Consider the following 230,686-nt stretch of genomic DNA (forward strand, 5'->3'; position numbering starts at 1 on the left):
GGTGGAGCAGCTCGGTAGCTCGTCGGGCTCATAACCCGAAGGTCGTCGGTTCAAATCCGGCCCCCGCAACCAACTCTCTGAACGTTACCTTCCTGCATTGCCAATCATTGAACAATCCTTCTTGATGCTCGTCACCATCTGGTGATTGCTGCTATTTCTGACGCTTTTTCAAGACCAAAACTGGTCGTATCAACCATTTGTTGGGTATCATCAGGTATCTCTTCATGGATGAGGCTCTCGCCTGTGATCACACCCTTCACTTATCTTCCTCCTGCTATTGAAAGCCGGGATGCCACGCTGGCCGAAGCCCTTGCCCAGGGACTGCCGTTGCAACTGCTGCTGATCGCCGAAGAGCAGAAGGAGGCATTACTGTCGTTACCAGCCCTGTCGGGGATCAACACCCAGTTGGCGCTTGGGCAAAAAGCACCCTTCACCCTGATGCATGGTTCCACCCTGTTGCTGGTCATATTTGTGGCTGGCAATGTGACGCGGGATCACCGTCTTTATAAGCAGGTCAGAGGCTGGATAGCCCCTCTTTCCGGGCTCAAGGTTGAACGGCTCGGGCTGCATCTGGAAGGTTTTTCCCCCTCCGAGCGGGTGATGCTGGCAGAATTGATGTTGTCCGCTCTGTTGGCCGCCAACCTTTCGTTGCCGACCAGCAAAAGCCGCAGCGGAAGTGTCTGGAGCTATCAGCAGTTGTCTGTTTCTCCTGCGGTGGTGCTGGATCTGGCTCGTATCTATAGCGAAGCGGGGGGCAATGGATTGGCCCGTCATCTGGCGGTGTTGCCCGCCTCCGAGCTGACGGCGGCCAGCTATCGCGAGTTTGTCAGCCAGCTTGCCCATGACGAAGGTTGGCAGTGCCATCACTATGATCAGGCACAGTTGGCCGAGCTGGGGGCCGGCGCCTTTTTGGCCGTCGCCCGTGGCTCGGAAGATAATCAGGGTGCCATGGTCAAGCTCAGCTACTACCCACCCAAGCCGGTGCGCCGTATTGCGCTGGTGGGCAAGGGGATCTGCCATGACTCCGGGGGCTATAACCTCAAAGTTTCCGGCAGCATGTATGGCATGCATCTCGATATGGGGGGTAGCGCAGTGGCGCTGGGTGCTCTCTACGCCATCAGCCGTGCTCAATTACCCTACGAGGTGCACTGCTGGCTGGCCATTGCCGAGAACCATATCGGCCCTCACGCCTATCGTCCAGGTGAAGTGGTGACCGCCATCAATGGCATCTCCATAGAGGTGGTTGATACCGATGCTGAAGGGCGAATGGTGCTGGCCGATACCCTGGTAATGGCGGCGCAGGATACCCCTGATCTGCTGATCGATTATGCGACCCTGACCGGGGCGTGCAAGCGGGCGCTGGGCAGCCGCTATAGTGGCGTCTTTACCAATCGCAGTGAATGGCTGGCATCACTGGTCAAGCTGGGTCAGCACAGTGGCGAGCGAGTTTGGCCCTTCCCGCTCGATGAGGATTACGATGACAACATCGAGAGCGAGTGGGCCGATCTGTTGCAGTGTGCACCAGGTAGCTCGCCGGATCATATCGATGCCGCCCGCTTTCTAGCTCACTTCGTGCCCGAGCAGACCCCCTGGCTACATTTTGATCTGAGCGGTTTTCGCAATAAGGGTGGGAACGGGGTGGTATCCAGTGAAGTAACCGGTTTTGGTGTGCGGCTCACGCTGGATCTGCTGGCTGGCCCACTGGGTCGAGTGGGACATTCAGCTTGCGAATAATCTAACTGATACAAGGATTTCTGTGAAACAACCAAGCTATGACTGGGTGCTGTTCGATTTGGATGAAACCCTGCTCGATTTCCCGGTGACACAGGCGCTGGAGCAGACCCTCTGCTTCTATGGCGTAGAAGTGGATGAGGCTGGCATGGCCGCCTATCACACTCTCAACCACGGCCTGTGGCAGCAGTACAACAATGGTGAGATAGACGCTACTGCGTTGCAAGAGACCCGTTTTTCCCGCTTTGCAGAGCAAGTCAATGTTGACCCGATGGTAATGAACAACACCTTTCTGGCGCAGATTGTGGCTTTGAGTATGCCCCTTGAGGGAGTGGTGGAGACGCTGCAGCAGCTGAAGGATAAGGTGAAGATGGGGATCATCACCAATGGCTTCAGCGTTCCCCAGCGGGGACGGCTCGGTAAACTGGGTTGGAGCGAATGGTTCGAGCCGCTGGTGATCTCCGACGAGATCCGGGTGACCAAACCAGCGCCAGCCATTTTCCAGCACACCCTCTCGCTGATGGGGGCTCCGGATCCTGCCAGAGTGCTGATGGTGGGTGACAATCCCAAGACCGATATTGCCGGTGCGGCTGCACAGGGGCTTGCTACCTGTTGGTATAACCCGCGCAAGCAGGGTGACGAATGTGATGCCACCCACGAGATCCATCACTTCTCCCATCTAACTGACATCGTGCTCGGTCAGGAGTGAAGATTAAGTTGTGCATGATGTGCCGTTGAAAGGAACCTGCTTAGAGAACAGGAGAGCCATCGGCTCTCCTGTTGTTATTCTGCGAGCGAGGTATGGGTGTAGCGGGTCAGGATCTGTTGATATTCTGGACTTTGCTTGAGTTGGTCAATCGCCTGATTGAGTCGATCCAGCTGTGCTTGCGATGTGCTCTTTTTGCTGAGCATAAGATGGACCGGGGTGCGCTCGATACGAAGCAGGATATGGAGCTGTTTCAAGGTAATGCCCTGATCTTTCCACTCTTGCAAGCTGTTCGGGTCGAGGATAAACCCCTGGATCCGCCCGCCATTGAGCATCTTGAGCAGTTGCTCCAACGTGAACCGTTCCTGCAGCCGAGGTTGAACTTTGGGGTCGGCGACAAGGCGGCGGAACGCCTCACCGTAGTCAAACCCCTTGAGCAGGCCGATATGAAAATCGGGAGTGTTGATCAGCTGCTCCAGAGTCGTGATCTTGCGCCAGCGCGGTTCATCCTCTTTGCGGATGATGATGACCGTTTCCTCTTCCCGATAGGGGTGGCTGAAGCGGGCATATTGCTGCCGTTCGATGGTGATGTTGGCTGACATGGCCAGTTGTACCGTGCCAAATTCTAATTCGTGCAGTACCCGGGTCCATGGCATTTCAATGAAACGGGGTTGATAGTCAGCCCGCTGCAGGATGGCGTTGAGCAGTTCGATATCCAACCCTTGCAACTGATGCTGTTCGTTGCGATAGCTGAACGGTTGCCAGTTGCTCCAGCCAACGACCAAAGACTCCTGTGCATTAACCTGGCAGCATAAACACCATAACAACAAGAGTCTGTACACGACTCATCCCCTCGAACCGGCTCATATAGTCGAGTATTGGACAGGAATGGGAGTGTCACCAGTTATACGGTAAAGAGAGGATGCACCGGCAGGTGCATCTTTCAGAGCTCGTGGGCGTGGAATCCTTTGCGATAACGGGCTTCGCAGCGCGGGCAGCGTTGCAGGGTCGGATCCTGTTCCAGCTGTTCAGTGGCCAGCGGCTCTTCACAATCGGAGCAGAGGCCGTAGAGGCCGAGATCCATCTGGCAGAGTGCTGCATCGATCCGCTTGAGGCGGGCCACGCTCTGCTCTACCTTCGGCAGATCAAGCCGACTGGTCAGTTCTACAAGTTGATCCTGCTCGCAGTGACCGACCTGTTCGGCCCATTCATCACGGCGGCAGGCTTTGAGCTGACCGATCAGCGTTTCTCGTTCTTGGGCCCAGTCGGACAGCAGGCGATTACGCCAGACAGCCAGCTGTGCTTGCGTCATTTCACACACATTATCCCCCACAGGACAGACAGCAGTTTCGGGGCAGTATAGGGATCCGATAACTCTATCAAGATGACATGCGTCAAGTTAAACGTGGTTAGCCGTGGCTTTTGGCCGCTTGCAGCAGGGCATCGCGGATGGGGTCGGTCTCTTTGAGTACCCTGATCTCTTGAAACAGCAGGTCCGCTTCGGGATATTCCCGCTTGAGATAGCTGAACCACTGCTTGATACGGCTGGGGTAGTAGTCGGCTTTTTCGCTGGCCAGATCCTGCTCGGTGTAGCTCACCATCAGCTGCAGCACCTCGGCCCAGCTCATGTGCGGGCAGCCGGTTTTCATCACGTTGGCCAGATTGGGCAGAGAGATGGCGCCGCGCCCGACCATCAGGGCATCGCAGCCGGAAACGCGGGCGCAGGCGAGGGCATCCTGATGATCCCAAATCTCGCCGTTGGCGGTGACGGGGATGGGCAGGGCGCGGCGAATGGCGTCCACATACTCCCAGTGGGCGGGGGCCTTGTACCCTTCGCGCTTGGTGCGGGCATGGACGGCCAGCTCGTTGGCACCTCCCTGGTAGACCGCTTGGGCGTTCTCCAGGTAAAGATCCTTGTCATCGTAACCGAGCCGAATTTTGGCGCTCACCGGCAGATGGGTTGGCACAGCGTCCCGCACCGCCTTGACGATGCGGTAGATGGTCTCGGGCTCTTTGAGCAGCACTGCGCCCCCCTTGCTCTTGTTGACCGTGGGGGCGGGGCAGCCGAAGTTGAGATCGACCCCGGGGGAACCGAGCTCGATGGCGCGCACAGCGTTCTCGGCCAGCCACTCGGGATGTTGCCCCAGCAATTGCACCCGCACCGGGGTGCCTGCGTGGGTTTTGCCATCTTGCAGCAGTTCAGGGCAGAGGCGATGGAACACCTTGGCGGGCAGCAGTTGGTCGACCACCCGGATAAATTCACTCACGCAGAGGTCGTAATCATTGACGGAGGTGAGTACCTCCCGCATCAGGTGATCCAGCACCCCTTGCATGGGGGCCAAAATAACGCGCATAACCGGTTCCGAAGGACAAACAGAGAAAAAAGAGCGCAGATTGTAGTGGTAACGGGGCAGGTTGTCAGCCGTCACGCCATGGGAATGGGCAGGTTCAGGCCATTACTGGTTCACAAGCCCTGTAATCCGGGGCATCAGTTGCCGTGATAATGGGAATCGTTGTCAACATGGGGGCGGATCCTGTTAGGATGGCGCAAGAGCATGCAAGAGGGGCTGCGATGAAACGTTGGTGTTTGATGGGGTTGGGCTGGCTGGCATTCGTAACTGGCATCATCGGCATAGTGCTGCCCCTGTTGCCGACCACGCCCTTCATGCTGCTGGCGGCGGCGCTATTTGCCCGCTCGTCCCCCCGTTTTCACCACTGGCTGCTGGCCCATCCCTGGTTTGGCCCACCCATCGCAGACTGGCAGCAGTATCGCGGTATTCGCCGTCATGCACGGCGGCGCGCAATTATCTTCATTCTGCTCACCTTCTCGGTGTCGCTGGCGGTGGTGCCGTTGTTATGGGTCAGGGGGCTGCTGCTTTTCATAATGGTGATCCTGCTCACCTGGTTAATGCGTCTGCCGGTCCTGGAGCCAGTTGCAATGGAGAAGTGAAGTCCCTAAGCTATTGCGGCAATAATGCTATGGAGTCGGCCTGTCATTCTTGCGTGACAGGCTTTTTTATTTCCCGCTGGCGGGAAGACTAAGATAAAACGGCCATCCTGGGTCGAAAAACAAACGGTCAAACCATGAATCCGGAAACCCTGAAATTTATCGAAGCGAGCATCAAGACCATTCCCGACTATCCGAAGCCGGGCATTCTGTTTCGTGACATTACCAGCCTGATCGAGAACGCCGAGGCCTTCAAGGCCACCATCGATCTGCTGGCCAATCATTATCGTGATCAAGGGATCACCAAGATTGTTGGTACCGAGGCTCGCGGCTTCATCTTTGGCGCACCGGTTGCCTACGCCATGGGACTTGGCTTTGTGCCGGTCCGCAAGCCGGGCAAGCTGCCGCGCGAAGTGATCGAGGAGTCCTATGCCCTCGAGTACGGCACCGATACTCTGCAACTGCACACCGATGCCATCGTGCCCGGTGACAAGGTACTGGTAGTGGACGATCTGCTCGCCACTGGCGGTACCGTCGATGCCACCGTCAAGCTGATCCGCCGTGCCGGTGGTGAAGTGGCCGATGCGGCCTTCATCATCTCCCTGCCCTCTCTGGGGGGGGATGCCCGCCTGACTGCCGCTGGCATCAAGGTGGTCTCACTGGTCGAACTGGCTGGCGAGTAATGCCTCTTCGGCCCGATCCTCTGCATCGGGCCTGCGTTGAACCGATGCCTATGTGGGCATCGGTTTGAAAATCAAGCGATCCCTCCCGCTCTGACCGATAGCCGATACAGCCAGCCCGCCATTTGTGTTAGCATCCGGCCTCAATGCCCTGTCTTCCCTGCATGATGGATTTATGAGCTATCAGGTTCTGGCGCGTAAATGGCGCCCCCATACGTTTGAACAAGTGGTTGGTCAGCAACATGTGCTGACTGCCCTGACCAACGCCCTGGATCAGGGACGGCTGCATCACGCCTATCTGCTGAGCGGCACCCGCGGCGTCGGCAAAACCACCATCGCCCGTATTCTGGCCAAGAGCCTCAACTGCGAGCAGGGGATCAGCAGCCATCCGTGTGGCGTCTGCGATACCTGCCGCGAGATCGATCAGGGCAACTTTGTCGACCTGCTGGAGATTGACGCGGCGTCCCGCACCAAGGTGGAAGATACCCGCGAGCTGCTCGACAACGTGCAGTACCGTCCGGCCCGCGGTCGCTTCAAGGTCTATCTCATCGACGAAGTGCACATGTTGTCGCGCCACAGCTTCAACGCGCTGCTGAAAACCCTGGAAGAGCCGCCCCCCTATGTGAAGTTTCTGCTGGCCACCACGGATCCGCAGAAGCTGCCCATTACCATTCTCTCGCGCTGCCTGCAGTTTCATCTGAAGAGTCTGGATCAGACCCAGATCGCTAAGCAGCTCGAATGGGTGCTGGATCAGGAGGGCCAACCCTTCGAACCGCGCGCCCTGCTGGCCCTGGCCAAAGCGGCTGACGGCAGTATGCGCGATGCCCTGAGCCTGACCGATCAGGCGTTGGCCCACGGTAACGGCAGCGTGCGCCTCGACAGCGTGCTGGCGATGCTGGGCACGCTCGATCACCGTCATCTGCACCAGCTTTTGGAAGCCATTTTGCGGCAAGATGCCCCCGCGACCATGGCCAAGATCACCGAGATCGTCACCCTGGGCCCCGATTTTGATCAGCTCCACGCCGAGCTGGAAGGCTTGCTCCATCGCATCGCCATGGCGCAGCTGCTGCCTGCCAGCGTGCAGGAGCAGGGGGCGGATGCCGATTCCCTGCTGCAACTGGCCAAGGCGATGAGCCCGGAAGAGGTGCAGCTCTGCTACCAGATTGTACTGGGTGGCCGCAAAGATCTGCCCTGGGCACCTGATGGCCGCACCGCGCTTGAGATGACCTGCCTGCGGATGCTCGCCTTCTCGCCAAGGCGCGATGCCCTGCATCCTGCCAGCCTCACCGCATTGCCCCCGTCAATGACGAGCAGTGCCACTCCGGTAGTCTCTTTGCCGGGAAAGCGCCCGGCCGCTGAATCGGCCGCTCTGGCACCGATCAGCGGCGCCGTGCCTGCACCTTTAGCCAGCCCTGTTGCTACCAGTGCTGTGCCCGTGGTGGATCTTTCCCTGCCTGCGATGACTGATGACACCGGCAACCTCGCAGACAGCGAGGAAGAGGCGCAAGCCGCCGAGCTGTTCAGCCAGCAGGATGAGCTGCTGCGCGAGGCGACCGGTATGGGTTATCAGGCCGAGTCGGCCACGCTCTCTGGCGTGAATAGCGGCATGGCGGTTGACGCTGCGAGTTGGGGAGAGAGGGCTGCTGCAAACCCGACACTTTCGGTACCAAGTGACGCCGCTCAGATGGCTACTGGAGAGATGGCGCCTGTACAGATGAATTGTGCTTCGACTGCGCCAGCTCCGGAAGTGCTTGAGCCAGTCTCGGCGGTATCGACTATGCAGAGTCTGCTGGGCAAGCGCAATATGCTGCGTAGTCGCCAACGTGGAGAGAGCAGCGCGCCAGCACCTGCGCCCCGTGCGGTGCCGGTTGTGCCTGTGCGTCAGGCTGCTGTCCCTGCGCCAGATGCGAAGCGTGCAGCGTCGTCTGCTATCAGTCAGGCTGCAACCCCAAGTGGCTCCGCCATGGGGCAGTTTGGCGAGCAGCCACCGGTGGATCTCTATACCGACAGCTACGACGAGTCCAGCGATAACGGGGATTACGAGGAGTACCTCAGCCAGAGCTTTATGGCCTCGCCAGTGCCGGATCCTGTTCGTAGTTCATCCAATCACACCACACCTACTGCGATCCAACCCGCGCAGCCGACCGATCTGCCACCCTGGGATCTGGAGGGGCAGCCTGCTTGGCATGATAGCGTTCGTCAGGAACCAGCACCGCTGGCACCAGCTCTACTGCCCCAGGTTCAACTCGAGAGTGAGCCTGCTCCTCCTCAGCCGGTGATGGAGACCATCGACTGGGATGAGCTCGAGAGCGACAGCGAGCCGCAAGAGGGGGAGGCGACCCGCCTTATTCCCTCCTCGTTGCTCAATGGTTGTGGTGACGCTTGGGCCGAGTTGATTGCTCATACCCAGGTGGGTGGTCGGCTGCGCCAGCTCGCCATCAACTCGGTGATGACGCGGGAAGGGGATAAAGTCCTGCTAACCCTCAAGCCCGAGCAGCGCCATCTGGTGAGCGACAAGGCGCGCGCCGATCTGGCCGAGATCATCGGGCCTGCGCTGGGGCAACCGGTACAGGTCGAGGTAACGCTCGGTGTGGTGCCTGACAAGGAGACTCCCCTTGAGATCGAGCATCGCCTCTATCTGGGGGTACGCGAGCAGGTGACCCGGGATCTGGAGCAGGATCCCAACGTACAGTTTTTAGTTCAGCGGTTTGGTGCCGTGCTCCATCACGAGAGCATCGAGCCCCTCAACCGCTAAATTCCGTGGCCGGGAGCTGGCTCCCGGTTGAAAAGCAGTTTGGCTGTCCCCATCTAGGACAGACAAGCCCACAGCCCGGCGCTGGATGCCGGATTTCAAGACGAGAGACGACATATGTTTGGTAAAGGTGGAATGGGTAACCTGATGAAACAGGCCCAGCAGATGCAAGAGCGTATGCAGAAGATGCAAGAGCAGCTTGCCCAGATGGAAGTGACCGGTGAAGCCGGTGCCGGCATGGTCAAGGTCACCATGACTGGTAGCCACAGCGTCCGTCGCATCGAGATCGATCCCTCCCTGATGGAAGATGACAAGGAGCTGCTGGAAGATCTGGTTGCCGCCGCTTGCAACGATGCCGTGCGCCGCGTGGAAGAGCAGAATAAGACCAAAATGGGCGAACTGACCGGTGGCATGCAACTGCCGCCAGGGTTCAAGATGCCGTTCTAAGGCGACTTTCCCCGCGCATTCTTGCTCCCTTGTCGCTAGCCATTCTGGCCATGGCAAGGGATACGTCCGAGGGACCCCAAAACGCAGCAGTTATCGCCCGTGCGATAGCGCTGCGTTTTTTATGCATGCTATGCAGGTATGGACCGGATGGATCAGCCCCCTTGTGGGGAGAGGTGGCCACCACACAGGTAAATTACGTCGTGAATTGCTACGCCTCGCAGAAGGGGGCGCTATTTGTCGATACCTGCTATCGGATATCCCGGTTTGGCCCGGAGGGGCGGGATCGGCATAATGGCGGCTTGCCGTATTGAGGAGATTGTATGAAATATATCGGAGCCCACGTCAGTGCGGCCGGCGGGGTGGAGAATACCATCGCCCGTGCCCAGGCCATCGGGGCCAACGCGTTTGCCCTCTTTACCAAGAATCAGCGTCAGTGGCAGGCGGCCCCCTTGTCGGATGCCACCATCCGCGCCTTCAAGGCGGCCTGTGACAAGGCCGGTTTTCTGCCGCAGCAGATCCTGCCCCACGACAGCTATCTCATCAACCTGGGCCACCCGGATCCCGATGCTCTGGCAAAATCCCGCGATGCGTTTCTCGATGAGATGAAGCGCTGTGAGCAGCTGGGGCTTTGCTATCTGAACTTCCATCCAGGTAGCCATCTCAAGCAGATCCCAGAGGCGGCCAGCCTCAAGCTGGTGAGCGAGTCGATCAACTGGGCACTGGAGCGCAGTGAAGGGGTAACGGCGGTGATCGAGAACACCGCCGGGCAGGGGACCAATCTCGGCTGGTCGTTCGAGCACCTCGCCACCATCATCGAGGGGGTGGAGGACAAGAGCCGGGTCGGGATCTGTTTCGATACCTGCCACGCCTTTGCCGCCGGCTACGATCTGCGCACCGCCGAGAGCTGTGCCGCCGTCTTTGCCGAGTTCGACCGCACGGTGGGTTTTCACTATCTCAAGGGGATGCATATCAACGGTGCCAAGTGCACCTTCGGCAGCCGGGTCGATCGCCATCACAGCTTGCGCGAGGGCAATCTGGGGGAGGCGGTATTCCACCACATCATGAATGATGATCGCTTCGATCGCATTCCGCTTATCCTCGAAACTATAGACGAGTCCATCTGGGGTGAGGAGATCAGCTGGTTGCGCAGTCTGGCGCAGTGATACCGAACAGGTGAATCAAAGAGAGGGAGCCGTGGCTCCCTCTCTGCTTTTTCCGTCATTGGCGGGCGGGCCGGCCAGCGGCGCTCCGAGCGGGCGTTACTCTGCGTGGCTCACCTCGGCATCCTTCACCTGAGCTCGGCAGAAGTGGATAAAGTGGCGCAGGGAGGTGGAGTGGTACTTCTGCTTGTGCCAGATAAGGGAGAGCTGGCGCGGGAAGCGACGGGAGAGGGGCAGGGCGATCAGTCGCCCATCTGCCAGGCGATCCGAGGCTGCCAGCCGGGAGATAAAGGAGATGCCAAGCCCCTTCTCCACCGCCAGCATCACCGCCTCCAGGGTGTTGAGTTCAAGCCCTGGTTGCCAGCGGGGCAGCTCGGGCTGGATCTGCTGGATAAATTGCTCGCGACTGCCCGATTGCGCTTCACGCAATACCCAGGTCTCGCCCCCCAGACGGGAGAGGGAGAGCTCCTTCTTGTTGGCAAGCGGGTGACCGGGTGGGGCCACCACCAGCATCTCGTCCTGCAGCCAAGGTTCGGCGAGCAGGTCGGGGTGGTGGTTCTCCCCCTCGATCAGCGCCATATCCAGCTCGAAGTTGGCCAGCGCATGACAGAGCAGGTGAGTGTTGTTGATGGTCACCTTGGGGGGGAGCCCCAGCTCCTGTTTGCTGCTGGCGAGCAGGGTGGGGAGCAGGTAGTTGCCGATGGTCTGGCTGGCACCAAGGCGCAACTGGCCGCTCGGCTCGGCATCGGGGCTGAACAGGTTCTCGATATCCTGCATCCGGGTCAGCAGCTCTTCGGCGGCCGGTTGCAGCAGGCGCCCCTCGTTGTTGAGCTGCAATCTGGGGTGAATGCGGTCAAACAGCGGGGTGGAGAGCTGGCGCTCCAGCTCCTGCAGCGACTGGGAGACAGCCCCCTTGCTCAGGCATAGCTCGTTGGCGGCAAGGCCAAGATTGCCATAGCGGGCAATGGTGGCGAACACTTTCAGCTGCTGCAGGGTCAGTTTCATTGTGTTTGGTTTTCCTGAATGATTGATTCAATTCATTTAGATATCGTAAACGATAAGGGGCCATTATCCTATCGCCATCGTCATCAATAGAAAGGTGTCATCATGATCGCAAGAACCCGTAAATCACTGGCTGCCGCCCCAACCCCTATGGCGGGTTTGGCGCTGGGCATCGCCAGCCTTGGTTGGTGTTGGGAAAATGCCGGTCACTTCGATGGCCGGATGCAGCTGCTGGGCGCCGCCATTGCGGCCGTGCTGCTGGTGATCCTGACCTTCAAGTTTCTGCTTCACCCCCGCCTGCTGTTGCAGGATCTCGCTCACCCCGTGGTGGGTAGTGTGGTACCGACCTATGCCATGGGCACCATGGTGGTCTCGAAAGCGCTGGGTATGATTGCACCGCAAGCGGGCGAAGCCCTCTGGCTGTTTGCCGTGGCAGTTCACCTGCTGTTCCTGGCCACTTTTATCTGGCATCGCGCCAAAGAGTTTGAAATCCACCACATGGTGCCGAGCTGGTTCGTGCCGCCGGTGGGGATCATCGTGGCTGACGTCGCCTTCCCGGGCGGTCAGTTTGCCCCGCTGGCCAACGGTCTGCTCTGGTTCGGGATCATCTGCTACGGCCTGATGCTGCCGCTGATGCTCTATCGCCTGATCTTCAGTCATGAAGTGCCGGATGCCGCCAAACCGACCATCGCCATTCTGGCTGCCCCTGCCAGCCTCTCTCTGGCCGGTTACCTGACCGTCAACCAGGAGCCGTCACTGCTGCTGGTGGCCGTGCTGCTGGGGATTGCCATTCTGATGACCGGTATCATCTATCTGGCTTTCATCAAATTGCTGCGTCTGCCCTTCTCGCCAGGTTATGCCGCCTTCACCTTCCCGCTGGTGATCGGTGCCACTGCCCTGTTCAAAGTAGCCCATCTGGTTGAAGGGTTTGCGCAAGGGAGTCACTACGTTGAGCAGATAAGATTGCTGGCCCACTTCGAGCTTGGGGTTGCTACCGTGATCGTCGGGTATGTGGCGCTGCGTTACCTGATGTTTTTTCTGCCGCAGCGTGATACCGAAATGAATAACGGCATTACCCGCCAGGGTGCTCATCGCTGACGCTTGACGATGTGATATCGAAAAATGGTCAAGCAGTGCGCTCCGAGAGCGACGGGATAAACGGCCAGTCATACGATGGTTGGACCAAGAGCCACCACTCTGGTTGTGTAACGAACAAAATGCCCCGTAGTGCGGGGCATTTTTTTGTGGTTCTTTGACCTCGCGCTCGTGTCGGGCTGCTGGCCATGGAATTAACTGGTATTACCTGTCAGGATGACTACAATGCAGCACAACTTTTTTGCTTGACCCCGAATCATGTCTCCCCAAGATCCCGTATTTAATTCCTCCTTTGAAACCCGTTTTCTGCATCCCCGTTACTGGTTCAGTTGGCTGGCCCTCGGCGTATTGATGCTGCTGGCGTTTGTGCCGGTACGATTGCGCGATCGTTTGGCCGATGCCCTGGCGCCGCTGGTGTTTCGCGTCTCTAAAAAACAGATCTATATCGCCAGAACCAACCTGGAAATCTGCTTCCCGGACAAGAGCCCGGAAGAGCGGGATGCCATTGCGCTGACCTCGATCCGGGTCGGCCTCAAGAGTTTGCTGGGATTTGGCGAGTTCACCATGCGCAGTCAGCGTTATCTGATGAGCCGGATGCAGGTGAGTGGCTGGGAACACATCGAGGCTGAGCGGGTTGCCGGTCGGCCGGTGATCCTGGTGGTTCCCCACACCTGGCCGGTGGATGCGGCCGGTTATTGCTTCACCCAGCGTGGGGTGCCGATGTGCACCATGATGAAACGGGCGCGCAATCCGGTGTTTGACTGGCACCTCAACCGGGCGCGAGCCAAGAACGGTTGCCGCGTCTATGAGCGCAGCGCCGGGATCAAGGCGGTGATCCGAACCATCAAGAGTGGTCGCAGCTTCTTCTACTTGCCGGATCAGGATCATGGCCGCGAGAAGAGCATCTTTGCCCCTTTCTTTGGCCACCCCAAGGCGACCCTGCCAGCTTTGCCCCGTCTGGTGCAGGTGAGCGGCGCCAAGGCGGTGCCGCTACTCGCCTACTATGACGAAGAGCACCACTGCTACCGGTTGGAGATAGATGCGCCGTTTGACAACTATCCCACCGAGGAGGTGATGGCCGATACCTGTCGGATGAACGATATGGTGCAACAGCAGCTGACGCGCCATCCGGGCCAGTACATGTGGTTCCTCAAGATCTTCGATACCCGTGAAGATCAGGAGGGGCCGGATGGCCTCTACGAAGCGGGGATCCAGCGGATCCGCAAGGGATTGTCGCCCCATGGTTGACCCTGACACCGGATTTATTGAAATGGCCCGTTGTGGGCCATTTTTTATGGTCACTCGTCTGATCAGTACCTGCTGATCGGCGGACAGCCTGCTCAGGGTAGAAAAAAATGTCAGGATAACTACAATAACCGCTTGTTTTTGATGACTTGATGGCCGCCATGTCCCCGTTAGATCCGGTATTTGATACCTCATTTCATATTCGCCTGCTGCATCCCAAATGGTGGGGCAGCTGGTGCGCGCTGGGCCTGCTCTCCCTTTTGGCATTTACTCCTGCAAGGCTGCGGGATCGTTTTGCCGATCTGGTCTCTCCAACCCTGCTGCGTTTCTCGAAAAAGCAGGCCTATATTGCCGACACCAACCTCAGGATCTGTTTTCCCGAGCTGGACGCCGCCGCACGGCAGGCACTGCTGCTCAAATCGATCCGGGTCGGTCTCAAGACCTTTATGGGCTTTGGCGAGCTCAGCTGGCGCAGCAAGGCTCGCCTGACCCGCCGCGTCAAGGTGAGCGGCTGGGAGCATGTGCAAGCGGAGCAGACCGCAGGCCGTCCGGTGATCCTGGTGGTGCCTCATACCTGGGCGGTCGACATGATTGGTCGCTACTTCTCCATGATGGGCATCGAGATGTGCACCATGATGAAGAGCCCGAAAGATCAGGTTTTTGACTGGTACATCAACCGCGAGCGGGCCAAAGGGGGCAAGGTCTATGAGCGCAGTGTCGGTATCAAGCCGGCGATCAAGTCGATCCGCGCTGGCGCCAGTTTTTTCTATCTGCCGGATCAGGATCACGGCCGCGAGGCGAGCGTGTTTGTTCCCTTTTTCGGCCGCCCCAAAGCAACCCTGCCGGCGCTGCCCAAGCTGGTGAAGCTGACTGGCGCCAGAGCGGTGCCCATCTTCGCCAGCTATGACGAGGATGAGGGGGGCTATCTGTTGGAGATCGAGCCGCCGTTTGACCCTTATCCCACCGCCGATCTGCTGGCAGACGTCAACGCCATGAACCGGGTAGTGGAGATGCAGGTGGCACGTCATCCCGAGCAGTACATGTGGTTTCTCAAGATCTTCGAAACCCTGGAGCATCAGGAGGGGGATGACGGACTCTATGAAGCGGGTATTCAGCGTATTCGTCAGGGCTTGCCGCCCGAGCCTTGAAAATTGGCCCGCTTGCGGGCCAATTTTGTTGGCATCGAGATCTTTCGTATGTGGTCTGTTGCCGGTGGTTTTTAAGGTGAACGGGTGGACAAAAACAGCGCAAACAGGGGATAACAGGGTGTCTTATGTCAGGGATAGGCAGGTGCGTGTGCGCGGAGCTATCTTCGAGAGCGGAAATAGGGTAAAAGGGCGGCCATGAAAATTCCAAATCGAATCCAACCTCTGGTTGATGACGGCCTGGTCGATGAGGTCGTCAGCCGGTTGATGAGCGGCAAAGAAGCCGATGTCTATGTGGTGCGCTGCGGCGACGAGATCCGTTGCGCCAAAGTTTATAAAGAGGCATCCAAGCGCAGCTTCAAGCAGGCCGTGGTCTATCAGGAGGGGCGCAAGGTGCGGGGCAGCCGAGATGCTCGCGCCATGGAGAAGGGCTCCAAGTACGGTCGCAAGCAGCATGAAGAGGTGTGGCAGAACACCGAAGTCGATGCCCTGTTCAAGCTGGCGGCGGCCGGTGTGCGGGTGCCACAGCCTTATATCTGCCTCGATGGCGTCCTCTTGATGGAGCTTATCACCGATGAGGATGGCAATGTCGCGCCACGCCTCAACGATGTGGCGCTCACTCCCGAGCAGGCGGTCATCGATCACCACAAGGTGATCCGCTATGTGGTGCGGATGCTCTGCGCCGGCCTTATTCACGGCGATCTCTCGGAGTTCAACGTGCTGGTGGATGAACATGGCCCTGTCATCATCGACCTGCCCCAGGTGGTGGATGCCGCCGCCAACAACCAGGCCAAGGCGATGCTGGAGCGCGACGTCAACAACATGCGCAACTACTACGGCATGTATGCACCCGAGCTGCTCAAGACCCGTTATGCCCAGGAGATGTGGGCGCTGTTTGAAGATGGCAAACTGACCCCCGAGAGCGAACTGACCGGTCACTTTGAAGAGAGCCGCGCCGCCATCGATCTCGATTCGGTGCTGCAGGAGATCGAGAGCGCCGAAGAGGAGGCCTATGCACGTCAGGCCAGGCTAAAGGCTGAGCAGGAAGACAGCTACTAACGGTTTTGCCACGTTCGCAAAAAGAGCGCCTCCGGGGCGCTCTTTTTATTGTGCTATCTGCCTGGTTGACTCCTGTCGGGGTGATGGCATGACAGAGAGTTGGCAATATGGTGGAGACATCTATTCTATCCGGCCAGCAGGGCTCATGAGAGAAGATGATCGGGCTGCAGTGGCTGCGGTTCGCTGTGGTGGGGCTCCTGCACACAGGCCCGTTGCCTTCCTGTCTGTTTGGCGGCGTAAAGCGCACGATCGGCCCGCAGGTAAGCGTGCTCGAATCCCTCGTCAGGATGCAGCGAGGTGAGGCCGATGCTGAGGCTGATGGGGCCACCGGCCAGCTCCCGCGTCGCATCGGCGATCTGTTGCTGCAGGGTGTGGCAGTAGTGAGTGAGATCCAGTGGCTGCGCGAGCAGCAGCGCCAGCTCATCGCCGCCAAGCCGACCGGCCACCCCCTCGGCAGGCAGGGTATTGGCGATCACCTGCCCCACGGCCCGCAGCATGTCATCACCGGCGGGGTGGCCGTGGCGGTCGTTGATCTGCTTGAAGTTGTCCAGATCGATCAGCAGCAGCTGGCAAGGGGATGTTGTGCCGCCGCGCTGTGCCACTTGTTGTTCGAAATAGTGGCGGCTGAACAGGCCGGTCAGTTCATCCTGATTGGCGCGCAGCTCCAGTTTGCGCTGAGCCTGCATTAACGCGTGCTGTTGGCGTGTATGAACCAGGCTCAGCAGCAGATAACTGCGGGCGATGGTAAAGAGCAGGCTGAGCAGTATCACCGGCCCGAGCAGGGGGTCGGTGAAGGTATTGGCCGCCAGTTCGGGGTACCAGAGGTGTTTGGCGATCCGCAGCAGTTGCAATAACAGTTGCAGGCCGAGCAACAGGATGGCAAAGCGCAGTACCCGATAGACAGGGACCAGCCGCTGGTAGCGCCAGAGCTGCCAGATAAGCAGCGCAATCTGCAGCGAGAGCACGCCGGAGAGTACGATGATCCGGCTGTGAACATCAGAGAGGGGGTGCTGCAGGGCGGTCAGGGCAAACAGGGCGAAACCGCCGAGGGTAACGGCGGGAAGCAGCCAGCCCAGCTGGTCCGCTTCACGTCGAAAGAAATGACGCATCCCCCTTTCATAGAGCGGGATTGTCGTCATCAATAGCAAGTTGGTGCAGAGAATATTGGCAAGGGAAGCATCTCCCTCAAGGGGGCGCAGCAGCAGGCAACTGAATGCCCCCGCGATTACCAGTTCCCCCGCAGACCAGTAGCTCAACGCTCGGATATGGCGATGGGAGTGCCACATGGCGGCGAAAATGGTGGCGACCCCCACATGTGACAGCGTGACAAACAGCACCAGACTCAACAACTGGGCCGAGGAAAACAGACTTGGCATCAAGGGGCTCTCTGGGAAGTCACCTGTGGACGAACGGGCGATGGGGTATCGCCCGCTGGCAGGATCCGATCACAACATGAATTCAACCTATGATCAATTGGTTAAATGGTCGAATCTGTTTGCTCTCTACTTCTTGCACGATGGCCACAGCTGACTCGATTTATCAGGGGATAAAGGGAGATCTTATTGTTTTATCGGGCAATTGTGCTGCGAGAAATATGGCCGTGTTGGCGACACTGTTGCCCCCACCGCCAGCCCTCGTGTTAATCGCAGGTTGCAGCAGGCAAGCGCATTACGATGGCCTCCCTGCCCAGATGGGTCAGCAGACGGCGCACGTCGTCGAGGCGGATGATCAGAGTGGCGGTGTTGACCAGCGGATGGCACTGCACCTGTTCGGCCTGCCAGATGGCTTCGTCTACCACCAGCTCTACCGCTTTTCCCCTATCGCGCACCATGGCGAGCAGGGTCACCGAGCCCGGGGTGAGGCCGAGCACCGCATCGAGTCGCTCGGGTGAGCCAAAGCTCAGCCGTTTGACCCCGAGCATGGCTGCCAGCCCCTTGAGGTCGACCCGGTTCTCCTCCGGACTCACCACCAGAAACAGCCGCTCGCTTTTCGGGTCGCGCAAAAAGAGGTTCTTGGTCTTGGCGGCGGGCAGGTCGGGCAGCAGCCTGCTCGCCTCCTCACAGGTATACACCGGGGGATGTTCAACACGCTGGTAGGGGATAGCCAGCTGATCCAGCAGGGAATAGATTGCCACAAAGACTCCTTTTGTCGGCGAAGAGTGGTCAGAACGGGATGGGCGGGAATAACGACCGGATCGAGCTTACCAGTTTGACTCCCGCCTCGCAGCCAGCGTGACGATTGCGAGCAGGTACTGTATGAACGTACAATGGTGCTATTCTCGGACAGCCCCTTTACGCTTCATGACTGCAACCCAGCCCACCGTACCCGCCACTCCGCCCCTCGACGGTTTTATCCTGACCCGCCACGGTCGGGACGTGCGCGGTCGCAACGGGCAGGCTGCAACCACCGAAATCGTGATGTGGCTCTGGAGCGCGCAGGGGCCGGTGCGGGTGGTGGTGCTGGGGCAGGAGCCGGTGTTCTTTTTGCCACAGAGCCATATGGCAGAAGCCGCCGAGCTATTCAAAGGGGCCGGGGTGAGCGGGCGGTTTCGCCGCCTGCCGATGCACACTTTCGATGGCCGCCCTGTGGTGGGCTGCTATTTCGCCACCCTGAGTGCCTTTCACCGCGCCATCGAGCTGCTGCTTATTCGCGGGCTGGAGCACTTTGAGGCGGATATCCGGCTGCCGGAGCGGTTTCTGATGGAGCGTTTCATCACAGCTGGTGTGCGTTTCGATGGCCGGGCGGTGAAGAAGGGAGGCAAGCAGGGCTACTGGGAGGTGAACGAGGCGCGCTGCGCGCCGCAGGCGGTGACGCCAACCCTCTCCTGGGTGTCCCTCGACGTGGAGTGCGCCATGGACGGTGCCCTCTTCTCGGTCGGCCTTTACAGTGAACAGGATGCGCGGGTCATCATGATCGGCACCCCGGAAGCGGATGCCGAGAGCTGGGGCACTCAGGTCCAGTGGGTAGAGGACGAGAGCGCCTTGCTGAGTGCGCTGGAGAGCTGGTTCAGCCTGCATGACCCCGACCTGGTGATTGGTTGGAACGTGGTCAATTTTGACTTTCGCCTGCTGCTACGCCGCGCCGAGCTTAACAAGCGGCGGCTGCGGCTCGGGCGGGGGCGCGAGCTCTGCTTCTGGCGCTCGTCACGGGGCGATCCCCAGACTGGCAACGTCATTATCCCCGGGCGCATGGTGCTCGATGGCATCGATACCCTGAAAAGCGCCACCTGGCAGTTTGCCAGCTATAGCCTGGATGCGGTGGCGAGCGAACTGCTCGGCCGTGGCAAGGATATCGAAGATGTGGCCAATCGGGGGGAGAAGATCACCGAACTGTTCCACTCCGACAAGGAGGCGCTGGCCCGCTACAACCTGGAAGATTGCAAGCTGGTGTGGGAGATCTTCGATTTCTGCCACCTCATCCCGTTTGCCATTGAACGCGCCTCTCTCACCGGCCTGGAGCTGGACAGGGTGGGGGGCTCGGTGGCGGCCTTTACCAACCTCTATCTGCCGCGGCTCCATCGCGGCGGATACGTGGCCCCCAATCTGCCAGCCGACGGTGGGCTCGCAAGCCCAGGTGGCTATGTGATGGACTCCAAACCCGGTCTCTATCGCCATGTGCTGGTACTCGATTTCAAGAGCCTCTATCCCAGCATCATCCGCACCTTCTGCATCGACCCCATGGGGCTCATCGAGGGGCTGCAGCATCCCGAGCACGCTATTCCGGGCTTTCGCGGCGCCATGTTCTCCCGCGAGCGGCACTTCTTGCCGGAGCTCATCGCTACCTTGTGGGCGGCGCGGGATCGGGCCAAGGCCGCCAGCAACAAGGCGCTCTCCCAGGCCATCAAGATCATCATGAATTCTTTCTACGGCGTGCTGGGGTCGGGGGGCTGCCGTTTCTATGATCCGCGCCTTGCCTCATCTATCACCCTGCGTGGCCACAGCATCATGCAGCAGACCCGCGAGTGGATTGAGGCGAAGGGGTTCGAGGTGATCTATGGCGATACCGACTCCACTTTCGTTCATCTGGGGCGCGAGACCAGCCCCGATGAGGCGGACGAGATCGGCCAGCGACTGGCGCAAATGATCAACGATAACTGGGCTGCACTGATCAAGCGCGAGTTCGATCTGCCGAGCTATCTGGAGATCCAGTACGAGACCCACTACCGCCGCTTTCTGATGCCCACCATCCGCGGCTTGGAGAAGGGCAGCAAGAAGCGCTATGCGGGGCTGGTTGGCAAGGCCAGCGAGGGGAGTGAACAGCTGGTGTTCAAGGGGCTCGAATCGGTGCGTACCGACTGGACCATGCTGGCCAAGCAATTCCAGACCCGCCTCTATGAGCTGGTGTTTCACGATGAAGATCCCAGCGGCTATGTGCGCACCATGGTGGATGAGACTCGCGCCGGTCGTCACGACGATCTGCTCATCTACCGCAAACGGCTGCGCCAGAAGCTCGAGGAGTATCAGAAGAACGTGCCACCCCATGTGCGGGCGGCGCGGCTGGCCGATGAGGAGAACCTGCGTCGCGGTTTGCCCCTGCGTTATCAGCATCGGGGCTCCATCGCCTATCTGATGACCCTCAATGGCCCCGAACCGCTGGAGTACCGGCGCAGCGCCATCGATTACGAACACTACATAGACAAGCAGTTGCGGCCCATTGCCGATGCCATTCTGCCCTTTATCGGCGAGTCGTTCGACCGGATCTGTGGTCAGCAGCTGGATCTTTTCTGATTGGTGCAAGATGGCACTTTACTTCCCATGAATGCTGTATAAAAATACAGTTATAAATCATGGAGAAGTTTCCTATGCGTCTTGAAATCATCATCGACAGAAAACATCAGATCCCGACCTCGACCATGGAGGCGCTGCGTCAGGAGCTGCTCAAGCAGCTTGGTGAAAAATTCCCCGACATCCATGTGCGGGTCGCGCCGGGCAGTGCCATGGCTCTGACCGTCAGCCGTGCCAGTAAGGAAGACAAAGAGTTGGCCGAAGCCATGGTGCAGGAGGTGTGGGAGAACGCCGAGAGCTGGATGCCGGAAGAGAATGTCGCATCCTGATCCCGCTCGGTCAGTGGATAACACGGGCGTTGGATACATGGGCGGCGTATAAACGTGCATGCCCGATAACGCACCGTTGATCCTCGGATAACAAAAAACGCAGCCAGGTGGCTGCGTTTTTTGTGGGTGGTGAGAGGTTCGCGGTGGCTTGTCTGGCTCTGGGGTGAGCCAGGCCCGTTACAACCCCGCCCAGCTTTTCAGGCTCTGCTGCTGCACCCGGCGATTGGCTTCGCGGATCTCCCCTTTGGCGCGCAGATCCTTGATTGCGAGCGGCAGGGCTGCGCGTACCTCATCGCTGCTCATCCCGGCCTTGAGGGCTGGGTGATAGGCTAGCTTGAGCAGCACATAGTCGAGGCCGGTCAGGAAACTGTCGATGCTGTTGTCATTGAAGATGGAGGGAAACACCTTGTCCGAGTCGTTGGGTAGCCCCATCACCTGGGTGAACTCCTCCACCACGCAGTCGAGAAAGCGCCCCTTGGCCCGGCTGTAGTCTACCGGAATGATGATGGTGGCACGGCTGATCTCGTGTTTTGCATTGGTTGCAAAGTTGGCCAGGCAGAGTCCCTCCTTGAGTGCCATCCCGACCGACGGATCGCCCCCCATGGTGCGGTTGGCCCAGCTCTTCATCTTGCTGTAGTCGGTCATGATCAGGGTAAGGTTGGGCTTTGCGGTCACCATGCTGATGGGGTGGCCGGTGATGCGAGCCAGATGGGCCGCCTGTACCTTCACCACATCGGCCTGCAGGGGTTTGTCGCCCGACTCGTTGACAAGCTGCAGCCGGATCGGCTGTTGCCAGCGGGCAAAACGGGTCTGCCTGGCTTCGCCATACTCCCGCTCCATGGCGATGGCCATAAAGCTCTCGGTGAGATAGCTGTCGCTCTGCCAGCGCTCATCGGCCCGGGCGCTGTGTCCCGCGAGCAGAAGCAGCAGGGCCAGCAGCCCGCGTGACGCGCAGCGGGGATGGGCTGCGCGGCCCAAGCTGGTCATTACCAAAGTGGCAATAAAGCGGGTGGCGGCAAATGACATGTTTCCTCCCTGAAACGGGTGTCAGCCTAGCGGCTGGCCTTGTCGATATCGCGCCAGGTGAGCCAGAGCCTGAGATCAAACTCCAGTTGATGATAGTCCGGCTCCATATGCTGGCAGAGCTGGTAGAAGCTCTTGTTGTGATCCTTCTCTCTGATGTGGGCCAGCTCGTGCACCACGATCATTTTCAGAAACGGGGGCGGCGCCTCCTTGAACAGGGCGGCGATGCGGATCTCATTCTTGGCCTTGAGCTTGCTGCCCTGCACCCGGCTGACGTAGGTGTGCAGGCCGAGGGCATCCTTGATCACGTTGATCTTGCCATCGAACACCACTTTTGACAGGGGGGCCGAGCTCTTGAGGTAGCGGTTCTTCAGCTCCATGGTGTAGGCAAGCAGCGCCTTATCGCTCTGGATCGGGTGGCTTTCGGGGTAGCGTTTGGCCAGCATCTCCCCCAGCTTGCCTGCCGCAATCAACTGCTGTACCTGTGCCTTGAGAGGGTCGGGATAGCCGCCCAGATAAGTCAGTTCCGCCATGGTGTCACTCGTTACATCAAAAAGAGCGTCATTGTAGTTATCTCGGGCGGGCTTGCCTACTACGGGCCGCTGCTGCAAGGCGTTCTGGCGCAAGAAAAAGGGCGGCCATTGCAACAATGGCCGCCCTGCGGGGCGTATTGACAATCAGCGTCGGCGATAGAGACCCGGATCCACCTCTTCGTAGTGGCTGGTCAGGTATTGATAGAAGGCGAGATGGGAAGGGGAGCTCGGTTTTTTCAGCTCCTCGCTCACCCGGTCCGGCTTGGCGATGATGAACTTCGGAGTCTGGCGCTGGATATCGGCCAGCACCCGCTCACGCACGTCATAGGGCGGATTGACGTTGGCAAAGAAGAGGTAGGCGGAAGCCGGCTGGCGATCGGTCCAGAGATAATATTGCGGCTGGATGCCATCGACCCAGATCTTGTCGCTCGGGCTGGTCTCGGCCTTGATGCGATCGACCCGTACCTGCGCCGCCGGATTGAAGGGGCGACCCTTGAGGGTCCCTTCCCAGGCGTTGTTGATCATCAGCAGCAGCATGGCCAGCGTCGCCAGCCAGGGGGTGGCACTGCGCACATCCCAGGCGCGCCAGAGGGGGATGAGGATCAGCACCGGCAGCGCCCACAGCAGGCTGGTGCCGAGCACCTCGTTGACTCGCTCGAGGGACCACTCCTTGGTGCTCCAGCCAAAGGCGAGCTGCTGGGCCAGCAGCCAGCTGGCGGTGAGTACCACCAGCGAGATGCAGAGCAGGCCGATCGCATCAGCCTGCTGTTCGCTGCGATCCAGTAATACTGCCAGCGGCAGCACTGCCAGTTGCAGATAGAGTACGTCGTAGTGATCGAACACATGGCCGGAGACCGAGTTGGCGATCAGGGTAAACAGCACCCCAAACAGGGTCGCCAGCAAGGCGGGCAGATACCACTCCTGACGGCGGCTCAGCATCAGAATGATGAAGGCGGGCAGCAGCATCACCAGGCCTGTGCGCAGCAGGCCGACGGCGCCCACCATGGGAGAGAAGCCGTTGCCATAGCTCCCCTCGAAGAAGATGTCGAAGGCGTAGTATTTGAAGGCCGCCAGCAGATCATGCTGCTGGAAGTAGGCGTAAAGCGGGCCGCCAATCAGCGCCAGCCCCAGCAGGCTGGAGATGAGCAGCAAGATAGCGTCGCGCCACTTCTCGTGCAGGCACCAGTGGCAGAACAGCACCAGATACCAGGCCCCCCAGAAGGCGCCGTTGTTGGTGCGCATCCAGGCGACGATGGCGAAGGTGAGGGCCGCCACCAGCGCGGGCCACCAGCGAAATCCCTTGTCCAGCAGCAGGGTGATAAAGGCCCACTGGGCGATGAGGGCGAGATGGAAGGTCCAGTCCTCGGTCATGTTGCCGTAGTAGTAACGGGTACCGTAGAGGGCCAACACCGCCAGCATGGCACCGAGACGCGCCTTGAACGAGAGGCCAAGTTGGGCAAAGGCTTGCCAGCTGGCTAGCAGTCCGAGCCAGCATAGCACCCACTCCAGCGCCCAGATCCCGACAAAACCACCCATTCCATAGCCCAGCGCATCGAGGGCGAAGATCATCGGCCCCTTGATGTCGATCATGTCGCGATAGAGCACACCCCCTTCGCTCCACATCTTGCCCATCACCGCGAACAGCGAGGCATCAAAGCCCGGCGCCATGGCGTAAACAAGCGGGTTGCGCAGACAGAAGAGCAGCGCCAGCAGGGCGGTCAGCAGCACGATGGCTGGCTTGATGCCCGGGTTGACGCGAGGGGGAGTGAAACGGATGGAGTGATTCATGAAGTCGCCTGTTCCTGCAGCTGGTCTTGAAAGCGGGCCTATCTTGCCGAGCTAGTGAGTACGATGCAATGGGGCGGGCCCGTGTGGGGAAAATATTCTCGAAAAAGCCCGGTTCTGGAAGGAAACCGGGCGCTGGCTGCGGCAATATAGGCCATCAGGGGGATGTGGCAAAGGCATCCCCCGATATCAACTGAAGTACTCAACCAGAGGCGGCTGCGCTTCCAGCGCTGGCAGGTGGCGAGCCCAGCGGATAAAAGCATCGGCCAGGGTGATGCCGAGCTCCTGGTTGTGCTGGGTCAGGGTACGCGCCAGTGCGGTGTAACCCTCCTTGCCGGAGGCGGTATAGGCGCTTGACACCCCCCGATAGACCTGTTCGGCATTGACCGTTTGCCACTGGCAGGGGGCGGCTTCCCACTCCAGTCGGGTGATGCGCTGGCCCTTGGGCAGATTGGCCTGATAGGTGAATCGTATTCCCGCAGTGTAGGGGAAGCTGCCGTTACCATTGCCGACCACGCCGTTATTGGTGGCGTTGTCGATGGCATTCTCCAGCGCTTCCGCCAACTCGTGACCGTGCACCCGATAGAGGGTGAGGGGAATGGCAAACGGCAGCAGGCGACCGGCGATATCCGCTTCGCTCAGGGGGCCAGGCTCCAGCGAGCAGCGCACGCCGCCAGCATTGTGCAGGGCAAAGTCTACCTCACCCACTTGTTCACGGGCGGCGGTCAGCATGGCGCGGGCCACCAGCGGGGCGAGTTGGCTGCCATGGGGCAAGGTGGCATCCGGCAGCCGCTGATGGTGCAGTGGCGCTGCCAGTCGGGTGACGATGCGCTGGCTCATGGTCTCGATCTCTGGCCGATAGCGTTTGGCCAGATGTTGTTCAAGCTGTGGATCCGGCTCGCAGAAGGTGAGCCCGGCGGGTGGCGTGGAGGCGAACGGCCAGGGTTGCCAGGGGAGCCACTCCAGCTGCCCCTCACTTTGTACGACACGGCCCGCCTTATCGAAGGTGAGCTCGCAGACGCCGAGGCAGAGGGCGCTGTGGCCTGCGTGCAAAATGGCCACCCCGTTGTTCATCAGCGGATAGCTGCCTTCGCTTGGCAGACCCAGCGGCGCGAGATCCCCCAGCAGGCTGTGGGTGTGGCCACCGATGATCAGGCTGAGCTCGGGGAAATGCTCGGCCAGCAGCTTGTCCTGATCCAGCCCGAGGTGGCTCAGCAGCACGATATGCTGGATCCCTTCGCTCTTTATCTCCCGCAGCACTTTGCTGAGGGTGTCAGCCACTGCGTGGAAACGGGTGTGGGGATCCGGGTTGGCGATGGCGGCCATCTGGGCGAGGGTGATGCCGAGCAGCGCAAAGGGAACCCCGTCGATCACCTGACGATGCCAGGGCTGATGGGCGTCGTAGAGGTGGGGAATATCCCACAGCCCAAGCGGCGTGTCGGCAGGCTCCTGACTGTTATCCAGATTGGCGGCCAGCACCGGAAAATCGAGCTGGCGCAAGAACTCCACCAGCGGGCCGTTGCCTAGATCGAATTCGTGGTTGCCAAGTACCATGGCATCGGGGGCCAGCATGGCGAGCAGGTCGGCGTTGGCGCGCCCTTTGAAGCGGTTGAAATAGAGCGAGCCCTGAAAGGAGTCGCCACCGTGCAGAAACAGAAAACGCTGGCCAGCTGCTGCGGCTTGGGCACGCAGTTGGGTCAGTCGGGTCAGGATCCGGGCATAACCGCCGCACTGGGTGCGCCACTGGCCTTCACCGACAGGGGAGAAGCTCATGGGCGCGCCATCGAAGTGGGAGTGGCAATCACTGAAATGGGCAAGTTGAACCGTAATACTCATCTCGGTCCTCCTTAGGGGGGAAATGAGCACCGAGTCTACTGCAAAGGGGGGGGAGGATACCAGCCCGGCAGGATGCCGGGCTGGCCAGTGATCAGGCGGGTACCATGATCTGGGTGGCGACGATCACCACCAGCAGGCCGACGGCGACCGGCATACTGGTGCGCTTGACCACCTCGAACGGCGAGAGCTTACCCATCCCGGCACAGGCGACCACCACCCCGGAGACTGGAGAAATGGTGCGACCCAGGTTGGAGGCTTGCAGCATCGGGATTACCAGATAGGCCGGGTTGATGCCAAGGCTGCTGGCCAGATTGGGGATCAGCTCTACGAAGGCGTAGAAGGGGGCATTGCCCGAGCCGGTGGTGAAGGCGGCCAGGGTGGTGATCACCACCAGTGACAGCATCATGATCAGGCCGCCGGAGCCGAGATCCTGCGCGTGAGCCAGCAGGGTGTCGATAAAGCCGATGGTCATCAGACCCTGGGCGAAGACACCGGCACCGACCAGCAGCATGACCACACCGGCAAAGGCGTCAGCCATGTTGCGCCAGCAGACCTGCAGACCGTCCAGCAGCTCCTTGCCATTGCGGATACGCACGAGTTCCAGCAGGCTGGCCAACACCATGCACATGACGATGATGGTGACGATATCCAGTTGCGGGCCCCATTTGCCGTCAAACACCAGCACCCCGATGATGGGGGTAAAGGGCAGGATGGCGTAGAAAGCGGGCGCAGTCGTCACCAGATCACCCGGGGCGACCGGCTCGTTGTGCTCACCGGATTTTTGATCAAGGTAGCGCTGCCAGAAGAAGTGGGTCACCGCCATGCAGGCGATCGCCACCAGCGAGATGGGCAGGGTCAGCTTGAAGGCAAAATCCAGCAGCGGCATGTTGGCGGCCTGGGCGGCCATCACCACGTCACCGGAGGTCGGTGCCAGAATGATGGCGGCTGGCGAGGCGCACACGGCGGCTGCCGCGCCACGGGAGATCCCCATGTTGACCATCAGCGGGAACAGGGTGGCCATCAACAGCACGCCGAGGCCGGTGGCGGAGCTCACCGCCAGCGACATGGCGCAGGCCACCAGATAGGCAGCCACCAGCAGGACATAGGGGGACTTGATGATGCCAAGCGGTTTGCTGGCCAGCTTGACCAGAATGGTGTTGGCGCCGATATGGCTCATGTAGCCGGCAAAGCCGCACAGCACCATGATCAGCATCCCCAGTCCACCGCCACGGTCATTGAGCAGGAAGCGGACGTATTCGAAGATATCGGTTGCGATATAACCGGTGCTGACTACCTTGCTCGGCAGCACCGGCTTGCCCATCATGGCGGTGATGACCAGCAGCAGCAAGCCGCCGCTCAGCAGCACCCCGGTCGCGGAGTATCCTTTGAAAATGGCACGGCCCACCACCAGGGTGACCAGGGTGCCAACGATGAGTTCCAGCATATGTTGCCTTCTGATTGGATGAGAGTGGAGGGAGTCTATTCCGATAGGGGTAGAGTGGCGACTGGAAACAGGATGTTGTGTGAGCTAAATCAACGTTTAACCCCATGAACAGAATTAAAGAAAGGTAAAGGTACTTTACCCAGCGGGTTTGGCTACCTACCCTTGCCAGCCTTGGTTGTCTTTTGAGGCTTTTATATGGTGATTGGTGATTTTTCAGGCATTAAACGCTCTCTTTTCCTGCTCGCGATGCTATTTTCACCTACTTGCGTGTTTGCAGTAACCAATGACGGTTTTCATCAAACCGGTCCTCATCAGGCGGTCGCCATGCGGCGTCTCATGGCTCCTCACTCTTACGGCGTACTGGTGGTTGCCGAGGGGAAGAAACCCCGTTTTGCCGCGCTGGCATCCAAAACCACCGAAGCAAACTGCCTGGCCCGTCATGCCATTCGGGTAGATGGGGTCGCGCTGCTGGTCACCCCGAGATTCTATGCCAAAGAGGAAAAACGGGGACTTTGCGAACTGTGGCTCAATGAGGGGGCAGATCAGGACTTTTTTGCCAACCGTCTTAAAAATGATCATTTTATTCAGATAGATGGTCATGACATCAATGTGAAAAACTATCACCTCAACTGGCAGCGCATCAGTCCTGCTGCTCAATAAAAATACAGTTTCATCCTTGTGCCATACTTTGCTCACGCAACCTGTGAGCTTGCTCTGATTTCTGGGCTCATCATTGTATTGCGCCGCCTCTTGGTCACACATAGGCTATACCCGTCATCTGTGTGGCGGTGGGTTTCACCAAGGTTGGTACTCCGCCCGTGCAATCAAGGAAGGTAGTCTGGCATGGTCAGCAAGGTTTATGGAGTAGTGGGGAGCGTGCTGTTGCTGTTACCCCTGATGAGTCAGGCTCAGCCGAGCCGGCCGCAAGTGGTGCCAGAGTCCCGCATCAATGTCCGTTTTTATGAGATAAGCGCTGCCCAGTCAGATCAACTGGCCCGAGCGATTGCCCAGAGTGCCCCCAAGGTGAACGGCAAGCCTGTTCTCGGCAAGGCGAGTTATCAGATGGAGTGGCAGTTGGAAACCGACCAGTTGCCGGGACGCTGCCAGCTCAAACGGGTTACGGTAACGACTCATGCCACCGTATTGTTGCCCCGCTGGCGTCAGAGTTCGGAGGGGAGTGACCCTGCTCGCCAACGCTGGGGGCGGCTGCTCTCCAGCATGTTTGACTATGAATCCCGTTTCAAAGAGATGGTGCTGCAAGGCGGAAATCAGGTGGGCGGGGCGATTGCGGCACTACCAGGCCATGCAGATTGCCAGGCATTGCGCTATGCCGCCTGGGCTGCGGGCAGTGGCGAATTGAACAAGGTTAAGGCAAGGGTAGACGATTTCCAGCGTCAGACTGGTTACGGCGAGCAGCTGGGTGTGCACTGGCCCAAGTGAGCGCTATCTCAAGACGCAATATCCAGCATCGCACGATTTGATAAATAGAATGGCCGCCCGATGGGCGGCCATTCTATTTGTTTACAGAGTCCGGTTTAGACCAGCGCTTTGCCCTTGAGCAGCTTGCGTACCCAGTAACGGGCTGGGTGGAGCGCTTCCAGCAGATCGGCGGCCAGCGGAAGGGGATCGCCGCAGATCTCGCTGGCGAGCAGCTCACCACAGAGCGGCGCCGAGCAGAGGCCTCGCGAACCGAGCGCCCCCAGCACATAGAGGCCGGGGTGAAGGGGGAGCGGCTGGGCGTTGTGCTGATCATGCTGCAGCTGCGCATAGTGATCCGCCAGACCTTGCAGTCTGGCCACTGGCCCCACCACCGGCAGGTGATCCCGACTGGCGCAACGCCCCCCCACGCGCGCCTCGTTGCCGCTCACATCCACCTCGGCGGGCCAGGTTTGCTCCGGCAGGCAGGCTTGCAACCGCACCTGATTCTGGATGTGCTCCTCGGCACGAAACTCAAGGCTGCTCTGGTTGCGGCCATAACTGGCACCGATGCAGTGTTGATCGTTGTGCATCGGGGTGAGGTAGCCATCATAACAGAGCACGGTCTTGAGCTGACGCAAGCTGGCCGTGGTCGGCACATGACTCACCTGACCGCGCACTGGATAGAGGGGCAGCTCGGCAAAGGGGAGCAGTGCTGGCAACTGGTGACCGGCGGCGACCACCAGATTGGGGGCCTGCCAGTGGCGGCCATCCTGGCTTTCTACTTGCCAGCCATCGGCCTGCTCGGCAATGGCGACTACCTCGGTCTTGAACACGACCTCCAGCAGCCCGCTGGCTTGTGCTTCTTTGATAGCTGCGCGGGTGAAATCGGCCGGACAGAGCCAGCCCCCCTGCGGGTAACTGACGCCGCTGTGGCCACAGGGCAGGCCAACCACCTGCTCTACCTCTGCTGTAGAGAGGGAATGCATCAGTTCGGACGGGAAGGGGCCCTGGCTCATTTTCGCCAACTTGGCTGCCGATTTGTCGTCATAACTGAGCTGTGTCACTCCACATAATTCGAAAGCGATAGGATGGCGTTCGGCCAACGCCAGCAGCCGTTGGCGGGCATAGCCAAAAGCGAGCGAATAGAAGCGTGACAGCGCATCGTGCTCGCCGTTAAGCAGGGGATAGAGGGCACCCTGGCGGTTGCCCGAGGCGCCGGTGGCCGGTTCGCCATCTGCACACAGCAACGTCACCTTGCGACCCCGCTCCACCAGAGAGAGCGCCGTCATGGCCGAGGCGATGCCGCCGCCGATGATCACCACCTCGCCAGCGCGTCCGGCAGGACGGGCATACCAGGGGACTATGGTATGCTGCGGCTGCTTGTCGGTGCGATCCCCTACCAGCATCTCCCGCTTGCTACCGTGGCCCTTGACCTTCTTCATGGTAAAACCGGCGGCAATCAGGCCGCGACGGACAAAACCGGCACAGGTAAAGGTGGCGATGGAGCAATCGGGACGGGCGAGGCGAGCGAGACCATCAAACAGATCCTGTGTCCACATCTCCGGGTTCTTGGCCGGGGAGAAACCATCCAGATACCAGGCGTCCACCAGACCTTCTGCCCGGTGCGGTACCAGCGGCAGCATATCCTTGATGTCGCCAAACCAGAGATCGAGGCGAATGCGGCCGCCCGCAAAATGCAGGCGGTGGCAACCGGAAAGCGGCAGCGGCCATTGGGCGATAAGATCCTGACTCAAGTGGCCAAGTTCAGGCCAGGCAGCCAGCGCTTTGCGCAGATCGTCCCGGGTCAGGGGGTATTTCTCGAAACTGATGAAGTGCAGACGGGAGCCGTTGCCGGATTGAGGCGCCTGTTCCAGGAAGGCTTGCATTGTCGCCAGAAAGTTAAGGCCTGTGCCGAAACCTGTTTCACCTATCACGAAACTGTCACTATCGTGGTGCGAAAATCGCGCAGGTAGCCGGTTTTGCTGCAAAAAGACGTAGCGGGTTTCACTTAGACCGTTATCATTGGAAAAGTACACATCCCCGAAGTCACTGGAGACAGGAGTTCCCGCTTCATTCCAGTCCAATCGGGCATGATGTAAGGATGTTTGACTCACGTTTTCCTCGGCTCGCGTCACAAAATCGCGGGCATTCTACGTGAAAGCAGACCAGTTTGGCAGCCGAAAGCGGGTAGACTTGGCGCCAGTTTTTCCAGACGAGATGAATTAATGAGAAGAGCAGTGATCACCGGTATCGGCGTCATCTCCAGTATCGGCAACAACAAGGAAGAAGTGCTGGCCTCCCTGAAAGCAGGTAAATCCGGCATCACCTATTCCGAGCAGTTCGAGCAGCACAACCTGCGCAGCCGTGTCTGGGGTAACATCAAACTCGATCCGTCTGAACTGATCGACCGTAAAGTCATGCGTTTCATGGGCGACGCTGCGGCCTACGCCTATCTCTCCATGCAGCAGGCCATTGAAGATGCCGGTCTGGCGGAAGATCAGGTCTCCAACGAGCGTACCGGCCTGGTGGTCGGTTCTGGTGGTGCCTCCGGCAAGAATACCTCGGAATCTGTGGACATCGCCCGTGAGAAAGGGGTCAAGCGTGTGGGCCCTTACATGGTGCCGCGCACCATGTCTTCCACCACCTCTGCCTGTCTGGCCACCCCGTTCCAGATCAAGGGGGTTAACTACTCCATCAGCTCAGCTTGCGCAACCTCTGCCCACTGCATCGGTCACGCGCTGGAGCTGATCCAGCTTGGCAAACAGGATGTGGTCTTCGCCGGCGGCGGTGAAGAGCTGGACTGGTCCTCTACCATCCAGTTTGACGCCATGGGTGCCCTCTCCACCAAGTACAACGACACACCGGAAAAAGCGTCCCGTACCTATGATGCGAACCGCGACGGTTTCGTCATCTCCGGTGGCGGCGGCATTCTGGTGATCGAAGAGCTGGAGCATGCGCTGGCTCGTGGTGCTCACATCTATGCCGAGCTGACCGGTTACGGTGCTACCTCCGATGGTTATGACATGGTCGCGCCGAGCGGTGAAGGTGCTGTGCGTTGCATGAAGATGGCAATGCAGGGTGTGGGCAAGGTTGATTACATCAACACCCACGGCACCTCCACTCCGGTGGGAGATACCAAAGAGCTGGAAGCTATCCAGACGCTGTTTGGCGCCAACGGTCCCAAGATCTCTGCCACCAAGGCGATGACCGGCCATGCGCTGGGCGCTGCGGGCGTGCACGAGGCTGTCTACTCCCTGCTGATGATGGAACACGGCTTCATCGCCCCCAGCATCAACATCGAGACCCTGGACGAGAAGGCCGAAGGTCTGCCCATCGTGCGTGAGTACGAAGCAGCCGAGCTCAACACCGTCATGTCCAACAGCTTCGGCTTTGGCGGTACCAACGCCTCTCTGGTGTTCAGCAAGTTTAAAGGCTGATATCCGGTTTATATGAAAAAAGCGCCTCAGGGCGCTTTTTTTGTCTTCGGGATTTGCCATCAATCGTTGCAGAGCAGAGCAGAGCAGAGCAGAGCAGAGCAGAGCAGAGCAGAGCAGAGCATCGACCATTGTGGAATAGGGGGAGTGGTTTGGTGGCAGATTTCAGCGCAGATGGGGGGCGCCACACCAATGAGCCTGCGCCGCACTTGGGAGAAAGGCAGATAGCAAGAAGGGAACCTGAGGCTCCCTTCTTTGTTAGCGGTAACTTGATGGCTGCTGGTTAGAACCAGAAGCCGATGATAAAGGAGCCTGCCAGCGTCAGCATCACGTTGGCCACCGCATAGGTACCTGCGTAGCCAAGCGCCGGAATGGAGCTGTTGGCGGCCTCGTTGACCACATCCATGGCGGGAGCGCAGGTACGGGCACCAGTAATGGCGCCAAGCAGCAGTGCCGGGTTCATCTTCAATACCCAGACCCCGAACAGGTAACCGACCAGCACCGGCAGGGTGGTGACCAGCATACCGGAGAAGAGTACCACGGCACCCACTTCGCTCAGGTGATCGAGGATGCCGCCACCCGCCTTGAGACCGGTGCTCACCATAAAGACCGCCAGACCGAGATCCTTGGCCAGTCGCAGGGCGCCAGGTGGTACGTAACCCACGGTAGGGTGGTTAGCACGCAGATAGCCCATCAAAATACCTGCCAACAGCAGGCCGACGGCGTTGCCGAGACCAAATTCAATCTGACCGAACACCAGCGAGACGGAGCCGATCAGCAGCCCGAGTACGAAGAAGGTGGTGAAGGCCACCAGATCCGTGGTCTGGCTGTGGATGCTGATAAAGCCGATCTTGTTGGCCAGCAGTTTGACCCGCTGTTTCTCGCCACTGATCTGCAACACGTCACCCTTTTGCAGCATGATGTTGCGATCGAACGGCATCTCGATCTGGGAGCGGACCACCCGGTTGAGGAAGCACCCTTTTTCGGTGAGGTTGAGTTCCACCAGATGACGGCCGACCACTGCGTCGTTTTTCACCACTATCTCTTCGGTGACGATCTGCAGGTCGAGCAGGTTACGGTCAAACACCTCTTTACCGTTGCGATAGTTGACGTCCAGCTTCTCGTGGCTCTCGGGATAGCCTACCAGGGCGATCTCGTCCCCTTCCTGAATGACGGCATCGCCATCGGGACTGGCGAGAATGCCGTTACGGCGGATCCGCTCCACATAGCAGCCTGTGTGGGGGTAGATGCCGGTCTCCCGCAGGGTACGGCCACCGATCCAGGCCGCGAGCTCGGGACCAACCCGATAGGCGCGGATGATGGGCAGGTAGGTCTTGCGGCTGTCGCTGTCAGAGAGGCCCCGCTCACGGGCTATTTTCTGCGCCTCGGTGTTGAGGTCGAGTCGTGCCAGCGAGGGGAGGTAGCGAACCACCAGCATCAGGCCCACCAGACCGACCAGATAGGTCAGGGCATAGCCGATACCCATATTGTCGAGCACCGCCTGCATGTCGGTCTGATGGGGCAGATTGAGCAGACCGCTGCGCAGGGCATCCTGGGCACCTACCAGCGCAGGTGTCGAGGTGAGAGAACCAGCCAGGATCCCCGCTGCCATGCCCGGTCCCAGATTGAAGAACTTGGCCAGCCCCACCGTCAGCAGCAGGGCCGTCAGCAAGATCATCAGGGTCAGGGTGATGTAGTGGATGCCATCGCGCAGGAAGACGCTGAAGAAGTGAGGGCCCGCCTCGATCCCCACACAGAAGATGAACAGCATAAAGCCGACGTTTTCTGTGGTGGCCGTAAACTCGAAGCCCATCTGGCCGAACAGCAGGGCGGTGAACAATACGCCGATGGTGTTGCCAATCTGAAAGTTGCCAATTCGCACCTTGCCAAGCAGCAGGCCAAAAGCCAGTACCACGAAGAGCAGCAGGGAGTCGCTTTGATGTAGCAGTGTCACAAAATCTATGGTCATGCCCGGAAAAACCGAGGAAAAAAGTGGGGCCGATATTGTGCCGGATCTATCCCCAATAAAGAAGCGCAAAGGGACGATTAATCGGTCGTTATTGGGCGCTATTTATGACGCTGGTGGCGTGATAGGGAGACACGCGAATGAAATCAGGGGATTTTTACTGCCATTGCCGATGTCAATTAGTGAAATATGCTGCCCGCTACCGAAGCTCTTTGGCGCAGGCAGATATTTTAGATTCTGCTGTCCAGCCGGTCGACAGGGATCAGTTTCAGCAGATTCAACCGATAGCAGTCATTGCTGGCAGAGGGCCAAATCAGGTTGATATCTACTCACCCGCCCTCGGGGAAAGGGTTGGCAAAAAGATACCTCCGAAAAGTGCCAATAGAGCCTGTCACCCCGCTGTTCCTGAGGGGGCAAAAAAACAGCATAAAATCAGGTTGGCCAGCAAAATGACTCTTCGTCGGGGGCTATCACGGGCAATCCCGCGTCCTGACAGGGTTTGCTGTACTTACCCACAGAATCTGTGGATAACCCTGTTTATGAATCTTGTTCATCGCCCTCAAAGCCGCGCCAGTACTGGGATGCAAGGGCTGTTCAAAAAATACCGGAAGAAAAATGTTTGCATAAAAATCAAATAGTTAGGTGTGACAGGAGAAAACTCTGTCGAGCCGGAACTGGTAACAAAAGGGAGCATCGGCAGCAGGAAGGATCTTGTGCATTAAATTTGGCAGGAGAGGGCACTAAAGTGGATAACTTGCACCGAGATGGTGAGGAATTGGCTCCCCCGACTGGACTTGAACCAGTGACATACGGATTAACAGTCCGCCGTTCTACCGACTGAACTACGGGGGAACATCATGCAAGGAGGGGCATCATACAGAAGGTGTCCGAGGTGGTCAAGCCATTCGCGGGATGATGGCGCGGGTATACCGCTGCCAAACCCTCGGTTACACTGCTCCTCTGCTGTTTTGTGTTGGGAGTGTTCATGAGCAAATTGTTCAAGTTAGCCAGCCAGTTTAAACCCGCCGGGGATCAGCCTGCGGCGATTGCCCAACTGCTCGACGGCATCGAGTCAGGACTGGCCCACCAGACCCTGCTCGGGGTGACCGGTTCGGGCAAGACCTTCACCATGGCTAATGTCATCGCGACCCTCAACCGCCCCACCATGATTCTGGCGCCCAACAAGACCCTGGCCGCCCAGCTCTACGGCGAGATGAAGGAGTTCTTCCCGGATAATGCAGTGGAGTATTTCGTCTCCTACTACGACTACTATCAGCCGGAAGCCTATGTGCCGACCACCGACACCTTCATCGAGAAGGATGCCTCCATCAACGATCACATCGAGCAGATGCGATTGTCGGCCACCAAGGCACTGCTGGAGCGGCGCGACGTGGTGATTGTCGCCTCGGTATCGGCTATCTATGGTCTGGGGGATCCCCAAGCTTATCTGAGCATGATGCTGCATCTCAAAGTGGGGGATGTGATCAACCAGCGGGATATCCTGCGCCGTCTTGCCGAATTGCAGTACACCCGCAACGACATGGCCTTCCAGCGCGGTACCTTCCGGGTACGCGGCGAGGTGATCGACATCTACCCCGCCGAATCGGACAAGCTGGCGCTGCGGGTAGAGCTGTTTGATGAGGAGGTGGAGCGGCTCTCCCTGTTCGACCCGCTGACCGGCGCCATTGAGCAGACGGTGGTGCGCTACACCATCTACCCCAAGACTCACTATGCCACCCCGCGAGAGACTATCCTGGGGGCTATCGAACATATCAAGGAAGAGCTGCGCAGCCGCCGCGAGCAGCTGTTGTCCCTCAACAAACTGGTGGAGGAGCAGCGGATCAGCCAGCGCACCCAGTTCGATATGGAGATGATGCAGGAGCTGGGCTACTGCTCCGGCATCGAGAACTACAGCCGCTACCTTTCCGGCCGTGCGCCGGGGGAACCGCCACCCACCCTGTTTGACTACCTGCCGGGGGACGGCCTGCTTATCATCGACGAGTCCCACGTCACGGTGCCGCAGATCGGCGCCATGTTCAAAGGGGACCGCTCCCGCAAGGAGACCCTGGTGGAATACGGCTTTCGGCTCCCCTCGGCGCTCGACAACCGGCCACTCAAGTTTGACGAATTTGAAGCGCTGATGCCGCAGACAGTGTTTGTCTCGGCGACTCCCGGCCCCTACGAGCTGGAGAAGTCCGGCGGCGATGTGGTACAGCAGGTGGTGCGCCCCACCGGCCTGCTCGATCCGGAGATCGAGGTGCGTCCGGTGACTACTCAGGTGGACGATCTGCTCTCCGAGATCCGCAAGCGGGTTGCCATCGAGGAGCGGGTGCTGGTCACTACGTTGACCAAGCGGATGGCGGAGGATCTGACCGAATATCTGGCGGAGCACGGGGTCAAGGTGCGCTATCTCCACTCCGACATCGATACCGTAGAGCGGGTGGAGATCATCCGCGATCTGCGTCTCGGCAAGTTCGATGTGCTGGTGGGCATCAACCTGTTGCGGGAAGGTCTCGATATGCCGGAGGTGTCGCTGGTGGCCATTCTGGATGCGGATAAAGAGGGCTTCCTGCGCTCTACCCGCTCGCTGATCCAGACCATCGGTCGGGCGGCGCGCAACCTCAACGGCAAGGTCATCCTCTACGGCGATACCATCACCAACTCCATGAAGGTGGCAATCGAGGAGACCGAGCGGCGCCGCGCCTTGCAGCATGCCCACAACCTCAAGCACGGCATTACTCCCAAAGGGCTCAACAAGTCGGTGGGGGATGTGATGGACATGGGGGGCAGCCGCACTGCAGGCAAAGTGGGCAAGGGGAGTCGCAAGGCCGCCGAACCGCAAGGGGAGTACCATGTCCGCTCTGCCAGCGAGATTGCCAAAGAGATCAAGCGGATGGAGGAGCAGATGTTCCAGCATGCGCGAGATCTGGAATTCGAGCAGGCGGCGGCACTGCGGGATCAGATCCAGCGGTTGCGCGGCGAGCTGATCGAGTCATGAGCCGCAAACGCTGGGTTGTCTGGCAACGACTGTGTCGTCTCTATCATGGCTTTCGCCATCCCGCTACCCCCTGGTGGGCAAGGGGCCTGGTGATCCTTATCCTGCTCTATGGCATCAGCCCGGTGGATCTTGTTCCCGACGTGGTGCCCTTGCTGGGTTGGTTCGATGACGTGACCCTGCTGCTGGTGTTGCTGTGGGGTTGGGAGCGTTGCCTTCCCCCCGCCGTGCGCAGCGATCTGGAACAGGCCTCCTAGTTCCCCTTTTCAACACGACGCTCTGCATCTCTCTTTGTGCTCCCACCCTCGAAGGAAGCGGAAAAACGGTTTCATTTGAAGGTGAGCACAGCAGGATGAAAAAGAGGCTGACCCAGAGATTGTCGCCCGAATGGCATTGGCGTAGACTCCACGCCGTTCACTTTATGGGTATGGAAAAAATGGATCTGATCCTCTTTGCAATCGACTTTATCCTGCACGTTGACGTGCATTTGAAAGAGCTGTTCGAGAACTATGGCGTCTGGGTTTACGCCATCCTGTTTCTGATCATCTTCTGTGAAACCGGGTTGGTAGTGACGCCGTTCCTGCCGGGTGACTCCCTGCTGTTTGCCGCCGGTGCGCTTACTGTGGGCAGCGTGCTGGACGTCCATACCCTGGCGGCCGTGCTGATCATCGCTGCCGTGCTGGGTAACGTGGTCAACTACACCATTGGTCACTTCTTTGGCGAGCAGCTGTTCCGCAACCCGGACTCCAAAATCTTCCGCCGGGATTATCTGGAGAAGACCCACGCCTTCTATGCCAAGCATGGTGGCAAGACCATCATCATCACCCGCTTCCTGCCAATTGTGCGTACCTTTGCGCCGTTCGTGGCAGGGATGGGGGCCATGACCTATCCGCGCTTCCTGGCGTTCAACCTGGTTGGCGGCCTGCTGTGGGTACTCTCCTTCGTCTATGCTGGCCACTTCTTTGGCAATCTGCCGGTGGTGCGTCATAACTTTACCCTGCTGATCTTCGGCATCATCGGTATCTCCCTGTTGCCTATGGTAATTGGCGCAGTCAAGGCCAAGATGAGCACTGCCAGGGCGTAACCAGAAATACGGTCAGCCAGAACGAGAAAGGGGGAGCCATGATGGCTCCCCCTTTTTATCTCCACACGGCCATGATGATCAGTTGCAGCAACGCCCTTTCACCAGATTGCCGATGGCCACCACGGTGAAGACCAACAGGTAAGCGGCGAAGATGACGACCAGCCACTGGGGCATGGAGTAACCGAAGAACTGCCAGGTGATCTGGGCACAATCCCCTTCCGGCATAAAGAGCCAGGGGAGCCACTGATCGAGCGGAGCCCAGCTCGGGAAGTCGGCAAACGGGCTGCAGACGTTGAACGGGGAGGGGTTAACCTGATAGTCCACATGCTTGAGGGCCAGCTGGAAGCCGCGGAAGGCACTGTAGCCCCACAGTAACATGGCACTCCAGCGAACATACCACTTATCCGGCGCCACCATGCCGAGAAGACCAGCGGCCAGTACACCCAGGGTCGCCAACCGTTCGTAAACGCACATCACGCACGGGGAGAGGCCCAGCACATGCTGGAAGAAGAGGGCGCACAACTCGAGGAACAGGGCTGATGTTGCCAACAGGCCCCAAGCCAGCCGATGGGCGGCAATACGGCGGAGAAACTCGATCATCTCATTGATCTCTCAGAAAAAACAGTGGCTGAATTAGAGCAGAGCGGAACCGAAAAGAAAAGGGCCCTGAAAGGGCCCTCGGAAACCATTTCAATGGATTAATGCAGCGCCGGCTGTACCGCTGGCAGCGCACTCTCCATCACCAGCCATCCATGCTGATAGAACCACTCGGTGGCAGGACCAAGCAGCAATTCGACAGAGAAAAAGCCGATCAGCCCCAGCACCAATGTGTAGGGCAGCGCCATCCAGACCATGCGGCCATAGGAGAGACGCAGCAGCGGCGCCAATGCCGAGGTGAGCATAAACAGGAAGGCGGCCTGACCATTGGGGGTGGCGACCGACGGCAGGTTGGTACCTGTGTTGATGGCTACCGCCAGCAGATCGAACTGGGCGCGGTCGATGGCACCATTGAGCATGGCCGTCTTCACCTCATTGATGTAGACGGTGCCGACAAAGACGTTGTCACTGACCATGGAGAGCACCCCGTTGGCCAGATAGAAGAGGGCCAGCTGGTTCTCCGGTTTGGCTGCCAGTACCAGCTGGATCACCGGCTTGAACAGCTGCTGATCGATGATGACGGCGACCACGCTGAAGAAGACTGCCAGCAGGGCGGTGAAGGGGAGTGCCTCCTGGAAGGCTTTACCCAGCGAGTGTTCCTCGGTGATCCCGGTCAGGGAGGTGGCCAGCACGATAACCGAGAGGCCAATCAGGCCAACGGCTGCCAGGTGCATGGCCAGGCCGACGATCAGCCAGACCGCAATCAACGCCTGAACGATCAGCTTGGCCTTGTCTTGCGGGCTGCGTTTTGCCTCTTCGTAGCGATTGTACTCCTCCATGATGGCACGCACTGTGTCCGGCAGGCGGGCACCATAGCCAAACCAGCGGAACTGCTCTACCAGCACGCAGGTCAGCAGACCGCAGATAAAGACGGGGACGGTGACGGGTGACATACGAATGGCAAATTCGGCGAAGTTCCAGCTGGCTTGCTCGCCGATGATGAGGTTTTGCGGCTCGCCCACCAGGGTGCAGACACCACCCAGCGCGGTTCCGATGGCGGCATGCATCATCAGGCTGCGCAGGAAGGCGCGAAAATCATCGAGATCTTGGCGATTGCGCTCAGCCACTTCCTTATCGTCGGTATGGTCATGGCTGTGACCAAACTCCTTGCCGGAAGAGACCTTGTGATAGATGGCATAGAAACCGGTGGCAACGCTGATCACCACGGCAATGACCGTCAGTGCATCGAGAAAAGCTGACAGGAAGGCGGACACCAGACAGAAGGAGAGGGAGAGCAGGATCTTGGAGCGTACGCCGATCAGCAGCTTGGTGAAGACATAGAGCAGCAGCTGCTTCATGAAATAGATGCCTGCCACCATGAACACCAGCAACAGCAGCACCTCGATATTGGCGACCAGCTCGTGCTTGACCTGATCGGCGGAGGTCATGCCGATCAACACGGCTTCGATCGCGAGCAGGCCACCCGGTTGCAGGGGGTAGCACTTGAGGGCCATGGCCAGGGTGAAGATAAACTCAACGACCAGTAACCAGCCCGCAATGAAAGGATCAAGGTGGAAGGCAATCGGATTGATCACCAGAAATAGCAAGATGGCGCTTTTATACCACTGTGGTGCATTGCCCAAGAAGTTCTTGGCGAATGCCTGCCCTAGGCTTATTGGCATGATAATGGGTCTCAACTTTGTTGTTAGGATCTGCTTCTATGCAGTCAAGGATGATTCGACCTGTGCCTCCGGATGTTGGCCTTTATCTGTCTGATTCCTCGTGATTTTAATCAAAAAGCGTGACGATTATAAATGATAGCCGATGGAACTCTGCCCATCTGTCTGTTTTATAACCACCTTGTCGGGGTTGGCTGGCTCCCTCGTGGCGATTAGATACATATTCCCAACACTATATTTGCCATATGTGAGCAGAGGACTGACCTTATGCTTGCCAGCCATCATCGCTTTGATATCATTCGTCAGCCTTTTTACGCATTACAACAGAGTCAATTCATGGTTATAAAAGCGCAGAGCCCAGCTGGGTTTGCCGAGGAATACATCATCGAGTCCATCTGGAACAATCGCTTTCCTCCCGGATCTATTCTGCCCGCCGAGCGTGAATTATCCGAGTTGATCGGGGTGACGCGGACTACCTTGCGCGAAGTGCTGCAGCGACTGGCCCGTGATGGCTGGTTGACCATACAGCATGGCAAGCCGACCAAGGTGAACAATTTCTGGGAAACCTCCGGCCTCAATATTCTGGAGACGTTGGCTCGTCTGGATCAGGACAAGGTACCTGATCTGATAGCTCAGCTGCTCTCCGCCCGTACCCACATCTGCACCATCTTTATCCGCGGGGCGATCCGTCACAATCCGGAACAGGCCGCCGAGATCCTGCGTGGCGCCGATGGGGTCGAGAACAACGCCCAGGCTTATGCCGAGTTCGATTATCGCCTGCACCACCAGCTGGCGTTTGCTTCCGGCAATCCGATCTACGCTTTGATCCTGAACGGTTTCAAAGGGTTGTACAGCAGGGTCGGCAGCTACTACTTCTCCGACAAGCAGGCTCGCGAGACCGCAGATGCCTACTACAAGACCCTGCTCAATCTGGCGGAGACCAAGAACCACGAAGCCGTGTTCATGACGGTGCGTCAGTACGGTATCGAGTCCGGCAAGCTCTGGACCCGCCTGCGTCAGGACATGCCAAGCGATCTGTGCGACAACTGATCCCTTGTCTGTGCTTTCCAAGAAACGCGCCATCCGGCGCGTTTTTTTATTCTGCCGTGTTTGTGTCTATCCTAGATTGGTGATGGTAATTGCTTGAACTGCATGGATATTTGGCCAAAAAGCTTGATCCAGCGCAAATGAACCCTGCATTTATCACTTTGGTGGCATAGGACCCAACCGCTGATTGAGGTCAAATGGAGGCATCAAGAGCGGAGCCAATATCCGCCAGAAGGAACACACCTTTCACCGGATGAAGGACACAACAATGAGTCTTCTTGAACACACCATCTGGACAGTACTGGGATACGGGGCCATGCCCTTTATCTTTCTGAGCGGATTCGTGGCGGTGGCAGTGACCTGTTGCATGCTGCTGAATGCGTTCGGGGTACAGTCCGCCGAGAAGTGAGTCGCTTCTCCATGCCGCCAAATGCCAGTCTTCGGACTGGCATTTGTTTTTTGTGTCTTTTAAAGCACTTATCCCGGCAGGGAAGGGGAAATCTTTGGTCAGGATGGTCGAACCTGCCGCCGATTTTGATTACACTGGCGCCCGTATTTCCCACTCACCCTTCTCTTATCAGGTGTTCAAGGTTTTCTATGGCTCTCAAGGCAACCGTATTCAAGGCCCAGATCAGTTTGTCTGATATGGATCGCAATCTGTATCAGGACTTCTCCCTCACGCTGGCGCGCCACCCCTCCGAAACCGATGAGCGGATGATGATCCGGCTGGCGGCCTTTGCCTGGCACGCTGCCGAGCGACTTGAATTCACCAAGGGATTGAGCGCCGATGATGAACCCGAGCTCTGGTGCAAGAACTACTCGGACGAAATAGAGCTCTGGATCGAGCTGGGCCAACCCGATGAAAAACGGCTGAAAAAAGCCTGCAACCGCGCCCGTCAGGTGGTGCTCTATCTCTACGGTGGTCGTGGTACAGCCGTCTGGTGGAAGCAGAACCAGGGCAAGCTGAGCCAGCATGACAACCTCAGCATCATCGAACTCTCCGACAGCCAGACTCTGCCGCTCACCGCCATGGTCGAGCGCACCATGCAGCTCACCTGCACTATCTCCGATGGTCAGCTCTGGGTCAGTAACGGCGTGCTGGAAGTGACGCTGGATCCGGTGGTGCTGATGGGCAAACCGGCCCGCGAACTGTAACGGACGCCGCCCATGTTCAGCGCCTTGCTCAATATCGTCATTCCGGTGTTCGGTGTGGTCGGGCTCGGTGCACTCTACGGGCGATTGCGACCGGGGGCCGCGCTCGGTTACGTCAATCGGGCCAATATCGAGCTGTTTACCCCGGCGCTGGTCTTCTCCGCGCTGGTCAAGTATCCGCTGGCGCTGGCGGAGCATCTGCCGCTGATTGCGGCGGGGGCGCTGGTTATTCTGTTACCCGGTCTGCTGCTCGCGCTGCTCAAACTCAAAGGGATTGAGCGGGCAGCGCTGATCTTGCCCGCCATGTTCCGAAATACCGGCAATCTTGGTATCCCCTTGATGGTGCTGGCGTTTGGCGAGCAGCAACTGGGGGCCATCGTGATCCTCTTTGTGCTCTCCAATCTGCTGCACTTTTCGGTCGGCATGTTTATCCTCTCGGCCAATACCTCCCGCTGGTTGTGGCTGCACAGCCCTGTGTTATGGGCCGCGCTGGCCGGTTTGCTGGTGGCCAACCTGCACATTACGCTGCCGGAATATGTGGTGACCACGGCCTCGCTGCTCGGCCAGATCTCGGTGCCCCTGATGCTCTTTGCGCTGGGCATTCGCCTGATGGAGGGAGAGCTCGATCACCTTGGCCTCGCGCTCAAGTGCAACCTGCTCTATCTGCTGGCGGGGGGATTGTCGCTGCTGCTGGCGATCTGGCTGTTGCCGCTCAAGACGGAGTGGATCCCGCTGTTGATGTTGTCGGTTTCCTTGCCCCCTGCGGTGTTGAATTACATGCTCTGCGAGCAGTATCACTGCCAGCCGGACAAGGTGGCCAGTATCGTGCTCGGCGGCAATGCCCTCTCTGTGCTGGTGATCCCGCTGGCGGTCTGGCTGGCACTTCATCTGCCCGGCTAAGCCAGATTGCATTGGTGCGACGGTGCGACTCACTGGCCAATTGCTTGATCGAACCGAGTCACAGTAGTTCGCATCTCATCCTTGCAGGGGAAAGTTAGCCTATCAGGATCAGCAAGCTTTTCCATGCCATCTCTGTCCATCATTGCCTCCGTGATACATCTGTCGTCCCCGTATCCGGCCCTGAGCCCCAGGGATAACGGCGACAGCTATAGTATGAAAAAGAGCTGACTGACACTGTTTAACCAATGCCAGTGAGGGAAACCGGATGGGCACAAGTGAGCAATCTGATCCTTTGGGGCAGGCAAAATCGCGCTATGACCCGGCATTGCCTACCGGTTATGACTGGCGCAGACACCGCCGTTTTATCCTCAGTGGCGGTGGTTACAAGGCAGAATGCAGCCGTCGCAACTGGTTTTTGGAGTTGCTCAACCCTGTGCCCTATGTGGTAGTGCGCGACATAGCCATCGGCGGCATCGGTATTCTGGGGGCCATAAGGTTGAAAGAGGGGGATGAGCTGGTGATTGCCATTCCCTCTGGCGAGATGCTGCGAGGTCTGGTCGTGAGATCCCAGCCAGACCCACTCTTTCCCAAACTCTATCGCACCGGTATTCGTCTGCATCGTTATCCGACGGCCGAGCTGTTTGCCCGCTGGCAAAGTTACATTCAGCCGCAAGATCAAGCGGATTTCGACCATGAGTGCCAAGTCCTGAAACAGGTACGCGGCGCGTGAACCAAATGCCATATCAGAGGTTGTTTTCCCCACATTCAGCATGATCCATCGATGGCGTCCGCAGATCAGCAGGCTTGGCTGACCCAAGTGGTTTATCTTGCTGTATGTGTTTTCATCTTTATGTTTTTATTGAATTTTATCTGTACCTCTGAAGTCGCGGAGGATGCTGATCATTTTCCCTTTTCGTGATCCCCCCCGAAGTAGTTCCCCCTGATATCCCTTAGTATCTGGCCAGCATGACTCCCTTTAGGGGGAGGATAACAAGAACAAAAAGGAATGATGGATGAGATCCGTGAGCAACCAGTGTCTATTGATGCAGATCCAGCCGACCATCTTGCGCTTTGCCAAGATGCTGGCGAGTGTGCTGCAGCTTGAGGTCGAGATTGTGGATGCCGATATGGTTCGGGTGGCTGGCACCGGGCCCTATGGCAAGTTCTTCGGACGTCAGCTGGAGGGGGATTCCCGCCTGCTGCGCTATGTGATTGATAACCAGCGGGAGAAGATCGTTACCCACACCAGCGATGATCCCGTGTGTGACGGCTGTACCTGCAAGGAGAGCTGTCGTGAGCGCGCCTTCCTCGGGGTGCCCATCATGGTGGACGAGCGCTGTATCGGGGTGATCAGTCTGGTAGCCTTCAGCGACGAGCAGCAGGCGCGCCTCAACAACAATCTGCAAGATGTGTGTGACTATGTGCGCCACATCTCTACCATCTTTGTGGCCAAGTTGCTCGATTCGCGCGGGTTGTCGGACGGGGTCAACAAGGTGTTCCTCAATCTGATGACCAACATGGATCAGGGCTGCCTGCTGCTCGATGAGAAGAGCCAACTGCTCTACGCCAACGAGGCGGCGCTCCATCATCTGGGTTGCCAGCAGGCACAACTGCAGGGGCGCGAAGTGGGGATCCGCCCGCTCACCTTCTCCCAACAGGGGCTGAGCGGTCATCTTCAGCACATCATCACCTTTGAAGGACGTCAGGAGCTGATCATCGGCCAGCTGCACCATGTGCAGGGCCAGCAGCTTTTTCTGATGGCGTTTCATCAGTCCCACTCCGGTCTGGTTCAGGAGCCGGATCCGGATGTGCGGATCGATCAGCTGATCGGCGAGAGCAAGCCGATGCGCACCCTCAAACGACTGCTGCATCGCATCGCCCAGAGTCCCTCCAGCGTGCTGATTTGCGGCGAGAGCGGCACCGGTAAAGAGGTGGTGGCCCGCGCCGTCCATCGCCTGAGTCCGCGACAGGATAAGCCTTTCATCGCCATCAACTGTGCCGCCATTCCCGAACAACTGCTGGAGAGCGAGCTGTTTGGCTATGTGAAGGGCTCCTTTACCGGCGCTTCCAGCGGTGGCAAGCAGGGCCTGATTCAGGCGGCCCATCAGGGCACCCTGTTCCTTGACGAAATTGGCGACATGCCGCTTACCATGCAGGCCAAGCTGCTACGGGTGCTGGAGCTGCGGGAGGTGACCCCCATCGGAGCCAGCCGACCGGTGCCGGTGGATATTCGCATCATCGCCGCCACTCACCAGCATCTCGATCAATACATCGCCGAAGGGAAGTTTCGTGAAGATCTCTACTATCGCATCAACGTCATCCCCCTCAACCTGCCGCCGCTGCGGGAGCGGGAAGGGGACGTGGAGCTGCTGACCCACTACTTCCTCAACCTGCACACCAGCCGCATTGGCATCGTCTATCCCGGTTTGGCGCCCGAGGTGATGGCGTTGCTCAAGGGGTATCGCTGGCCGGGCAACGTGCGCGAGCTCAGCAACCTCATCGAATATCTGGTCAACGTCAGCCAGGCGGGCGAGGTGATTGACGCCAGCCTGCTGCCCCCCAACATCATCCGCAATCAGGAGCCCCATCGCGTGGCGGCCCAGTCGATCCCGGTGACCAATCTGGATGCGGCGTTCAATGTACCTGCTACCGCTCCGCTCGCCGCCACGCCGGAGAAGCTGCCTGAACCCGTTCCGGGTGAGAGCGGCCTTGAGAGCATGGAGAAACAGATGATAGAAGAGACCCTGCAGCGGCTCGGCAACAAGAAACTGGCCGCACAGGCGCTGGGGATTGGGATTGCCACCCTCTATCGCAAGATAAAGAAGTACGAGATTGCCGTGCAGAGCTGAGGCGCTGGCGGCATCGATCTGGCCCGTGTCGTTTATCGGATGACACGGGTTTTTTATGGGAACAAGGCTTTGCGCCATTGCCGAACAGTGCTGAACGGATTGGCGGGGAAGGGGGGCGGACAGAATGCAAAAAGCCCGCTCGATGAGCGGGCTTTTTTAATCTGGTGCGTCCTAGTGGATTCGAACCACCGACCCCCACCATGTCAAGGTGATGCTCTAACCAGCTGAGCTAAGGACGCAGGGTGCGCAATGCGACTTTTATTTCTTTATGCAGAAGTGGTGGGTTTAATTGGATTCGAACCAACGACCCCTACCATGTCAAGGTAGTGCTCTAACCAACTGAGCTATAAACCCACATCTGGAATATCTGCAAAGTTTTGAAACTGAATGGTGCGTCCTAGTGGATTCGAACCACCGACCCCCACCATGTCAAGGTGATGCTCTAACCAGCTGAGCTAAGGACGCATAATCAGTATTCTGTAATGGTGCGTCCTAGTGGATTCGAACCACCGACCCCCACCATGTCAAGGTGGTGCTCTAACCAGCTGAGCTAAGGACGCATCACAGAAAAAGTGGTGGGTTTAATTGGATTCGAACCAACGACCCCTACCATGTCAAGGTAGTGCTCTAACCAACTGAGCTATAAACCCACTTTCTCTTACTTCACTACGCCAGCGCTGCTGACGTGGTCGGCATACTACCCATGCCCCCCAAGGCTGTCAACAGGCCATATGCACAAAGGAGACTGTTTGCCCAGTTCTTGCGCAGCCTGTTGATTTTGCAGGCGAGTTGTCGCTCGCCAAGCCCTGTTACTGAGATCGCGACAGGGTGGTGCAGGCTTCCGGAGTGGCAAAACGGCCGTAGATATAGCGCAATCTCGCCCCCAGCATCAGGGCCGCACTGGTGAGGCCGACGATAAAGCCGATCCAGAAGCCCTGCGGCCCCATCCGCGGCACCAGCCAGTCGGTCAGACCCAGGATCATGCCGGTGGGCAGCCCCAGTCCCCAGTAGGCGACGATGGTGACGTAGAAGATCGCCTGGGTATCCTTGTAACCGCGTAGTGCGGCGGCCGCGATCACCTGTACCGAGTCGGAGATCTGATAGATGGCGGCGAAGAACAGCAAAATGGCCGCCAGGACGATCACCTGCTGATCATCGGTATAGATGGAGGCGATCTGTTCGCGCAGCAGCACCGTCATGGCGGCAGTAGCAGCGGCGATGGCCATCCCCAGCATCAAACCGGTGCGAGCCGCTACCCGGGCATGATGGGGCTGCCCTTCACCTATGCTGTGGCCGACCCGGATGGTGACACCCACCCCGATGGAGAGGGGTAGCATAAAGACCAGGCTGGAGAAGTTCAGCGCAATCTGGTGGCTCGCCACCGTTTCAGCGCCGAAGGGGGCCAGCATCAGGGCTACCACGGTAAACAGGGTCACCTCGCAGAAGATCGCCATGGCGATGGGGAAGCCCAAGCGAAACAGGCGCCAGATCCTGCTGCCGTTGGGGCGAGCCAGCTGGGAGAAAAGCCGGATCTCGGTGAAGTGACGGGAGAGCTTCACATAGAGGATCATCGCCAGCAGCATGGCCCACAGCACGATGGCCGTGGCCACGCCACAACCCACCCCGCCTAGTTTCGGCATGCCGAAGTGGCCGTGAATGAAGATGTAGTTGGCGGGAATATTGACCGCCAGCCCGACAAAGCCGATCACCATGGTAGGCATGGTGTGGGAGAGCCCCTCACTGAAGTTGCGCAGCACCTGGAACAGCACGAACGCGGGAAGACCCCACAGGATGGCATGCAGATAGCCCGTGGTCTTGGCGGCCATCACAGGTTCCACATCCATGAACTGCAACGCCAGCGGGCTGTAATAAAGCGCAATCATCGCCAGCGGGGTGACGATCAGTGCCAGCCAGAAGCCCTGATGAACGGCCGGGCGAATGGCTTCGCGTTTACGGGCACCATTGAGCTGGGAGACGATGGGGGTGAGCGCCATGATGATCCCCTGCACCAGCAGGATCACCGGTAGCCAGAAGCTGGAGGCCACCGACACGGCGGCCAGATCGACCGCACTCACCTGTCCCGCCATCACGGTATCGACGAAGTTCATGGCGACCTGGGCCACCTGGGCGACCAGAATGGGGCTGGCTAGACGGACGAGCTGCTTCGCCTCGGACCAATAACGTTGCACTGACACCTCCGAGTGGATCAGATAAGAGTAAAAAAGAGCGGAAATCGGGAAGAGCCTTTGCACTTTCGGACGAAAGTGCAAAGGGTGGGGGAGGCATTCTAGCCTGAAATTCAGCCAGGACGAAATAGTTGCCGCCCCGAGGGGCAGGATCAGGCGTCTTCGTGATCGCTGATCAGCAGGTTGGCAGCGGCATAGGCAGCCTGCTCGCGCAGCTCGGCGGGCACCCGCTCATCGGCGGCGACCGCGTTGAGGGCGCGGATAGTAGCGGCGATGGCGTTTGGCACATAGCCCTGCTCGCCGGAGCCAATCTGGTTATAGGCGATGCGGATCGCTTCACAACATTGATATACCTGCATTTCTTTTTCCTTGTTTACCCGGATGTGAACGGCGTCACTATAGCGATCGGGCGCAAGCTTGTCAGCCTGTACCCTTGTCTCACCCTCTGCCCGAGGTTAACCTGCCCTTTTTGCCGTAGCAGGAGACGAGAGATGTTCACTGGCATAGTGCAGGGGACCGCCGAACTGGTGGCCATCGAGGAGCAACCCAACTTCCGTACCCATGTGATCCGCATGCCAAGCCCGGCGTGGGGGGAAGGGCTGGCCCTCGGCGCCTCGGTGGCTCACAACGGCTGCTGTTTGACCGTCACCCGGGTCGAGGGGGATCTGGTCAGCTTCGATCTGATGCAGGAGACCCTGCGCCTCACTAACCTAGGCTTGTTGCAGGTGGGGAACAAGGTCAATGTGGAGCGGGCTGCCCGCTTTGGCGACGAGATCGGCGGTCATGCCATGTCTGGCCATATCATCGGCATGGCGGAGGTTACCTCGGTGATCGATACACCCAACAACCGTCAGGTGTGGTATCGCCTCGCCCCCGAGCTGATGAAATATGTGCTGACCAAGGGGTATATCGGCATCGACGGCATCAGCCTGACCATCGGTGAGGTGCGTGAGCGGGAGTTCTGCGTTCACCTGATCCCCGAGACCCTGGCTCGCACCAACCTGGGTTGGGTCAAGGCGGGTTGGCAGACCAATATCGAGATCGATCCCCAGACCCAGGCCATCGTCGATACCGTGGAGCGGGTGCTGGCGGCGCGCGGGGGTCACTGAAAGGAAACGGCTCGGTTTCAATCGCCTCATAAGCAAGAGCCTGCAGTGTGCAGGCCCTTGTTATTTACATGGTGAAAATATCCACTCAACTTTCCATTACTCGCAGTCACAACATCTGCTCAACTCTTTGCGACTTGCAGGCAAAACAGCTGCTCGGCCTTTTGTGACTCGCAATCAAAACAGTTGCTCGTCGTCTGCATCCACAAACAACTGCAAACAGTCGCGGGCTTCGTCGCGGTGAAGCCGCAGGTGGATCGGATTGCAACAGGCCATGCAATCTTCGTAAAACTCCTGATCACCCTGGCTGGCATCCAGCTCGACCCGGGTATGGTGGCCGCAGTGGGGGCAGACGATGCGCTTGCTGGTGTACTCGATCATGATAACCTCCTCGGGCCCTGGGGCCGCCTATCTACCCTGATTCTAGTCGGGCTGCAGGGGGTTAACCGCGAGCAAACGCACGTTTATGACAGAGATCAAGCCTGAGGGATGGCAAGGTGCAACCGGTTGGACTGGTCGTGTGCGAGAGGAACAATCTGGTTGTGAATGACGAGTGAAAAGAGGAGGGATTGCCAACGGTTTTGTCTGGCAATAACAGGGGGCTGAAGCCCCCTGCGGGTATGAGGACGCGAGCGCAACAAGGCGCCGATAGGCGCTACTTGACCCAGCTGGCCAACATGTCGGCATTGAGCTCGGCCAGCGAGCTTAGCTGGTAGTTGGCGATGGCCAAACGTGGGTCACCCACTAAAGCCGGATCCGGCACGATCAGCGCGGTCATGGAGGCCGCCTTGGCTGCCAGCAGACCGGTAAAGCTATCTTCGATGGCCAGACAGTGTACCGGTTCCACCCCCAGCTTTTCGGCGGCGTGGATGTAGACATCCGGGTGCGGTTTGCCGAAACGCTCTACTTCAGCGGAGTGAACCGCCATAAAGCGATCGCGAATGCCGAGTTTGCCGAGCACCGCTTCTACCATCGCAAAGGGGGAAGAGGTGGCCAGACCCACTTTCAGGCCGCGGGCTTCGATAAGGTCGAGCGCCTCCAGCACACCGGCTTTGGCCTGACCTTCGGAGAGGATCAGGGCGTTGACCCGATCCAGAATGCGCTGTACTACCTCTTCCTGAGTTGGGCCGCTCCACGGGCGCAGGCGATACCAGTGGGCGACCAGCTGATCGATGCGCACGCCGATGGTCGATTCACAATCCTCGACGGTGTGGGGGTGACCCAGTTCGGAGAAAACGGCGATCTGGGCCCGTTGCCAAAAGGGTTCCGAGTCAATCAGAACACCATCCATATCGAAGATCACGGCAGCTAACATCTTGTACTCCTGACAAATTTGAAGAGGGGATTATAAGCCTGACGGGGAAATGCAAAAGGGGCATTGCCATGCCCCTTGCGCCCGATCACATCGGCAAACGTTTGTTTTGCTGTGGCAAAAAAGCCCTTAGAACAGTACTTCGACCTTGGCGGCCACGGCTTTGGCTTTTTCCACCGCATCCTGGCAATCCGCTGCGCGGGCCAGCGCCACGCCAAGACGGCGACGACCGGCGATCTCCGGCTTGCCAAACAGCCGCAGCTGGGCGCCCGGCACCAGCGCCAATGCCTCACCAATTCCCTGATAGCGGATGTCCGGGCTGTGCCCTTCGCGCAGTACCACGGCGGAAGCGCTCGGCCCATACTGGGTGATGGTGCCGACCGGCAGCCCCAGAATGGCGCGCACGTGCAGGGCGAACTCGGAGAGATCCTGCGAGATCAGGGTCACCATGCCGGTATCGTGAGGACGCGGCGAGACTTCGCTGAACCACACCTCATCCCCCTTGATGAAGAGTTCGACCCCGAATAGGCCGTAACCACCGAGGGCCTCGACCACCTTGGCCGCCACGGCTTTGGAGCGGGCCAGCGCCAGTTCACTCATCGCCTGTGGCTGCCAGGATTCGCGGTAGTCGCCATCTTCCTGACGGTGGCCGATAGGGTCGCAGAAGTGAATGCCATCGACGGCGCGTACCGTGAGCAGGGTGATTTCGTACTCGAAGGGAACGAAGCCCTCGACGATCACCTTGCCACGGCCGGCGCGGCCACCCTCCTGGGCGTAGGTCCAGCTCTCATCGATCTTGGCGAGATCGCGCAGTACGCTCTGTCCCTTGCCGGACGAGCTCATCACAGGTTTCACCACGCAGGGCAGGCCGATAGCCTCGACGGCGGCGACAAACTCCTCTTTGCTTTGGGCAAAGCGGTAGGGTGAGGTGGGCAGACCCAGGGTCTCGGCGGCGAGGCGGCGGATCCCTTCCCGGTTCATGGTGAGCTGGGTAGCGCGGGCGTTGGGCACTACCTTGACCCCTTCTTGCTCAAGGGCAGCCAGGGTATCGGTGGCAATCGCTTCAATCTCGGGGATGATGAGGTCGGGTTTAACCTCGGCAACCAGGGCACGCAGGGCGTTGCCATCGAGCATATCCAGCACGTGGGCTGCGTGGGCCACCTGCATGGCGGGGGCATTGGGGTAGCGGTCGGCGGCGATCACTTCGATCCCGAAGCGTTGCAACTCGATGGCGACCTCCTTGCCAAGTTCGCCGGAGCCCAGCAGCAGGGCACGGGTGGCGCCGGGGCGGGTTGCGGTTCCAAACATACGATCTCTCCTGATGTCGATGGTCATTGTTGATGATCGCTATCGCACGAATAGCGGACAAAAAAAGAGGCACGCATGGCGTACCTCAGGAAACGGGTTTGTGAGCGCGCTGCTCCAGATGGGTCAGCAAGGTAATGGCGCCAATGATGATGGCGGCGCCAAGCCACAGACGGCCGGGGGGCGCCCAGCCAAATACCAGCCAGCCCGCCAGCACGTTCATCGGCAGCTTGGCAAAATCGAAAGGTTGTACGAAGGAGGCCTCCGCCACGCTGTAAGCGCGGGCGATGGACATCTGGGCCAGTGCCGTCAGCACGCCGGAGGCGGCTACCAGCAGCCACTGGCTCTCGCTTGGCCACTGCCACTCCGGCAGGGCCAGCATGACGTTGAACGGGGTACTGAAAATAAGCAGATACACCACTATGGTGTGGGATGATTCGTTGGCCGCCTGATAGCGCACCATCAGGGAGTAGCCGGCCCAGAACAGCGCCGCTGCCACCGGCAGCAGGGAGGCCCAGTTGAATTCGTCAGTCCAGGGGGCGAGGATCAGCATGGCGCCGGCAAAGCCCGCCAGGGTGGCCAGAATGCGGGCGTGGCTCACCTGCTCCTTGAGCAGCAGGGCGGAGCCCAGGGTGGCAAACAGCGGTGAGATCATCAGCAGGGCGATCCCCTGCCAGATGGGGACGGGGTACGCCAGTGCCCAGAGCCAGAGCTGGATGCCGATCACTGCCAACAATACCCGCAACAGGTGCAACCGGAACTGATTGGTCATCAGGGATTGGCGCAGGCCATGACGAACTAGCCAGGGCAGCAGGCAGATCAGGGCGATCAGGTATTGATGGAAAGCGACCTGGGTCGATGGGAGGCCGAGTTTGAAGCTGACATACTGGCTTAGGCTGTTGACGGCGGCGAAGCAGAGTCCTGCCACCATCATCCAGACTGCACCGGCCAAAGGAGAGTGCCTGCGCGAGGGTATCATGGGATCCTGGTCGCTGGAAAAAGTGCGGCGGATCATAACGGCAATCGTTTGTTCTGCCAAGGGTTGAAGCACGGCCGCAGGGCTGGCTGGCGAGGAAGTGGCCTTTCATCAAAAAATTTGAACAAGTTGAGCATCTATTTTCGCTATCAGCAAATAAGCACAATGTTTAGAGTGACCTCTATCGACAGCGCAGCTGTTCAACCGACAACCAAATGGAGTTTCACCATGGCCAATATCCTCGTACTCAAATCCAGCATCCTGGGTCAATATTCCCAATCCAACGCCCTGATCGACGGCTTCCTGGCTGATCATCAGGATGATGCCGTCACCGTGCGTGATTTGGCTGCCCTCAACCTGCCGGTGCTGGATGGCGAGCTGGCCTCCGGCCTGCGCGGTGGTGACAACCTCAATGAGCGTCAACTGGCGGTGATCGCCCAGTCCGACGAGCTGATCGCCGAACTCAAAGCGAGCGACTTGGTGGTGATTGCGGCCCCCATGTACAACTTCAACATCCCGACCCAGCTGAAGAACTGGATCGATCTGGTTGCCCGTGCCGGCGTCACCTTCCGCTATACCGAGACCGGTCCGGTCGGTCTGGTTGAAAATACCCGTGCGCTGGTGATCAGCCCTCGCGGCGGCATGCACGTTGGTAGCGCCACCGATCTGGTCACTCCCTACATGCGTACCGTGCTAGGTTTCATCGGTATCAAAGAGGTGGATTTCATCTACGCCGAAGGGATGGGGATGGGCCCGGATGCCCAGAGCAAGGGGATGGAAGCGGCTAAAGCGCAGCTTGAGGCTCTGGCTATTTAAGGGCTCTCTATCCCGTCAGGGGTTATCTCTTCAAGGGGTTGCCCCACCAGATACAAGAACGCAGCCATCAGGCTGCGTTTGTTTTTTGGCTCGATATGATTGTGACAGACGTTGCTGCTACAGAGAGTATCGCGGCAAGCGGTCGGTATGGACGCTCTGGCGGAGTCACTACTCCATCATAAAGCGGCGACAACCGCGCACCAGCAGCAGTGCCACCGCGACCAGCAGGCCAAGCAAGAGGGTGGTCAGCCACTGTTCGGTACTTTGCGGCAAGTGGGGCGTGAAGAGGCTGATCATCAACAGGGTGCAGAGCGTGATCAACAGGCTCTGTCGGGTCATCAGTATCATGGGGTCATCCTTGGTTTGCTCACCTGAAACGATTTTAATGCCCTCTTGTGACAGGGTGATGTATCCGTGCATCACCCTGTTGGGGCTCTTCAGACCATATCAGGTTTTTACCGCAGAGCCAGCGCCATCACTGGCGCTGTGATCCCGATCCCGCTAGCTCTCTTTATCTGAACTGTTTCTGCGCCGGCTGGTAGTGAAAATCGCCGCTGGCGAGCCGCGCTTCCAGTGCTGCTTGATCGATCTCCTGCGCCTTGCAGAGATCATCCAGGTCGTCATAGTGATCACGCAGCTGCATATTGACGACGCTCAACAGCATGTTGATATCCATGGTGGCGAACTTTTTCAAATCCATGATTATTTCTCCCGATCCAGTGATTGCAGCTGCTCGATGGCGGCGCTGACGCTGTGCAGATGCTGGCGGATCGCCTCGCGGGATTCGCTCGGCAGATAGTCGGTCAGGGTATGTTGCCAGCTGCCAGCTTCGCTCTTGAGCTGCAGGAAGAGTGCCTGGCCGGCATTGGTGAGGGAGACCAGGCTGATGCGTTTGTCCTGCTCGCTGCTCTCGGTGAAGATGATCCCTTTTTCGACCAGACGGCGGATCTCGCGGGAGATGCGCACCTTGTCCATGCCGCTCGCCTCGACCAGCTCTTTCTGGCTGATGGGGTAGTTGGGGCCGAGCACCATCATCAGGCGCCATTGCGGCACGGTCAGCTGGTAACGCTGTTCATAAAACTGTTCGAAGGTATCCCGTAGCATCTCGGCGGCATGTACCAACTGATAGGGCGGGTAGTGAGCGAGTAACGCTATGATTTTTGACATATTACACCCTGCTGTGACGGCTGCATCAGATGCAGTTTCTTTTGATACTTTGACATTGATGATACGAAACTCAAGCTGATTTGTCTGACCCGGTTGCGATGAAATGTGCGGTGGCGCACGCCCTCAAGGAAAAACCGGGTCTGACCGACGGGATTTTAAGCCAACGCTGTTCAGCCTTTACGCAACCAGATGAGGGCGTTCTGCTTGAGCCAAGCCTCGCGAGTGTGGATGGCGTAGAGCGCCGCCTCGTCACGGCTGCCCGCTTGCCAGCTTTGCGGCTCCTGTTTGGGCAGCTTGCGCTGACCCAGCAGGCAGGCAGGAATGTGCGGGTTGGCCTCGATGGCGACCAGCAGATGGGGCTTGGCTGCCTCGGCACCCTCGGTGGCAAAGACCATCAGCGCCTTGTTGTATAGCAACCAGCTGGAAGCTTCATCAAAGCGCACCAGCAGGGCGGCCAGCGCCTGCCAATCCCCTTGCAGTGCATAGAGAGTGGAGAGGTTGTAGCGGCAACCCAGCTCATCGGCCACGCAGATCGTCAGCAGATCCAGATACTCCGCTTTGGCTTCACCCAGCTTGCCAAGCCGCAACAGGCAGTCGGCGCGCCCGGCTCTGGCGGCCAGCAGGGGGCGCAGTTCGGGGGCACTCCAGCCGTGGCCAGCGATTTGCTGCCAAAAGGCTTCATCAAAGAGCGGAGTGGCATCGGCGATGATCTTCTCGAACCAGCCGAGGCGGGCCTGATGATCGCGGCAGCTGTCGGCCAGTTCGAACCAGGTCTGCCACTGTTGGGCCTGTTCGCCATTGAGGGAGACATCAGCGCTGGGAGCTGCCTGATACTGGTCGAGGTTGAGCAACTGGTTGAGGGCGGTTTTCATATTCTGGCGCTGTCGTTTGCAGAACTCGACAAAGGGGAGTTCGCTGGCGGCGGCGCTATAGAGCATCTGGGCCATCTGCTTGTCGCGAAACAGGCTCAGCTCGGCGGCCAGACTGAAGCGGTACTGGGTGGTCGGGTCGTTCAAATCCTTCGGCTTGGGCCAGGTGGCAAAGCCCTGGCTGAAACCGTAGCACCACTGACCGAGGGGATGGCTCTGCTCGAACACCTGCTCCGGGTTATCGCTGGGCAGGCGGCATTGGCTCGGCAGTGCCAGCTGGGCGTCGTCGGCCTGGGCTTCCAGCTCGGCGATCAGATGGTTGAGGGCTTCTGCGCTTTTTTCATCCAACTCGGCATCCTGTTCCAGCAATCCAGCCAGCGGGCGTTGCCAGTCAGGGGTCTCTGGCCCTACCAGACGGGCACAGAGAAAACCGTGCAGGGCCGGGTAGGTCATGTCTTGCTGGCTGTGGCTCTGGATCCATTGATTAAGATGGCGGGTACGAGTGGATGGGTTCATCGACAGTTCCTCTGGATTTGAACAGCCGCGAAGTCTACCTAAAAGTGGGGTTATTTGCAGCAAATGGCCGCCTGTTTGGCGATTTAATCACCATTGGCGGATAAGATAAGGGCGAAATGGCGGCCAGTGGTGGCTTGGGGACTAGGCCGGATCACCGCTCTTGAGGTAACATGCGCGCCCATAGGGGCCATGATCAATTGGCCCATCCGGGTAATGAGAAAAGAGAGCACCATGATACAGATTGGCAAGATGAACACCCTCACCGTTGTTGAACTCGAAGATCGCGGCGCCTGGCTTGCGGCCGATGAGTACGGTGAACTGCTGCTGCCCAAGCGTCAACTGCCGGAAGGGGTGAAAGAGGGGGATAGCGTGCAGGTCTTCCTCTATCTGGATGCCGATTGCGAGCCGGTGATCACCACCGACAAGCCGTTTGCCATGGTGGACGAATTTGCCGGTCTGAAAGTGGTCAATGCCAACAAGATTGGTGCTTTCCTCGACTGGGGCATGAAAAAGGATCTGTTTGTGCCCAGCCGCGAGCAGAACAAGCCGATGCAGGTGGGCCACGTCTATCTGGTGCGTCTGCAACTGGATAACGAAGGACGCATGGTCGGCACCAGCCGCATCGAGCGTTTCCTGACACCGGCCGGCAGCAACTTCAAGGTCGGTGACGAAGTGACCGCGCTGCCGGGGGAGCATTCTCCTCTAGGTATCAAGGTGATCGTCAACGGTCAGTATCCCGGCATGCTGTTCAAGAACGAAGTGTTTGGCCGAGTGATGACCGGTCGGCCGCAAACCGCCTGGGTCAAGCAGGTGCGCGAAGATGGCAAGCTCGATCTGACCCTGCAAAAGCCGGGTCTGGCGCGGGTCGATGATGCCGGTGAGCGCATTCTGAGCCGGATGAAAAAGCAGGGCGGCAGTCTGGCGGTGGGTGACAAGAGCGAACCCGAGCTCATCTACAAGCTGTTCAGCATGAGCAAGGGCACCTTCAAGAAGGCGATCGGCGGCCTCTACAAGCAGGGCAAGATTGTCATCGAAGATAACGCCATTACCCTGACCGACGCCGGTGCCGCGCAGGTACAAGCAGGTGAGCAGGCGCAGGATAGCGAATAAGATGCCGAGCCCCTGTGTTGGCCTCTGCAAGGCGAAAGACGGGCTTTGCCTTGGTTGTGGCCGCACCCTGAGCGAGATCGGCCACTGGTCGGCGATGGATAGCAAGGCCCAGCTGGCGGTGATGGCCGAGCTGAATGGCTCGAAAAGTACTCACCTCTGTCCGGGTTGTGGCGAACCGGCCTATTGCGCCGTCTCTGCCGGTCAGACCATTGCGCAGTGCTGGTGCAGCCAGTTGCCGGTTCTGCCAATGCAGGAGGCCAGTGCTTGCTGGTGCCGCCGCTGTCTGGCCAAGGCTATCGCGGCGCAGGATTAGCAGAGAACAGAAATAAAAGAGCATAGAAACAAGAAAGGCGCCGATGGCGCCTTTCTTATGCCTGCTGCTGGCGATGCCAGCGCACATGCACTTGATCTTCGGTCAGCAGACGGGGCAGCAGGAAGGTGGCGAAGATCACCTCAAACTCATCCTGATGATCCAGCAAACCGACCCACACTTCGACCCAGCGTTCCATATCGACCGGCTCACCCAGCTCGGTCGACCAGTCGGCATTGGGCAGTGTCGCCTCCACGGCGCCACGCTGCTCAAACTCCAGGGTGATGTCGACTATTTGTTCGGGGGCCAGCATATCGGCGGCCTGCTCAAGAAACTGATCATAGGCCCATTCGACCAGCTGATCCGGGGTACGCTGTTCCATGAAATCACTCCAGATACATCAAGGTTCGCTACTGTAACAATTATTGGCTGTGGCGGCCAGACCAGTGCGCCTGGGACGCCTGGCCTGTCCAAGTTGCCCTTGGGGGAGTATGGTTAAGGCGCGGATCAGCTGGCAGGGAGTGAGGGGATGAAACAGCGGGGACGGCGGCAACAGATCAAGCGACGGCGCGAGGCCTGGTGGTGGCACTATCTGCCGCTTCACCGCGAAACGGTAGGCGGCCATTTGGGCCCACCGGAGAAACCCGATGAGCCCTGAGGATCAGTCGGCCTGATGCACCCGATTGAGGGTGATCTGGCCAAGTTGCCCCATCTGACGGCGGATCCAGACCGAGCGCTTCTGCACATAGGGTGAAGGGGGCTTGACCCGATAGCGCCACGGGTTGGGCAGGGCGGCGGCCAGCAGGGATGACTCGTAGCGGGTCAAGCGGCTGGCCGGTTTGCCAAAGTAGGTGCGGGCCGCGGCTTCGGCGCCATAGATGCCGGGGCCGAACTCCACGATATTGAGATAGACCTCGAGAATGCGGGCCTTGTCCCAACCCAGCTCCATCAGCAGGGTAAACCAGGCCTCCAGCCCCTTGCGTAGGAAGCTGCGATCACTCCACATAAAGAGGTTCTTGGCGGTCTGCTGGCTGAGGGTGCTGGCACCGCGCACCCGTTCGCTGTGCTGGTTGTGCTTGAGTGCGGCGTTGATGGCATCCATGTCAAAGCCGTTGTGATCGGCAAAGCGCTGATCCTCGGCGGCGATCACCGCCAGTTGCAGCTCCTTGGAGATGGACGCCAGATCTACCCATTGATGGCGTACTTGGGTGATCTTGGCGGGCGGAAAGAGGGCCCGCTCGATACGCCAGCTCCACATCGGCGGATCGATAAAACGCAGCAAGGCGACCGAGCCGACCGAGCAGAGCAGCCCGGCCAGCGCGATCTTGCCTGCCCACCTCAACACCCGGCGCCCAAGGGATGCAGATGGGCGCACGGGGGCCACGGCAGCAGGGGCTGACTCCCACTGATAGTGGCTGGGATCATCGGGATCCGGAATTATTGGGGCAGCCATTCGATGTGGCAGAACTTCTCGTCAACACGGCGGGAGAGCAGCATGCGGGCAAACAGGTGCTCATACTCTTGTTCTTCATTGCCAAGGCCTACCCAGATCTCGGCATAGTCGGTGTCGCTCACCGCAAAACCCACGTCCGCTTCCCAGTCATCGGCCGGGTCGGTTTCGGCCAGCAGGCCGCGGTCGTTGAACTCCTGATTGAAACGGGCGATCTCCTGCTCCGGCAGGTTGTCAGAGGCCAGCTCCATAAAGAGTTCGAGGGCGGTATCGAGCAGTTCCTCGACGCTGTGCATTTCGTCATTCATAGACATAAGCGGTCTGTTCCAGAAAAGAGAAAAAGGTACCAGCACAGACACTGTCTGCGGGGCGGCGCTATTCTAGCTGTCGGCAGACCCCTTGGCGAGATGAGGCGAGCCGCTGTGACCTGTTTTTGTGCCAATAAAAAACCGGATCCTGCCAGGGGATCCGGTTTCATTGGGGGAAGGGGTCACGCATAGGGCGTCAGCTCATCCCTTCTTGTTGTCATCGGCGAAGGTGATGTTGAGCTCCAGCACTGACAGCTCATCACTCTTCTGATCCAGTTGAACGGTTATCTTCTCCGGATCAATGTTGACGTATTTGCGGATCACATCGAGGATATCCTGCTTGAGCTGGGGCAGGTAATCCGGCCCCCCTCTGGATGAACGCTCGTGAGCAACGATGATCTGCAACCGCTCTTTGGCCAGTTGTGCGGTGTTCTGTTTCTTGTTGGAACGAAAATAATCCAATAATGACATGTTTAACTCCCGAACAGTCGGCTAAAGAAGCCCTTCTTCTCTTCTTCCAGAAAACGAAATTCCTTGGTGTCACCGAGCAAACGGGAAACCGCATCGTCATAGGCCTGACCGGCATCGGACTCCTTGTCCAGAATGACCGGTTCGCCGGAGTTGGAGGCGCGCAGCACTGCCTGGGACTCAGGGATCACCCCGAGCAGCGGAATGGCCAGGATCTCCTGCACATCCTGCACGCTCAGCATGTCGCCACGGTTGACCCGGGTCGGGCAGTAGCGGGTCAGCAGCAGGTGCTCCTTGATGGGGTCTTCGCCACGCTCGGCACGGCGGGATTTGGAGGCCAGGATGCCGAGGATGCGGTCGGAGTCACGTACGGAAGAGACTTCCGGGTTGGTGGTGACGATCGCTTCGTCGGCAAAATAGAGCGCCATCAGCGCGCCCGCCTCGATCCCGGCCGGGGAGTCGCAGACAATGTAGTCAAACTTCATTTCGGCCAGCTGATCCAGCACCTTCTCGACACCCTCTTTGGTCAGGGCATCTTTATCCCGGGTCTGGGAGGCGGGCAGGATAAACAGGTTCTCGCAACGTTTGTCCTTGATGAGCGCCTGATTGAGGTTGGCTTCACCGTTGATGACGTTGACGAAGTCATACACCACGCGTCGCTCACAACCCATAATGAGGTCCAGATTTCGCAGACCGATGTCAAAATCGATGACCACTGTTTTGTGGCCACGCTGGGCTAAACCGGTACTCAGGGCTGCGCTGGTTGTGGTCTTGCCAACGCCACCTTTACCCGATGTAACGACTATGATTCGCGCCATTCTCGCTTCCTTGTAACTCTATTTGATACGGTCTATACGGAGTTGTTCATTATCCAGCCGGATATGAACCGGTTGCTGGATCAGGCCTGCCGGCAACGCATCGCTCAGCTGGAAGGTGCCCGCGATGGAGAGCAGTTCGGCCTGTAATTGCTGGCAATAGATCCGGGCTTGGGTGTTGCCCTTGGCGCCGGCTATGGCTCTGCCACGCAGGGTGCCATAAATATGAATGCTGTCATCGGCGAGCACTTCGGCCCCCGGACTGACGGACCCCAGCACTACCAACGAGGTGCCGGCGGCATAAATCTGCTGGCCGGAGCGTACTGGCCCCACATGTACCTTGCTCGGAATCAAGGGGGCGGGTTCGGGCTCACGAACTACCTCAGGGGCGGCTGGCGCGGGGGCTGGCTCGGGTTCCGGTTCGCTCTTGCGACTCTTGCCCGAGGCCATCACGGCCAATCCCACCGCCTTGGCGGCTGTCTTCATCTCTTCGCTGCGCGCACCCGTGATGCCGACCAGCACAAATTCTTCGGACTCCACCAGCTCCTTGAGCTGTTCGAAATCGGGAATATGTTCCAGTCGGGAAACATTGATCACCAGCGGCGCACAATTAAAAAAGTAGGGGGCCTGGGCCACTTTTTCGGCCAACAACTGACGTATCCGCTCAGGCTCGCCATCGCTGATATGCAACACAGAAATAGTGAAGGTGGTCCCTTTCAATTCGTTATCGCGCTCAACCATGAATCTTCCCCGAGGCAGAGATGCTAATCCGTTATTGTTATTCAATTCCTGATGTTATAGTTTGCCCCCATCAGAGGCAATAAACTCGTCGGATTATATCAATTTCCATGTTGTGTGCAGTCTATAAAAGTCGCAAAAAAGCCGAGACCTACCTTTTTGTTGAAAAAAGAGAGGATTTCTCCCGCGTTCCCGAGCCATTGCTGAGCGCATTCGGGCGTCCCGAGCTGGTGCTGATGACCAAGCTGGATCCGGCCAAGCCCTTGGGGCTGGCTGATGTTGGCAAGGTGATGGCCGCGCTGACCAACCAGGGGTTCTACCTGCAGGTGCCGCCGCCCCCCGAGAATTTGCTGGAGCAGCACAAGGCCAGCCTGAAAAAACCATCCTGAATATCCAGCCCCGTGGTGTGTTCTGCCCAGCGGGGCTAATTCTTTGTGACTCTGCATGACGCATTCCGGCCCCGGAGAGGTAGCTTGCGATAATCCCGTGACAGGATCTGGCCAAATTAAACCCTCCCTTTGGTGATATTCACTTTTCGCTGTTTAAATAGAAAGTCAATCTACTCCCAACACCATATCCTCAACCTTTGCTGGCGCTCACAAAAATAGCGAGTGGCGCGTACTCATACCCTCCATTTGAACGACTATTGGCCCATTCATCGATTATTTTCAGCCCCTTCTTTGGGCGCTTTTTTGGCCTCCACTGCTCGATGCGTTTTACATCAAATAGGGCGTAAAGAGGGTGGTGATAACTGTACTAAAACCAGTTTGCGCGATGCGCTGTGGCCAAAATGATGAGCTAACCCCCTGTTTGTGTACTTGATTGTTTGCCCTGATCACGAAAGTGCCACATAGGAGGCAATCAATGTGGCGGCGTGATAATCCGCAGGGGGAGTGGTAACCGCGTCTTGCCAAACAAGGGTATGACCAAAGGGGGATATTGAGATGAGGGGCCATCTCGATATCGATTAGTTGTGAAATCGTGGCTGGGGCAAGATAGCAGGTACAGGTTTCATGTAGGGGCGTAATGTCTCTCTCAATGCATTGAGAAGAGTTAATCAAGGTATGTAATTAGAGAGGTATGCAGACAAGGCAATCCGCATTGCGGTGGCGTAGAAGGGGTATATCAGCGACGCCCTACAGTGAAATGGTCGGTATGCCGGTATCAGTACCCAGCATCCCATTCGGGCAATAAAAAAGGCGGGATATCCCGCCTTTGTTCAAATGAGGGTCGCAACCCCTATTTATTCGCAGGCAACCTGCATCACTTTGATGGCCAGACCGCCACGGGAGGTTTCACGGTACTTGGAGTCCATGTCCTTGCCGGTGATGTACATGGTCTCGATCACCTTGTCCAGGGAGACGCGCGGCTTGGAGGTACGACGCAGGGCCATACGGGAGGCGTTGACCGCTTTCATGGCTGCGATGGCGTTACGTTCGATGCAAGGCACCTGTACCTGACCGGCAACCGGATCACAGGTCAGACCCAGGTTGTGTTCCATGCCGATCTCGGCAGCTTCGCAGACGTGCTCCGGGCTACCGCCCATCAGCTCGGTCAGACCTGCAGCGGCCATGGAGCAGGAGACACCCACTTCACCCTGACAGCCCACTTCGGCGCCGGAGATGGAGGCGTTCATCTTGTAGAGGATGCCGACGGCACCGGCAGCCAGATAGAAACGGGTGTACTCGTCGCGGCCAACCGGCTGGATGAACTTGTCGTAGTAAGCCAGTACGGCCGGGATGATACCGGCAGCGCCGTTGGTCGGTGCAGTGACCACGCGGCCACCGGCAGCGTTCTCTTCACTCACGGCCAGAGCGAACATGTTGACCCAGTCAACGATGTTCATCGGATCGCTTGAGAGGTTCTCGTTGGTGTTGAGCTGACGGTAGAGCGGCGCGGCACGACGGGGTACGCGCAGCGGGCCGGAGAGCACGCCTTCGGTACGGCAGCCGCGCTCGATACCTTCGCGCATGGTGTTCCAGATCTTGCCGAACTTCTTGTAGATCTCTTCCGGAGTGTTGAAGCACTTCTCGTTTTCCATCATCAGGGCAGAGATGGAGAGACCGGTCTGGCTGCAATGGGCAACCAGCTCGGCGGCGCTCTTGAACGGATAGCGTACGGACATGTCGCCGCTGTCAGCCTTGCCGAAGTTCTCTTCGTCAACGATGAAGCCACCACCGATGGAGTAGTAGGTCTTGCTGTAGACCACTTCATCTTCGATCAGGGCGGTCAGCTTCATGCCATTTTCGTGCAGCGGCAGGGCTTCGTCGTGGAATACCATGGCGTCACGCGGGAAGCTGACGGTGTGGCAGTGCAGGCCGATCGGCAGGCGCTCGGTCTGCTCAACACGAGAGATAAACTCGGGGATGGCATCGATATCAACATTTTCCGGCAGGTTGCCAGCCAGGCCCATGATGATGGCAGTGTCGGTATGGTGGCCTTTGCCAGTCCAGGAGAGGGAGCCGTAGACATCGACATTGATCCGGGTTACATCGCGGATCTTGCCGCCCGCGCGCAGCTCGTCAACAAACTGTTTGGCCGCTTTCATCGGGCCAACAGTGTGGGAAGAAGAGGGGCCTACACCGATTTTGAAGATATCAAAAACGCTGATCATGTCACTATTACCTCAGGGTAGAAGGGGGCGGCATGCCCACTCACAGAAATTTGGGAGATCCATGGAACGCGCTTGTCAGCGCAGGTCACAGAACCAGATAACCGTAGTGTAACGGCTCCAGACCTAAAAAAAGTTGAAATAGATCTATTTTTGTTGAATCTGAGGCGCGAGTATAAAATTTATTTTTGTGCTTATCCATTTTGTTAAGCGTTTGCCCATAAAAATACCCGGCGATGCCGGGCATTTCGGAACCAAATGGAGTCATTTGCCGTTTTTTAACATTCGGTAATGTTAACGGCGAGGCCGCCACGGGCCGTCTCCTTGTATTTGGTCTTCATGTCGTTGCCAGTCTCCCACATGGTCTTGATCACCTTGTCGAGCGACACCTTGTGCTCGCCGGTGCCGCGCAGGGCGAGGCGGGCGGCATTGATCGCCTTGACCGCCCCCATGGCGTTGCGTTCGATGCAGGGTACCTGCACCAGTCCGCCTATGGGATCGCAGGTGAGGCCGAGATTGTGCTCCATGCCTATTTCGGCGGCGTTCTCCACCATGGCCGGGCTGCCACCCAGCAGTTCGGTCAGTGCGCCAGCCGCCATGGAACAGGCAACCCCAACCTCACCCTGACAGCCCACTTCGGCCCCGGAGAGGGAGGCGTTCTTCTTATATAAGATGCCGATGGCAGCCGCGGTGAGGAAGTAGCGGATCAGCGTCTCGTCATCCACCTTGTGCACGAAGCGATCGTAGTAGTGCAGCACGGCGGGGATGATGCCCGCAGCGCCATTGGTGGGGGCGGTGACCACCCGGCCACCGGCGGCGTTCTCCTCGTTGACCGCCAGCGCAAAGAGATCGACCCACTCCATCACCATCAGCGGATCCTTGTTGAAGTTGGTCTCGCAGCTTAGCTGGCGGAACAGCCCCGGGGCGCGGCGCCGAACCTTGAGGCCGCCCGGCAGCACCCCTTCGCTCTTGCAGCCACGCTCGACGCAGCCCTGCATCGCCTGCCAGATCTTGCGCAGCCCCGCTTTTATCTGCTCATCGCTGCGAAATACCCGCTCATTGGCGAGGATAAGCCCCGAGATGGAGAGTCCGCTCTCCTGACAGTGGGCCAGTAGCTGGGCGCCGCTGTCGAACGGGTAGGGGACAGGGTGCTCGGCATCGGACTTGGCGGCCTCCTCCTTGGCGGTGGCAAAGTGGCTCTCTTCAATGATGAAGCCGCCCCCGATGGAGTAGTAGGTCTGGCTGAAGCGCAGGTTTTCCTCTTTATCAAAGGCCCGCAGAGTCATGCCGTTGGTGTGGGCCGGCAGGGTCTTGCGGCGGTTGAAGATGATGGCTCCGGTGCGGGGAAAATGGCTTGGTTGTTCGCCTGCCAGCTGCAAGTTCTGCTCCTTTTCCACTCGAGCCAGAATGGCGGGAATCGCATCGATATCGACCGATTCCGGTTCAAAGCCCGACAACCCCAGAATGATCGCCTTGCCAGTGCCGTGCCCTTTGCCGGTCTGGCCCAGCGAGCCGTAACACTCCACTTCGACCCGCGTAACCTGTGGCAGATGCCCTTGCAGCTTGAGCTGCTGGACGAAGGCGTAAGAGGCACGCATGGGGCCGACGGTATGGGAAGAGGAGGGGCCAATTCCGATGGAAAACAGGTCAAACACGCTGATCATGACATCAATCCGGTGATGGTTTATGTCTGTTTATTCTAGGATTTTTGATGTGGATAGGAAGCGGGGATGTGCGGTGCTGTGACATGGACACAGATAATGGGGCTGGGGGGATCAAGAAAGTTGAAGGGGCTGATCCCCTTCAACCGGCCTGATCAGTCGAGAAATTCACACAGATAAGCTGTGGGGGTTTTCACTTCCAGTTTGAAGGAGGAGTGACCGGCCACCAGGAAGGATTCACCCTGGCTGTAGGTGTGCCACTCATCTTCATCAGCCAGCTGGATGGTGAGGGCGCCCTTGATCACTGTCATCCGTTCGGGGGCGGCGGTGTTGAACAGGTAGTCACCGGCGTTCATCACCCCGACGGTTGATTTCTCGCCTTTTTGTTCGAAACCGATGGATTTTACATTTCCGTCGAAATACTCGTTAACTTTCAGCATCTTTACATCCCTGTGTGTACGTTTGTGCAGCCAAACTAGCACAATCTTTTGCCAGTTGTCATGGGGGATGAGGTAAAAATCGCCGAGGCCGCTTTGAATCTTCACTTTTTCGCAAACTTATTAATAGCCAAGGTTAATGATTTGCTGATTTAAAACAGCAATTAAATGTGAGATAACACGCGCAAACAGGGGAATGGGCAGCCGCTCATTCCCCTGTTTGGTTAATTGCACTGGGAAAAGTGTGAATTTTGCTACATAAAGGAACATATTGTGTTAACTAAAGGACTCATTAAAAACATCGGCTTCCAGGTTGTGGTCGCCATGGTACTGGGCGCAGTGGTCGGCGCGTTCATGGGTGAACAAGCCACCGTGTTTGCACCGCTCGGTACCCTGTTTATCCAACTGATCAAAATGCTGGTGATCCCGCTGGTGGCGGTTGCCATCCTCTCCGGCGCCGCCAATCTGGGCGCCAGCCCGGCTGCGGGCAAGATCGGGGCGGCGACGCTGGCCTTCTTCCTCGTGACCTCAGCGTTGGCCGTGTTGCTGGCGCTGGTGATGGGGCAGATCTTCAAACCGGGTGTCGGGGTTGATTTCGCTTCCGTTGCCTCCATGTTTGGCGGTGACTACGCCGATAAAGGGGCGCTGCCGGATGCAGTCGCCACCTTGCTTGGCATGATCCCCACCAACGTCTTCAACTCCCTCAACGAAGCGAATATCCTGCAGATCCTGGTGTTCTGCATGTTCCTCGGCATTGCGCTGGCCAAACAGTCGCGCGAGCGGGCCAAGCCGCTGGTCGATGGGCTCAATACCCTGGTGGATGCCTTCGTCTGGATGATCAACAAGGTGATGATCATCGCGCCGCTCGGGGTGTTCGGTCTGATGGCGGAAGCCATCGGAACCTATGGCTTCGATGTGCTGACCCTGGTACTCAAGCTGTTCGTGGTCTATGTGGCTGCCATCCTCATCTTCGGCTTCGTGGTTTATCCGCTGCTGGTGATGATGTTCTCCAACACGCCGGTGATGAAGTACCTCTCTGCCATGAAGAAGCCGCAGATCGTGGCCTTCTCCACCGCCTCTTCCATGGCGACCCTGCCGGTCAATATGGAGACCTGCGAGCATGATCTGAAAGTGACCAACGCGACCGCCTCCTTCGTGTTGCCGCTGGGTGCCACCATCAACATGAGTGGCAACGCCATCTATTACGGCCTGGTCGCCATCTTCTTCGCGCAGGTTTACAACATCGATCTGAGCGTCGGCGCCTGGGCGGCCATCATTGTGACCTCCACTCTGGGGGCGATCGGTCAGGCCGGTGTGCCGGGCCCAAGCTTCCTGGTGGTTGCCGTGCTGCTGGCGGCCGGGATCCCCATTGAAGGGTTGCCGCTGCTGTTCGCGCTGGATCGTCTGTTCGACATGATCCGCACCTCCCTCAATATCACCGGCGATGCGGCCTGTGCTGTCATTGTTGACCGCTTTAGCCCGGAATATGACCCAGAGCGCTGGAACAAGGCATAATTGCTTTGAGCTGGACTGAGATATAACAGCCCTGAGCTGACACTGCGTAACGCGAGCCCCTGCCATGATGGCGGGGGCTTTTTATATCTGCCGGACAAGCATCAGAGCAAAGGTGTGCACAAGAGATTGCTGACGGATTTAGCTGTGTTGAATGGATAGCACAGGAGGGGAAAACATCAGTTGTGGGCATGGGCCGTATGGCGTTAACCGGCCTGTTGTAGATGCCGGGGTAGGGGATTGTCAAACGGCGGGTAACAAAAAGGGGAGCCTCGCTCCCCTCGGATATGATTTGCTGCTGGTTCTACTCCATCAAGCCATATGGTTAAACCATCCTGGTTACACCCTTGTGGCGAAAGAAACAGCGTCAACGTGATGAAATCATATCTATGTTGACCATCTCGGCATTATTACTGAAAAGCGCCAGTTGGTGGCGATTAAACAGACATGGCAAAGAGGGTCGGTCCGGATTGATGCCTCTCTATCCGGCTCAGAACTGTGACAGTGAGGGCAGAGAGACAGCAACCAGGGTGAAAAACACCGTGAAAACGGCAGTAACGACAAACTCTTTCATTTTTCTCTCCCTAAGTTGTTGGTTGATGTAGTCAAGATACCATAACAAGGGGGTAAAACAAGGTGTAAATTGATAAAATAGCCATTTTATGTTTTGGGTTGGTTGAAATGGCTGTTTTTGTCATATTGAGCTGATTTTATCACCTGCTCTGGCATGGTAGGCATTCAAGATTCTGTTTTTATGATTATTTCATTTAAATTCAATTGGTTGTTGGGATGCTGGTTGGCTTGGTGGTGGGTCTTGTATGGAGCTTTAGTGGCGTTTTATAAGTTTTCACCCTTGCAACAGTGCCATTGAGGCCATAAAAAGTGTGTAAGGCCATAGTTTGACGATTCCTGACGTAGATAGCTCATCCAAAAGAAGTCTATGGAGACAATCTGGTTGCCAGCCCTTGTCTTACCATCACTTTATCAGTCCGGAGTCTCCGCATTTTTACAGCAATATACTGGGTTCATAGGGAGGAGAGCGGTGCATCGGGGGGATACAGAGTAGCAGCTGGCTGTTTTATCACCGCCAATTTTCCCGTCGGTCTCGGTATAGACATGGCCGCAGCAAGAGTGAGGTGCGCAATAGGCCAGAGGCGTATCCTCTGGCTGGGCTGGGTGCGAGCAGCGATTTGCGTGGGCGGTACATCTGCGTGAGTCATGTGAGTGCAATACGAGAGCTGCGCCGGAGCATGGTTGGGTGAGATATCTGAATCCCTTCTGCAAGATTGAGACATAAAAAGCGGCGTATGACGAGGAGGCCGAACAAGCTCGTTTCAGGGTCGACAGAACACAGGTCAACGTAATCCGGTTCGCAGTGATAAAACATCCACGACAATACCGGAACTCTGTTCGTAGGCTGAAGCCGGTTGCTGTGAGGAGAGGAAGGCTAGTGATCAGTCAGATGGCGCAAGGGTTGGAATCAGGCAACCCGTATGGTGAGGGCCACACAGCGTGTCGATGCCCCCGTTTTTGTAAGATATTAAAAAACCCTCCGATGGAGGGTTTTTGTCATCAACAGCCGGTAAAAAGCCGCGAGGCTTAGAACAGGGTGGTGGAGAGGTTGTAAAGCTCCTGATCGAACGGACGCTTCATGTTCTCGATGCAGTCGATGATGTCGTGGTGTACCAGCTCGTTGCGCTGGATACCGACGCAGCGACCACCGTGACCAGCCAGCAGCTGCTCAACGGCGTAAGCACCCATACGGCTGGACATGATGCGGTCACGAGCAGTCGGGGCTCCGCCACGCTGGATATGACCCAGGATGGTGGCGCGGGTTTCACGACCGGTCAGGGCTTCGATGTCTTTCGCTAGGGCGTTCACGTCGGTAACGTGCTCGCAGATGGTGATGATGGCGTGCTTCTTGCCCTTGGCTTCGCCTTCCTTGATCTGCTTGAGCAGCTTCTCTTTGTCGAAGGCTACTTCCGGCACGATCACATATTCGGCACCACCGGCAACGGCGGCAGACATGGCCAGGTCGCCACAGTGGCGGCCCATGATCTCGACCACGGAGATACGGTGATGGGAGCTGCAGGTGTCGCGCAGACGGTCGATGGCGTCAACAACCACGTTCAGGGCGGTATCAAAGCCGATGGTGAAGTCGGTACCGGCGATGTCGTTGTCGATGGTGCCCGGCAGGCCGATGCAGGGGAAACCTTCTTCGGTCAGCTTCTTGGCACCCATGTAGGAGCCGTCACCACCGATGACGACCAGCGCATCGATACCGTGTTTTTTCAGGTTTTCGATCGCTTCGGCGCGCACTGCGGGGTCTTTGAAGGCAGGGAAACGGGCGGAGCCGAGGAAAGTACCACCACGGTTCACCACGTCGGAGACGCTGTGACGCTCTAGCTTGACGATGCGATCCTGGTGCAGACCGAGGTAGCCATCATAAATACCGTAAACTTCCAGGCCATGATGCAAACCGGCGCGAACCACGGCGCGAATGGCTGCGTTCATACCCGGTGCGTCGCCACCACTGGTCAAAACACCAATACGTTTGATTTGTTTGGTCATGAGTGCCTCTGGATCTGAGTTGTCAAATACGAATGTTTAAATAGACAAGCCACTTTTACTATATCGGCTTTCATATGGGATGCGGGGGCCACCATAGGAAAAGCGATACAAGAGAGGGGACGAGCCCCTCTCTTTGCCGTAATCAACGATTACTTGGCAGCGCCAGCGATGATCTGGGAGAAGTCGTCCACTTTCAGGGACGCACCACCGACCAGGCCACCGTCGATGTCCGGCTGACCGAACAGGTCGGCTGCAGTGGCGCCAGTGACGGAACCGCCGTACAGGATCTGTACTTTGGCAGCAACAGCGGCATCAAAACCGGCCAGGTACTGACGGATGTGAGCGTGAACGGACTGAGCGATCTCCGGAGTGGCAGTCTTGCCAGTACCGATGGCCCATACCGGCTCGTAAGCGATAACGGCGTTGTTGAAGGAGGCGATACCGCAACGGTCGATAACGGCTTTCAGCTGGGTCTCAACCACGTTCTTGGTCACGCCGGCTTCGAATTGCTCCAGAGTTTCACCGATGCACAGAACCGGGATCAGGCCGCCTTTCTGGATCGCTTCGTACTTGGCAGCAACCACGTCGTCACTCTCTGCGTGCAGGGTACGACGCTCGCTGTGGCCGACCAGAGAGTAGGTGCAACCAAAGGCTTTCAGCATGGAGGGGGCGTTTTCGCCGGTGAAGGCACCAGACTCGTGAACGTCAGCGTTCTGGGCACCGTAGGCAATCTTGCTGCCAGCGGTCAGTTGCTCAACCAGACCCAAAAAGATAACCGGCGGGCAGACGGCGACTTGTACAGAAGGATGAGCGGCAGCAGCCGGGGTCAGTCCTTTGATCAGAGCTTCTACAGAAGCTTTGGTGCCGTTCAGTTTCCAGTTACCCATTACCAGGTGCTGTCTCATCTTGTATATCTCCTAGGCATTTGATTGCGCGACATTATATGAATTGAACCGAGCCCAAGATAGCTGACCCGGCGGCAAATGACGTAATTTTTTTTCGCTTTCCTGATCCAAATCAGGAATGAAACGCTTGATCGCTCATTCGTTAACCTGCCCCCGCAAGCGAGCCCACCATACCCCAATCCATTCGTGGATGGCAGCTTCGGAATACATCAGATAACGCCCTTTGGGTAAATAACTGTAGAGGGGCTGGGGTACCTGGCTCTGCTTGGCGGTGTAGTCGGTGGGGGCTGGCACGGCCTTGAGTCCCTGACCCTGATAGAGGGCCATGGCACGCGGCAAATGAGTGGCCGAGCTGACCAGCGCCACCTCTTTTCCTTTCAGATGGCGACTGATACTGACCGCCTCATCATGAGTGTCTTTGTTGTTTTCAAACAACGTCATCCGCGCGCGGGGAATGCCGAGACTCTCGGCCATCCGGGCATTGACCTCGGCATTGGAGAGGGGATCTCCCGATACATAGCCCGAAAAGACAAGCTCTGCCTGCGGATACGCCTGGGCCAGCCGTACCCCCTCGAGGGTGCGAGCCAGTGCAATATTGTTTTGCCAGGAGCGCTCGGGCACCGCCGGATCGCTGACATGGCCATTGCCGAGCACCACGATGGCGTCGATGTTGGGATGCTGGCTCACCTCGAATGGCGGGAAGGTTTGTTCCAGCCCGCGGGCCAGTTCATAGCTCACCGGCCGCATCCCCATCAGCGCCACAATGAGCAGCGAGAGGGTGGCCAGCAGCTTGCCGGTTTTCTGAAAACGGGTGAACCAGAGCAGCAGCAGGGCGACCAGCAGCAGGGAGAGGGAGAAGGGGAGCGGCATCAACAGCTGACCCAGCCACTTTTTGAGCACAAACACGACAGACACTTCCTTGAGTTTTCAGCAAATTCGGGATGTGACAGAATACCTCTCTTTTTTGGGATGGCCACAACCCTGTGGCGCTAATGTTGAGTTTCTCCTTGAAGCACGATCAGAGTTTTGACGGGCGCGCCGACAAGTTCGCCCGCAACATTTACGACTCCACCAAGGGGCGCATCCGCACCACCATTGTCTGGAGCGACATCGAAGCCTGCCTGGCCCGCCTTGGCAACCGACCGCTGCGCATCCTCGATGCGGGGGGCGGGTTTGGTTATTTCGCCCAGAAGCTGGCGGCCATGGGCCATCAGGTGGAGCTGTGCGATCTGTCAGCAGAAATGCTGGAACTGGCCCGCAGCCAGATCGCCGAGAAGGGGCTGGAAGACAAAATCCGTCTCATCCATTGCCCCATTCAGGATCTGAAGCAACACGTGACCGGTACCTTTGATCTGGTGCTCTGCCATGCGGTGCTGGAGTGGCTCGCCGAGCCGCGCCAGACCTTGCTGGGTCTGTTCCCTTTCGTCAATGCCGGGGGCATACTGTCGCTGCTTTTCTACAACCGTCATGGCTTGCTGTTCCAGAGCTTGGTGGTGGGCAATTTTGACTATGTGCGCCTTGGCCTTCGCAAGAAGCGGCAGACAGCGCTTACGCCCACCAATCCCCAATTGCCGGAGCTGGTCTATGACTGGATTGGTCGCGGGGGGCTGCGCATCATCGGCAAGACGGGGGTGCGGGTCATCCACGACTATATGCGTCACAAGCAGGATCAGGTGGAGAAGTTCGACGATCTGCTGGCCATGGAGCAGCAATATTGCCGTCAGGAGCCTTTTGTCTCCCTCGGTCGCTATATCCATGTGATGGCCCAGAAGCCGGCCAGCTGATTGCTCGCTGTTCACGTCGATGTGAACCATGTTTTCGATGCTACCGGATGTAGCCGCGCGCATGATTTTGCGCCCAATACAACAACGAGATGACAACATCATGATGAGTACATCCCGTACCCTGCCAGAGATGGTGGGATGGGTCAGGCAGGAGGGGTTGGCGCTGAGCCTGCCGACCGACCGGCTGGCCTTTCTGATTGCAATCAAGACCCTGTCCGAAGATGAGTCGGACCTGTCGGAAGCGGCGCTGCACGATGCCTTTGGCTATGTCAGCAGCGCCTTCGGCCAGATGGACGAGACCCTCACCGGTCGCGCCAACAACGCCATCAACGATCTCATTCGTCAGCAGCTGCTGTCGCGTTTCAACACCGACATGGTGGCGGGGGAGAGCCTCTACCGCCTGTCGCGTCTGGGTGTGAGCATCGTCGACTTCTTTATGGATCAGCGTCAGGTTGACTCCATCAAGCTCTCCATTCTGCTCGAGCACCTGGCTGCCGAGCTCGACACCGCCCGCAAGGCGGCGCTTGAAACCAACACCCGCGAGCAGTGGGATGCCGAGGTGCTGCCGCGCCTCACCTTCTCGCTGGAAGAGACCCTGGGGCGCATCGATCTCACCCAGCGCGCCATGGATGAGCAGCAGAATCAGGTCAAAAGCGAGATTGCGGCCCTGCTGACCCAGAACTGGGTCGATGCCATTCACAGCTGCGAAAAGCTGCTGCACGAGACCGGCCAGACCCTGCGCGAGCTGCAAGATACCCTGGATGCTGCCGGTCACCGCCTGCAGGCGGGGCTGCTCAATATTCAGGAAGCAGCGCAGGGGCGCGACGATCTGTTCCACGTCGAGGAGCTGACTCACGCCTTGCAAGGGCGCCTTGACGTCATCACCAGCTGGGGTCAGCAGTGCATCGAGCTCTGGTCCCGCTACGACAGGCACGTCCACAAATTTATCCGCAACGCCATCGACATGGACAAGAACCGCGCCTTCAGCCAGCGGCTGCGCGAGTCCATCCGCAATTTCGAGCAACACAACTGGCAGCTGCGGGTGGCTGAAGAGCCCCGTCTGCTGGAGCTGCGCGACGAAACCATCGCCATCCACGACGAGGAGGTGACCGGTGAGGTGCCACTCGAGATGGAGTATGTCGAGATGGTGGATATCAACCAGGAGCTGGCCGAGCGCATCGAGCGCTATCTGGCCCGCTACCCCGAGCAGGGCCAGCAGCTGGACTTGGCCGATGTGCTGCGGGAATACCTGCTGGACTACCCGGCTCATGCCCACTTCGATGTGGCGCGTCTTCTGATCGACCAGGCCGTGCGCCTGGGCCATGCCAGCGGCGAGCGCGAACTGCATCGCCAACCCGCATGGAAACCCATTAACCAAGCTGGATCCAAGGTTCAGGCCTATGTCATTGATCAATTCTGAGTTTCCCTTGCCGCTGCGCCTCGCAGAGGTGATTGCCAACCCCTTGTTTCCGCGCATCGACACAGCCTTGCGCTCCGGTCGCCACATCAGTGCCGACGAGTTCGAGCAGCATTCGGCGCTGCTCGAATATCACAGCGAGCTGGAGATCTTCTACGGCCGCTATCAGGTGGAGCTGATCAAGGCGCCGGAAGGCTTCTTCTACCTGCGCCCGCGCCCGAGCTCCGACATCGGCACGACTGTGCTCTCCGAGCTCGATATGCTGGTGGGCAAGGTGCTCTGCTACCTCTACCTGAGTCCGGATCGTCTCGCCTCGGAAGGGGTATTTGCCATGGCCGAGCTGCAAGAGGAGGTGCTGAGCCTCGCTGACGAGAAGCAGCTGCTGCGGATGGTCAACAGCCGCTCCGGCGGTACCGATCTCGACAAGAAGAAGTTGCTCGAAAAGATCCGTACCTCCATGCGCCGTCTGCGCCGCCTTGGCATGATCACCGCTCTTGGTAACGGGGATAAATTCCGGGTCAACGAATCGGTGTTCCGTTTCGCCGCCGACGTGCGCTCCGATGAAGATCCGCGCGCCGTTCAGCTGCGGATGATCCAGGAGGGTGAAGCCATCTTCCACGACGACGAAATGCCGAGCAGCGACTCGCTCTTTGATGACATCGAGGCGGATCTCGATGAAGAACAACTGGATCTGGAGGTATAACCGGTGCGAGGCAAGTTCAAATCCCTGACCATGGTCAACTGGAACGGCTTCTTTGCCCGGACCTTCGATCTCGACCAGCTGGTCACCACTCTTTCCGGCGGCAATGGCGCGGGCAAGTCCACCACCATGGCGGCCTTTATCGCGGCGCTCATCCCCGACCAGTCACTGCTTCACTTCCGCAATACCACGGAAGCGGGATCGAGCAGCGCCTCCCGTGACAAGGGGCTCTACGGCAAGCTGCAGCGCGGCCACTGCTATTCCCTGCTGGAAGTGATGAACAGCCGCGAACAGCGGATCTGGGTCGGCGTTCACCTCGAACAGGTGGCCAACCGCGACAACAAGGTCAACATCACCCCGTTTGCGCTGGTGGATGTGCCGGAGAATCTGGCGCCGACCGATCTGCTGCTGGAGAAGCTTGATGGCGGCAAGGGGCGGGTACGCGCCTTTACCGACCTGAAAGGGGCGGCCGCCGAGCTGGGTGCGCTGAAAGTCGCCAAGTTCAATACGGTGACCGACTATCACAACTTCATGTTCGAGTTCGGCATCACCCCGAAGAAGCTGCGTGACCAGAAGGATCGCGGCAAGTTCTATCGCCTGATCGAAGCCTCTCTCTACGGCGGTATCTCCTCGTCCATCAGCCGTTCCCTGCGCGAATACCTGCTGCCGGAGAACTCTGGGGTGCGCAAGGCGTTTGCAGACATGGAGGCGGCCATCTATGAAAACCGCCGCACGCTGGAGGCAATCAAGGAGACCCAGGGTCAGCGGGATCTGTTCAAGAACCTGATCACCGAAACCACCCACTATGTGGCAGCGGACTATGTGCGCAACGCCGCCGAGAAGAGCCGTCTCTCCGAGCTGGCCCTCAAGGCGCGCCAGGAGCTGGCCGACAAGCGCCGCATTCTGGCCGAAGAGAAACAGCGCGCCATCTATCTGGCCGACGAGGTGGAGCAGCTCACCAACCGTGAGAAACTGCTGACCGACGAGCTGGAGTCTGCCTCCGAGCACCTTGCCAAGGTGATGGCGGCTGTCAGTTTGCAGAAGAAGATCGAGATGTACCGCGCCGATCTGGCGGATCTCTCTGACAAACTCGAGCAGCAGCAGGCGGTGGTGGAGGAGATCCACGGCCAGCTGCTGGAAGTGGAAGAGCGCAAGGAGCTGGCGCAGGCAGAAGTAGACAGCCTCAAGACCCAGCTGGCCGACTACCAGCAGGCGCTCGATATCCAGCAGACCCGCGCCATCCAATACCGTCAGGCGGTGCAGGCTCTCGATGCTGCACGCGAGCAGTGCGAGCTGCCGGGGCTGACCGCCGAACAGGCGAGCGACACCCTGCATCAGTTCCGTAGCGCCGAGCAGAGCCTCACCAGCCGGGTGCTGGGGGCCGAACAGCAATTGGCGCTGGCCAAGGCGGCGGTGGCCGAGCACGAAGCGGCGCTGGCGCTGCTGCTCAGTATCGCCCCGGAGACAGTGCGCGAGGCTGCTTGGCCCACCGCGCAGGCGCTGCTCAAGCGTCACATCGAAGACAAGGCCCGCATTGCCCAGGGGCAGGGGCTGCGCGCTGCGCTGGCTCGCCTCGAGAAAGAGAGCGAAAGCCAGAAGAGTCTCTTCAAGCTGCGTGACGAGCTGCAGCAGGCCTCTGGCCAGCTTATCGCCAGCAGCGATGAGCTGGAGATCTTCCTCGAAGCCCAGCGCACTCGTCAGGAGGAGCTCTCCGGACAGCAGGCGGAGGTGAACCAGCGCCGCGCCAGCCTCGAGCATCAGGGCACCCAGCTGGGCCGTGATATTGCGGAGCTGACCAAGCTGGCGCCGCGCTGGCTGAAATCTTTTGAAAAACTCGAGCAGCTGCGCGAGCAGAGCGGTCTGCCGCTCGCTACCGCCGAAGAGCTTTCGGCCGGTATGCAGACAGTGCTCGACAAGGAGCGCGAGTTCGAGCAGGAGAGCAACCGTATCGCGGCGCAGAAACAGGCGCTGGAGCTGCAAATTCGCAACCTGCAGTTGGGAGCAGGCGAGGCGGATCCCCGTCTTGCCCGCATTGCCGAGCAGGTGGGGGGCGTGCTGCTCTCCGACGTCTATGACGACATCTCCATCGACGATGCTCCTTACTACTCCGCGCTCTACGGCCCGGCTCGCAGCGCTTTGGTGGTGCTCGACCTTGAGGGTGCCATCGAGCGGCTGAAAAAGCTGGAAGATTGCCCGGAAGATATCTACCTGATTCAGGGCAACCCCGACTCCTTTGACGAGGATCTGGTGGAAGCGGACGAGCTGGGGGACGCCGTGCTGGTGCGTACCAGCAAGCGTCAGGTGCGCTTCTCCCGCTACCCCGAGCTGCCGCTGTTTGGTCGCGCCGCCCGGGAAAAGCGGATCGAGCAGCTCGATCTTGAGCGCGAAGGTCTCATCGAGGGTTACGCCAAGGCCGCCTTCGAGCAGCAGAAGTACCACCGTCTCTACGGTCACTTCCGCGACTTTATCGGTCAGCATCTGGATATCGCCTTCCGCCCCGACCCCGAAGCCGAAGTGCAGGCCAAACAGGCCGAACTGCGCGCGCTGCAAGGGGCCATCGGCGAGTGCGACAAGCAGCTGAGTGATGCCAAAGCGGCCGCCGCCCAGCTGACCCGCCATATCCAGCTGGTACAGGGGATGCTGCCCTTTGCCCACCTGTTTGCCGAGACTGATCTGGCGGCCCGCCTCGAGGCGGCTCATGCTGACGTGGACGCGCTGAAACAGGCCGAAGCCTTTATCGCCAAACACGGCAAATCGCTGGAAAAACTGGAAACCATGGTGCAGGTGCTGCGTCAGGATCCGCAGGATCTGGCTGCGTTGCAGGCTGCCTATGATGAAGTGAGCGATCTGCTGGCCGAGCAGAAACGCCGTTGCTACGCCCTCGATCAGCTGGTGGCCCGTCTGCCGCACTTTGCCTATCAGGATGCGCAAGACCTGCTGGGCAAGGCCTCCGAGATGAGCGAGCGACTCAAAGAGAAGCTGAAAGCGGCCGAGCTGGCAGCCCGCACCGCCGGCGAGCAGCACAAGCAGATTGCCCAACGTCACACCGAGGCGTTGCAGCTGCGCACTGCGCTTAACTCCAGCGTCGAGGCCAAGCGCCAGACCCTGACCGAGTTCGAGCAGGAGCTGGCGGCCATGGGGCTGACCCTCTCTGACGATATGGAAGAGAAGGCGCGCGCTCACAAGAAAGAGATTGAAGAGCTGCTGATCCGCACCCGTTCCCGTCGCACCAGCGCCGAGGCCCAGTTGCAGGTCACCAAGCGCGAGATCGAATCCCTTGGCGGTCGTCTCAAGCTCGAAGGCAAGGATTACTACAGCGCCCGTAAATCTCTGGTGGGCCACAAGGCGAGCTGGTCGCGGGTAGTGCGGCTGGCGCGGGAGACCGACGTCGAGAAGCGTTTAAATAAGCGCGAGCTGGCGTATCTTGACAGCGACGAGCTGCGCTCCATGTCGGACAAGGCCCTCGGCGCCCTGCGGGTGGCGGTGGCCCACGACGAGGCCCTGCGCGATGCGCTGCGTCTCTCCGAGGGCAACCGCAGCACCGAGCAGAAGGTGGCCTTCTACGTGCAGGTCTACCGTTACCTCAAGGATCGCATTCGCAACGACATTATCCGCTCCGATGATCCGGTGGAAGCGATCGAGGAGATGGAGATCGAGCTGGCCCGTCTGGCTGACGAGCTCAAGCAGCGGGAAACCCATCTGTCGCTCTCCTCCCACGAGGTGGCGGCCAAGATCACCAACATCATCCGCCGCGAGCAGAACCGCATCCGGGTGCTCAATCAGGGCTTGCAGAACATTGCCTTCGGTCTGGTGCGCGGGGTGCGCCTCAACGTCAATATCCGCGAGGCCCACACCCGTCTGCTGACGGCGCTGGCCGATCAAACCGCCATGCACAACGATCTGTTCGCCGACAAGGAGCTCAGCTTCTCCGAGGCGATGGCCAAGCTGTTCCAGCGCCTCAATCCTCAGATCGAGCAGGGGGATCGCAGCTATCAGGTGATGGGCGACGTGCTGCTCGACTATCGCAACTATCTGGAGCTGGAGATCGAGGTGCAGCGCGGGGCCGATGGCTGGCTGCGTGCCGAGAGCGGCGCGCTCTCCACCGGCGAGGCGATCGGTACCGGTCAGGCCATCCTCTTGATGGTGCTGATCAGCTGGGAGGAGGAGTCCCGCCGTCTGCGCGGCAAGGATATCGCCCCCTGCCGCCTGTTGTTCCTCGACGAAGCGGCCCGTCTGGATGGCAAATCCATCGCCACCCTGTTCGAGCTGTGCGAGCGGCAGGATATGCAGCTGCTTATCGCGGCGCCCGAGAACATCAGCCCGGAGAAGGGCACCACCTACAAGCTCATCCGCAAGGTGCAGGGCAAGCACGAGCATGTGCATGTGGTGGGCCTGCGTGGCTTCGGCTTTGCCGACGACAAGCTGATTGCCTGAGACGTCTCTGGCTCATCCCGGCACGGGATGACCGGTAACTAGTTGAAAGGGAGGCATTTGCCTCCCTTTTTACATGGAAGATATGGCAAAGTAGCCGCACCATCGCTGCGGCCTGACAATAAGGCGAGAAGTTGCTTGCGAACATGCCGCCAGTGTCACCGGCCGCATCGAAGATGCAAAAATAGCGCAGAGTGGAAAGAAGAAGAGAGGAGAGGGGAAAGGTGCAACATATCCAGAAAGGGCTGCTGTTATCTCTTTGCCTGCTGCTGGCGGCCTGTAGCAGCCGTTATGACGAGAGTCACGGCGGCAGCTGGCGCGGCTATAGCGAAACCGGCTATGCCAGCTATTATGCCGACCGCTATCACGGCAAAAAGACCGCCAGCGGCGAGTTATATCGTAACAACCTCAATAGCGCCGCCCATATGGAATTGCCCTTTGGCTCCATGGTGCGGGTCACCAACCTCGCCAACGGCAAGAGTGTAGTGGTCAAGGTCAATGACCGCGGCGCCTTTAAAAAGGGACGTATTATCGATCTCTCCAAATCTGCGTTTAGTGCCATCGGCAATATTCGTGACGGGATTATCAATGTAAAAATAGAGGTGCTCTAGGCTGGGGGGACCTGTTTATACACGAAAATGGATGTTGATGAATGATATTGGGAGGCTGACATCGACCAGTCAGCCTTTCGGTAGATAAAGATATAACATTGATTTGGATCAATATTTAATTCAGCTACAAATGGATTTGTTATCAATGGAAAAACTCGATGGTCGTGATTGATATTTATTTTAGCCTATCTCGCCTGTTTGACCTTACTATGTGGCAAACGGAGGGATTAGTGATGATTATCTATGGTAAATACGGTGGAGCAGCGCTGAGAGCTGTTCATCTGATGGTTCAGAATAATTACGGTCATGTCACCGCCTGGGATATGGCTATTGCTGAAGCATTTGGTGATGATATCAGTACAGGTAAATTTAAAAATAATCCAAAGGTCACGTTTCTGACTCTTTGCAGTCTTGGTTGTATCAGTTGCATCATGCCAGTTCATTATGTAGCTGCGACCAAAACCAGAGCATATGTGTTGGCTGCCATTGATTTATTGTCACACAAGGATATTACCAAACCGATCAATCCCGAGCAGTTATGGCTGGAGGTGCTCTCGGCCTGTAAGAGCGGCAAGGTTGTGAAGCATAACAATCAGATGGATGTCATTCTGACACTCTGGTATGCCGGTGTGCTCAATCCCGAGTGGGATAAGGATGCCATCAGGATAGACTATCGACGAATATAAAAAAGCCAAGATAATGAATACCTTGGCCATGAAACATCAATTGGTTCTGGTCAGGGATGCACTATCGGAGTGTGCGAATGGCTTGCCATACACCATCAGGTTGGTGGTTTGACTGTATTTGAGGAGATTTTTCTCTGAGAAGTCCAGAGTCATCGAGAAATCCGCGGTGGAATCATTAATGGTCATATAATTGCTTTCCGCAATACCGCGCTTGCCCGTCTTGAACTCGATTTTGTTACCCGCTTTGCCTTCAGTGACCACACAGACTGCACGAGGTATACAGTATGAGTTGTAAACAAGCTGATTGGTCTTGTCATAAATCAGATAACCGCGTTGGTCATGAAATTTCCCATTATCGCTTTTTCTGAATACTTCCTGCTTGTAATACATGGCTACCAGATATTGTTCGCTGGCATTTTTTGCATCGGCCGCCGGTTCAAAGGTGATGATTTCGTAAAAGGGTTCCACTGCTGGTCCCCCTTTTCCTACTTTGCTGCCCTCCTGGCCGGGTGCTACATCTACACCACCAGCATCGGTGCTTTTCCATGTGCCAGCCAACTGAGCTAATGGACCAAAATCCAGACCGTTGATAATAGTACTGGACTCTGCGTGAGCGAGCGTGGCACAGGTAATTAATGCTATGGGTAAGATAACTTTATTCATTGTGATAACTCCATCACTAATAATGACTTGCGAATAAATATGTTCAGCAAAGTAATTGTTATAACGCGCCAAGGGTGTGGTCAATGATATTGAGTGATGGTGATTTGTTTTTGTGAGGTATGATTTGTTTTTTCGTGGCTAAATAAATTTAATTTGATATAAGACAATGTTGGATTTTTTCATCGCGCTTCCTCAGATATATCGTGATAGAGATAAAGGAACGTTGACATGATGCGATGATTATTACGTCAACGGCGTGAATATTTCACCCAGCCCCATCAATTAAAGGCGATAGCCACTAACTCTGCGGTACCCTGACCCCTTTATCGAGATAGAGGCTGCTGTAGTGGGCGCGGTGGGTGACAAACATCACCTGATGGCGGCTGCCGTCGGAGAGAATAATAAAATCCCCCGCCTGAGCGGGGCTCTGCAAGGTAATCTCTTGCTCGGGGGCGGTCAGGCGATCGACATCTTCCCTGAAGGTGAGGGTGTAAGAGTACATATGGCGCTCCACTGCTGGCTCATATCAAACACTCAGTTGAAGGTAGTTGCTGGTAAGGATGGGCGCGGCGCCCGATTGGCGCTGTTAGACCAAATAGCGGTGATGAGAACGTGCGTGGTTTCAGCCGGGTTGTTTTGCTGATGTGCGCTTGAGGCGTTTACATCAAGGCCATTGGTATCAAAACGATGGTAAAGGGGCGAAAATCGGGATGAAAAAACCGCCAGCTGGCGGTTTTTCATATGCGGTGGGCCCTACTTCAGGGCCTTCTTCAGCTTCTTGATCTTGCCTTCATGCTTGGCAATTTTCTCAAGACGAGCGACGATCTTCTTCTTGATCTCTTTCTTGCTTGCTTTGGCCATCGTGGCGCTCCTTTGCAGTGGGGACACATGAGGTGTCAGTGTGGGTCTTCCCTTTGACGTCTCAGAGTGCCACAGGGATACCTTGTGAACCAGCACTCTGTTGCTTTAATAGCCAGCGCGTTATAGCTGCAAGGGGCTGAGCCAGCGCAGCAGTTGCTGGCCAACCTGCGGGCTGCCGAGCAGGGCCATATGACTGGTGTGATAGACAATCAAGGTATGGGCAGGAAGAAAAGTCAGCTGATGGCGCGCCTCGCTGTGCTGGCCGAGGGCGCTGCGAAGGGGCACCAGTCCATCGCCTATCAGCCGGTCGGCCAGCAGGCTGCGCTTGGCGGCAGTGGTCGCGGCAGTGGCATAGCAGTTGACGCCACCGGGCAAGGGGAGTGGGATGCGGGGATCGCGCAAGGGCGCGGCGGGATCGGGTATGGCTACCTCATCGATCACCTTGCCGTGGCGCAGATCCCTGATGCCTGCACTGCGCAGCCGTGCCAGCCTGACGAAGGGCTCGCTGTAGGCGGTGGCGGGCAGCAACTGCTCCAGCCAGTGACCGACATGTTCGAGCGGCGCGCCGTGGTGTGGTGTGCCGAGAAATATCAGGTTGGCAAGGTGCGCAGGCCAGGTGAGCCCGGCCTGGCTGGCATGGTGGCAGGCGCTGCGGGCAACCAGTCCGCCCATGCTGTAGCCCATTATCGTTATCTCTTTGAGCTCTCCCGGCCAGTGGGCGAGCAACTGCTCCAGCAACAGGGCAAGTTGCTGCCCGTTTTGTACGATGGGCAGGCCCGAGTTGTAGCGCAGGTAAAGAGGCTGATAGCCAAGCTCGTTGGCAAGTTGCTCCCCGTGATTGACCGGCTTGCCTTGATGCTCGGTCTGCCACTGCAGATCGTTCATGCAGAGGCCATGGATCATCAGCAGCACCCGTCCCTCGCGGGGTAGATCCTTTGGCATCGCCTGCCAATCGAGGGGCTTGCCCTGATAGCGCAGGGTCATGGGGGTGGCGAGGGCATTGTGGTGCTCGACCAGCTTGTCCCCCAATACGCCGTTGAGGGTGGCGATCAGGGCTGCACGTTTCGGGGTTTCGGGGATCTGGTGGGGCGGCGGAGTGGCTGGCAGGCGGCTGAGCAGATGGTTGATACCGCTGCCCAGGGTGTTGGCGGTGCCGTGTACCCCCTTGTAGACCAGCCCGGTGATCCCGGCTGTTTTTCCCTCATCCCGTCCCTTGAGCCCCATACCGCTCAGTACCGCCTGATGTACCGCTTCGGTGATCTCTACCGCGGCGGGCAGCGCCAGAGTCAGCAGGTGCGCCAGCTCGCGGATATCCGAAAGATGCCAAGAAGAGGATGGCGATGGGTCTGTGGCGTCGGTCATGGCAAGCCCTTGTGAAAGCGGGTATCGCGTTGTCGTGCCGCGAAGAGCGCAGCGTATCTCTATATCAAACCAGCTTGCGCCCTTTGTAGCGGGTTTACCAGTACGGGCTATGCATGGCGGGGCTGATAAGAACCGCTTGCGAAGCCGGTCACGGTAATGACAGGGAAAATCACCTCTACTTCGTCATATGAAGCCACATGGAGAGGTGAGGATGTCGCTGTTTGATGAGATGCGGGTACAGGATTTGTGTGCACGGTTGCTCGATAGCCAGAACGGAAAGGGCTGCTCCCTTGAGAGTCGGCATGGCCGCGAGTTGAAGCATCTGTTGCAGGCAGTGGCCGGGATCAAGCCGGTTGGCCGAGGTGCTCATTATGCGTTGACCGACGCGGGGCGGACTTATCTGACCGGACAACTGGCACGGGCTGCGCCCCCCGAACCGGACAAGGGGGAGCAGCTGCAACGAATGGGAGTGAGTTTGCCTGCACGGCTCAATCAGGCCTGCTTTTATGCCCTCTGGCATGGGGACAGCAAGCATCCGCGGTCAGCATCCCTTGCCGCGCCACTGCTTGCGGAATTGTCGCTCACGCAGGATGAGGTGATCCGCATCCGTACCCTCGAACCGCTCTCACTGGTCGATCTGCAGGGTCAGCAGCACGATATGACTGCAATGATGGCGTTGTTGGGAGAGTTGGCGTTGCCGGAGCGGACTCTGGGCATGCTGGCTGCCATCGGTTGGCAAGGGGAGCGGGTCATTACGGTGGAGAACAAGGGGGCCTTTGTCGACTACCCGCTGCAACCCGGGCAACTGCTGCTTTTTGCCCCCGGTCGCAATACCACCCTGGCCAAACAGCTGATCCCGCTGCTGCCTGCGGGCGTGCAGTGGGCCCATTTTGGCGATCTCGATCAACGGGGTATCGATATTGCCATCGAGCTGGCGCGCGAGCTAAATCGACCGGCCATGCTCTGGCTTCCCTGTGAGCTGCAACCTTATCTGGATCACTATGCCCGTCCGGTACGCACCTTTGCGACGGACAGTGGCAAGGTGCCCTGGCGTGTGACTAAGCAGGCTGATCAGGTCGATAGTCATGGCGCGTTGGCAGGCGTTCCCTGGCTCGATAAACTGATCACAGACGGGACTTGGCTGGAGCAGGAGGTATTGATTCTGGCGCCTCGCTGGTGGAGCTGGTCATTGGAAGCGATGGGCAATCAGGTGTGAAACGGGGAGCCCGCGCTCCCCGTCATTTTGTGGTCAGCTGTTTACTTGGCGTTGATGGGCCCCTTGGTGCCGGCATCATTATCGACCCAGCCATCTTCACCCTTGATACGGCGATCCCCCTGAATGGTGTAGATGACCATGCCATCCTTGAACACCAGCGCACCATCGGATTTCTTGGCATTGACCTTCTTGTCGTTGACCCACACCTGATCCTTGCCATCGATGCGGATATTAGCCACGGTGGCGCCGGTTTGGGGGAAGGTGGCGATCCAGTTGCCCGCATAGGGGCTGGCGCTGGTTGCCGCGGCCGGAGCATTGCCAACACCGGCAGCTGCGTTCTCAGCCTTGGTTTTGTTGATATCGCAGCCATTGAGCTCGCTCACCTGAGTGCAGCCCGAGCGCTCCAGCTTCTGCTCATAGCTGAGATTCAGACCGCCCTCCGCGGCTGGGGCGGCCGTGCTAAATCCCGCCTTGGCATTTTCCGCTTTGGTTTTGTGAATGTCACAGCCCTGCGCCTCGGTGACCTGGGTGCAGCCGGAGCGCTCCAGCTGCTCGGCATATTTGGCGCTGATGGCGTGGGCAGGGGCGATCCCGAGCAGGGTCAGGGTGATGAGCAGAGCAGCATTCTTGGACATAGATAATCCCTCAAAGATGTAAGTCATGCAGGTTCATCCGCGCAGTTGCGGTCGTGAACGTCGGCCTCTTCTGAGCATCCGATACAGATGCGCAGCTGGCGTATTCACGTTAGCACCTTGGGCCAACCGCGCCCAGCAATGTGGCCGGAAGATAAGGCGAGAGGCGATACGGGTGGAGAGTGCAAGGGATGCGAGATGGCAGTGACATTTCTGCAGAAGATGTGGTAACAAAAGAGCAAGTCGCTGCACGGCATTATCATAATGATAACGACAGCCCAGCTGATATCATTTCAGCCCCTGAAACGGGCCTTTGATGATAATTCTCACCGATGCCGAGATATCGCCTCTGATTATTATCACTCGGCTATTTTATGGCTTGGCTGATCCGCTCAGCTTTTTATTGAATAAACCGCTTAAATAGCCGCTGATTTTGTGGGTGGCATCACACACTTTCGCCATTTATTAATATCTGCCTGCATTTTATTGGTTTGGCACGGTTATTGATTGCCTCATATCGACGCTAACCGACGCGCTCACCCACAACCGGGATGCTGGTGACATCGTGAGTGAAAGGGGAGCTATCCATATCTCATCCAATTATTGGGGCGAACGATGAAAGCAGTTAACGAATTAATCAAAGAGATCAGAGCACTCAAATCCAACCTGCATGAAAAAGATTTTCTGCTGACCTGGGAGCAAACGCCTCAGGAGCTGGAGCTGGTATTGAAACTGGCCGAATCCCTCAAGACCCTGCGCGCCGAAAATATCTGCACCAAACTGTTTAATAGCGGGCTCGGTATCTCGGTTTTCCGCGATAACTCCACCCGAACCCGCTTCTCTTACGCCTCTGCGCTGAACCTGCTCGGTCTGGCCCAGCAGGATCTGGATGAGGGCAAATCCCAGATCGCTCACGGCGAAACCGTCCGTGAAACCGCCAACATGATCTCCTTCTGCGCCGATGCCATCGGGATCCGTGACGACATGTTCCTCGGTGCCGGCAACGCCTATATGCGCGAAGTGGGCGCCGCACTGGATGAAGGGTTCGAGAAGGGAGTGCTGCCCCAGCGTCCGGCGCTGGTCAACCTACAGTGCGACATTGATCACCCGACCCAGTCGATGGCTGATCTCGCTTGGTTGCAGGAGCACTTCGGCAGCCTGGAGAGCCTCAAGGGCAAGAAGATTGCGATGACCTGGGCCTACTCTCCCAGCTACGGCAAGCCGCTCTCCGTGCCGCAGGGCATCATCGGTCTGATGACACGCTTTGGCATGGACGTGACCCTGGCCCATCCGGAAGGGTATGACCTGATCCCGGACGTGATCGAAGTGGCCAAGGAGAATGCCAAGGCTTCCGGCGGCAGTTTCCGCCAGGTCACCTCGATGGAAGAGGCCTTCAAGGATGCCGATATCGTCTATCCCAAGTCCTGGGCCCCCTACAAGGTGATGGAGCAGCGCACCGAGTTGCTGCGTGCCAATGACCACGCTGGCCTGAAAGAGCTGGAGAAACATTGTCTTGAGCAGAACGCCAAGCACAAGGATTGGCACTGCACCGAGGAGATGATGAAGCTCACCAAGGGTGGCGAAGCGCTCTATATGCACTGCCTGCCCGCCGATATTTCCGGTGTCTCCTGCAAGGAAGGGGAAGTAACCGAAGGGGTATTCGAGAAATACCGTATTGCCACTTACAAAGAGGCGAGCTGGAAGCCCTATATTATCGCTGCGATGATCATGGCCCGTAAATTCTCCGCCCCGGCAGAAACCTTGGAGAATCTGATTAAAGAGGCGCAAAAGCGCGTTAAATAAATAGTGGTGTGGGCAGGGTGAATATCCATCCTGCCCTCTGTATTCAACCCATTATTCCGAGTTTTCTCCCCGTGGTATCTGGATAACGGATCTCCCGGCGAGGCAGCTCTTTGTCTGGTAACGCCTAGTGAGGTAAGCATGTCCCAATTTTCTTTGAAGATGGATATTGCCGATAACCGCTTTTTTACCGCCGAGCCATCACCGCTGTTTTCCCGTGTTGAAGCACAAAAGGCTCGTGCCTTTCATAAAAAACTGGCCGGTTATGAGCCGACCCCCCTGTGCGACCTGAAAGAGCTGGCCGCCTATATCGGGGTGAAAAATATATTGGTCAAGGACGAGTCAAAGCGCTTTGGCCTCAATGCCTTCAAGATGCTGGGTGGCGTTTATGCTATCGCCAATCTGCTCTGTGAAAAATACGGTGTGGCCATCGAGGATTTCTCCTTCGATCTCATAAAACGCACCATCAAGGAGCCGATGACCTTCGCCACCACCACGGATGGCAACCACGGTCGCGGAGTTGCCTGGGCCGCCAAGCAGGTGGGTCAGCATGCGGTGGTCTACATGCCCAAGGGCTCCGCTCAGGAGCGGGTGGATCACATCCTGAATTTGGGTGCCGAGTGCATCGTCACCGACATGAACTACGACGACACCGTGCGCCTGACCATGAAGATGGCCGAAGAGCGCGGCTGGCACATAGTGCAGGACACCGCCTGGGAGGGTTACACCAAGATCCCGACCTGGATCATGCAGGGTTACTCCACTCTGGCCGACGAAGCGGTCGAGCAGATGCAGGCCATGGGTATCAAGCAGCCCACCCACGTGCTGCTGCAGGCTGGCGTAGGTGCGCTGGCGGGCGGGGTGCTGGGTTATCTGGTGGACTGCTTCGGAGCAAAAAACCTGCACAGTATCGTGGTCGAACCGGATCAGGCCGACTGCATCTACCGCTCCGGTGTGGCGGGGGAGATGGTCAACGTGGGGGGCGATATGCGCACCATCATGGCCGGTCTCGCCTGTGGCGAACCCAACCCCCTCGGTTGGCCGCTGCTCAGAAGCTGCACCACCCAGTTCATCTCCTGTCACGACAAGGTGTCGGCATTGGGCATGAGAGTGCTCGGCAACCCCCTTGGCAATGATCCGCGCATCATCTCCGGTGAGTCCGGCTCGGTCGGTACCGGCGTGCTGGCGGCAGTGCGTCACCACCCGGATCGCGCGGCGCTGATGGAACGTCTCGGGCTAAGTCGCGACTCCGTGGTGCTGATCATCAACACCGAAGGGGACACCGATGTGACCCACTACCGGGAAGTGGTGTGGGAAGGCAAGCATCCTGCCTGCGACTAACTCTCCCGCCAGAGCAGAGACACGAATTGGAGAACTGATCGCACCTCGTCAACGGGGCGCGGTAACGGGCACAGGGCGCTGTCGACGAACAGGCCGCGCACTCTCAGTTGTTATGGAGAATCACAATGAGCAAGCAAATTCCGTTTGAAATGGTGTTGGAGAAGGCCTACCAGTACAAGGCCGAGATGAGTCAGTTCCTGCGCGACATGATCGCCATCCCGAGCGAGAGCTGCGATGAAGAGCGCGTCGTGCTGCGCATCAAGCAGGAGATGGAGAAGGTTGGCTTTGACAAGGTCGAGATCGACCCCATGGGCAACGTGTTGGGTTATATCGGCCACGGCCCGCACCTGATCGCCATGGATGCCCACATAGACACGGTCGGGGTCGGCAACCGCGCCAACTGGACCTTCGATCCCTATGAGGGGATGGAAGATCACGAGATAATCGGTGGCCGCGGCGCATCTGACCAAGAAGGCGGCATGGCCTCCATGGTTTACGCGGGCAAGATCATCAAGGATCTGGGGTTGGAAGATCAGTACACCCTGCTGGTGACCGGTACCGTACAGGAGGAGGACTGCGACGGTCTTTGCTGGCAGTACATCATCGAGCAGAGCAAGATCCGCCCCGAGTTCGTGGTCAGTACCGAGCCCACCGACTGCCAGATCTACCGTGGCCAGCGCGGCCGCATGGAGATCCGCGTTGAAGTTCAGGGTGTCAGCTGCCACGGCTCTGCGCCGGAGCGCGGTGACAACGCCATCTTCAAGATGGGCCCGATCCTTGGCGAGCTGCAGGAGCTGAGCCACAACCTCGGCAACGACGACTTCCTCGGCAAGGGCACCCTGACCGTCTCCGAGATCTTCTTCACTTCGCCGAGCCGCTGCGCCGTAGCGGACAGCTGCGCCGTCTCCATCGACCGCCGTCTCACCTGGGGCGAGACCTGGCAAGGGGCACTCGACGAGATCCGCGCCCTGCCTGCGGTGCAAGCCGCCGGTGCCGAGGTCTCCATGTACCAGTACGACCGTCCGGCCTACACCGGTCTGGTCTACCCGACCGAGTGCTACTTCCCGACCTGGAAGGTGGAAGAGGATCACATCACCGTCAAAACCCTCTCCAAGGCTTATCGCGAGCTGTTCAACAAGGAGCCGGTGGTGGACAAGTGGACCTTCTCGACCAACGGGGTCTCCATCATGGGTCGCCACGGTATTCCGGTCATCGGCTTTGGCCCGGGTAAAGAGCCGGAGGCCCACGCCCCGAATGAGAAGACCTGGAAAGAGCATCTGGTCAAGTGCGCCGCCATGTACGCCGTGATCCCCATGCTCTATCTGGCCGAGCTGGACAAGTAAGGGGTCTGCCGGGTGGTGACTTCCATCGCCGCCCAGCTGTTGAAAGTGCCCCGTCTCCATTGAGGCGGGGCCTTGCTGTTTGAAGGGAAGATACATTCGAGGTGGTGGGGATGAAACGGCTGATCAAAAACGGTGTGCTGGTCGATGCGCAGGGTGAATATCGTCAGGATCTGCTGATCGAGCACGGGGTGATCCGCGCCCGTGCCGCCGATATCCAGCCCGATGGCGAAACCGAGGTGATCGATGCTAGCGGCTGCTATGTAATGCCGGGTGGCATCGACGTCCACACCCACTTCAACATCGATGTGGGGATTGCCCGCAGTTGCGATGACTTTTTCAGCGGTACCCGTGCCGCCGCCTGTGGTGGCACCACCACCATCATCGACCACATGGGATTTGGCCCGGCGGGGTGCAATCTGCATCACCAGCTGGCCCGCTATCACGAGTACGCCGCCGATCAGGCGGTGATCGACTACAGCTTTCACGGCGTGATCCAGCATGTGGATGACGCCATCCTCCACGAGATGGCCGCCATGGTGCAGGAGGAGGGGATCAGCAGCTTCAAGCTCTATCTCACCTACCAGTACAAGCTGGGGGACCATGACGTGCTGCGCGCCCTAGCCCGCCTCAAGGAGGTGGGGGCGCTCGCCACCGTCCATCCCGAGAACGATGCCGCCATCGAGGCGCACCGTGCGGCCCTGCTGGCCGCCGGTCACAATGAGCCCTGGTATCACCCGCAAAGCCGCCCGCTGGAGTGCGAGGCGGAGGCCATCGCCCGGATGATCAATCTGGCGGGGCTCGCTGGCAATGCGCCGCTCTATATCGTCCACCTCTCAAACGGACTGGGGCTGGAGTATCTGAAATTGGCGCGCCGTCAGGGCCAGCCAGTCTGGGTGGAGACCTGCCCGCAATATCTGCTTTTGGATGATTCCTGCTACTACCGGGAGAACGGGGTCGACTATCTGCTCAGCCCGCCGCTGCGCTCGCGCCGCGAGCAGGACAAGCTGTGGGTCGGTATCGCTGCGGGCGACATCGACACGGTGGCGACCGATCACTGCAATTTCTCCCACGCCCAGCGCATGACCCTCTCGGGCGGCGATTTCAGCCGCTGCCCCAACGGCTTGCCGGGCGTCGAGAACCGGATGCTGCTGCTGTTTGCCCACGGGGTGTTGGGGGGGCGCATCTCGCCGTCCCGCTTCGTGGCCCTCACCAGCGCCAACCCGGCGCGCCTGTTTGGCCTCTGGCCGCGCAAGGGCAACTTGCAAGCGGGGTCTGATGCCGATCTGGTGCTGATGGATCCCTGTGGCGAGACCCTGATCCGTCATGCCGCGCTGCATGACAACGGTGACTACAGCCCCTACGAGGGGATGCGCTGCCCCGGCCGGATCAGAATGACCCTGAGCCGCGGCGAGATAGTCGCTCGCGACGGCGAGTTTCTGGGGCGGCGTGGTCACGGCCGTTTTCTGGCCAGAGCGCCCTTTGATCCGGCCTTGGCGCCGGAGCTGCACTCGCCTTGCCCCACAGTGGCCGGCTGACAATCAGTTCGAAACACGCAGAGCAGCAAGGTTATGTGAACAACGAAAGGTGGGCCGGTATTGCGCCGGCTTGTCCCATCACTGGAGATAACAAGATGAAACAGAGAATCGTACTGGCCCTTGGTGGCAATGCGCTGGGCAACAACCTGCCCGAGCAGATGAAGGCGGTGCAGAGCACGGCGGGCACCATTGCCGACCTGATCGCTCAGGGGCATGAGGTGGTGGTGACCCACGGCAACGGCCCGCAGGTGGGGATGATCCAGCAGGCGTTCGAGGTTGCGGCCCGCCATGACCCCAAGGCGCCCCATCTGCCCATGTCGGTCTGCGTGGCCCTGAGTCAGGGTTATATCGGTTATGACCTGCAAAACGCCCTGCGCGAGGCCTTGCTGGCGCGTGGTATTCACAAGCCGGTTGCCACTTTGGTGACCCAGGTGGAGGTGGATAAAAACGATCCCGCCTTCCTCGACCCGAGCAAACCCATCGGCGGTTTCTTCAGCAAGGAGGAGGCCGAAGCATTGATGGCCAGGGGCGAGCGGCTCAAAGAGGATGCCGGCCGTGGCTATCGCCGGGTGGTCGCATCCCCCAAACCCGTCGATATCATCGAGAAGGAGACCGTCTCAGCCATGCTGGCCGCCGGTCAGGTGGTGATCACCGTCGGTGGCGGTGGCATTCCGGTGCTGCGGGAGGGCAATCACCTGCGCGGTGCCAGTGCGGTGATCGACAAGGATTGGGCCAGTGCCAAGCTGGCGGAGCTCATCGACGCCGATATGCTGATCATCCTTACCGCGGTAGAGAAGGTCGCCATCAACTTCGGCAAGCCCGATGTGCAGTGGCTCGATCAGCTGAGCGTGGCCGATGCCAACAGCTTTATTGCACAGGGGCAGTTTGCCAAGGGTTCCATGCTGCCCAAGGTGGAGGCAGCGCTCTCGTTCGCGACCTCCATGCCGGGGCGCAAATCCCTGATCACCTTGCTGGAGAAGGCCGCCGACGGCATTGCCGGCAAGACGGGAACCCTTATCTGCCGCTAGGCGTTCCAGCTCGGGTTGAGTGTGATTGCGGGGGCCGACGGCCCCCTTGTTCATTTTGGGGCAGTCATGGTCAGCGGAGGATGAGCGGCGTAAGATGGCCGCCTTCAAGCGCGGGCAAGACGCCGAGAACAGACCCTGCGCAATGAGTGACAAGAGGTGAGTAACAAACAAATGAGTGGAAAGATCAATATGGCGGCGCTGGTGGGATTGATCCTGCTCACCGCCATCTGGAGTTACAGCTGGATCGTGATGAAGCAGGTGATGCTCTACGCGGGGGCTTTCGAATTCACTGCCCTGCGCTGCCTGTGCGGATCTCTGGTTCTGCTGTTGGTATTGGCCCTGCGCGGGCGCCGTTATCTCAAACCCACCCCGTTTCGCTATACCTTCGCCATCGCCCTGTTCCAGACCTGCGGCATGGTGGGGTTGGCCCAGTGGGCGCTGATCAGCGGCGGTGCGGGCAAGGTGGCCATTCTGAGCTACACCATGCCGTTCTGGGTGGTGATCTTCGCGGCGCTCTTTCTCGGCGAGCGGATGCGCAAGCTCCACTATCTGGCAGTCGGGGTGGCTGCCTGCGGGCTGCTGCTGGTGATCGAGCCCTGGCAATTGCATCTGGATTCCATGAAGAGTGCGCTGCTGGGGATTGCTTCCGGCATTTGCTGGGGGATTAGCGCCATCATCGCCAAGCGGATGTATGCCCGCCATCCCGCGGTGGATCTGATGTCCCTCACCACCTGGCAGATGATCTACGCCACCATGGTGATGGCCGTGGTGGCGGCGCTGGTGCCGGAGCGACCCATCGACTGGCAGCCCTATGTGTTTGGCGCGCTCGCCTACAGCGCCATCTTCGCCACGGCGCTGGCCTGGAGCCTCTGGCTGTTCGTACTGAAAAAGCTGCCGGCAGGGATCGCCAGCCTCAGCACCCTGGCGGTGCCGGTGAGCGGCGTGCTGCTCTCATGGTGGCTGCTTGGTGAAAATCCGGGGCCGGTGGAGGGGAGCGGTATCGCCCTTATCGTGCTGGCGCTTCTCGTCATCAGCCGCAAGGGCAAGCGCTCTGTGGTGTCGGTGGCGGGGGAGACTCGCATCAAGCATGGTTGAGTGGTGACTGGGCTGCCAGTGGCACGATAAACGGCACTCAAAAGAGCCCGCGACAGGGGACCAACCCCTCGTTACAATGGCGTGGTCTGACTGTGCTGGAGCACAGGTATCTGATTTATTGTGATTATTTCAACGAACCTAACGGCAAGGATGAGACCGTATGATGACGCTGGTGTGGTTGGCTGTAGGCCTGGTGTGTCTGGTGGTGGGGGCCGAATCTCTGGTGCGGGGCGCCTCTCGCCTCGCCACCATGATGGGGATATCGCCACTGGTGGTGGGATTGACCATAGTGGCCTTTGGGACCAGTGCTCCCGAGCTGGCTGTGAGCATCCAGTCTGGCCTCGAGGGGCAGGCAGGGATCGCAGTGGGAAACGTGGTCGGCAGCAATATTTTCAACGTGCTGTTTATTTTAGGTATTTCGGCACTGATCGTACCGTTGACCGTCTCCCAGCAACTGGTACGTCTCGACGTTCCCTTAATGATAGTGGTCTCTTTTCTGGTGTTGTTGCTGGGCTACGATGGCCGTATTGCACCACTGGAAGGGGCGCTGCTGTTTGCCGGCATCATCGCCTACACCGTGTTTCTCTTTGTCCAGAGTCGACGGGAAAACAAAGCGGTGCAGGCGGAGTATGAGCAGGAGTTTGGTACCCGTGAAGCGAGTACGGCGGGCAACTGGTTGCGCAATCTGCTCTTTATTGCCGCAGGTCTGGGTCTGCTGATCCTCGGCTCCCGCCTGCTGGTTGGCAGTGCGGTTGAGATTGCACACTACTTCGGGGTGAGCGATCTGATCATCGGCTTGACCATAGTGGCGGCCGGTACCTCCTTGCCCGAAGTGGTGACCTCCATCGTCGCAGCCCTGCGCGGGGAGCGGGATATCGCTGTGGGGAACGTGGTGGGCAGCAATATCTTCAATATCCTCTGCGTGCTGGGGCTCACCTCCATCGTCACTCCCGGTGGGCTTGAAGTGTCGGCCACCGCCCTTCAGTTCGATATTCCGGTAATGATTGCGGTGGCGCTTGCCTGCCTGCCCATCTTCTTTACCGGTTACACCATCGCCCGCTGGGAAGGGGCGCTGTTTCTGGCCTACTACATCGGCTACACCTGCTGGCTGATCCTCCACGCTACATCCAGTCCGCTGCAAGGTCAGTTCAGCGCAGCGCTAACCGGTTTTGTATTGCCGCTCACCGCCATCACTCTGGTTGTGCTGGCGGTGCGAGCCTGGCGATTGCAACGAACCCGGTCGTGATGCAGGTTCCCCTGATGTAAAGGAGCTGCATCAACCGACAGGCGGAAAAAAGCCCCACCATCATGGTGGGGCTTTTGCTTGGTGCTGAACTTGGTGCTGAAGAGGGACGCGAAGCGCCGTTATCGGCGCTGGGCCAGATGCATCATGGCTTCCAGCACGGCGCCGCCGATGGCGCGTGCCTTGTCCGATACCGTAGTGGCGTCGGCCCGCTCGCCTCTGGGGTCGATGTCACCGATCTTGAAGCCGACGGTCACCTCGATGCCATCGCTGAGCAGCCCCCGCACCATGCCGGAGAGCGGCGCGATAATGGGGGCGTCCCCCACATGGGCGATCACATCCCCCTCCTGCACCAGATCACCGAGCTTGATAATGCTCTTCATCACCCCGGCGACGGGGGCGCGCACCACCCGGCGGGCGGAGTGCCCCTCGATCACCCCGGGAATGCCGGTATTGGGTTGGGCGGGGCCCTGATAGATGACCCGCCCCAGATGGTGGCCGCGGTTGGTCTCAATGACCGCATCGCAGTCGCGCCCCGCCTCAAACCCCGGGCCAAGGGCTACCGTAATGGGGGCCATCTCCTTGTGGGTGCCGAGATTCTGCTTGGCGAGGATGGCATCCACCAGATAGCGGGGTTTGAGCTCGGCGAGGGTGGCACAGTCGGGGTCAACCAGTAGCGGAATGACGCCCCGATCCAGCTGCTCGAACGCCTGTTCGACGTTCTCGACCCGCTTGGCACGCACTCCCTCGACCCTTGTTTCGCCGTCGAACATCCCTTGGGCGAAGGCGACGGTGCGGCGGATCACCGTGGGCTTGTCGAGATCCAGCATCACCACCTTGAAGCCGGCATTGTGCAGGCGCAGCGCCACCCCGGTGGCGATATCGCCGGAGCCGCGCATCACCACCAGCTGATCCCGCTTGAGGCGCACATCATCCTGCATCAGACCGCCTGCCTTGCCGTTTTTCACCTGCAACAACTCGGCGAGAATGCTGATGGCGATCTCCTCGGGGGTCTCGGCGCCGATGTTGTAGCCGATGGGGGCGTGCAGTTGCTGCAGTTGCTCCTGGCTCACCCCTTGCTGGCGCAGTGCCTGGGTGAAGGTCTGCACCTTGCGCTTGCTGGCGAGCAGCCCCAGATAGGCGAGGGGACGGCTGATGAGCCGATCCAGTGCCTCCTTGTCCTGATGGTTGGTGGCGATGATGACGAAGTTGGCGGGCTCGATGGCCAGTTTATCGATCACCGCGCTGATGGTATCGGCCTGCACCAGATGGGTACCGGCGGGGAAGAGGTCAGGGTTGAGGCTCCCCTCGAAGCAATCCCCTACATGGACATCAAAGCCGAGCGGCGCCGCAGCATGGGCCACAGCCCGGTTGACGTGGCCGGCGCCGATCAGTACCAGACGGGGGCGCAGGCCGTAGACATCGATATAGACCGACATGGCGCCGCCACAGTCCGACCCCACCGCATGCTCGCCGTTGCGAGCCATCCGGCCATGGAAGATGCGCGGCTTGCGTTCGGCAATGGCGGCCATCGCTTCCTCGATCACCAGCCGTTCGATCATGCCGCCGCCGATGGTACCGAGGATCTGGCCATCGGCCATTACCAGCATCTGGGCCTGATGGCGCGGGGTGGAGCCGCGGCTCTCGATGATCTGGGCCATGGCAAACGGAGTGTTCTCCTGTTCCAGTCGGGCTGCGTGTGCAAACAGATTCATAAGGTACCTCTTCTTATCCTTAAACCATCATGGGCGAGGCGGCTGTGCCTCATCCAGAGCGAAGTAACCGAGTGCGTGGCGAATGGGCTGTGGCTCGCGAACCGCCCCCTGCCAGATGGCATAGATCTCGGGGTGGCAGCTATGCAGCTTTATCAATTCATCGAGCCACGACGCCTCATTTTGATAATCCCCATTGATAAACCAGATCCGGCGCGCCCTGGCCGGGGTGCCCTTGAACAGCCCCTCGGGGTGGGAGATCAGCTGGTTATACAGGGCCCAGTCGAGGGGGTCACCGGCCTCTATCCCGCACAGTGCCTGAAGCTGTGCCCAGCGGTGGATCTGCTGCGGGTCGGCCTTGGCCCCCACCATGGCGCCGCCCGTCAGGGCGATCACCCAATCACTGCTCTGGGGAATGCAAGGTTCGTGCAAAGCGGGCACTTTCAATAACTTGTGATGGGCGCCATCCGCCTCGACCAGGATAAGATCGAAGCGCTGCTGTCCCTTGATGAGATCAATCTGCTGGGGAGTAGGACCCGCCACCTTGCCGCTGGCCTGATCGATATGGCTGAAAAGGGCGACCAGCGCCGGGCCATCCGGTAGCGCCTGACAGCGGGTCAACTGGCGGACGGGATCGGCTTCCAGGATCAATTCCCGATAGTGTGACGGGGCAGGCAGAAACATCCGGGTGGTGGTGGTAATTAGCACCCTTTTACCCTGTTGATAAAAATATTCCGCCAGCCAGAACAGGGTGCTGGTTTTTCCACCGGCCCCGCAGAGGCTAATTAAGGTGGTATGGCTATCAATATTTTTGGTGAGCGAGTTTAATAGCGGATCTATATCTGGAAATGCGACAGCAACAACGTGTGGTAGCGACATAATGACGACCAAAATAAATATCGAAGGGAGTGGAAAACAACGTTGCCAGGAACAAGAGCATTGTGACTGTATAATAACGGCGGCGGGTTTATCTTCCCGAATGGGTACCTGGAAAATGATGCTACCTTATTGCCAGGGGACAATGCTTGATGCAAGTCTAAAAAATGCCCTGGTTTTTTGTCAGCGCGTTATTCTGGTGGTGGGCCATCGTGGCGAGGAACTTCAAGCGCGCTACGGATCACGGCCGGATATTGTTGTCGTCCACAACCCCGACTATCGGCAGGGGCTGGGCAGCTCCATCCGCTGCGCCCTGGCGGCCAGTGACGCTGACTACCTCTTTATCAGCCACGGGGATCTCCCCTGTATCCCGCGCGAGGTCTATCAACAGATCTGGCAGGCTCGGGGTTGTGAGGCTCTCTTTCCCACCTGGCAGGGGGAGGCGGGCCATCCGGTGTTGCTGCCCAAATCCCTTGCCCGCGAGCTGGCAGCGGCCCCGGTGCAGCCGTCGGTACGACGCTGGTTGCGAGGGCATCCGCACCGTATGGTGCCCGTTGACAGCCCCGCCATCCTGTTTGATGTGGATACCCCGGAGCGCTATCAGGCGCTGCTGGGTGGCATTCTTGAAAATGAGAGCGAGCCCACGAAATAACCCAGTTTAAAAAGATAACGGGGAGATAAATGGCGTATCAAAGTGATATTTCTCGCACTTGAACTGATAGAGCGAGTTCTTTTTGAACTGCTCATTAAGTAAATTCCAGAGTGATTGATAACTACTCGCAACACCCATAATGGTGGCATCGTAAATTCTCTCCATTAATTGGAGCTGTCTCACGCTTTTACCGTAAAAAATAGTTTTGTAACTGTAGTGGCCTGATTGTTGCTCTTCTCCTTGCCAAGGGGGAACACCCGTGCGGGATACCCCATTTATTCATGCTGCCAATGGGCAGAACAGCTGCAAGGAGATAGCCATGGGCGATATTATGCGACCCGTTCCGTTCAAGAACCTGCTGACCCGTATTTTCGCGGAATATAAAGAGAGTCAGAGCATTTTTGGTATTCCCGCCGCGCAATTCTATCGCAAGCAGGACGAGCGCAAGATCAAGGTGTTCGGTGAAACCTGCGAGACCCCCATTGGCCCGGCAGCCGGCCCCCATACCCAGTTGGCCCAGAACATCGTCACCTCCTGGCTGACCGGCGGGCGCTTTATCGAGCTCAAGACGGTGCAGATCCTGGACCGTCTCGAACTGGAAAAGCCCTGTATCGATGCCGAGGATGAGTGCTTCAATACCGAGTGGTCTACCGAGTTCACCCTGCCCAAGGCATTTGACGAGTATCTTAAAGCCTGGTTTGCCCTCTACCTGCTGGAAGAGGTGTTCGATCCGCGGCTCGACGGAGAGGCCAAGTCCTTCATCTTCAACATGAGCGTGGGGTACAACCTCGATGGCATCAAACAGCCACCGATGCAGCAGTTCATCCACAGCCTGATGGATGCAAGCCAAAGTCCGAAATTTGCCGAGTACCAGCAGGTGGTACGTGACCTCGTGGCCGACGAGCAGTTTATCGCCGAGCTGGGACTGGGGGCGCGGCGCGATCGCCTGCAACAGCTGGTAGATCGTATCCCGGCCAATCTGGTGCACGGCGTTACCCTCTCTACCATGCATGGCTGCCCGCCCAACGAGATAGAGGCCATCTGTCGCTACATGCTGGAAGAGAAGGGGCTCAACACCTTCGTCAAACTGAACCCGACCCTGCTGGGCTACCCGCGGGTGCGCGAGATCCTCGATACCTGCGGCTTTGATTACATTGGTCTGAGCGAAGAGTCGTTCGATCACGACCTCAAGCTGGATCAGGCCAAGGCGATGCTGACCCGTCTGATGGCGCTGGGGGCCGAGAAGGGGCTCACCTTCGGGGTCAAGCTCACCAACACTCTCGGCACCATCAACCGCAAAGGGGCGCTGCCCGGCGATGAAATGTATATGTCCGGCCGGGCGCTGTTCCCGCTCTCCATCAACGTGGCGGCCGTGCTGTCCCGCGCCTTCGATGGCAAGCTGCCCATCTCCTACTCGGGCGGTGCCAGCAAGTTCAACATCGCCGAGATCTTCGAGACCGGTATCCGTCCCATCACCATGGCCACCGATCTGCTCAAGCCGGGTGGCTACCTGCGCCAGATCGAGTGCCTCAAAGAGATCGACGCTTCTGACAGCTGGGGCATGAGTCAGGTGGATGTGGCCAAGCTGGAGGCGCTTGCCGCCAAGGCGCTCACCATGGATTACACCCAGAAGGAGTGGAAGTCCGAGGATCGCATCGAAGTGGGTGGTGGCCTGCCGCTGACCGACTGCTACGTGGCGCCCTGCGTCACCGCCTGCGCCGTGCATCAGGATATCCCAGAGTACATTCGCCTGATGGGCGAGGGGGAGTATGTGGCAGCCCTTGAGCTGATTTATCAGCGCAACGCCTTGCCTGCCATCACCAGCCACATCTGCGATCACCAGTGCCAGTACAACTGCACCCGTCTCGACTACGACAGCGCGCTCAATATCCGCGAGCTGAAAAAAGTGGCGCTGGAGCGCGGCTGGGAAGGGTACAAGGCCCGCTGGCACAAACCGGCAGGCAGTGGAGACAAGCATCCGGTTGCGGTGATTGGTGCAGGCCCGGCCGGTCTCTCCGCTGGTTACTTCCTGGCCCGTGCCGGTCACCCGGTCACCGTGTTCGAGCGCGAAGCGGATGCCGGTGGCGTGGTCAAGCACATCATCCCCGAGTTCCGCATTCCGGCCGAGCTTATCCAGCATGACATCGACTTTGTCGCCGCCCACGGGGTCAAGTTCGAGTTTGGCTGCGATCCGGCGCTCACCGTCGACAAGCTGCATGCCCAGGGCTTTAGCTATGTCTTCGTCGGCATCGGCGCCGACAAGAATGGCGGCATGCGCCTCGATGGGGGACACGAGCGGATTTACAAATCCTTCCACTTCCTGCGCAGCTTCAATCAGGGCAAACCGCTGCCGCTGGGCCGCCATGTGGCGGTGATCGGTGCCGGCAACACCGCCATGGACTGTGCCCGCGCCGCCCTCAAGGTGCCCGGTGTCAGCGATGTGACCGTGATCTACCGTCGCAGCGAAAAAGAGATGCCCGCCTATCGCGAGGAGTATCTGGAAGCGGTGGAGGATGGGGTGCGTTTCTGCTTCCTCACCAATCCGGAGCGCTTTGAGAAAGATGGCAAGCTCACTGTGCGGATGATGGCGTTGGGGGATCCTGACGAGCAGGGCCGCCGCCGTCCGGTACCCACCGAGCAGACCGAAGTGATGCAGATGGATGCCCTGATCACCGCCATCGGCGAGCAGCCTGACTGCGAGGTGCTCAAAGCGATGGGTATTCCCCTTGGCAGCGATGGCTGGCCCGAGGTGGATGGCCAGACCGGCGAAACCAGCCGTCGCAACGTCTTCCTCATCGGTGACGTGCAGAGCGGCCCGTCCTCCATCGTCGGTGCCATCGGTGGTGCCCGCCGCGCCGCGGATCTGGTGCTCTCTCGTGAGCATATCGCCAGCCATCAGAGTGAAGTGACCATCCAGTCGTCGGGCAAGGATGAGATCTACCGCCGCAAGGGGAGCATCGCCGTCACCATGGTTGACAAGAACGAGCGCGATGCCTTCGTGGCGCAAGAGGCGCACCGTTGCCTCGAGTGCAACTACCTCTGCAGCAAGTGCGTGGATGTCTGCCCCAACCGGGCCAACGTCGCCATTGCGGTGCCGGGCTTCAAAGACCAGTTCCAGACCCTGCACCTGGATGCCTACTGCAACGAATGTGGTAACTGCGCCCAGTTCTGCCCGTGGCAGGGCAAGCCCTATCAGGACAAGGTCACCATCTTCAGCCTGCCCGAGGACTTCGACAACAGCCGCAACCCCGGTTTCTATCTGGCTGACGGTGGCGAACTGCGGGTGCGTCAGGATGGCGAGACCTATCGCCTGACCATAGATGCCCAGAGCCGGATCAAGGATGCGCCAGCGGCCCTTGGCGACATGTGCCGGATCATCAGCCATGTCCATGCTCATCACCACTACCTGCTGGGGGCCGTCGAGGCCTGAGCGAACCACGAATAAGCGAAGGAGCAAACCATGTTTATTCTGAAGAACGTCACCGCTGTCCAGCTGGAGCCGACCCGGGTGCTGGAAGGGGTGGATATCGCCATCGAAGGATCGCTTATCAAAGCGGTGGGGCCCAATCTGCGGGCCCTCTACCCGGAGGCCAACTATCGGGAGATGGGCGGCAAGCTGGTGATGCCGGGCATCGTCTGTGCCCACAACCACTTCTACTCCGGCCTGTCGCGGGGGATCATGGCCAATATCGCCCCTTGCCCGGACTTTATCTCCACCCTGAAAAACCTCTGGTGGCGCCTCGATCGGGCGCTCGATGAAGAGTCCCTCTACTACAGCGGCCTCATCTGCTCGCTGGAAGCGATCAAGAGCGGCTGCAGTGCGGTGATCGACCACCACGCTTCGCCCAACTTCATCAAGGGCTCCCTGAATGTGTTGCGCAAAGGGTTTATGGAGGCGGGTCTGCGTGGCATGACATGCTTCGAGACTACGGATCGCAACGGCGGCCTCGCCGAACTGCAGGCCGGGGTGGAGGAGAACATCCTGTTCGCGCAGGCCATTGATGCCGCCAAAGCCAAGGGGAGCGAACCCTATCTGGTGGAGGCCCATATCGGCGCCCACGCCCCCTTCACCGTGCCCGACGAGGGGCTCGCCATGCTGCGCGAAGCGGTGCAGGTCACCGGTCGCGGGCTGCATATCCATGTGGCGGAAGACCGCTACGACATGGCTCACGGTCACCACCACTATGGCAAGGAGCCCATCGCCCGGCTGGACGAGTTTGGCCTTGTCGACAGCAAGACCCTGATCGCCCACGGCATCTACCTGAGCCCGGCCGACATCGAGCTGCTCAACAGCCGCGATGCCTTCCTGGTGCATAACGCCCGCTCCAACATGAACAACCACGTGGGCTACAACATGCACCTGCCGGAGTATCGCAATCTGGCGCTGGGCACCGATGGTATCGGCTCCGACATGCTCGAAGAGCTCAAGTTCGCCTACTTCAAACACAAGGATGCCGGCGGAGCGCTCTGGCCCGACAGCTTTGCCCGGTTCCTCTGGAACGGCAACACCCTGCTGGAGCGCAACTTCGGCGCCAAATTTGGCCGCCTGGAGCCGGGTTACAAGGCCGACCTCACCATCTGCGACTACGCCGCACCGACCCCGCTGGCGCCGCGCAACCTCGGCGGCCATCTCGCCTTCGGTATGGGCTCATCCTCGGTCAACAGCGTGATGGTCGAGGGACGCATGGTCTATCAGGATCGCGAGTTCGCCTTTGACGTCGAGCCCATTTATCAGCAGGCCAGCAAGGTGGCGAGCCGCCTGTGGCAACGGATGGATCAGCTGGCCTAGGGCCACCCTCCACAGTTTTGGACCGGATTGCCCGCCCTGTGGATTTGCCCGGCGGCGGGCAGCAAGAGTAAGGACGACACATGATTGAGCAATTCTTCCGACCCGAACAACTGGGTCAGGCTTTGGAACTCAAGGCCCGCTTTGGCAACGACGCCGTCTACATGGGGGGCGGCAGCAAGCTCAACGCAGCCCCGACCCGCACCGACAAGAAGGTTGCCATCTCGCTGGACAAGCTCGGACTTGGCCAGATTGAGCAACAGCACGGTCAACTCCACATCGGCGCCACCGTCACCCTGCAAGCCCTCAAAGATGACCCCCGTACCCCGGCCGCCCTGTGCGAGGCGCTGGGGTTTGTCTACTCCCGCCATCTGCGCAATCAGGCCACCATTGGCGGCGAAATTGCCTGCCAGCAGCAGGACTCCCCGCTGTTGCCGGTACTGCTGGTACTCGAAGCCGTGGTGGTGCTGGAGAACAATCAGTTGCAACCCATCGATGCCTATCTGGCGGGCCAGCGCAAGGAGCTGGTGCTGGGGGTGGTGCTGCCGGAGCCCGCGCTGCGCTGCGCCACTCGTCGCATCAGCCGTAACGCCGATGGTCTGGCGGTGATGACTGCCGCTGTGGCCCTCGATGCCCTTGGCGAGATGCGGGTCGCCGTTGCTGGCGTTACCCCGCAGCCGATGCGCCTGCGTGATGTGGAGCGCCGCGATCTGCACGATGCCGCGCTGGAGGCGGCCGTGAGCGAGCTGGTTGCACCGCGCGAGGATCTCGGCGGCAGCGTGACCTACAAGCGCTATATCAGCGGGGTAGTGGTGGCGGATCTGCTGGTCGAGTGCCAGCAGCAGGAGGTACAGGCATGATGGAACTCAACTTCACACTGAACGGTGCCCTGCGCACCGTCATCACCCCGGCTGGCGAGAATGCCCAGCGGGTGCTGTTCAACCAGTGCCGGATGCACTCGGTGCGCAACAGCGACGACGGCTTTGGCTTTGCCGGATCCGACGCCATTCTCTTCAACGGCAAGGTGATCAACGCCTCCCTGCTGATCGCCGCACAGCTGGATGGGGCGCAGGTGCGCACCGCCGAGTCGCTGGGCAGCTGGAACCAGCTCAGTCTGGTACAGCAGGCGATGGTAGATGTGGGCGTGGTGCAGTCCGGCTACAACGATCCGGCTGCGGCGCTCATCGTCACCGACCTGCTTGATCGCCATCCCGAACCGACCCGTGATCAAATCGACGACGCGCTCTCGGGTCTCTTTCACCGGGACGGCGGCTACCAGCAGTTCTATCAGGCTATCGAGCTTGCCAGTTCACGGATGAAGGATCCCGATTACCTGTGCCAGATTGCCCCCGAGTTTCGCGACGATCTGCGCCATATCGGCAAGAGTTGCCCGAAAGTGGACGCAGCCAAGATGGTGCAGGCCAAGCCCTGCTACGTGGAGGATCGGGTCACCGAGGATGCGCTGGTCATCAAGATGCTGCGCAGCCCCCATCCCCATGCGGTGATCACCAAACTCGACGTGAGCCGCGCCGAAGCCATGCCGGGGGTGGTGCACGTCATCACCCACCTCAACTGCCCGGATATTTACTACACCCCGGGTGGCCAGAGCGCGCCCGAGCCGTCACCGCTGGATCGCCGCATGTTTGGCCGCAAGCTGCGTCACGTCGGTGACCGGGTGGCCGCCGTGGTGGCCGAGAGCGAAGCCATCGCATTGGCCGCGCTCAAGCTCATCGAGGTCGAGTATCAAGTGCTGCCGGCAGTCATGAGCATTGACGAGGCGATGGCCCCCAATGCGCCGCTGGTGCACGACGAGCCCATCGTCTACATGGCCGGCGCTCCGGCGGATCTCGAGCAGCAGAACGCCTGCTCGGTACGCCGTGGCGACGAGCACATGATCATCAACTTCCCCATCGGTTCCCGCCCGCACGAGAACCTGGCCGCCAGCGTCCATGGCCAGATCGGTGACGTGGCCAAAGGCTTTGCCGAGGCGGACGAGATTGTCGAGCGCACCTACGAATCGACCCAGGCCCAGCAGTGCCCGACTGAGCCGCACATCTGCTTCACCTACATGGATGGCGATCGTCTGGTCATTCACGCATCCACCCAGGTGCCGTGGCACGTGCGCCGTCAGGTGGCGCGCATCGTCGGCATGAAGCAGCATCAGGTGCACGTAATCAAGGAGCGGGTAGGGGGCGGTTTTGGCTCCAAGCAGGATATCCTGCTGGAAGAGGTGTGCGCCTGGGCGACCAAGGTCACCGGCCGTCCGGTCACCTTCCGCTACACCCGTGAAGAGGAGTTCATCAGCAACACCTCCCGCCATGTGGCCAAGGTGAAGGTGAAAGTGGGCGCCAAAAAAGATGGCACCATCACCGCCATCGAGATGGATTTTCGCGCCAACACCGGCCCTTACGGCAACCACTCTCTGACGGTGCCGAGCAACGGCCCTGCGCTCTCCCTGCCGCTCTATCCGTGCGACAACGTGCGCTTTACCGTCAACACCTATTACAGCAACATCTGCCCGACCGGCGCCTATCAGGGTTATGGCGCGCCCAAGGGCAACTTCGCCCTGACCATGGCCATTGCCGAGCTGGCCGAGAAACTGGGCATCGATCAGCTCGACATGGTGGAGCACAACCGGGTGCATGAAGGGGACATCCTCAAGGTGCTGGGGGCCATCGGCGAGGGCAAGATGCCGACTTCTGTGCCCCACGCGGCCAGTTGCGCCCTCGAGCCCATCCTCAAACAGGGTCGCGAACTGATTGCCTGGGATAGCCCCAAACCCGCCGACGGGGATTGGCGCATCGGTCGTGGCGTCGCCATCATCATGCAAAAATCGGGGATCCCGGATATCGATCAGGCCAACTGCATGGTCAAGCTGGAATCGGACGGCACCTTTATCGTCCACTCCGGTGGCGCCGATATCGGTACCGGCCTCGATACCGTGGTGGCCAAGCTGACCGCCGAGGTGCTCGGTTGCCCGCTCAGCGATGTGCATGTGATCTCTGGCGACACCGACCACGCCCTGTTCGACAAGGGAGCCTACGCCTCGTCAGGCACCTGCTTCTCCGGCAACGCGGCCAAGATGGCGGCCGAGAACCTCAAGGCGAAGATCCTGTTCCACGGCGCCGCCATGCTGGGCGAGCCGGTGGAGGATGTGGAGCTGGTTCACCCGGGTATAGTGCGCGGCAAGCAGGGGGAGGTGAGCCTCGCCAAGCTGGCCCACAAGGCGGAGACCGGTACCGGCTTCGGCATTCTGGTGGGCACCGCCAGCTACATCACCTCTGAGCTCGCCTTCCCGTATGGGGCCAATTTTGCCGAGGTGGCGGTCAACGTCAGAACCGGCGAGATTCGGCTCGACAAGTTCTACGCCCTGCTCGACTGCGGTACCCCCATCAACCCGGAGCTGGCCCTCGGCCAGATCTACGGGGCGACCATGCGGGCTATCGGCCACACCATGACCGAAGAGATCTGCTACGACAGCAAGGGCATCCCGCTCACCCGGGATCTGAAGAGCTATGGCGCGCCCAAGATTGGCGACATTCCGCGCGATTTTCGGGCCTTCCTGGTACCGAGTGACGACAAGGTCGGCCCCTACGGCGCCAAGTCCATCTCGGAGATCGGGGTGAACGGGGCCGCGCCCGCCATCGCCACCGCCATCCACGACGCTTGCGGTGTCTGGCTGCGCAAGTGGCACTTCACGCCGGAGCAGATCCTGCGCGAACTGGGCAAGCTGGAGCAAAAAGTGTCGGCATAACAAAAGAAAAGGTGAGGGGCGGGCGCCAGCTCGCCCCCAGCGCCTGACGGCGGAATGAGTACTCCGCCTACATTCTGTGTGATGGGACAAACACGATGTCTAAAACAACACGCAAGCACTCGGATCTCATTTACGAGCTGGAAGACAAACCTCCGTTTTATCAAACCCTGATGGGGGCAGTGACCCATCTGCTGGCTATTTTTGTCCCCATGGTGACCCCGGCGCTGATCGTCGGCGGCGCCCTGGGCCTCTCCACCGAGATCACCGCCTATCTGGTCTCCATGGCGATGATCGCCTCCGGCATCGGCACCTGGTTGCAGGTGAACCGTTATGGCCCCATCGGTTCTGGGCTGCTCTCCATCCAGTCGGTCAACTTCTCCTTCGTGACCGTGATGATCGCCCTCGGCGGCGCCATGAAAAAAGATGGCATCCATGAGGAGCTGATCGTCTCGACCCTGCTCGGGGTCTCCTTTGTCGGTGCCTTTCTGGTGATGGGCTCCTCCTTTGTGCTGCCCTACCTCAAGCGGGTGATCACCCCGACCGTGAGCGGGGTAGTGGTGCTGATGATTGGTTTGAGCCTTATCAAGGTGGGGATCATCGACTTTGGCGGCGGCTTCTCCGCCATGAGCAGCGGCACCTTTGGCAAATATGAGCACATCGGGCTGGGGCTCTTGGTGCTCTGTGTCATCGTCGCCTTCAACTGCAGCCGAAGCCCGCTGCTGCGGATGAGCGGCATTGCCATCGGCCTGATGGTGGGTTATGCGGTGGCCCTGATGCTCGGTATGGTGGATTTCTCCGCCCTTGAGAACCTGCCGCTTATTACGGTGCCTATCCCGTTCAAGTACGGTTTCTCCTTCGATTTTCACGCCTTTATATTGGCGGGCACCATCTATCTGTTGAGCGTGCTGGAGGCGGTGGGGGACATCACCGCTACCGCCATGGTCTCCCACCGGGATATTCAGGGCTCCGAGTTTCAAAAACGGCTCTCCGGCGGCGTACTGGCGGATGGGTTGGTCTCGGTGATCGCCTCGGCCCTCGGCTCTTTGCCACTCACCACCTTTGCCCAGAACAACGGCGTCATCCAGATGACCGGAGTGGCGTCACGCCATGTGGGCAAGTTTATCGCCGTCATCCTGGTGCTGCTGGGGCTTTTCCCCGTGGTGGGGCGCTTCTTTACCACCATACCGTCACCTGTGATGGGGGGCGCCATGGTCATCATGTTCTCGATGATCGCCATCGCCGGTGGTCGCATCATCATCAGCCACGGCTTCGATCGGCGGGAGACCCTGATTGTCGCCACCTCACTGGGTCTTGGGCTTGGTGTCTCCTATGACCCGAACGTCTTCAAGGTGCTGCCGGCGGGTATCTACATGCTGGTGGAGAACCCCATCTGTGCCGGTGGCATCACCGCCATCATCATGAATCTGGTGTTGCCGCAAAGCCGCAAACGCAAGGCGGCCATCAAGGATGTCGAGGCGGTGGAGGTGATCCAGCTGAGCGACAAGCCGGATGTGACTTTCACCGCCCGTCCTGTCAGCACCGCGAACCGCCGTGATGAAGAGGCTCTGGCCGATGCCAAACCAGTCGCCGTCGTCCAGATCGAACGGGTTTGATGGTCACAACAGAACAATAAAAAGTAGGGGAACGAGGTATGAAATACGACAACTCCGTCAAAGCCGTGCGCGGCAGCTTCTTCGATATCACCCGGGTGGTGGATCAGCCCGAGGAGATTGAGTCCAACGCGCGCCTTATCGAGGATGGCCTGCTGATCATTCGCAACGGCTGCATCGACTGGTTTGGTGAGTGGGAGGAGGGCAAGGATCGCATTCCGGCCGAAGTGCGGGTGCGCGATTATCGCGGCAAGATGATAGTGCCGGGCTTTGTCGATACCCACATTCACTATCCCCAGAGCGAGATGGTAGGGGCCTATGGCGAGCAGTTGCTGGAGTGGCTCAACCGCCACACCTTCCCGGCCGAGCGGCGCTACAACGATCTCGAGTATGCCCGCGAGATGTCCACCTTCTTTATCAAGCAGTTGCTGCGTAACGGCACTACCACGGCGCTGGTGTTCGGCACCGTTCACCCCGAGTCGGTGGATGCCCTGTTCGAGGCGGCCAGTCGCATCAATATGCGGATGATCGCGGGCAAGGTGATGATGGATCGCAATGCCCCCGATTATCTGCTCGATACCGCCGAGAGCAGCTATGTGCAGAGCAAGCAGCTTATCGAGCGCTGGCACGGCAACGGTCGACTGCTCTATGCCATCACACCACGATTTGCACCCACCTCGACACCCGAGCAGCTGGCGATGGCGCGGCGACTGCGCGAAGAGTTTCCCACCACCTATCTGCACACCCATCTGTGCGAGAACAAGGACGAGATCGCCTGGGTCAAATCCCTCTTCCCGGCGCACAAGGGTTATCTCGATGTCTATCACCAGCACGGCCTCACCGGCCACAACTGCGTGTTTGCCCACTGCGTCCATCTGGAAGAGCAGGAGTGGGATTGTCTGAAAGAGACCAACTCCACTATCGCGTTTTGTCCCACCTCCAACCTCTATCTCGGCAGCGGCCTCTTCAAGCTGCACAAGGCGTGGCGCAAGCAGGTGAAAGTGGGGATGGGCACCGACATCGGCGCCGGTACCACCTTCAACATGCTGCAGACCCTCAACGAGGCCTACAAGGTGATGCAGTTGCAGGGTGAGCGGCTCTCGGCCTATCAGGCCTTCTATCTGGCGACCCTGGGCGGCGCACATTCGCTCGGGCTGGATGAGAAGATCGGCAGCTTTGCGGTGGGCAAGGAGGCGGACTTCGTGGTGCTCGACCCGGTCGCCACCCCGCTGCAGCAGCTGCGTTATGACAACTCCACCACCTTGCGGGACAAGCTCTTTGTGCTGTTGACCCTGGGGGATGACAGATCCATTTATCGCACCTACGTGGATGGCCAGCTGGTGCATGAACGGGGGTAGGGGCTGGAGTGGGCTGCCGCGGCGCAGCCCCGACGAATACGGCGGCTGGCGTGCCCCACAGGGGCGCCAGTCTTGCCGCACCACAGGGGATCTCCCCCCATAGAACGTGAAATGGCCCGGTTTTTTTGACCAGCAAGGCAAACGTTTGAGTCAAGGCTGCCTGCCCTGGTCTGTCTGTCGCATCCTCTGCCGCCATCGCCTGTGTCTCATCAGACTGGCGCTCGGCAGACCCGCAGATCCTGTCGCCATTTCGTCATGAAACATTCAGGCGCGTGTGAAGGAGTTGGGTATGACCCAAGCAAACAGCAGGACAAACAGCGTGGAAGGGCTGGCCAGTCAAGACACCGGCAAGACCGTATCACAACAGCAACCGCTCACCGCTCTCGATCGCTACTTTATGATCAGCGAGCGGGGCAGCAACGTCAGACAGGAGGTGCTGGCGGGCCTCACCACCTTCCTAGCCATGGTCTACTCGGTGATCGTGGTGCCGAGCATGCTCGGCAAGGCGGGCTTTCCCCCCGGCGCCGTGTTTGTCGCCACCTGTCTGGTGGCGGGGTTCGGTTCGCTCTTGATGGGGCTCTGGGCCAAGCTGCCGATGGCCATCGGCTGCGCTATTTCCCTCACGGCGTTTACTGCATTCAGTCTGGTGCTGGGGCAGCAGATCCCCATTCCGGTGGCATTGGGGGCCGTCTTCCTGATGGGGGTACTGTTTACCGCCATCTCGGTGACCGGGGTGCGTAGCTGGATCCTCGACAACCTGCCGATGGGGATTGCCCACGGCACCGGCATCGGGATCGGTCTCTTCCTGCTGCTTATCGCCGCCAACGGGGTGGGGCTGGTGATCAAGAACCCGCTGGAGGGGCTGCCGGTGGCGCTGGGGGCCTTTACCTCTATGCCGGTCATCATGTCCCTGATCGGCCTTGCGGTGATCTTCGGGCTGGAGAAGCTCAAAGTCCCGGGCGGGATCCTGTTGGTGATCATCGCCATCTCCATCTTCGGCCTTATCTTCGATCCGGCGGTTAAGTATCAGGGGCTGTTCGCCCTGCCGAGCCTCTCGGACGCGCAGGGTCAGTCCCTGATCTTCAGTCTGGATATCATGGGGGCGCTCTCGCCGCTGGTGTTGCCCAGCGTGCTGGCGCTGGTGATGACCGCGGTATTTGATGCCACCGGCACCATTCGCGCCGTGGCGGGGCAGGCCAACCTGCTCGATAAGGAGGGTCACATTATCAACAGCGGCAAGGCGCTCAGTGCCGACTCGGTCAGCAGCATCTTCTCCGGCCTTGTGGGGGCGGCACCGGCTGCCGTTTATATCGAATCGGCAGCGGGCACGGCGGCGGGAGGCAAAACCGGCCTGACCGCGACTGTGGTGGGCGGCCTGTTCCTGCTGATGCTGTTCCTCTCGCCGCTCTCCTATCTGGTGCCGGCCTATGCCACCGCGCCAGCCCTGATGTATGTGGGGCTCTTGATGCTGAGCAACGTCACCAAACTCGATTTCGATGACTTTGTCGGGGCCATGTCCGGGCTAGTGTGTGCGGTCTTTATCGTGCTCACCTGCAATATCGTCACCGGCATCATGCTCGGCTTCAGCTCGCTGGTGATCGGCCGCATCTGCTCGAAGGAGTGGCACAAGCTCAACGTCGGCACCGTGGTCATCGCCCTGGCACTGGTGCTCTTTTATGCTGGGGGGTGGGCTATTTAGGGATAACCCGCCCGTTTGGGGCCGCACTGGCGGCCCCATTTTTATGCCTGTTATTTTTAGCCCGCTCATGCTGACTATCACGTCTCGGCCGTCTCCGCAGTTGGGGGGGACATCGCGATACCATTTTGATAAATCCTCCTACCAGATTGATAGGCTCCCACCTTTGCTCTCCTCGCTCTGCCGCTTTTTTCACCGCAAATGTGCCCCGTTTGCTCAGGGGTTGCCCCTGGCTTGTCGCTGCGGGCCAACAAAAGCGGGCTAGATGGGATCCCCTTCACACTTCTCCCCATTCTCCTGATGAGGGCGGGAAACAGGCGCATATCTTGCTGTTTTTTATGCCGGTTCCAGATTTTTCCATTCGAAAAAGGACTTGCATATGTCCATAGGATTACCGCTCCAGCGGGTGGATGCCGAGGCCAAGGTGACCGGCAGCGCCCGCTATACCGATGACAACATCATGCTCGGGATGCGCCACGCCAAGTACGTGCGAAGCAATATTGCCCACGGCAAGGTGCTTGCCATCGATGCGATCGAAGCGCTGGCCCTGCACGGGGTCGAAGCCGTATTTACCCATGAAGATGTCCCCACCACCTGTTTTCGCACCGCCGGTCACGCCTGGTCTCTCGATGAGGCGAAACGGGATGTGAAAGACCGCCGCCTGCTCACCGACCATGTACGCCACTTTGGCGATGGGGTCGCCATAGTCGTAGCCCGTGATCCGCTGGTGGCCGAGAAGGCTGCCGCCCTGGTCAAGGTGACCTACGAGCCGCTGCCGGTGATGACGGATGCCGAAAGTGCGCTGGCCAACGATGCCTATCCCATCCACCCGAGCGGCAATCTGCTGCGCCAAAGCCAGCTTCGCGCCAATGACCCGGAGCAGGCCATTGCGGCGGCCGATCTGCAGTTTCAGGGGCACTACCGGACGCCGGTGGTGCAGCACTGCCATCTGGAGACGGTGACCTGCTACGCCTACATGGATCAGCCGGACCACATCATAGTGGTCAGCAGCACCCAGATCCCCCAGATAGTGCGCAGCCGGGTGGCCAAATCCCTCGGTCTGCCCTGGTCGAGCGTACGGGTGATCAAGCCCTATATGGGCGGCGGTTTTGGTAACAAGCAGGATGTGCTGGAAGAGCCGATGGCGGCGTTTTTGAGCTACAAACTCGGCGGCGTGCCGGTCAAGGTGACCTTGAGCCGGGAGGAGTGTTTTTTTGCCTCCCGCACCCGCCACGGCTTTGCCATCGATGGCAAGATTGGCCTCAACCGCGATGGCACCCTCAAAGGCTATCAGCTCGACGTGCTCTCCAACACCGGCGGCTATGCCTCTCACGGCCACTCCATCGCCAGCGCCGGGGGCAACAAGATCAGCTACCTCTATCCGCGCAGCGCCTTTGGCTACGACGCCAAGACCGTTTACAGCAACCTGCCCACCGCCGGTGCCATGCGCGGTTACGGCGCGCCCCAGGTGATTTTTGCCCTCGAGTGCATGCTGGATGACGCCTGCGCCGAACTGGGGCTGGATCCGCTCGATGTGCGTATCGCCAACGTGGCGCGGGAAGGCGATGTCAATCAGGTCAACCAGAAGACCATCTACAGCGCCGGGTTGCCGGACTGCCTGCTGCGTGGTCGCGAGATGTTCGAGTGGGATCGGCTCAAGGCCGAGTGCTTGGCGCAGGATCCTGCGAGTCGGGTGCGCCGTGGCATCGGGGTGGCCTGTTTCAGCTACGGCTCCAACACCTATCCGGTGGGGGTCGAAATTGCCGGCGCTCGCATGCTGCTCAATCAGGATGGCACCGTCAATCTGCAGATCGGTGCCACCGAGATAGGGCAGGGGTCGGATACCGTCTTTGCCCAGATGGCGGCCCAGACCTTGGGCATTCCGTTTGAGCAGATCCGGGTGATCTCGACTCAGGATACCGACATCACCGCCTATGATCCGGGCTCGTTCGCCTCGCGCCAGAGTTATGTGGCGGCCCCAGCCATCCATCAGGCGGCGCTGCAGTTGCGGGCCCGCATTTTGTCGCTGGCGGCCCAGCTCTGCCATCAGGATGTGGGATCGCTCACCCTGATCGACGGCTACGTGGTGCTGGCCGGTGCGCCGGAGAAGGTGCTGATCAGCGTCGCCGAGGTGTCGGTCAACGCCTACTACCACCTCACTATCGGCGGCCAGATCACCTCCGAGGTCTCCCACAAGACCACCACCAATCCGCCGAGCTTTGGTTGCACCTTTGTCGATCTCAGCGTCGATATCGATCTCTGCAAGGTGACCATCAATCGCATCATAAACCTGCACGATGCGGGCAAGATCCTCAATCCGCAGCTGGCGGAGGGGCAGGTGCATGGCGGCATGGGGATGGGGATCGGCTGGTCCCTGTTCGAGGAGATGATCATCGACGCCAAGACCGGCGTGGTGCGCAACCCCAATCTGCTCGACTACAAGTTCCCCACCATGCTGGATTTGCCCGAGCTCGAATGCGACTTCGTGCAGACCTATGAGCCCCAGTCGGTCTATGGCCACAAATCACTGGGGGAACCGCCCATCATCTCGCCGGGCCCCGCCATCCGTAACGCCATTAGAATGGCGACCGGCGTCGCCATCAACGAGTTGCCCATCACCCCCAAAACCCTGTTCCGGGAGTTTGTCGCGGCGGGTTTGATTGGCGAGGGATCAGGGGAGGAGCAACACCATGTTTGATATTGCCCGTTACTACAAGGCGCACAGCGTGGCCGAGGCGGTCGCCCTGCGTCAGGCCGACCCCGAGGCGCGCCTGCTGGCTGGTGGCACCGATGTGATGATCCAGCTGCATCACCTCAACGCCGCCTATCGTCATATCGTCGATATTCACGACTTGCCCGAACTCAAAGGGGTGAGCGAGCTGGCTGACGGTTCTATCCGCATCGGCTCCGGCACCACCTTTACCGAGCTCATCGAGAACGAACTGGTGCAGCGCCGCCTGCCGATGCTGGCCGAGGCGGCCGCTACCATCGCCGGCCCGCAGATCCGCAACGTCGCCACCTATGGCGGCAACATCTGCAACGGCGCCACCAGTGCCGACTCGGCGGCGCCTACCGTCGCGCTGGAGGCCGAGCTTGAGATTGCTGGTCCTAACGGCACACGCCGCATCCCCATCGCCGGTTTTCATACCGGCCCTGGCAAGGTGGCGCTGCAACCTGCGGAGATCCTGGTGGCGTTTCATTTCGCCCCGGATACTCACCCCCAGGTGGGCTCCCACTACTTCAAATACGCCATGCGCGATGCCATGGATATCGCCACCATCGGCTGCGCCGCCTACTGTCAGATTGAGGATGGTCACTTCAAGAGTCTGCGGCTGGCCTATGGGGTGGCGGCCCCGACCCCGGTGCGTACCCCGCACGCAGAAGCGGCAGCCGAGGGGCAACCCCTGACTCGCGCTACACTGGCAGCGATTGCCGAGGTGGTGGTAGCCGATGTGGCGCCGCGATCCTCCTGGCGGGCAGAGAAGGAGTTTCGCCTGCACCTTATCAAAACCCTGGCGCAGCGGGTGGTCGCCTGCGCAGTCGAACGTGCCGGAGGCAAGATCCTATGATGCAACCGCAAAGCTGTCCCGCCGTAGAGATCCAGTGCGAGATCAACGGTAAACCCTACACCTATGCTGTGTCGCCCACCATGTCGCTGCTCCACTTCCTGCGTGGGCAGGGGCTGATCAGTGTGAAAGAGGGGTGCAGTGTCGGTGAGTGCGGCGCCTGTACCGTGCGGGTGAATGGCACGGCTATCGACAGCTGCCTCTATCTGGCGGTCTGGGCCGATGGCAAATCCATTCGTACCGTGGAGGGGGAGCGCAAGGGGAATGAGCTCTCCGATGTGCAACAGGCCTTTATCGACGAGGGGGCGGTGCAGTGCGGCTTTTGCACCCCGGGCCTCGTGATGGCGAGCGCAGCATTGCTCGACAAGACCGAACGCCGTCCGCTGACCGATGCGGAGATCCGCCGCGGGCTGTCGGGCAACCTCTGCCGTTGTACCGGTTATCAGAACGTGGTGCGGGCGGTGAAGAAGTGCTGCAAAGGGTGATAGTTCGGGTGCCGTGAGTGGTGCGTGCCGTTATTTGAAAAAATGAAATCAAGCCGCCCAAAAACACAGGCCCGCCTCGAAAGAGGCGGGCCTGCTGCTGAGTGGGGTCAGGAGAAATCACACTTTTGGCTGGTCGATCACCAATTTGCCATCTTTGACCGGAATGGTGGCACCGGGGGCTTGCTTCATGCGGATCACCCCCTCCTGACCTGCGAGACGATAGGTCACGTCATAACCTATGGTGTTGACGCTAGTATCCTGCACCGTCTTGCAGCGCTGCTCGGTGGTGGTGTAGGTATCGCCCGCCTGCATATTGCCCTGCACCTGATTACCGGCATAGCCACCCGCGACTGCCCCGGCTGCGGTGGCCACCTTCTTGCCGCTGCCACCGCCAAACTGGTGGCCGACCACGCCCCCCAGCGCCGCGCCAACCACGGTGCCGAGGATCTTGTGCTCATCCTGTACCGGCTTGCGATGGGTCACGGTGACGTTGCGACACTCCTGTCGGGGAGTCTTGATGCTCTCGGTGATCGGCTTGCTGGCGATCACCTCGGCAAAGGTGGGCTGGGGTGTAAAGAGGGAGCCACTGGCCGCCGCCGAGAGTGCCAGGGCCGAGGCGATGCCAATACCGATACCTGCCATCATGGATCTGTTCATCTTGTTCTTCTCCTGCATACCCATACGGGCTCTTCCAATCTGGCGCCATCTTGTCACAACCGGCTGGCCGGACAAGGCGAGGGGGATGGGTCTGCGACAGGCGCTGGCAAGGTCAAAAAATAGCCACCATGAAAAAGTGTCTGACTTTGGCGACAACGGACTAAAAGTGACCAGTTTCCGGCGCATGGCGGGCTTTGCCAGTGTGATAAGGAGCAATTCGAGTCGCAATTTGCAAGGCGGGCGGTGAGCAGAATGCCACAGTGGCAAAGTGCTGACGGGGGCAGGTCAAGGGAGGCTTTGAGCAAGGGCTCTGTTCGTTGAGATGGCCACGCAAGTGGTTGATAAATGGCTCCAGCCCCATCAGATGTTGGCCGATAAGAGATCACGGCAAGCATTTTGCTTTGATTGGGTGAAGCAGAGGGTGAGCGGGTCGGCAGACAACTGCGTAAGACCTGAAATGAAGAGGTTCACCCGAGATCACCGGATCAACGAGGGGGAGATATGTCAATGTTACCCAGCTGGATCACCCCGGCCATCCAGGCCAACATCATCACGGTGCAGCAGGCCGAACGTCTGCTCTCATCCCTCTACCGACCCCTGGCCGAGCAGGGAGAGGAGCTTCCCGCCGATATCGCCGACATCAGCCTTAAACTCTACTGTTTCCGCCAGCAGGGGCGGGTGCGTCACTAACGATGATTGAGGTAAAGCCTTCGCCATTGGCGGGGGCTCGCTTGCCCGTACTCGCACCGAATGCCTCTTCCGCTCTTCCTCTAAGACGTTTTGCTAATACCTGACGCTGCAGGCTCGCTGTTACGCTGTCATCCCCATAAGAGACCAGTGACGGGCAGGATGCCCATGTCGCTTGCTGATCTCTGAATCATCCCGAAACTGCCCGTTTTGTGCCACCTGTGAGGAAGGAACCCGATGCCAGTGCAGAACATCTATGAGCGTGACCTTGCCAAAACCGCCGCCAATTTCGAGGCCCTGACCCCCATCAGCTTTCTGGGGCGGGCGGAGCGGGTCTATCCCGACTATCTGGCGCTGATCCACGGCCCGCTGCGCCAGAGCTGGGGCGAGACCGCCCGCCGTTGCCGCCAGCTTGCCTCGGCCCTGCGGCTTCACGGTATCGGGGAGGGGGATACCGTCTCCATCATTGCGCCCAATATCCCGGCGATGTTTGAAGCCCACTTTGGGGTGCCCATGAGCGGCGCCGTGCTCAACACCATCAATATCCGGCTCGATGCTGAGTCGATGGCTTTTATCTTTCAGCATGCCCAGAGCAAGGTAGTGCTGGTGGACAGGGAGTTTGGCGCCGTGGTGCGCAAGGCACTGGATCTGCTGGAGCGCCAACCGCTGGTCATCGCCATCGACGATCCCCTCTACCGGGAGGGGGCGCTTGTCAGTGAACTGACTTATGAGGCCTTTATTGCCACTGGTAACGGCGATGAGCCCGGCTGGCTGCCACAAGATGAGTGGCAGGCCATCTCCCTTAACTACACCTCCGGCACCACCGGCAACCCCAAGGGCGTGGTCTATCACCATCGCGGTGCCCACCTCAACGCCATCAACAACGTACTCTCCTGGGAGCTGCCCAAACATCCCGTCTATCTCTGGACCTTGCCGATGTTTCACTGCAACGGCTGGTGCTTCCCCTGGACCCTGGCGGCCACCGCCGGGGTGAGCGTCTGCCTGCGTCATGTGCAGGCCGCCGCCATTTATGAGGCGCTGCACGAGCACAAGGTGAGCCACTTCTGCGCGGCGCCCATCGTGCTCAATATGCTCAACAATGCCGATCAGGCGCTCAAGCAGGGGCTGGATCACCCCATCAAGGTGATGACCGCCGGCGCTGCGCCCCCCGCCACCGTGATCGCCGGGATGGAGGCGATGGGGATCGCTGTGACCCACGTCTATGGCCTGACCGAAACCTATGGCCCCTGCGTGTTGTGCGAACCGCAAAGAAGCTGGCAAGGTCAGGATGCCACCACGCTCTCCCGCCTCAAGGCGCGGCAGGGGGTTGCATCGCCTCTGCAGGGGGAGATGCGGGTTATCAATCCGGTCAGTGGCGAGCCGGTAGCCAAAGATGGCAAAACCATGGGGGAGATAGTGCTGCGCGGTAATGTGGTGATGAAGGGGTATCTGAAAAATCCGGCGGCCAGCACCGAGGCGATGGCGGAGGGGTGGTTTCGCAGTGGCGATCTGGCGGTGTGGCACCCGGATGGTTATGTGGAGATCAAGGACAGATCCAAGGACATCATTATCTCGGGCGGTGAGAACATCTCCAGTCTGGAGGTGGAAGATGTGCTCTATCGCCATCCCGATGTGGACGAAGCGGCGGTGATCGCCATGCCCGATGAGAAGTGGGGGGAGGTACCCTGCGCCTTCGTGAAATTGAAAGAGGGGCGAGAGACTACCCAGGCGGAGCTGATCGCCTTTTGCCGGGAGCAGATGGCCCACTTCAAAGCCCCCAAACGCATCATCTTCACCCCGCTGCCGAAGACCTCCACCGGCAAGGTGCAAAAATTTGTGCTGCGCAAACAACTGGGTTAGGTGCTAATCGAGCGTGAGTGAAAGCAGCGTGCAATAGGATGACTAAGCTGTCGGGATAAATGCAGCAAGGGAAGTGGGAGTGCCTGACTGGCCAGCCAGCTATCGTGCCTTGCAGGCAACGCAGTTGCGGCCGCTCTGTTTGGCCTGATAGAGCATCTGATCGGCGCGGGCGTAGAGGCTCTCCATCTGCTCCCCCTTGCTATTTTCCACCAGCCCGGCGCTGATGGTGATAACCAGCTCATCCCCATCGGCAAGGGGTAACGGGCTTTGCATCACCTGCTTGCGCAGCCGTTCGGCCAGTGATGCGGCGGCCGAGAGGGTGGTGTTGGGCAGCAAGATGGCAAACTCGTCACCGCCGATGCGGGCCAGCACATCTTCGCTGCGCAGCACCGATTGCATCACCCTGCCCAGATGGATCAGCGCCTGATCGCCCAGCGGGTGACCGTAGCGATCGTTGATGCATTTGAACTGATCCACATCCAGCACTATCAGCACCGAGGTGAGCTGGTGGCGCATGTTCATACTCAGGTTCTTTTCGCACACCTCGAAGAAGAAACGGCGGTTATAAAGTCCGGAGAGGCTGTCACGAACCGATTGATATTGCAGTTGTTCCTTGAGCTGGTGCAGCTCGGTGATATCGGAGGAGATACCGATCAGGGTGGGGGTACCATCAGCCAGCTTGAAGGGGACTTTGACAGACCAGTAGTAATGTTGCTTGCCTTCGGTATCGGTCAGTGACTCTTCACCGGCTTGCAGCTCACCGGTTTCGAACACCCGGTTGTCCAGCTGCCACAGCTGGTTGGCTCCGTGTGGGGAGAACAGCTCATTATCGCTGCGGTTGATGATCTGTTCGGCGGGTAAACCGAGCAGGGCACATACCTTCTGATTGACGTAGAGAAAGCGGTGCTGGCTGTCCTTCATATAGATATGGGCATCCACGTTGGCGAGGATGATCTCCAGCAACTGATGCTGCTCGGCCATACGGGCCTCAATCAGCTTGTGTTCCGTGATATCGGTGGAGATGCCGCACAGACCGATCAGCGTGCCATCCCGGTCGTACATCGGCTTTTTCACGCTCCAGTAGACCCGTTTCTCTCCCGTGGGTTTGAGGTAGTTGATCTCCTCCCGGGCGATGGCGACCTGCTGCTCCAGCACCTGACGATCATTTCGTCTCAGATCTTCCGAGAAGTCGAGGTCAAAAAAGGCGCGATCATCCTTGCCTTGCAGTTCGGCCAGGGTACAACCAAAGAGATCCAGCACAGCCTGATTGGCATAGATATAACGGCCATCCAGATCCTTGGTAAAGAGGTAAGCCCCCATCTCGTTAAAGATGGATCTGAGGTGATCCAGCTCGTGCTGCAATCGGGTGGAGAAGGGTTCATCCTTCATGAAGTTGGCCATCCTTGGGTCGCTGTGATGGGTTGGCTGAACACGAGGCCAACGTGCATCAACTGCTTTAAATTAAGCACTCTTCACGGCATATTTCTCATTTATTTCCGCAGGTTCTGCGTTATGTCACATGGTTGTAACCTCTTAGCAAATCAAAGGAAATCAGTTGAGTCCATGGTTGTTGAGATAGCTTGCCACCATGTATCGACCCCGTATCATCGGCTCTCGACAGAGAAGTTGAACAACAGCTAAATAAACCTCCCCGAGTGGCAAAAAGGGTAACGAACAGGTCTTTAGTCAAACTATTTCCTCGGTGTCCCTGATATCATCTCCAGCAACGCAATATGGAGAGATACGAGATGGTAGTGGCACCGTTTAATTGGAATGACACAGTTCAGTGGGACGGGCCGGGGGCCATTGCGGGTAGCGAAGAGAGTTTGAGCGCAGATCGGCTGGATCGCGCCCGCTATGCCGAATTTCTGACCAACTACCTCGCCGCCGAAGGCAAGCAGCGCAACTATGTGCTCAACCTCAATGCCGAGTGGGGGGCGGGTAAAACCTGGTTTATCAAGCGCTGGTATATGGAGCTGAAAGCGCACTATCCCACTGTCTATATCGACGCCTGGCAGCAGGACTTTTCCGATGATCCCTTATTGACGGTGATTTCGTCGATTATCGATCAATTGAGAGATGCAACAGGAAATAAGGTTGCCATACCTGATGGCATCAAGCCCAAGCTATTGGGTTTGCTCAAGCTGGGCGGAAAATTGGTGCTCAAGTCTGCTATTAAAAAAGCTGGACTTGAAGATGGTGATTTTTCTGTGGAAGGCGAAGACGCAGATAAGCTGGTTGATACACTTTGCAGCAATCACAAAGAGCGTTATGAATCTATCCAGTATCTTAAACAAGAGATCCGTCAATGGGTGGAAGGGGCTGTTGGTTTAAGTGAAGGAGAACTGGATTATCCCGCATTTATTTTGATAGATGAGCTTGATCGTTGTCGTCCTTCCTATGCTGTGGAAATGCTGGAGACTATCAAGCATATTTTTGATATTCCCAGGGTGGTATTTGTGCTGGCAACAGATACCGAGCAGTTGCAGCATTCAGTTAAAGCCATATATGGAGAAGGGTTTAACGCTCAACATTACCTAAGTAGATTTTTTCATAGAAGGTTCATTTTAAACTCAGATTCATTGAAGAATTTTATAGAAAATGAACTTGTATTACTCAGTGTTAATGTGGATGGCATATGGCCATGTTTTAAGAAAAACGCTTCACTAACTGATTTCGTTACGATGATGTTTGAGCATTTCTCGCTAAACCTGAGATTGACTACTCTTGTGTTGGATAGATTAAAAATAGTCTTATTAAGTTATTCAGATGAAAGAGAGTTAAATCTTCCGCTGTTACTTTTCTTGATCTCTTTGAATGAGGTCGATACTAACTTTTACAATGACGTTGTAAATTTCAGACTTGATGTTGATGAATTTAAACTGAAGGTCAACATGTATGGAACCAAATTACATACTTATATAATAACTGACGCTGAGTGTGTTGATGTTGCACCTAACTATATTGTTAAAGGGGCTTCAAATAAAAAGTATATATATATTGATGACTTCTTGGCTAGTTCATATTGCATTATGAATTTTATGAGCAATGGAAACAGTGAGCCCAAAAAAATCATGGATAAAATTTCAACTGAGGAAGGTAATCATGGTCGCAAAGAAAATATTTGGGTGAGTGTTATATTATCAAACTTGGAAGATGATATGTCTGTATATAGAAGTTTAGTTGAGCGTTCTTATTATCTTAAATGAGTAAAGCCGGGATAACCCGGCTTTACTCTCAGTTTATTTATTATGCCGCTCATACAGCCGCTGCACCACATCCTTCAACGCCAGCCCTTCGTTTTGCAGCAGCACAGTGAGGTGGTAGAGCAGATCGGCGGATTCGTTGATGAGCTCCTCCCGATCCTTGGCCATGGCGGCCAGCGCCACTTCAACACCTTCCTCACCGACCTTCTGGGCGATACGCTTGGTCCCTTTGCCGTAGAGGCTGGCGGTATAGCTGGTGGCCGGATCGGCCCCTTTGCGGGCGGCCAGCACCTGCTCCAGCTCTGCCAGAAAACCGAGGGGTGGCACTGGGTGGCCGTTAAAGCAGGAGGTTGTGCCCTTGTGGCAGGTGGGGCCGACGGGGTTGGCGGCGATCAGCAGAGAATCCTGATCGCAGTCGGTGCTGATAGCCACGAGTTGGAGCACATTGCCCGAGCTTTCACCCTTGGTCCAGAGCCGCTGTTTGCTGCGGCTAAAGAAGGTGACCTGACCGGTAGTCTGGGTCTTTTCCAGCGCTTCACGGGTCATAAAGCCCTGCATCAGCACCTCGCCGCTGGCGGCGTGCTGGACGATGGCGGGTATCATGCCGTCACACTTTTCCCAATCGAGCTGCTCGGCGAGGGGGCGCGAGTTGGCGGTTGTTTGTGCATTTTCAGAGAAGTTATTCACGGATGGCGACTCCTTCGGTTTTCAGCCAGCGTTTCAATTCGGGAATGGGGATAAGGCCCTTGTGGAACACAGATGCGGCCAGCGCCCCATCCACATCGGCGAGGGTAAAGGCATCGCGAAAGTGCGTCATGGCACCGGCGCCGCCGGAGGCGATCAGCGGCACCTTGCAGACGCTGCGCACCAGCTTGAGCTGGTCGAGATCATAACCCTGACGCATGCCGTCCTGATTCATCACGTTCAGCACGATTTCGCCCGCGCCGCGCTTTTGCACCTCCTGCACCCAGTCGAGTGTGTGCCAGGCGGTGGTGCGGGTGCGACTCTCGTCACCGGTAAACTGTTTGACCTGATAGTGGCCCGTCGCGGCGTCGAAGTAGGAGTCAATGCCCACCACCACGCACTGCACGCCAAAGCGCTCGGCCAGTCGGCTGATCAGAGTCGGATCGGCCAGCGCCGGAGAGTTGATGGAGACCTTGTCGGCGCCAAATTCGAGGATCTGGCGGGCATCCTCCACGCTTTTGATGCCACCGGCGACGCAGAAGGGGATATCGATCACCTCCGCCACCCGGCTCACCCAGCTCTTGTCTACCACCCGGGCATCGCTGGAGGCGGTGATGTCATAGAACACCAGCTCGTCAGCGCCCTCTTCGGCGTAGCGGCGTGCCAGTTCGACAATGCCGCCCATCACCTCGTGGTTGCGAAACTGCACCCCCTTGACCACCACGCCATCTTTCACGTCGAGGCAGGGGATAATGCGTCTTGCCAGCATCAGTTGCCTCCTGTGGTAACGGCCGCGGGGGCTTGCCAGCAGGCGATGGCGTCACCCACCGAGAACTTGCCCTCCAGCAGGGCGCGGCCAAGGATGATCCCCTTGACGCCGGAGCCCTTGAGCGCCTCGATATCCGTGATGCCGCCAATGCCGCCGGAGGCCTGAAAGGCGACGCTCGGGTAGCGGGCGCAGAGATCCCGATAGAGCTCGACGTTGGTGCCAGCCAGGGTGCCGTCACGGCTGATGTCGGTACAGAGCACATGCTTGAGCCCGGCGGGGAGGAAACGCTCGATCAGCGCTTCAATGGTCACACCGCTGTTCTCCTGCCAGCCTGCCACCGCGATATGGCGATTGCCCTGCTCATCGATGTTGACGTCCAGCGCCAGCACGATCTGCTCGGGGCCATATTTCTCCATCCAGCTTGCTACCAGATCCGGGGATTTGACGGCGGTGGAGCCAATCACCACCCGGCTGGCACCGGCGGCCAGCAGATCTGCCACATCCTGCTCCGTGCGAACGCCGCCGCCGACTTGAACCGGCGCTTCGGTGGCCGACAGCAGTTGGGTCAGCAGGGGCAACTGGCGTGCCTTGGCATCCTTGGCACCGTCCAGATCCACCAGATGGAGCTGCACCGCTCCCTGAGAGACATATTCATCGAAGCGGGCCTGCGGGCTGCTGCTGTATTCGGTCTTCTGCTCGTAATCCCCCTGATAGAGGCGAACTACCTGACCGTTGATAAGGTCAATTGCGGGAATGATCATGCTAGTCACAGCTCCAGAAAATTTTGCAGCAAACGGGCACCGGCTGCGCCTGAGCGCTCCGGGTGGAATTGGGCACCGAAGAAGTTGCTGTGCTCTGCAACCCCACCGACGATGGCGGTAAACGGCTTGCCGTAGTCGCAGGTCGCCAGCGTCGCCTCGGTCACCTCTAGCGCATAGGAGTGCACGAAGTAGAAGTAGCTGCCGCTCGGGATCCCCTTGAGCAGAGGATGGGTCTCGTCATGCTCAATCTGGTTCCAACCCATATGGGGCAGGCGCAGATTACCCACCTCCATCAGCCGGATCTTGCCCGGCACTATGCCAAGGCAGTCGATAAGCCGCTCTGACGAGTCATCCGTACCCATGCTCTCTTCGGAGGCCTCTGCCAGCATCTGCATGCCGAGGCAAAAGCCCAGCAGCGGCTGTTTGGCGGCGCGAATAAGGGGCACCAGCCCGCGCTCGTTGAGGTTTTTCATGGCGGCCACCGCGGTGCCGACACCGGGCAGGATCAGCTTGTCGGCCTGCTCGATATCGGCTGCCAGGCTGGAGACCAGCGGCTGCACGCCGAGGCGTTCGAACGCCATTCTGACCGAGGCCAGATTTGCACAGCCGGTATCGATAATGACCAGCTTCTGCTTGCTCACATCCATCACAGCACTCCTTTGCTGGAGGGGAGCTCGCTCCCTTCCACCCGAATGGCCTGACGCAGGGCGCGGCCAAAGCCTTTGAACAGCGCTTCCACCTGATGGTGGGTGTTGCCGCTGCCCACCTTCATCTGCAAGGTGATGGCCATGGCGTCCGACAAAGAGCGGAAGAAGTGGGGCACCATCTCGGTGGCCATCTCGCCCACGTTGTCGCGACCAAAGCCGCTTGGGCAGTCAAACACGAAGTAGGGACGACCGCTCAAATCCAGCGCTGTGCTCACCTCCTGCTCTGTCAGCGGGGTCTCTTCATCCGCACGCGGGCGGCCATCGATCACCGCCTGCACCTCGTCCATCGCCAGTACGAAGCCGAAGCGGCCGATGCCGCGCTTGTTGCCAAGGGCCTGACGCAGCGCCTGACCCAGCGCCAGCCCCACATCTTCTACCGTGTGGTGATCGTCGATGTGCAGATCGCCGCTCACGTTCAGCTTGAGCTGGAAACCGGCGTGGGTCGCTATCTGATCCAGCATGTGATCAAAGAAGCCGATACCGGTGGCGATCTGGTTGCCGCCGCTCTTATCCAAGTCAACTGCTACCTGAATGCGGGTCTCCTTGGTGTTGCGCTCAACCGAGGCTACGCGGCCCTTGGAGAGCAGCTGATCACGGATGGCGAGCCAGTCGTGATCTTGCGGGTGGTAGCGAATACCGCCAATGCCCATATTCTCGGCAAGCTGCAGATCGGTCTGGCGATCGCCAATCACGAAGGAGTTGGCAAAGTCGATGCGACCGGAGGCGAGGTACTCCTTCACCAGCCCGAGGTGGGGCTTGCGGCAGCTGCAGCCGTCGGTGGGGAAGTGCGGGCAGATCAGCACCTGCTCCCACTTCAACCCTTGCGATTCAAACAGATGCATCATCAGATCGTGGGGGGGCTGGAAGTTCTCCAGCGGCAGGCTGGCGGTGCCCAGCCCGTCCTGGTTGGTCACCATCACCAGCACGTAGCCGGCGGCCTGCAACTCGCGCAGCACCGGAATGACCATGGGCTCGAAGCGCAGCTTGGCGAGGCTATCCACCTGCTTGTCGGTCACCGGCTCTTCAATCAGGGTGCCGTCGCGGTCGATAAACAAAAACGGGGTCTTCATCGCTACATCCTTGTCTTAAAAAGAGGGAGAGGGCAGGTCACGCAATACCGCCAGCACGGCATCCATCTCGCCCTGATAGCCGATGGTGACGCGAATGCTGTTATCAAGTCCGGGTTTGGTCGAGAAATCCCGCAGTATGATGCCGGCGGCCTTCATGGCGTCAAAGACGGCGGCGCCATCCACAAAGCGCACCAGCACGAAGTTGCCCTTGTCCTCGAATACTTCCTTCACGCAGGCAAGCTTTGTCAGCTCTGCCTTGAAGGCGGCTTTTTGCTTGTTAAGCTCTACCACTCGCTCGCGCATCAGCTCCAGTCCCATGGGGGAGAGGGCCTGCGCCGCGATCTGGGCGATGGGCTCGGGGATGGGATAGGGGGCGATCACCTTGGCCAGCATGGCGATCACCTCTGGGCTTGCCAGCGTAAAGCCGCAGCGGATCCCCGCCAGGGCAAAAGCCTTGGAGAGGGTGCGGGTCACCACCAGATTGGGGAAGCGGGTCAGCAGGTCTACCACGGATGCCTCGGGGCAGAACTCGATATAGGCCTCGTCCACCACCACGATGGCGCGATCCCGGGCTTTTTCCAGCAGAGCGATAAGGCCGTCGCGACCCACCAGATCCCCGGTGGGGTTGTTGGGGGAGCAGAGAAACACCAGTTTCACATCGGAGAGGCGATCCGCGATGGCGGGCCAGTCCGGCTGGCGGCTGGCGGTCAGCGGCTGTTCGACGATGCCAACGCCACAGGTCTCGGCGCTGATGGCGTACATGCCGTAGGTGGGCGGGCAGATGAGGATCTGATCTTCACCCGCTTCGCAGAAGGTGCGAATAAGCAGCTCGATGGCCTCGTCGGCGCCACGGCTCACCAGCACCTGATCGGGATTGACTCCAGCGTAGGCGGCATAGCCGTTCACCACCTCGGCCGGTTGGCACTCGGGGTAGCGGTTGAGGCGGCTTCCCTCGATGGTGAAGGGATAGGCCTGTGGCGCCTCGTTGGCGTTGAGCCAGACGTGGCCCTTGCCGCCGATGCGGCGAGCGGATTGATAAGGGGTGAGGGCCCGCACCACGCGGCGCGCCAGATTGGCAATGCTCATGACAAATCCTTCTGCTGTGCTGTTGGTTGGGGCGCGGCGGCCAGGGCGTTCAACCTGAGGGTGACGGCGTTCTTGTGGCCATCAAGCCCTTCGGCCTCTGCGATGCGCTCGACGATGGGGCCAAGGCCCTGAATGCCGCGCGCGCTCAGCTCCTGCACCGTGTAGCGGCGCTGATAATCGGCGAGGCCAAGGCTGGAGCAGGTGCGGGCATAGCCATAGGTAGGCAGAGTGTGGTTGGTGCCGCTGGCGTAATCGCCGACCGATTCCGGTGTCCATGCTCCCAGAAAGATGGAACCGGCGTTCTCGAGTTTATCCAGCAGATCGCGGGGGGCGCGGGTCTGCACGATCAGGTGTTCCGGCGCGTAGGCGTTGGAGATGGCACACGCCTCGGCCAGATCGTCACAGAGGATCACCAGACTGCTGCCGAGCGCTTGGGCGGCGATATCGCGGCGGCTCAACTTGGCCTGCTGGCTCTTGATCTCCCCTGCGATGGCATCGGCCAGCAGCGGCGAGGTGGTGACCAGCACCACCTGACTGTCGGGGCCATGCTCGGCCTGGGAGAGCAGGTCCGCCGCCACGAAGGCGGGGTTGGCGCTCTCGTCGGCAATCACCAGCACCTCGGAGGGGCCGGCGGGCATATCGATGGCGGCGCCGCGCCAGTCGCGGGATACCTGCCCCTTGGCTTCGGTCACATAGGTGTTGCCCGGGCCGAAGATCTTGTCCACCTTGGGAATGCTCTCGGTGCCGTAAGCCATGGCGGCGATGGCCTGGGCGCCGCCGATGGCGAACACCTTCTCGACGCCGCAGGCGCGGGCGGTAAACAGGATCTCGTCGCTGGCCGGAGACGGGGTGCAGAGCACCACTTCACGGCAACCGGCGATCGCCGCTGGAATGGCCAGCATCATCACGGTGGAGGGGAGCGGCGCGCTGCCACCCGGCACATAGAGGCCGACCCGGCTGATGGGCTGGGTACGCAGCTCGCACACCACCCCGGGCTGGGTTTCCACCCGTACCACAGGCTGCACTTGGGCGGCGTGGAAGGTGCGAATATTGGCAATCGCCGCTTCGATGGCATTTTTGATGTCGTCATCCAGCCGCGCGCAGGCGGCTTCAATCTCTGCCTCGCTAACGCGCAACTGCTCACGGGGGGCGCGCTCGAAGCGCTGGCTCAGCTCGCGCAGGGCCTCATCGCCACGGCTACGCACTGCAGCGATGATGTCCCGTACCACGAGGCCGATATCGGCCTCGTCATTGAGGGCAGGGCGGGTCAGCACATCGGCTTGCTGGGCGGGGGAGAGGGTCTTCCAGATCAGGGTCTGCATGATTTCCCTTCCTTATTCCATCATCTTTTCGATGGGCAGCACCAGAATGGAGCTGGCACCCAGAGCCTTGAGCTGCTCCATGGTCTCCCAGAACAGGGTCTCGCTGGAGACGACGTGCAGGGCCACCTGATTGGTGTCACCGGCCAGCTGCATGATGGTGGGGCGCTCGGCACCCGGCAGCAGATCGGTGATGGCATCGAGCTTGTCTTTGGGGGCGTGCAGCATGATGTATTTGCTCTCGCGCGCCTGCTGCATCCCCTGAATACGGGGCAGCAGTTTGTCGATGAGTTGCTGCTTGGCATCGGACAAGGGGTTGGGGGACTGTACCAGTACCGCTTTGGAGCGGTAGATCACCTCTACTTCTTTGAGGCCATTGGCTTCCAGGGTTGCACCGGTGGAGACCAGATCGCAGATGGCATCGGCGAGACCCGCGCGGGGCGCCACTTCCACCGAACCGCCCAGCATCACGCTCTTGAAATTGAGCCCTTTTTCGTCAAAGAAGCGCTTGAGCAGCCCGGGATAGGAGGTCGCGATGCGTTTGCCGGCAAGGCTAGCTGGCCCTGTATAGTTCACATCTTCCGGCACCGCCAGCGAGAGGCGGCAGCCACCAAAGTCCAGCTGCTTGAGGGTTTTGACCTCGAAAGGCAGTCCCTGTGAGGCGCGAATAAGCTGCACCTCTTCCAGCACGTTCTCGCCGATGATGCCAAGGTCAACCACCCCTTCCATTACCAGCCCCGGGATGTCGTCATCACGCACCCGCAGGATATCGATGGGCATGTTCTCGACATGGGCGATAAGGCGCTGCTCGCGCAGGTTGATCTTGAGGCCACAGCTCTTGAACAGGGCTTGGGAGTCCTGGCTCAGACGACCGGACTTTTGCATGGCGATACGTAGACGTTGTGTTTCCATTGCTCGATTTCCTTCTAGTCAAAAACGAAAAAACCCTCGGAAGTGGGTGCTTCCGAGGGTTTATGAATCTTGCGGTCCTTTTGGAAGTCACCAGTTAAGTGTCCTCCAGCAGTCAACCTCCTGAAAGACTAGTCGGGATGATGATGGTGGTGATGAGTCTTCAGGGTGGTGAACTTCATGTAATCAATCCTTTACAAAATAAGATGTCGTAATTGACGCCTGATTTAAACTACCTGCCTTGACAGAAAATGCAACCCGAAATTGTGATTTGATCGATTAAAGTGGCGAAAACGGTTTTCTGGTCGATAACTAGACAATAACCCCTGCAGGAGTCGCCATCATGCCCAGCCAGGACCTGTTGTTCCCCATTTTGCCCCGGGCGCCCGCTGCGCCCGGCAGCGAAGAGATCAAGCGGGAAGTGAACCAGATCAGCAAAAAGCACCAGCTGCGCAAGACCAGCACTGACAACAGTGACTCCCAGCAGCGCCAGCAGGCGTATAGCACGCCAGCCAAGCGTGATCAGCCCAAGGCGGAGGAAGGTGATCACAAGCCGGACCCCGAGCATCAGATCGATCTGTTCGTCTAGGCAGATTATCTGTCCCGCTTTTGCCGCGCTTTTGGCATAATGGCCGCTTTTGCTGCGGGACGCCCTTTTGACCATCCAGACCCTGTTCAAGCCAGATGGCCCTCTGGCCAGCCATATCGACGGTTTCAAAGCCCGCGCTCCCCAACTGGAGATGGCCGAAGCGGTCGCGCGCGCCATCAAAAGTGGTGGCCGTCTGCTGGTGGAGGCGGGGACCGGTACCGGCAAGACCTACGCCTATCTGGTGCCAGCGCTGGAGTCCGGCAAGCGGGTGGTGATCAGCACCGGCTCCAAGAACCTGCAGGAGCAGCTCTTCTATCGGGATCTCCCGACCATCACAGGGGCGCTCTCCTACACCCCGCCGGTGGCCCTGCTCAAGGGGCGCAGCAACTATCTCTGCATCGAGCGGATGAACCGGCTCTTGAGCGAATCTCATCTGCAAAAGCCTGAAATCCTGAACGATCTGGTGAAGGTCAAATCCTGGTCCACTGCTACCGATAACGGCGATGTGGGGGATATTCCGGGATTGCAGGAGAACGCCGAGATCCTCGCCCACGTCACCAGCACCAACGACAACTGCCTCGGTCGAGACTGCCCCTATTACGACGACTGCCATCTGGTGGTGGCTCGACGCCGCGCCATGGATGCCCAGGTGGTGGTGATCAATCATCACCTCTTCTTCGCCGATATGGCGGTGAAAGACACCGGATTTGGCGAGTTGGTGCCGGAGGCGCAAGTCTATGTGTTTGACGAGGCACACCAGCTGCCGGAGATCGCCACCAACTACTTCGGCAAGTCGGTAGGCAGCCGCACCATTCAGGATTTGGCACAGGATATCCAGCTGGCCTATCGGGCCGAAGCCCACGACATGGCCCAGCTTGGCAAGGCGGCGGATCGGCTCGCTATCGCCAGTCAGGACTTGCGTCTGGCCTTCGGGGTGGATGGCGGTCGCGGTAATACCCGCGACATGCTGCGCCAGCCGCTCTGGGGGCAGGCTCTGGCTCGTCTTAACGACGCCATCGGGCTCTGCTACGAGGTGCTGAAACTCGCTCTCGGCCGGGGCGAGCAGCTGGATCACGCCTTCGAACGGATCAGTGAATTGCGCACCCGCCTGGGTGAAGTGCTGGCGGTCAACCAGACCGGTTTCTCCTACTGGTACGACTGCTCACGGCTTCACTTCACCCTCAATCTGACGCCGCTGTCGGTGGCCGAGCGATTCAGTGCCGAGGTGCAAAGACCGGAAGTGGCCTGGGTCTTCACCTCCGCCACCCTGACGGTGGATATGCGGTTTGACCACTTCAAGGCCGAGCTGGGGCTGGCGGGCAGCGCCGAGCTGATCCTCGACAGTCCGTTCGACTATGGCGAGCAGGCGCGGCTCTGTGTGCCCCGTTATCTACCGGAGCCCAACGCCTTTGGCCGTGGCGAGCAGCTGGCCAATCTGATGATCCCCCTCATCAACAAGACGCCGGGGGGCTGTTTTTTCCTCTGCACCAGCCATCAGGTGATGCGTCAGGTAGCCGAGGTGCTGCGCCGCGAGATCGGTCGCACCGTCTTGTTGCAGGGGGAGGACAACAAGCAGCGGTTGCTCAAGGAGTTTGTCGAGAATGGCCGCGCCGTACTGGTGGCGACCAGCAGCTTCTGGGAGGGGATCGACGTGAGAGGGGCTGCATTGTCGTGTGTTATCATCGACAAGCTGCCGTTTGCCAGCCCCGATGATCCGCTGCTCAAGGCGCGGGTGGATGATTGCAAGCTCAAGGGGGGCGATCCCTTCGCCGAACTGCAGTTGCCCAAGGCGGTGATTGCCCTTAAGCAGGGGGTAGGACGGCTTATTCGTGATCGCACTGATCACGGGGTGCTGGTAATCTGTGATCCACGAATGGTCAACAAGCCTTACGGCGCCACCTTTATCAAGAGTCTGCCCGCCATCCCTCGCACCCGGGAGTTGGGAACGCTGGGGAGTTTTTTCGATCGCACTGAACGCGGTGAAGATGTGTGCCGCCAGCTAACAGATTTGAACAACAGGTGAGCATATCTCGCTTGCCGGTTATGTAATTGACTGATTTTATAGAGATTGGAAAGCATGAACGAGTTGAAGATCCTGGCCGTAGATACCGCCACCGAAGCCTGCTCCGCCGCCTTGCTGGTGGGTGACAAGCTGTTCTCCCGCTGGGAGGAGGCGCCACGGGATCACACCCGAAAAATCCTGCCCATGGTTCAGGCTGTGTTAGACGATGCCGGGATAAGTTTAAGTGACCTCGATGCCATCGCGTTCGGCCGCGGCCCGGGCTCCTTTACCGGTGTGCGGATCGGTATCGGGGTGGCGCAGGGACTGGCGTTCGGCGCGGGAGTGCCGCTGATCGGTATCTCGACCCTGGCCGCCATGGCGCAAGGGGCTCATCGGCTGGAAGGGGCCGAGCGGGTGCTGACCGCCATTGATGCGCGGATGAACGAGGTCTATTTCGGCCGCTATGAGCTGATCGATGACCGCATGCAGCTGGTGGGCGACGAGGTGGTGAGCGATCCCGCGGCACTGGTTGACGCCCGTGGCAAGCTGGTAGGTCGGGTGACCTGCGTCGGCACCGGTTTTGAGACCTATGGCGAGATTTTGAGTGGCCTTGCCGATGAGCTGGCGGTGAGCCAGGTACGTTTCCCGGCGGCAGAAGACATGCTGCCGCTGGCCCGCGCCGCCTGGCTGGCGGGGGAGGCGGTGCCGGTTGAACAAGCAACTCCGGTCTATTTGCGTGACAAGGTGACCTGGAAAAAACTGCCGGGTCGCGAATAAGGGCAGGAGCGCTGACTGCATGTCGCTCTTGCCGCTCATCAGCTGCAACACAAGCGGATGGCCCGACGGGCCACGCTGGCAACAGGAGAGTGACATGATCCGTAATACCAGAAGCGACATGATGAAACGCACTATGGTGGTCGGGGTGCTGGCCCTGCTGCTCGGGGCCTGTAGCTCGGTCCCCAAGGAGCTGGCTTATGAGCCCGAAAACCAGCTGGTGGCCTATCAACCTGCCCTTGGCGGGATGGAGGGTAAACCCGCCCGCTGGAGCGGCGTTATCTCGGCGGTGCACAACAAGGCGGATCAGAGCGTTATTGAAGTGGTCTATCTGCCGCTCAAGTCCAACGGTGTGCCGGAGCAGACCGAGCAGAGCCCGGGCCGTTTTCTGGCCATCATGAAGGGTTTTGTCGACCCGACCCTCTACGCCAAGGGGCGTAGCCTGACAGTGCTTGGCACCATAGGCAAACCGGTTGATAGCCAGATTGGCGAGCACAAGTACCGCTTTTCGGTGCTCAATGTGACGGGCAGCAAGCTGTGGCCGCCAGTCAAGGAGGTGGAGGTGCGCTATATGGACCCCTACTTCTACGACCCCTTCTATGATCCCTTCTGGCCGAGACGGCCGCTGCGTCGCTAAGGCTTGCCATGATCAACAGCATCAAAAGCACTCTGCACGAACGTCTGCTCACCTTGGCTGATGGTCGGCAGGTGGCCCTGCTTGAGAATCAACTCGCGGATCAGGCTCAGCAGGGCAAACCCCTACTGATTGCCCTGCACGGCTGGCTCGACAACAGTGCCAGCTTCTTGCCGCTGGCGCCCTATCTGGGGGATTTTCACCTCATCTGTGTCGATCTGCCGGGACATGGTCACTCCGATCACAAAACCACCCCTTATGTCTTTGTCGACTGGCTGGACGATCTCTACCAGATCGTGCTGGCGGCAGGGTGGTCGCGCTTCACTCTGCTCGGTCACTCCCTCGGGGCGTTGATCGCCTCCGCCTATGCCGGGGTGTTCCCCGAACAGGTGGAGCGGTTGATCATGCTGGAGGGGCTGGGGCCGCTGAGCCAGCCCGATGAGGAGGTACCTGCCCAGCTGCGACGTGCGATTTTAAACCGCAGTCGCACCCGGGAGCGCAGTGCCAACGGCTTTGCCTCCATCGATGAGGCTGTCGCCGCCCGTTGCAAAGTGGCGGATATCACGCCGCAGGCGGCGCGTCTTATCTGTGAGCGGCAGCTTGAAGAGCGGGCTGGTCGCTGGCACTGGCGCAGCGACCCCCGTTTGCGGGATCTTTCACCCCTGAGAATGAGCGAAGGGCAAGCCCGGGCACTGATGGCGGCTATCCGTTGTCCTGTGCTGTTGATTCAGGGGGAGCAGGGCTTTGCTGCGCTTGAAGCCCAATGGCAGGCCCGTCAGGATGCCTTCCAGCAGATCGAGCGGGTCATATTGGGTGGAAACCACCATTTTCATATGGAAAATTCGGTTGATACGGCCGTTTGTATCGTAAAGTTTTGTCAAGTTCGGTAGAATCGCCAGCTTTCAATAATTCCAGGTTTGTTTTCTCCCTCACATTTTTCTGTTGTTAATTTGCTGTTAATTGATGTTGCGCTGTGTAAATATGTGCGGCATTAGAGCATCAGCTTAAAACAACCGATTAAAATGGATGTGAACCGGGACGGAGGCAACACAGTGAGCGCACAGGTGCTAGTTATGCAGGAGAAGTTTGTGGAAAAAGTCTGGCTGAAACGTTATCCGGAAGGGGTCCCCGCCGAGATCAATCCAGACCAATACAGCTCCCTGGTCGAGATGTTCGAATCCTCGGTAACCCAGTTTGCCGATCAGCCTGCCTTCGTCAACATGGGCCAAACCATCACCTACCGCCGGCTGGAAGAGCAGTCCCGCGCCTTTGCTGCCTACCTGCAAAACGAGCTGAAGCTGGAGAAAGGGGATCGGGTTGCGGTGATGATGCCGAACCTGCTGCAATACCCCATCGCCGTATTCGGCATCCTGCGCGCCGGCATGATCGTGGTCAACGTAAACCCGCTCTATACCCCGCGCGAGCTGGAGCATCAGCTCAAAGACTCCGGTGCCAAGGCCATCGTCATCGTCTCCAACTTCGCCCATACCCTGGAAAAGGTGGTCTACGACACCCCGATCAAGCACGTTATCCTGACCCGGATGGGGGACAACCTGGGGCTGGCCAAGGGCACCCTGGTCAACTTCGTGGTCAAGTACGTCAAGAAGCTGGTGCCGAAATACAATCTGCCCCACGCTACCACCATGCGTCAGGCCCTCTCCAAGGGGCGTTTCCTGCAGTACATCAAGCCGGAGATCACCAACGACGATCTCGCCTTCCTGCAGTACACCGGTGGCACCACCGGCCTCTCCAAAGGGGCCATGCTGACTCATCGCAACATGATTGCCAACGTCGAGCAGTGCCTCGGCGTCTATGGCCCCATGCTGGAACGCGGCAAGGAGTTCGTGGTCACCGCATTGCCCCTCTATCACGTCTTCGCCCTGACCGTGAACTGCCTGCTCTTTATGCGTATCGGCGGTTACAACCTGCTGATCAGCAACCCGCGCGACATCCCGGGTTTTGTCAAAGAGATCAAGAAGTATCCCTTCACCTGCATTACCGGGGTTAACACCCTGTTCAATGCGCTGGTCAACAACGAAGAGTTTCAGGGGATCGCCTTTGACAAGCTCAAGCTCACCATCGGCGGCGGCATGGCGGTGCAGCGAGCGGTCGCGGAGAAGTGGAAGACGCTGACCGATACCCCGCTGCTGGAAGGCTATGGCCTGACTGAGTGTTCGCCACTGGTGAGCGTCTGCCCCTACGATCTGACCGATTACAACGGTTCCATCGGTCTGCCGGTCTGCTCTACCGAGATCCGTCTGGTAGATGACAACGGTCAGGTGATCCACGCCCTCGGTACCCCCGGCGAAATGCAGGTTCGTGGCCCGCAGGTGATGGTGGGCTACTGGCAGCGCCCAGAGGCCACTGCCGAAGTGATGCAGGATGGCTGGCTCTGTACCGGTGATATCGCGGTGTGCGACGAGCAGGGCTTCTTCAAGATCGTTGACCGCAAGAAGGACATGATCCTGGTCTCCGGTTTCAACGTCTATCCGAACGAGATCGAAGATGTCGTTGCCCTGCACCCGAAAGTGCTGGAAGTGGCCGCCGTGGGTGTGCCGCACAAGGTCTCCGGTGAGCTGGTGAAGATCTTTGTGGTCAAGAAAGATGCAAAATTGCATGAGGACGAGATTATTGCCCACTGCCGCAAACATCTGACTGCCTATAAGGTGCCGAAACTGGTAGAATTTCGTGACGAACTTCCCAAGACCAATGTGGGCAAGATCCTGCGCCGCGTACTGCGCGACGAGGAGATTGCCAAGGAATAACCGGACTGCGGCTGCAGAAGCCTCTGCAAACCAGCACCGTCGTTATGCAAAACCGTGGGTCATCCCACGGTTTTTTCTTTTTGGCCCTGATCAACCGCGCAGGCACAGATGCACTATCAACTTATCACTCAGCAAGACGAACTTGAGCAGTATCTCGCTTCTCTGGCCGACGTTCCCCTGGCTATCGATACTGAATTCGTTCGCACCCGTACCTACTACCCCCAGCTTGGCCTGTTCCAGATCTATGACGGCGAGCATCTGGCGCTGCTGGATCCGCTGACCCTGGATCTCTCCGCCCTCTGGCAGCGACTGGGCAGGGAAGGGCAGATCGCCATCCTGCACGCCTCTGGCGAAGATCTGGAGCTTATCCAGCATCAGGCTGGCCACCTGCCCAACCAGATGCACGATACCCAGCTGGCTACCGCCTTTCTCGGTTACGGCGTCTCGGTCGGCTTTGGTGCGCTGGTGAATGAATTCCTCGGGGTCGAGCTGGAAAAAGATCAGGCGCGAACCGACTGGCTGGCCCGCCCGCTTACACCGCGTCAGCTCGAATACGCGGCAGCGGATGTCTTCTACCTGATGCCGCTCTACGAGAAGGTGATGGCCAAACTGCGGGAAAGCGGCAAGTTTGCCTGGTTCGAGCAGGAGTGCCAGAACCACTCCGCCCGCAAGACCCAGGGTAGTGATCCCCGTCAGGCTTATCTTGACATCGTCAACGCCTGGCAGCTGGGTCGCCGCGAGCTCGCCATTCTGCGCGAGCTGGCCGCCTGGCGCCAGCAAGAGGCGGTGCGCCGCGATCTGGCCCTTAACTTTGTGGTGAAAGAGCTGCACCTGTTCAAGGTGGCAGAGCGTCGTCCTGCCTCCCTGCGGGATCTCAACGAGCTCGGCCTCTCGCCCATCGAGATCAAGATCCACGGCAAGCGGATGCTCGATATTGTCGCCAAGGCGCAGCAAAGCGATCCTGACAGCTGGCCCGAGCCCATTCGTCGGCTGGTCGACTTCCCCCAGTACAAGGCCGAGCTCAAGCGCATCAAGGCCATGGTGGAAGAGAAGGCCAAGGCGAGCAATATTCCGCCCGAGCTGATTGCCAGCAAGAAGATCATTCACCAGTACTTCACCTGGAGCTGGCGGATGAACGACGAAGAGCGGGCCCGCAGCGACAAGCCGATGCTGCTGCAAGGGTGGCGTCATGAGCTGGTCGGTCACCTGCTGGCACAATAAGCCACCAGATGGTTGTACCGATAAATCAATCCTCACCCTCGGGTGGGGATTTTTATTTTCAGGGGGAATTTATGATTTAAAATGTCAGAATCTCTTGCGGTCGCTTATCAAATAATTGTGGCTCAAGAACAAGAGATCGAAATAAACGAACTTATTTTTCGTGACTGTGTTGGCAATAAAAAGCTATATATTATTAATTGTCTTGTTGAACTTGATAGTGAAAATTCTTACAAGATAGATAGAGGTAAGTCCGCTACCAATAAGACTGCAAACATGCAGATAGGGTGATGCTTCAATAATTCCATTTCGCATGGCAGATGGGCATACTATAAAAATAGTCAACAAGAAGCACATGGGGATATTGATTGTATGCTGTCTATTTATTGCATTTCTATCATCTGGCCATATGAAAAAACCATATCTATATGCCATAACTAAAAAAATGGTGATCAACAATAGGTAGTATATAACTTGAGGCAGTACATAGGTTAGTAAGCTGCTGTAACTGACCTGAATGGGGACAAACTCAGCTCTATATATTATTTCAAATGCAATATTAACGAGTAGTATTATTATCCCATGAATGATTGTTGGGCGTTTGTAATCTCTGATTCTATATCTGGCTCGTGATTTCTTCAGGAAAAAAATAAATAACAATATGGCAATAGCTAAAGCAAGATACATTTTTGTTCCCAAGTTTGGATGGTCGAGCCAAATCATGGTGAATTATAAAGACTCGCTTGTACCTATAGCAATGAGGACTTCAGAAAAAAAGGCAGCGACTAACACCGCTGCCTTTTTTGATCACCAGATAGGCTGGGTCAGGTAGGGGTTGCTTGCCTTCTCGCGGCCGAAGGTGGAGCTGGGGCCGTGGCCCGGGATAAAGACGATCTCGTCACCCAGCGGCAGCAGGGTCTCGGTGATCGACTTGATAAGCGTGCCGTGATCGCCACGGGGGAAGTCGGTGCGGCCTATGCTGCCGGCAAACAGCACATCGCCAACCCAGGCGAGTTTTTCGGCCTGACTCAGCAGCACGATATGGCCCGGGGTGTGGCCGGGGCAGAAGTAGACCTCCAGTTCGCACTGGCCAAGCTGCACCTTGTCACCCTGCTCAAGCCAGCGATCCGGCGTGAAGGCGGAGGTATGGGCGAAGCCGAACATCTGGCTCTGCTGGGGTAGCATGTCGAGCCAGAAGGCGTCCTCCTTGTGGGGACCGGTAATGGCGACGCCGGTTTTTTCACGCAGCTCGGCGGCAGCACCGACGTGATCCAGATGACCGTGGGTCAGCAGGATGTGGGTCAGGGTCAGGCCGCGTTTGGCGATGGCCGCCAGCAGTTTGTCCGCTTCGCCGCCCGGATCGATCAGGGCGGCCTGATGGGTTTCGTCACACCAGATGAGGGAGCAGTTCTGAGCGAACTGGGTGACCGGGATCACCTCGAATTTCAACATAGAGTTCCTCTCTTGGGATGGGTCAGCCGCGCAGCGCGCTGGCATGCTGCTCGGCGAAATAGTCGAGACAGGCCTGTTTATCACCGCGAAACACGATGCGCTCCTGCTTGTTGCCAAGCTGATAGAGATACATGGGGTCGTAGTAGCGGGTCAGCAGCAACGTGATCCAGGCCAGATGCAGCGCGGTATCACCGCTCTTTTCCTGCTCGGTCAGGGCGGTCTGCATCAGGGCATCCAGCTCGCGGTGGGCCAGATCGCCAAGACGGCGCTTGAGGCGGGCCAGCGCATCGGTGAGGTAGGCGGCAAACAGTGGCCAACCGGCTTCCTGGCCATACATGGCTTGATAGCGCAGCCAGAGATCGTGCACGTAATCTTCGCGGATCTGCTCGGCCCGATCGATTTGCGGAACATCTACCACCACCAGCGGTGCCTGACTCATGGCCTCATGGAGGGAGAGGGGCAGGCAGCAGCGGCCGATCAGGCGACTCTCATCTTCGACCACGAAGGCATGCTCGCCCTGATGGCGGCGCTTGAGCAGTTCGATGGCCATGTTGTTTTCAAAGTTGATGTTGCTGGGCTGGCCGCCGGGCAGCTGACCAAACGACGAGCCCCTGTGATGGGCGTGTCCTTCCAGATCGAGCGCCTGGGCCACATGGTCCAGCATATGGGTCTTGCCGGAGCCGGTCATGCCGGTCAGCACACTCCAGTGACACTCTGCAGAGGCCTTGTCCTGGGTGTCGATCAGGAAGCGGCGCAGCTCCTTGTAGCCACCGGCGACGCGGGGGCGAGTCACCCCGGCATCAGCCAGCCACTGTTGTACGGTTTGCGAGCGTAGGCCGCCGCGAAAGCAGTAGAGCAGGGCATCGGGCTGCTGGCGCAACTGCGCCAGCCAGCCTTCGAGTCGTTCGGCACGCACTGCTCCCCCCACCAGCTTGTGTCCAAGCTCAATGGCGGCGGCCTGACCCTGCTTCTTGAAGCAGGTCCCCACCTGGGCGCGCTCATCGTCTGTCATCAAGGGCAGGTTGGTCGAGCAGGGGAAGGCCCCCTCCTTGAACTCGATGGGGGCGCGCACATCAATCAACGGCACATCGCCTAAAAAAATCTGGGCGTAGTCCGTGGCCAGTGGCAATTCACTCATTGGACAATCTCGATAAAGCGGGAGCCCTCAAGGGGCTTGATCTGACCGATGGGCGAGAGTTCTAGGCCAGCTTCTTGCGCGATGGCGAGCAGCTCGGCTTCGCTCTCTTTACCCACGGCGACCAGCAGGCCGCCGCTGGTTTGCGGGTCGCACATGATGTTGCGGGTGCGATCGTCCATGGCATCCAGCTTGTGGCCGTAGGAGTCGTGGTTGCGCAGGGTACCGCCCGGAACGCAGCCCTCACTCAGGTAGTAATCCACCTCATCCAGCAGCGGCAGCGCCTTGAAGTCGAGGCGGGCACTGACATTGGATCCTTCACACATCTCCAGCAGATGGCCAGCCAGACCAAAACCGGTGACGTCGGTCATGGCGTGCACACCCGGCAGCTCGGCAAAGCGCTGGCCAATCTTGTTGAGGGTGCACATGGCGTTGGGGGCCAGCTGCTCGTGTTCAGGTTTGAGCTTGCCCTTCTTCTGGGCGGTGGTGAGGATACCGATACCAAGGGGCTTGGTCAGATAGAGGGTGTCACCCACCTTGGCGGTATCGTTCTGCTTGATGGCGTCAAGGGGCACGATACCGGTCACCGCGAGGCCGAAGATGGGCTCGGGGGCATCGATACTGTGGCCACCGGCCAGCGAAATCCCCGCTTCATGGCACACCTGACGGCCGCCGTCGATCACCTGCTGGGCCACTTCGGCGGGCAGGGTATTGATGGGCCAGCCGAGGATGGCGATGGCGACGATGGGCTTGCCGCCCATGGCATAGATATCGCTGATGGCGTTAGTGGCGGCGATGCGGCCAAAGGTGAAGGGGTCATCGACGATGGGCATGAAGAAGTCGGTGGTGGAGACAATGCCCTGACCGTTGCCGATATCGACCACGGCCGCGTCATCTTTGCTGCTGTTGCCAACGATCAGGGTCGGGTCGTTGAAGCCCGGGATCTGGCTCTTGAGGATGGTGTCGAGTACCTTGGGAGAGATTTTGCAGCCGCAGCCAGCGCCGTGGCTGTATTGGGTCAGACGAATGGAAGACATACTTACCCCTTTTATTTGCAAACAGAGCAGAGGCTCTGTGGAGCCGTCTTGGTCAATGGGCGGCCTTGTAGTGAGGAAGACAAGAAGCCGCAAATATGGGTGGCCTCGGTGCCAACAGGGGCAGCGATGACTGGCAGTTATGAAAGACCGCCAGGCCGGACGGGGAAGAAATGGGCGACAAGGTACGCCAGCGCAGCCCCGCCAAGGGCCACAGGACGGGGCATTATGCCACATTTGCCCCTTGGGGTTCGAACAGGAATTCACATAAACAGCAGGGAATTGCCCGCACTTGCCTGTCATCGGTCTGGATCCGGCGCTGGCTGATTGATTGCAGTACAGATGCAGCAAAAAGAACGCCAAAGAGACCAAAGCACGCAACCGCCGATCGACAACAGGAGAGCTTAGTGACCACCACATTTTTGGTTAACCACCCCATTACCACGGCGCAGTTTGCGGCGTTGTTGGCGCAGACCTCGCTGGGGGCGAGACGGCCGCTGGACCATCCGGACACCCTGCAGGGCATGCTGGATAACGCCAATTTGCTGATCACCGCTTGGCAGGGCGAGACCCTGGTCGGGGTGGCCGCTCGGTGACCGATTTTCATTTTTGTTGCTACCTCTCGGATCTGGCGGTAGCTGAGTCAGTGCAGGGGCAGGGGATTGGCAAAGCCCTTATTCGCGAGACGTTTTTACAATTGCAGCCCGGCTGCAAGCTGATCCTGCTGGCCGCGCCGCAGGCGGTGGCGTACTACCCCAAGCTCGGATTTAGCCAGCACCCGAGCGCCTGGGTGATGAGCAGTCTGGATGAACTGGTACTGGATGAGTTGGCATAAAGCCGTCAACTCATCCAGACAGGGCGAGATTAGCTTATCCGGCTTGCTCCAGCGCCGGTTGCCGTGACTTGCCCCAGCGGCGCAGGCGCCGTTGCAGTGGTCGCTCCAGCAGGTTGTAGCTCAATGCCGAGAGGCCGATCAGCACCGCCAGCATCAGTAAGGTTGCCACAACCCCCAGCAGCGGGTTGGTCTGGCCATACCACCACTCGGTGAGCCCCGGTGCCAGATAGTGGATGAGCTCGCAGCCGGTGAGCAGCACCAGCGCATGGAGCAGGTAGATAGAGTAGGAGAGATCCCCCAGCCAGTTGGTGAAGCGGTTATCCAGGAGGCGCAGCAGCGTGCTTTGGCGATTGCCTTGGCAGGCGGCAATCCAGATCAGCAGCACGTAGGAGGCGATCAGCAGCAGTGTCAGTGGTGGCGTCATGGTGAACTGCATCAGCGCGAAGGGCAGCACAAAGGCGACCAGCAGCGGCAGATCTCGCTTCATCATGGGCACGCCTTGCGCGGCCTTGACCCTCGGCAGCAGCCAGAGGCCGAGCACAAATTCACTCACCCCGCGCCCCACCGCCAGCGCCCCGCTGGTGACATCCAGGGTGCCGCGACTGTGCACGATAAAGGCCAGCACCGTCAGCGCCAGCAGGGGGGCGAGATGGCTCCAGCGACTGCGGGTGACTGCGAGGGGAATCAGCAGCGGGAACAGCAGGTAGCTGATCCACTCCACGCTCAGGGACCAGGCGGCGAAGTTCCAGGTCAGCCCGTGATCGGTCATCACCTGCAGCAGCAGGAAGGCGCTCGGCAGCGCCTCGGCCGGGGTGAAGGGGGAGCCGAAGGGGGGCATCCCTTCCCACTCCCACATCTTGAACAAGGGGCCGGCGTAGAAGCCCACCCCGTGCTGCGCCTTGTAAAGCTCCCAGCCGACCAGCAGCAGCAGGGTCACCAGATAGAGGGGGTAGACACGGGTCAGCCGCAGCCAGAGAAAACGGCCATAGCTCACGGTGCGGGGCGTGCGGGTGAAGGCCTCGCCATAGACATGGGCCAGCACCACGCCGCTCAAAATAAAGAACAGGTCGACCCAGAGGTAGCCATTCTCGATGAGCTGGGTGTGGCCTGCGATCGGCTCCATCCACTGGGGAAAGAGCAGCAAGCGGGCATGGAACAGCACCACCATCAGGGCAGCGATGCCCCGCAGCGGCGTTAACAGCGGCAATGATTGATTCATAACGGGATCCTTTGTGATGTTCAGCTTGGCCTGACATCGGTTTTTGTTGTTGTACCGTCCATCACTCCTGATGGGACGGTTGCCCCGGCTTGGCTGCCGCAGGCGGGATCACACTACGGAAAAGAGAGTCATACGGGTGTGATTTAAATCATAAATGTGCAGTTATTGTGCAAAGAAATTTAAACAGATAAAGACGTGGGACGCAGGCAGGGAAAGAGGAGGAGAGAGAACACCCATAAAGCAGAGAGGGTGGTCAACGGGGCGAGCGTCAGGCTTAGGCCTATAGGACGCGATGTAAAACAATCAGGCCCGCAAGGGGCCTGATTGATCACAAGGGGAGGGTGGTTGCCGATCAGCGGGCGCGTACCACCAGACCCTTGAGGTAGAAGCCTTCCGGATAGGCGGTACCGATGGGGTGATCAGACGCCTGGGAGAGCAGCTCCAGGATCTGGGCATCGCGACCGGCATCGAGCGCCGCATCGGCAACGATCTTCTGGAACAGGCTCTGCTCCATCAGGCCGGAGCAGGAGTAGGTCAAGAGCACGCCACCCGGTGCCAGCAGCTGGAACGCCAGCATGTTGATGTCCTTGTAGCCACGGCAGGCACCCAGCAGCTGCGCCTTGCTCTCGGCAAACTTGGGCGGATCCAGCACGATGACGTCGAACTTCTCGCCCTTTTCGCGGTATTCACGCAGCAGCTTGAAGACGTCGTGACGGACAAACTGGGTATTGCTGGTATCCAGCCCGTTCAGCTCGGCGTTCTGGCGGGCGATATCCAGCGCATTCTGGGAGAGATCGACGTTGACCACTTCCTTGGCGCCGCCCTTGAGGGCATAGACGCCAAATCCACCGGTGTAGCAGAAGCAGTTGAGCACCCGCTTGCCTTCGGTGTACTTGGCTGCAGCCTGACGGTTGTCCCGTTGATCCAGATAGAAGCCGGTTTTGTGGCCGTTGCGAATATCCACCAGGATCTTGACGCCACCGTTCTCTTCGATGACCACCGGCTCGTTCGGGGTCTCGCCATAGATGACGCCGGTGCGCTCTTTCAGCCCTTCCTTCTTGCGTACCGCCACGTCGGAGCGCTCATAGATGCTGCACTCGGGGTAGAGGGTACGCAGTGCCTGCTTTATCAGCTCGCGCTGGAACTCGGCACCGGCAGAGAGAATTTGGCACACCAGAAACTCGGCATAACGGTCGATGGTCAGACCCGGCAGGCCGTCGGATTCGGCGGCGCAGAGGCGATAGCCGGTGAGGCCCTGACGCTTGATCAGCGGATCGCGAGACTCCTGCGCGTATTTGAGACGACGGATAAAGAAGTCGAGATCGACGGTCTCATCCTTGTCGAAGGTCCAGACCCGGGCACGGATCTGGGAGCTGCCTGACCAGGCGCCACGGGCGAGCCACTTGCCATCGTTGGCATAGATCTCGACGGTATCGCCGTCAATGGGGTTACCCTGAACCCGCTCAATCCCCTTGGAGAAGATCCAGGGGTGGCGACGCAGCAGGGATTTTTCGCGGCCTTTGACGAGATAGATGGAAGCGCTCATGGATGTTTGCCGATGGTAGAAAGAAAAGGGGCCACATTCTATGTGTAATAGGGCGGCTAAGCCAGCCTTTGCTGGTATATGGCGGAGTGACGAATTGTACGTCTGGACAACGACCGAGTGTTGCATATGCAGGATTTGCAGAATCTCAATGTTGGCGTTTCACGCTGCTTATCTTATATGCCACAGCTGGTTATGCTTGTTTTGTGTTCAATACTGGTTGTCATGTGCGCAAAATGTAGTCATTAAAGCGTTTTAACCTTACTTTATAGTGATTTTCGCTAAAGAGTCATTTGATGATGTCGATAGTGGGGAAGACCATTTTGAATCTTTCCTGTATCGAGCTGTCCATGTCCCTCTCCATCGCTACCAATATTTCTGCCCTCAATGCTTCTCGCCATCTTGGTCAATCATCCAACACGCTGGATTCGGTATATCGACGACTCTCATCCGGCTTGCGCATCAACAGTGCCGCTGATGATGCAGCAGGCTTGCAGATCAGTAATCGCCTCACCAGTGAAGTGAACGGGACCAACACCGCTATTCGCAACGCCAATGATGGGATCTCGGTGATCAACGTCGCCGATGGTGCGCTTGATGAGTCGATGAACCTGATGCAGCGGATGCGCACCTTGGCGCTGCAGTCGGGAAGCGGTGCCAATACGGCAGAGGATCGTGTTGCTCTTAATGCCGAATTCAAGCAATTGCAGTTGGAGATGGACCGGATTGCCACAGGCACCCGGTTTGCCGGGCAGGATCTGCTGGCGGGGAGTTACAAAGGCATCTTCTCGGTTGGTGCCTATGCAGGGCAGAATACCGTCATTACCGATCTCAATGCCCAGACCAAAAATCTGGGGGAGATGGAGTGGCAAGCGCGCAGTCCGGCAGGTAGCAAACCGGGGGCATATGAGATTGCAGATCTCAAGCTGTCATCTCAGCCGGTCACCCTCAATGGCGTGACCTTTGACAAGGACTATTCCACCCTGGAAGCGTTCGTGGCAGATATCAACGGGACTACTTTCCCCAATAATCAGGGGCCGGTAAAAGCGCAACAACTGCCATTTTCAGTCGCCTCCGCAGTCGATTTATCCGCATTACCCTCCTATATCGATGTGGCGGGCCACTCTGTGGATTTGACCACGGGCATTGATATGACCGGATGGGATCCGGTCAATCCTACGCCCGAAAACGGCGATCTGATGAGGGAGGTGGTTCGGCGTATCAACAATACTGCGCAATCGGCAGGACTGGGTTTTTATGTGAGTGCCTCCAACAACAGCAATCCCGCCAACAATGAACTGACCATACATAGCTCTCAGGGAAACAGCCTTGCACTGGCCAATGGCACAACCCCTCCTGCGCAACCCGCACCACCGGCGCCTCCGGTGATCAGCAATTCCTCTCTAACCTCTCTGTTGCCCGACGTCACACCGACGACATATATCGGTCAGATGGAGCTTCGTTCATCAGGCGACAAGTATTCCAATATTGACATGCAGGGATCGAGTTTGAATGCGCTTGGTTTTTATCAAGAGGACAAGAAGAAATACACCGTTGATAACATTGATGTCCTGAGTGACGACAACGCCAGCAGGGCCATCAAAACCCTGGATGTGGGTATGAAACAGCTGGGTATTCAGCGTTCTCGGCTCGGGGCCCAAGCCAACGCGCTGGATTCAAGGGTACGCAATCTGGCTAATGCCAATGAGAACCTCAGCGCTGCCCGCTCAAGGATCCGGGATGCCGACATGGCGGTAGAATCGGCGCGTTTGGTCAGCACTCAAATCTTGCAGCAGGCGAGCTCTTCGATTTTGAGTCAGGCAAACAGTCGCCCCAATGCGGCCCTGAGTTTGCTGCAATCCTGAGCGGTGCTGCCAGCCAGCATAGTAATTGGTCGCCATCCATTAGCACCATCAATAAAGAGAAGAGGCCACCCAGCGGGTGGCCTCTTCTCACATTGCCGCTTTTTACCGGACTTATTGTGGCAAGCGTCAGAGAGTGATCCCCTTGAGTGCCTGGGTCAGCTCGGTGGCGGTGGCTTTCAGTCCCTGAGTACCGGCTACCGAGGCGCTGGCAGACTCTTCCACCTGCGCCGCTTCATGGCGTACCTGATCGAGATTGTGGGTGATCTCGGCGGCCACCGAGCTTTGCTCCTCGCTGGAAGTGGCGATCTGGGTGCTCATCTCCAGCACCGCATCGCTGTGATTGCTCAGCTTTTCGATATCGAGCCCCACCTCGCTGATGAGTTGCTGGCTGCTGGCGGCGCGCCCCACGGTTTTCTCCATGATGTCGTTCAGCGCCCCGGTGCCGGCTTGCAGCTCTTCGATCATCTTCTGGATTTCGACCGTTGCCTGCTGGGTGCGGCTGGCGAGGGTACGCACTTCGTCCGCCACCACCGCAAAGCCGCGGCCCTGCTCACCGGCGCGGGCCGCTTCGATGGCGGCGTTGAGGGCCAAGAGGTTGGTCTGCTGGGAGATGGCGTTGATGACGCTTACAACCTCGTTGATGCGGTTGGCATTGTGAGTCAGGCGCTCGACTGCACCGGAGGCATTGCCAATCTCGTCGGCCAGAGTGCGGATCGCCTCGATGGTACGGGCCACCCGGTTGGCGCCATTGGCCGCCTCTTCGCTCGATTGACGGGTTTGCTGCAGGGTGTCGTTGGCATTGCGCGCCACTTCGCGAATGGCTGCAGACATCTGCTCCATGGCGGTGGCCAGCGAATCCATGTGCTGGCGCTGGGCGCGCGCCATGTTTTCGCCTTCACTGGCGTGGTCGCGAAACTCGTCGGCGGCAATGGTCAGCGCCTCGGCAGACTCTTCGACCAGCTTGACGATCTGATGCTGGCGGTCGGTAAAGCGGTCGATGCTGCCCGCCAGGGTAGAGAACTCGTCGCGTACCGGGAAGAAGTTGAGGCGGAAGGTGAGATCGCCGTCGGCCACGGTTTGCAGCGCCTTGTTGGTGGAGTACAGGGCGCCGGAGACAAAGGTCATCATGTAGTGGATCACCAGTGCCATCAGGGCCGCCAGTGCGCCAATCATGGTGAGAGTGGTGCCCTGATCATCCCACATGGAGGAGGTACTGGTGTCGAGCTCGCCGGTCACATAGCCAGCCTGACCCGCTGGTGCGGTGAAGCGGTAGCGATCGCCCTCTTGTTCGAGTCCGCTCACCCCTTGTGGTTGGATGCGCAGATCGGCTGGCAGAGTGAGCGTTGGCTGCTGGCTGACCAGTTGTGCCGTGCTCTCGACCCGCTGCTGCAACTGCTCAACCTTGAGTTTTATCTCCTGCTCGTGGCTGTTTGCCAGCAGATACCAGCTGAGAAAGGCGATGATCAGCAGGGGAAGCCAGAAGGCGATGTGGAATTTTTCACTGATGGTGAGGTGAATGAGATAGCGGTCAACCCACCGGAATTTAACTTCTTTCATAATGGAGCTGCATCCTGCAGAGATAGAGTGTCGGGCACATTATCGTCTCGGGAATTTTTTTCTTAAGCAGAAGGTGTGAGAAATGGGAGAGCAATCGTTTGTCATTCGGGTGTGGGGGCAGGTGCAAGGGGTCGGATTTCGCTACTTCACCCGTGAGCGTGCCTTGCAGCTGGGGCTGCGCGGCCATGCCTACAACCTGGAGGATGGGTCGGTGGAGATCCTCATCAGCGGGCCGACGCAGGGGGTACAGATGATGCTGGGCTGGCTGGAACATGGCCCGCGCACCGCCCGGGTGACCCGGATGGAGTATGAAGAGGCGCTGCCGCCAAGCGGCCAGGGCTTTCATACCAACTGATCTGCCGGGGACATCATGGTTGCCGATACGCGTGATCCCTTGCTGGCGCAGGCCCGGGTGCTGGTTGCCAGCTACCGCCATGCTGCTCGCGCGGTGCGCCGTGAAGCGAGCGAAACCCATGTCCATGGTTACCGCATCGCAGCGCGCCGCATGCAGGCGCTGCTCGCATTGTGGCGACCCGCCCTTTGCCATCCAAAACTGGAACGACGGCTGCAGCGGGCCATTGGCCGACTCTCGGCCCTGCGCGATGCACAGGTTTACGCCGCGCGCTTTGGCGCGTCATCCACAATCGTCTTGCCTAGGGTGACGGTTCCCCTTTTTTCGGGCCTGCTTGCCCGCTGGCTGGATGCATTGGAGCAAACTCCCAATACCTCAGGGCTGGCTCGTCACTACCGGCGCCACCTTGCCCGCCGCCTTGATGGGGCATTGAGCCGACTTGATGAGCACCCGGCTGGCGACGTCTCCCATCGCCAGCAGCTGCGCCGCTGGCATCATCTGCGCCTTGAGATAAAACAGGCGCGCTACGGCGCCGAGTTACTGCTGGAGCTGGGGGCGGGAGAGGCACAGTGGGTCAGCGCCTTTAGTCATTGGCAGGAGCGGCTCGGGCAGTTGCAGGATTGGCGTCAGTGGCGGCGCGCCCTGAAAGGAAACAAACAGCAACGCAGAGTAAGGCGCAAACTCAAGCGCAAGATAGTGACGCAGTTACGCCGCCTCGATTGCCAGCAGGCTGAACTGGTGGGGCTCAAGGTGGCGATGCTGAATAGCCCGCTCTAACCATCCTGCTGTATGGTCAATGGGAGCAATCCGCAGAGTCGCAGAGACGAAAAGAGTGCAGAGACAAAAAAAGAGGCCCAGAGGCCTCTTTTTTATCGGTTCGATGCGCTTACTTGACGCGCATGCCAGGCTGGGCGCCTTCCTGCGGCTCCAGGATCCAGAGATCCTTGCCGCCCGGGCCTGCGGCCAGCACCATGCCTTCGGACATGCCAAAACGCATCTTGCGTGGCGCCAGGTTGGCCACCATCACGGTCAGCTTGCCTTCCAGATCTTCCGGGTTGTAGGCGGACTTGATGCCGGCAAACACCTGACGGGTTTCACCGCCGATATCCAGTTGCAGCTTGAGCAGCTTCTCGGCTTCCGGTACCGCTTCGGCCTTCTTGATCAGCGCGACGCGCAGGTCAATCTTGGCAAAGTCGTCATAGGTGATGGTGTCGCTGATGGGGTCATCAGCCAACGGGCCGGTCACTTTCGGTGCCAGCTCCTTGGCTAGGTCTTCCTTGGAGGCGTCGATCATGGCTTCAATCTTCGCCGGCTCGATGCGGGAGAAAAGTGCCTTGAACGGGGCAACGGTGTGATCGACCAGCGGCGTCTCGATGCCATCCCAGCTGAGGGTTTCAGCTAGGAAGGCTTCGGCACGCTCGGCCAGCAGCGGCATGACGGGCTTGAGGTAGGCCATCAGCACGCGGAACAGGTTGATGCCGACAGAGCAAACCGCTTGCAGCTCGGCATCTGCCCCTTCCTGCTTGGCGATGACCCAGGGAGCTTTGTCGTCCACATAGCGGTTGGCCTTGTCGGCCAGCGCCATGATTTCGCGGATGGCGCGGCTGAACTCGCGGCTCTCATAAGCCTCGGCAATAGCGGTACGGGCGTTGGCAAACTCGGCGTAGAGCTCGGGTTCGGCGCAGGTTGCCGCCAGCTTGCCGCCAAAACGCTTGGCAATAAAGCCGGCGTTGCGGGAGGCGAGGTTAACCAGCTTGTTGACCACGTCAGCGTTGACCCGCTGCACGAAATCTTCGAGGTTCAGGTCCAGATCGTCGATGCGGCTGTTGAGCTTGGCGGCGTAGTAGTAACGCAGGCACTCCGGATCCAGGTGGTTCAGGTAGGTGGATGCCTTGATAAAGGTGCCCTTGGACTTGGACATCTTGGCGCCGTTGACGGTCACATAACCGTGCACGTTGACCTTGGTCGGCTTGCGGAAGTTTGCACCTTCCAGCATGGACGGCCAGAACAGGCAATGGAAGTAGGCGATGTCCTTGCCGATGAAGTGGTAGAGCTCGGCGTCGGAGTCCGCTTTCCAGTAGCAGTCAAAGTCGATGTCGCCACGCTTGTTGCACAGGTTCTTGAAAGAAGCCATGTAACCGATGGGCGCATCCAGCCAGACGTAGAAGTACTTGCCCGGGGCGCCGGGAATTTCGAAACCGAAGTAGGGGGCGTCACGGGTGATGTCCCACTGCTGCAGGCCGCTTTCGAACCACTCCTGCATCTTGTTGGCCATCTCTTCCTGAATGGCGCCGGAGCCACGTACCCACTCTGAGAGCCATTTTTCAAACTGCGGCAAATCGAAGAAGAAGTGCTCGGAGTCCTTCATCACCGGAGTGGCACCGGAGACGGCAGATTTCGGATCGATCAGCTCAGTCGGGCTGTAGGTGGCGCCGCAGCTGTCACAGTTGTCGCCATACTGCTCCGGAGACTTGCACTTGGGGCAGGTACCCTTGACGAAACGATCCGGCAGGAACATCGATTTTTCCGGATCGAACAGCTGGGAGATGGTGCGGCTCTTGATAAAACCACCATTTTTCAGGCGGCCGTAGATCAACTCCGCCAGCTCGCGGTTTTCTTCGCTGTGGGTGGAGTGATAGTTGTCAAAGCTGATGTTGAACCCGGCGAAATCTGCCTGGTGCTCCTTGGAGACAGCAGCAATCATCTCTTCCGGGGTGATCCCCATCTGCTGTGCCTTGAGCATGATCGGGGTGCCGTGGGCATCATCGGCACAGATAAAGTGCACCTGATGACCGCGCATTCGCTGATAACGAACCCAGATATCGGCCTGGATATGTTCCAGCATGTGGCCAAGGTGAATGGAGCCATTGGCATAGGGGAGGGCGCAGGTTACCAGCATTTTACGAGGATCAGTTGCCATATTACGTTCTTGATGTGCTTGTTGGGATGATAGAGTGCCGTGCATGTTACCCGAATTGGGGGTAGCCTGCCTAGGGTTGTGGCTGTGCCAACCTTGGCTGCACCTGCTGTTACGATGGCAGGCAAGCCACTGATTTGTGTGCGGTAACCGTTCACCTCAAGATAATGACAAGATAATGAGGAGTTAATGGTGATTGATTCAGTAAAACAGATCCTCGCCGAATTTAAGCCAGCAGGCTGGCACAAGGATCTGGTGGATGCCGGATTCGTTCGCGATATCATCAATCAGGGTCAGGGGCTAACTATCCGGCTGGTATTGCCGTTTGCAGGTCTCTCGCTGCTCGATCAGCTCAAAGAGAACTACGATGCCAGACTGCGCAGTGCCACCGGTGCCGCCCGTATCGACTGGGCTCTGGAGATTGACGTCGCCAGCATGCCGAGGGCGCAGGGCCTCAATGCCGTGCAGGGCATTCGCAACATCATCGTGGTCGCCTCCGGCAAGGGGGGGGTGGGCAAATCCACCACCGCGGTCAACCTGGCGCTTGCGCTGCAAAAAGAGGGCGCGCGGGTCGCTATTCTCGATGCCGATATCTATGGCCCCTCCATTCCCACCATGATGGGCACCCTCAAGGAGCGTCCCGTCAGCCATGATGGCAAGCTGATGGAGCCGGTGATGGCCTGTGGCCTCAAGAGCAACAGCATCGGCTATCTGGTCTCCGAGCAGGATGCCACCATCTGGCGCGGCCCGATGGCGAGCAAGGCGTTGGCGCAGATCCTCCATGAGACCCGCTGGGGCGAGGTGGATTATCTGGTGGTGGACATGCCGCCGGGTACCGGCGATATCCAGCTCACCATGGCACAGCAGGTGCCGACTTCGGCGGCAGTGATCGTCACCACCCCGCAAGATGTGGCGCTGGCCGATGCCCGCAAGGGGATCGCTATGTTCAACAAGGTCAATGTGCCGGTGCTTGGCATCATCGAGAACATGAGCTACCACGTCTGCAGCGCCTGTGGTCATCATGAGCCGCTGTTTGGTACCGGTGGCGGCCAGAAGATGGCAGAGCAGTATCAAGTGGCACTGCTTGGTCAATTACCGCTGCACATTGATATCCGCCAACACATGGATGATGGCTGTCCGACGGTGTTCGGTGCACCGGAAGGAAGCTTGGCTCAGGCTTATTTGAAGCTGGCGCGCAGGGTAGGGGCTGAACTCTTTTTCAGCGCAAAACCGATTGCGACCCCTCTCTATGCCATGGCGCTGGATGAATAATCGGCGGTCGGTCACTTGAAAGGGAATTGAGGGTGGGCATGACCCACCCTTTTTTATATAATGGATCGGTTTAAACCATCCCCACTGCTCTTCTCTTTTAGGTATTTGTCATGTCTGATACTCAACATTCGTGTGTGATCATCGGTATTGCGGGCGCATCTGCGTCTGGCAAAAGTCTTATAGCCCAGACCATTTATGAAGAGCTGGTGGCCGAACTGGGCGCAGGTCAGATTGGTGTGATCACCGAAGATTGCTACTACCGTGATCAGACCCACCTGACCATGGAAGAGCGGGTCAAGACCAACTATGACCACCCCAACGCGCTGGATCACGACCTGCTGGTACAGCACCTTAGCCAGCTGGTCAAAGGTGACGCGGTTGCCATTCCCCAGTACTCCTACACCGAACACACCCGGATGAGCGAAGTGACCCCGTTTGCCCCGCGCCGGGTGATCATTCTGGAAGGGATCCTGCTGCTGACCGACAGTCGTCTGCGGGATCTGATGGACGCCTCCATCTTTATGGATACCCCGCTCGACATCTGCTTGCTGCGCCGTCTGGTGCGTGACGTGCAGGAGCGTGGCCGTACCATGGACTCCGTGCTCAAGCAGTATCAGAAGACGGTGCGTCCGATGTTCCTGCAGTTTATCGAGCCGTCCAAACAGTATGCCGATGTGATCGTGCCCCGTGGTGGCAAGAACCGCATCGCCATCGACATGCTCAAGGCGCGTATTCGCCACATGTTGATTGGTTAAGATGAAACAAGCCGGGTGATGCCCGGCTTTTTTAAAAGCACAATTTGTCAGGAGAGTCGCCCAATGCGTCTGTGTGATACCGATATTGAACGCCATCTGGATGAAGGCAAGATCGTCATTGAGCCACGGCCCGGGGTAGAGCGGATCAGTGGTGTCAGTGTCGATGTGCTGCTGGGTAACGAGTTTCGGGTGTTTCGCGATCATACCGCTCCCTATATCGACCTGAGCGGCCCGAGCAGCGAGATGGCCGATGCCATCGATCGGGTGATGAGTGACGAGATCCACATCCCCGATGGCGAAGCTTTCTATCTGCACCCGGGTCAGCTGGCGCTGGCAGTGACCTACGAATCCGTCACCCTGCCTGCCGATATCGTCGGTTGGCTGGATGGCCGCTCTTCATTGGCGCGCCTGGGTCTGATGGTGCACGTGACGGCGCACCGGATCGATCCGGGTTGGTCCGGTCGTATCGTGCTGGAGTTCTACAATGGTGGCAAACTGCCGCTGGCGCTGCGCCCGAAGATGAAGATTGGCGCCTTGAACTTCGAGATGCTCTCCGGTGTTGCGGCCCGCCCCTACAACAAGCGGGAAAATGCCAAGTACAAAAGCCAGCAGGGCGCCGTTGCCAGCCGCATCAATCAGGACTGATGACAGACGGCACTGCAACGATTCAAGGGAGCACAAGGTGCTCCCTTTTTGCATCTGGAATCAAATGGATATGGGGTTAATGGTAATGGTCGGATGAGATGGGAGGGGCGGGTTGTTTTATCACCACTTTTTCCCGTTTTTCTGTCATAAATGCGTCATAAAAATGAAATTATTGGTTTAATTGTCAGCTAATTTTGCCATTTCCTGCAATCATTGATGGCTTTAATTAATCGATGGCAAGCCGCATGAGGACTGGCTCTAGGATATTTTTTTCCAAAAAGCTCTTTTTTTTTATGGCTGAAATATTTCAATGGTGGCTATGGTGTTGGCCGCCATCTGGCATAATCCGCCGCAACTCATAAACAGGCTTTTTTTTATGTTTGAAATGTTTAGTGGTTTGGGTTTGTGGTGGTCGATCGGTTTAGTATTGGCCGTTTTTTTTGTGCTTGCCTATGAATTCATCAACGGCTTTCACGATACCGCCAACGCGGTAGCAACGGTTATCTATACCAAGGCGATGCCCGCTCACCTGGCGGTCGTTGCATCGGGGATCTTCAACTTTTTTGGCGTCATGTTCGGCGGTCTGGGTGTGGCCTATGCCATTGTCCATCTGCTGCCCATCGACCTGCTGCTTGGGATGGACTCCACCCAAGGGTTGATCATGGTCTTCTCCTTGCTATTTTCCGCCATCGTGTGGAACCTGGGCACCTGGTTCTTCGGGATCCCGGCCTCCAGTTCACATACCTTGATCGGTTCCATTCTGGGGGTAGGCGGCGCCTATGCCTGGATCACCCATAAACCGGTGACAGAAGGGATCAACGTGGGCAAAGCGATCGACATCATGCTTTCCCTCATCATCTCTCCCACCATAGGTTTCATCATCGCGGCACTGCTGCTGCTGGCAATGAAACGCATCTGGACCAGCAACAAGATCCACAAAACACCGGAAGAGCGTCAGCTGGTGGATGGCAAGAAGCACCCGCCGTTTTGGGCGCGTCTTACCCTGGTGGCCTCGGCCATGGGCGTCAGCTTCGTGCACGGCTCCAACGATGGCCAGAAGGGTATCGGTCTTGTGATGCTGGTGCTGATCTGCATGGCGCCCGCCTATTTCGCGCTGGACATGAACAGCCGCTCCTATGATCTGGATCGGACCCAGGATGCCAACCAGCGCATCATGGAGATCTACCAGCGAAACCAGTCAGCCCTCTCAGGTGTCATCAACTTCTCTGCACCGGTAACGGCTCAGGAAGAGCTGATGACCCACTGTTCCGCCGATGGCGTGCTGCAGGCGATGGCCACCCTGGATGCCCGTCTGGGGGCCGTGCGTACTTATGATCAGATGAGCCTGACCGACCGCCGTGAAGTGCGTCGTCTGCTGCTCTGTATCGATGACACCGCCCGCAAGGCAGCCAAGCTGCCACTGCCAGCCAAGGAGCTGACCGATCTGGCCAAATGGCGCAAGGATCTGACCGCGACCGCTGAATACGCACCGACCTGGGTGATTGTCTCCATCGCGCTGGCGCTGGGTTGTGGCACCATGGTGGGCTGGCGTCGTATCGTTCATACCGTGGGCGAGAAGATCGGCACCACAGGCATGACCTACAGCCAGGGCATTGCGGCCCAGATCACGGCTGCAACCTCCATCGGTGTCGCCAGTCTGACCGGTATGCCTGTGTCTACCACCCATATTCTTTCTTCTGCGGTGGCGGGTACCATGATTGCCAACAAATCCGGCCTGCAGAGCCAGACTATCAAGACCATCCTGATGGCTTGGGTGCTGACTCTACCGCTGACAATGTTGCTCTCTGGCGGTCTCTTTATCGTCAGCAATCATCTGTTTGGCTAAATGCCAATACCATTTTCGATAAAGGGCCTACGGGCCCTTTTTTTGTGCTTCTATATCAGGTTGTAAATTATCGATTTGATACCTGGCTGGACAGGGCAAGGGCCACTGAATGGTATGAGAGCGCATCATGAATGCGATAGTCAGGGCTTGTTTGTGAAATATTTTCACACATCTCACACTCACACAGATTGTGTGAAACAAGGATCTTTATTTGGTATGACGACAGCGGTGATCTCCACATACCTGTTATCGGCAAAATCCATATCGCAGCCGAGTCAGTAGCAAGTAAATCATGAAGATGGGTAGATCTATCAGTTTTTGCCGCGGGTCATCAATCATCAGCAGGCTCCCTTTTAGAATGAACAGGGATTGAAATGCTGACTAACCCAACTCCTGAGAGCTTGAGCAGTATTGCCGCGGGGTAATACAGATCAATCCTTGTTTGTATTGCGTATCCGCTGAATCGCCTTCGGCCTTTATATGCCAACAAGCTTATTGTTGAATTTAATTTTTAAAGTATTCGAAGATAACGAGAAAATCTTGATAGGGCTTGGCAAAAGAGAGCCAATTCTTGGCGATACTGACCTTGCTTGCAGTCGCCAGGTCCGCCAGTGCAAGCAGAGGGGCGGGTCATGAGCCAATCTGTGGTGCTGTTACTTCTATGTATCTTGTTTGTCTATTCGCCCGCATCCACAAGAGTCGAAGGTTAACTTTCACCATCGTTACCCGATATGGTTGGCTATAAAGCTCTGAGGCATGGTTTAACCTGGCTGGTGGCGAGAAACATATCTGGTTAATCACTATCTCAAGCCAAATATGGTGTAGAGGAGGATATCTGAGGCATTACCTAACTGAGCAGAGTGCATTTAATGGGATATTTTCATTAGGTTCCTAATCCAAACTCCTTATTGATGAGGCGTTATCAACCGATGTCATGCAGATAAAAAAGAGCCACACAATGGTGTGGCTCTCAATTTAGTCGTTACCGGTGGATATCAGGGGCGACCCGCTGGGCAGGTGGCCACGTCGACGGCGGCAGTGCTGCCACCATGACGACCTGATGTGCTCACTTCGTTGCGTACCAGCGGCGGGTAGTTAACCGGCTCACGAGTAGGCAGGGCAGGAGCTTCGGCAGGGGTTGCCATCGGCGCGGATGCTTTGCGGGCACGAGCCAACAGGCCAGCACCGTGAGCTACCTGTTTTGTAACGACCGGAGTCTCTTCAATCGCAACAGCAGCGACAGGTGCCGGGGCTTCGACAACATCAGCTGGCATTTCGGCTGCAGCCGGTACAGCTTCCACGACAGGAGTGTTGACAGCAGGAGCTTCTTCAACAACCGGAGCAGTTTCAACGATTTCAGTGGCAGCCATGTCGACAGCCGGAGCGGCGACAACGACAACTTCCGGCTCTGCTGCAACCACGACTTCTGCAACAGCTGCAACAACCGGGCTAGCGCTCACATCGGCTTGAGTTGCTTCAACCTGGGCAGCAGCCTGTTCGGCAGCTTCTTCTGCAACGGCTTCGACAACCACATGCTCGGTCAGTGCGGCAGAGGCTTGCAGGGCAGCTGCGACGGCTTCAGCGCTCGGGATGGTAACAACGGGCACTACCGGCTCTTCAACCTGCGCTTTGGCAATATCTGCCTGGGCTGCGGTGGTCAGAGTGGTAGTATCTTGCTGTTCTTCATCACGCTGGCTGCGGGCATCTTCGTTGATGCGCTTGCGGCGCTGTCCTTCGATACGCTGGCTGCGCGGAGTGCGGCGTGAACGGCGCTGGCCTTCACTCTGCTCTTCCTGCTCGTTACCCACGGTGGCATCGATCACGTCAGCTTGCGCAGGTACTTCGTCAACCGGCAGGGCAGGGGTGTCAGCAGCGGCGACATCGACGCGGATCTGCTTGCGCAGTTGGCGACGTTCGCGGCGCTCGGCCACTTTCTGCTCTTTTTCCTGACGTGGCTGGACGGCAGTTGCATCAACGGTGTCTACCGCTTCAACAACGACTTCGGCGCGCGGCTCACGGGGAGCACGAGGTTCACGGGCCGGACGTGGTGCACGTTCCTGGCGCGGTTCGCGAGGCTCGCGTTCCTGACGGGGTTCACGTTCCATGCGCTGTTCGCTGCGCACTTCGCCACGAGCTTCACGCTCCTGACGAGGCTCGCGCTCTTTGCGCGGACGGCGATTGCGGTTTTCACCACCTTCGCGGTTGCCACCTTCACGCTTCTCGCCAGCTTCCGCATTGTTGCGGTTGCCACGATTGTCATCACGACGAGGACGCTGACCACGGCCACGGCCTTCTTCGCGCTGGTGACGTTGACCTTCATCCTTGCGTGCTTCACGAGCTGCTGGTTTCTCGGCGGGCGCTTTCACGTCGGCAGGGGCGGCATCGCTGCTGAACAGGCCGGTAATGCCTTTGATCAGCTTGCTGAAGAAGCCGGCTTCGGCAGGGGCCGCAGCAACGGGAGCTGCCGGCTGTTGCGGTGCAACAGGGGCCGGTTGTGCCGGTTGGGCAAAGCCTTGCAGCAGCGGTTGCTCACGCTCGATCACCTGAGCTTGCTTCGGTTGGTAGACCGGCTTGGCAATCTCGGTTTTCAGCTCGTAGCTGGCCGCTTCCGGGATCTCGTTCTGACGAATGCGAGTCACTTCGTAGTGCGGGGTTTCCAGATGCTGGTTCGGAATAATGTAAACACGCACATCATTGCGCTGTTCCAGACTGGCGATGGCGGCACGCTTCTCGTTGAGCAGATAGGCGGCAACATCCACCGGCACTTGGCCGTGAACCTGCTCGGTGTTGTCCTTCATGGCCTCTTCTTCGATGAGACGCAGGATGGACAGGGCAAGGGATTCGTTGTCACGGATCACGCCTTGGCCCTGGCAACGGGGGCAGATATGGCTGCTGGACTCGTTGAGGGAGGGGCGCAGACGCTGGCGAGACATCTCCAGCAGACCGAAACGGGAGATCCGACCCAGCTGGATGCGGGCACGATCCTGATGAACTGCTTCACGCAGACGGTTTTCCACTTCGCGCTGATGGCGAACCGGGGTCATGTCGATGAAGTCGATTACGATCAGGCCACCCAAGTCGCGCAGACGCAATTGACGGGCAATTTCGTCGGCCGCTTCCAGGTTGGTTTGCAGCGCCGTCTCTTCGATATCGCCGCCCTTGGTGGCGCGGGAGGAGTTGATATCGATGGAAGTCAGGGCTTCGGTCGGATCGATAACGATGCTGCCGCCGGAGGGGAGGCGCACTTCACGCTGGAAGGCTGATTCTATCTGGCTCTCAATCTGGAAGTGGTTGAACAAGGCAACTTCACCCTTGTACAGCTTCACACGGTTGAGAAAATCGGGACGTACCAGCTCGATATGGGCCTTGGCGCGTTCGAAAATCACCGGATTGTCGATCAGGATCTCGCCCACATCGCGACGCAGATAGTCACGGATGGCACGCACGATGACGTTACTTTCCTGGTGGATCAGTACCGGCGCAGCGCGCTCCTGGGAGGCTTTGTGGATGGAGTCCCAGTGGTTGAGCAGAACGTTCAGATCCCACTCCAGCTCTTCTGGCGACTTGCCCACACCAGCGGTGCGCACGATCAGGCCCATGCCTTCCGGCACAGTCAATCCACTCAGGGCTTCTTTCAGTTCAGTCCGCTCATCACCCTCGATACGGCGGGAGATACCACCGGCACGGGGGTTGTTGGGCATCAGTACCAGGTAGCTACCTGCCAGGCTGATAAAGGTGGTGAGGGCTGCACCCTTGGTGCCACGCTCTTCCTTGTCGATCTGGACGATAACTTCCTGACCTTCGCGGACCACTTCTTTGATGTTGGGACGACCCTGATAGGAGTAACCGGAGGGGAAGTAATTGCGGGCGATCTCCTTCAACGGCAGGAAACCGTGGCGCTCGGCGCCGTAGTCGACAAAAGCAGCTTCAAGGCTGGGTTCTACGCGGGTGATTTTACCCTTGTAAATGTTCGCTTTCTTCTGCTCGTGTCCCGGACTTTCAATATCCAAATCGTAGAGCTGTTGTCCGTCAACCAGCGCTACGCGCAACTCCTCTTCTTGAGTTGCGTTGATAAGCATTCTTTTCATTGAGTTCTCATTATTGTGTCATTTTGATTTCCTCCATCTGGGTCCTGCCAGCGCCGGCCTCGGGTCTTCAGCATACTGGGGCAACCTCCCGGTTGGGGTATGCATGAGGCGCAAACTAAGGGCGTTCTGGTCATCACTTCTCGAGAAGGAATGAATAAGGATGCCGAAATGGAGACAAATAAACGGTGATGTTTGTGTTCTCCATGCGTTGTACCTCGCACCCGGGAACCGTCATGTTCTTGTATACACGGTGTTTCGGGATTGGGTGGCATACTTTTTGGCCACTTAGTACAAGGCTTGAACACAATGACAAAACCTTGTTTATTATCCCATTTAAACCTCTTTTATAGCAAGGCGCCATTTTTCAACAAACCATGCAGCCAAGGGGCGCTGGCAGTGTTAAAATCCGCGCCATGACACAGATACAACAACAAGTGCAGCTGCTCACCATCGAAGCTGAGCATGACGGGCAGCGCATCGACAATTTTCTCAAGACTCAGCTAAAGGGCGTCCCCAAGAGCCTGATCTATCGCATCCTTCGCAAAGGCGAAGTGCGGGTAAACAAAAAGCGCATCAAACCGGAGTACAAACTCTGCGCAGGTGACGAGGTGCGGGTTCCTCCCGTGCGCGTTGCCGAGAAGAATGAGCTGCCTTCGGCAAACCTCGGGGTTATCCAGCGTCTGGAGAGCCAGATCCTGTTCGAAGACGATGCCATGATCGTGCTGAACAAGCCCTCCGGCATGGCCGTACACGGTGGCAGCGGCCTGAGCTTTGGCGTTATTGAGGGGCTGCGAGCCCTGCGTCCAGAAGCCCGTTTCCTCGAGCTGGTGCACCGCCTTGACCGCGACACCTCCGGCGTGCTGCTGGTCGCCAAAAAGCGCAGCGCCCTGCGTAGCCTGCATGAGCAGTTGCGCGTCAAGACCATGCGCAAGCAGTATCTGGCGCTGGTGCGCGGCAAGTGGCAGGCCCATGTAAAAGTGGTCAACGCACCGCTGCGCAAGAATGATCTGCAATCCGGTGAACGGGTGGTGCGGGTCAGTGCCGATGGCAAGCCCTCCGAAACTAGGTTCCGTATCGTGCGTCAATTTGCCGAAGCGACCCTGGTCGAGTGCAGCCCCATTACTGGCCGTACCCACCAGATCCGCGTGCACACCCTGCATGCCGGTCACCCGATCGCCTGTGACGATAAGTACGGTGAAGCGGCGTTTGACGAGAAAATGCGCAGCCAAGGGCTAAAACGGCTCTTTTTGCATGCCTGGAAGCTCAGCTTCACCCATCCGGCCGATGGTCGCGAGATGCAGGTCGAAGCGCCGTTGGCACCTGAGCTCGACAACTTCCTCAACGGCTTGCCACGCTGATGCAGGATATCCGGCTCGCCATTTTCGATTGGGATGGTACCCTGATGGATTCGGTGGGCCGGATTGTGGCCTGTGTGCAGGGGGCCGCCAGAGATTGTGAGCTAGCGGTTCCTGCTCCAGCCCAGATCCGGCAGATCATCGGGTTGAGCCTCGATGTCGCCATGTCCCGTCTGTTCCCCTTATGCAGTGACAGTGGCGCTACCAGAGATGAGCGCCAGATTGCCGCACTCATCAATCGCTATCGTCATCACTATCTGCACGACGCTACCCCCAGCCCGCTGTTTGCCGGGGCAGGGGAGTTGCTACATGACTGGCAGTCACGGGGACTGCAACTTGCTGTCGCTACCGGGAAATCGCGCCGTGGGCTGGATCGGGTATTGGATGAGACCGGGCTGCACCCGTTATTTGTGACCAGTCGTGGGGCCGATGAGGCTCGCTCCAAGCCTGATCCGCTGATGCTTGAGCAGATCCTGGACGAGCTGGGGCTGTCACCCCGGCAGGCCGTAATGATCGGCGACTCTGTTCACGATATGGCGATGGCCGAGGCAATTGCCATGCCGCGTATTGGCGTTACTTGGGGTGTAGATAGTAGTGATGCTCTCAGTCGTCACGAACCTGTAGCGGTGGTGGACTCCATGACGGCTCTTCGCGGGCTGTTGTAGACGCTTCTCTTTAAGAGACATCAATCTGATTGATATAAAAAGCCCGGTCTATTGATCGGGCTTTTTATATCCTCGATCTAGCTTATCTATTCGCCCGCAATCAGGGCAGGGCAATACCGTGGCGCTCCAGCAGTTCGATCAGGCCGATCAGTGGCAGACCGATCAAGGCGTTAGGATCGCGCCCCTCCAGCCCCTTGAACAGCACGATGCCCATACCTTCACATTTGAAGCTGCCAGCACAATCTAGTGGCAATTCTGCCTCTACATAGCGGCGAATGGCGGCTTCATCGAGGTTGCGAAAATGGACAGTGAAGGGTTCCACCAGTTGATGAGCCTCATTGGTTGCGGCATTCACTACGCACAGGCCTGTGTAGAAGGTGACACTGCGCCCCTGGGCCGCCATCAGCTGGGCGATGGCATTGTCGATGGTACCCGGTTTGCCGAGGATGTGACCATCGCATACACACACCTGATCAGAGCCGATAATCAAGCCGTGATCACGTTGCCCGGCGATGGCATCAGCCTTGGCATGGGCCAGCCTAGCCACCAGCGCCTCGGCAGATTCGCCAGCCACTGGTCGCTCATCCACATCGGGGGCGGCACATTCAAAGGGGAGTCCGAGCTTCTCCAGCAAGGCTTTGCGATAGCGAGAAGTTGAGGCGAGGATCAGATTCTGTGGCATAATTCAGTACCGATATTGAAATTCTTTTAATATTAACATGTTACGCTTTCGAGATAATCGCTTGGGGCGTAGTTGGGGCAAAAAGTCCTTTTGACTGCATCTGTTCCCAGATTCTTTGTGCCTCAGGCTTACTCGCCGAGTCGAGCCATTTACCATAAACCCGCTGTAACATCTCAAGGTTTTTATGGCCCATTTGGCTTGCTATATATGCAAGGTTTCCATGGGATGTCAGGTTCCAAGATGCGTAAGTATGGCGGAGTTGGTAAAACCGTCGATAGCGTACACCAGACACTCTGATCAGCCTTCTCCACATCTTGCTGATCGCCGTGGTGCTATAGAACTTCTCCACAGGTTCACGGTGTGCTGGGTCTGACGGGCAAAAAACGGGTCGCAGCAAGAAGGTCTCCCAACCATCATCCACATCAACTTTTACTTCATAAGCCGGCATCATAAAGGTCAATTGTTTTTGCGACCTAAGTGCGTCGATCACTGGCGGTTGTAAATCAACAATCCTGGTGTCTCCAGTTTTGGGCAGTTTGAAGTACGTGGCGGCTTCATCCGCATTTCTTCGAATCAACATTTGGCCTTGCTGCAAATCGATATCCTCCCAAGCAAGGGCGCGTAGCTCACCAGTTCGAAGACCGGTGTAAACTGCGAGAGTGATGATATTACGCTGTTGTTGGTCTTTGCAGGCTTTTAGCAGTCGCTGAAATTCATCAAATTCAAACGGATCAGCGCTGCTTCCTTTCCCCACTGGTACATATTGAAATTGGCCCGATAACGTTGAGCCTTCTTTACCGAAGCCATTTCTTTCGCACCAGGCAATCATTTGTCGGAACCGTGCCATGCACAAGTTCACGGTCCTGGGTTTATACGTCGTATTCAGGGTGTTTCTTAGCATCTGCAAGTCGAGGGGGAGGAGGCTTGCTAATTTTCTGTCTGGTCCCAGGATCTTGATGCAAGTTTTGAGACTGAAGGGATACGAGGCTTGTGTAGTCGGTTTAAGACTTGGGCCATGTAGCGCCCAGTATTTTTCGTATGCCTCCCACAGGGTCGGGTTTTCCTGTACTCGCTCAAAGCGTGATATCGCTTTGCTATCAGGGAAATGTTTGGCGTAGTTAAAGGTATTTGTTGCGATCTCATACTGAATACTCGCCAGCTTTTTCTCCGCAAATTTAATATTGGCCTTGGTAATGGGGAGGTGTAGCACCTCCCTGCAACGTACCCCTTTGTAGGTGAAGTTCAGTCGCAGCTTTTTGCCATGAACTTCTATGCCTCTGGTCTTAATTGCTAATACCCCAGGTGCGACTCTACCCATTTATCGTACTCCACAACGTTATATCTAACTTGTTGGTCAGGGCCATAACACCAAATACGCCCTTCAGGCCATTCACCTTTCAGGCGTCGCCCCTCAGCGGCTTTTTCAGTCATGCCAGTCAGTTCAGCGAATAATTTTGGCCTCACCCACTTGGCGCATGGGTAGACGAATTGCTGCATGGTTTGGTCCTCGCTGTCAGTATTTTCACGAGCCGGTGACGCCCGAGTTTGTTGTAGTAGAAGGTCTGCACTTGCTTGCGTGAGTGAACCGCTTGGTCAAGGCGGTATTCTCCAAGTTCAGGGATCTTCAGATTGTGTTGGTTGGCCAGCCTGCCGATGGCTTGGGCGCTCACCCCCAGTTCTTTGCCAAGCGCTGTCGCACTCCAGAGTTGGCCGCTAATCGTGGGCGCTTCGATAGGCAGATCGAAGTGGGCCAGGATACGGCCGATCTCTGCGAGCTTTGCTGAGCGGGAAAGAGTAGGGGAGATAACGGTGTTTACCAGGTCGTCCAGCAGCCGGCTGTCTTGGTCGATCAGTTGTAGTTGATGCATGGCGTGGCCCTCCTGCTAGGAGGATGGGGCGCCGGTTGGAGTGATGGAAGAGCCGCTATTGGGCCGACTTCTCCTCGTAACGGTTCATGGTTATTTCACATCCCTCATGCTGATCTGGATCCCGACATATGGGCACTGGGTTCGGTACACATATCGGCTGTTCTCCTTCTCGATGCTTTTACAGCGAAATGCTGGACGAGGATCGACGCGAGTGACCGACGAGCCCGCTGTCTGGCGGGCCTTCAGTTGGTCTATCTGGTGGAGTGCTCGCTCAAGAGCCAGCAGTTTGTTGAGGTCTGTATGCATTGCCTGGCTCCTCATTGTCGTGGTTTGAGAGGCGTTGGTTTCACCTGCAGCTCGTGGAGCTTCTTAGCCGCGGCTTCGGCCTGCTGCAGATCGCAGATGGTTCCACCGGGCAGGACGAACTTACCGGGGAGCCTGGGGTGAGGCATGACTACGCCCAGCCCCATGACTACTGCACCGCAGTAGGGGCTTTCGAATGTCTTCATGTATAACCTCTGACTTATCCACCGTTTCTGTGAGACGAGCAGTGGATGGTTTGGGGGTATCAGGCTGTAGCCCTTAGTGGCTCTACTGTAGAGCCCGGCTGAACCCGACTTTCGATATCGGGGTTAGGCAGCTCGTTTTTTATCGAGGCCCAGGCGGGCGAGGTTTTTGTGGTAAATCTCATTGGCTTGGGATTTCTGCTCTTCAGTGAGCTTTTTCCCAAGCAGGGAGATTTCGTCCAAGGCCGCCCGCAGTTCTTTAGCCGATTCGGAGATATCGAGTTTGAACAGGGCTTCCGCCAGTTGATCGGCGATCTCCGGGTCAACCACAGCTGTTTCCGGAAGGGGCTCCACGTGTTCTTCTGTGGGGATTATCTGTTCCACTTCTCCTTCGATAACACTGCCGGCTTTGGCTTGCTCCTGCTGCTTGGCGCGCATGGCAGCTGCTCTTTCTGCCAGCTTGTCGGTCGCCGATTTATTGCCATCGTCAGGGCCTTGAGGGGTGAAGTCTGGGTTGATTTCACGCTCCTCCAGCTCATCTACCGAGTAGACGCCCATGATAACGTCCGGGGTATGGAGGCGAGCCCAGCGTTTCACTCCCAGATAAGCCAATTGCTGCTTCGGGTCATCTGCCCAGAGTGTTGAGTTGCGGGTTCTTGCTTGCTGCAGGAGTAACTCGAGCGTGCGAACCTCACCGCTAGTGAGGGTTGCACGGATTCTCACGCCACAGCCTTTCTCGTCTGCAAAGGTCCAGTCTGGTGAACGGTACGTTGCGCCTTTTTTTGCCGGGTCTTTGCTCGGGACCTCTTTGAACTTACCGAGAACCTGCTCCCACGGTCCAAAAAACTCATAGTCAAAGCGTCCCTTGATCACCCCTGAGTTGACGACAACGGCGTTGACGAGCTGTGCTTCATATCCCAGGGTACCTCCCACAAGGTGGGTCTTTTGGGCAACGGGGAAAGGGTTCATACCCCACTGCAGCGCTTGCAGGCAGATGGCAAAGCAGTCCGCATGGTTGCCCTGCAGGTGTTGGGGAATGGTCGCTTTGCCGCTTGCCATCAGTGCCGCGAGCTTATCGACACTTGCCATGAAGTCGGCATTCATCATGAGGTTCAGTATGTTGGCCTGGCCCCGTTCGTTAGCCAGCACAGGGGCGGTGGTCTGAGTCGATACAGTGGTTTGCATATCGAGGTTCCTTAAAAGAGGTTTGCGGGAAGCTCTTCAGCCGGTTCCTGGACTTCAACCAGAGTGGGGATGAAGGGCTCTTCAAGGTTGATGCGATGGCGCTCTGCAGCGGCTTGATACGGCGGTACCGCGATTTCCCCCATACCATCGTGGCCCGGGTAGTAGTCGAGTTCTCACCAGGTGATGATGTTGCGCAGGGCCATGTCTCGCAGTTCGAGGCCACGGCGCCGGTCCTCTTGGCCGTAGTAGTAGACGCCGACCATGATGGGCTTGTAGACGTCCTGGCCCAGTGGTCCATCTTTCTCAACCGCGATGAAGACGAGGGTTGCCGGATGACCGGTTACCGCTTCATACCCGTCGGTGTAGTGGCCATCCTGTATGTGGTAGTTGTGGGCTGAAGCGTCGCGCGCAAAACCAGCGGCGCTGGCGCTGCGGACGAATTTCAGGTCAACCAACACATGGTCTGGCCGCTTCCAGTCGGGCCGGCACTTCAGCAGTTCCCCCGTCTCTGGGTGGCGCCAGTAGATGCTGGTCTCCGCCTCACCTTCATCGAGCAATACCGCGGCCTCAGGGTGATTAAGCACCGCTTCACGGTATCGCAGGGCATGGATGTACTCGTTGTGGGTGATGATCTTCCGGTCACCAGCTGCTTCACGGAACTGCTCCTTCAGCTCATCCAGGAATTTGGCTGCCGGGTTAAAACTGCGGATCCGCTCTGCCATTTCCGCCTTGGTACCGCTCAAGGGGAGAGGGTCTGGCAGGGTGCTAATATGCTTGGCTCGCTCCAGCTCTTTGGGGCCAATCTGGGCGTAGCTTTCCAGCACAGCCTGGTAACTACCTTTGGTCTTGAGTGGCTTAGGCAAGCTGTCGTTATAGGCCCTAACACATGCTCTCAGGGCTGTTGCGGTTCGCTTGTCATCTTCCCCGAGAGTTTGGAACTCATCGGACAGTTGGCAGTAAGCCACTTCTGCATCAGCAAGGCTCGTTCCCAGTTCAACAGGGGGGGTTAGCTGCCGGTTGTATGCCTCGATAGCATCGACCAGCTCTTGTTGGTCTGGGCGCTTCTCAAGGGATGCGTTGTAGGCTTCTATGGCGGCTTTCATCTGCTCAGCACCAGCGTAAGCGTCCTCTGGCCACTGCGGCTCGATGGCGTACTCGCTTTCAAAGTCAGCAAACTCAAGCACGATCTTGTGCAGGATTTTCCCTTCCCGGAACGGGATGGTCTCTTTCTGGGGATTGCCGTCGATCTTGTAGTAGCGATAGTGCTGGCCGGAGAGTAACGCCAGGTCTAAGGCGCTTTTGGAGATCCCCGTCCCAGCGTGGTAAGCCTCGCTGGGGATGCCTCTATAAATGCCCGGCTCCGTTGGTTCGAATGGTGTGATAACCACTTCAGCAACAGCGGTTTTATCTTGGATGCATTCCATGTAGATTGGTCCTCATCTGGAAATATTCATTGGGGGCGTTAACCTGTTCGGTTTAACGCATCAGTGTTTGGATGGGGGCAATGATGGATTGGTTTAAAGTGACCACAAACAGCACCAGCCAAGAGATACATGAACAGATTGTTCAATGGGATTGGCAGTTAATGGAGCAGGGTATTTCTGGCCAAGTAGTACTGTCTGCGCTGAGCAACGACCATCAGCGAGTTACGTATTTCCTTTCTAAAGAGTTCGCCCCAATGATTCAGGGGCAGGGGTTTGAACTATGTAAAAGGCCCTTAAAATCCACCGAAAAGTCGCTCAAGCTCATCATCGGGGATCCCATGCCCTTTAATTCGAGCGAGTAATCCCCTGATCGCATCGAAGCGAGGGGTGAAGTAGTTTCTGACGTAGTTAAATTCAGTGGTTCCATCGCCATCGATGAAGCCATCGCTGTAGATATTGATGACTCTCCCGTCACGGCTCCTTACTTGAAATACCAGAAGAGGTTGGTTTTCTTCGGATAGAGCTGTCTGTTCAGCAGTGGTGGGAGCGATGAAGAGGCAATAGCCGTGCATGGTGATTTCCGTCCCGCCGGAGCTCCTTACAAAGTCAGCGGCTTCGTTACCAATGAGGCCATCGTCCAGGGCTTGGGCTACCTCTCGAAGAGCTTGAGCTATTTCGGGAACGAATCGGCGATCGCCAATAAAATCGTTGTGCATGTGGATGGATACCACTCTGCGTTGGACTGCGATGCTCTCGATTTGATGAGGGCTGCTGGAGCCAAGAACCTTCATTTCGATGCCTCCAATTTAACGGGCTCATTCCCCTGGCCGGTGACCAGCCAGATGAAGTGGGTTGAGAGTTCGGGGTGTTGTGCGATCAACAGCAGGGCACCGCCACCAATCTCCCGGTAGTTCAGTTCGTAGTTCTTCAGAGTGGTGGGGGGGATCCCCAGCAAGTCCGCGAACTTGGGGCGGCTCAGGCCCATGCTCTCACGCAACTTGCGAAGTCGTTGTCTGCATGCGTCATTGAGCCTGGGGATGGTCAGGTTGCAGTGTGTAGTTTGTATTTTCATGGTCGCTTCCTTCTGTTGATAAAAGTAAAACCCCAGCACGATGGCTGGGGGAGAGGGTAAAAGGTGTCTTTTGTGGTGGTGAAAATGTTCGTTTGCCAATCACGTCATGTCTGCAGAGTGTTACTTACTTGATATCTCATACTTGCGTATTTAATGGGTAAGTTTTAACGCATACGCTTATTGATTGGATTGTTTTTATTAAATATTATTCCCGCTGATAAATTAATACCGTTGCAAGTCCATGCAAAACACTAAGTAAATTTGAACTTTTCAAGGGAAATGAACATGTTATCAGATTACGAAAGAAGTGCGCTGTTACAGATTCATGCGTGGAAAAATCCACAGCCTACCTTTTTTGATAAGGCGTTGAGTTATGTTAATACGCCTTTAGAATTCGTAGGTAAATATATTCCGGTTCCATTTGAGCAAACATCTGCAGCATTCGTTGATGCATGCACTAAGTCTATGAATGGTATTGTGAACTTGGTGAATGATGGTTCGCAGTGGTCAGTCAGGCCAAATGCAATTTTTGAAGAACTTTCAGAAGTTTCCAAGCAGAAGATTTCTAGTGTTGAACAGATAGCTTTGTTGGATCTTCACTTAATCGATAAATCTATTGGTTGGCTTGATACAAAATATGAAGGCATTGCTCTGGTTGAGGGGGCTGTAGCCGGAGGTGCATCTGTAATCAATCCCCTTGTTGCACTTGCCACGATCCCTACTGACCTTGTTGCGTTAACCGCTTTGAACCTCCGTGCAATCGGTGAATATGGTACTTATTGTGGTTTTGATATGACATCGCAAGAAGAGCGCCTGTTTGCTTTGAACGTGTTGGCATTGGCCTCAAGTTATAGCGACCGTAGTAAACAGGTTGCTCTCGCTCATCTTGTGAAAATTGCGAAAGATGTAGCGATGAAGAAAACTTGGGAGCAACTCAATGAACACTTGTTTGTACGTGCAGTACAGTCGATTGCAGAATCTCTTAGTATTAACCTAACTAAGGCAAAGCTTGCCAACTTCATTCCTGCTGCTGGTGCGGTTATGAGTGGTGGATTTAATGCTTACTATACTGACAAGGTGTGTAAGTCTGCATTTTATCTCTATCGGGAGCGGTTTCTCGCACTTAAGTACGGACCAGACATCATTGAAGTCACTGTCCAGCCGGCCAAGAGCGACGAATGGGGTGCTGACGAAGTAACTTGTTAGGTGTTTCATTTAATTATCTATGTAGTCTCCATTTTTGCTGCCATCTTATGATGGCCTGAGTAGTTGAAAGCAATCCATAAGGAGCTTATGAATAGCTCCTTATGGAAATTGCTCTTTGTGAAATCCTATCACCTTCCAGCCCCACATTCCGGTTCGAACGGTTGTGTGGGGATCTGCCGGGCCAGCAAATTTCGAGTGGTGACAGCCCTTACCTGGTTGTTAAAGAGCCCGCTTGGCCGAATTTGGCGTGAGCGAAGCCAAAGCATCCTTGCGGTGCTTGGAAAAGAGGCTTTGGCTATGGCGCTATGAGGGAAGCGCCAACCCCGGGATCAGACGGAATCGCGGAGGTACTGCATGCGCATGTTCCGCAACATTCTGTGGCTTTGTGGTATACGGCTTAGGCGCTCATTTGCGATGGCGAGTTTTTCTGCAAGCTTCTGGCGACGGATGTCGTCAGCAATCTCGATAACTCGGCGGTGGAGGCGTGCTCGGCGGGCTTTGTTACCGCTTACATGGTCGGCGATAGTGGCAGATAATGAAGTCTGCACTTTTGGCGGCCCTGGAAAAAATGCGCTTGGTCATGGTACATTTACTCCCATTGGCGAGTAGGTCCTCGCTAATTCCCGCTAGCTTTGGCTGGTCGGGGTCCTGATTGCTGGGGTTGGTCCCCCGGCACTCCGATTGAGGGTTGGTCCCCTCAGTCCTTCAAAGCCCGCCCTGCGCGGGCTTTGTCGTTCTTACGCGCTGGTCAGGCGCTTCACTTCTGCCCTGGTTAGGGGCGGGTCCTGATTGCTGTTTTTGATCCTGTTGAACTACCTACATTTGTCTTGATGGAGTTGCCTCCAAGCATCGAGGGTTGTAGTTAGTTGCTAATTGAGAACGAATTCATTGTTGCCAAAAGGAAACTGAATGTCAACATAGATGCTTAAAGGATTTTGTGAATATCAGAAAATAAAAAACCCGCTGATAGCGGGCCTATGGGAAGGAGAGTTAGAGTTACCTGCGGATTTCGACCACTTTACCAATTGTGATCACCTCTTGAGCGGTCAGGCTGCCAGCTCTTGGGTCATCGACACCATACCGCCAACAATCCAAACCCTTGATGGCGCGTAACAGCCTGAATTGGTGGCTAGAAGCGAGCTGTACGAGCATTATCGCATTGTGTTCAGGCGTTCGATCTCCCAAGTCTATCAAGCATATAACGCCACTTATAATCCCAGACTCTTTAAGCTGATCATCGTCACTTTCAAGAGCAAAGATATGCCCATCACGCTCAGTAGCAAGTGCTCTACCGGTATCAGAATGAGGCCATGCATCGCAGACAGGGTTGTTCTGAAGGTCAGTCATTCGCCATATCGGGACCATACCAGGGCCAGCCTCAATATCACGAATGAGGCTGTCTGCTGATCGTCCTAAGAAGAGCCAAACGGGATCAATCTTCAACACTTTGCCTACGGACATAAGGCTACTTGCCCTGATCTCTCGACCAGGTTCGCTCAGCATACGGCTGATAACTGCCTTGCTAATACCCGTTTTTCGGCTGAGTTCGGCAGCGTTAACGTTCATTTCTTTCATGCGCGCCTCTAAGCGCTCTGCAAAATTCTTCATTACTTCACCGAAGTTGCCTTTATGCACCAAGTCTAACGTGACCGCGATTGCCAAAGGGTTTAAGTTTCTTGACTTAAAGTTGCTTTTTGGCAACAGCATGATCTGACAATGCCCTAACCATGAGGGTCCGTAGATGCGTGTTGAAGATGTAAAGAGGTTCTTTGGTAGTGCAGCAAAAGCCAGCAAGGCTATCGATATCGATCGATGCAACCTTTCCAAATGGAAAAAAGCTAACAATGGGATAGTTCCCGCTAACCATGCGGTGAGCTTTGTGATCGCTAGTGGACATCAACTTGAAATGGGTTGGGAAGATTACCCGCTGGGACACTCTTTATCTCAGAAAGCCGCCTGACTATCGACGTACCACAACGAGAGGGCATACAGCATGGGAAGAGAAGCACTTCCTGATCACCAAAAGCTCGACACGCTATCGCCTTTAAGGACACGTGCTACACCAGCCCAGCGCCATATGTGGCGAGAGGTCGGTGCCGAGTTCGGCATGACTGAGACTGCATTTGCCCGCACTTCATTGCTGATCCTGCTCAACTCCATATCTAAATATGAGCCGCAGATCCTGGCTAGGGCCGTGAAAAGGGCGAACCTGGCTCTTATCGAGCAGGGGTACCCGCCGGTCACAGTTGAGGAGATCTTGAAGGGGGAGGGGTTACCTGAACGCGGCCTGCTCACGTTTACATCTGAAGATGAGGCCGTTTACGAAGAAGAGCGGCGCAAGACGCCGGTACAGAAGCTGATTGGACTAATCAATGTTGTTTTAGGGAGATAACACCATGTCTACCGTAGCAAGACTGACACGCCCGGCCCCGAAGCATGTGGATGAGCGTGACAACATCATCCTCAAATCCGTCATGCACGAATTGGCGCTATTTCTGGAGGATGACTCGTCGATCACCATTGCGCAGGCTGCTGGTACAGACAGGACTGCTTTGCGCCTGTCGCGTCAGCTAATGGCTTACCAGGTTGAACGTGCGGAGAAGCAAGGTAGCGCATAACTCTCAACTGTTGCCCAGCTGACCACTGGGCATTTTTTAAATCAGGACCCGACCATGACCAAGTCAATCAAAGCCCTTGGGGGCTCACTATTACCTAAATTTGCGTCCATTTTCGGCTGTGTAGTGCAGTTAGTCCTCTATCGGGAAAGCAAGACACATCGGAGGGCTGAGCTATGAGCATGCTGCTGATGGTCAAAGCGATGAACATCAAAGTGGGTAACCCGCTGCGTAAACTGGTGCTTATCAAATTGGCGGACAACGCCAGTGACACCGGCGAGTGCTGGCCTTCGCATCAACATATCGCTGATCAATGTGAGATTTCGCGCCGCTCAGTGATCAGTCATATCGATGCGCTCTGTGCGGCGGGCCTTTTGATTAAGGAAGCCAGAAGAGGCCCCAATGGGAAGAGGTCAAATGTCTACATGCTGACACTTAATGGTGAATCTCCTGCACATCCAGATGTGCAAGAGATGCACATAGCATGTGCAGGAGTTGCACAGACTCATAGTGCAGGAGCTGCACATAGAATCAGTCACTCTTTAGATCCTGTCATTGATCCAAAGATCCCCCCTATATCCCCCCAGGGGGAGCGCGCAGCCGAAAGCTCAGCTCTACGACGAGGAACTCGTTTGCCGAATGACTGGTTTCTACCTGCAGAGTGGGGGAGGTGGGCCAGCCAAGAAACCGGATGGCCACGAGAGCGGATCCTCCTCGAGGCCGCTACGTTTGCTGACTACTGGCAGTCACTGCCTGGGGCCAAAGCAACCAAGCTGGATTGGGAGAAAACATGGCGAAACTGGGTTCGCCGGGCTGCCAGCTCGTTTAGGACAGCAGCACAGCGCAAGCCATTGGCAAACCTGCAGGCGGCCCAGAACGCAGCACAGGCACTCAGAGAGTCGGGGAGGGGGGTCTATGACGACAACACACCCCTCTAACGTGGCAGCACTGCCTGGGATGCAGGAACGGCCATTGGTGAGCGACCGTATGGCGACGTTTATGGCTGAGGAGCTGTTGCCGATGATGGCTGGTAGCTGGCCGGTGAGTGCGAACTACCTGGATGCCAATGCCCGCGGCGTAGTGTTGGCTTGGGGCGGTGTGTTGCGTGGGTTCACTCCCGCCCAGATCAGGGAGGTTGTGCTGGACATGGCTGCTGACATCGAGCGCCAGTTTGCACCGCGCCCAGCAGAAGTGAGGGCAGAGATATTACGGCGCTTGCCTCCTGAGCCACGCCAGCTCCTGTTCTCCATCGGGGCATGCGAGATGGAGGCGACCGTTATCGTGCTGAAGCGTGACGGCGAGGTTACTCGCGATGCAGTGAAGACTGAGATGGAGCGGATTATCACCGAACGCCGAGATCGTGGTTATACCATCACGGGGGGGATTCAGGGATGTTCAACCAAGATGTGATTGCCGCGGTCAAGGCTGCGAAATTCTGCAGGCTGGTGGTCTACCCGGCTGTTCGGGGCTGGAGTGGGGAGAGGGTGCAACTGGAGGTGGCAGATGAGCTTTCGGCGTTGGGACACACGGATTACCTACGCGGGGCAGGGCACTGGCTTGTGATCGATATGATGGCTGAAGAAGTCGCGGAGGAAGCAAGAGGGTTGAGAGGGGCGTCAGTGCAGGTGATTAGAGGTGGAATAATCAAGGGTTGCCGGCCCCAAGAGGGTTGCTCTGGTGGGGGAGGGTAGAGATACCCGACACCGTCCTGATGGTTGGTGTCAGGTGGTCACTGGACTCACAAATAGCTATAATTGAAGATTAATTTAATATAAAGGTTTCTGGATGTGCATTTTATTTCTTTGATAGCTTTATCTCTATTGTCTTTTTTATTTCACCGAAATCAAGAAAATGTCCAGATATAAAATTTGATGAAAGTAAGTTAAAGTTGTCAATGTAATTTTTTAACATGTACCTAGGGAATGCCATATATAATTTAGAGGTCTTTTCTAGCAAGTTACCCCACAGGTGGCATAATTTTTCCTCAGCAGTTAGTTGCGATTGGACTTTCATGATTGAATATGAGCACGCATTGAATAAGTGTTCGACTTCAGTGTTACATGATGGATTATAGGTCTTTCCACCATATTCTAAAGTGTTGTATATAGATGCATTTGCAAGAGGTGAATTAAGCATGGTAAATAATATTCCGCTAGCATGCTCTAAATCTTGAAATTTTCCTGCATACTTAACAAGTAGTGATGAGCATAGCTTTACATTGTCTGGATCTTTGCTATGAGCCAAAAAGAAAAGGTCTGTGAAATCTATAGCTACAGGAAAATTGAAATGAAGATTATATCTTAAAGCCTTAATCTTATCCTTAGTAGGTGTTTCATTATTTATTTGTTCTATAAACATCTCAGCATCAATAAAGGATGTGCACAATCCAGGTATTAAATGTTTTATGTTGAAATCGACTGTGAAATAAGGGGTTTTATTCGCTATCGCAACCCTTAAAGTGGAATAAGTGCTGCAATCAGTTATGTCTTTCAATTCAAATATTGATTTTGGCGTGTCAATTAAAGTTGGCTCTATTATCCTTGATGAAGACAAGAGATCTTTTAAGTTTTTTCTGATGTCTTTCGTGAATTTTTGTATGTCGTTTGAGTTTGTTCTTATGAGTTGGCCATTATCAATTCCAATTCGGAGGTAGGATGGGTCTTCAACTTCATTAAACCATTGTTCTATAACATATTTTGTTTCTTTTGTTATGTATGTCGCAATATTTTTTTTCTGCAAGCCTAGACTGTAGCCAGTGATTGACAAATATAGCAAGCCAAATATGTCAAGTAGTACGCACTCTATTTCTTTTATCCCGTCATGTTGAAAATTGATATTGCTGTTCGATATTTCATTTTCAAAGAGATATATGATAGCGTTTATTAAGTTTGAATTCCTTGTTCTTTGGATGAAATATGGTCTAAATTGAAGAGGGATTTTAGCGTGTTCTTCATCGATAGCTTCCTCATGATTTGGTGTTAGTATTGCTAGCTCTTGCTTTAGTCTATCAATGAATTCATCATGATTTTCTGGTACTTGTATTGACTTTAATGGCATGCTTTCATTTGGGGTACTCTCCACTAAGCTCAATGCATAATGAAAGCAAGCGATATTGATTGGTTTGATTTCTTTTAGCGTTATATGATTGAGTTGAAATGTTTTCGTTTGCCCGACATCCATCTCTAATAAAAATTCACCAAAAGAACTACTTTCATCTATAAAATGCTCTCGATGCGGGACTTGATTATTTACAATAATCCTTGAGATTTCTTTTCCATCAATAATGTATGAAACTGCTTTGATACAGTACTTTGAAGATGTCTCAGTATTTATATTTACCGTCTTGTTTTTAAGCGTGTTAAAGTGCAATTTGACAATATCTGAAGCATATCGTTCCGGGTTTAAAATGAAAATATCATTGCATATGTTCTCTGCTAGATTAAAATCAATATACCGCATGATTTGTTCCAGCAGGATAAAGGTTAACGGTTCTGGATTTTCGAATATAGTGTTAGGTATCCTAGATACAATTTCATTCATTTTCTCTGATGAACTACCACTTTTTATATGAACCTCAATCAGTTTTATCCATTTCCCAGGGGATCGGCCATCAATTTTTAATGCCTCTTCGATTGCCAGAATGCATTTTGGATAATCTCTAGATTCGTTAAGATACGCAGCATAAGACATCCACTGATGGTCACTCCATGCATTAACTGGCACAAGGTGTAATGCATGGTGAAGTGTTTCCCATCGCTCTGAACTAATCAGAGCTTTCAAATAAATGAGGTATAAAACTGTTGGTGCCGGTTCCTCACTGTTTATCAGGCTATCAAGGAATGTACATGCTTCATCTGATAGACCTATTGCAATCAACTTCTCTGATAAATCAGCAATTATTGGGGGGTTAAGAGAGCGAACCTTAGTTTTATATGACTCAAAAAATAAAGCGACTAATGATTTCAATTCAAGACATTTACTTACATCTCTAATTTGGAAAATTAACTCAGCACGCAAAATTATTGTCTGTATAAGGCCAGTAAATTCGTCATCTGAATTTACTTGTATGTTAGAGTTAAGGGCTGCAACCTTTGTTTTATTATTAATTCGTTTTGGTGTTTTTATGTCTTGATAAAGTGAGTGAAACTGTTTGTCAGTTATGTTTTTACTTAAAAGAGATGGAGGTTCTTGTTGCACTTCATGTTCTGAAATTGATTCTAGAAGAGGGGTGTTTGAGCATTGCGAAATGACAGCCTTTATTTCATCCCTATGCTTCTCATATAATTCATTTAGCGCCCCATCCTCATGATTACTCAAGTAAATTGTGTTGTTTAATGCAAGTAGCAAAAATTTTGACTGCAATGGTTCATCACTTTTAAATATGGACTTTATTAATTTAACGTTACCATTGATGTCATTGTAAACAGTTCTTGATGCAGACCATATGTGAGTAAAGTCTGTTAGATGAGAGATTTTTAGTGATTGAAAGTAAGCTTTATATATTTTTGCTAGAGTTGATGGATAACTATCTAATAGCTTGGTTGAATATTCAAATGCGGCTTCAAAATTATTTGCTCGAGCTTGACCATGCATTAGGCCAATTAACTCTTCTTCACTAAGAAAAATAAAATCTCTTTTATATGTTGACGATATAGTTTGTTCATTTGCTATGAACTGATAGTAGAGTGCATTAGTATATTGTAATTTTGGAGAAGAATTATATATCTGTAAAGCTTCTGTAAAATTTGTTTTTGCACTAGCCTGACAGTCTGAGTCTGAGTCTGAGTCTGAGTCTGAGTCTGAGTTTATAATTACATGTAAAATCCAAATAGAAAATACAATATCTATAAGTTCAGCGTTTATAGTGGTGTTTCGAGTTAGACTTATAACGCTATCTTGAGGGAATTTTTTATCTTCGCTACTTGTAATTATATTTATTTTGTACTCTAGTATGTCGAGTAAATACCTAACCTCATTACTTAGAACATGTGTCTCTCTCAGTGAGTTTATTGTCTGTATTGCTATTGATGTTTTCATGTGACGAATATCATGTAGAATTCGTCTTGTTAAATCTATGACGCTATCTATTTGCAGGCCAGAAAAAGTTGTGTACTTATCTCCGTTTACGATATCACCGTTACCTGAGTGGATATTATGAGTGTTACTTTTCATTTCTGGCCTTTCCTAAGCTTATTTTTGGTTGATTATTTTATTTCCATTTACTATGTCGCCAGTCCCACTGTGATAGTTATGATAGGAGTTTGACTCTTGAGTAGACCTGATCGTTTTGATGATATCTAATGTTTGTTGTGACGACTCTAAGAAGTCTTGTATTGCTTCCCTCCTCAGTGAGCTGATGTCATGATCTGATTCTTTTAGTTTATTTGCTAGTGATTCAGCAGTGTTATCATCAACAATCCAATCTTTAAGAGTTTCCTTTATAAACTCACCAGTTATAATTGTTCCTTTTTTTAACGTGTCATAGAGAATACCTGAAAGTATGGTACTGGTCAGAAATGTCATGTTGCTTAGTTCCTAGTATTGTTCGCGTTTGAGGGTTAAATATATTGGCTCTGTGTTTCTATCTTGTATAATTTAAGCGTTGCTATTATTATAACTCCTTGGTTAATGTTTCCTATATGGCTTTTTTTTACCCATTTTAGCGGCCGAAAAGTTCATCATCTAGCGGCCTGTTATGGCATAGAATAGTAGTTACATTACTCGTACTGAATAGTGTTATTCCTCCAGTCAAGTCCATCCCCAATAGCGTCGAAGGTGTTCTTGAGCGCTAAAGCATGAGTCTCACCTCTTCCATGTATGCCGCAGTCTTGGCACTCACAGAGGTAGAAGGTGTCGCTGATTTTGTAGGTATTCAGCTCAGGAAGGCCGCACTGAGGACATTCTTCAGTTAGAAGAAAAGATTTGGCCTTAGTATCTAACCAAGCCTTCATGATTACAGCGTTGATTTCTGAGCGAGCCTTGTTGGTTGTCGCTCTCAGCCGATCCTCTTGAATACGCACTTCCTGAGCCAGTCGGGGGTTGAACTCTCCGTTTACCCAGTTAGCCGGGTTCTCTTCCGGAAAATCCTCAAAATACTCTGACCATTCACCCATTGGGTTCTCCTTGTCGGTTGTTTGCATCGAGTCCATCTGATGCTGTTGTGGTGGGGGAGGGCTCACTGAGCGTTGCGTTGGCTACCGCCCCTAGGTTACAGCCCCCAGATTGCTGCTTTTGACCGGTTGTCTGACGGTATTGAAGTTCACCATCGAAAGGCCCTGTGTGAGACATAGGCACCAGTCGAATAGCTTACCAATCGAAACTCGGTATGTTGAGCGATTTATCCGCTAACTCTGTGATATCAGACATGTTTTTGATGCAAATCAGGAATTAATCAATAGTGGGTTATTTATTAATTAACGATGTGTTAGAACCAGCGGTATCCATAAGAGAACTAGATAGGATGGGTTGTGAAACGCATACTGTTACTGGCTCTGTTGAGCATCGGATTTGCCGCCAGCGCCAAGGAGCAAGTGCCTGATGCGAGGCTTGTAGATGAGCAGGTGAAGCAGCAGATTATCCAAGAGTCCATCGACAGCTACCCCGGGAACTGTCCGTGCCCATACAACTTGGCCAGGAATGGCAGCCGTTGTGGCAAACGCAGCGCGTGGAGCAGGGCAGGTGGCTATGCGCCGATCTGCTACAAGGAAGAGATAACGGACGAGATGGTCAGCGAATGGCGGGGTAGGGCAGACAATTAGGAAAGAGAGAAAAACTGCTATATAACATACAGGTATTCTATTGGAACTTTAGTTGAGTGCTTTCGGGAGACAAGGATGTCAACAGAAGAACTCTTTGAAGAGGTCGCAGCCTGGGCGCTGCAGCAAGACCGGTTCATCACCAGCCTGCAGTTGTGTGACCAGTTCAATGTATCTATGCCAGTTTCAGGACGGCTTCTCCGCAAGCTAATTACCCACCCGCGGATGACCTCAGAGTTCAAGCGGGAGAAGTGTATTATCAGTGATGGGCAAGCCATGACCATGCTGATGGTTCGGGTGATAAAGATCGCCAGGGTGCCCATGGGGCCTCCTAAGCCGGCCAAGCTCCCCAAGCCACCCAAACCCAAAGTCGTAGTGATTCCTCAGCCTAAAGATGAAGTTGTGGTCAAAAAGCTGAGGAAACTGGTAGCAAATATGCCGCGGTGAGGGATTATTTCCCATTACTCCGAGGTCGGTGCAGACCGATATATTTCGCTTCTGTGATAAGCGAGATACTCTCTCTGTTTGGGTTTGAAGGGGCCGACGTTTATTGGCAGCTCAACACCCCACTGCTGCAGGGCCCGCTCGATGGTGGGTTCGGCACACAGCAAGCTGCCGGCATCAGTGAAGGTAATCCAACCACGATCGAATAACTTATCGATGTGAGGGGAGAGCAGCAGGCCGTTGTTCCCATCTAGCCGTTCTTCGTTGTTCGCGCACTTGGACCATGGCTTGATGTGGCTGGCAATCAGCAGGGCTTTATTAGTGACTCCGGTAACTCTACAAGCTGGCTCGACCTTCTCCAGGTTTGCACGGAAAAGACCTTGGCCACGGCGCGATTTGACGAGCTGCTGCTTCTCTGTTGCGTCCAGGGCCGAGGCCTGGATGTCCGCCTCGATTGCATCACCTTCCAGTTCGGCCTGATGCTGCTCGATGTCATCAGCAAAAGATGGATTCAATCCCTTGGCCAATGAGAGCACCAGGTTGCCGAGTGCTTCGCTTATGCTCGCCAGATAGCAACCTTGGTTACCGTTGCCACTGGCTTGCAAGGGCGAATTCTTTGAAGGGAGGAGGGGAGCGATCAACTCCAAGTGGTCCTTCGGTCTGATAGGCTGTTCCAATAACTCCCAGTCGATTGGTACTTCCCAGCCTGTATCTGACCACGAATCTCCGGCGTTACCGAATTCAGAGGGCTTCTTAGCCTCCAGGGAAGGGGCAGTCACCAGGCCAATTGCCTTGATAAGCCTGCCGGCATAGGAGATAACAACATCACCTGGCCGGGTCAGCGTGAGGTTGATATAGGTCTGGTTCTTCGAGCCATTACGGTTCATTTTGGGCGACCAGATATAGCCGCCCCTGACTTCAGCACTGTACGTTTGTTTATGGTTTACCCACCAGAATTTCACTATATATCCTTCTTATACTGGTTCATTACTGGGAATATCATTATTTTTTCATTCTGACTTTGTTGTACTCTGCCACAAGTAGTTTTGCATTGTCATTTTGATGCATCCACAGGACTTGAAATATAATCATAGGAAGAATGCATATTAGAAAAAGTAAGTCACTCTCTTTCTTTATTTGGATTAATGGCCCAGCTACATACCATATGAAATAGGTAAGGCAAACAAGAGCGTAAACCACAAAGTATGACTGTGATTTCATTGATTGATAGTTTATTGCCGCTAGGTTATACCTGTTTGATTTTATATATCTAGCCTGCTTCAGTCGGACTCCTCTAATCATCTTTTTTGCTCTACCTTTAAATACTGGGATCGCCTTATTCTTGAAGAATGCTATGAGCTTAGGCAAGATGTGAAAGAGTAAAACAAAGAAGGTTCCAGTGAACCACCAAGCCGGATTTCTCAAATTAAGTAATATTTCTTCCATTGCGAACCCTTAATTTAAATTTTATGTCATCAGTTCATGGGGCAGATTTTATTTGGGCATTTAACATTAATTATGGTGTTTTTCTTCAGCCCTGATAACAGTAGTTGTCAAAATGAATATGCCATTTTCATTAAGGTTTAACTTATCATCAGCTTTGGTATGATTGTAAAAATCGTTATGGTTGTCCTCATTTGTTGAGGTATATAGAAATTCTTCTACAAGGGCCAATACATTTGAAAGTGTCATGTTTTTATTTTTTGATTCCAAGTCATTAATTACTGATATGGCAATATCAATAATAGTCTTATGAAGAGTTAATATTTCAACTAAAGTTGGATTTTTGTCTTCGAACATCCGTTCTATAAATGATTGCAGTGCATATAAAACATAGGGTCGACCATAATTTAATTCAAAAAAAACAATTTCTGCAAGATGCATGATTTTTTCATGATTTGATTTTATATGGTACAGCAGTGCCGTTGATGATCTGTGTCTTGAGGAACAATATTTTGCCAATATCGTAGGTGATGGTGATTCTTTTGATAATTTTACTGTAGTATTTATTAAATCGTCCCAGCCTGAGTTTTGATTTACAATTTTAGCATTTGAATCAAAGGTACGACCAATCTCTATTCCGTTTATTTTACTGCCCTGGTATAAGTTGGCGAGTAAGTTACCTAGTGTTGTCGAACATGACGTATCTTTCTCTGCTTCCCCACACATCCAACGTGAATCCCATACTTTATTATGAGTTGGAGCACATGCACCAAACCAACCAAGAGATAAAACATTTTTGTTTTGAGAATGAACGTCTACAGAGTTTAATAATGTAGCATTGTTCGCTGGCTTCTTGACAAGATCAAATTTTTGCCACTGAGATAATAATTTAAATTCTTTATCCGTACTATTACCTTGGCGAATAGGGCTAATAGGTACTTTTGGTATTAGCTTGTTAGTACTGCGTTTGGCTTGAAAAAAAAGCGCCCTGTCATTTGTATTTCCGTAAGAAATTATTTCTCCTTTTTCATCGAGTGAGCCCCAACCATCTCGATATATAAACAATGCATCAGCTAGTTCACCATGGGTGATAACTTTATTTTCATCAAGGTATCTTGTATACGGCTGTTTATCAATGTAACTCAACTCAACAGTGACAGCTTTAGTTAAGCGGTGGTTGGTTGGAACGCTTTGGTATATGATTTTCGCCAATCCATCCACAAAATCCGTTGAAAATAATCGTGATAGCTGTGCTAACTCTCCGTTTCCTGATGTTGATGTCATAGTTTCATATTGTTTTTCTATCAGTTCATCAATTTCTTCAGAGATGGGCATATATCTAACTCCTTGTTTATATAGCTCTAATTTTTTGAAGTGCTTCTATTTGTTTTGACTTTATTAATGTCTGACTCTCGAAGCTCCATAGTAAAAAAAATGGCTGCTGCTCTTGGTTACAGGTACCAGATTGTTGCCATTACCTTGAGATGTGTGACAGAACTTACTAACAATCCATGGTTTGAGATGATACCCATATGAGCATTAAAGGTGGAGTGTTTTTGAAGTAGTTACGCCAAATTGTTTGTTTAGTCGTAACCAAAATTGACTTCTGCCTAGGCCTAAGTTGGGCTGGCTCTGGGGGAATGGAGGTTTTCTGTCGCGTGACATTGCTCGATATTTCGCCTTAACATGATCCTGCTGGACCTAGACCACCCGGCTTTGTATGACCACTCAGGACCCAGACCATGACTAAGCAACACACTCGAGATCTATCCGCAGTTTGTTCCTGTGGAAATTCCTGTATTGCCAATAGGCCCCCCGTGGTTATAAGCCACAGGAGGTGATATGGACCTGACCTTGCTGAGGATGTCTGGTGGGGTTTTGGTTCCATCCACCCCGGCAGATGCTGAAGTTATTCGGTTGATGCCTATTGGTACCACTATCCAGGCACAGGGTAGGGGACGTCGTAATCTTGCCTTTCACCGCCGCTTCTTTGCCTTACTCAATCTGACCTTCGATTATTGGGAGCCAACTGGTGGCTTAGTTTCGCCAGCAGAGCAGGGGATCTTAGATCGCTTTGTTCGTTACCTCTCACACTTCGGTGCTACCCACACCTTGGACCAAGCCAAAGAAGAGTTCATAGACCAACTAGCCAGCCTTCGGGTCGAGCGCCATGGCCCCCAGGCTGAGAAGTCATTCGAGGTGATGCGTAAATGGCTTATTGTCGAGGCCGGCTACTACACGATCGTGATACTCCCGGATGGAGGCATACGGAAGGAAGCCAAGAGCATTAGCTTCGCCAAGATGGGGCAGGAGGAATTTGCAGATCTCTATCGCGCAGTCTTCGGTGTTTGCTGGCGCTATGTCCTCAGCTTGCAGTTCAGCTCTGAAGCTGAGGCCGAGGAGGCCGTGACTCAACTAATGGGGTTTGCCTGATGAGATTTGAGACGAGCCCGATCCGTTCTCAGGCGCTCCGTGATGGCGCCCGCGGCCAGGCCTGCAAGCTTCAACTGCCCGGTGTCTGTATTGGTGGCACCCATACTACCGTTCTGGCTCACCTTCCGAGTGCCCCGCATGGCATGGCCTTGAAGGGGGATGACCTGGTGGCGGTTGAGGCATGCTCGGCATGCCATGATGCTATCGATGGCCGGCTTCCCTATGACTGGGAACCAGGGGAGCGAGAGGAGGTGATTTATTCCGCGTTGACCCGTCAGCTGCACAGCTGGGTTGTGCGGGGGCTTATCAGCGTCAAAGGCGCAGCATAAGCCATTTGCTTTTAATCAGGACCAAGACCACAGAGGACCAACTCATGAGCTACTCACTGGAAATGGCATTGCGACTGTTCTCCCCCAAGGGGGCACTCCATGAGCCAATCAGCGGCAACTTCAATGCCCTGGGCCGTGACGACTTCATCGGCGCCCTGCAGATTGCGGCCAAGTCAAACGAACAGGGACTGCAATATCTGATGGCGGATCACCTTGTTGACCCGCAGTCTATCGTTGCTCTGCTTACCTTCTTCGAGAGTGAGCTGGGGTGTGAGGAGGCAGCAGGCATGGCCCTGGCCATATTGCTTCGACGTCCACTGCCTGAACAGTTAGACCGGCTGGTGTCATCTCACCCTTACTTCGATAAGGAACGGCGCAGAGCATCGGTGGTAATGGAAAGAGCGAAGCGGGCTCATAGGGCTGGTAATAACCATGAGTATCGCCACCTGCTGGCAGAGCGTAACGGGATATTGAGCGCAGCCCGGGATCGCTGTGCGGATGAGATCCTGCAAACTGGCCGCTGCCCGCAGTGCAAGGGAACCGGCAGGCGTCTGCGACTGGGTGATGAGTGTCCGAAGTGCCACGGTACCGGGCGAGTGGTCCCAGATGCTGAGCTCGTGTCACGGCGCTTTGGAATGGCAATGAGCGAAGCAATAGAGCGGCTGGTTGACGAGGTGATTCACCAGGCGTCGGACTTAGTGCGGATCATGGACCGACAGGTGAGGGAGATGCGGGGGGGGGTGACGCGATTTTCCCGGCATTTTGTGGCGACAAAATCGCTTCAAAATCATGCCACTAAATGTAGTGTCGTTTAGCTGCTGGATTTGAAAGTAAACTTGAGTTGATTTTGAAGGGGTAATACAGCACTATTATTGCAACCAAAATCTTCGGATTTAGGTCAAGATTTTCTCACTAAAATTGTGAGAAAAAAGGGCCCGAAGGCCCTTGGTTAGAATAGTAGACTCCTGTATTGCTCGATCACTTCACCTAGTTGCTGGAGCAACGCAAGGAGTACGAACAAGGTTTTGGCTGCGGCAAACAGCTTTACCTTCAGATTAGATGGCTCGACAGCGGCAAACTGTTGAGCCTTCTTTTTTGCTGCTTTCGCAGTTGCATCCCGTCCGCTTGGACGCCTTTTTATCGCCATGCAGTTCCTCCACATTAGGCGGTTGATAAAATCGTTTAAGTAAAATCATTTTCACCTCACTCACGGTTTTCGTTTGCTGTGGCAGTGGCCAATTCCTGCATTTTCCGATCATTCGTCAGCAGGGACAAGGCATGATTATCAATCGCTCTGTTTCGATTTATGACCCCACTGACTCCATTGTCAGAAGCTATCAGAAAGCAGGTGTCTACGGCAAATCCGACGGTGACGGGGAAGCCAAACCGTGGTCTGTTTGCACAGTATGTGTCCTGCAATGCGGATTGAGGTCAAGTTAGGTTGCCATCATCGCTAAACAAAACCCTCTTGGGGGATTTCCGCGTCTCCATTGACATCAATCGTGACATCACGACAAGCTAATTTCGAGTATCTCCTGGTGTGTAGCAGGGCCACACACCCGCTAAATTAAAAGAAGTTGGCTGTGGAGGGACTCAATGGACAGCAAATGGAAGTGGCCTGTGATTAAGGCAAGCTGGTGATGTTATTTCTATTGTGTGTACTTAATTCGAGGGGGCTGACGTGACACGTCCTATTTGCGGGGTGTGCTGCTTATGTCGCGATTCGTTCTTGTCTATTAAAGTAGACAAATGAATGCTCGTTCATACATGCGTAAACGTGGTTTAACCATTAGATTTTGAAAGATTTTTTCTTTCACGCTTATCATTTTACGACCAATAGTTCAGATAATGAGGTCGTGTATCGCGGACTGAGTTGTTCCCGTTTCATCATCCACTCTCTGTTATCTTTCCCTCGAGTCCCGAAGAAAATTTTCCCCAAGCCTTCCTGATTGATCTTGTCGATCACCTGCATCAGAGCCCCACTGCGAGGCTCTTGCTGCTCCATTGCAAACAGGTCACCTTGCCGGATCCCTGAGGGAGTGAAGTCAGCCAGCATGACGCCTGCTTTCTGGTACCGGTAACCATCTCTCCAGACTTGTGAGAGGAGAGGAGGGATAAGTGCCAGCAGTGCCCGGGTATCGCTGGTAGGAATGGCGACCCTGGTACTGATGTGCTTGCCGTAGTAAGGCTCTTTCTCATTGAAGGGACTGGTGCGAACAAACAAGGTGATATGGCTGCAGCACATGCCCTCAGCCCGTAGCTTCTCCGCGGCTCTCTCCATGTAACCGGCGAGAGCCTGATGCATAGGACCAATTGCTGTGATGCGTTCGCCGAAGCTCCTGCTGCAGATGATCTGCTGTTTGGCCTGGGCTACTTGCTCGAGGTCTGCACAGGGGATCCCCCGCAGCTCCTGCACTGTCCGCTCGACGACTACGCCATACCGGCTCCGTAGACTCTTGGGGTCGGCAGCCACGAGGTCAGAGACCGTCTTGATGCCTTGAGCCTCCAGCTTGGCTGTCAGCCGTCGACCTATGCCCCAGACTTCCTCGACCGGTGTAATAGCCATCAGCCTGGCCCGCCTTGCCTCATCACGTAGATCGACCACTCCACCGGTGGCCGGCCATTTCTTGGCGGCATAGTTGGCAAGCTTAGCCAGGGTTTTGGTGGGGCCAATGCCAACACCAACGGTGAGCCCGGTCCATTGCTGCACACGTGCCCGCACTTGGCGGCCATATTCCAGCAGGTCGCCAGCCCAGCTTTCGCTCAGTTCAATGAAGGCCTCATCAATGCTGTAGACCTCAACTGTCGGTGCCATCCCCTCCAACACGGTCATGACTCGGTTCGACATGTCGCCATAGAGGGCATAGTTGCTGGAGAACCAGACTCCCCCCATTGCCTCAAAGAACTGGCGGATCTGGAAATAGGGGACTCCCATCTTGATGCCAATGGCTTTGGCTTCTGGGCTGCGGGATACCACACAGCCGTCGTTGTTGGAGAGTACGACGATCGGCACCCCCTTGAGGTCGGGGCGAAATAGCCGCTCGCAGGAGGCGTAGAAGTTGTTCACATCGACCAGGGCAATTACGTGGGGCATGGCTTACCCCAGCTTGGTTTTGTGCAGGACGAAGGTTACGACCCCGAATATCTCGAGCTCTTGTCCCTCTTGCAGGTAGATGGGAGCAAAGTCCGGGTTGGCAGGCATCAGCGCAGGATACGGACGCTCCTGCAGCCGTTTCACTGTGAACTCGCCATCAAGACAGGCCAGCACAATGGCGCCATGGCGTGCTTTGAGCGCCCTATCGACGATCAGCAGATCACCATCATTGATTCCTGCCTGCACCATGCTGTGCCCGCTGGCTCTGACATAGAAGGTGGCGGCCGGGTGCTCCACGCATAGTTGGTTCAGGTCGATCGTCTGTTCGACATAGTCCTGGGCGGGGGATGGAAAACCACAGGCCGCAGGGGACAGATATAAGGGGATCTCAAGTGCTGGCGAATCGAGTTCAGGTACTGCAAACATGGTTAGGACTCTATTGTGCTGTATATAAATACAGTATAGCCTTGCTGCAGATGAAGATCACCGTGATCAAATGAAGCTTGCCTAGTGGTATATTGGCGCAATATCGAGTCTAAAGAGGGCTAAGTGGCTGTGGCAAAAGGACAAACAGCAAGGCAGAAAGACCTTGCGAGAGAACTTCGTGAGCTTACTGCAGAGCATGTGCTGCGGGCCGTAGAGACCTTTGAACAGATGGGGGGCGATGTTCCCACCTATAAACATTCCACCACATATGACCTGCTCATCGAAGGCCGGCGCTATCCGCCCAAAGCCATTCTGGGGTTAGCAGCCCAAGATCTACTTGGCCATGAGTTCCCGTCATCCAAGTTCAGTGGTGGCTTAAATAGCCCGTGCTTCAACATCCTTGAGAAGCTGGGCTTCACGATCGTACCGAAAAGCACTGCTCTCCGACTGGTGCCGCATCACCTGTATTCACGTGAAGAAGTGGCTTCAATCTTTGCGCCAGGGAAGCCATTTACCCCGGGGGCTGGGTCGTGGGGCCTGTCAGGGATCATCAGCAATGCTCCAGGAGAGCGCGATTTTGTCTTCTTCGTAACCCTTGGGGTGTATGAGAGCAATGACTACGATGATGCCCTGACTGCTGATGGCTACTTGATTTGGAAGTCTCAGAACCAGCAGACGCCAGACAGTCCCCTGATCAAGTCATTGGTAGAGCATGATGACACGCGTAATAACGTCAGGCTTTTCCTGAGGACCTCTAAGAAAGAGGAGTACACCTACATGGGGCCATTGGCCTTCAATGACTGGGATCCACAATCCAAGAACCCTGTACATTTCACTTGGAAGCTCCTGAACTGGCCGTTGCCATCAGATGTTCATGCCCATTTTGCTCAGCACATACGGCCGGCGTTATCCTCGCTGTATCACCCCACAGCGGAGAGTGCAGTACCTGGCTCGTTGAGCCAAAGTGCGCCACCCAAAGTTAGTGCCGGTGGTGCGAAGAAGGGGAAAGACACGAAGGGCGGTACGGTTGACTGGGCGGCCCGGGAGCAGCGTAACAGGGAGCTGGGGTTGGCCGGGGAACGCTTGGTTATCGAATACGAGCAAAACAGGCTGCTTCAAGCCGGGTATTCTGACCTGGCGGCCCGGGTTGAGCATATCGCGTTGAGCGACTCTGCTGCGGGGTACGACATCCTGTCGTTCGAAGAGGATGGCACAGAGAAATTCATAGAGGTTAAGACCACTGCGGGCCCAGCCTCAACACCGTTCTACATAAGTGAGAATGAGGTGAATGTTTCCAGGCAGCTGAAAGAGCGGTTCTGGCTGTATCGAGTACATAGCTATTCTCGGGACACAAACAGTGCTGAGTTTTATGTGAAAAATGGGGATGTAGCAGCAGGCTTTACTCTGATGCCTACGACTTACAAAGCCCTATGCCAGTGAGGAGGGGGAGGGAATGGGATTACTGAATAGCGCTGGGTTGATTGTTATCATCACTGCATTTCTATTTGGGTCTAGCACTGCATATACGAACTCAGAGCTTCGACTACTTGGACTGGATTCAGATTTGATGGAAAGAAGTTTTCATCAGGTGCTATATCACGGATTCATAATGAATCTATGGTTTATATTCCTGATGCCAGTCTTTTTGTTTATGGTTTCGTTTGTCTACTATCACGTGGTAGATTTGTTTAGAAGCTCTTTTTGTAAATCAAATAGAAAGAGATTTATAAATGGCCGTCGGTATTTGAAACCATTAAGAAAAATTGGCATTCAGTTCAAAAAAGAGAGTTATGCATTAAAGCGACTTGGCTTAGCAAAAGAATTGTCATGGGTGTTTATGTCCATAACACTGTTGCTTATCTTAATGATTGCGTATCACGAGCAAGCTGGCGAGCAAGCAGGAAAAAAGGTTATTGACATGGTTCGGAGTGGAAAAGCGCCTATTGTTCACATAGGGGAAGGGGATAAAGAGTATTTTATGTTGTATTGCGGGGCAAAAAACTGCGCAGCATATGATGCGAAAGCGAAAATGATAAAGTACTTCGTGCAAGACAATTTTTCAGTACAAAAAAGCATCGGGCTGTGATGATATAAAGAGGGCCGGTATTAACCGGCCCCTCACGCATCAAAAATCTGATGCTCCCTTCTTCATTTCATTGTTCATGTTGTTGGCTTTTACGGCCGCATTGAACTCATCACATTTGATCTTGAGACCAGAGATATTACCATCGCTATCGACATGCGATGTGATTTTTTGTAGGTAGTTATTGTATGATGTGCTGACAAATTTAGAGTCATACATTTCAATGGATGCTTTTGCATTTTCAAGCATAGCCGCCCTGATTTTGGGGACGCCAGAGAAATTGAATTGCTCATACTTGTCGCACAGATCCCAAAGCACCATATCGCGGGCGAAATCGTTCATTTTAGCTTCGCTCATGCGGCGAGCCGCCAACTCTTTTTGTTCTTGTTCAATTCTGGCTGCTTCTTCTGCTCGCGCTGCTTCAGCTATTCTTTCTGCTTCTAGGCGTTTTGCAGCCTCTTCAGCTGCTTTCTTTTCTTCTTGCTGGCGTTTCAACGCATCTTCTGCAGCCTGTTTTTGCTCTTGCTGACGTTTTGCCGCATCTTCCGCTTCCTGGGTGGCGGTCAAGGAAGCCATCGCTATAGCAGAGGTATCGAGATTACTGATCTCAGTGATTCTTTGCTTGTACGCGGCGATAAGCAAGGCATCGCTAGCTGAAGGGATTCGAACGTTTTTAAGCCAGCTGCGCTGGGATGCTTTCAACGTAGGGTGTTTTTTAACTTGTACTTTGTAGATTTCAGATAGCTGGCTATCGAGTGAAGATAACTCTTCGTTGTTGCAGATCCGGTGTTCGATAGGTGCTGATGCTAGAGAGCAGTCAAAACCAGCAGCAAAGACGCTACCAGATAAGGTTAGTAGCGCAGTAGTTATGATCTTTTTCATGGTTTGTCCGTAATTTTATTATTAGCGATATGATCATTTCATGGAGCTACACGTGAGATGCCTGTTACTCGGTAGTCCTATGTGGAACTTATTATCCCTCAACAGGAAGGATTTCTACAAGTGACGTCCAAAGAAATAACCGTTTAAATACCACATCAAAACCATTGAAATACCAATGCTTGATATACGATAATCAGAAGGTATTAATTCCTGTAGCAAAAACGAGCAAGCGGCATTCAACTTTGGGTTTTGCTGTAAGATTAACTCCATCATTTAGAAGAGAGATAGCATGAGCGAGTTTAACAAGGTATTTCTGAATCAACGTAGTCTGCGTGCGGCTTTGCGTGAGCTGAGCTTTGAGCAACTGACTGAAGCAAAGGAAAAGCTGGATATGCTTTTCAAAGAGCGCGAAGAAGCTGAGCTGAAAGTTATGCAGGAGCAAGAAGAACGTCAGGCTAAACTGGCCGAATTCCAAGCGATGCTGGAGCAGGCTGGTATTGATCCGAGCGAACTGCTGGGTGCTGGTGAAGGTAAAGGCGCCAAGGAGACCGCAGCTAAGCGCACCCGAGCTCCTCGTCCTGCCAAGTACAAATACACCGAAGATGGTGTAGAGAAAACCTGGACCGGTCAGGGCCGTATGCCCAAGGCAATTGCCCATGCGGTAGAGGGCGGCGCAGCGCTTGAGAGCTTCTTGATTTAAAGATCTATCTCTAGGCAGCCAAGGCCCCCTTGGCTGTTTTTATATGTTTCCAATAAGAGCTAGACCCTAAGGGCGCCGAAAGGGGTTACTAATGCATTCCAATACACTGTTCCTATTGCCGCGAGACTTTTTCTTGCGACAGCTATTTGTCATGCTGTGCTGGGAGGTGCTGTTTGGTTTTCTCATCATCAACTACAGCAAATTAAGCTTTAATGCTGTAGACGCCCGCTCTGTTACTCTCATGGTATTGGCTGGCGTATTCCTGATTCTTTACCCCCATAGCCGATATGCGACTCAGAAGATCATTGATTTTATGATTGGTGCCGATCGGTTGCAGTATTCATCAGTGCCTGCGTTATTCGAACGGAAAATGGGGAAGTCCTTAGTCAGTCTGGTTCTGATACTGATTTTAGGTCCGGCCAACATAGTGGCGCTGTGTATACAACGACTGCGGTCACGTTAGGCTGACGGTTGAAAGATCCGATTTAGAGCGTTAGCATCTCCCAAAGATGGCCAGAGTCTTACCGACCCTGGCCTTTTTGTTTCTAGCCCGCCTCGTGCGGGCTTTGTCGTTTCTGGGGGGAGGGATGAGCAAAGAGGAAGGGGTGGCAACGGCCGCAGTGGTCTCAGGGGTTGCCGTAAAATCCGGCCCGCCTGTCATTGTCTCAACGATGACTCTGGCGGGCTATTCGCTCAATGACTGGGTGCTTGCGGCCACGCTGGTCTGGATTGTGGTCCAGATGGGGTGGTTTATTTGGAGCAACATCATCCGGCCTCGGCTTAACGGGGGAGGGAGGGAATGAGCAAAGTACGCGTCGCTGTTGCCGCACTGACGCTCTCCGCCGCGGGCTTTGTGGGGATCTTGAATCGAGAGAACATCAAGCTGGAAGCATACCCAGATCCAGTTCACGGCTGGCAGGTACCCACCATTGGGGCCGGTAGTACCGAGGGGGTGAAGCGAGGCGACAAGATCACTCCGCTCCAGGCTATCAACAGGAGCTTGCGTGAGGTCCGCGTGTTCGAGAGCGCCCTCAAAGGCTGCATCAAGGTACCGCTCTACCAGTATGAGTACGACGCCTACGTCCAGCTGTCGCACAACATCGGCCAGGGGGCGTTCTGTCGCTCTACGATAGTGAAGCGCCTCAATGCTGGTGACTACGAAGGTGCTTGCGAGGCGATCCTGCTGTTTCGACGTGCCGGCAGCCAGGACTGCTCTGTGCCTGGTAACCGAGTATGTGGTGGCCTCTGGGCAGACCGGCTGCGCCTGCATGCACAGTGCAAGGGTGGAACATGACTCCAAGCAGCTATGCCAAGGCTGCCCCTTATGTCGCTGGCGGCCTGGTCGTTGCAATCTTGCTGGGCTCAGGCCTGGCCTTGTATCAGTACCGCTACAGCGAAGGCTATCGCGCCGGGGAGCAGGACGAGCGGCTTTTGTGGCAAGCGAAATGGGACCGACAGGCAGCAGAGCTCGCTGCAGCCAAGGCCAGAAACTTGGAATTGGCGCGTGAAGAAGAGCAGCGTCGTCAGAATGAAATTGAGAAGGTGAGACGAGATGCAGAACAAGACATCGCCCGGGCTGAAGCTGATGCTGCTGCCGCTAATGCTGTCGCTGGTAGCCTGCGCGAACAAGCCCGCCGCTTGGCAAGCCGAGCCAGTCAGTGCGCCGGCAATCCCGGTACTGCCCAAGGAGGCTCGGCAGCAGGCCAGTCTGCCCTGGTGCTCGCCGACCTGCTCAGCCGGGCTGATGCTCGAGCGGGAGAGTTGGCTGCAGCATATGACCGAGCTCGAGCTGCAGGACTAGCGTGTGAGCGTGCTTACGATGCTCTATCTGCCACAAAGCCCCGCCGATAGGCGGGGTTTCTGTTTGTGGGGGAATGGATGAACTGGAATGAAGATCTGGAGCATGTTGGGAAAATGACCGGTGTTGTACACGGTATCCTGTCCCACGATGGCGATACAGCACTGGTGCTCTTGAACACTGGCGTCGCTGTGGAGGTATCTGCGACTCATCTGCCAGTACCTGGGGACACCGTTGTTGAAGGTGAGTTGTCTGTATAAATGGCCCGAATCGACTGGCTTGCGATGCAAGAGGAGTTCACTGCTGAGCACGCAGCCTCTGGCATCAGTGTGAAAGAGTGGTGCGAGAAACAAGGCCTCAACTACCAATCTGCTCGGCGCCATATCAAGTTTCGAACTGCGCAAACTGCGCAAACTGCGCAAACTGCGCATTCAGATGTGCGCAATGCGCAAAGTGCGCAGTCCAAAGTGCGCACAATTGCGCAATCTGAGAAGAATGCGCAACCCAAGGGGAATGAAGGCAAGGCCAAGAGGAGAGAGGGAGGAGAGAGAAAGTCATCTTCATCCACACAACGCCTAGTGGGCAGAGGCCAAAACCCGAATACCAACGGTCGTGACTGTGGTGGTCGCTTCATGGATGGCAACTCTGGTAATCCTAATCCCCCTAATCAGTGGCGCCCCGGCGACAGGCCAGCACTGACCCACGGCGGTTACGCGCAGTTCCTCGATGCGCCAGAGCTGTTCGACCAGGCCGAAGAACTGAGGCTGAGAGATGAGCTGATATTCACCCGGGCGCGCGTTATCTCTGTCACCAAGACCTTGAAGGCGTTGCAGCAGGATCTCGCTACGGCAACCGAGATGGCCGACAGGCTCGCCCTCTATGAAAAGCTCCTGAAAGCCGAGCAGGCCCTCGACCGGAACATTCAGCGCATTGAATCCATCGAGCGCACCCTGAGTGCGATGCGGATTGATGAGGTAACCGGGCCCAAGATTGAGGCCGACACTAAGCGCATTGAGGCGGCTACCCGCAAGTTGAAGGCCGAGGCAGATCGGCTGGAGAAAGATGGTGGCAGTGAGACCACGCCTGTCAGTGAGATGGTTGATGAGTTGCAGGGAATGGGAACTGGGGGGCTCATGAATTCAAAATAAATTTGTTATGATTGCACATCTGTCAGCTGGGATCATATTCATGAAAACAGAATATATGAATATCGCTATTTTAATTCTAACTACTTGCACTTTATTGGTTGCATTTTCACAAATGAGAATTGCAAGCGCCAAAACAAGAATGGATCTATATAATAAACGTTTTTCAATATATTTGACTGCTCTCGATTACTATCAAGCATTATGGCTGGATCATTCTGAAGAGAGCGTTAAGAGCATAAAAGAAAAGGCCGTGTCTTTTACGAAGGCATATAGAGAGTCACAGTTCCTCTTTGATGCAGATAGCGGTATATATGAAATTCTTGGTGAGATGCAACAGCATGGAAGTACAATGTCCTACTACATAAAAAGGCGCGTGGAGTGCGACACGCAGAATGTAGAGGACCGTAGTGATTTGCTGCCTCTGTTGACTGCATATAATGAATCATACCCTCTTTTTGAAATGAAGCTTAAGACCCTGGAATTGAAGATGAAGAAGTATCTTGATTTTTCAAAAATTGATGGATGGCGCTTGGTTTAAAGGTTATCCATAAAAATAACCGTTATAAATATATTACCAACCCGCTTCGGCGGGTTTTTTATTTCCTGAGACCCACCCATGATAGAACCCGACACCTCCACCATGACTGAGCAGGAGCAGATTGCCTACATCCGCTCGAAGCTTGGCGATAAGTGGTGGCGGATGAATAACCTCTACATGATCGAGAACGAGCAGGGCGAACTGGTGCGTTTTCGGCTGCGCCCGGCGCAAGAGCTCCTGTTCAAGACCATGTGGTGGCTGAACATCGTGTTAAAGGCACGCCAAATAGGGTTCTCTACAGCCATCGATATCTATCTGCTCGATGAGGCGCTGTTCAACAAGAACATCAAGTGCGGGATCATCGCCCAGGACTTGGCTGCAGCAGGCGAGATATACCGTACCAAGATTGAAGTCCCTTTCGATAACCTACCCGGCTGGCTCAAGGCGCAGTTCCCAGTCGTCGCGCGGCGTGGCGGGGCAAACGGCGGTCACATCCTGTTCCGGCATGGCTCAAGCATTCAGGTGGCCACGTCCTTCCGCTCTGGGACCGTCCAGCGCTTGCATGTCTCTGAACACGGGAAGATCTGCGCCAAATACCCCGAGAAAGCCAAAGAGGTGCGCACCGGTACCCTGCAGGCTATCCACCCGGGCGCCGTGGCATTCATCGAGTCAACGGCCGAAGGCGTGGGCGGCGATTTCCACGCCATGAGCATGAAGTCACTGGAGCTCAGCAGAACCGGCGGTGAGCTCAGCCAGCTCGATTGGAAGTTCCACTTCTTCGCCTGGTGGCAAGACCCCAAGTATCGCGACGACGTGCCGGCATCCGGTGTGGTGGCCAGCAAAGCCCAGCTGGAATACTTTACCGCGGTAGAGAAGGCGATGGGCTGTACCATCAGTGATGAACAGCGCCAATGGTATGTGCTCAAAGAGGCAACGCTGGGCACTGAGATGAAGCAGGAGTTTCCCAGTACGCCGCTAGAGGCGTTTCTGACTTCTGGTCGCCGGGTGTTTGACCCGATAGTGACGATGGAGGCGGAAGGTGACTGCATTGCGCCACTCATCGTCTATGACATCGACCCTGTTACCGGCTCGCGTCACAAGGCACGTAAGCCAGAGCGACTGGACGAGCAGGGCCAGAGGTCGCTCGAGAACATGCTGCTGGTGTGGGAGCTACCCGATCCCGATGAGGATTACGCTATCGGCGGCGACGTGGCAGAGGGGCTTGAACACGGTGACCGGTCATCATTAGATGTGGTGGCCAGAAGCGATGGTCGCCAGGTAGCGCACTGGTATGGGCACCTGGATCCCGGGCTCTTTGCGCAGCTGCTGGCCCACGTCGGCAAGTTCTACGGCAGTGCAGAGCATGGCCCTGCTTACATCGGCCCAGAGCGCAACAACCATGGCCATGCCGTGGTGCTCAAACTGCGAGAGCTGTACCCCATCCGCCGTATCTACACCCAAGAGCACATAGACCGTGACCGGGATGATGAGACACCCCGTTTGGGTTGGCTCACTACCCGGCAATCCAAGCCACTCCTGGTTGATGGCCTCAAGACCCTGCTGCGTGCCGGCCAATCGGGGATCCGCTGGATCGGCACCATTTCCGAAGCAACCACCTTTGTCTACGACAAGAACGGCAGCATGAACGCTCAGGAAGGTTGTTACGACGACCAGCTGATGAGCTACATGATTGCCCAAGAAATGCGGGCCAGAATGCCTGCTCGCATCGTCAAACCTGAATCCGCCCGTAAACCTAAGCACTGGATGGCCAACTGATGATCAATGCCCAGCCCAAGGCCCCTGAAAAAGGCGGCCTCGATACCGCACGCCTGCTCAAATTGATGAGCGATATCAATGGCCAGCCAGACTGGCGCTCGATGGCTAACCGCGCATGTGCCTACTACGACGGTGATCAGCTGCCTCCCGAAGTAAGCAAGGTGCTCAAAGAGCGTGGCCAACCCATCACCATGCACAACCTGATCGCCCCAACCATCGATGGGGTGCTGGGCATGGAGGCAAAGAGCCGGACTGAGCTGATGGTGATCGCCGATGACCACGACGAAGAGATCGAGCTGTTGGCCGAAGCGGTGAACGCGGAATACGCAGATATGTGCCGCCTTGGCGGGTTAGACCGAGCCCGGGGAGGGGCCTACGCCGGCCAAATCAAAGCGGGATTGGAGTGGATTGAGGTCTGTCGCCGTGATGACCCGTTTGGTCCGCGCTACAAGTTCAGTAACGTCCACAGGGATGAGGTGTTCTGGGACTGGCATAGCCGCGAGCCTGACTTGAGCGATTGCCGCTGGCTGATGCGCCGGCGCTGGTTTGATGTGGATGAAGCCAAGGCAATGCTTCCGAGCAAAGCTGACATCTTGGATCGCAGCATCAATGACTGGGCGGATATCGTGAACCTGACCTCCATTGAAGGGATGGATCCCAACCTGGTCAGTGCGTATGAGGAGTGGAGCCAGTTCAGCAGCAAAGAAGTGGAGTGGTGCAGTAGAGAGCGGGACCGGGTGCTGCTGCAGGTGGTTTACTACCGCACTTACACCACGCGCCAGGTACTGTTACTCGATTCGGGTCGAGCACTGGAGTTCGACAAGGGAAACCAGCTACACCGCGCTGCTGTCGCGATGGGCAGAGCCAGGGTTGAACGCCGCCCAGTGGCCGTAATCCGAGAGTCCTGGTTTGTCGGCCCTCATCACCTGGTAGACCGCCCCTGTTCAGCGCCACACAACATGTATCCCCTGGTCCCGTTCTGGGGATACCGAAAGGATCGCACCGGAGAGCCCTATGGCTTGATTGCCCGGGCCATGCCGGCACAGGACGAGGTTAACCTGCGCCGTATCAAACTGACCTTCTTGCTGCAGGCCAAGCGCGTCATCATGGATAAGGACGCCACCAACATGAGCCGAACCCAGGTGCTGGAGGAGGTTGAGCGTCCTGATGGCTACATTGAGCTCAACCCGGATCGCCAGAACAAAACCAGCGTGAGTGATGCCTTCAAGGTTGAGCAGGATTTCAACGTGGCAGCCCAGCAGTTCGAGGTGATGCAGGATTCGGTCAAGCTCATCCAGGACACCATGGGCGTTTACGCAGCATTCCTGGGGCAGGGCACAACAGGCCAATCCGGCGTGGCGATAAGCAACCTGGTGGAGCAGGGGGCCACCACTCTCTCGGAGATTAACGACAACTACCGGATGGGCTGTCAGCTCGTAGGCCAGCTGGCCTTGTCATACCTGCTGGAAGACATGGCCAACAAGCGCAACTACAAGGTGACCATTAACCGTGACGACCCGCGCCGGCGTAAGACGGTGGTGATTAACGTCGAGGCGGAGGACGGCAAGCTGACCAACGATGTGACTAGGTTACGGGCACATATCGCATTGGCGCCAATCCAGCAGACTGCGGCCTACAAGCAGCAACTGGCCGAACGGATGACTCAGGCAATGGCCCAGCTGCCGCCTGAAGCTGCTGCAGCCTGCTTTGACTTGCTCGTGGAGCTGATGGACGTGCCGCGTAAAGCGGAGTTTGTAGAGCGGATCCGTAATGCGCTGAACATCCAGAAAGACCCAGAAGAGATGAGCGACGAGGAGCGCGCCGCCGCAGAGCAGCAGGCCCAAGTTGCCCAGATGCAGCAGGAAATGACCATGCGCGAGATGCAGGCCAAGCTGGCAGAACTGGAAGGCAAGGCCGCCAAGTGGCAGGCGGAAGCTCAGCGTATTGCCAAGCTGACCGACTCTATCCGGTTCGAGGATGCGCTCAAGCAGGCGCAGACCGGGAAGACCCTGCAGGAGATGGAAAGACTGGCAGCGGAGCAGGAGACACTTCAGAGCGAGAAGGCGGTGCTGCAGGCTCAGCTACTGGAAACCATTCAGCAGCAGATTGATGCGATAGCGCTCTGATAGTTGCTTTTATAAACACCCAGCGTTAGCATTTCCCCAACATGGCCCAGTCTATCAAGATTGGGCTTTTTTGTTTGTCACATGTGACAGTTGTTACTAAATATCAAACGCAGGATAATTTCAGGTGAGTCCAATTACCGCCTGTAGTGTCATGCTCTATTGCCCGCCTTGTGCGGGCTTTTTTGTATCCAGCCCTCGCCGGGGAGCGCTTTTGCGAGAGCGTTCCCCCGCTTGGGCAGCGATACCACCCACGAAAACCTACGAGGACGACCATGAAAACGAGCATCGAAAACCTGACCGGTACTGAGAGCCTGGATGAACTGGAAGCCATGTTGGCCGAAATCGAGCAAGCGCCTGATGTCGAGCTGCACGACGGCACTGCCACCGCACAAACGGACGTAGAGACCGCGCCGTCGGCGGGAGAGGGGGCCGCCGGCACCGACCAGAGCACGGTAACCAGTGCGGCACAGGAGGGCGATGACGAAGCCAAGGAGCCTGAGAAGGTGATCTTGGCGAAAGGTGGTCAACACACCATCCCTTACGAGGTGCTTGAACATGCACGCCATGAGGCCAAGGAACTGCGGGAGCAGTTGGCCAGTGCGCAGCAGGTTCAGGCTGAAAGGGATAAGTTGCAGGCGTTGCTGGATAAACACGGGATCAATCCCGATGTCGATCCTGATGACATCAGCCCAGACGAGCTGGATCTGCTGGCGCAGGACTACCCGGAGATCGGCAAAGCCCTGACGGCAGTTGCCCGCAAGCTCCACAAGCTGGAGTCACAGGCTGCACCGCAACACGATCAACCCACGGCAAACCCCGTTCAGGCCGCGCTGCAGGCGGTACCCGAGCTGGCCGAGTGGCGTGATCAAGACCAGGACCGCTTTGATTTCGCCCTGGCTATCGATGACAAGCTGCGGGTTGACCCGGCATGGAGCGATAAGTCCCTCGAGTCGCGCTTTGCTGAGGTTGCACGACGCACCAAACTGGCCTTTGGCGATGAGGTCGCTCCTCCTCCTGCCAAGGCACCCAGTAAGGATGCAGACAAGCCCGCGGACTTTATCCCGTCCAGTCCTTCAGCTCTCGGTCAAACCCATCATGCTCCAGCTACTGGGATGGAGCGCTACGGCGCCATGTCCCAGGCAGAGCTTATCGGTGAGATGAGCTCCATGTCTGAGGCCCAGATGGAGGCCTTGCTGGAGCAGGCCGGGTTCTAAATCAACAATCCACGTTACAAGAAAGCCCCGACTACCACGTCGGGGCTTTTGTTTTTGTAGGAGAGGTTCATGACCCAAATCACTACGGCGCAAGCCAACAAGATCCTGCAGGCCGCTCTGTTTACTGCGGCCAACCGCTCCCATTCGCTGGTTAACATGCTGACCGAAGAGGCCCCTAAAGGGGTCAAAATCAACGGTGGCAAACAGACCAGTGCAGGAGCGCCGGTAGTGCGTATCTCTGATCTCGGCAAAACAGCCGGTGACGAAGTAGATATGCAATTGTTCCATCAGCTCTCTGGCCGCCCGACTATGGGTGATAAGAAACTGGCTGGTCGTCTGGAAAGCCTTTCTTTTGCAGACTTTTCGTTGACGATCAACCAGTCCCGCCACGGTGTGGATGCTGGTGGCAAGATGAGCCAAAAGCGCACCAAGCACGACCTCATCAAGACCGCTCGGGTGCTGCTGGCAGATGGCTACTATGGTCGCCTGGTTGACCAGCGTGGCTTTGTCCAGCTGGCTGGGGCACGTGGCGACTACGCGGCTACCGATATCATCTTGCCGTTGGCGGATGATGAGGAGTTCGCCGAAATCATGATCAACCCCATCACGGCACCGACCTACGAGCGCCACTTCTTCGGCGGTGACGCGACGACCTTCGAGTCCATCGATGCTGCAGACCGTTTCAACCTGGGCTGCGTAGACAACATGGCGTTATTCCTGTCCGAGATGGCTAACCCCATCCAGCCGATCCGCATGCACTCAGACCCCTCTGGTGGAGAGCCACTCTTCGTGCTCTACGTCACCCCGCGCCAGTGGCACGACTTCTACACCTCCAGCTCTGGCAAGGACTGGCAGGCCATGCAGATCGCAGCCACTGAACGTGCAAAGGGTTGGAACCATCCTATCTTCCGCGGCGAAGGCGCCATGTGGCGTGGCATCCTGGTCAAGGAGTACAAGGGGTTGCCCATTCGCTTCAACCAGGGCAGTACCGTCAAGGTATGTGACGTCAACTCTGAAACCGGTATGGAGGTAGACAAGGTTGCCGGTACCACCATCGACCGCGCGGTCCTGCTGGGTGGTCAGGCGCTTGCCAACGCATTTGGTTCTGGCGAGCAGGGCGGCTCTTTTGGCATGCACGAAGAGAAAACTGACCACGGCAACAGTACCGAGATCTCCATCCACTGGGTATCTGGTCTGCAGAAGATCCGCTTCAAGCAGCGTAACGGCAACATCCAGGACCATGGCTGCATGGTACTCGATACCGCGGTGAGCCCGGTCGGCCGTTAAGTACCAGCAGGAAGGGGCCTCAAAGCCCCTTTTCTCTATCTGACTCGATAAGGAGCCATGTCATGGCCAAGACTACCCTGATCGCCAAAGCGTACCGCTGGTTTGTTGGTGCCTTCGGCAACCTCTCTATTTCCCCGACCTTGGTGGCCAAGCTGGCCGCCGTACCGGCTGGCGATGTTGTTGCGTTTGGCGACAAGGTTGAGCCCAACCTGAAGGTCGTGGGGGTAACGCTGTTCACTACCGCACTGGGGGCGAACACCACCATCACAGCCAAGATTGGCAATACCACCATCATCAATGCAGAGGGAACGGCAGCAGCAGTGGCCAAGTATTACCCGGTTGATGACCTCCTGACGCAGGAGGGACAAGAGATCACCCTCACTATTGGTGGGGGCAAGGCAACAGGTATCGCCAAGCTCAAGTTGCACTATGAAGTGGTGGGCAACCTTTAAGGCTGCCTTTCTCTCCACGCCCGGCCCTGTGCCGGGCTTTTTCATTACTGGATTGGAGTTATTGCCGTGAGCGACAAAATTGCTGTGGTGTACATCGGCGAGAAGCTGAGCAAGAAAGACACTGTGACCGGGAGCCGCCTTGTGTTTCCGCGCCATGTGCCTGTGGATATCGAGAGCCACATCGCCATGCAACTGCTGGAGTTTCCCTCTGTCTGGATCCGGGCTGAGCACCTGGCCGACGAGCTGGAACGCCAGGAGCGGGCGGCTTTGGCGGCAGCGGCCGAGCTGGAGCGCCAAGCAGAGGAAGCTGCACGCCTTGCCGAAGAGCAGAGCATGGTGGTGGGTGGGCGAGACCTGGCCAAGTTAACCTCCGCTCAGCTTGCAACGCTGGTAGTCGGTGAAGACTTGGACATTACCCCGCAAGGTGCTCAGGAAAAAGTTGGGGATTACCGGCTGAGAGTGCGTGATGCCCTGAAGTCCAAGTTGGTCACCGAGGATAGCGGCGAGTAATGGTACCGGTACAAGATAGCCGACTGGTGAGCCCCGCTGTGTTGATCCCGCTGGTTCGCCAGCGGGTTCTTCACTTGCCGCATACAGAAGGCGCTGATGCCTTGGTACATTGCTATCTCATCGAGGCCGCCATCATCTTCTGCAAAGAGAGCATGCTGGTCCATCTGGAACGGATGTTCGACCATGTCTTCGAGGGCCAAACCGTCAGCTTTGCGATGACCAGCAGCATCAATCGCCAGGCTAGACAGGAGGTGCGGGCGCCGCAGGTGACGGGGTCGGCGATCCATAGCATCACCGCTGAAGGCCATTTACTGACGCCTGGTCAGCACTTCCATTTGCAGTCCACCGAGTCCATTCGCTTTATGGCGCCTCTTAACCAGGTTTGCATTATCGGCGCCATTGAGCCACTGCCGAGCGCAACACTGATCCCTGCCGCCTTGGTGGAGGGCTATGCGCACGAGCTGGCTTGTGGGGCTGCATATCTCTTACAGCAGTTACAAGCCAAGCCATGGACCAATCATGAACTGGCTCAGATTAACCGCCGCAAGTTCTATGACGGGATCCGTGACGCGTACCGGTTTCGCATTGAGCACACCGACAGTGCCAGGATCCAGAACCCCGTCCGAAAGCGACACTTCTTCTGATGCGAGGTGAGTCATGCTGGTCAGCGAATTATTGAATAGAGCATCGAGTGAGTTAACGGATACGCAGCGCATCGGGTGGGGGATAGAGGACTTAATCTCCTACTACAACAGCGCAATCTCCGCGATTGCTACTGCAAGACCGGACATCTTCATTAAGACGCAGTCCTTCTCCTGTGCTGCCGGTACCCGCCAGACGGCCCCTGCAGGCACAATCAAGCTGATCGACGTTGAGCGTAACACGCGCACAGGCAAGTCTATCCGGTACGTGGCCCGTGCAGACCTGGAAAGTCTTATTCCTGGCTGGGCCAGCAGCACTGGTGGAGAAGAGGCTGAACTCTACATCCATGAGCCCACCAATATCACCGCATTCTGGCTCTATCCCGGCGTGAAGGCGGGGGTCAGTATCGAGCTGGTGCTCAGCATTCTTCCGACTCCCTTGACGAAAGTGATGGTTGAATCGGGTGCAGAGGTTCAGGTTGATGATCGCTATGTCACGCCCTGCTTGGATTGGATCATGTACCGGGCGTTCATGCGTGACTCGGAAGTGACAGCTAATGCGTCTCGGGGGCAACTGCATCTTCAATCGTTCACTCAAGCCCTGGCCATCGGTACCGAGTCCGACGCTACGATGTTGTCGATGCGGGACAATCAGGCCAGTACGAAGGGGCGGCGCCAATGATCAAGCTCTATGGCACGATCACAGACCCGGCAGGAAAACCAGTTCCTGGTGCGCTGATTGAACTGCGCTCGCTTACTACTACGAGCGAAGTCCTGATGGGGTCTGAGCTGACCTTCAAATGTGATGCCAATGGCCGCTACAGCTTTGACTTGGCTGCAGGGACATATGATGTCTATGCCCAGAATGATCTGTGCCACGACATGGATTACATGGGGACGGGGGTCGTTACGGCACAGAGTATCGATGGCCCCCTGAAAGCATCCTGATCGATAGTGGTATCAACTTGACGCCTCCACTTATCGAGCGGGCGGTTCAAGCTATGCAGCAAGCAGAGAGCGCTGCCGCTAATGCCTCAAGAGCACAGGTCCAAACCGCTGAGACGGCTCTATCTGTTGATCACGCATCTAAGCTGGCTTCTGATCAAGCCGCTATTGCCAGTAGAGAGGCAACCAAAGCCGAAGGTAAAGCGGGCGAAGCCGCTCAAAGCGCCAAGATTGCGGCTGGTGCTGAACTCCGAGCTCAACAATGGGCAGAAGAGTCGGTCGATGTTGTGGTGACTGGTAAGCAGTATTCAGCAAGGCACCACGCGGTCAAAGCAGGAGAGTTTGCTGCAATTGCTGGTGTGAGCGCATCGGAGTCAGCTACAAGTGCAACCATTGCTGCTGGTAAGGCTGAAAGCACGACTCAAAGCGCCGCATTGGCGGCTGCAAAAGCGAACGAAGCGACCATCAGCGCCAAGATGTCCTCCACCTCAGCTGATGCGGCAGGCAAAGCCAGTGCGGCAGCTGCTAACTCAGAAACCAGTGCTAAGCGGCATTCAGCCAAGGCCGAGGAGGCTGCTCAGGCATCTGAAAGTGCAAAGATCACCACGCTTGATAACGCGAAGCAGGTTGCGCAACAGGCACAGCAAGTAACTGGTGATCGAAAGCGGGTTGAAGGGCTTGCCAAGGAGATTGATGAGCACTCAGTTACTGTCTCGTCACTGGCTCAAGAGGTGAGCACGAATACCGCAGCGGCCCGACAGGCAAAGACTGAAGTTCAGTCGATGCGGGATACCACTCTCACCAAAGCCGCTCAGGCGATTGCCGCCGCTGATACCGCCAGTGATAAAGCCAGTCTGGCAGCACAAGACCAGGCTGCGGCCAACCTGAGTGCTCAGCATGCAAGCCTAGCTGAAAGAATGGCTGAAGCGTGGGCTCAAAACCCTGAAGGGAGTGATATTAACGGCCGGCCTGGCGAGTTCTCGGCATTGCATTGGGCGCTTCAGGCCCAGAAATGGGCTCAGGCAATTACCTCTCAGTTGGTTTGGGCTGGGCCATGGAACGCTGCCGCTGGCGCTCCTGTGGCCCCAGCTAATAACCAGGGTATCCCGTTTTACCGGGTATCTCACCCGGGGGTGATCGCTGATGTGAGTTTTGGTGTGGGAGACTACCTCCACTGGGATCCAGCAACCAAAGCCTGGTTCAAAATCGATGGCACAGACGCTGTTATTTCTGTAAACGGAATGACCGGGGCGGTAGTTCTTCGTGCCGCGGATGTGGGGGCCAGGCCTGCAAGTTGGGTCCCTCAATGGGACGAGGTCACCAATAAACCGGTTACCATGCCCCCCTCAGAACATACGCATTCCTGGTCTCAGTTAACTGACACTCCAGTCTTTGCACTTCGCTGGCCAACCCTAAAGGAGATTGGCGCAGCGGCGCAAAGCCACACCCATCAGTGGTCCCAATTAGTTGGGGTCCCCACATATGCGACCCGATGGCCGTCTTGGTCCGAGGTAACAAATAAACCGGATTTGGCCGCCGCGAGCCATCGTCACGAATGGGATCAGCTGGACCAGGTCCCTGTGACTGCGTCGCGCTGGCCTGCCTGGGGGGAGGTGACGGATAAGCCTGCGTTAGCCGCAGCAAGCCATCGCCATGACTGGGGACAACTAAATAATGTACCAGTGACGGCTTCCCGTTGGCCGAGCTATGAGGAGGTAACAGGCAAACCTGATTTTGCCTCTAGTACTCATAGACATTCTTGGAGTCAACTCGATCAGGTGCCGGTTATGGCAACGCGCTGGCCTGCCTGGGGAGAGGTAACTGGTAAGCCGGAGTTGGCTGCTGCGAACCATCGTCACGCCTGGAGTCAGCTCGATCAGGTTCCGGTGATGGCGACTCGTTGGCCAGCTTGGGGGGAGGTAACTGGTAAGCCCGAGTTGGCTGCAGTGAACCATCGTCATACCTGGAGCCAGCTTGACCAGGTGCCTGTGATGGCAACGCGCTGGCCCGCCTGGGGAGAAGTCACGGGGAAACCGGACACTATGCCTCCCTCCGCTCATAACCATTCATGGACGGACCTGACTGGTGTACCAACGCCAGCAACCCGCTGGCCGACCTGGGCAGAGGTAAGTGGCAAACCAGCGTTGGCTGCAGCGACTCACTCACATCCAGGTAGTCTGCTGACCCCTGTCAGCCTGCTAAAGGAGGACCTTAATACCATCAGAGGGCCAGGCCATTACGCACAACACGCGAATGCCAACACCTCTGTTGCACAACATTATCCTGAGAATCTTGCAGGCAGTCTAATTGTGACTTCAGGCGCTGGTGTGCAGCAGCGTTATCACGTCTACAACTCCAGCCGGGTCTGGACTCGGGCTCAATAAAGCACTGGAGCTTGGACTGAGTGGGCTAGGGATTACAACACCTTAAACAAACCATCCTCCAGTGATGTTGGAGTGGGTATTGTAATCTTCACAGGTCCAGTCCCTTCTTTTCCAGGGACCACCATACCCAAAGCATCGGGATTGTACGCAATTGCTTATCAGAACAACTCAAAGCCGTATCAACGGGACACTGTGATGATCTGGTGGGATGGCGGAGTCTCTGGTGCTGACTGCTGGGGTGCTAGCCGTGTTTCTGGTCTTGCTGTCTATATCAGCAAAGATGGGCAGGTGAACAACACAGCCAATGGCAGCGGCTTTACACTGCTCTCGATTACGAAAGTGTACTAATGGTTACTTCTAAAAGGCTTGCTAACCGGGAAGGACATGAAATGAACAATGGACCGCCGAATATATGACGAATGAAATGACCTGCTTAGTATTGCGTGGTGAACTGGCTCATCATTAGGTCGCTGCGTTGGCATAAGTTAATCATGGCCCTGCTCTAACGAGCGGGGCTTTTTCATCTCTGGCTTTTGGGAAACACAATGCCATTGATCGACATCGTGACTATGCGAGGTATGGTGCCTCGCCTGGCAGACCATCTATTGCCGGACGAAGCAGCCACCTTGGCCCAGGATTGTCATTTTGACCGTGGGGTGGTGGCACCACTGATGGCTGACAAGGCGCTTGGGAGCACCTTACCGATCATCCCTAAGACGTTGTTCCACTACTACGGGGATCACTGGTTTGCCTGGAACAAGCAGGTTGAGGTCATGCGCTCCCCAATTGCACAGGATCAGTACAGTCGGGTTTACTTCACCGATGGCGAGTTTCCAAAACTCACCTATGACGCCATCGCGACCGGAGGGAGCCGCAAGCCTAGCGCCTGGTACCGTCTTGGCGTACCGGCTCCAACCACTCCGCCTAACATGCAGTCTGTCACACCACCGAGTGGCACCAAGGATGATGACCCTACCGACGATGAGACCAGATTCTATGTGGAGACCTATGTAACTGGGCTCGGTGAAGAGGGCGCTCCTGGCCCGGCAAGTGGCAAGGCCACAATCACCATTCCGGGATCCACCGTCGTTGTGGGGCTGTCACCAGTGCCCACCAACAACAGCAATATCACTCGACGCCGGCTCTACAGATCTGTTTCTGGGGGCGGTTTGGCGGACTACTTGCTCGTTGCGGAGCTTCCCATTGCGACCATGACCTACAGCGACAGCAAGAAAAGTGGTGAGCTTGGGCCGGTTCTTGAGACCTATGGATACGCCATGCCTCCCGAAAAGCTACGCGGGATCTGCCAGATGGCAAACGGTATCAGTGCGGGTTTTGTCGGCAATACGGTGCTCTTTTCCGAGCCCTATCTGCCCTATGCATGGCCCGAGAAGTACAAGCTGACCACAGAGCACGACATTGTGGCTATTGCTGCCATCGACACTGCGCTGGTGGTTGGAACCAAGGGATACCCTTATCTGTTCCAGGGGGCATCTCCATCCTCAATCACGGGGCAAAAGCTTTCCTCGGTACAGCAGGCCTGTATCAGCAGCCGTTCCATGGTGGCCCTCGATGGTCTGGTGTTGTATGCGTCACCAGATGGGTTGGTCGGGGTCGGCACCGACGGTGGTCATGTGGTGACCGAGGGCATTATCACCCGTGCGCAGTGGCAGAAACTGCAGCCCCACACACTTCGGGCCTGGTACAACGAGGGTAAATACGTTGCTCTGACCGATACTCATGGGTTTGTGTTCGATCCTAAATCAGGGGATTTACGCTGGATCTCCGGTCGCTGGGATGCCGCTGTGCCAGACATGGAATTGGATGCGCTCATGTTTGCCAAGGAGAACCGATTGCTCCAATGGCGGGGAGGGGCTGAGTCGCTATCGATGCAATGGCGCTCAAAGGTGTTTGTCTTGCCACCGGGAATGCGCCTGGCAGCAGCACGCTTAATGGGAGAGAACCTTACCTTGGTGGGCTTTGCCCTTCTGGTTGATGGGAACAAAGTCTTTGAACTCGCACCAGGCCAGGTACCGGTTAGCGCTTTTAGATTGCCACCGGTACGTGGCCAACGTTGGCAGGTTGAGGTAACGGGGACCTCAGTGGTGGAGCGGATCCTTCTGGGAGGCAGCATTGCAGAGGTGACTGCATCATGAGCAAGCCGACTTTCCGTGCAAGCAATACGCAGCAGGGCCTGACAGAGAACATGCAGATCCTGACCGGCCAGAAAGGGGACCGTCTGGATAAAGCGTTAACGTTGCGGGAAGCTGCTGGCCTGGGAATGATAAATCTGCGGCGAACCGCCAGCGGTTCACTGGTACCAGAGCTCCCCCCAGCTAACAAAGTCGATCCGGAGTGGAGCGGTGTTCAGCCGCCCCATGCTCCGCTCAACGTTACAGTAAGCGGCGCATTTCATACCATCGTGCTGACTTGGGATGCCCCGACATATTGGGGGCACGCCTTTGCCGAGGTGTGGCGATCCGAGGATGACAACCTAAGCCATGCAGTCAGGGTTGGGGCGACGCTGGCCAACGTCTATGCCGATGCGGTGGGCAAGGAGTTTGCTGCCTTCTACTGGGTACGGTTTGTGAACAAGAATGACATGGAGGGCCCTTATCAAGGCACAGAGGGGCTGCATGCCGAGACCAGCCGAGATGTTCAGGACATCCTGGATGAGCTGCAGGGCAAAATCGAGGCAAGCCACCTGGTCCAGTCACTACTTGAGCCTATACAGCAGGTGCCGCAGCTTTCCAACAACCTCAACCGGCTTGGTGCCAGTTTTGAGAAAGAAGTCCAAGCACGCATTAATGCTGAGGAGGCATTGGCCAAGAAGATCACGCAAGTTACCGCGGGATTCAAGGAGGGGGATACTCAGCTAGCCGGCCAGATCACCACAGAGGCCCAGGCCAGGGCTTCGGCCGATGGGGCGTTGGGGAAGCGAATTGACACCGTGAACGCTAAGGCGGGCGAGTTAGGGGCAGCTGTCCAGCTACAAAGTCAGGCCATCGCGGAGCTTAAGGGCGGTGCCCAGGCTATGTGGACTGTAAAGGCCAACGCCGGGGGCATCACCGCAGGTATAGGACTGGTTGCAAAGGATGATGGCACCAGCCAGGTTGCGCTCTCTGCAAGCCAGGTATTTGTGTTCGACCCAAATAGCGCAACCCCATTGGCGCCGCTGTTTGCTATCGACAATGGTCAGACGGTGATTGCCGAGGCAATTATCCGTAAAGCAACCATCCAGATTATCCATTCTGAGAAAATCACGGCTGATTACATCAAAGCAGGAAGCAGTATCAGCGCCCCACTTATTACTGGTGGCCAGATAGACATGGGCAACGCCTTTATGGCCGGCGGCGCAGCTGGCTTCGGTAAAGGGGGGCCATATGGTGGTTGGAGCTGGGGATGGCACACCATCATCTACAGTGATGGCAGCCTGTATACCAATCGGTTACGAGCGGAAGGCGGCTATGTGAAGAACATGGTCATCGGTAACTGCACGATTGAACAAGATTGCATAGTGAAAGGCACCGTCTATGCGGAGCGAATCGTCGGTGATGTTTATGTGGCACGAGATTACGCCTGTGTGACACATGCCAAACAAGTAGGACCTATTGATGTCTGTCGCATCAAAATAAATCAGGCCGTGGGGTTCCCACGCACTCTGACAATCCCTTGGCTTGCGGGTTTGGTAGGGTGTTCAACGACTGCGTCAGGTGGCGGTTCTTCACCTATATCGAGCTCCAATTCCACAACGATGCAGGTGTCGGTGTTGATGGATGGTGAAGTGGTAAAAAACCTCACTGCGGTGGCCGCTGCCTACGCAACCTCTAACCCATCGCAGGGGCCAGTTACCAATGTCAATGAGGTCGGGGCCTACGTAGGCGATATCACCATTCCAGCTAATCGGGAGCCGGTGATCACAATCCGAATCCAAAGAGTTCGTGGCGACGGATGGGTTCGAAGTGACCCCTCTCAAAATGGGCGAGTGGTGTTATTCAAACAAGGCGGCTCTTTATCATGACTCATCTTGCTCGCATCGCGCGTGATGTTGGTAACCCAAACCTGATCAGCGATCTTCATAACGCCATCCAAACCAGGGTGGCGTTTTTGTTTGTGCGTGGCAGCGATGGTTTTGTGTTGAAGCCAGTCTCCGAGGCTGGGACCACGGGAGTAGTGGTATGGATTGGCTGGGGGGAGCGAGGAGCTACGGATCGCCATTTGCCAGAAGTGAAACGCCTTGCGCGGATGATCGGGGCTCGGTGGCTTCGCTTCCATTCAGTAAGGAAAGGGTGGCTGAAAGTGGCGAAACGCCAGGGTTGGCAACGGCGACCCGACGATTCTGATGGGTTCTATGTCTTTCAAATTGACCTGTGAGGTGGGGTGATGGGCAAGGGTGGTTCGAACGAAATCAAGGAAACCGAGGCCCAGAAGGCCGCTGCCGCGGTGGCTTTGGAGCAGTGGGAGCTCTACAAGAACGATCTGCAGCAGTACGAAGACTTGTTCATGGACAAGGTAGACGACCTCAACCGAGAGACTGAGTACGACAACATTGCCGGAATGTCGGCGTTGGGGACAGCTCAAGGATTCGGGGAGGCTCGTGATGAGCTTTCGAATGCTTTAGCTGCTCAAGGGGCAGACCCAACGAGTGGCAAGTATCAGGCGCAGATGGATGAGCTGGAGACGGAACAGGCACTGAGCCAGACCGATACAAGTAACCGAGCGCAGTCCAGTCAGCAGGACCGGTATGTGGCGGGGCTCAAGGATGTGGTGAGCATTGGCGCTGGACAAAAGGCTGAAGCGTTGGCGGGGATGGGGGATTTGGCGAACACCAGCCTTCGCAAGGCAGCCAATGATGCGCAGACCTCATTTCAAAACAAGATGGCCACGGCCGGGCTCGTTGGAACCGTGGCTGGTGCAGGCACGGCATATGGGCTCAAGGAGTTCAGGGCTGGTTCTGTGCCAGTAAGTAAGAAGATCAGTCCGACAGCATCCGTGCTTCAGGGCAAGGGCTATTAGGAGGAGCAATGGGGTTTGCTGCAGATACATTCGCTCGCATCACTCGTGAGCAGTTCCAGGATTGGAAGAATCGCTTCTACCCCAAGCAGAAGCAGTTGATGGAGTTAGCAACCAATGGGCAGTTGATGCGTGACCAGCTTGGACGGGTGGATGCGAATATTGCCAATGCCTTGCGTTCAGCCCAGCAGGCTACGGCAAACCGCAACGCCCGCATGGGGGTGAGCGGCCATGCTAGCGATAACAGCCAGGGCTTGCGCATGGCATTGATGACGGCAGGTACTGAAAACGGCTTGCGGGAGCAGGAGCTGGCTCGCCAGATGGGGATTTTGACCGGTGCCGATGCTGGTTTGCGTGAGTCACTTAAAACCGGGGGAGGCATGTAATGGGGTACGGACTACTTGATCTCGGTGCTCAGGCGCGGCAGCAAGGGATGATGGGGCTGCGTGATGCAGCTAACCGTGAATCGGAGATAGAGGTCGCCAACAAAAACCTGAAGACCGCCCGTAGGGGGCAGTCCATGAGTGCAGTGGGGGCCGGAGCCGGTATAGGTACGATGGTTATGCCTGGTCTGGGGACTGTCGTCGGGGCTGGCATTGGCTTTTTGGCCGACAGTCTGTTTTAAGGAGGGCAAAGGTGAAGGGCGTATCAGGATTAGCTGAAGGATTTCTGGCCGGCTTCAACACAATGGATCGCTACCAGCGTGGCCAGCAGGAAGAAGAGCGGCTAGATAAGGCGATGAGCCTGCGTGATGCCATGTGGCAGAACGAGCAGGAACGGCAAAAGGTGGCGGATACTCGCTATCAGGAGGAGCTGGGTTACAGCCGCGGCCGCGACAAGGTTGCCGATGAGCGGGCAGATCGCCAGTTCGCGCTCACCGAGCGCCAGGTAAAATCTGCCGAGGCCCGCGCCAACGCATCGGAGCGCAGAGCCGCTGCCAGTGAGGCTCGCCAGCAGCAGGAGTATGAATGGCAGCGAGAGCTTCGTAACAAGCAGCTCTTTCAGCAGGAAAACATGCCGATCATCCAGTCGGGTTGGCAGGCAGTGGCCGAAGGCAGGGATCCGGGTGATCAATTTTGGCGTGTTGTCCGTGATCCGCGGGCCGGCTCGTTCAACCCTGAACGCTATCTGCAGCAGAATTATGCCGAGGCCGGGAAAACCTTTGTGACCTATGCGGGTAACCTGATGCGACAAGCCCAGGAGGGAAGGCTGGATCCCTCAACACCGGAGGGCCATGCCGCGGTCAACGACCCGGCGTTCATTCAAGCTGCAGGTACCCTTTACCAGGAGGAGATCAACAAGGGGGTCGGGGACATTGACCCCGAGAGCGGGAAGACAATTAAGGCCAAGAAGCTCAGTAACATCATGGTGACTCCAGATTCTAGTGGTGTGGTGCTAGGCGTAGAAGTGACCTATGACGATGGTAGTACCGATATTCGACCGGTCACCAATAATCGTACCTCGGCCCCGGACGACCAGCCCAAAGTTATTCCGCTCAACGACTTCCTGAAGCCTGCCTATCAACGGGCAGCATTGTCCAAGCACATGATCAGCAATGCTGACCAGCTACGAACCGCTCTTGGATTGACGGTAGGACCTGACCAGGCTGGCTACAAGAAAGCGATAGCTGCACTCGAAAAGCAACATGGTCAGAACCGGGCGCGAGTTTCTGCGAGTAATACTGACGATAAGGATGTTCAACTCGAGGCGTTGGACGCTCAGCTTGAGCAGAGCAAAGCAGCTCTGGCGGAAATCTATGGTGTTGCTAACAACGCCGATGAGCCAAAGCAAGAGGCGCCGCTCAAAGCCTGGACCGGTGGTGACCCAGAGCGTCTGCGATTCGTCAAAGAGGCAAATCAGCATGGCAAATTAAGAGGGCTGATGGAAAGTCCGGCGAGGATGAATACTGCATTCGAGTTGTGGCGCCAGAATGCGGCCAAACAGCAGGAGGCTGCGCAGGCAAAAACCACGGCAAGTCGTCTACGTGATGCTAGGCTAGACGCCTATAAAGCTATGGCGGGTTCCCAAACGAATAACTAAATAGACATCGCCATGGCATAATGTGCCTCTGACATATATCTATAGGGACATGAAATGCCAATACTCACACTTCGTTATGCCCAGCAGATGTTTAAGAGCTTATTGGCTCTTTCTATTGCGTTGTTTGGTCTATTGGTTGCAAGTGGAAACGTCTTGGACTACGGCTCAAACTGGCAATTTGTTCAACATGTTTTGTCCATGGATAGCATGGAACCCTGGTTCAATGGTCAAGCGCTTCAAGGGCGGGCCATTACCAGTGTGACCCTTCAGAAAGCCGCATATGCCCTGATCATTCTTGGTGAATTTGTTTTTGGTTTGCTCTGTGCCTGGGGTGGGGGATTAATGCTATCTGGCACATTAACCTCCTGTCCCGAACGATTTACCCGCGGCAAGGCAGTCTTCACCTTGGGTTGTATCCCAGCATTGTTGGTGTGGTATACCGGGTTCGCGGTGATCGGTGGTGAATACTTTGCTATGTGGGCCAATCAGTGGAATGGCCAAATGAAGGCTTATACGTTCACTGGATTCATTCTCTTGAGTTTGATGTTCATCTCACAAGCCGAATCAGAGCAGGCTTAAACCAAGCCCAAAATAGAAGGCTCGTTGCTCGGCGTTGCCATTACCCGAACACAGCGTTAGCATCTCCCCATAATCGGCCAGTTTGTTTATTGGTCGCCCGCATCTGAAAGCCCTGAGCAGTTCACTGTTCGGGGCTTTTCTTTTTTATAAAACCCCGAGGACGACATGCATAAGCTTGGACTGCGTGAGGCATTACCACAGCCGCAAATTTCCGATACCCGCAACGACCCCTTTTGGAACAATCTCGATAGCAGCCTGTCTGCCGCCGCCCCATCTACCACCCAAACCCCAAAACGCGACCTCGATGTTGGCTTGAGTGATGTGGCTCGCGGGGTGGGGGCTGGGGCACTGGATCTGATTGGCGGCATCGGAGAGTTAGCACGACAGGCAAGTGACTTCGGCAAGGAGAATGCCGGCAAGCAGGGTGGTGATTACCTAGAGCAGGCCCGCGCCAATATGGCCAGAAAGCTTAGCCCAGTACTGGACGTGGTAGCCGGGGCTGGAGAGCTGGCCCAGTCAGGTGCTGAATCCCTGACCGAGGGAATGAGCAGTGATGCAAAGGAGGCGTTGAGTCGTCGGTTGGTCGATGAGACGCCTGAGGGACGGGTAACCCTCGGCGATGGTGCTGGGGACATCGATGTATGGGCCATGAAGATGGCACAGGGCATTGGCTCTTTGGTACCGACCCTTCTGGCGGGCGGCGTGACCGGGGTAGCGGCTAAGGCCAGTATCGGGCGTGCTGTCACTACATCCATGCTCAAACGAGGGGCCACCCAGCAGGTTGCTGAGGCTGTCGCCGCTAAGACTGTATCCCGGCTGGCGACTGGGGCCGCGGTAACGACCGGGGCAACAGGTTCGGTTGGTAGCGCTGGAGTTGATACCCGCGAGACTGTGCTCAATATGAGCTTCGATGAGCTGGCGGCCAGTACCACGTTCCGGGAGGCGTTTGCTCGTATTGACGAAGATCAGCAGACCCAGCACCTCTCGGACGAGGACAAGCTGGCGCTGGCCAGGCAAGAGACTGCCAACGTTGCCAGCCGTGCCACCATGAGTGATGCCAAGACATGGGGCGCGGCGGCTGTCGGCTCCATGATGGGCGATGCCATGTTGTTCAAGATGCTGGCCGGAAAGATGGCGGCCGGTGGCATGCTCAAAGGGGCTGCGAAGGGGGCTGCAGGTGAGGGGATCAGCGAAACTATTGAGGAGGGTGTGCAGCAATATGCCGTGAACGAGTCTCTGAACGAGATTGCCGGGGCGAACATTGAGCCAATGCAGGGGGTGATCTCCAGTGCTCTAGAGGGCGGTCTCATTGGCATGGGGGCTGGTGGAGTCGTGGGCTCTGTCGGTGGTGCCCGAGGTGGCAAGCCCATTTCAACCGATGCCCGGTCTGCAGAGCCAGGATCTGTTGTCGATGGTTCACCCATCTCGCCTGAGCCGCCAGCGGATATTGCACCTGCGGCATCGGCACCGGAGAGTGTTGATGCTGTCGCTAAACCTGAGATTGCCGCAGATAAGTCACCGTTAGGCCCCAGTTCCAGCCAGTTCGATGAGCTGCGTGATGTGCCCGCTTACCTGCGCCGCGACGATACCGCAGAGCGCTTCAAGGGTATGGCTGCCGATAGCGAGGTTCAGCGAGCCCTGGCCGGTGAGTTTGGCCAGTCAGTGCAGGAGTTGGTTGCTTCACAGATGCAGGCTGGCGATCAGGGCAAGAGCCTTTATGAACGCGCCCAGGCTGGCGAGCTTGGACTTGACCCGTTCGCTGGCAACAAGAGCACCCAGCAGGTGGCCATGGAGAACCAGCGCCAAGCCCTACCACTCAAAGATGTGATCTTTGCTGGTGACGCCAATGCCGCTCGGGGGGTGACCAAGGAAGGCCACTTTGATGACAAGCAGGCTGGCACAGGCCCACAGTTTCGCGGCGCAGAGCGCACTCGCTGGCAAAGCGGGCAGGAGGGGGATGTGTTGCCGCCAGAGACATCTTCCACCAAGCCCGCTGGCAAGCTGCCGGGCGCAGTGATTGAGGGTGAGGCTCGCGAGGTCGGCACCGAGTTGCTGCACCGCGATGTGGTCTATGGGGCGGATCAACAACAGCCTGATGCTAAACCGATGCACGGCAGTGTCACCGAAGCGGAAATTGGCCCGCTCCAGACCCTCCGTATCACCCGCAAAGGCAAGCCATTTGCCACTGAGAAAGAGGCGGCTATGGCAAGCCGTAAGGGTAAAGAGGTTCCGGTGAAGCTCAAAGGCGGTGGATTTGGTGTTGCTGAACTGGCAGAGGTCGAGCAAGTTCAGCGCAGAGCGCTTGAATCTTCTGCCACCAATCAGGACGATACCGGTAACAGCGGAGCGCTCCCTGCAGATAAGCACAACCCAGAGGTGAATCATGACCAGCCTGCCGAGATACTTACGCTTAGCAGTGACCGACAAGGTGATCAGCCTGGAGCAAGCGCGCCAGATACAGCGAGTTCTGAACCATCCTCTGCCGAACTCATCAGCAGAACTGGAGCCGGAGATCCAGAAGGTCTCGCTGCTTCTATACCTACACCAGCTCGACAGCCGAGCGATGACCAAACACTGATGACCCCGGCCAAAGATGCCGGGGTTGCTGTTTCTGAGCCTGCCACAGAAGTAGAGGCCGCACGTGCTGAAGTCGATACAGATCCGACGCCAGCACAGAAGGAGGCTGGTAACTACAAGAAAGGCCACCTCAGGCTGCACGGCCTGAGCATCACCCTGGAAAACCCCAAGGGTTCAATCCGAAGCGGTGCTGATAAGAATGGTAAGGCTTGGCAGACCACCATGGCGCATGACTATGGCTACATCAAACGTACCGAAGGTGCAGATGGTGATCACATCGATGTGTTTATTGGTGATCAGCATGCTAGTGACATGGTCTATGTCGTCGATCAAGTAGACCCCAAAACGGGCCTGTTTGATGAGCATAAAGCCATGCTGGGGTTTGCCGACGAGCAGTCCGCTCGGGAAGGCTATCTGGCTAACTACGAGCCGGGATGGCAAGGGCTTGGGGCGATCAAGGCTATGCCGGTCGAGGAGTTTAAAGACTGGCTGAGCAAGGGTGATACGACAAAGCCGGCAGTGGTTGAGAAGGGACACACCCCAGACAAGATCCATGATTTTGGTGAGAAGATCGGGGGCGCCCGTAAAGATACCTGGGCGGCTTACCGCGACACCTTGGAAGGCGAAAGCGCCGAACAGATAAAAGCGTTGCCCTTATCCAAAGCCTGGCCGGCGCCAGACTATGACAAGTTGGTGGCATCAGGAGTAGATCCCCACGCAGTTGCACTTGCCCGGGCTGCCCGCGACGCGATCCCTGCTAAGCCTCGAGTCAGTTACAAAGTAAGCCATTGGGCTCAAGCCGTGAAATCCCTGCGTGATCTGTCCGTGGGCCTGATGGATGGTTCCATTGACGCCAATGCGGCGAAACGGGTGATGTCTAATGCGGGCTTGCGCAGTGCCCATTCCATTCACAACCGGGCTGAACTCTATCTGGCTGTCGGCCATCAACGTAGCCTGGCCGATCTGGAGCTAAGCCTTGGTAGCTACAGCCTGTTTGAGGGGGTTAAGCATGATCCCCCCATCGGCATCTGGACCATCAGCAGACAGAGCAAATCCACTAACTTTGGACATTGGCCACGCACGATCGCATCAGGTTCAAGCAAGGCTGAGGTGCTTGCTAAGTTCAAGCGTCGATACGACGAATTGACCCAAGAGGTGAGTAAGCCAAAGGCCATCTCGTTCGACATATACAGCCGCGGCAGTCGGCAGGGCTGGATAATTGGCAAGAAAGTCGGCCGTAATCACCTTGACCTGACCGAGTCGTTCGAAAACGTCAGCGACGCACGCAAGTACCGAGTTGATCATTACGATGAGCTGGTCAGCAAGCTGGAGAAAGCCAAAAAGATCCCCCGTGAGCGCCGTGATATTAACCTGCCAAGGGTGGGGGAAGACATGCGGGGAGGGGAAGATGTTACCCCTGAACTGTTTGGGAAGGCGTTTGGCTTTCGTGGCGTCGAGTTTGGAAACTGGGTCGAGCAGGACCGGCGACAGCGTGACTTGAACAACGCCTACGATGCGCTGATGGATATGGCTGCTGTGCTTGGCATTTCACCTAAGTCGCTATCGCTAAATGGTGAGCTGGGACTGGCGTTTGGTGCGAGGGGCTCAGGGGGGGTTAACCCGGCAGCGGCTCACTATGAACCGGGTAAAGTGGTGATCAACCTGACCAAGATGAATGGCGCCGGGTCGCTTGGCCACGAGTGGTGGCATGCTCTTGATGGTTACTTCGCCAGAACCGGGGGAGAGACAGGGACCGTGATGATGACGGAGGCCCGGGTGGTCGATCTCGCCGCAAGGGGAAGCCCGTACATCCATCGTGGCTCTGTTCGAAAGGAAATGGTTGAGGCATTTGGGGCGGTCAATCGCGCAATCAAGCAAACGGCACTGAAGGAACGCTCGAAGAAGCTGGATAACAAACGAAGTAAAGCGTACTGGACCACAGACCCAGAACTCAGCGCCCGGGCCTTCGAGTCGTACTTGATTGCCAAGCTGCAAGACCAGGGCGCCAGTAACGACTATCTGGCCAACATCGTCAGTGAATCGGCCTGGGATGCTGAGGCTGAACTGGGTATCCAACTTGAGGGTAGCTATCCGTACCCCACTGCAGGAGAGATCCCGGCAATCAGGGCGGGATTTGATCAGTTTTTTGACACCATTGAGGAACGTGAGGAAGGGGATAAGCGGGTTCTCTTCTCCAAGAATGCCATTGCTGATGGGGATAAGCCTGCCAAGCACCTGACCCGTAAAGAAGCCGAGCTGGTTACAAAGGCGTGGTTCAAGCAGTACAAGGGGGCCAGCGTAATCGATGTGCAGATCCACGCCACCCAGGCTGAACTGGAGAAAGCGTTGGGTCTGCAGCCCAAAGATGGCCTGATACGCCGTGCTGCGTTTGATGATGACTCAGAAACCCTGCATGTGGCCGCAGACACCATTGCCAGCCCTAAACGGATGAGAGAGATCCTGCGCCACGAGGTGTTGGCACATTATGGCCTGGCCAAGGTGCTTGGTTCTGGCGATTACACAAAGCTGATCAGTCGGCTGCTCAAATCCAAGCAAGAGCCCAGTATGAAGGCGGTGTGGGACTGGGTAGAGACACATTATGCCGATGAAGATCTTGGTACTCAGGCAGAAGAAGTCATCGCTCACCTTGCTGAGCTTGAGCCCAGCGCATGGCGTAGGGGCTGGGATGCGGTAGTGGCTTGGGTAACCAGAGCACTACGTGCGGTGGGTTTTATACCCGACGGGATCACCCCAGCTGAAATTCGGGCTCTGATTGAGGCGCTGGCCAGCAAGATGAAACGCCCTGGTCGGCAGGACATTGGCCAGGACGGAAAGAAATTCAGCCAAGAGTCGAGCTATGGTAATGGGAGATTTACTCCTGACAAAGCAGAGGCTGATAACTATCGGCAGCAGTTGGCAAAAGCAATGAGCTCACTTCGGTCAGGTGATATTGCCATTGAGGTTGGTTCAACACCCGCAGTTCTCATGGCTGTCGGCGCCCCAAACCTAACAATGAGGGTGAGTCGGGATACGGTGCGCAAGGCGATAAACGGGGTGAAGCACGACGTAGATACAGCGACGGTAGAAGCCTTACCTGAATTATTAAGTGACCCACTGGCAATATTTGATTCGAAAACCCATCCAGGCGAATCACTCGTAGTGTTGCTGGATGCAAAAGACCAATCTGGCCGCTCAGTAGTAACCGCCATTCAATTAGGCGTTAGTGCAGGTAAGTATCTTGAAGTAAACCGAATTGCCAGTATTCATGGACGCCCTGACGAACAGGTGGGTCGATGGGTAGCGGATGGCGTGACAAAGTACATAAAGAAAAACCACCCTAGCTCTTTACTCACCAGGCTGCAATTGCCCTTAGGTTCAAGCATGGATGGTTCAGTCCCGAATGTACTGAGCGAGGATGACATTGTCAAACCAGGCCTGAAATTCAGCCAAACCCATTCCGCCACCGATAAGGCGATGGAAAAGCTCAATCTGGGCCCCAAGCCCGACATCATCGACAAGACAAGATCTAACCTTGCCAAACTACGGAACGTCGACCGGGGTGTGGTCGAGTCATGGCTAGAGCGCTTTATCAAGAAGGCCAACACCGAATTACTCGATGCGCTGGCCCCCATCAAGTACGCAGAAGATTACGCCGGCATAACGGATGCCGCTGATTCCGGCTATGTGGCGGCCAGAATGGCAACCGGAGCAGCCTCAACCATGCAGGCAACCATGCTCTATGGTCTGCCAGAGTGGAAGGATGGGGTGATCCAGAGAAAGGCTGGTACTGGTGAAAAAGATGCCCTGTTGGGCATTTTTTCTGACCTTGGAAAAGACCTTCACAACTGGTTGGGCTGGATGGCTGGCCACCGGGCAGAAATCCTGATGGCACAAGGGCGAGAAAACCTGCTGGATGCCAACGACATTGCTGCGCTAAAGGCCCTGGGGAACGGGAAAGAGGCCAAATTCCAGGATGCCAAGGCCCGCTGGAACCGCCTCAACGCAGCCACCTTGGATTTGGCGCAGGAGGCCGGGCTCTTCTCCAAGGAGGCTCGCGCAGAGTTCGAGAGCGAATGGTACATCCCGTTTTTCCGAGAAACCGAGGATGGTGATGTGCTGGCTCCATTTAAACAGAAGGGGATTGCCAACCAGAACGCCGGGATTAAGAAACTCAAAGGCGGTGAAGCCAATACGAACGATCTGCTCGAGAACATCTTTGCCTCCACCTCCAAGTTGATTGACGCCTCGATGAAGAACATGGCGGCTCAAAAGACCATTTGGAACTTGGCTGATACGGGCATTATTGAGGTGGTCGCCAAGCCAAACTTGATGGACTGGCGGGCCCTCAAGAACGGTAAGAATCTCATTACCGTGAAGCTGGAAGGGGAGGATTACATGATCCGTGTGGAGGACCCTGACCTCTATCGCGCCATGACATTCTTCGACCGCCAGCCCTTCGGGTCGATGGTCAATATGGCTTCTAAGGCCAAGCGCTTGTTGACGGCCGGGGTGACGGCCTCGCCGGAGTTCATGCTGCGCAACTTCCTGCGGGACTCTCTCTCCGGCTGGGTGATCAGCAAGGATGGCTTCAAGCCGGTGATTGACTCGATCAGAGGGGTGAGAAAAACCCTGGCAGTTGATGGCAGCACAATCGATGTGATGTTCAGCGGTGCCAGTTTCCTTGGGGGCTACGTCAATGGCAACGCGCCCTCTGCCATGGCCGATGCTGTGCGCAAGTCGCTGCGCCGTAAGGGCATGACCCCTGAGCAAATCACCCGCTACGAAAAATCCATCATCCGCAACGCAGCTCAGGCGAAAGGTGTCATTGCTGACGCCTGGGATAAGTACAGCCGTATTGGCGAGGCCCTGGAGAACGCAAACCGTGAGGCGGTCTATGAGGCCGCAATCAAAGCCGGCAAGGGACACGCACAAGCAGCCTTTGAATCAAAAGATCTGATGGACTTCTCAATGATGGGGGCCGCTCGGTTTATCCAGGCGGCCTCAATGGTCTTGCCGTTCTTTAACGCACGCCTGCAGGGGCTGGGAAAGTTGACCCGGGAGATGCATGGCAACCCCCGTGATCTGGTTAAACGAGCAGGCATAATCACGGCCATGTCGCTGGGATTACTGGCTATCAACTGGGATGACGAGCGTTATGAGGAGGTACCTGACTGGGACAAAGATGCGAACTGGCACTTCTTTATCGGTGATCAGCATTGGCGTATTCCCAAGCCCTTTGAGATCGGCGTGTTGTTCGGGACCATCCCGGAGCGCATGGTGCGTGCCATGGGCGACAAGGACACCGGGGCCCAATTTGGCAAAGCGGTTGCCCGGGCCATCGGGGATACCTTCGCGCTCAACCCAACCCCTCAAATTGTGAAGCCTCTTGTAGAGGCCGCATTCAACTATGACACCTTCCGGGGTGGGCCTATCGACGGGCCACAAGATCTAAACCTGATTGCGGAGGCACGCTACAACGAGCAAACCAGTTTGCTGATGCGCGAGCTTGGCGAGCTGTCTGGTTTCTCGCCCAAGCAGCTTGAGCATCTGGTTATTGGTTACACCGGCACGATGGGCAGCTATGTCATGGCTGCTGCAGATGGTTTAATCCGAACAACCCAGCCTGGTGAGTCAGCTGGTTGGCGGGCAGACGAAATCCCTTTACTGAAAGCAATCTATCGAGGGACTGGGCCGGCAAAATCCACGCAGCATTTAGAAGAGTTCTATCAGATGCTGAACGAGGTCAATCAGCTCAAGCGAACCATTGACCAATATCGCAGGGAAGGGCGGATTGAAGCTGCAAACACGCTCCAGGCAACACATGGTGAAGTGCTGAAGTCCCGGCAGAGCCTCGGGTGGACGCAGCAGAAGATCCGAGTTGTCAGGAACAAGATAGAGCTCATTCAGAGGGACAAGACCTTAGATGCTGAGCAGAAGCGCCGGCGGATTGATGAGCTCTTGGCTCGCCGCAATGACTTGGCATACCAAGCGGTCAATAAGAATCGATCTTCATGGGAATAGCGGCTCTGTTCAGATTGGAGAACCCGGGATTAGGCTGGCCTATTCCAAAGGAGGGTTCGCCATGTGGTTGTTACTGGCCATCATTTGTATGGCTGTCGCACTGAAAGCTGCAAGTTTCAGTTTCACGATTGCTCTGATACCGGCCGCTCTCGGGTGCTGGTGCTTCAGCAAATCCAACAGAGAAAGCCTGGAAACCTTCATGGCGTGGATGTTCTTTCTTTGTTTGTTGGGGTTTGGGCTCACCTTGTTGATTTCAATATTCCGTTAGGTTGTGGGCTCATACCTGCGTTGAGCAACAATTTCCATTGCCCTTTCGATAGCTTCGAGTGCTGTCCTCAGTGTTTCCTCAAGATGTTAGATTTTCCTCTTGCTATGCCTTTGTTCGGTTTCCTACGGCCGTAAGGACGGAGGGCAAAAGCGGGAGACTACTGCATGGAATCAATACTGGAGGAGCTCGAGAGGTATCTTGAGAGTTTGGATCTGGCACCTCAGGAAGCTCATACGATCTCGCTTTATCTGGCAAGGCTTCGTGAAGAGGCTATGAGACAGGAAGTGTGACGACCCTTAACTCAACCCGCCGATGGCGGGTTTTTGTACACCGTAAAGGTGGGTCTTTCTTGGGGCAATTTTGGGGCAAAACGAAAGGTGAAATGAGGGGAAAAGGGGTAGGGAGGGTCAGTGTATGAAGTTCTAAACACGCAGAACCCCTTGTATCTGCTGATTCTTTGCCAGACCCAGTGTTGGGTTCTGCCGTTTGTGGCATAATTAGGTACCGATGAAAGCGAGTACCGGCATTCTAGGGACTTGTGACGTTAAAATCATCGGCGGTAAGGACTTTTTCCTTTGACTATCAGTTGTTGGACCTATATTATTCGCGCCCTATGCAAAAGGTGAAGTTGCCCGTTAAGGTTGATCCAGTCCGTAGTGCCTTGAAGCTGCTCGATTACATCGGGATAGTGGAAAAGTCGCAGATGCCCAGGCTGGAGGAATCAACCGCTGGCTTGCAGAGTGATATCGAGGTATCACTGCACTTTGGCAAAGATGTCCAGAAGTTGACCGTTATGAAAGGCACTGCCCATGCCAAGGTTGACCTGGTTTGCCAACGTTGCGGAGAGACATTCGAACACCTCTGTGAAGCTGAATTTATCTACACTCCGCTGTTCGAAAGAACAAACGAGGAAGAACTGCCGGAAGCTTATGAGCCCATTGAGTTGGACGAAAACGGCGAGATAGATCTTCATCAAATCCTGGAGGATGAGCTCATCCTCTCGTTGCCTCAAGTCGCAATGCATTCTCTGGATGCCTGCCCGAGAGGAAACATGGAGATGACCTGGGGTGAAATCGAACCTGCTGATGAGCGGCCGAATCCCTTTGCAGTTCTTGAAGAGCTTAAACGTAAGTGAATTTAGGAGTTAGCCTACAATGGCCGTACAACAGAACCGTAAAACCCGTGCCAAGCGTGGCATGCGTCGTTCCCACGATGCGCTGACCACCGCTGCCCTGACTGTTGATCAGACCAGTGGCGAAATTCATCGTCGTCACCACGTGACTGCCGATGGTTTCTACCGCGGTAAAAAGGTAATCGCTTAAGGATTGCCTTTGTCTACGCAAACTGTCGCGCTAGACATCATGGGGGGAGATATTGGCCCCTCGGAAACAGTGCCTGCCGCCGTGCAGGCACTGTCTCTTTTACCCCAGCTAAAACTGATCCTGGTCGGTGACCACCACCAGACCTCCTCTCTGCTGCAGCAACATGGCTTGCTGAATCATCCCCGCGTTCGTTTCGTACATGCATCCCAGGTGGTTGGCATGGGTGATAAACCGATCGTGGCGCTGCGAACTCTGAAAGACTCCTCCATGCGGGTGGTACTCAATCTGGTGAAAGCCGGTGAGGCCGATGCCTGCGTCAGTGCTGGCAATACCGGTGCGTTGATGGCGATGGCCAAGTGCGTGCTCAAATCCCTGCCCGGGGTAGACAGACCCGCCCTTATCAAGGCGCTGCCGACATTGAGCGGCAAACGTACCGTGATGCTGGATCTAGGCGCCAACGTCAGTTGCGATGCGGATACCTTGCTGCAGTTTGCGGTGATGGGCTCCGTCGTGGCCGAAAAGGTAGAAGGCATTGCATCACCCCGTGTTGCCTTGCTCAACATCGGCGAGGAGGAGATCAAGGGCAACGATCTGGTGCGCCACAGCGCCGAATTGTTGCGTCAGTGTCCCGCACTCAATTATGTCGGGTTCATCGAAGGGGATCGCATCTTCAGCGGCGACAGCGACGTGATCGTCTGCGACGGTTTTGTCGGCAATGTCTCCCTCAAGACGGCAGAAGGGGTGGTGCGGATGATGGCTCAGCTGGCCGGATATCCCCGCAAGAAACGCACTTTTCTTGGCCGGATCGCCGGATTTATGTTCAAACGGCGTTTTTCTTACCTGAACCCCGACCAGTATAACGGAGCAAGTCTGTTAGGATTGCGCGGCATTGTGGTAAAAAGTCATGGGCGGGCCGAACGGCGCGCTCTGTGTAATGCGATCCTGCTGGCCGCACAAGAGGCCAAACATCAACTTCCACTGCAAATAGCAGATCGCCTTGAAGCTGTCTTCTCTGACAGGGATCTATAAGAACTCTATGCATAGCAAAATTCTGGGTACTGGCAGCTACCTGCCGAGTTCAGTGCGGACTAACGCCGATCTCGAGCAGATGGTTGAGACCAGTGATGAGTGGATCGTGGAACGCACCGGTATCCGTGAGCGCCGTATTGCCGGGGCTGACGAAACCGTTGCCACCCTCTCTTACCAGGCCGCCCTGCGCGCCCTGGATGCAGCCGGCCTGACCGCTGCCGATCTCGATATGATAGTGCTGGCCACCACCAGTGCTGAAAATGCCTTCCCGGCTGCCGCCTGCGAGCTGCAGGGGCTGCTCGGCGTTCCGGGCATTCCTGCCTTTGACGTGGCTGCTGCTTGCGCAGGCTTCACCTACGCACTCTCCATTGCCGATCAATTCGTCAAATCCGGCGCCGCCCGCCATGTGCTGGTCGTCGGGGCCGATGTGCTCTCCCGCATGTGCGATCCGCAAGATCGCGGCACCATCATCCTGTTTGGTGACGGGGCCGGGGCTGTGATTGTCGGTGCCAGCGAGACGCCGGGCATCCTCTCTACCCATCTTCATGCCGATGGCCGTTATGGCGAGCTGCTCAAGCTGCCTCATCCCCGTCGTGGCATGCCGGGTGCCGAGCTCGAAGCCTACATGTATATGAAGGGCAACGATGTCTTCAAGGTAGCAGTCACCCGTCTGAGCGAGATCGTAACCGAAACGTTGGCCGCTGCCGGTATCGAGCCGAGCGAGCTGGATTGGCTGGTGCCGCATCAAGCCAACTTCCGCATCATCAGTGCCACCGCCAAGAAGCTGGGTATGAGCCTCGATAAAGTGGTACTGACCCTCGACAAGCACGGCAATACCTCTGCCGCTTCTGTTCCGGTTGCCTTCGACGAAGGGGTGCGGGATGGCCGGATCAAACCGGGTCAGCTGGTTCTGCTGGAGGCCTTTGGCGGCGGTTTCGCCTGGGGCTCGGCGCTGGTTCGCCTTTGATCTTCGGCGGGATGGTGTCTCCATCATTCCGTCACCGATTTCATTTTTGTCTTATCTAAAAGGAATCAATGATGACCCAATTTGCCATTGCCTTCCCGGGACAAGGTTCCCAGTCCGTAGGCATGCTGGCCGAGCTGGCCGAACAACATGCCGTGATCAAGGAGACCTTCGCCGAGGCGAGCCAGGTGCTGGGTTATGACCTGTTTGCCTTGGTGATGGATGGTCCGGTTGAAGATCTGAACAAAACCTGGCGCACTCAGCCTGCGCTGCTGACAGCCTCTGTCGCTCTGTGGCGCCTGTGGCAACAGCAGGGTGGGGCAACGCCTGCCATGATGGCGGGTCACAGCCTGGGTGAGTACTCCGCGCTGGTTTGCAGCGGCGCACTCGATTTTGCCGATGCGGTCAAACTGGTCGAGCTGCGTGGTCTGGCCATGCAGGAAGCGGTACCGGAAGGCACCGGCGCCATGGCGGCCATCATCGGCCTGGATAACGAATCCATCGCCGCCAACTGCGAAAAAGCGGCAGAAGGGCAGGTGGTCTCTCCGGTCAACTTCAACTCTCCGGGCCAGGTGGTTATCGCCGGTCACAAAGAGGCCGTTGAGCGCGCCAACGTGCTGATGAAAGAGTCGGGTGCCAAGCGTGCGTTGCCGCTGCCAGTCTCCGTACCGTCTCACTGCGCGTTGATGAAACCTGCCGCAGAAAAACTGGCAGCTGCGCTGGACGGGATCGAGATCAAGGTTCCAACCATCGCTGTCATCAATAATGTCGACGTATCCTGTGAACAGGATCCGGCCGCCATCAAGCAAGCGCTGGTACGTCAGCTGTTCAGCCCGGTTCGTTGGACCGAGACTGTCGAACGGATGGCCAACGAGGGGGTTACCCTCGAGATCGAGATGGGACCGGGCAAAGTGTTGACCGGGCTCGCCAAGCGTATCGACAAGCGCGTGGAAGGTATTCACGCCAACGATGCCGTCTCTTTCGAGCAGGCGCTGGCCCAGATCAAGTAAACAGGAGCAAGTAATGAGCTTTACCGATAAGGTTGTGTTGGTGACCGGTGCCAGTCGTGGCATCGGCCGTGCGATTGCCGAAACATTCGTGGCCCGTGGCGCGAAAGTGGTCGGTACGGCGACCAGTGAGAGCGGTGCCGAGGCGATCAGCGCCTATCTGGGCGACAATGGTTGCGGCATGGCACTGAACGTGACCAGCCAGGAATCCATCGAAGCCGTCTTCGCCGCCATCAAGGCGCGCTTTGGCGACATCGACATCCTGATCAACAACGCGGGGATCACCCGTGACAACTTGTTGATGCGGATGAAAGATGACGAGTGGAACGAGATCATCGATACCAATCTGACCTCGCTTTATCGTCTGAGCAAACCTGTGTTGCGTGCCATGATGAAGAAACGTCACGGTCGCATCATCAGCATTGGCTCCGTGGTGGGAACCATGGGCAATGCCGGTCAGGTCAACTATGCTGCCGCCAAGGCCGGTCTGGTTGGTTTTACCAAATCGTTGGCGCGGGAAGTGGCATCCCGTGGTATCACAGTGAACGCGGTTGCTCCCGGTTTCATCGAAACCGACATGACCCGTGCCCTGAATGACGATCAACGTGCCGGCATCATGAGTCAGGTGCCTGCCGCCCGTTTGGGTGATCCAAAAGAAATTGCCGCAGCTGTGGTATTCTTGGCTTCTGATGAAGCAGCCTATATCACCGGCGAAACCCTGCATGTTAATGGCGGGATGTACATGGTGTAATCAATTTGTCGTGAGATCTGTTCAAATTTGCGATAGTACGCCGAAGTTTGGCACATTTCGTGGTTTGACCAGCGGCAAGCTACTTGCAAACTCACGTCAATTGAATAAACTACCCCAACCAGACGCAAATAGCGTATTTTTAAAGGAAAATTCAGGTCATGAGCAACATCGAAGAACGCGTAAAGAAAATCATCATCGAACAACTGGGTGTTAAAGAGGAAGACGTTAAGAACGCTGCCTCCTTCGTCGACGACCTGGGCGCTGACTCTTTGGATACCGTTGAACTGGTAATGGCGCTGGAAGAAGAATTCGATACCGAAATTCCTGATGAAGAAGCCGAGAAGATCACCACTGTTCAAGCGGCTATCGACTACATCACCGCTAATCAGGAATAAGTTCCTGTTCTGAAAGAAGCGGCCCAAGGGCCGCTTCTTTTGTATTTGTTCCTTTTCAAAACACCTCTCGGAGACTACCTCAGTGTCAAAACGCAGAGTCGTGGTGACCGGCTTGGGGATGCTTTCCCCGGTGGGTAACACTGCCGAATCCAGCTGGCAAGCACTGCTCAACGGGCAGAGCGGCATTTCCCTTATCGAACACTTTGATGCCAGCGAGTTTGCAACCCGCTTCGCAGGTCTGGTCAAGGATTTCGATCCCGAGCAGTACGGTATCAACCGTAAAGACGCTCGCAAGATGGATCTCTTCATTCAATACGGCATCGCGGCCGGTATGCAGGCGCTGGATGATTCCGGGCTGACCATCAATGAAGAGAATGCCGAACGTGTCGGCGTGGCGATTGGCTCCGGTATCGGCGGTCTGGGTCTGATTGAACAGAACCACGAAAGCTTGGTCAACGGCGGCCCGCGCAAGATCAGTCCCTTCTTCGTTCCGTCCACCATCATCAATATGGTGTCCGGTCATCTTTCCATCATGAAAGGTCTGCAAGGGCCGAACATCGCTGTGACCACCGCCTGTACCACTGGTACCCATGCCATCGGTATGGCGGGTCGGATGATCGCTTACGGTGATGCCGATGTGATGGTCGCCGGTGGCGCCGAGAAAGCCTCCACCGCGATGGGGATGGGTGGCTTCGCTGCCGCCAAGGCACTCTCCAACCGCAACGACGAGCCGCAAAAAGCGAGCCGTCCGTGGGATAAAGATCGCGATGGTTTCGTGCTGGGTGACGGTGCCGGTGTACTGGTACTGGAAGAGTACGAACACGCCAAGGCCCGTGGCGCCAAGATCTACGCCGAGCTGGTCGGTTTTGGCATGAGCGGTGACGCGTACCACATGACTGCGCCTCCTGCAGATGGCAACGGTGGCGCCCGCGCCATGAAAAATGCCATCAAGGATGCGGGCATTGCCCCCGAGCAGATTGGTTACATCAACGCGCATGGTACCTCCACCCCGCTGGGTGATGTGGCCGAGCTGCGTGGCATGAAGTCGGTGTTTGGTGAGCACGCCAAATCTTTGATGATCAGCTCCACCAAGTCCATGACCGGTCACCTGCTGGGCGCCGCCGGAGCCATCGAGGCGATCATCACTGTGTTGGCTCTGCGTGATCAGGTGGCTCCACCCACCATCAACCTGGACAACCCGGATGATGAGTGCGATCTGGATCTGGTGCCCCATGTGGCCAAGCCAGGCAGCTTCGAGTACGCCCTTTCCAACTCGTTTGGTTTTGGCGGCACCAATGGCTCACTGATCTTCAAACGCGTATAATTTGCCGCAGGGCAAAGACACAGGCCCGATACTGCCGGTATCGGGCCTTTTTTATCGGAGGGATCCCTTTGCTTATCAATGGCGTGAAGCTTGATACCATCTCGGCCCATGATCGGGGGCTGGCTTATGGTGACGGTCATTTCACCACCATGGCGGTGAGAGAAGGACAGGTATTGCTGTGGCCAGCGCATCTGGCTCGACTGCAACAGACCAATAGCCGGCTGGGATTGGTTGAACCGGACTGGGATCTCTTGACCCGGGAGGTTGAAGAGATGGTGGCCGAGCAGCCACAATGCGTGGCCAAGGTGATCCTGACCCGCGGCGAGGGGGGGCGGGGCTATGACGGCAGCGGATGTCAGCACACAACCCGGATTGTCACTCTGGCGCCATTTCCCACTCACTATGGCCAGTGGCAACAGGAGGGGATCGAGATGGTGGTGTGCCGCCAGCGGATCGGTGATGCCCCCATGCTGGCCGGGCTTAAAACCTTGAATCGTCTGGAGCAGGTATTGCTGAAAAGCGAACTTGTCAGCCGAAATGCAGTCGAAGGGATAGTGCTTAACAGTCGCGGTTTTCTCATTGAAGGGGTCAGTGCCAATCTGTTTTGGCGTCGGGGCAAGACGGTGTTTACGCCCGATCTCGCCCGCGGTGGTGTCGATGGCATCATGCGTCGCCAGGTGATGGCGATGTTGAAACAGATGAGTATTGAGTTGCGTGTGGTAGAGGCTCCGCTGGAGTCACTATGGCAGGCGGAAGAGGTGTGGCTCACCAATACCCTGATGGGGATCGTGCCGGTCAATGGCATCGAGGATATTCACTATCCCCCAGCGGTATTGAGTCGCCGTTTACAGGAGCGTTTGGTCATTGAAGTTTAATCGGCTTTACACCCTGCTCGCGGGGGCGGCACTGACGGTAGCCGCTGCCGGGGGCTATGTACATTACAAATGGCAACAGGTAGAGACGCTCACCAACAAGGGGCCGACCCGGCTCTTTACGGTGGAGAAGGGCGCCCATGCGGCGCGCCTGATCGCCGAACTGGGT

Annotated in this window: 207 protein-coding genes, 6 tRNA genes and 1 other annotated feature (1 of these 214 cut by a window edge); of the genes, 130 read left to right on the forward strand and 83 right to left on the reverse strand. The window is 56.9% G+C overall.

Annotated elements, in window-relative coordinates:
• Positions 1-243: 243 nt before the first annotated feature.
• Positions 244-1,734 carry a M17 family metallopeptidase gene (locus G5154_RS00005; RefSeq protein ID WP_421250041.1) on the forward strand — a complete coding sequence of 497 codons (1,491 nt, stop codon included), beginning with the start codon at positions 244-246 and terminating at the stop codon, positions 1,732-1,734.
• Between the two features lie 22 nt (positions 1,735-1,756).
• The gene (yjjG, locus tag G5154_RS00010; RefSeq protein ID WP_236348757.1) at positions 1,757-2,440 is read left to right on the forward strand and encodes a pyrimidine 5'-nucleotidase; all 684 of its coding nucleotides are present in this window, start codon (positions 1,757-1,759) and stop codon (positions 2,438-2,440) included.
• A 74-nt stretch (positions 2,441-2,514) separates the two neighbouring features.
• Here yjjG and G5154_RS00015 read toward each other — a convergent pair whose 3' ends face one another.
• The 3 genes from G5154_RS00015 to dusC form a co-directional block, all read right to left on the reverse strand.
• Positions 2,515-3,222 (reverse strand): substrate-binding periplasmic protein, encoded by a 708-nt coding sequence (locus tag G5154_RS00015; RefSeq protein ID WP_232307774.1) that lies wholly within the window; start codon positions 3,220-3,222, stop codon positions 2,515-2,517.
• A gap of 158 nt (positions 3,223-3,380) precedes the next feature.
• Positions 3,381-3,749 carry a TraR/DksA family transcriptional regulator gene (locus tag G5154_RS00020; protein WP_421250042.1) on the reverse strand — a complete coding sequence of 123 codons (369 nt, stop codon included), beginning with the start codon at positions 3,747-3,749 and terminating at the stop codon, positions 3,381-3,383.
• A gap of 97 nt (positions 3,750-3,846) precedes the next feature.
• Positions 3,847-4,791, reverse strand: a complete 945-nt coding sequence (gene dusC, locus G5154_RS00025; protein WP_337073823.1) for a tRNA dihydrouridine(16) synthase DusC — start codon at positions 4,789-4,791, stop codon at positions 3,847-3,849.
• A 218-nt stretch (positions 4,792-5,009) separates the two neighbouring features.
• Here dusC and G5154_RS00030 point away from each other — a divergent pair, with 218 nt between their 5' ends.
• From G5154_RS00030 to nfo, 5 genes are all read left to right on the forward strand, one after another.
• Complete coding sequence (locus G5154_RS00030) at positions 5,010-5,387, forward strand: YbaN family protein (RefSeq protein ID WP_216978877.1); 378 nt, start codon at positions 5,010-5,012, stop codon at positions 5,385-5,387.
• Positions 5,388-5,521: 134 nt separating this feature from the next.
• Entirely contained in the window at positions 5,522-6,067 is a 546-nt protein-coding gene (gene apt / locus G5154_RS00035; RefSeq protein WP_005352403.1) for an adenine phosphoribosyltransferase, read from the forward strand.
• Between the two features lie 172 nt (positions 6,068-6,239).
• Positions 6,240-8,819 carry a DNA polymerase III subunit gamma/tau gene (gene dnaX / locus G5154_RS00040; RefSeq protein ID WP_421263802.1) on the forward strand — a complete coding sequence of 860 codons (2,580 nt, stop codon included), beginning with the start codon at positions 6,240-6,242 and terminating at the stop codon, positions 8,817-8,819.
• Positions 8,820-8,933: 114 nt separating this feature from the next.
• Positions 8,934-9,263, forward strand: coding sequence for a YbaB/EbfC family nucleoid-associated protein (locus G5154_RS00045; protein WP_041210739.1), 330 nt, complete (start codon positions 8,934-8,936; stop codon positions 9,261-9,263).
• Positions 9,264-9,583: 320 nt separating this feature from the next.
• The gene (nfo, locus tag G5154_RS00050; protein ID WP_216978875.1) at positions 9,584-10,426 is read left to right on the forward strand and encodes a deoxyribonuclease IV; all 843 of its coding nucleotides are present in this window, start codon (positions 9,584-9,586) and stop codon (positions 10,424-10,426) included.
• Between the two features lie 96 nt (positions 10,427-10,522).
• On the opposite strand, the gene G5154_RS00055 is transcribed toward nfo, so the two are convergent.
• Positions 10,523-11,428, reverse strand: coding sequence for a LysR substrate-binding domain-containing protein (locus tag G5154_RS00055; RefSeq protein WP_335840825.1), 906 nt, complete (start codon positions 11,426-11,428; stop codon positions 10,523-10,525).
• A gap of 102 nt (positions 11,429-11,530) precedes the next feature.
• Between G5154_RS00055 and G5154_RS00060 the strand changes: the two genes are divergently transcribed.
• The 4 genes from G5154_RS00060 (at position 11,531) to G5154_RS00075 (ending at position 15,969) form a co-directional block, all read left to right on the forward strand.
• A complete protein-coding gene (locus G5154_RS00060; protein WP_216978873.1) occupies positions 11,531-12,523 on the forward strand; it encodes a TDT family transporter in 993 nt (330 codons plus the stop codon).
• Between the two features lie 255 nt (positions 12,524-12,778).
• Positions 12,779-13,768 (forward strand): lauroyl-Kdo(2)-lipid IV(A) myristoyltransferase, encoded by a 990-nt coding sequence (gene lpxM, locus G5154_RS00065; protein WP_421263803.1) that lies wholly within the window; start codon positions 12,779-12,781, stop codon positions 13,766-13,768.
• Between the two features lie 149 nt (positions 13,769-13,917).
• Positions 13,918-14,913, forward strand: a complete 996-nt coding sequence (locus G5154_RS00070; RefSeq protein WP_421250044.1) for a lauroyl-Kdo(2)-lipid IV(A) myristoyltransferase — start codon at positions 13,918-13,920, stop codon at positions 14,911-14,913.
• A gap of 195 nt (positions 14,914-15,108) precedes the next feature.
• Positions 15,109-15,969, forward strand: coding sequence for a PA4780 family RIO1-like protein kinase (locus G5154_RS00075; protein WP_005346020.1), 861 nt, complete (start codon positions 15,109-15,111; stop codon positions 15,967-15,969).
• Positions 15,970-16,112: 143 nt separating this feature from the next.
• Here the strand turns inward: G5154_RS00075 and G5154_RS00080 are convergent, their stop codons facing one another.
• Both G5154_RS00080 and G5154_RS00085 read right to left on the reverse strand, forming a co-directional pair.
• On the reverse strand, positions 16,113-17,345 hold the full coding sequence (locus G5154_RS00080) for a GGDEF domain-containing protein (protein ID WP_337073819.1): 1,233 nt from the start codon (positions 17,343-17,345) through the stop codon (positions 16,113-16,115).
• A gap of 263 nt (positions 17,346-17,608) precedes the next feature.
• The gene (locus tag G5154_RS00085) at positions 17,609-18,103 is read right to left on the reverse strand and encodes a prolyl-tRNA synthetase associated domain-containing protein (RefSeq protein WP_421212381.1); all 495 of its coding nucleotides are present in this window, start codon (positions 18,101-18,103) and stop codon (positions 17,609-17,611) included.
• Between the two features lie 166 nt (positions 18,104-18,269).
• Between G5154_RS00085 and G5154_RS00090 the strand changes: the two genes are divergently transcribed.
• Positions 18,270-20,696 (forward strand): DNA polymerase II, encoded by a 2,427-nt coding sequence (locus G5154_RS00090; RefSeq protein ID WP_421250320.1) that lies wholly within the window; start codon positions 18,270-18,272, stop codon positions 20,694-20,696.
• 74 nt (positions 20,697-20,770) lie between these two features.
• Positions 20,771-21,022, forward strand: a complete 252-nt coding sequence (locus tag G5154_RS00095; protein ID WP_005333426.1) for a DinI family protein — start codon at positions 20,771-20,773, stop codon at positions 21,020-21,022.
• Positions 21,023-21,199: 177 nt separating this feature from the next.
• On the opposite strand, the gene G5154_RS00100 is transcribed toward G5154_RS00095, so the two are convergent.
• The 5 genes from G5154_RS00100 to dcuC all read right to left on the reverse strand — a co-directional run bounded on the left by G5154_RS00100 (position 21,200) and on the right by dcuC (position 27,643).
• Positions 21,200-22,009 carry a DUF2927 domain-containing protein gene (locus G5154_RS00100; protein WP_421250321.1) on the reverse strand — a complete coding sequence of 270 codons (810 nt, stop codon included), beginning with the start codon at positions 22,007-22,009 and terminating at the stop codon, positions 21,200-21,202.
• A 65-nt stretch (positions 22,010-22,074) separates the two neighbouring features.
• Positions 22,075-22,578: a M48 family metallopeptidase gene (locus G5154_RS00105; protein WP_139407751.1), complete on the reverse strand. Its 504-nt coding sequence runs from the start codon at positions 22,576-22,578 to the stop codon at positions 22,075-22,077.
• A gap of 144 nt (positions 22,579-22,722) precedes the next feature.
• Positions 22,723-24,366 carry a hypothetical protein gene (locus G5154_RS00110; RefSeq protein WP_421210163.1) on the reverse strand — a complete coding sequence of 548 codons (1,644 nt, stop codon included), beginning with the start codon at positions 24,364-24,366 and terminating at the stop codon, positions 22,723-22,725.
• A 186-nt stretch (positions 24,367-24,552) separates the two neighbouring features.
• The gene (locus tag G5154_RS00115; RefSeq protein ID WP_421250045.1) at positions 24,553-26,199 is read right to left on the reverse strand and encodes a bifunctional metallophosphatase/5'-nucleotidase; all 1,647 of its coding nucleotides are present in this window, start codon (positions 26,197-26,199) and stop codon (positions 24,553-24,555) included.
• Positions 26,200-26,290: 91 nt separating this feature from the next.
• Entirely contained in the window at positions 26,291-27,643 is a 1,353-nt protein-coding gene (gene dcuC, locus G5154_RS00120; protein WP_203116837.1) for an anaerobic C4-dicarboxylate transporter DcuC, read from the reverse strand.
• Positions 27,644-27,838: 195 nt separating this feature from the next.
• On the opposite strand from dcuC, the gene G5154_RS00125 reads away from it, so the two are divergent.
• Together G5154_RS00125 and G5154_RS00130 are read left to right on the forward strand one after the other, a co-directional pair.
• Complete coding sequence (locus G5154_RS00125) at positions 27,839-28,303, forward strand: hypothetical protein (protein ID WP_421250046.1); 465 nt, start codon at positions 27,839-27,841, stop codon at positions 28,301-28,303.
• 183 nt (positions 28,304-28,486) lie between these two features.
• Positions 28,487-29,083: a DUF922 domain-containing protein gene (locus G5154_RS00130; protein ID WP_337073813.1), complete on the forward strand. Its 597-nt coding sequence runs from the start codon at positions 28,487-28,489 to the stop codon at positions 29,081-29,083.
• Positions 29,084-29,178: 95 nt separating this feature from the next.
• Here G5154_RS00130 and mnmC read toward each other — a convergent pair whose 3' ends face one another.
• Positions 29,179-31,197 carry a bifunctional tRNA (5-methylaminomethyl-2-thiouridine)(34)-methyltransferase MnmD/FAD-dependent 5-carboxymethylaminomethyl-2-thiouridine(34) oxidoreductase MnmC gene (gene mnmC / locus G5154_RS00135; protein WP_421250047.1) on the reverse strand — a complete coding sequence of 673 codons (2,019 nt, stop codon included), beginning with the start codon at positions 31,195-31,197 and terminating at the stop codon, positions 29,179-29,181.
• Positions 31,198-31,287: 90 nt separating this feature from the next.
• Here mnmC and fabB point away from each other — a divergent pair, with 90 nt between their 5' ends.
• Positions 31,288-32,499, forward strand: a complete 1,212-nt coding sequence (fabB, locus tag G5154_RS00140) for a beta-ketoacyl-ACP synthase I (protein WP_100645761.1) — start codon at positions 31,288-31,290, stop codon at positions 32,497-32,499.
• 280 nt (positions 32,500-32,779) lie between these two features.
• Here fabB and G5154_RS00145 read toward each other — a convergent pair whose 3' ends face one another.
• The gene (locus G5154_RS00145) at positions 32,780-34,465 is read right to left on the reverse strand and encodes an aspartate:alanine antiporter (RefSeq protein WP_421250048.1); all 1,686 of its coding nucleotides are present in this window, start codon (positions 34,463-34,465) and stop codon (positions 32,780-32,782) included.
• Between the two features lie 137 nt (positions 34,466-34,602).
• Here G5154_RS00145 and G5154_RS00150 point away from each other — a divergent pair, with 137 nt between their 5' ends.
• Complete coding sequence (locus tag G5154_RS00150; protein WP_005345978.1) at positions 34,603-35,100, forward strand: hypothetical protein; 498 nt, start codon at positions 34,603-34,605, stop codon at positions 35,098-35,100.
• A gap of 138 nt (positions 35,101-35,238) precedes the next feature.
• On the opposite strand, the gene G5154_RS00155 is transcribed toward G5154_RS00150, so the two are convergent.
• Positions 35,239-35,314 (reverse strand) — tRNA-Asn (locus G5154_RS00155).
• A 133-nt stretch (positions 35,315-35,447) separates the two neighbouring features.
• Here G5154_RS00155 and uvrB point away from each other — a divergent pair.
• The 3 genes from uvrB to G5154_RS00170 all read left to right on the forward strand — a co-directional run bounded on the left by uvrB (position 35,448) and on the right by G5154_RS00170 (position 38,541).
• Positions 35,448-37,460, forward strand: a complete 2,013-nt coding sequence (uvrB, locus tag G5154_RS00160; RefSeq protein WP_421243523.1) for an excinuclease ABC subunit UvrB — start codon at positions 35,448-35,450, stop codon at positions 37,458-37,460.
• Positions 37,457-37,714 (forward strand): YkvA family protein, encoded by a 258-nt coding sequence (locus G5154_RS00165; RefSeq protein ID WP_421250049.1) that lies wholly within the window; start codon positions 37,457-37,459, stop codon positions 37,712-37,714. Before uvrB ends, G5154_RS00165 begins: the two co-directional genes overlap by 4 nt.
• Positions 37,715-37,893: 179 nt before the next feature.
• Positions 37,894-38,541 carry a DedA family protein gene (locus tag G5154_RS00170; RefSeq protein WP_040069761.1) on the forward strand — a complete coding sequence of 216 codons (648 nt, stop codon included), beginning with the start codon at positions 37,894-37,896 and terminating at the stop codon, positions 38,539-38,541.
• 78 nt (positions 38,542-38,619) lie between these two features.
• Here G5154_RS00170 and dsbB read toward each other — a convergent pair whose 3' ends face one another.
• Together dsbB and nhaB are read right to left on the reverse strand one after the other, a co-directional pair.
• A complete protein-coding gene (gene dsbB, locus G5154_RS00175; RefSeq protein ID WP_201943658.1) occupies positions 38,620-39,141 on the reverse strand; it encodes a disulfide bond formation protein DsbB in 522 nt (173 codons plus the stop codon).
• 98 nt (positions 39,142-39,239) lie between these two features.
• Entirely contained in the window at positions 39,240-40,820 is a 1,581-nt protein-coding gene (gene nhaB, locus G5154_RS00180; RefSeq protein ID WP_421250050.1) for a Na(+)/H(+) antiporter NhaB, read from the reverse strand.
• A gap of 333 nt (positions 40,821-41,153) precedes the next feature.
• Between nhaB and fadR the strand changes: the two genes are divergently transcribed.
• From fadR to G5154_RS00210, 6 genes are all read left to right on the forward strand, one after another.
• A complete protein-coding gene (gene fadR, locus G5154_RS00185) occupies positions 41,154-41,867 on the forward strand; it encodes a fatty acid metabolism transcriptional regulator FadR (protein WP_026034983.1) in 714 nt (237 codons plus the stop codon).
• A gap of 265 nt (positions 41,868-42,132) precedes the next feature.
• Complete coding sequence (locus tag G5154_RS00190) at positions 42,133-42,273, forward strand: TIGR02808 family protein (RefSeq protein ID WP_005345965.1); 141 nt, start codon at positions 42,133-42,135, stop codon at positions 42,271-42,273.
• Between the two features lie 188 nt (positions 42,274-42,461).
• Positions 42,462-43,019, forward strand: a complete 558-nt coding sequence (locus tag G5154_RS00195; RefSeq protein WP_421231655.1) for a YaeQ family protein — start codon at positions 42,462-42,464, stop codon at positions 43,017-43,019.
• Positions 43,020-43,031: 12 nt separating this feature from the next.
• Positions 43,032-43,916: an AEC family transporter gene (locus G5154_RS00200; RefSeq protein WP_421250051.1), complete on the forward strand. Its 885-nt coding sequence runs from the start codon at positions 43,032-43,034 to the stop codon at positions 43,914-43,916.
• Between the two features lie 265 nt (positions 43,917-44,181).
• Entirely contained in the window at positions 44,182-44,646 is a 465-nt protein-coding gene (locus G5154_RS00205) for a hypothetical protein (RefSeq protein WP_421250052.1), read from the forward strand.
• A 283-nt stretch (positions 44,647-44,929) separates the two neighbouring features.
• Positions 44,930-46,765 carry a sigma 54-interacting transcriptional regulator gene (locus tag G5154_RS00210; RefSeq protein WP_421250053.1) on the forward strand — a complete coding sequence of 612 codons (1,836 nt, stop codon included), beginning with the start codon at positions 44,930-44,932 and terminating at the stop codon, positions 46,763-46,765.
• Between the two features lie 162 nt (positions 46,766-46,927).
• On the opposite strand, the gene G5154_RS00215 is transcribed toward G5154_RS00210, so the two are convergent.
• The 7 genes from G5154_RS00215 to G5154_RS00245 all read right to left on the reverse strand — a co-directional run bounded on the left by G5154_RS00215 (position 46,928) and on the right by G5154_RS00245 (position 49,310).
• Positions 46,928-47,004, reverse strand: a tRNA-Val gene (locus G5154_RS00215).
• A 38-nt stretch (positions 47,005-47,042) separates the two neighbouring features.
• Positions 47,043-47,119, reverse strand: a tRNA-Val gene (locus G5154_RS00220).
• Between the two features lie 34 nt (positions 47,120-47,153).
• Positions 47,154-47,230 (reverse strand) — tRNA-Val (locus G5154_RS00225).
• An 18-nt stretch (positions 47,231-47,248) separates the two neighbouring features.
• A tRNA-Val gene (locus G5154_RS00230) sits at positions 47,249-47,325 on the reverse strand.
• A gap of 13 nt (positions 47,326-47,338) precedes the next feature.
• Positions 47,339-47,415: transfer RNA gene (locus G5154_RS00235), tRNA-Val, on the reverse strand.
• Positions 47,416-47,574: 159 nt separating this feature from the next.
• Entirely contained in the window at positions 47,575-48,954 is a 1,380-nt protein-coding gene (locus G5154_RS00240) for an MATE family efflux transporter (protein WP_421250054.1), read from the reverse strand.
• A gap of 149 nt (positions 48,955-49,103) precedes the next feature.
• Positions 49,104-49,310 (reverse strand): YaeP family protein, encoded by a 207-nt coding sequence (locus G5154_RS00245; RefSeq protein ID WP_005345813.1) that lies wholly within the window; start codon positions 49,308-49,310, stop codon positions 49,104-49,106.
• 132 nt (positions 49,311-49,442) lie between these two features.
• Between G5154_RS00245 and G5154_RS00250 the strand changes: the two genes are divergently transcribed.
• Positions 49,443-50,060, forward strand: coding sequence for a riboflavin synthase subunit alpha (locus tag G5154_RS00250; protein WP_128835639.1), 618 nt, complete (start codon positions 49,443-49,445; stop codon positions 50,058-50,060).
• Positions 50,061-50,234: 174 nt separating this feature from the next.
• Here G5154_RS00250 and G5154_RS00255 read toward each other — a convergent pair whose 3' ends face one another.
• The 4 genes from G5154_RS00255 to G5154_RS00270 form a co-directional block, all read right to left on the reverse strand.
• The gene (locus G5154_RS00255; RefSeq protein WP_005336871.1) at positions 50,235-50,438 is read right to left on the reverse strand and encodes a CPXCG motif-containing cysteine-rich protein; all 204 of its coding nucleotides are present in this window, start codon (positions 50,436-50,438) and stop codon (positions 50,235-50,237) included.
• A 274-nt stretch (positions 50,439-50,712) separates the two neighbouring features.
• Entirely contained in the window at positions 50,713-51,372 is a 660-nt protein-coding gene (gene hxpB, locus G5154_RS00260) for a hexitol phosphatase HxpB (RefSeq protein ID WP_047440653.1), read from the reverse strand.
• A 126-nt stretch (positions 51,373-51,498) separates the two neighbouring features.
• Positions 51,499-52,677 carry a formate-dependent phosphoribosylglycinamide formyltransferase gene (purT, locus tag G5154_RS00265; protein ID WP_421243527.1) on the reverse strand — a complete coding sequence of 393 codons (1,179 nt, stop codon included), beginning with the start codon at positions 52,675-52,677 and terminating at the stop codon, positions 51,499-51,501.
• A gap of 85 nt (positions 52,678-52,762) precedes the next feature.
• Positions 52,763-53,653, reverse strand: coding sequence for a DMT family transporter (locus G5154_RS00270; protein WP_421250055.1), 891 nt, complete (start codon positions 53,651-53,653; stop codon positions 52,763-52,765).
• Between the two features lie 225 nt (positions 53,654-53,878).
• On the opposite strand from G5154_RS00270, the gene G5154_RS00275 reads away from it, so the two are divergent.
• Positions 53,879-54,466 (forward strand): FMN-dependent NADH-azoreductase, encoded by a 588-nt coding sequence (locus tag G5154_RS00275; protein ID WP_042055909.1) that lies wholly within the window; start codon positions 53,879-53,881, stop codon positions 54,464-54,466.
• A gap of 168 nt (positions 54,467-54,634) precedes the next feature.
• Here G5154_RS00275 and G5154_RS00280 read toward each other — a convergent pair whose 3' ends face one another.
• From G5154_RS00280 to G5154_RS00295, 4 genes are all read right to left on the reverse strand, one after another.
• Positions 54,635-54,814, reverse strand: a complete 180-nt coding sequence (locus G5154_RS00280; protein WP_005336860.1) for a hypothetical protein — start codon at positions 54,812-54,814, stop codon at positions 54,635-54,637.
• 163 nt (positions 54,815-54,977) lie between these two features.
• Positions 54,978-55,166, reverse strand: a complete 189-nt coding sequence (locus G5154_RS00285) for a DUF4250 domain-containing protein (RefSeq protein WP_204383253.1) — start codon at positions 55,164-55,166, stop codon at positions 54,978-54,980.
• A 2-nt stretch (positions 55,167-55,168) separates the two neighbouring features.
• Entirely contained in the window at positions 55,169-55,633 is a 465-nt protein-coding gene (locus G5154_RS00290; protein ID WP_005345795.1) for a MarR family winged helix-turn-helix transcriptional regulator, read from the reverse strand.
• 170 nt (positions 55,634-55,803) lie between these two features.
• A complete protein-coding gene (locus tag G5154_RS00295; RefSeq protein WP_421243529.1) occupies positions 55,804-57,018 on the reverse strand; it encodes a YecA family protein in 1,215 nt (404 codons plus the stop codon).
• A gap of 231 nt (positions 57,019-57,249) precedes the next feature.
• Here G5154_RS00295 and G5154_RS00300 point away from each other — a divergent pair, with 231 nt between their 5' ends.
• Positions 57,250-58,128, forward strand: a complete 879-nt coding sequence (locus tag G5154_RS00300; RefSeq protein WP_005345791.1) for a CvfB family protein — start codon at positions 57,250-57,252, stop codon at positions 58,126-58,128.
• Position 58,129: 1 nt separating this feature from the next.
• Complete coding sequence (locus G5154_RS00305) at positions 58,130-58,441, forward strand: DUF1289 domain-containing protein (protein ID WP_005345788.1); 312 nt, start codon at positions 58,130-58,132, stop codon at positions 58,439-58,441.
• A 55-nt stretch (positions 58,442-58,496) separates the two neighbouring features.
• Here G5154_RS00305 and G5154_RS00310 read toward each other — a convergent pair whose 3' ends face one another.
• A complete protein-coding gene (locus tag G5154_RS00310) occupies positions 58,497-58,820 on the reverse strand; it encodes an HI1450 family dsDNA-mimic protein (protein ID WP_005336851.1) in 324 nt (107 codons plus the stop codon).
• Positions 58,821-58,967: 147 nt separating this feature from the next.
• Here G5154_RS00310 and G5154_RS00315 point away from each other — a divergent pair, with 147 nt between their 5' ends.
• On the forward strand, positions 58,968-59,096 hold the full coding sequence (locus tag G5154_RS00315; RefSeq protein WP_019445852.1) for a hypothetical protein: 129 nt from the start codon (positions 58,968-58,970) through the stop codon (positions 59,094-59,096).
• Positions 59,097-59,099: 3 nt separating this feature from the next.
• Here G5154_RS00315 and mtgA read toward each other — a convergent pair whose 3' ends face one another.
• From mtgA to minC, 5 genes are all read right to left on the reverse strand, one after another.
• Positions 59,100-59,891: a monofunctional biosynthetic peptidoglycan transglycosylase gene (gene mtgA / locus G5154_RS00320; protein WP_228023760.1), complete on the reverse strand. Its 792-nt coding sequence runs from the start codon at positions 59,889-59,891 to the stop codon at positions 59,100-59,102.
• Positions 59,876-60,202 carry an HI1450 family dsDNA-mimic protein gene (locus G5154_RS00325; RefSeq protein WP_005352317.1) on the reverse strand — a complete coding sequence of 109 codons (327 nt, stop codon included), beginning with the start codon at positions 60,200-60,202 and terminating at the stop codon, positions 59,876-59,878. Before G5154_RS00325 ends, mtgA begins: the two co-directional genes overlap by 16 nt.
• A gap of 195 nt (positions 60,203-60,397) precedes the next feature.
• Positions 60,398-60,667, reverse strand: coding sequence for a cell division topological specificity factor MinE (gene minE / locus G5154_RS00330; RefSeq protein ID WP_005345779.1), 270 nt, complete (start codon positions 60,665-60,667; stop codon positions 60,398-60,400).
• Between the two features lie 2 nt (positions 60,668-60,669).
• Positions 60,670-61,482 (reverse strand): septum site-determining protein MinD, encoded by an 813-nt coding sequence (minD, locus tag G5154_RS00335; RefSeq protein ID WP_005345776.1) that lies wholly within the window; start codon positions 61,480-61,482, stop codon positions 60,670-60,672.
• 18 nt (positions 61,483-61,500) lie between these two features.
• Complete coding sequence (gene minC, locus G5154_RS00340; RefSeq protein WP_106843635.1) at positions 61,501-62,220, reverse strand: septum site-determining protein MinC; 720 nt, start codon at positions 62,218-62,220, stop codon at positions 61,501-61,503.
• A gap of 107 nt (positions 62,221-62,327) precedes the next feature.
• Between minC and G5154_RS00345 the strand changes: the two genes are divergently transcribed.
• Entirely contained in the window at positions 62,328-62,606 is a 279-nt protein-coding gene (locus G5154_RS00345) for a YcgL domain-containing protein (protein WP_005360946.1), read from the forward strand.
• A gap of 854 nt (positions 62,607-63,460) precedes the next feature.
• Here the strand turns inward: G5154_RS00345 and G5154_RS00350 are convergent.
• From G5154_RS00350 to G5154_RS00360, 3 genes are all read right to left on the reverse strand, one after another.
• Complete coding sequence (locus G5154_RS00350; RefSeq protein WP_005336844.1) at positions 63,461-64,831, reverse strand: L-serine ammonia-lyase; 1,371 nt, start codon at positions 64,829-64,831, stop codon at positions 63,461-63,463.
• 275 nt (positions 64,832-65,106) lie between these two features.
• Complete coding sequence (locus G5154_RS00355; protein ID WP_113740008.1) at positions 65,107-66,492, reverse strand: L-serine ammonia-lyase; 1,386 nt, start codon at positions 66,490-66,492, stop codon at positions 65,107-65,109.
• Between the two features lie 152 nt (positions 66,493-66,644).
• Positions 66,645-66,929: a pyrimidine/purine nucleoside phosphorylase gene (locus G5154_RS00360; protein ID WP_005336842.1), complete on the reverse strand. Its 285-nt coding sequence runs from the start codon at positions 66,927-66,929 to the stop codon at positions 66,645-66,647.
• Positions 66,930-67,199: 270 nt separating this feature from the next.
• On the opposite strand from G5154_RS00360, the gene G5154_RS00365 reads away from it, so the two are divergent.
• Positions 67,200-68,441 carry a dicarboxylate/amino acid:cation symporter gene (locus tag G5154_RS00365; protein WP_115522932.1) on the forward strand — a complete coding sequence of 414 codons (1,242 nt, stop codon included), beginning with the start codon at positions 67,200-67,202 and terminating at the stop codon, positions 68,439-68,441.
• A 1,596-nt stretch (positions 68,442-70,037) separates the two neighbouring features.
• Here the strand turns inward: G5154_RS00365 and pfkA are convergent.
• The 3 genes from pfkA to elyC form a co-directional block, all read right to left on the reverse strand.
• Positions 70,038-71,009, reverse strand: a complete 972-nt coding sequence (gene pfkA, locus G5154_RS00370; RefSeq protein WP_005336840.1) for a 6-phosphofructokinase — start codon at positions 71,007-71,009, stop codon at positions 70,038-70,040.
• 149 nt (positions 71,010-71,158) lie between these two features.
• Positions 71,159-71,914, reverse strand: coding sequence for a triose-phosphate isomerase (gene tpiA / locus G5154_RS00375; RefSeq protein WP_120414341.1), 756 nt, complete (start codon positions 71,912-71,914; stop codon positions 71,159-71,161).
• 135 nt (positions 71,915-72,049) lie between these two features.
• Complete coding sequence (elyC, locus tag G5154_RS00380) at positions 72,050-72,820, reverse strand: envelope biogenesis factor ElyC (RefSeq protein ID WP_421231039.1); 771 nt, start codon at positions 72,818-72,820, stop codon at positions 72,050-72,052.
• 101 nt (positions 72,821-72,921) lie between these two features.
• On the opposite strand from elyC, the gene cmoM reads away from it, so the two are divergent.
• From cmoM to G5154_RS00410, 6 genes are all read left to right on the forward strand, one after another.
• A complete protein-coding gene (gene cmoM, locus G5154_RS00385; RefSeq protein ID WP_407959415.1) occupies positions 72,922-73,698 on the forward strand; it encodes a tRNA uridine 5-oxyacetic acid(34) methyltransferase CmoM in 777 nt (258 codons plus the stop codon).
• Positions 73,699-73,798: 100 nt separating this feature from the next.
• Positions 73,799-75,118, forward strand: a complete 1,320-nt coding sequence (gene mukF, locus G5154_RS00390; protein ID WP_041207658.1) for a chromosome partition protein MukF — start codon at positions 73,799-73,801, stop codon at positions 75,116-75,118.
• Positions 75,099-75,818, forward strand: a complete 720-nt coding sequence (gene mukE, locus G5154_RS00395; protein ID WP_421250056.1) for a chromosome partition protein MukE — start codon at positions 75,099-75,101, stop codon at positions 75,816-75,818. Before mukF ends, mukE begins: the two co-directional genes overlap by 20 nt.
• Positions 75,819-75,821: 3 nt before the next feature.
• Positions 75,822-80,249 carry a chromosome partition protein MukB gene (mukB, locus tag G5154_RS00400; RefSeq protein ID WP_421250057.1) on the forward strand — a complete coding sequence of 1,476 codons (4,428 nt, stop codon included), beginning with the start codon at positions 75,822-75,824 and terminating at the stop codon, positions 80,247-80,249.
• Between the two features lie 221 nt (positions 80,250-80,470).
• Entirely contained in the window at positions 80,471-80,857 is a 387-nt protein-coding gene (locus tag G5154_RS00405) for a septal ring lytic transglycosylase RlpA family protein (protein ID WP_421250058.1), read from the forward strand.
• A 158-nt stretch (positions 80,858-81,015) separates the two neighbouring features.
• Positions 81,016-81,543 carry a DUF6979 family protein gene (locus G5154_RS00410; RefSeq protein ID WP_421250059.1) on the forward strand — a complete coding sequence of 176 codons (528 nt, stop codon included), beginning with the start codon at positions 81,016-81,018 and terminating at the stop codon, positions 81,541-81,543.
• 36 nt (positions 81,544-81,579) lie between these two features.
• On the opposite strand, the gene G5154_RS00415 is transcribed toward G5154_RS00410, so the two are convergent.
• From G5154_RS00415 to G5154_RS00425, 3 genes are all read right to left on the reverse strand, one after another.
• Positions 81,580-82,206, reverse strand: coding sequence for a heme-binding beta-barrel domain-containing protein (locus G5154_RS00415; RefSeq protein WP_236348320.1), 627 nt, complete (start codon positions 82,204-82,206; stop codon positions 81,580-81,582).
• Between the two features lie 298 nt (positions 82,207-82,504).
• Positions 82,505-82,708, reverse strand: a complete 204-nt coding sequence (locus G5154_RS00420; protein ID WP_005345744.1) for a hypothetical protein — start codon at positions 82,706-82,708, stop codon at positions 82,505-82,507.
• 479 nt (positions 82,709-83,187) lie between these two features.
• Positions 83,188-84,429 carry an esterase/lipase family protein gene (locus tag G5154_RS00425; RefSeq protein ID WP_421250060.1) on the reverse strand — a complete coding sequence of 414 codons (1,242 nt, stop codon included), beginning with the start codon at positions 84,427-84,429 and terminating at the stop codon, positions 83,188-83,190.
• Between the two features lie 211 nt (positions 84,430-84,640).
• On the opposite strand from G5154_RS00425, the gene G5154_RS00430 reads away from it, so the two are divergent.
• A complete protein-coding gene (locus G5154_RS00430; protein ID WP_421250061.1) occupies positions 84,641-85,645 on the forward strand; it encodes a Wadjet anti-phage system protein JetD domain-containing protein in 1,005 nt (334 codons plus the stop codon).
• Positions 85,646-85,686: 41 nt separating this feature from the next.
• Here the strand turns inward: G5154_RS00430 and G5154_RS00435 are convergent, their stop codons facing one another.
• Positions 85,687-86,280 (reverse strand): hypothetical protein, encoded by a 594-nt coding sequence (locus G5154_RS00435; protein WP_421250062.1) that lies wholly within the window; start codon positions 86,278-86,280, stop codon positions 85,687-85,689.
• 612 nt (positions 86,281-86,892) lie between these two features.
• On the opposite strand from G5154_RS00435, the gene ygeW reads away from it, so the two are divergent.
• From ygeW to G5154_RS00470, 7 genes are all read left to right on the forward strand, one after another.
• Positions 86,893-88,080: a knotted carbamoyltransferase YgeW gene (gene ygeW / locus G5154_RS00440; protein WP_005336811.1), complete on the forward strand. Its 1,188-nt coding sequence runs from the start codon at positions 86,893-86,895 to the stop codon at positions 88,078-88,080.
• A 138-nt stretch (positions 88,081-88,218) separates the two neighbouring features.
• Positions 88,219-89,418: a diaminopropionate ammonia-lyase gene (dpaL, locus tag G5154_RS00445; protein WP_421250063.1), complete on the forward strand. Its 1,200-nt coding sequence runs from the start codon at positions 88,219-88,221 to the stop codon at positions 89,416-89,418.
• A gap of 125 nt (positions 89,419-89,543) precedes the next feature.
• Entirely contained in the window at positions 89,544-90,761 is a 1,218-nt protein-coding gene (locus G5154_RS00450) for a YgeY family selenium metabolism-linked hydrolase (RefSeq protein ID WP_042011253.1), read from the forward strand.
• Between the two features lie 110 nt (positions 90,762-90,871).
• A complete protein-coding gene (gene hydA / locus G5154_RS00455) occupies positions 90,872-92,296 on the forward strand; it encodes a dihydropyrimidinase (protein ID WP_421250064.1) in 1,425 nt (474 codons plus the stop codon).
• A gap of 95 nt (positions 92,297-92,391) precedes the next feature.
• Positions 92,392-93,324, forward strand: a complete 933-nt coding sequence (gene arcC, locus G5154_RS00460) for a carbamate kinase (RefSeq protein WP_421250065.1) — start codon at positions 92,392-92,394, stop codon at positions 93,322-93,324.
• A gap of 171 nt (positions 93,325-93,495) precedes the next feature.
• The gene (locus G5154_RS00465; protein WP_245096859.1) at positions 93,496-94,419 is read left to right on the forward strand and encodes a DMT family transporter; all 924 of its coding nucleotides are present in this window, start codon (positions 93,496-93,498) and stop codon (positions 94,417-94,419) included.
• Between the two features lie 160 nt (positions 94,420-94,579).
• Positions 94,580-95,665 (forward strand): calcium/sodium antiporter, encoded by a 1,086-nt coding sequence (locus G5154_RS00470; RefSeq protein ID WP_151285962.1) that lies wholly within the window; start codon positions 94,580-94,582, stop codon positions 95,663-95,665.
• A gap of 119 nt (positions 95,666-95,784) precedes the next feature.
• Here G5154_RS00470 and yqeB read toward each other — a convergent pair whose 3' ends face one another.
• Together yqeB and yqeC are read right to left on the reverse strand one after the other, a co-directional pair.
• The gene (gene yqeB, locus G5154_RS00475; RefSeq protein WP_421250066.1) at positions 95,785-97,377 is read right to left on the reverse strand and encodes a selenium-dependent molybdenum cofactor biosynthesis protein YqeB; all 1,593 of its coding nucleotides are present in this window, start codon (positions 97,375-97,377) and stop codon (positions 95,785-95,787) included.
• A 27-nt stretch (positions 97,378-97,404) separates the two neighbouring features.
• Complete coding sequence (gene yqeC / locus G5154_RS00480) at positions 97,405-98,253, reverse strand: selenium cofactor biosynthesis protein YqeC (protein ID WP_421249777.1); 849 nt, start codon at positions 98,251-98,253, stop codon at positions 97,405-97,407.
• 1 nt (position 98,254) lies between these two features.
• Between yqeC and mocA the strand changes: the two genes are divergently transcribed.
• The 11 genes from mocA (at position 98,255) to xdhC (ending at position 116,157) form a co-directional block, all read left to right on the forward strand.
• Complete coding sequence (gene mocA, locus G5154_RS00485; RefSeq protein ID WP_319920224.1) at positions 98,255-98,902, forward strand: molybdenum cofactor cytidylyltransferase; 648 nt, start codon at positions 98,255-98,257, stop codon at positions 98,900-98,902.
• A 319-nt stretch (positions 98,903-99,221) separates the two neighbouring features.
• On the forward strand, positions 99,222-102,332 hold the full coding sequence (ygfK, locus tag G5154_RS00490) for a putative selenate reductase subunit YgfK (RefSeq protein WP_421250067.1): 3,111 nt from the start codon (positions 99,222-99,224) through the stop codon (positions 102,330-102,332).
• 30 nt (positions 102,333-102,362) lie between these two features.
• Positions 102,363-103,691: a putative aminohydrolase SsnA gene (ssnA, locus tag G5154_RS00495; protein WP_071910238.1), complete on the forward strand. Its 1,329-nt coding sequence runs from the start codon at positions 102,363-102,365 to the stop codon at positions 103,689-103,691.
• Between the two features lie 80 nt (positions 103,692-103,771).
• Positions 103,772-104,548 (forward strand): molybdopterin-dependent oxidoreductase FAD-binding subunit, encoded by a 777-nt coding sequence (gene ygfM / locus G5154_RS00500; protein ID WP_064335992.1) that lies wholly within the window; start codon positions 103,772-103,774, stop codon positions 104,546-104,548.
• Positions 104,545-107,442: a molybdopterin-dependent oxidoreductase Mo/Fe-S-binding subunit gene (locus tag G5154_RS00505; protein WP_421250068.1), complete on the forward strand. Its 2,898-nt coding sequence runs from the start codon at positions 104,545-104,547 to the stop codon at positions 107,440-107,442. Before ygfM ends, G5154_RS00505 begins: the two co-directional genes overlap by 4 nt.
• Before the next feature lie 95 nt (positions 107,443-107,537).
• Entirely contained in the window at positions 107,538-109,055 is a 1,518-nt protein-coding gene (locus G5154_RS00510) for a nucleobase:cation symporter-2 family protein (protein WP_421250069.1), read from the forward strand.
• Positions 109,056-109,093: 38 nt separating this feature from the next.
• Positions 109,094-110,410, forward strand: coding sequence for a guanine deaminase (gene guaD / locus G5154_RS00515; protein ID WP_421250070.1), 1,317 nt, complete (start codon positions 109,094-109,096; stop codon positions 110,408-110,410).
• Between the two features lie 397 nt (positions 110,411-110,807).
• Positions 110,808-112,109 carry an NCS2 family permease gene (locus G5154_RS00520; RefSeq protein WP_421250322.1) on the forward strand — a complete coding sequence of 434 codons (1,302 nt, stop codon included), beginning with the start codon at positions 110,808-110,810 and terminating at the stop codon, positions 112,107-112,109.
• A 376-nt stretch (positions 112,110-112,485) separates the two neighbouring features.
• Positions 112,486-114,804, forward strand: coding sequence for a xanthine dehydrogenase molybdenum-binding subunit XdhA (gene xdhA, locus G5154_RS00525; protein ID WP_421250071.1), 2,319 nt, complete (start codon positions 112,486-112,488; stop codon positions 114,802-114,804).
• Entirely contained in the window at positions 114,797-115,675 is an 879-nt protein-coding gene (xdhB, locus tag G5154_RS00530; protein WP_421250072.1) for a xanthine dehydrogenase FAD-binding subunit XdhB, read from the forward strand. Before xdhA ends, xdhB begins: the two co-directional genes overlap by 8 nt.
• Positions 115,672-116,157: a xanthine dehydrogenase iron sulfur-binding subunit XdhC gene (gene xdhC, locus G5154_RS00535; RefSeq protein ID WP_219263856.1), complete on the forward strand. Its 486-nt coding sequence runs from the start codon at positions 115,672-115,674 to the stop codon at positions 116,155-116,157. Before xdhB ends, xdhC begins: the two co-directional genes overlap by 4 nt.
• A 117-nt stretch (positions 116,158-116,274) precedes the next feature.
• On the opposite strand, the gene G5154_RS00540 is transcribed toward xdhC, so the two are convergent.
• Positions 116,275-116,814: a glycine zipper 2TM domain-containing protein gene (locus tag G5154_RS00540; RefSeq protein ID WP_031227576.1), complete on the reverse strand. Its 540-nt coding sequence runs from the start codon at positions 116,812-116,814 to the stop codon at positions 116,275-116,277.
• 501 nt (positions 116,815-117,315) lie between these two features.
• Here G5154_RS00540 and G5154_RS00545 point away from each other — a divergent pair.
• Together G5154_RS00545 and G5154_RS00550 are read left to right on the forward strand one after the other, a co-directional pair.
• On the forward strand, positions 117,316-117,504 hold the full coding sequence (locus G5154_RS00545; protein ID WP_005345660.1) for a hypothetical protein: 189 nt from the start codon (positions 117,316-117,318) through the stop codon (positions 117,502-117,504).
• A gap of 234 nt (positions 117,505-117,738) precedes the next feature.
• Positions 117,739-119,361 carry an acyl-CoA synthetase gene (locus G5154_RS00550; RefSeq protein ID WP_421250073.1) on the forward strand — a complete coding sequence of 541 codons (1,623 nt, stop codon included), beginning with the start codon at positions 117,739-117,741 and terminating at the stop codon, positions 119,359-119,361.
• A 99-nt stretch (positions 119,362-119,460) separates the two neighbouring features.
• Here G5154_RS00550 and G5154_RS00555 read toward each other — a convergent pair whose 3' ends face one another.
• A complete protein-coding gene (locus G5154_RS00555) occupies positions 119,461-120,750 on the reverse strand; it encodes a GGDEF domain-containing protein (RefSeq protein ID WP_337072267.1) in 1,290 nt (429 codons plus the stop codon).
• A gap of 359 nt (positions 120,751-121,109) precedes the next feature.
• On the opposite strand from G5154_RS00555, the gene G5154_RS00560 reads away from it, so the two are divergent.
• Positions 121,110-122,570 carry a KAP family P-loop NTPase fold protein gene (locus G5154_RS00560; protein ID WP_421250074.1) on the forward strand — a complete coding sequence of 487 codons (1,461 nt, stop codon included), beginning with the start codon at positions 121,110-121,112 and terminating at the stop codon, positions 122,568-122,570.
• Positions 122,571-122,603: 33 nt separating this feature from the next.
• On the opposite strand, the gene hisIE is transcribed toward G5154_RS00560, so the two are convergent.
• Genes hisIE through hisG form a run of 8 tightly spaced genes read right to left on the reverse strand, consistent with a single transcriptional unit; the run spans position 122,604 to position 129,875 of the window.
• The gene (gene hisIE / locus G5154_RS00565) at positions 122,604-123,254 is read right to left on the reverse strand and encodes a bifunctional phosphoribosyl-AMP cyclohydrolase/phosphoribosyl-ATP diphosphatase HisIE (RefSeq protein ID WP_421250075.1); all 651 of its coding nucleotides are present in this window, start codon (positions 123,252-123,254) and stop codon (positions 122,604-122,606) included.
• Positions 123,247-124,020 (reverse strand): imidazole glycerol phosphate synthase subunit HisF, encoded by a 774-nt coding sequence (gene hisF / locus G5154_RS00570; RefSeq protein ID WP_270818196.1) that lies wholly within the window; start codon positions 124,018-124,020, stop codon positions 123,247-123,249. The genes hisIE and hisF overlap by 8 nt, the downstream gene beginning before the upstream one ends.
• Positions 124,020-124,781: a 1-(5-phosphoribosyl)-5-[(5-phosphoribosylamino)methylideneamino]imidazole-4-carboxamide isomerase gene (hisA, locus tag G5154_RS00575; RefSeq protein WP_421243550.1), complete on the reverse strand. Its 762-nt coding sequence runs from the start codon at positions 124,779-124,781 to the stop codon at positions 124,020-124,022. Before hisA ends, hisF begins: the two co-directional genes overlap by 1 nt.
• A 5-nt stretch (positions 124,782-124,786) precedes the next feature.
• Positions 124,787-125,428, reverse strand: coding sequence for an imidazole glycerol phosphate synthase subunit HisH (hisH, locus tag G5154_RS00580; protein ID WP_005345637.1), 642 nt, complete (start codon positions 125,426-125,428; stop codon positions 124,787-124,789).
• Positions 125,428-126,558: a bifunctional histidinol-phosphatase/imidazoleglycerol-phosphate dehydratase HisB gene (gene hisB / locus G5154_RS00585; protein WP_421243551.1), complete on the reverse strand. Its 1,131-nt coding sequence runs from the start codon at positions 126,556-126,558 to the stop codon at positions 125,428-125,430. Before hisB ends, hisH begins: the two co-directional genes overlap by 1 nt.
• 15 nt (positions 126,559-126,573) lie before the next feature.
• Positions 126,574-127,644: a histidinol-phosphate transaminase gene (gene hisC, locus G5154_RS00590; RefSeq protein ID WP_337072262.1), complete on the reverse strand. Its 1,071-nt coding sequence runs from the start codon at positions 127,642-127,644 to the stop codon at positions 126,574-126,576.
• The gene (gene hisD / locus G5154_RS00595; RefSeq protein WP_421263804.1) at positions 127,641-128,966 is read right to left on the reverse strand and encodes a histidinol dehydrogenase; all 1,326 of its coding nucleotides are present in this window, start codon (positions 128,964-128,966) and stop codon (positions 127,641-127,643) included. The genes hisC and hisD overlap by 4 nt, the downstream gene beginning before the upstream one ends.
• A gap of 12 nt (positions 128,967-128,978) precedes the next feature.
• Positions 128,979-129,875, reverse strand: a complete 897-nt coding sequence (hisG, locus tag G5154_RS00600) for an ATP phosphoribosyltransferase (protein ID WP_421243553.1) — start codon at positions 129,873-129,875, stop codon at positions 128,979-128,981.
• Positions 129,876-129,903: 28 nt separating this feature from the next.
• Positions 129,904-130,028: a sequence feature (His leader region), on the reverse strand.
• 187 nt (positions 130,029-130,215) lie between these two features.
• On the opposite strand from hisG, the gene G5154_RS00605 reads away from it, so the two are divergent.
• The 7 genes from G5154_RS00605 (at position 130,216) to rnd (ending at position 137,857) form a co-directional block, all read left to right on the forward strand.
• Complete coding sequence (locus tag G5154_RS00605) at positions 130,216-130,461, forward strand: hypothetical protein (RefSeq protein WP_005336755.1); 246 nt, start codon at positions 130,216-130,218, stop codon at positions 130,459-130,461.
• 67 nt (positions 130,462-130,528) lie between these two features.
• On the forward strand, positions 130,529-132,484 hold the full coding sequence (locus G5154_RS00610; protein WP_421250076.1) for an ATP-dependent DNA helicase: 1,956 nt from the start codon (positions 130,529-130,531) through the stop codon (positions 132,482-132,484).
• A 54-nt stretch (positions 132,485-132,538) separates the two neighbouring features.
• Complete coding sequence (tsaB, locus tag G5154_RS00615) at positions 132,539-133,240, forward strand: tRNA (adenosine(37)-N6)-threonylcarbamoyltransferase complex dimerization subunit type 1 TsaB (protein ID WP_421250077.1); 702 nt, start codon at positions 132,539-132,541, stop codon at positions 133,238-133,240.
• 118 nt (positions 133,241-133,358) lie between these two features.
• On the forward strand, positions 133,359-133,874 hold the full coding sequence (locus G5154_RS00620; protein WP_236268114.1) for a Slp family lipoprotein: 516 nt from the start codon (positions 133,359-133,361) through the stop codon (positions 133,872-133,874).
• A gap of 8 nt (positions 133,875-133,882) precedes the next feature.
• Entirely contained in the window at positions 133,883-134,761 is an 879-nt protein-coding gene (locus G5154_RS00625) for an alpha/beta fold hydrolase (RefSeq protein ID WP_421250078.1), read from the forward strand.
• Positions 134,762-134,959: 198 nt separating this feature from the next.
• On the forward strand, positions 134,960-136,636 hold the full coding sequence (gene fadD, locus G5154_RS00630; RefSeq protein WP_421243781.1) for a long-chain-fatty-acid--CoA ligase FadD: 1,677 nt from the start codon (positions 134,960-134,962) through the stop codon (positions 136,634-136,636).
• A gap of 108 nt (positions 136,637-136,744) precedes the next feature.
• Positions 136,745-137,857 carry a ribonuclease D gene (rnd, locus tag G5154_RS00635; protein ID WP_058059758.1) on the forward strand — a complete coding sequence of 371 codons (1,113 nt, stop codon included), beginning with the start codon at positions 136,745-136,747 and terminating at the stop codon, positions 137,855-137,857.
• An 804-nt stretch (positions 137,858-138,661) separates the two neighbouring features.
• Here rnd and G5154_RS00640 read toward each other — a convergent pair.
• From G5154_RS00640 to selD, 3 genes are read right to left on the reverse strand one after another with little or no spacing between them, the layout of a single operon-like run.
• Positions 138,662-139,306 (reverse strand): MBL fold metallo-hydrolase, encoded by a 645-nt coding sequence (locus tag G5154_RS00640; protein ID WP_139408220.1) that lies wholly within the window; start codon positions 139,304-139,306, stop codon positions 138,662-138,664.
• 22 nt (positions 139,307-139,328) lie between these two features.
• A complete protein-coding gene (mnmH, locus tag G5154_RS00645) occupies positions 139,329-140,444 on the reverse strand; it encodes a tRNA 2-selenouridine(34) synthase MnmH (protein ID WP_421250079.1) in 1,116 nt (371 codons plus the stop codon).
• Positions 140,441-141,478 carry a selenide, water dikinase SelD gene (gene selD / locus G5154_RS00650; protein ID WP_139408216.1) on the reverse strand — a complete coding sequence of 346 codons (1,038 nt, stop codon included), beginning with the start codon at positions 141,476-141,478 and terminating at the stop codon, positions 140,441-140,443. Before selD ends, mnmH begins: the two co-directional genes overlap by 4 nt.
• A gap of 404 nt (positions 141,479-141,882) precedes the next feature.
• On the opposite strand from selD, the gene G5154_RS00655 reads away from it, so the two are divergent.
• Both G5154_RS00655 and G5154_RS00660 read left to right on the forward strand, forming a co-directional pair.
• Positions 141,883-142,071, forward strand: a complete 189-nt coding sequence (locus G5154_RS00655; RefSeq protein ID WP_421250080.1) for a hypothetical protein — start codon at positions 141,883-141,885, stop codon at positions 142,069-142,071.
• Positions 142,068-142,310 carry a GNAT family N-acetyltransferase gene (locus tag G5154_RS00660; protein ID WP_421250081.1) on the forward strand — a complete coding sequence of 81 codons (243 nt, stop codon included), beginning with the start codon at positions 142,068-142,070 and terminating at the stop codon, positions 142,308-142,310. The genes G5154_RS00655 and G5154_RS00660 overlap by 4 nt, the downstream gene beginning before the upstream one ends.
• 34 nt (positions 142,311-142,344) lie before the next feature.
• Here the strand turns inward: G5154_RS00660 and G5154_RS00665 are convergent, their stop codons facing one another.
• Positions 142,345-143,529 (reverse strand): acyltransferase family protein, encoded by a 1,185-nt coding sequence (locus tag G5154_RS00665; protein ID WP_421250082.1) that lies wholly within the window; start codon positions 143,527-143,529, stop codon positions 142,345-142,347.
• A 352-nt stretch (positions 143,530-143,881) separates the two neighbouring features.
• The gene (locus G5154_RS00670; protein WP_421250083.1) at positions 143,882-145,075 is read right to left on the reverse strand and encodes a class I SAM-dependent methyltransferase; all 1,194 of its coding nucleotides are present in this window, start codon (positions 145,073-145,075) and stop codon (positions 143,882-143,884) included.
• Between the two features lie 293 nt (positions 145,076-145,368).
• On the opposite strand from G5154_RS00670, the gene G5154_RS00675 reads away from it, so the two are divergent.
• Positions 145,369-146,937, forward strand: a complete 1,569-nt coding sequence (locus G5154_RS00675) for a flagellin (protein ID WP_421250084.1) — start codon at positions 145,369-145,371, stop codon at positions 146,935-146,937.
• A 126-nt stretch (positions 146,938-147,063) separates the two neighbouring features.
• Here the strand turns inward: G5154_RS00675 and G5154_RS00680 are convergent, their stop codons facing one another.
• Entirely contained in the window at positions 147,064-148,494 is a 1,431-nt protein-coding gene (locus G5154_RS00680; RefSeq protein ID WP_421250085.1) for a methyl-accepting chemotaxis protein, read from the reverse strand.
• Between the two features lie 82 nt (positions 148,495-148,576).
• On the opposite strand from G5154_RS00680, the gene G5154_RS00685 reads away from it, so the two are divergent.
• Entirely contained in the window at positions 148,577-148,849 is a 273-nt protein-coding gene (locus G5154_RS00685; protein WP_033113652.1) for an acylphosphatase, read from the forward strand.
• A gap of 15 nt (positions 148,850-148,864) precedes the next feature.
• Positions 148,865-149,623 carry a CHAD domain-containing protein gene (locus tag G5154_RS00690; protein ID WP_421250086.1) on the forward strand — a complete coding sequence of 253 codons (759 nt, stop codon included), beginning with the start codon at positions 148,865-148,867 and terminating at the stop codon, positions 149,621-149,623.
• Positions 149,624-149,732: 109 nt separating this feature from the next.
• On the opposite strand, the gene metG is transcribed toward G5154_RS00690, so the two are convergent.
• Entirely contained in the window at positions 149,733-151,766 is a 2,034-nt protein-coding gene (gene metG / locus G5154_RS00695) for a methionine--tRNA ligase (RefSeq protein WP_421263805.1), read from the reverse strand.
• A 186-nt stretch (positions 151,767-151,952) separates the two neighbouring features.
• Between metG and apbC the strand changes: the two genes are divergently transcribed.
• From apbC to G5154_RS00715, 4 genes are all read left to right on the forward strand, one after another.
• On the forward strand, positions 151,953-153,035 hold the full coding sequence (gene apbC, locus G5154_RS00700; RefSeq protein WP_421250088.1) for an iron-sulfur cluster carrier protein ApbC: 1,083 nt from the start codon (positions 151,953-151,955) through the stop codon (positions 153,033-153,035).
• A 110-nt stretch (positions 153,036-153,145) separates the two neighbouring features.
• Positions 153,146-153,790, forward strand: a complete 645-nt coding sequence (gene udk, locus G5154_RS00705; protein ID WP_005345570.1) for a uridine kinase — start codon at positions 153,146-153,148, stop codon at positions 153,788-153,790.
• A 63-nt stretch (positions 153,791-153,853) separates the two neighbouring features.
• Complete coding sequence (gene dcd, locus G5154_RS00710; RefSeq protein ID WP_005336719.1) at positions 153,854-154,435, forward strand: dCTP deaminase; 582 nt, start codon at positions 153,854-153,856, stop codon at positions 154,433-154,435.
• A 376-nt stretch (positions 154,436-154,811) separates the two neighbouring features.
• Positions 154,812-156,281 carry an inorganic phosphate transporter gene (locus tag G5154_RS00715; protein ID WP_005345566.1) on the forward strand — a complete coding sequence of 490 codons (1,470 nt, stop codon included), beginning with the start codon at positions 154,812-154,814 and terminating at the stop codon, positions 156,279-156,281.
• A 995-nt stretch (positions 156,282-157,276) separates the two neighbouring features.
• Here G5154_RS00715 and rne read toward each other — a convergent pair.
• A complete protein-coding gene (gene rne, locus G5154_RS00720; protein ID WP_421250089.1) occupies positions 157,277-160,369 on the reverse strand; it encodes a ribonuclease E in 3,093 nt (1,030 codons plus the stop codon).
• A 413-nt stretch (positions 160,370-160,782) separates the two neighbouring features.
• On the opposite strand from rne, the gene rluC reads away from it, so the two are divergent.
• On the forward strand, positions 160,783-161,727 hold the full coding sequence (gene rluC, locus G5154_RS00725; protein ID WP_005351815.1) for a 23S rRNA pseudouridine(955/2504/2580) synthase RluC: 945 nt from the start codon (positions 160,783-160,785) through the stop codon (positions 161,725-161,727).
• Positions 161,727-162,389, forward strand: coding sequence for an HAD-IA family hydrolase (locus G5154_RS00730; RefSeq protein ID WP_421243562.1), 663 nt, complete (start codon positions 161,727-161,729; stop codon positions 162,387-162,389). Before rluC ends, G5154_RS00730 begins: the two co-directional genes overlap by 1 nt.
• A 100-nt stretch (positions 162,390-162,489) precedes the next feature.
• Here the strand turns inward: G5154_RS00730 and G5154_RS00735 are convergent, their stop codons facing one another.
• From G5154_RS00735 to G5154_RS00765, 7 genes are all read right to left on the reverse strand, one after another.
• On the reverse strand, positions 162,490-163,071 hold the full coding sequence (locus tag G5154_RS00735) for a Maf family protein (RefSeq protein WP_421243563.1): 582 nt from the start codon (positions 163,069-163,071) through the stop codon (positions 162,490-162,492).
• 40 nt (positions 163,072-163,111) lie between these two features.
• Positions 163,112-164,389, reverse strand: coding sequence for an Arm DNA-binding domain-containing protein (locus G5154_RS00740; RefSeq protein ID WP_421263806.1), 1,278 nt, complete (start codon positions 164,387-164,389; stop codon positions 163,112-163,114).
• A 142-nt stretch (positions 164,390-164,531) separates the two neighbouring features.
• Complete coding sequence (locus G5154_RS00745) at positions 164,532-164,939, reverse strand: hypothetical protein (RefSeq protein ID WP_421263807.1); 408 nt, start codon at positions 164,937-164,939, stop codon at positions 164,532-164,534.
• 632 nt (positions 164,940-165,571) lie between these two features.
• Positions 165,572-166,630, reverse strand: a complete 1,059-nt coding sequence (locus tag G5154_RS00750) for a RecT family recombinase (RefSeq protein ID WP_421263808.1) — start codon at positions 166,628-166,630, stop codon at positions 165,572-165,574.
• Between the two features lie 173 nt (positions 166,631-166,803).
• Entirely contained in the window at positions 166,804-168,054 is a 1,251-nt protein-coding gene (locus G5154_RS00755; protein WP_421263809.1) for a PD-(D/E)XK nuclease-like domain-containing protein, read from the reverse strand.
• Positions 168,055-168,347: 293 nt separating this feature from the next.
• Positions 168,348-168,845, reverse strand: coding sequence for a hypothetical protein (locus G5154_RS00760; protein WP_421263810.1), 498 nt, complete (start codon positions 168,843-168,845; stop codon positions 168,348-168,350).
• Positions 168,842-169,126: a helix-turn-helix domain-containing protein gene (locus G5154_RS00765; RefSeq protein WP_421263811.1), complete on the reverse strand. Its 285-nt coding sequence runs from the start codon at positions 169,124-169,126 to the stop codon at positions 168,842-168,844. Before G5154_RS00765 ends, G5154_RS00760 begins: the two co-directional genes overlap by 4 nt.
• Before the next feature lie 285 nt (positions 169,127-169,411).
• Here G5154_RS00765 and G5154_RS00770 point away from each other — a divergent pair, with 285 nt between their 5' ends.
• On the forward strand, positions 169,412-170,332 hold the full coding sequence (locus G5154_RS00770) for an EcsC family protein (RefSeq protein WP_228023513.1): 921 nt from the start codon (positions 169,412-169,414) through the stop codon (positions 170,330-170,332).
• A 996-nt stretch (positions 170,333-171,328) separates the two neighbouring features.
• Here the strand turns inward: G5154_RS00770 and G5154_RS00775 are convergent.
• On the reverse strand, positions 171,329-172,039 hold the full coding sequence (locus G5154_RS00775; protein ID WP_421263812.1) for a helix-turn-helix domain-containing protein: 711 nt from the start codon (positions 172,037-172,039) through the stop codon (positions 171,329-171,331).
• Between the two features lie 34 nt (positions 172,040-172,073).
• On the opposite strand from G5154_RS00775, the gene G5154_RS00780 reads away from it, so the two are divergent.
• From G5154_RS00780 to G5154_RS00800, 5 genes are all read left to right on the forward strand, one after another.
• Positions 172,074-172,292: a hypothetical protein gene (locus G5154_RS00780; RefSeq protein WP_139476950.1), complete on the forward strand. Its 219-nt coding sequence runs from the start codon at positions 172,074-172,076 to the stop codon at positions 172,290-172,292.
• 33 nt (positions 172,293-172,325) lie between these two features.
• Complete coding sequence (locus tag G5154_RS00785) at positions 172,326-172,724, forward strand: hypothetical protein (protein ID WP_267511777.1); 399 nt, start codon at positions 172,326-172,328, stop codon at positions 172,722-172,724.
• A gap of 4 nt (positions 172,725-172,728) precedes the next feature.
• Complete coding sequence (locus G5154_RS00790) at positions 172,729-172,950, forward strand: hypothetical protein (protein WP_069529464.1); 222 nt, start codon at positions 172,729-172,731, stop codon at positions 172,948-172,950.
• Between the two features lie 173 nt (positions 172,951-173,123).
• Positions 173,124-173,885 carry a helix-turn-helix domain-containing protein gene (locus G5154_RS00795; protein WP_421263813.1) on the forward strand — a complete coding sequence of 254 codons (762 nt, stop codon included), beginning with the start codon at positions 173,124-173,126 and terminating at the stop codon, positions 173,883-173,885.
• 37 nt (positions 173,886-173,922) lie between these two features.
• The gene (locus G5154_RS00800) at positions 173,923-174,357 is read left to right on the forward strand and encodes a hypothetical protein (RefSeq protein ID WP_421263814.1); all 435 of its coding nucleotides are present in this window, start codon (positions 173,923-173,925) and stop codon (positions 174,355-174,357) included.
• Positions 174,358-174,741: 384 nt separating this feature from the next.
• On the opposite strand, the gene G5154_RS00805 is transcribed toward G5154_RS00800, so the two are convergent.
• The 3 genes from G5154_RS00805 to G5154_RS00815 form a co-directional block, all read right to left on the reverse strand.
• Positions 174,742-178,119, reverse strand: a complete 3,378-nt coding sequence (locus G5154_RS00805) for a tetratricopeptide repeat protein (RefSeq protein ID WP_421263815.1) — start codon at positions 178,117-178,119, stop codon at positions 174,742-174,744.
• A gap of 18 nt (positions 178,120-178,137) precedes the next feature.
• Entirely contained in the window at positions 178,138-178,470 is a 333-nt protein-coding gene (gene gapS6a / locus G5154_RS00810; RefSeq protein ID WP_421263816.1) for a GapS6a family protein, read from the reverse strand.
• Positions 178,471-178,664: 194 nt separating this feature from the next.
• A complete protein-coding gene (locus tag G5154_RS00815) occupies positions 178,665-179,060 on the reverse strand; it encodes a hypothetical protein (RefSeq protein WP_421263817.1) in 396 nt (131 codons plus the stop codon).
• A gap of 354 nt (positions 179,061-179,414) precedes the next feature.
• On the opposite strand from G5154_RS00815, the gene G5154_RS00820 reads away from it, so the two are divergent.
• Both G5154_RS00820 and G5154_RS00825 read left to right on the forward strand, forming a co-directional pair.
• Complete coding sequence (locus G5154_RS00820; protein WP_421263818.1) at positions 179,415-179,705, forward strand: hypothetical protein; 291 nt, start codon at positions 179,415-179,417, stop codon at positions 179,703-179,705.
• Positions 179,706-179,780: 75 nt separating this feature from the next.
• A complete protein-coding gene (locus tag G5154_RS00825; RefSeq protein WP_421263819.1) occupies positions 179,781-180,149 on the forward strand; it encodes a hypothetical protein in 369 nt (122 codons plus the stop codon).
• Between the two features lie 14 nt (positions 180,150-180,163).
• Here the strand turns inward: G5154_RS00825 and G5154_RS00830 are convergent, their stop codons facing one another.
• Together G5154_RS00830 and G5154_RS00835 are read right to left on the reverse strand one after the other, a co-directional pair.
• Positions 180,164-181,108, reverse strand: a complete 945-nt coding sequence (locus G5154_RS00830; protein ID WP_421263820.1) for an HNH endonuclease — start codon at positions 181,106-181,108, stop codon at positions 180,164-180,166.
• A 550-nt stretch (positions 181,109-181,658) separates the two neighbouring features.
• Positions 181,659-182,924: a hypothetical protein gene (locus G5154_RS00835; protein ID WP_421263821.1), complete on the reverse strand. Its 1,266-nt coding sequence runs from the start codon at positions 182,922-182,924 to the stop codon at positions 181,659-181,661.
• A gap of 507 nt (positions 182,925-183,431) precedes the next feature.
• Here G5154_RS00835 and G5154_RS00840 point away from each other — a divergent pair.
• Genes G5154_RS00840 through G5154_RS00850 form a run of 3 tightly spaced genes read left to right on the forward strand, consistent with a single transcriptional unit; the run spans position 183,432 to position 185,166 of the window.
• Positions 183,432-184,022 carry a DUF1367 family protein gene (locus tag G5154_RS00840; RefSeq protein ID WP_421263822.1) on the forward strand — a complete coding sequence of 197 codons (591 nt, stop codon included), beginning with the start codon at positions 183,432-183,434 and terminating at the stop codon, positions 184,020-184,022.
• The gene (locus tag G5154_RS00845; protein WP_421263823.1) at positions 184,022-184,351 is read left to right on the forward strand and encodes a nuclease domain-containing protein; all 330 of its coding nucleotides are present in this window, start codon (positions 184,022-184,024) and stop codon (positions 184,349-184,351) included. The genes G5154_RS00840 and G5154_RS00845 overlap by 1 nt, the downstream gene beginning before the upstream one ends.
• 44 nt (positions 184,352-184,395) lie before the next feature.
• Complete coding sequence (locus tag G5154_RS00850) at positions 184,396-185,166, forward strand: TIGR02642 family protein (RefSeq protein ID WP_421263824.1); 771 nt, start codon at positions 184,396-184,398, stop codon at positions 185,164-185,166.
• Between the two features lie 1,007 nt (positions 185,167-186,173).
• Here G5154_RS00850 and umuC read toward each other — a convergent pair.
• Positions 186,174-187,445, reverse strand: coding sequence for a translesion error-prone DNA polymerase V subunit UmuC (gene umuC / locus G5154_RS00855; protein WP_421263825.1), 1,272 nt, complete (start codon positions 187,443-187,445; stop codon positions 186,174-186,176).
• A gap of 3 nt (positions 187,446-187,448) precedes the next feature.
• Positions 187,449-187,871, reverse strand: a complete 423-nt coding sequence (umuD, locus tag G5154_RS00860; RefSeq protein WP_069529490.1) for a translesion error-prone DNA polymerase V autoproteolytic subunit — start codon at positions 187,869-187,871, stop codon at positions 187,449-187,451.
• A 129-nt stretch (positions 187,872-188,000) separates the two neighbouring features.
• On the opposite strand from umuD, the gene G5154_RS00865 reads away from it, so the two are divergent.
• Together G5154_RS00865 and G5154_RS00870 are read left to right on the forward strand one after the other, a co-directional pair.
• A complete protein-coding gene (locus G5154_RS00865) occupies positions 188,001-189,311 on the forward strand; it encodes a DUF3427 domain-containing protein (RefSeq protein WP_421263826.1) in 1,311 nt (436 codons plus the stop codon).
• 13 nt (positions 189,312-189,324) lie between these two features.
• Complete coding sequence (locus tag G5154_RS00870) at positions 189,325-189,957, forward strand: hypothetical protein (RefSeq protein ID WP_421250115.1); 633 nt, start codon at positions 189,325-189,327, stop codon at positions 189,955-189,957.
• A gap of 39 nt (positions 189,958-189,996) precedes the next feature.
• Here the strand turns inward: G5154_RS00870 and G5154_RS00875 are convergent, their stop codons facing one another.
• Positions 189,997-190,836: a lysozyme inhibitor LprI family protein gene (locus G5154_RS00875; RefSeq protein WP_421263827.1), complete on the reverse strand. Its 840-nt coding sequence runs from the start codon at positions 190,834-190,836 to the stop codon at positions 189,997-189,999.
• A gap of 289 nt (positions 190,837-191,125) precedes the next feature.
• Here G5154_RS00875 and G5154_RS00880 point away from each other — a divergent pair, with 289 nt between their 5' ends.
• The 38 genes from G5154_RS00880 to mltG all read left to right on the forward strand — a co-directional run.
• Positions 191,126-191,536 carry an H-NS family nucleoid-associated regulatory protein gene (locus tag G5154_RS00880; protein ID WP_421250117.1) on the forward strand — a complete coding sequence of 137 codons (411 nt, stop codon included), beginning with the start codon at positions 191,126-191,128 and terminating at the stop codon, positions 191,534-191,536.
• Positions 191,537-191,627: 91 nt separating this feature from the next.
• Positions 191,628-191,999 (forward strand): hypothetical protein, encoded by a 372-nt coding sequence (locus G5154_RS00885; protein ID WP_278166668.1) that lies wholly within the window; start codon positions 191,628-191,630, stop codon positions 191,997-191,999.
• Positions 192,000-192,123: 124 nt separating this feature from the next.
• Positions 192,124-192,339 carry a hypothetical protein gene (locus G5154_RS00890; protein ID WP_421263828.1) on the forward strand — a complete coding sequence of 72 codons (216 nt, stop codon included), beginning with the start codon at positions 192,124-192,126 and terminating at the stop codon, positions 192,337-192,339.
• Entirely contained in the window at positions 192,336-192,830 is a 495-nt protein-coding gene (locus tag G5154_RS00895; RefSeq protein WP_267511794.1) for a lysozyme, read from the forward strand. The genes G5154_RS00890 and G5154_RS00895 overlap by 4 nt, the downstream gene beginning before the upstream one ends.
• Positions 192,827-193,387, forward strand: coding sequence for a DUF2514 family protein (locus G5154_RS00900; protein WP_421263829.1), 561 nt, complete (start codon positions 192,827-192,829; stop codon positions 193,385-193,387). The genes G5154_RS00895 and G5154_RS00900 overlap by 4 nt, the downstream gene beginning before the upstream one ends.
• Positions 193,388-193,414: 27 nt before the next feature.
• The gene (locus G5154_RS00905) at positions 193,415-193,594 is read left to right on the forward strand and encodes a hypothetical protein (RefSeq protein WP_069529520.1); all 180 of its coding nucleotides are present in this window, start codon (positions 193,415-193,417) and stop codon (positions 193,592-193,594) included.
• Positions 193,595-194,482, forward strand: coding sequence for a terminase (locus G5154_RS00910; RefSeq protein ID WP_421263830.1), 888 nt, complete (start codon positions 193,595-193,597; stop codon positions 194,480-194,482).
• 40 nt (positions 194,483-194,522) lie between these two features.
• The gene (locus tag G5154_RS00915; RefSeq protein ID WP_421263831.1) at positions 194,523-195,020 is read left to right on the forward strand and encodes a hypothetical protein; all 498 of its coding nucleotides are present in this window, start codon (positions 194,523-194,525) and stop codon (positions 195,018-195,020) included.
• Positions 195,021-195,098: 78 nt separating this feature from the next.
• Positions 195,099-196,796 carry a terminase gene (locus G5154_RS00920; protein WP_421263832.1) on the forward strand — a complete coding sequence of 566 codons (1,698 nt, stop codon included), beginning with the start codon at positions 195,099-195,101 and terminating at the stop codon, positions 196,794-196,796.
• The gene (locus G5154_RS00925; RefSeq protein WP_421263833.1) at positions 196,796-198,922 is read left to right on the forward strand and encodes a portal protein; all 2,127 of its coding nucleotides are present in this window, start codon (positions 196,796-196,798) and stop codon (positions 198,920-198,922) included. The genes G5154_RS00920 and G5154_RS00925 overlap by 1 nt, the downstream gene beginning before the upstream one ends.
• 272 nt (positions 198,923-199,194) lie before the next feature.
• Positions 199,195-200,136: a hypothetical protein gene (locus G5154_RS00930; RefSeq protein ID WP_421263834.1), complete on the forward strand. Its 942-nt coding sequence runs from the start codon at positions 199,195-199,197 to the stop codon at positions 200,134-200,136.
• A 69-nt stretch (positions 200,137-200,205) separates the two neighbouring features.
• Positions 200,206-201,423: a DUF4043 family protein gene (locus G5154_RS00935; RefSeq protein WP_069528868.1), complete on the forward strand. Its 1,218-nt coding sequence runs from the start codon at positions 200,206-200,208 to the stop codon at positions 201,421-201,423.
• A gap of 62 nt (positions 201,424-201,485) precedes the next feature.
• Positions 201,486-201,875, forward strand: coding sequence for a hypothetical protein (locus G5154_RS00940; protein WP_108612526.1), 390 nt, complete (start codon positions 201,486-201,488; stop codon positions 201,873-201,875).
• Between the two features lie 66 nt (positions 201,876-201,941).
• Positions 201,942-202,385: a hypothetical protein gene (locus G5154_RS00945; RefSeq protein WP_421250125.1), complete on the forward strand. Its 444-nt coding sequence runs from the start codon at positions 201,942-201,944 to the stop codon at positions 202,383-202,385.
• A complete protein-coding gene (locus G5154_RS00950; RefSeq protein WP_421250126.1) occupies positions 202,385-203,029 on the forward strand; it encodes a hypothetical protein in 645 nt (214 codons plus the stop codon). The genes G5154_RS00945 and G5154_RS00950 overlap by 1 nt, the downstream gene beginning before the upstream one ends.
• Before the next feature lie 13 nt (positions 203,030-203,042).
• Positions 203,043-203,708, forward strand: a complete 666-nt coding sequence (locus G5154_RS00955) for a DUF6682 family protein (protein ID WP_421263835.1) — start codon at positions 203,043-203,045, stop codon at positions 203,706-203,708.
• Complete coding sequence (locus tag G5154_RS00960; protein WP_421263836.1) at positions 203,705-203,974, forward strand: carboxypeptidase-like regulatory domain-containing protein; 270 nt, start codon at positions 203,705-203,707, stop codon at positions 203,972-203,974. Before G5154_RS00955 ends, G5154_RS00960 begins: the two co-directional genes overlap by 4 nt.
• A gap of 53 nt (positions 203,975-204,027) precedes the next feature.
• Positions 204,028-206,355, forward strand: a complete 2,328-nt coding sequence (locus tag G5154_RS00965; protein WP_421263837.1) for a hypothetical protein — start codon at positions 204,028-204,030, stop codon at positions 206,353-206,355.
• Positions 206,356-206,900: 545 nt separating this feature from the next.
• Positions 206,901-208,511, forward strand: coding sequence for a hypothetical protein (locus G5154_RS00970; protein WP_421263838.1), 1,611 nt, complete (start codon positions 206,901-206,903; stop codon positions 208,509-208,511).
• The gene (locus G5154_RS00975) at positions 208,508-210,376 is read left to right on the forward strand and encodes a phage tail tip fiber protein (protein ID WP_421263839.1); all 1,869 of its coding nucleotides are present in this window, start codon (positions 208,508-208,510) and stop codon (positions 210,374-210,376) included. The genes G5154_RS00970 and G5154_RS00975 overlap by 4 nt, the downstream gene beginning before the upstream one ends.
• A complete protein-coding gene (locus G5154_RS00980; RefSeq protein WP_128816250.1) occupies positions 210,373-210,729 on the forward strand; it encodes a hypothetical protein in 357 nt (118 codons plus the stop codon). The genes G5154_RS00975 and G5154_RS00980 overlap by 4 nt, the downstream gene beginning before the upstream one ends.
• A 9-nt stretch (positions 210,730-210,738) precedes the next feature.
• A complete protein-coding gene (locus G5154_RS00985) occupies positions 210,739-211,371 on the forward strand; it encodes a hypothetical protein (RefSeq protein ID WP_421263840.1) in 633 nt (210 codons plus the stop codon).
• An 8-nt stretch (positions 211,372-211,379) separates the two neighbouring features.
• Complete coding sequence (locus G5154_RS00990) at positions 211,380-211,754, forward strand: hypothetical protein (protein WP_421263841.1); 375 nt, start codon at positions 211,380-211,382, stop codon at positions 211,752-211,754.
• Positions 211,754-211,993, forward strand: coding sequence for a bacteriocin (locus G5154_RS00995; RefSeq protein WP_193859324.1), 240 nt, complete (start codon positions 211,754-211,756; stop codon positions 211,991-211,993). Before G5154_RS00990 ends, G5154_RS00995 begins: the two co-directional genes overlap by 1 nt.
• 11 nt (positions 211,994-212,004) lie before the next feature.
• Positions 212,005-213,408 carry a hypothetical protein gene (locus G5154_RS01000; RefSeq protein ID WP_421263842.1) on the forward strand — a complete coding sequence of 468 codons (1,404 nt, stop codon included), beginning with the start codon at positions 212,005-212,007 and terminating at the stop codon, positions 213,406-213,408.
• Positions 213,409-213,462: 54 nt separating this feature from the next.
• A complete protein-coding gene (locus G5154_RS01005; protein WP_421263843.1) occupies positions 213,463-213,987 on the forward strand; it encodes a DUF2165 family protein in 525 nt (174 codons plus the stop codon).
• Between the two features lie 165 nt (positions 213,988-214,152).
• Positions 214,153-222,585, forward strand: a complete 8,433-nt coding sequence (locus tag G5154_RS01010) for an LPD38 domain-containing protein (protein WP_421263844.1) — start codon at positions 214,153-214,155, stop codon at positions 222,583-222,585.
• 61 nt (positions 222,586-222,646) lie between these two features.
• On the forward strand, positions 222,647-222,853 hold the full coding sequence (locus G5154_RS01015) for a hypothetical protein (RefSeq protein WP_069528836.1): 207 nt from the start codon (positions 222,647-222,649) through the stop codon (positions 222,851-222,853).
• A gap of 613 nt (positions 222,854-223,466) precedes the next feature.
• Positions 223,467-223,988: a 23S rRNA accumulation protein YceD gene (gene yceD / locus G5154_RS01020; RefSeq protein ID WP_005345553.1), complete on the forward strand. Its 522-nt coding sequence runs from the start codon at positions 223,467-223,469 to the stop codon at positions 223,986-223,988.
• 19 nt (positions 223,989-224,007) lie between these two features.
• The gene (rpmF, locus tag G5154_RS01025; protein WP_005300935.1) at positions 224,008-224,175 is read left to right on the forward strand and encodes a 50S ribosomal protein L32; all 168 of its coding nucleotides are present in this window, start codon (positions 224,008-224,010) and stop codon (positions 224,173-224,175) included.
• A 9-nt stretch (positions 224,176-224,184) separates the two neighbouring features.
• A complete protein-coding gene (plsX, locus tag G5154_RS01030; protein ID WP_421211009.1) occupies positions 224,185-225,204 on the forward strand; it encodes a phosphate acyltransferase PlsX in 1,020 nt (339 codons plus the stop codon).
• Between the two features lie 7 nt (positions 225,205-225,211).
• On the forward strand, positions 225,212-226,171 hold the full coding sequence (locus G5154_RS01035) for a beta-ketoacyl-ACP synthase III (protein WP_040065495.1): 960 nt from the start codon (positions 225,212-225,214) through the stop codon (positions 226,169-226,171).
• Between the two features lie 71 nt (positions 226,172-226,242).
• Positions 226,243-227,178, forward strand: a complete 936-nt coding sequence (fabD, locus tag G5154_RS01040; RefSeq protein ID WP_216980309.1) for an ACP S-malonyltransferase — start codon at positions 226,243-226,245, stop codon at positions 227,176-227,178.
• Positions 227,179-227,191: 13 nt separating this feature from the next.
• Positions 227,192-227,926, forward strand: coding sequence for a 3-oxoacyl-ACP reductase FabG (gene fabG, locus G5154_RS01045; protein ID WP_005351850.1), 735 nt, complete (start codon positions 227,192-227,194; stop codon positions 227,924-227,926).
• A 158-nt stretch (positions 227,927-228,084) separates the two neighbouring features.
• Entirely contained in the window at positions 228,085-228,321 is a 237-nt protein-coding gene (acpP, locus tag G5154_RS01050; protein ID WP_005300909.1) for an acyl carrier protein, read from the forward strand.
• A gap of 82 nt (positions 228,322-228,403) precedes the next feature.
• Positions 228,404-229,645: a beta-ketoacyl-ACP synthase II gene (gene fabF / locus G5154_RS01055; protein WP_064337925.1), complete on the forward strand. Its 1,242-nt coding sequence runs from the start codon at positions 228,404-228,406 to the stop codon at positions 229,643-229,645.
• 68 nt (positions 229,646-229,713) lie between these two features.
• On the forward strand, positions 229,714-230,520 hold the full coding sequence (gene pabC, locus G5154_RS01060) for an aminodeoxychorismate lyase (RefSeq protein ID WP_216978803.1): 807 nt from the start codon (positions 229,714-229,716) through the stop codon (positions 230,518-230,520).
• Positions 230,510-230,686: the beginning of an endolytic transglycosylase MltG gene (mltG, locus tag G5154_RS01065; protein ID WP_162632596.1), read on the forward strand. Its footprint extends 825 nt past the window's final position; 177 of the gene's 1,002 nt are visible here — the first part of the coding sequence; its start codon is at positions 230,510-230,512; the stop codon falls past the right edge of the window. Before pabC ends, mltG begins: the two co-directional genes overlap by 11 nt.

Origin of the sequence: Aeromonas sp. 600527, assembly GCF_049175415.1 — a bacterium.
Lineage (GTDB): Bacteria > Pseudomonadota > Gammaproteobacteria > Enterobacterales > Aeromonadaceae > Aeromonas > Aeromonas veronii_A.

What these genes read in the sequence shown, in the direction of transcription:
- G5154_RS00020 (WP_421250042.1), bottom strand. Translation starts at nt 3,749, where the DNA reads ATGACGCAAGCACAGCTGGCTGTCTGGCGTAATCGCCTGCTGTCCGAC.
- dusC (WP_337073823.1), bottom strand. Translation starts at nt 4,791, where the DNA reads ATGCGCGTTATTTTGGCCCCCATGCAAGGGGTGCTGGATCACCTGATG.
- G5154_RS00030 (WP_216978877.1), top strand. Translation starts at nt 5,010, where the DNA reads ATGAAACGTTGGTGTTTGATGGGGTTGGGCTGGCTGGCATTCGTAACT.
- apt (WP_005352403.1), top strand. Translation starts at nt 5,522, where the DNA reads ATGAATCCGGAAACCCTGAAATTTATCGAAGCGAGCATCAAGACCATT.
- dnaX (WP_421263802.1), top strand. Translation starts at nt 6,240, where the DNA reads ATGAGCTATCAGGTTCTGGCGCGTAAATGGCGCCCCCATACGTTTGAA.
- G5154_RS00045 (WP_041210739.1), top strand. Translation starts at nt 8,934, where the DNA reads ATGTTTGGTAAAGGTGGAATGGGTAACCTGATGAAACAGGCCCAGCAG.
- nfo (WP_216978875.1), top strand. Translation starts at nt 9,584, where the DNA reads ATGAAATATATCGGAGCCCACGTCAGTGCGGCCGGCGGGGTGGAGAAT.
- G5154_RS00055 (WP_335840825.1), bottom strand. Translation starts at nt 11,428, where the DNA reads ATGAAACTGACCCTGCAGCAGCTGAAAGTGTTCGCCACCATTGCCCGC.
- G5154_RS00060 (WP_216978873.1), top strand. Translation starts at nt 11,531, where the DNA reads ATGATCGCAAGAACCCGTAAATCACTGGCTGCCGCCCCAACCCCTATG.
- lpxM (WP_421263803.1), top strand. Translation starts at nt 12,779, where the DNA reads ATGTCTCCCCAAGATCCCGTATTTAATTCCTCCTTTGAAACCCGTTTT.
- G5154_RS00070 (WP_421250044.1), top strand. Translation starts at nt 13,918, where the DNA reads ATGGCCGCCATGTCCCCGTTAGATCCGGTATTTGATACCTCATTTCAT.
- G5154_RS00075 (WP_005346020.1), top strand. Translation starts at nt 15,109, where the DNA reads ATGAAAATTCCAAATCGAATCCAACCTCTGGTTGATGACGGCCTGGTC.
- G5154_RS00080 (WP_337073819.1), bottom strand. Translation starts at nt 17,345, where the DNA reads ATGCCAAGTCTGTTTTCCTCGGCCCAGTTGTTGAGTCTGGTGCTGTTT.
- G5154_RS00090 (WP_421250320.1), top strand. Translation starts at nt 18,270, where the DNA reads ATGACTGCAACCCAGCCCACCGTACCCGCCACTCCGCCCCTCGACGGT.
- G5154_RS00095 (WP_005333426.1), top strand. Translation starts at nt 20,771, where the DNA reads ATGCGTCTTGAAATCATCATCGACAGAAAACATCAGATCCCGACCTCG.
- G5154_RS00100 (WP_421250321.1), bottom strand. Translation starts at nt 22,009, where the DNA reads ATGACCAGCTTGGGCCGCGCAGCCCATCCCCGCTGCGCGTCACGCGGG.
- G5154_RS00105 (WP_139407751.1), bottom strand. Translation starts at nt 22,578, where the DNA reads ATGGCGGAACTGACTTATCTGGGCGGCTATCCCGACCCTCTCAAGGCA.
- G5154_RS00110 (WP_421210163.1), bottom strand. Translation starts at nt 24,366, where the DNA reads ATGAATCACTCCATCCGTTTCACTCCCCCTCGCGTCAACCCGGGCATC.
- G5154_RS00115 (WP_421250045.1), bottom strand. Translation starts at nt 26,199, where the DNA reads ATGAGTATTACGGTTCAACTTGCCCATTTCAGTGATTGCCACTCCCAC.
- dcuC (WP_203116837.1), bottom strand. Translation starts at nt 27,643, where the DNA reads ATGCTGGAACTCATCGTTGGCACCCTGGTCACCCTGGTGGTGGGCCGT.
- G5154_RS00125 (WP_421250046.1), top strand. Translation starts at nt 27,839, where the DNA reads ATGGTGATTGGTGATTTTTCAGGCATTAAACGCTCTCTTTTCCTGCTC.
- G5154_RS00130 (WP_337073813.1), top strand. Translation starts at nt 28,487, where the DNA reads ATGGTCAGCAAGGTTTATGGAGTAGTGGGGAGCGTGCTGTTGCTGTTA.
- fabB (WP_100645761.1), top strand. Translation starts at nt 31,288, where the DNA reads ATGAGAAGAGCAGTGATCACCGGTATCGGCGTCATCTCCAGTATCGGC.
- G5154_RS00145 (WP_421250048.1), bottom strand. Translation starts at nt 34,465, where the DNA reads ATGACCATAGATTTTGTGACACTGCTACATCAAAGCGACTCCCTGCTG.
- G5154_RS00150 (WP_005345978.1), top strand. Translation starts at nt 34,603, where the DNA reads ATGAAATCAGGGGATTTTTACTGCCATTGCCGATGTCAATTAGTGAAA.
- uvrB (WP_421243523.1), top strand. Translation starts at nt 35,448, where the DNA reads ATGAGCAAATTGTTCAAGTTAGCCAGCCAGTTTAAACCCGCCGGGGAT.
- G5154_RS00165 (WP_421250049.1), top strand. Translation starts at nt 37,457, where the DNA reads ATGAGCCGCAAACGCTGGGTTGTCTGGCAACGACTGTGTCGTCTCTAT.
- G5154_RS00170 (WP_040069761.1), top strand. Translation starts at nt 37,894, where the DNA reads ATGGATCTGATCCTCTTTGCAATCGACTTTATCCTGCACGTTGACGTG.
- dsbB (WP_201943658.1), bottom strand. Translation starts at nt 39,141, where the DNA reads ATGATCGAGTTTCTCCGCCGTATTGCCGCCCATCGGCTGGCTTGGGGC.
- nhaB (WP_421250050.1), bottom strand. Translation starts at nt 40,820, where the DNA reads ATGCCAATAAGCCTAGGGCAGGCATTCGCCAAGAACTTCTTGGGCAAT.
- fadR (WP_026034983.1), top strand. Translation starts at nt 41,154, where the DNA reads ATGGTTATAAAAGCGCAGAGCCCAGCTGGGTTTGCCGAGGAATACATC.
- G5154_RS00190 (WP_005345965.1), top strand. Translation starts at nt 42,133, where the DNA reads ATGAGTCTTCTTGAACACACCATCTGGACAGTACTGGGATACGGGGCC.
- G5154_RS00195 (WP_421231655.1), top strand. Translation starts at nt 42,462, where the DNA reads ATGGCTCTCAAGGCAACCGTATTCAAGGCCCAGATCAGTTTGTCTGAT.
- G5154_RS00200 (WP_421250051.1), top strand. Translation starts at nt 43,032, where the DNA reads ATGTTCAGCGCCTTGCTCAATATCGTCATTCCGGTGTTCGGTGTGGTC.
- G5154_RS00205 (WP_421250052.1), top strand. Translation starts at nt 44,182, where the DNA reads ATGGGCACAAGTGAGCAATCTGATCCTTTGGGGCAGGCAAAATCGCGC.
- G5154_RS00210 (WP_421250053.1), top strand. Translation starts at nt 44,930, where the DNA reads ATGAGATCCGTGAGCAACCAGTGTCTATTGATGCAGATCCAGCCGACC.
- G5154_RS00245 (WP_005345813.1), bottom strand. Translation starts at nt 49,310, where the DNA reads ATGCAGGTATATCAATGTTGTGAAGCGATCCGCATCGCCTATAACCAG.
- G5154_RS00250 (WP_128835639.1), top strand. Translation starts at nt 49,443, where the DNA reads ATGTTCACTGGCATAGTGCAGGGGACCGCCGAACTGGTGGCCATCGAG.
- G5154_RS00255 (WP_005336871.1), bottom strand. Translation starts at nt 50,438, where the DNA reads ATGATCGAGTACACCAGCAAGCGCATCGTCTGCCCCCACTGCGGCCAC.
- hxpB (WP_047440653.1), bottom strand. Translation starts at nt 51,372, where the DNA reads ATGTTAGCTGCCGTGATCTTCGATATGGATGGTGTTCTGATTGACTCG.
- purT (WP_421243527.1), bottom strand. Translation starts at nt 52,677, where the DNA reads ATGTTTGGAACCGCAACCCGCCCCGGCGCCACCCGTGCCCTGCTGCTG.
- G5154_RS00270 (WP_421250055.1), bottom strand. Translation starts at nt 53,653, where the DNA reads ATGATACCCTCGCGCAGGCACTCTCCTTTGGCCGGTGCAGTCTGGATG.
- G5154_RS00275 (WP_042055909.1), top strand. Translation starts at nt 53,879, where the DNA reads ATGGCCAATATCCTCGTACTCAAATCCAGCATCCTGGGTCAATATTCC.
- G5154_RS00280 (WP_005336860.1), bottom strand. Translation starts at nt 54,814, where the DNA reads ATGATACTGATGACCCGACAGAGCCTGTTGATCACGCTCTGCACCCTG.
- G5154_RS00285 (WP_204383253.1), bottom strand. Translation starts at nt 55,166, where the DNA reads ATGGATTTGAAAAAGTTCGCCACCATGGATATCAACATGCTGTTGAGC.
- G5154_RS00290 (WP_005345795.1), bottom strand. Translation starts at nt 55,633, where the DNA reads ATGTCAAAAATCATAGCGTTACTCGCTCACTACCCGCCCTATCAGTTG.
- G5154_RS00295 (WP_421243529.1), bottom strand. Translation starts at nt 57,018, where the DNA reads ATGAACCCATCCACTCGTACCCGCCATCTTAATCAATGGATCCAGAGC.
- G5154_RS00300 (WP_005345791.1), top strand. Translation starts at nt 57,250, where the DNA reads ATGATACAGATTGGCAAGATGAACACCCTCACCGTTGTTGAACTCGAA.
- G5154_RS00305 (WP_005345788.1), top strand. Translation starts at nt 58,130, where the DNA reads ATGCCGAGCCCCTGTGTTGGCCTCTGCAAGGCGAAAGACGGGCTTTGC.
- G5154_RS00310 (WP_005336851.1), bottom strand. Translation starts at nt 58,820, where the DNA reads ATGGAACAGCGTACCCCGGATCAGCTGGTCGAATGGGCCTATGATCAG.
- G5154_RS00315 (WP_019445852.1), top strand. Translation starts at nt 58,968, where the DNA reads ATGAAACAGCGGGGACGGCGGCAACAGATCAAGCGACGGCGCGAGGCC.
- mtgA (WP_228023760.1), bottom strand. Translation starts at nt 59,891, where the DNA reads ATGGCTGCCCCAATAATTCCGGATCCCGATGATCCCAGCCACTATCAG.
- G5154_RS00325 (WP_005352317.1), bottom strand. Translation starts at nt 60,202, where the DNA reads ATGTCTATGAATGACGAAATGCACAGCGTCGAGGAACTGCTCGATACC.
- minE (WP_005345779.1), bottom strand. Translation starts at nt 60,667, where the DNA reads ATGTCATTATTGGATTATTTTCGTTCCAACAAGAAACAGAACACCGCA.
- minD (WP_005345776.1), bottom strand. Translation starts at nt 61,482, where the DNA reads ATGGCGCGAATCATAGTCGTTACATCGGGTAAAGGTGGCGTTGGCAAG.
- minC (WP_106843635.1), bottom strand. Translation starts at nt 62,220, where the DNA reads ATGGTTGAGCGCGATAACGAATTGAAAGGGACCACCTTCACTATTTCT.
- G5154_RS00345 (WP_005360946.1), top strand. Translation starts at nt 62,328, where the DNA reads ATGTTGTGTGCAGTCTATAAAAGTCGCAAAAAAGCCGAGACCTACCTT.
- G5154_RS00350 (WP_005336844.1), bottom strand. Translation starts at nt 64,831, where the DNA reads ATGATCAGCGTTTTTGATATCTTCAAAATCGGTGTAGGCCCCTCTTCT.
- G5154_RS00355 (WP_113740008.1), bottom strand. Translation starts at nt 66,492, where the DNA reads ATGATCAGCGTGTTTGACCTGTTTTCCATCGGAATTGGCCCCTCCTCT.
- G5154_RS00360 (WP_005336842.1), bottom strand. Translation starts at nt 66,929, where the DNA reads ATGCTGAAAGTTAACGAGTATTTCGACGGAAATGTAAAATCCATCGGT.
- pfkA (WP_005336840.1), bottom strand. Translation starts at nt 71,009, where the DNA reads ATGACCAAACAAATCAAACGTATTGGTGTTTTGACCAGTGGTGGCGAC.
- tpiA (WP_120414341.1), bottom strand. Translation starts at nt 71,914, where the DNA reads ATGAGACAGCACCTGGTAATGGGTAACTGGAAACTGAACGGCACCAAA.
- mukF (WP_041207658.1), top strand. Translation starts at nt 73,799, where the DNA reads ATGATGAGTACATCCCGTACCCTGCCAGAGATGGTGGGATGGGTCAGG.
- mukE (WP_421250056.1), top strand. Translation starts at nt 75,099, where the DNA reads ATGTCATTGATCAATTCTGAGTTTCCCTTGCCGCTGCGCCTCGCAGAG.
- G5154_RS00410 (WP_421250059.1), top strand. Translation starts at nt 81,016, where the DNA reads ATGGTCGTGATTGATATTTATTTTAGCCTATCTCGCCTGTTTGACCTT.
- G5154_RS00415 (WP_236348320.1), bottom strand. Translation starts at nt 82,206, where the DNA reads ATGAATAAAGTTATCTTACCCATAGCATTAATTACCTGTGCCACGCTC.
- G5154_RS00420 (WP_005345744.1), bottom strand. Translation starts at nt 82,708, where the DNA reads ATGTACTCTTACACCCTCACCTTCAGGGAAGATGTCGATCGCCTGACC.
- G5154_RS00425 (WP_421250060.1), bottom strand. Translation starts at nt 84,429, where the DNA reads ATGACCGACGCCACAGACCCATCGCCATCCTCTTCTTGGCATCTTTCG.
- G5154_RS00430 (WP_421250061.1), top strand. Translation starts at nt 84,641, where the DNA reads ATGTCGCTGTTTGATGAGATGCGGGTACAGGATTTGTGTGCACGGTTG.
- G5154_RS00435 (WP_421250062.1), bottom strand. Translation starts at nt 86,280, where the DNA reads ATGTCCAAGAATGCTGCTCTGCTCATCACCCTGACCCTGCTCGGGATC.
- ygeW (WP_005336811.1), top strand. Translation starts at nt 86,893, where the DNA reads ATGAAAGCAGTTAACGAATTAATCAAAGAGATCAGAGCACTCAAATCC.
- dpaL (WP_421250063.1), top strand. Translation starts at nt 88,219, where the DNA reads ATGTCCCAATTTTCTTTGAAGATGGATATTGCCGATAACCGCTTTTTT.
- G5154_RS00450 (WP_042011253.1), top strand. Translation starts at nt 89,544, where the DNA reads ATGAGCAAGCAAATTCCGTTTGAAATGGTGTTGGAGAAGGCCTACCAG.
- hydA (WP_421250064.1), top strand. Translation starts at nt 90,872, where the DNA reads ATGAAACGGCTGATCAAAAACGGTGTGCTGGTCGATGCGCAGGGTGAA.
- arcC (WP_421250065.1), top strand. Translation starts at nt 92,392, where the DNA reads ATGAAACAGAGAATCGTACTGGCCCTTGGTGGCAATGCGCTGGGCAAC.
- G5154_RS00465 (WP_245096859.1), top strand. Translation starts at nt 93,496, where the DNA reads ATGAGTGGAAAGATCAATATGGCGGCGCTGGTGGGATTGATCCTGCTC.
- G5154_RS00470 (WP_151285962.1), top strand. Translation starts at nt 94,580, where the DNA reads ATGATGACGCTGGTGTGGTTGGCTGTAGGCCTGGTGTGTCTGGTGGTG.
- yqeB (WP_421250066.1), bottom strand. Translation starts at nt 97,377, where the DNA reads ATGAATCTGTTTGCACACGCAGCCCGACTGGAACAGGAGAACACTCCG.
- yqeC (WP_421249777.1), bottom strand. Translation starts at nt 98,253, where the DNA reads ATGTCGCTACCACACGTTGTTGCTGTCGCATTTCCAGATATAGATCCG.
- mocA (WP_319920224.1), top strand. Translation starts at nt 98,255, where the DNA reads ATGACGACCAAAATAAATATCGAAGGGAGTGGAAAACAACGTTGCCAG.
- ygfK (WP_421250067.1), top strand. Translation starts at nt 99,222, where the DNA reads ATGGGCGATATTATGCGACCCGTTCCGTTCAAGAACCTGCTGACCCGT.
- ssnA (WP_071910238.1), top strand. Translation starts at nt 102,363, where the DNA reads ATGTTTATTCTGAAGAACGTCACCGCTGTCCAGCTGGAGCCGACCCGG.
- ygfM (WP_064335992.1), top strand. Translation starts at nt 103,772, where the DNA reads ATGATTGAGCAATTCTTCCGACCCGAACAACTGGGTCAGGCTTTGGAA.
- G5154_RS00505 (WP_421250068.1), top strand. Translation starts at nt 104,545, where the DNA reads ATGATGGAACTCAACTTCACACTGAACGGTGCCCTGCGCACCGTCATC.
- G5154_RS00510 (WP_421250069.1), top strand. Translation starts at nt 107,538, where the DNA reads ATGTCTAAAACAACACGCAAGCACTCGGATCTCATTTACGAGCTGGAA.
- guaD (WP_421250070.1), top strand. Translation starts at nt 109,094, where the DNA reads ATGAAATACGACAACTCCGTCAAAGCCGTGCGCGGCAGCTTCTTCGAT.
- G5154_RS00520 (WP_421250322.1), top strand. Translation starts at nt 110,808, where the DNA reads ATGATCAGCGAGCGGGGCAGCAACGTCAGACAGGAGGTGCTGGCGGGC.
- xdhA (WP_421250071.1), top strand. Translation starts at nt 112,486, where the DNA reads ATGTCCATAGGATTACCGCTCCAGCGGGTGGATGCCGAGGCCAAGGTG.
- xdhB (WP_421250072.1), top strand. Translation starts at nt 114,797, where the DNA reads ATGTTTGATATTGCCCGTTACTACAAGGCGCACAGCGTGGCCGAGGCG.
- xdhC (WP_219263856.1), top strand. Translation starts at nt 115,672, where the DNA reads ATGATGCAACCGCAAAGCTGTCCCGCCGTAGAGATCCAGTGCGAGATC.
- G5154_RS00540 (WP_031227576.1), bottom strand. Translation starts at nt 116,814, where the DNA reads ATGAACAGATCCATGATGGCAGGTATCGGTATTGGCATCGCCTCGGCC.
- G5154_RS00545 (WP_005345660.1), top strand. Translation starts at nt 117,316, where the DNA reads ATGTCAATGTTACCCAGCTGGATCACCCCGGCCATCCAGGCCAACATC.
- G5154_RS00550 (WP_421250073.1), top strand. Translation starts at nt 117,739, where the DNA reads ATGCCAGTGCAGAACATCTATGAGCGTGACCTTGCCAAAACCGCCGCC.
- G5154_RS00555 (WP_337072267.1), bottom strand. Translation starts at nt 120,750, where the DNA reads ATGAAGGATGAACCCTTCTCCACCCGATTGCAGCACGAGCTGGATCAC.
- G5154_RS00560 (WP_421250074.1), top strand. Translation starts at nt 121,110, where the DNA reads ATGGTAGTGGCACCGTTTAATTGGAATGACACAGTTCAGTGGGACGGG.
- hisF (WP_270818196.1), bottom strand. Translation starts at nt 124,020, where the DNA reads ATGCTGGCAAGACGCATTATCCCCTGCCTCGACGTGAAAGATGGCGTG.
- hisA (WP_421243550.1), bottom strand. Translation starts at nt 124,781, where the DNA reads ATGATCATTCCCGCAATTGACCTTATCAACGGTCAGGTAGTTCGCCTC.
- hisH (WP_005345637.1), bottom strand. Translation starts at nt 125,428, where the DNA reads ATGGATGTGAGCAAGCAGAAGCTGGTCATTATCGATACCGGCTGTGCA.
- hisB (WP_421243551.1), bottom strand. Translation starts at nt 126,558, where the DNA reads ATGAAGACCCCGTTTTTGTTTATCGACCGCGACGGCACCCTGATTGAA.
- hisC (WP_337072262.1), bottom strand. Translation starts at nt 127,644, where the DNA reads ATGAGCATTGCCAATCTGGCGCGCCGCGTGGTGCGGGCCCTCACCCCT.
- hisD (WP_421263804.1), bottom strand. Translation starts at nt 128,966, where the DNA reads ATGCAGACCCTGATCTGGAAGACCCTCTCCCCCGCCCAGCAAGCCGAT.
- hisG (WP_421243553.1), bottom strand. Translation starts at nt 129,875, where the DNA reads ATGGAAACACAACGTCTACGTATCGCCATGCAAAAGTCCGGTCGTCTG.
- G5154_RS00605 (WP_005336755.1), top strand. Translation starts at nt 130,216, where the DNA reads ATGCCCAGCCAGGACCTGTTGTTCCCCATTTTGCCCCGGGCGCCCGCT.
- tsaB (WP_421250077.1), top strand. Translation starts at nt 132,539, where the DNA reads ATGAACGAGTTGAAGATCCTGGCCGTAGATACCGCCACCGAAGCCTGC.
- G5154_RS00620 (WP_236268114.1), top strand. Translation starts at nt 133,359, where the DNA reads ATGATGAAACGCACTATGGTGGTCGGGGTGCTGGCCCTGCTGCTCGGG.
- G5154_RS00625 (WP_421250078.1), top strand. Translation starts at nt 133,883, where the DNA reads ATGATCAACAGCATCAAAAGCACTCTGCACGAACGTCTGCTCACCTTG.
- rnd (WP_058059758.1), top strand. Translation starts at nt 136,745, where the DNA reads ATGCACTATCAACTTATCACTCAGCAAGACGAACTTGAGCAGTATCTC.
- G5154_RS00640 (WP_139408220.1), bottom strand. Translation starts at nt 139,306, where the DNA reads ATGTTGAAATTCGAGGTGATCCCGGTCACCCAGTTCGCTCAGAACTGC.
- mnmH (WP_421250079.1), bottom strand. Translation starts at nt 140,444, where the DNA reads ATGAGTGAATTGCCACTGGCCACGGACTACGCCCAGATTTTTTTAGGC.
- selD (WP_139408216.1), bottom strand. Translation starts at nt 141,478, where the DNA reads ATGTCTTCCATTCGTCTGACCCAATACAGCCACGGCGCTGGCTGCGGC.
- G5154_RS00665 (WP_421250082.1), bottom strand. Translation starts at nt 143,529, where the DNA reads ATGAATCAATCATTGCCGCTGTTAACGCCGCTGCGGGGCATCGCTGCC.
- G5154_RS00670 (WP_421250083.1), bottom strand. Translation starts at nt 145,075, where the DNA reads ATGAGCGCTTCCATCTATCTCGTCAAAGGCCGCGAAAAATCCCTGCTG.
- G5154_RS00675 (WP_421250084.1), top strand. Translation starts at nt 145,369, where the DNA reads ATGATGTCGATAGTGGGGAAGACCATTTTGAATCTTTCCTGTATCGAG.
- G5154_RS00680 (WP_421250085.1), bottom strand. Translation starts at nt 148,494, where the DNA reads ATGAAAGAAGTTAAATTCCGGTGGGTTGACCGCTATCTCATTCACCTC.
- G5154_RS00685 (WP_033113652.1), top strand. Translation starts at nt 148,577, where the DNA reads ATGGGAGAGCAATCGTTTGTCATTCGGGTGTGGGGGCAGGTGCAAGGG.
- G5154_RS00690 (WP_421250086.1), top strand. Translation starts at nt 148,865, where the DNA reads ATGGTTGCCGATACGCGTGATCCCTTGCTGGCGCAGGCCCGGGTGCTG.
- metG (WP_421263805.1), bottom strand. Translation starts at nt 151,766, where the DNA reads ATGGCAACTGATCCTCGTAAAATGCTGGTAACCTGCGCCCTCCCCTAT.
- apbC (WP_421250088.1), top strand. Translation starts at nt 151,953, where the DNA reads ATGGTGATTGATTCAGTAAAACAGATCCTCGCCGAATTTAAGCCAGCA.
- udk (WP_005345570.1), top strand. Translation starts at nt 153,146, where the DNA reads ATGTCTGATACTCAACATTCGTGTGTGATCATCGGTATTGCGGGCGCA.
- dcd (WP_005336719.1), top strand. Translation starts at nt 153,854, where the DNA reads ATGCGTCTGTGTGATACCGATATTGAACGCCATCTGGATGAAGGCAAG.
- G5154_RS00715 (WP_005345566.1), top strand. Translation starts at nt 154,812, where the DNA reads ATGTTTGAAATGTTTAGTGGTTTGGGTTTGTGGTGGTCGATCGGTTTA.
- rne (WP_421250089.1), bottom strand. Translation starts at nt 160,369, where the DNA reads ATGAAAAGAATGCTTATCAACGCAACTCAAGAAGAGGAGTTGCGCGTA.
- rluC (WP_005351815.1), top strand. Translation starts at nt 160,783, where the DNA reads ATGACACAGATACAACAACAAGTGCAGCTGCTCACCATCGAAGCTGAG.
- G5154_RS00730 (WP_421243562.1), top strand. Translation starts at nt 161,727, where the DNA reads ATGCAGGATATCCGGCTCGCCATTTTCGATTGGGATGGTACCCTGATG.
- G5154_RS00735 (WP_421243563.1), bottom strand. Translation starts at nt 163,071, where the DNA reads ATGCCACAGAATCTGATCCTCGCCTCAACTTCTCGCTATCGCAAAGCC.
- G5154_RS00740 (WP_421263806.1), bottom strand. Translation starts at nt 164,389, where the DNA reads ATGGGTAGAGTCGCACCTGGGGTATTAGCAATTAAGACCAGAGGCATA.
- G5154_RS00745 (WP_421263807.1), bottom strand. Translation starts at nt 164,939, where the DNA reads ATGCATCAACTACAACTGATCGACCAAGACAGCCGGCTGCTGGACGAC.
- G5154_RS00750 (WP_421263808.1), bottom strand. Translation starts at nt 166,630, where the DNA reads ATGCAAACCACTGTATCGACTCAGACCACCGCCCCTGTGCTGGCTAAC.
- G5154_RS00755 (WP_421263809.1), bottom strand. Translation starts at nt 168,054, where the DNA reads ATGGAATGCATCCAAGATAAAACCGCTGTTGCTGAAGTGGTTATCACA.
- G5154_RS00760 (WP_421263810.1), bottom strand. Translation starts at nt 168,845, where the DNA reads ATGAAGGTTCTTGGCTCCAGCAGCCCTCATCAAATCGAGAGCATCGCA.
- G5154_RS00765 (WP_421263811.1), bottom strand. Translation starts at nt 169,126, where the DNA reads ATGAAAATACAAACTACACACTGCAACCTGACCATCCCCAGGCTCAAT.
- G5154_RS00770 (WP_228023513.1), top strand. Translation starts at nt 169,412, where the DNA reads ATGTTATCAGATTACGAAAGAAGTGCGCTGTTACAGATTCATGCGTGG.
- G5154_RS00775 (WP_421263812.1), bottom strand. Translation starts at nt 172,039, where the DNA reads ATGCTGTTGCCAAAAAGCAACTTTAAGTCAAGAAACTTAAACCCTTTG.
- G5154_RS00780 (WP_139476950.1), top strand. Translation starts at nt 172,074, where the DNA reads ATGCGTGTTGAAGATGTAAAGAGGTTCTTTGGTAGTGCAGCAAAAGCC.
- G5154_RS00785 (WP_267511777.1), top strand. Translation starts at nt 172,326, where the DNA reads ATGGGAAGAGAAGCACTTCCTGATCACCAAAAGCTCGACACGCTATCG.
- G5154_RS00790 (WP_069529464.1), top strand. Translation starts at nt 172,729, where the DNA reads ATGTCTACCGTAGCAAGACTGACACGCCCGGCCCCGAAGCATGTGGAT.
- G5154_RS00795 (WP_421263813.1), top strand. Translation starts at nt 173,124, where the DNA reads ATGAGCATGCTGCTGATGGTCAAAGCGATGAACATCAAAGTGGGTAAC.
- G5154_RS00805 (WP_421263815.1), bottom strand. Translation starts at nt 178,119, where the DNA reads ATGAAAAGTAACACTCATAATATCCACTCAGGTAACGGTGATATCGTA.
- gapS6a (WP_421263816.1), bottom strand. Translation starts at nt 178,470, where the DNA reads ATGACATTTCTGACCAGTACCATACTTTCAGGTATTCTCTATGACACG.
- G5154_RS00815 (WP_421263817.1), bottom strand. Translation starts at nt 179,060, where the DNA reads ATGGGTGAATGGTCAGAGTATTTTGAGGATTTTCCGGAAGAGAACCCG.
- G5154_RS00825 (WP_421263819.1), top strand. Translation starts at nt 179,781, where the DNA reads ATGTCAACAGAAGAACTCTTTGAAGAGGTCGCAGCCTGGGCGCTGCAG.
- G5154_RS00835 (WP_421263821.1), bottom strand. Translation starts at nt 182,924, where the DNA reads ATGCCCATCTCTGAAGAAATTGATGAACTGATAGAAAAACAATATGAA.
- G5154_RS00840 (WP_421263822.1), top strand. Translation starts at nt 183,432, where the DNA reads ATGGACCTGACCTTGCTGAGGATGTCTGGTGGGGTTTTGGTTCCATCC.
- G5154_RS00845 (WP_421263823.1), top strand. Translation starts at nt 184,022, where the DNA reads ATGAGATTTGAGACGAGCCCGATCCGTTCTCAGGCGCTCCGTGATGGC.
- G5154_RS00850 (WP_421263824.1), top strand. Translation starts at nt 184,396, where the DNA reads ATGAGCTACTCACTGGAAATGGCATTGCGACTGTTCTCCCCCAAGGGG.
- umuC (WP_421263825.1), bottom strand. Translation starts at nt 187,445, where the DNA reads ATGCCCCACGTAATTGCCCTGGTCGATGTGAACAACTTCTACGCCTCC.
- umuD (WP_069529490.1), bottom strand. Translation starts at nt 187,871, where the DNA reads ATGTTTGCAGTACCTGAACTCGATTCGCCAGCACTTGAGATCCCCTTA.
- G5154_RS00870 (WP_421250115.1), top strand. Translation starts at nt 189,325, where the DNA reads ATGGGATTACTGAATAGCGCTGGGTTGATTGTTATCATCACTGCATTT.
- G5154_RS00875 (WP_421263827.1), bottom strand. Translation starts at nt 190,836, where the DNA reads ATGAAAAAGATCATAACTACTGCGCTACTAACCTTATCTGGTAGCGTC.
- G5154_RS00880 (WP_421250117.1), top strand. Translation starts at nt 191,126, where the DNA reads ATGAGCGAGTTTAACAAGGTATTTCTGAATCAACGTAGTCTGCGTGCG.
- G5154_RS00885 (WP_278166668.1), top strand. Translation starts at nt 191,628, where the DNA reads ATGCATTCCAATACACTGTTCCTATTGCCGCGAGACTTTTTCTTGCGA.
- G5154_RS00890 (WP_421263828.1), top strand. Translation starts at nt 192,124, where the DNA reads ATGAGCAAAGAGGAAGGGGTGGCAACGGCCGCAGTGGTCTCAGGGGTT.
- G5154_RS00895 (WP_267511794.1), top strand. Translation starts at nt 192,336, where the DNA reads ATGAGCAAAGTACGCGTCGCTGTTGCCGCACTGACGCTCTCCGCCGCG.
- G5154_RS00900 (WP_421263829.1), top strand. Translation starts at nt 192,827, where the DNA reads ATGACTCCAAGCAGCTATGCCAAGGCTGCCCCTTATGTCGCTGGCGGC.
- G5154_RS00905 (WP_069529520.1), top strand. Translation starts at nt 193,415, where the DNA reads ATGAACTGGAATGAAGATCTGGAGCATGTTGGGAAAATGACCGGTGTT.
- G5154_RS00910 (WP_421263830.1), top strand. Translation starts at nt 193,595, where the DNA reads ATGGCCCGAATCGACTGGCTTGCGATGCAAGAGGAGTTCACTGCTGAG.
- G5154_RS00915 (WP_421263831.1), top strand. Translation starts at nt 194,523, where the DNA reads ATGAAAACAGAATATATGAATATCGCTATTTTAATTCTAACTACTTGC.
- G5154_RS00920 (WP_421263832.1), top strand. Translation starts at nt 195,099, where the DNA reads ATGATAGAACCCGACACCTCCACCATGACTGAGCAGGAGCAGATTGCC.
- G5154_RS00925 (WP_421263833.1), top strand. Translation starts at nt 196,796, where the DNA reads ATGATCAATGCCCAGCCCAAGGCCCCTGAAAAAGGCGGCCTCGATACC.
- G5154_RS00930 (WP_421263834.1), top strand. Translation starts at nt 199,195, where the DNA reads ATGAAAACGAGCATCGAAAACCTGACCGGTACTGAGAGCCTGGATGAA.
- G5154_RS00935 (WP_069528868.1), top strand. Translation starts at nt 200,206, where the DNA reads ATGACCCAAATCACTACGGCGCAAGCCAACAAGATCCTGCAGGCCGCT.
- G5154_RS00940 (WP_108612526.1), top strand. Translation starts at nt 201,486, where the DNA reads ATGGCCAAGACTACCCTGATCGCCAAAGCGTACCGCTGGTTTGTTGGT.
- G5154_RS00950 (WP_421250126.1), top strand. Translation starts at nt 202,385, where the DNA reads ATGGTACCGGTACAAGATAGCCGACTGGTGAGCCCCGCTGTGTTGATC.
- G5154_RS00955 (WP_421263835.1), top strand. Translation starts at nt 203,043, where the DNA reads ATGCTGGTCAGCGAATTATTGAATAGAGCATCGAGTGAGTTAACGGAT.
- G5154_RS00960 (WP_421263836.1), top strand. Translation starts at nt 203,705, where the DNA reads ATGATCAAGCTCTATGGCACGATCACAGACCCGGCAGGAAAACCAGTT.
- G5154_RS00965 (WP_421263837.1), top strand. Translation starts at nt 204,028, where the DNA reads ATGCAGCAAGCAGAGAGCGCTGCCGCTAATGCCTCAAGAGCACAGGTC.
- G5154_RS00970 (WP_421263838.1), top strand. Translation starts at nt 206,901, where the DNA reads ATGCCATTGATCGACATCGTGACTATGCGAGGTATGGTGCCTCGCCTG.
- G5154_RS00975 (WP_421263839.1), top strand. Translation starts at nt 208,508, where the DNA reads ATGAGCAAGCCGACTTTCCGTGCAAGCAATACGCAGCAGGGCCTGACA.
- G5154_RS00980 (WP_128816250.1), top strand. Translation starts at nt 210,373, where the DNA reads ATGACTCATCTTGCTCGCATCGCGCGTGATGTTGGTAACCCAAACCTG.
- G5154_RS00985 (WP_421263840.1), top strand. Translation starts at nt 210,739, where the DNA reads ATGGGCAAGGGTGGTTCGAACGAAATCAAGGAAACCGAGGCCCAGAAG.
- G5154_RS00990 (WP_421263841.1), top strand. Translation starts at nt 211,380, where the DNA reads ATGGGGTTTGCTGCAGATACATTCGCTCGCATCACTCGTGAGCAGTTC.
- G5154_RS00995 (WP_193859324.1), top strand. Translation starts at nt 211,754, where the DNA reads ATGGGGTACGGACTACTTGATCTCGGTGCTCAGGCGCGGCAGCAAGGG.
- G5154_RS01005 (WP_421263843.1), top strand. Translation starts at nt 213,463, where the DNA reads ATGCCAATACTCACACTTCGTTATGCCCAGCAGATGTTTAAGAGCTTA.
- G5154_RS01010 (WP_421263844.1), top strand. Translation starts at nt 214,153, where the DNA reads ATGCATAAGCTTGGACTGCGTGAGGCATTACCACAGCCGCAAATTTCC.
- G5154_RS01015 (WP_069528836.1), top strand. Translation starts at nt 222,647, where the DNA reads ATGTGGTTGTTACTGGCCATCATTTGTATGGCTGTCGCACTGAAAGCT.
- yceD (WP_005345553.1), top strand. Translation starts at nt 223,467, where the DNA reads ATGCAAAAGGTGAAGTTGCCCGTTAAGGTTGATCCAGTCCGTAGTGCC.
- rpmF (WP_005300935.1), top strand. Translation starts at nt 224,008, where the DNA reads ATGGCCGTACAACAGAACCGTAAAACCCGTGCCAAGCGTGGCATGCGT.
- G5154_RS01035 (WP_040065495.1), top strand. Translation starts at nt 225,212, where the DNA reads ATGCATAGCAAAATTCTGGGTACTGGCAGCTACCTGCCGAGTTCAGTG.
- fabD (WP_216980309.1), top strand. Translation starts at nt 226,243, where the DNA reads ATGACCCAATTTGCCATTGCCTTCCCGGGACAAGGTTCCCAGTCCGTA.
- fabG (WP_005351850.1), top strand. Translation starts at nt 227,192, where the DNA reads ATGAGCTTTACCGATAAGGTTGTGTTGGTGACCGGTGCCAGTCGTGGC.
- acpP (WP_005300909.1), top strand. Translation starts at nt 228,085, where the DNA reads ATGAGCAACATCGAAGAACGCGTAAAGAAAATCATCATCGAACAACTG.